At 67.6% G+C, this 222394-nt stretch carries 229 protein-coding genes and 4 tRNA genes (2 of these 233 only partly in view); 127 read left to right on the forward strand and 106 right to left on the reverse strand.

All coding sequences use genetic code 11. From position 1 onward, the window contains the following. The 11 genes from MKK84_RS14400 to MKK84_RS14450 form a co-directional block, all read left to right on the forward strand. Positions 1-490 carry the 3' portion of a tyrosine-type recombinase/integrase gene (locus tag MKK84_RS14400; protein WP_243920739.1) on the forward strand. 764 nt of this gene lie to the left of the window's left edge, so the window shows 490 of its 1254 coding nt (coding positions 765-1254); the start codon falls outside the window, past its left edge; its stop codon occupies positions 488-490. Next, entirely contained in the window at positions 487-1155 is a 669-nt protein-coding gene (locus MKK84_RS14405) for a hypothetical protein (protein WP_243920740.1), read from the forward strand. Before MKK84_RS14400 ends, MKK84_RS14405 begins: the two co-directional genes overlap by 4 nt. A gap of 97 nt (positions 1156-1252) precedes the next feature. After that, on the forward strand, positions 1253-1456 hold the full coding sequence (locus tag MKK84_RS35705; protein ID WP_243920742.1) for a helix-turn-helix transcriptional regulator: 204 nt from the start codon (positions 1253-1255) through the stop codon (positions 1454-1456). 10 nt (positions 1457-1466) lie between these two features. Then, the gene (locus MKK84_RS14415) at positions 1467-1721 is read left to right on the forward strand and encodes a hypothetical protein (protein WP_243920744.1); all 255 of its coding nucleotides are present in this window, start codon (positions 1467-1469) and stop codon (positions 1719-1721) included. A gap of 11 nt (positions 1722-1732) precedes the next feature. Beyond that, the gene (locus MKK84_RS14420) at positions 1733-2155 is read left to right on the forward strand and encodes a DUF6074 family protein (protein ID WP_243920746.1); all 423 of its coding nucleotides are present in this window, start codon (positions 1733-1735) and stop codon (positions 2153-2155) included. Next, entirely contained in the window at positions 2152-2571 is a 420-nt protein-coding gene (locus MKK84_RS14425; protein WP_243920748.1) for a hypothetical protein, read from the forward strand. Before MKK84_RS14420 ends, MKK84_RS14425 begins: the two co-directional genes overlap by 4 nt. A 1665-nt stretch (positions 2572-4236) precedes the next feature. After that, the gene (locus MKK84_RS14430) at positions 4237-4623 is read left to right on the forward strand and encodes a hypothetical protein (protein ID WP_243920749.1); all 387 of its coding nucleotides are present in this window, start codon (positions 4237-4239) and stop codon (positions 4621-4623) included. Positions 4624-4942: 319 nt separating this feature from the next. Further along, complete coding sequence (locus MKK84_RS14435; RefSeq protein WP_243920751.1) at positions 4943-5446, forward strand: hypothetical protein; 504 nt, start codon at positions 4943-4945, stop codon at positions 5444-5446. Beyond that, positions 5446-6420 (forward strand): hypothetical protein, encoded by a 975-nt coding sequence (locus MKK84_RS14440; protein WP_243920753.1) that lies wholly within the window; start codon positions 5446-5448, stop codon positions 6418-6420. The genes MKK84_RS14435 and MKK84_RS14440 overlap by 1 nt, the downstream gene beginning before the upstream one ends. Positions 6421-6582: 162 nt before the next feature. Further along, positions 6583-6969, forward strand: a complete 387-nt coding sequence (locus MKK84_RS14445) for a hypothetical protein (RefSeq protein ID WP_243920755.1) — start codon at positions 6583-6585, stop codon at positions 6967-6969. 40 nt (positions 6970-7009) lie between these two features. Beyond that, positions 7010-7690 carry a hypothetical protein gene (locus tag MKK84_RS14450; RefSeq protein ID WP_243920756.1) on the forward strand — a complete coding sequence of 227 codons (681 nt, stop codon included), beginning with the start codon at positions 7010-7012 and terminating at the stop codon, positions 7688-7690. Between the two features lie 81 nt (positions 7691-7771). On the opposite strand, the gene MKK84_RS14455 is transcribed toward MKK84_RS14450, so the two are convergent. Beyond that, positions 7772-8137: a hypothetical protein gene (locus MKK84_RS14455; protein WP_243920759.1), complete on the reverse strand. Its 366-nt coding sequence runs from the start codon at positions 8135-8137 to the stop codon at positions 7772-7774. A gap of 9 nt (positions 8138-8146) precedes the next feature. Here MKK84_RS14455 and MKK84_RS14460 point away from each other — a divergent pair, with 9 nt between their 5' ends. Together MKK84_RS14460 and MKK84_RS14465 are read left to right on the forward strand one after the other, a co-directional pair. Next, positions 8147-10603 carry a hypothetical protein gene (locus MKK84_RS14460; RefSeq protein WP_243920761.1) on the forward strand — a complete coding sequence of 819 codons (2457 nt, stop codon included), beginning with the start codon at positions 8147-8149 and terminating at the stop codon, positions 10601-10603. A gap of 11 nt (positions 10604-10614) precedes the next feature. Beyond that, positions 10615-10917 (forward strand): hypothetical protein, encoded by a 303-nt coding sequence (locus MKK84_RS14465; RefSeq protein ID WP_243920763.1) that lies wholly within the window; start codon positions 10615-10617, stop codon positions 10915-10917. Between the two features lie 289 nt (positions 10918-11206). Here MKK84_RS14465 and MKK84_RS14470 read toward each other — a convergent pair whose 3' ends face one another. Then, positions 11207-11641, reverse strand: coding sequence for a hypothetical protein (locus MKK84_RS14470; RefSeq protein WP_243920765.1), 435 nt, complete (start codon positions 11639-11641; stop codon positions 11207-11209). A gap of 169 nt (positions 11642-11810) precedes the next feature. Between MKK84_RS14470 and MKK84_RS14475 the strand changes: the two genes are divergently transcribed. Continuing rightward, positions 11811-12281 (forward strand): hypothetical protein, encoded by a 471-nt coding sequence (locus MKK84_RS14475; protein WP_243920767.1) that lies wholly within the window; start codon positions 11811-11813, stop codon positions 12279-12281. Between the two features lie 39 nt (positions 12282-12320). Here the strand turns inward: MKK84_RS14475 and MKK84_RS14480 are convergent, their stop codons facing one another. The 3 genes from MKK84_RS14480 to MKK84_RS14490 all read right to left on the reverse strand — a co-directional run bounded on the left by MKK84_RS14480 (position 12321) and on the right by MKK84_RS14490 (position 15289). Continuing rightward, entirely contained in the window at positions 12321-14225 is a 1905-nt protein-coding gene (locus MKK84_RS14480) for an AAA family ATPase (RefSeq protein WP_243920768.1), read from the reverse strand. Between the two features lie 458 nt (positions 14226-14683). Continuing rightward, positions 14684-14827, reverse strand: a complete 144-nt coding sequence (locus tag MKK84_RS14485) for a hypothetical protein (protein ID WP_243920770.1) — start codon at positions 14825-14827, stop codon at positions 14684-14686. A gap of 42 nt (positions 14828-14869) precedes the next feature. After that, positions 14870-15289, reverse strand: a complete 420-nt coding sequence (locus MKK84_RS14490; protein ID WP_243920772.1) for an EF-hand domain-containing protein — start codon at positions 15287-15289, stop codon at positions 14870-14872. A 455-nt stretch (positions 15290-15744) separates the two neighbouring features. On the opposite strand from MKK84_RS14490, the gene MKK84_RS14495 reads away from it, so the two are divergent. The 4 genes from MKK84_RS14495 (at position 15745) to MKK84_RS14510 (ending at position 17539) form a co-directional block, all read left to right on the forward strand. Next, positions 15745-16230, forward strand: a complete 486-nt coding sequence (locus tag MKK84_RS14495; protein WP_243920774.1) for a hypothetical protein — start codon at positions 15745-15747, stop codon at positions 16228-16230. Further along, positions 16227-16631 carry a hypothetical protein gene (locus tag MKK84_RS14500; RefSeq protein WP_243920776.1) on the forward strand — a complete coding sequence of 135 codons (405 nt, stop codon included), beginning with the start codon at positions 16227-16229 and terminating at the stop codon, positions 16629-16631. Before MKK84_RS14495 ends, MKK84_RS14500 begins: the two co-directional genes overlap by 4 nt. After that, a complete protein-coding gene (locus tag MKK84_RS14505; RefSeq protein WP_243920777.1) occupies positions 16628-16861 on the forward strand; it encodes a hypothetical protein in 234 nt (77 codons plus the stop codon). The genes MKK84_RS14500 and MKK84_RS14505 overlap by 4 nt, the downstream gene beginning before the upstream one ends. Positions 16862-17008: 147 nt before the next feature. Continuing rightward, complete coding sequence (locus MKK84_RS14510) at positions 17009-17539, forward strand: hypothetical protein (protein ID WP_243920779.1); 531 nt, start codon at positions 17009-17011, stop codon at positions 17537-17539. Positions 17540-17590: 51 nt separating this feature from the next. Here the strand turns inward: MKK84_RS14510 and MKK84_RS14515 are convergent, their stop codons facing one another. Then, positions 17591-17767 (reverse strand): hypothetical protein, encoded by a 177-nt coding sequence (locus MKK84_RS14515; protein ID WP_243920781.1) that lies wholly within the window; start codon positions 17765-17767, stop codon positions 17591-17593. A 199-nt stretch (positions 17768-17966) separates the two neighbouring features. Continuing rightward, entirely contained in the window at positions 17967-18467 is a 501-nt protein-coding gene (locus MKK84_RS35925; protein WP_409566511.1) for a hypothetical protein, read from the reverse strand. Between MKK84_RS35925 and MKK84_RS35930 the strand changes: the two genes are divergently transcribed. Next, complete coding sequence (locus tag MKK84_RS35930; RefSeq protein WP_409566507.1) at positions 18448-18753, forward strand: helix-turn-helix domain-containing protein; 306 nt, start codon at positions 18448-18450, stop codon at positions 18751-18753. The genes MKK84_RS35925 and MKK84_RS35930 overlap by 20 nt on opposite strands. On the opposite strand, the gene MKK84_RS14525 is transcribed toward MKK84_RS35930, so the two are convergent. After that, the gene (locus tag MKK84_RS14525) at positions 18723-19595 is read right to left on the reverse strand and encodes a MipA/OmpV family protein (RefSeq protein WP_243920782.1); all 873 of its coding nucleotides are present in this window, start codon (positions 19593-19595) and stop codon (positions 18723-18725) included. The genes MKK84_RS35930 and MKK84_RS14525 overlap by 31 nt on opposite strands. Before the next feature lie 701 nt (positions 19596-20296). After that, a tRNA-Pro gene (locus MKK84_RS14530) sits at positions 20297-20373 on the reverse strand. Positions 20374-20516: 143 nt separating this feature from the next. Between MKK84_RS14530 and MKK84_RS14535 the strand changes: the two genes are divergently transcribed. From MKK84_RS14535 to MKK84_RS14575, 9 genes are all read left to right on the forward strand, one after another. Continuing rightward, positions 20517-21788 (forward strand): glycosyltransferase family 4 protein, encoded by a 1272-nt coding sequence (locus MKK84_RS14535; RefSeq protein WP_243920784.1) that lies wholly within the window; start codon positions 20517-20519, stop codon positions 21786-21788. Positions 21789-21905: 117 nt separating this feature from the next. Next, positions 21906-22226 (forward strand): rhodanese-like domain-containing protein, encoded by a 321-nt coding sequence (locus MKK84_RS14540; RefSeq protein ID WP_243920787.1) that lies wholly within the window; start codon positions 21906-21908, stop codon positions 22224-22226. A 144-nt stretch (positions 22227-22370) separates the two neighbouring features. Further along, on the forward strand, positions 22371-23525 hold the full coding sequence (locus MKK84_RS14545) for an efflux RND transporter periplasmic adaptor subunit (protein WP_243920789.1): 1155 nt from the start codon (positions 22371-22373) through the stop codon (positions 23523-23525). A gap of 107 nt (positions 23526-23632) precedes the next feature. Then, positions 23633-26830: an efflux RND transporter permease subunit gene (locus MKK84_RS14550; RefSeq protein WP_243920791.1), complete on the forward strand. Its 3198-nt coding sequence runs from the start codon at positions 23633-23635 to the stop codon at positions 26828-26830. A 97-nt stretch (positions 26831-26927) separates the two neighbouring features. Next, a complete protein-coding gene (locus MKK84_RS14555; RefSeq protein WP_243920793.1) occupies positions 26928-27446 on the forward strand; it encodes a hypothetical protein in 519 nt (172 codons plus the stop codon). A gap of 89 nt (positions 27447-27535) precedes the next feature. After that, on the forward strand, positions 27536-28312 hold the full coding sequence (locus MKK84_RS14560) for a lysophospholipid acyltransferase family protein (protein ID WP_243920795.1): 777 nt from the start codon (positions 27536-27538) through the stop codon (positions 28310-28312). Between the two features lie 122 nt (positions 28313-28434). Next, on the forward strand, positions 28435-28881 hold the full coding sequence (locus MKK84_RS14565) for a hypothetical protein (RefSeq protein WP_243920797.1): 447 nt from the start codon (positions 28435-28437) through the stop codon (positions 28879-28881). 143 nt (positions 28882-29024) lie between these two features. After that, positions 29025-30131 (forward strand): DUF2125 domain-containing protein, encoded by a 1107-nt coding sequence (locus MKK84_RS14570; RefSeq protein ID WP_243920799.1) that lies wholly within the window; start codon positions 29025-29027, stop codon positions 30129-30131. A gap of 56 nt (positions 30132-30187) precedes the next feature. Beyond that, positions 30188-30850, forward strand: a complete 663-nt coding sequence (locus tag MKK84_RS14575) for a phosphoribosylanthranilate isomerase (RefSeq protein WP_243920801.1) — start codon at positions 30188-30190, stop codon at positions 30848-30850. A gap of 2 nt (positions 30851-30852) precedes the next feature. Here the strand turns inward: MKK84_RS14575 and MKK84_RS14580 are convergent, their stop codons facing one another. From MKK84_RS14580 to rpsA, 5 genes are all read right to left on the reverse strand, one after another. Continuing rightward, complete coding sequence (locus MKK84_RS14580) at positions 30853-31221, reverse strand: LapA family protein (protein ID WP_243920804.1); 369 nt, start codon at positions 31219-31221, stop codon at positions 30853-30855. Positions 31222-31239: 18 nt separating this feature from the next. Next, the gene (locus tag MKK84_RS14585) at positions 31240-31551 is read right to left on the reverse strand and encodes an integration host factor subunit beta (protein ID WP_010683170.1); all 312 of its coding nucleotides are present in this window, start codon (positions 31549-31551) and stop codon (positions 31240-31242) included. Between the two features lie 51 nt (positions 31552-31602). Beyond that, positions 31603-32565 carry a signal peptide peptidase SppA gene (gene sppA / locus MKK84_RS14590; RefSeq protein WP_243920806.1) on the reverse strand — a complete coding sequence of 321 codons (963 nt, stop codon included), beginning with the start codon at positions 32563-32565 and terminating at the stop codon, positions 31603-31605. Positions 32566-32738: 173 nt separating this feature from the next. Further along, positions 32739-32900, reverse strand: coding sequence for a hypothetical protein (locus MKK84_RS14595; protein WP_243920808.1), 162 nt, complete (start codon positions 32898-32900; stop codon positions 32739-32741). A gap of 155 nt (positions 32901-33055) precedes the next feature. Further along, positions 33056-34768, reverse strand: coding sequence for a 30S ribosomal protein S1 (gene rpsA, locus MKK84_RS14600; RefSeq protein WP_243920810.1), 1713 nt, complete (start codon positions 34766-34768; stop codon positions 33056-33058). Positions 34769-35305: 537 nt separating this feature from the next. On the opposite strand from rpsA, the gene MKK84_RS14605 reads away from it, so the two are divergent. After that, positions 35306-36073, forward strand: coding sequence for a Crp/Fnr family transcriptional regulator (locus MKK84_RS14605; RefSeq protein ID WP_243920812.1), 768 nt, complete (start codon positions 35306-35308; stop codon positions 36071-36073). A 19-nt stretch (positions 36074-36092) separates the two neighbouring features. On the opposite strand, the gene MKK84_RS14610 is transcribed toward MKK84_RS14605, so the two are convergent. Then, positions 36093-36941: a transglutaminase-like domain-containing protein gene (locus MKK84_RS14610; RefSeq protein ID WP_243920813.1), complete on the reverse strand. Its 849-nt coding sequence runs from the start codon at positions 36939-36941 to the stop codon at positions 36093-36095. 321 nt (positions 36942-37262) lie between these two features. On the opposite strand from MKK84_RS14610, the gene serA reads away from it, so the two are divergent. Both serA and MKK84_RS14620 read left to right on the forward strand, forming a co-directional pair. Next, complete coding sequence (gene serA, locus MKK84_RS14615) at positions 37263-38513, forward strand: phosphoglycerate dehydrogenase (RefSeq protein ID WP_243920815.1); 1251 nt, start codon at positions 37263-37265, stop codon at positions 38511-38513. A 151-nt stretch (positions 38514-38664) separates the two neighbouring features. Continuing rightward, positions 38665-39138, forward strand: a complete 474-nt coding sequence (locus MKK84_RS14620; protein WP_243920817.1) for a hypothetical protein — start codon at positions 38665-38667, stop codon at positions 39136-39138. Between the two features lie 3 nt (positions 39139-39141). Here the strand turns inward: MKK84_RS14620 and MKK84_RS14625 are convergent, their stop codons facing one another. After that, positions 39142-39294: a hypothetical protein gene (locus tag MKK84_RS14625; RefSeq protein WP_243920819.1), complete on the reverse strand. Its 153-nt coding sequence runs from the start codon at positions 39292-39294 to the stop codon at positions 39142-39144. 329 nt (positions 39295-39623) lie between these two features. Here MKK84_RS14625 and MKK84_RS14630 point away from each other — a divergent pair, with 329 nt between their 5' ends. After that, a complete protein-coding gene (locus tag MKK84_RS14630) occupies positions 39624-39839 on the forward strand; it encodes a hypothetical protein (RefSeq protein WP_243921340.1) in 216 nt (71 codons plus the stop codon). A 417-nt stretch (positions 39840-40256) separates the two neighbouring features. Further along, positions 40257-40775 carry a hypothetical protein gene (locus MKK84_RS14635; protein WP_243920821.1) on the forward strand — a complete coding sequence of 173 codons (519 nt, stop codon included), beginning with the start codon at positions 40257-40259 and terminating at the stop codon, positions 40773-40775. 107 nt (positions 40776-40882) lie between these two features. On the opposite strand, the gene MKK84_RS14640 is transcribed toward MKK84_RS14635, so the two are convergent. The 7 genes from MKK84_RS14640 to MKK84_RS14670 form a co-directional block, all read right to left on the reverse strand. Beyond that, entirely contained in the window at positions 40883-41215 is a 333-nt protein-coding gene (locus MKK84_RS14640; RefSeq protein ID WP_243920823.1) for a hypothetical protein, read from the reverse strand. Positions 41216-41419: 204 nt separating this feature from the next. Next, on the reverse strand, positions 41420-41998 hold the full coding sequence (locus MKK84_RS14645; protein WP_243920825.1) for an NADPH-dependent FMN reductase: 579 nt from the start codon (positions 41996-41998) through the stop codon (positions 41420-41422). A 74-nt stretch (positions 41999-42072) separates the two neighbouring features. Further along, positions 42073-42669, reverse strand: a complete 597-nt coding sequence (locus MKK84_RS14650) for a cell wall anchor protein (protein ID WP_243920827.1) — start codon at positions 42667-42669, stop codon at positions 42073-42075. Positions 42670-42979: 310 nt separating this feature from the next. Further along, entirely contained in the window at positions 42980-44284 is a 1305-nt protein-coding gene (locus MKK84_RS14655) for a GGDEF domain-containing protein (RefSeq protein WP_243920829.1), read from the reverse strand. Between the two features lie 88 nt (positions 44285-44372). Beyond that, a complete protein-coding gene (locus MKK84_RS14660) occupies positions 44373-45377 on the reverse strand; it encodes an acyltransferase family protein (protein ID WP_243920831.1) in 1005 nt (334 codons plus the stop codon). Positions 45378-45601: 224 nt separating this feature from the next. Continuing rightward, positions 45602-46054 carry a LexA family protein gene (locus MKK84_RS14665; RefSeq protein WP_243920833.1) on the reverse strand — a complete coding sequence of 151 codons (453 nt, stop codon included), beginning with the start codon at positions 46052-46054 and terminating at the stop codon, positions 45602-45604. Between the two features lie 5 nt (positions 46055-46059). Next, entirely contained in the window at positions 46060-46281 is a 222-nt protein-coding gene (locus tag MKK84_RS14670; protein ID WP_243920835.1) for a hypothetical protein, read from the reverse strand. Between the two features lie 123 nt (positions 46282-46404). Between MKK84_RS14670 and MKK84_RS14675 the strand changes: the two genes are divergently transcribed. The 5 genes from MKK84_RS14675 to MKK84_RS14695 all read left to right on the forward strand — a co-directional run bounded on the left by MKK84_RS14675 (position 46405) and on the right by MKK84_RS14695 (position 49677). Continuing rightward, complete coding sequence (locus MKK84_RS14675) at positions 46405-46650, forward strand: DUF6894 family protein (protein ID WP_279599530.1); 246 nt, start codon at positions 46405-46407, stop codon at positions 46648-46650. An 8-nt stretch (positions 46651-46658) separates the two neighbouring features. After that, positions 46659-46913, forward strand: coding sequence for a hypothetical protein (locus tag MKK84_RS14680; protein WP_243920839.1), 255 nt, complete (start codon positions 46659-46661; stop codon positions 46911-46913). Positions 46914-47172: 259 nt separating this feature from the next. Beyond that, a complete protein-coding gene (locus MKK84_RS14685; RefSeq protein ID WP_243920841.1) occupies positions 47173-47889 on the forward strand; it encodes a BA14K family protein in 717 nt (238 codons plus the stop codon). Between the two features lie 415 nt (positions 47890-48304). Further along, positions 48305-48628, forward strand: a complete 324-nt coding sequence (locus tag MKK84_RS14690; RefSeq protein WP_243920843.1) for a hypothetical protein — start codon at positions 48305-48307, stop codon at positions 48626-48628. Positions 48629-49308: 680 nt separating this feature from the next. Further along, positions 49309-49677 carry a hypothetical protein gene (locus tag MKK84_RS14695; RefSeq protein ID WP_243920845.1) on the forward strand — a complete coding sequence of 123 codons (369 nt, stop codon included), beginning with the start codon at positions 49309-49311 and terminating at the stop codon, positions 49675-49677. Positions 49678-49737: 60 nt separating this feature from the next. Here the strand turns inward: MKK84_RS14695 and MKK84_RS14700 are convergent, their stop codons facing one another. Further along, on the reverse strand, positions 49738-49893 hold the full coding sequence (locus MKK84_RS14700) for a hypothetical protein (protein ID WP_243920847.1): 156 nt from the start codon (positions 49891-49893) through the stop codon (positions 49738-49740). A 223-nt stretch (positions 49894-50116) separates the two neighbouring features. Between MKK84_RS14700 and MKK84_RS14705 the strand changes: the two genes are divergently transcribed. After that, positions 50117-50419, forward strand: a complete 303-nt coding sequence (locus tag MKK84_RS14705) for a hypothetical protein (RefSeq protein WP_243920849.1) — start codon at positions 50117-50119, stop codon at positions 50417-50419. 102 nt (positions 50420-50521) lie between these two features. Beyond that, entirely contained in the window at positions 50522-50734 is a 213-nt protein-coding gene (locus MKK84_RS14710) for a hypothetical protein (RefSeq protein WP_243920851.1), read from the forward strand. Positions 50735-51078: 344 nt separating this feature from the next. On the opposite strand, the gene MKK84_RS14715 is transcribed toward MKK84_RS14710, so the two are convergent. Continuing rightward, entirely contained in the window at positions 51079-52320 is a 1242-nt protein-coding gene (locus MKK84_RS14715; RefSeq protein WP_243920854.1) for a glycosyltransferase family 8 protein, read from the reverse strand. Positions 52321-52484: 164 nt separating this feature from the next. Between MKK84_RS14715 and MKK84_RS14720 the strand changes: the two genes are divergently transcribed. Beyond that, a complete protein-coding gene (locus MKK84_RS14720) occupies positions 52485-53018 on the forward strand; it encodes a hypothetical protein (protein ID WP_243920856.1) in 534 nt (177 codons plus the stop codon). Positions 53019-53167: 149 nt separating this feature from the next. Here MKK84_RS14720 and MKK84_RS14725 read toward each other — a convergent pair. After that, positions 53168-53243, reverse strand: a tRNA-Asn gene (locus MKK84_RS14725). Positions 53244-53754: 511 nt separating this feature from the next. On the opposite strand from MKK84_RS14725, the gene MKK84_RS14730 reads away from it, so the two are divergent. After that, entirely contained in the window at positions 53755-55434 is a 1680-nt protein-coding gene (locus MKK84_RS14730) for a methyl-accepting chemotaxis protein (RefSeq protein ID WP_243920858.1), read from the forward strand. Between the two features lie 134 nt (positions 55435-55568). Here MKK84_RS14730 and MKK84_RS14735 read toward each other — a convergent pair. The 3 genes from MKK84_RS14735 to rocF all read right to left on the reverse strand — a co-directional run bounded on the left by MKK84_RS14735 (position 55569) and on the right by rocF (position 57585). Beyond that, positions 55569-55642 (reverse strand) — tRNA-Cys (locus MKK84_RS14735). A gap of 117 nt (positions 55643-55759) precedes the next feature. Continuing rightward, positions 55760-56620, reverse strand: coding sequence for an urease accessory protein UreD (locus tag MKK84_RS14740; RefSeq protein WP_243920860.1), 861 nt, complete (start codon positions 56618-56620; stop codon positions 55760-55762). Continuing rightward, positions 56620-57585 carry an arginase gene (gene rocF / locus MKK84_RS14745; RefSeq protein WP_243920862.1) on the reverse strand — a complete coding sequence of 322 codons (966 nt, stop codon included), beginning with the start codon at positions 57583-57585 and terminating at the stop codon, positions 56620-56622. The genes MKK84_RS14740 and rocF overlap by 1 nt, the downstream gene beginning before the upstream one ends. 356 nt (positions 57586-57941) lie before the next feature. Between rocF and MKK84_RS14750 the strand changes: the two genes are divergently transcribed. Continuing rightward, positions 57942-60098 carry a methyl-accepting chemotaxis protein gene (locus MKK84_RS14750; protein WP_243920864.1) on the forward strand — a complete coding sequence of 719 codons (2157 nt, stop codon included), beginning with the start codon at positions 57942-57944 and terminating at the stop codon, positions 60096-60098. Between the two features lie 293 nt (positions 60099-60391). Here MKK84_RS14750 and MKK84_RS14755 read toward each other — a convergent pair whose 3' ends face one another. Together MKK84_RS14755 and MKK84_RS14760 are read right to left on the reverse strand one after the other, a co-directional pair. Further along, positions 60392-61801 carry an ATP-binding protein gene (locus tag MKK84_RS14755; protein WP_243920866.1) on the reverse strand — a complete coding sequence of 470 codons (1410 nt, stop codon included), beginning with the start codon at positions 61799-61801 and terminating at the stop codon, positions 60392-60394. Then, positions 61798-62553 (reverse strand): response regulator, encoded by a 756-nt coding sequence (locus tag MKK84_RS14760; protein ID WP_243920869.1) that lies wholly within the window; start codon positions 62551-62553, stop codon positions 61798-61800. The genes MKK84_RS14755 and MKK84_RS14760 overlap by 4 nt, the downstream gene beginning before the upstream one ends. A gap of 285 nt (positions 62554-62838) precedes the next feature. On the opposite strand from MKK84_RS14760, the gene MKK84_RS14765 reads away from it, so the two are divergent. After that, a complete protein-coding gene (locus tag MKK84_RS14765; RefSeq protein ID WP_243920871.1) occupies positions 62839-64704 on the forward strand; it encodes a glycoside hydrolase family 15 protein in 1866 nt (621 codons plus the stop codon). A 41-nt stretch (positions 64705-64745) separates the two neighbouring features. Here the strand turns inward: MKK84_RS14765 and MKK84_RS14770 are convergent, their stop codons facing one another. The 4 genes from MKK84_RS14770 to MKK84_RS14785 form a co-directional block, all read right to left on the reverse strand. Further along, on the reverse strand, positions 64746-66269 hold the full coding sequence (locus tag MKK84_RS14770; RefSeq protein WP_243920873.1) for a DUF2336 domain-containing protein: 1524 nt from the start codon (positions 66267-66269) through the stop codon (positions 64746-64748). Further along, on the reverse strand, positions 66266-67366 hold the full coding sequence (locus MKK84_RS14775; RefSeq protein ID WP_243921342.1) for a lytic transglycosylase domain-containing protein: 1101 nt from the start codon (positions 67364-67366) through the stop codon (positions 66266-66268). Before MKK84_RS14775 ends, MKK84_RS14770 begins: the two co-directional genes overlap by 4 nt. Positions 67367-67456: 90 nt before the next feature. Next, positions 67457-68086 carry a flavin reductase family protein gene (locus MKK84_RS14780; protein ID WP_243920875.1) on the reverse strand — a complete coding sequence of 210 codons (630 nt, stop codon included), beginning with the start codon at positions 68084-68086 and terminating at the stop codon, positions 67457-67459. Between the two features lie 193 nt (positions 68087-68279). Further along, the gene (locus tag MKK84_RS14785; protein WP_243920877.1) at positions 68280-68843 is read right to left on the reverse strand and encodes a nitroreductase; all 564 of its coding nucleotides are present in this window, start codon (positions 68841-68843) and stop codon (positions 68280-68282) included. Positions 68844-68979: 136 nt separating this feature from the next. Here MKK84_RS14785 and MKK84_RS14790 point away from each other — a divergent pair, with 136 nt between their 5' ends. Next, entirely contained in the window at positions 68980-69903 is a 924-nt protein-coding gene (locus MKK84_RS14790; RefSeq protein WP_243920878.1) for a hypothetical protein, read from the forward strand. Between the two features lie 18 nt (positions 69904-69921). Here MKK84_RS14790 and MKK84_RS14795 read toward each other — a convergent pair whose 3' ends face one another. Then, complete coding sequence (locus MKK84_RS14795) at positions 69922-70794, reverse strand: DMT family transporter (RefSeq protein WP_243920880.1); 873 nt, start codon at positions 70792-70794, stop codon at positions 69922-69924. 290 nt (positions 70795-71084) lie between these two features. On the opposite strand from MKK84_RS14795, the gene MKK84_RS14800 reads away from it, so the two are divergent. Next, positions 71085-71483, forward strand: coding sequence for a PRC-barrel domain-containing protein (locus tag MKK84_RS14800; protein WP_243920882.1), 399 nt, complete (start codon positions 71085-71087; stop codon positions 71481-71483). Between the two features lie 102 nt (positions 71484-71585). Here the strand turns inward: MKK84_RS14800 and MKK84_RS14805 are convergent, their stop codons facing one another. After that, positions 71586-71828: a hypothetical protein gene (locus tag MKK84_RS14805; protein WP_243920884.1), complete on the reverse strand. Its 243-nt coding sequence runs from the start codon at positions 71826-71828 to the stop codon at positions 71586-71588. Positions 71829-72099: 271 nt separating this feature from the next. Between MKK84_RS14805 and MKK84_RS14810 the strand changes: the two genes are divergently transcribed. The 3 genes from MKK84_RS14810 (at position 72100) to MKK84_RS14820 (ending at position 73411) form a co-directional block, all read left to right on the forward strand. Beyond that, positions 72100-72594 (forward strand): phosphohydrolase, encoded by a 495-nt coding sequence (locus tag MKK84_RS14810; protein ID WP_243920886.1) that lies wholly within the window; start codon positions 72100-72102, stop codon positions 72592-72594. Between the two features lie 133 nt (positions 72595-72727). Beyond that, positions 72728-72982: a hypothetical protein gene (locus MKK84_RS14815; RefSeq protein WP_243920888.1), complete on the forward strand. Its 255-nt coding sequence runs from the start codon at positions 72728-72730 to the stop codon at positions 72980-72982. A gap of 270 nt (positions 72983-73252) precedes the next feature. Then, positions 73253-73411, forward strand: coding sequence for a hypothetical protein (locus tag MKK84_RS14820; RefSeq protein ID WP_243920890.1), 159 nt, complete (start codon positions 73253-73255; stop codon positions 73409-73411). Between the two features lie 45 nt (positions 73412-73456). Here MKK84_RS14820 and MKK84_RS14825 read toward each other — a convergent pair whose 3' ends face one another. The 3 genes from MKK84_RS14825 to MKK84_RS14835 all read right to left on the reverse strand — a co-directional run bounded on the left by MKK84_RS14825 (position 73457) and on the right by MKK84_RS14835 (position 76355). Then, entirely contained in the window at positions 73457-73618 is a 162-nt protein-coding gene (locus tag MKK84_RS14825) for a hypothetical protein (protein ID WP_243920892.1), read from the reverse strand. Positions 73619-74604: 986 nt separating this feature from the next. Further along, a tRNA-Lys gene (locus tag MKK84_RS14830) sits at positions 74605-74680 on the reverse strand. A gap of 100 nt (positions 74681-74780) precedes the next feature. Beyond that, complete coding sequence (locus MKK84_RS14835) at positions 74781-76355, reverse strand: 2-isopropylmalate synthase (protein ID WP_243920894.1); 1575 nt, start codon at positions 76353-76355, stop codon at positions 74781-74783. Positions 76356-76773: 418 nt separating this feature from the next. Here MKK84_RS14835 and leuB point away from each other — a divergent pair, with 418 nt between their 5' ends. The 3 genes from leuB (at position 76774) to ubiB (ending at position 80635) form a co-directional block, all read left to right on the forward strand. Next, entirely contained in the window at positions 76774-77883 is a 1110-nt protein-coding gene (leuB, locus tag MKK84_RS14840) for a 3-isopropylmalate dehydrogenase (RefSeq protein WP_243920896.1), read from the forward strand. A 237-nt stretch (positions 77884-78120) separates the two neighbouring features. Then, the gene (gene ubiE / locus MKK84_RS14845) at positions 78121-78906 is read left to right on the forward strand and encodes a bifunctional demethylmenaquinone methyltransferase/2-methoxy-6-polyprenyl-1,4-benzoquinol methylase UbiE (protein ID WP_243920898.1); all 786 of its coding nucleotides are present in this window, start codon (positions 78121-78123) and stop codon (positions 78904-78906) included. Between the two features lie 166 nt (positions 78907-79072). Continuing rightward, the gene (gene ubiB / locus MKK84_RS14850; RefSeq protein ID WP_243921343.1) at positions 79073-80635 is read left to right on the forward strand and encodes a 2-polyprenylphenol 6-hydroxylase; all 1563 of its coding nucleotides are present in this window, start codon (positions 79073-79075) and stop codon (positions 80633-80635) included. 11 nt (positions 80636-80646) lie between these two features. Here ubiB and MKK84_RS14855 read toward each other — a convergent pair whose 3' ends face one another. Together MKK84_RS14855 and zapE are read right to left on the reverse strand one after the other, a co-directional pair. Further along, positions 80647-83607, reverse strand: a complete 2961-nt coding sequence (locus tag MKK84_RS14855; RefSeq protein WP_243920900.1) for a response regulator — start codon at positions 83605-83607, stop codon at positions 80647-80649. Further along, on the reverse strand, positions 83604-84836 hold the full coding sequence (gene zapE / locus MKK84_RS14860) for a cell division protein ZapE (protein ID WP_243920902.1): 1233 nt from the start codon (positions 84834-84836) through the stop codon (positions 83604-83606). Before zapE ends, MKK84_RS14855 begins: the two co-directional genes overlap by 4 nt. Before the next feature lie 303 nt (positions 84837-85139). Between zapE and MKK84_RS14865 the strand changes: the two genes are divergently transcribed. Then, the gene (locus MKK84_RS14865) at positions 85140-85733 is read left to right on the forward strand and encodes a GNAT family N-acetyltransferase (protein WP_243920904.1); all 594 of its coding nucleotides are present in this window, start codon (positions 85140-85142) and stop codon (positions 85731-85733) included. Between the two features lie 29 nt (positions 85734-85762). On the opposite strand, the gene MKK84_RS14870 is transcribed toward MKK84_RS14865, so the two are convergent. Beyond that, positions 85763-86524, reverse strand: coding sequence for a ComF family protein (locus MKK84_RS14870; RefSeq protein ID WP_243920906.1), 762 nt, complete (start codon positions 86522-86524; stop codon positions 85763-85765). 27 nt (positions 86525-86551) lie between these two features. Then, positions 86552-86791, reverse strand: coding sequence for a hypothetical protein (locus tag MKK84_RS14875; RefSeq protein ID WP_243920908.1), 240 nt, complete (start codon positions 86789-86791; stop codon positions 86552-86554). A 168-nt stretch (positions 86792-86959) separates the two neighbouring features. Between MKK84_RS14875 and MKK84_RS14880 the strand changes: the two genes are divergently transcribed. Both MKK84_RS14880 and MKK84_RS14885 read left to right on the forward strand, forming a co-directional pair. Further along, entirely contained in the window at positions 86960-87850 is an 891-nt protein-coding gene (locus MKK84_RS14880; protein ID WP_243920910.1) for a methyltransferase domain-containing protein, read from the forward strand. After that, positions 87847-88209 (forward strand): DUF427 domain-containing protein, encoded by a 363-nt coding sequence (locus tag MKK84_RS14885; RefSeq protein WP_243920912.1) that lies wholly within the window; start codon positions 87847-87849, stop codon positions 88207-88209. Before MKK84_RS14880 ends, MKK84_RS14885 begins: the two co-directional genes overlap by 4 nt. Before the next feature lie 21 nt (positions 88210-88230). On the opposite strand, the gene MKK84_RS14890 is transcribed toward MKK84_RS14885, so the two are convergent. Further along, positions 88231-89757 (reverse strand): DUF6880 family protein, encoded by a 1527-nt coding sequence (locus MKK84_RS14890; protein ID WP_243920914.1) that lies wholly within the window; start codon positions 89755-89757, stop codon positions 88231-88233. Between the two features lie 47 nt (positions 89758-89804). Then, a complete protein-coding gene (locus MKK84_RS14895) occupies positions 89805-90044 on the reverse strand; it encodes a hypothetical protein (protein WP_243920916.1) in 240 nt (79 codons plus the stop codon). Between the two features lie 140 nt (positions 90045-90184). Between MKK84_RS14895 and MKK84_RS14900 the strand changes: the two genes are divergently transcribed. Beyond that, positions 90185-90436 carry a hypothetical protein gene (locus MKK84_RS14900; RefSeq protein WP_243920918.1) on the forward strand — a complete coding sequence of 84 codons (252 nt, stop codon included), beginning with the start codon at positions 90185-90187 and terminating at the stop codon, positions 90434-90436. Between the two features lie 105 nt (positions 90437-90541). On the opposite strand, the gene fabI is transcribed toward MKK84_RS14900, so the two are convergent. From fabI to fabA, 3 genes are all read right to left on the reverse strand, one after another. Beyond that, positions 90542-91372: an enoyl-ACP reductase FabI gene (gene fabI, locus MKK84_RS14905; RefSeq protein ID WP_243920920.1), complete on the reverse strand. Its 831-nt coding sequence runs from the start codon at positions 91370-91372 to the stop codon at positions 90542-90544. 364 nt (positions 91373-91736) lie between these two features. Further along, the gene (gene fabB, locus MKK84_RS14910) at positions 91737-92963 is read right to left on the reverse strand and encodes a beta-ketoacyl-ACP synthase I (protein WP_243920922.1); all 1227 of its coding nucleotides are present in this window, start codon (positions 92961-92963) and stop codon (positions 91737-91739) included. 140 nt (positions 92964-93103) lie between these two features. Then, the gene (gene fabA / locus MKK84_RS14915; RefSeq protein WP_243920924.1) at positions 93104-93640 is read right to left on the reverse strand and encodes a bifunctional 3-hydroxydecanoyl-ACP dehydratase/trans-2-decenoyl-ACP isomerase; all 537 of its coding nucleotides are present in this window, start codon (positions 93638-93640) and stop codon (positions 93104-93106) included. Between the two features lie 222 nt (positions 93641-93862). Between fabA and irr the strand changes: the two genes are divergently transcribed. After that, the gene (irr, locus tag MKK84_RS14920; protein WP_279599532.1) at positions 93863-94378 is read left to right on the forward strand and encodes a Fur family transcriptional regulator Irr; all 516 of its coding nucleotides are present in this window, start codon (positions 93863-93865) and stop codon (positions 94376-94378) included. Between the two features lie 71 nt (positions 94379-94449). On the opposite strand, the gene MKK84_RS14925 is transcribed toward irr, so the two are convergent. After that, on the reverse strand, positions 94450-95013 hold the full coding sequence (locus MKK84_RS14925; RefSeq protein WP_243920926.1) for an SH3 domain-containing protein: 564 nt from the start codon (positions 95011-95013) through the stop codon (positions 94450-94452). A 257-nt stretch (positions 95014-95270) separates the two neighbouring features. Here MKK84_RS14925 and MKK84_RS14930 point away from each other — a divergent pair, with 257 nt between their 5' ends. Next, positions 95271-96269, forward strand: a complete 999-nt coding sequence (locus MKK84_RS14930; protein WP_243920928.1) for a 2-hydroxyacid dehydrogenase — start codon at positions 95271-95273, stop codon at positions 96267-96269. Positions 96270-96287: 18 nt separating this feature from the next. Here the strand turns inward: MKK84_RS14930 and MKK84_RS14935 are convergent, their stop codons facing one another. Together MKK84_RS14935 and MKK84_RS14940 are read right to left on the reverse strand one after the other, a co-directional pair. Continuing rightward, positions 96288-96911: a cyclic nucleotide-binding domain-containing protein gene (locus MKK84_RS14935; protein WP_243920930.1), complete on the reverse strand. Its 624-nt coding sequence runs from the start codon at positions 96909-96911 to the stop codon at positions 96288-96290. An 84-nt stretch (positions 96912-96995) separates the two neighbouring features. Beyond that, positions 96996-98282 carry a flavin monoamine oxidase family protein gene (locus MKK84_RS14940; protein ID WP_243920932.1) on the reverse strand — a complete coding sequence of 429 codons (1287 nt, stop codon included), beginning with the start codon at positions 98280-98282 and terminating at the stop codon, positions 96996-96998. Between the two features lie 177 nt (positions 98283-98459). On the opposite strand from MKK84_RS14940, the gene MKK84_RS14945 reads away from it, so the two are divergent. Both MKK84_RS14945 and MKK84_RS14950 read left to right on the forward strand, forming a co-directional pair. Next, the gene (locus MKK84_RS14945; protein ID WP_243920934.1) at positions 98460-99182 is read left to right on the forward strand and encodes a sulfate transporter family protein; all 723 of its coding nucleotides are present in this window, start codon (positions 98460-98462) and stop codon (positions 99180-99182) included. A 74-nt stretch (positions 99183-99256) separates the two neighbouring features. Further along, positions 99257-100531 (forward strand): efflux RND transporter periplasmic adaptor subunit, encoded by a 1275-nt coding sequence (locus MKK84_RS14950; RefSeq protein WP_243920936.1) that lies wholly within the window; start codon positions 99257-99259, stop codon positions 100529-100531. A gap of 15 nt (positions 100532-100546) precedes the next feature. On the opposite strand, the gene MKK84_RS14955 is transcribed toward MKK84_RS14950, so the two are convergent. Further along, positions 100547-100924, reverse strand: coding sequence for a plastocyanin (locus MKK84_RS14955; protein ID WP_243920938.1), 378 nt, complete (start codon positions 100922-100924; stop codon positions 100547-100549). Positions 100925-101137: 213 nt separating this feature from the next. Here MKK84_RS14955 and MKK84_RS14960 point away from each other — a divergent pair, with 213 nt between their 5' ends. After that, positions 101138-104020, forward strand: coding sequence for an EAL domain-containing protein (locus tag MKK84_RS14960; RefSeq protein WP_243920940.1), 2883 nt, complete (start codon positions 101138-101140; stop codon positions 104018-104020). A gap of 127 nt (positions 104021-104147) precedes the next feature. On the opposite strand, the gene MKK84_RS14965 is transcribed toward MKK84_RS14960, so the two are convergent. The 7 genes from MKK84_RS14965 to MKK84_RS14995 all read right to left on the reverse strand — a co-directional run bounded on the left by MKK84_RS14965 (position 104148) and on the right by MKK84_RS14995 (position 110670). Next, positions 104148-105530, reverse strand: coding sequence for a class II 3-deoxy-7-phosphoheptulonate synthase (locus MKK84_RS14965; RefSeq protein WP_243920941.1), 1383 nt, complete (start codon positions 105528-105530; stop codon positions 104148-104150). A 208-nt stretch (positions 105531-105738) separates the two neighbouring features. Next, positions 105739-106056, reverse strand: a complete 318-nt coding sequence (locus MKK84_RS14970) for an RNA polymerase sigma factor region1.1 domain-containing protein (RefSeq protein ID WP_243920943.1) — start codon at positions 106054-106056, stop codon at positions 105739-105741. A 55-nt stretch (positions 106057-106111) separates the two neighbouring features. After that, the gene (gor, locus tag MKK84_RS14975; protein WP_243920946.1) at positions 106112-107494 is read right to left on the reverse strand and encodes a glutathione-disulfide reductase; all 1383 of its coding nucleotides are present in this window, start codon (positions 107492-107494) and stop codon (positions 106112-106114) included. After that, a complete protein-coding gene (locus tag MKK84_RS14980; RefSeq protein WP_243920948.1) occupies positions 107491-108711 on the reverse strand; it encodes an O-antigen ligase family protein in 1221 nt (406 codons plus the stop codon). The genes gor and MKK84_RS14980 overlap by 4 nt, the downstream gene beginning before the upstream one ends. A 42-nt stretch (positions 108712-108753) precedes the next feature. Further along, positions 108754-109320 carry a DUF2059 domain-containing protein gene (locus MKK84_RS14985; RefSeq protein ID WP_243920950.1) on the reverse strand — a complete coding sequence of 189 codons (567 nt, stop codon included), beginning with the start codon at positions 109318-109320 and terminating at the stop codon, positions 108754-108756. A gap of 44 nt (positions 109321-109364) precedes the next feature. Next, on the reverse strand, positions 109365-110078 hold the full coding sequence (rpiA, locus tag MKK84_RS14990) for a ribose-5-phosphate isomerase RpiA (RefSeq protein ID WP_243920952.1): 714 nt from the start codon (positions 110076-110078) through the stop codon (positions 109365-109367). A 127-nt stretch (positions 110079-110205) separates the two neighbouring features. Next, positions 110206-110670, reverse strand: coding sequence for a hypothetical protein (locus MKK84_RS14995; RefSeq protein ID WP_243920954.1), 465 nt, complete (start codon positions 110668-110670; stop codon positions 110206-110208). Positions 110671-110843: 173 nt separating this feature from the next. On the opposite strand from MKK84_RS14995, the gene gph reads away from it, so the two are divergent. Continuing rightward, positions 110844-111542 carry a phosphoglycolate phosphatase gene (gene gph, locus MKK84_RS15000; protein WP_243920956.1) on the forward strand — a complete coding sequence of 233 codons (699 nt, stop codon included), beginning with the start codon at positions 110844-110846 and terminating at the stop codon, positions 111540-111542. 4 nt (positions 111543-111546) lie between these two features. On the opposite strand, the gene MKK84_RS15005 is transcribed toward gph, so the two are convergent. Continuing rightward, positions 111547-112701, reverse strand: a complete 1155-nt coding sequence (locus tag MKK84_RS15005) for an aminotransferase class I/II-fold pyridoxal phosphate-dependent enzyme (protein ID WP_243920958.1) — start codon at positions 112699-112701, stop codon at positions 111547-111549. A 228-nt stretch (positions 112702-112929) separates the two neighbouring features. Between MKK84_RS15005 and MKK84_RS15010 the strand changes: the two genes are divergently transcribed. From MKK84_RS15010 to aat, 4 genes are all read left to right on the forward strand, one after another. Further along, positions 112930-113715, forward strand: a complete 786-nt coding sequence (locus MKK84_RS15010) for a DsbA family protein (protein WP_243920960.1) — start codon at positions 112930-112932, stop codon at positions 113713-113715. A gap of 148 nt (positions 113716-113863) precedes the next feature. After that, on the forward strand, positions 113864-114334 hold the full coding sequence (gene accB, locus MKK84_RS15015) for an acetyl-CoA carboxylase biotin carboxyl carrier protein (protein ID WP_243920962.1): 471 nt from the start codon (positions 113864-113866) through the stop codon (positions 114332-114334). Positions 114335-114520: 186 nt separating this feature from the next. After that, positions 114521-115873, forward strand: coding sequence for an acetyl-CoA carboxylase biotin carboxylase subunit (gene accC, locus MKK84_RS15020; RefSeq protein WP_243920964.1), 1353 nt, complete (start codon positions 114521-114523; stop codon positions 115871-115873). 69 nt (positions 115874-115942) lie between these two features. Continuing rightward, complete coding sequence (gene aat, locus MKK84_RS15025) at positions 115943-116626, forward strand: leucyl/phenylalanyl-tRNA--protein transferase (RefSeq protein WP_243920965.1); 684 nt, start codon at positions 115943-115945, stop codon at positions 116624-116626. 118 nt (positions 116627-116744) lie between these two features. Here aat and MKK84_RS15030 read toward each other — a convergent pair whose 3' ends face one another. Further along, positions 116745-117401, reverse strand: coding sequence for a DUF2155 domain-containing protein (locus tag MKK84_RS15030; protein WP_243920967.1), 657 nt, complete (start codon positions 117399-117401; stop codon positions 116745-116747). 126 nt (positions 117402-117527) lie between these two features. Beyond that, positions 117528-117944, reverse strand: coding sequence for an NADH:ubiquinone oxidoreductase subunit NDUFA12 (locus MKK84_RS15035; RefSeq protein WP_243921347.1), 417 nt, complete (start codon positions 117942-117944; stop codon positions 117528-117530). Positions 117945-118446: 502 nt separating this feature from the next. Here MKK84_RS15035 and MKK84_RS15040 point away from each other — a divergent pair. Together MKK84_RS15040 and MKK84_RS15045 are read left to right on the forward strand one after the other, a co-directional pair. After that, positions 118447-122178, forward strand: a complete 3732-nt coding sequence (locus tag MKK84_RS15040) for a vitamin B12-dependent ribonucleotide reductase (protein ID WP_243920970.1) — start codon at positions 118447-118449, stop codon at positions 122176-122178. A gap of 165 nt (positions 122179-122343) precedes the next feature. Then, on the forward strand, positions 122344-123546 hold the full coding sequence (locus MKK84_RS15045) for a major royal jelly family protein (protein ID WP_243920971.1): 1203 nt from the start codon (positions 122344-122346) through the stop codon (positions 123544-123546). 10 nt (positions 123547-123556) lie between these two features. Here MKK84_RS15045 and MKK84_RS15050 read toward each other — a convergent pair whose 3' ends face one another. Together MKK84_RS15050 and MKK84_RS15055 are read right to left on the reverse strand one after the other, a co-directional pair. Further along, positions 123557-125125 carry an alpha/beta hydrolase domain-containing protein gene (locus tag MKK84_RS15050; RefSeq protein WP_243920973.1) on the reverse strand — a complete coding sequence of 523 codons (1569 nt, stop codon included), beginning with the start codon at positions 125123-125125 and terminating at the stop codon, positions 123557-123559. Between the two features lie 170 nt (positions 125126-125295). Next, positions 125296-125991: a VIT family protein gene (locus tag MKK84_RS15055; RefSeq protein WP_243921349.1), complete on the reverse strand. Its 696-nt coding sequence runs from the start codon at positions 125989-125991 to the stop codon at positions 125296-125298. Between the two features lie 779 nt (positions 125992-126770). Here MKK84_RS15055 and MKK84_RS15060 point away from each other — a divergent pair. From MKK84_RS15060 to MKK84_RS15095, 8 genes are all read left to right on the forward strand, one after another. Beyond that, positions 126771-126953, forward strand: coding sequence for a hypothetical protein (locus MKK84_RS15060; RefSeq protein ID WP_243920975.1), 183 nt, complete (start codon positions 126771-126773; stop codon positions 126951-126953). A gap of 11 nt (positions 126954-126964) precedes the next feature. Further along, positions 126965-127054 carry a K(+)-transporting ATPase subunit F gene (locus MKK84_RS15065; protein ID WP_020091582.1) on the forward strand — a complete coding sequence of 30 codons (90 nt, stop codon included), beginning with the start codon at positions 126965-126967 and terminating at the stop codon, positions 127052-127054. Between the two features lie 23 nt (positions 127055-127077). After that, positions 127078-128793: a potassium-transporting ATPase subunit KdpA gene (kdpA, locus tag MKK84_RS15070; RefSeq protein ID WP_243920976.1), complete on the forward strand. Its 1716-nt coding sequence runs from the start codon at positions 127078-127080 to the stop codon at positions 128791-128793. 1 nt (position 128794) lies between these two features. Further along, positions 128795-128986 carry a hypothetical protein gene (locus MKK84_RS15075; RefSeq protein ID WP_243920978.1) on the forward strand — a complete coding sequence of 64 codons (192 nt, stop codon included), beginning with the start codon at positions 128795-128797 and terminating at the stop codon, positions 128984-128986. A 57-nt stretch (positions 128987-129043) separates the two neighbouring features. Further along, the gene (gene kdpB, locus MKK84_RS15080; RefSeq protein WP_243920979.1) at positions 129044-131149 is read left to right on the forward strand and encodes a potassium-transporting ATPase subunit KdpB; all 2106 of its coding nucleotides are present in this window, start codon (positions 129044-129046) and stop codon (positions 131147-131149) included. A gap of 22 nt (positions 131150-131171) precedes the next feature. Next, positions 131172-131777: a K(+)-transporting ATPase subunit C gene (locus MKK84_RS15085; protein WP_243920981.1), complete on the forward strand. Its 606-nt coding sequence runs from the start codon at positions 131172-131174 to the stop codon at positions 131775-131777. Positions 131778-131796: 19 nt separating this feature from the next. Beyond that, positions 131797-134514: a sensor histidine kinase gene (locus MKK84_RS15090; RefSeq protein WP_243920983.1), complete on the forward strand. Its 2718-nt coding sequence runs from the start codon at positions 131797-131799 to the stop codon at positions 134512-134514. A 103-nt stretch (positions 134515-134617) separates the two neighbouring features. After that, the gene (locus MKK84_RS15095; protein WP_243920985.1) at positions 134618-135079 is read left to right on the forward strand and encodes a PTS sugar transporter subunit IIA; all 462 of its coding nucleotides are present in this window, start codon (positions 134618-134620) and stop codon (positions 135077-135079) included. An 18-nt stretch (positions 135080-135097) separates the two neighbouring features. Here MKK84_RS15095 and MKK84_RS15100 read toward each other — a convergent pair whose 3' ends face one another. From MKK84_RS15100 to MKK84_RS15110, 3 genes are read right to left on the reverse strand one after another with little or no spacing between them, the layout of a single operon-like run. Then, positions 135098-136435 carry an NCS2 family permease gene (locus tag MKK84_RS15100; RefSeq protein ID WP_243920987.1) on the reverse strand — a complete coding sequence of 446 codons (1338 nt, stop codon included), beginning with the start codon at positions 136433-136435 and terminating at the stop codon, positions 135098-135100. Beyond that, positions 136432-139176, reverse strand: a complete 2745-nt coding sequence (locus tag MKK84_RS15105) for a molybdopterin-dependent oxidoreductase (RefSeq protein ID WP_243920989.1) — start codon at positions 139174-139176, stop codon at positions 136432-136434. The genes MKK84_RS15100 and MKK84_RS15105 overlap by 4 nt, the downstream gene beginning before the upstream one ends. Next, on the reverse strand, positions 139167-139997 hold the full coding sequence (locus tag MKK84_RS15110; protein ID WP_243920991.1) for an FAD binding domain-containing protein: 831 nt from the start codon (positions 139995-139997) through the stop codon (positions 139167-139169). The genes MKK84_RS15105 and MKK84_RS15110 overlap by 10 nt, the downstream gene beginning before the upstream one ends. A 150-nt stretch (positions 139998-140147) precedes the next feature. Between MKK84_RS15110 and pucL the strand changes: the two genes are divergently transcribed. Beyond that, positions 140148-140990 (forward strand): factor-independent urate hydroxylase, encoded by an 843-nt coding sequence (pucL, locus tag MKK84_RS15115; RefSeq protein WP_243920993.1) that lies wholly within the window; start codon positions 140148-140150, stop codon positions 140988-140990. Positions 140991-141140: 150 nt separating this feature from the next. Here the strand turns inward: pucL and MKK84_RS15120 are convergent, their stop codons facing one another. Further along, on the reverse strand, positions 141141-141860 hold the full coding sequence (locus tag MKK84_RS15120) for an HWE histidine kinase domain-containing protein (protein WP_243920995.1): 720 nt from the start codon (positions 141858-141860) through the stop codon (positions 141141-141143). 466 nt (positions 141861-142326) lie between these two features. Here MKK84_RS15120 and MKK84_RS15125 point away from each other — a divergent pair, with 466 nt between their 5' ends. From MKK84_RS15125 to MKK84_RS15135, 3 genes are all read left to right on the forward strand, one after another. Then, a complete protein-coding gene (locus tag MKK84_RS15125; RefSeq protein WP_243920997.1) occupies positions 142327-143469 on the forward strand; it encodes a glycosyltransferase in 1143 nt (380 codons plus the stop codon). Positions 143470-144174: 705 nt separating this feature from the next. Continuing rightward, positions 144175-145884 (forward strand): methyl-accepting chemotaxis protein, encoded by a 1710-nt coding sequence (locus MKK84_RS15130; protein WP_279599533.1) that lies wholly within the window; start codon positions 144175-144177, stop codon positions 145882-145884. A gap of 35 nt (positions 145885-145919) precedes the next feature. After that, on the forward strand, positions 145920-146906 hold the full coding sequence (locus MKK84_RS15135) for a substrate-binding domain-containing protein (protein WP_243921001.1): 987 nt from the start codon (positions 145920-145922) through the stop codon (positions 146904-146906). Positions 146907-147035: 129 nt separating this feature from the next. On the opposite strand, the gene gmd is transcribed toward MKK84_RS15135, so the two are convergent. The 7 genes from gmd to mdcA all read right to left on the reverse strand — a co-directional run bounded on the left by gmd (position 147036) and on the right by mdcA (position 153571). After that, complete coding sequence (gmd, locus tag MKK84_RS15140) at positions 147036-148019, reverse strand: GDP-mannose 4,6-dehydratase (protein WP_243921003.1); 984 nt, start codon at positions 148017-148019, stop codon at positions 147036-147038. Positions 148020-148243: 224 nt separating this feature from the next. After that, entirely contained in the window at positions 148244-149170 is a 927-nt protein-coding gene (locus MKK84_RS15145) for an acyltransferase domain-containing protein (RefSeq protein ID WP_243921005.1), read from the reverse strand. Continuing rightward, on the reverse strand, positions 149167-149826 hold the full coding sequence (gene mdcG, locus MKK84_RS15150; protein WP_243921007.1) for a malonate decarboxylase holo-[acyl-carrier-protein] synthase: 660 nt from the start codon (positions 149824-149826) through the stop codon (positions 149167-149169). Before mdcG ends, MKK84_RS15145 begins: the two co-directional genes overlap by 4 nt. A gap of 8 nt (positions 149827-149834) precedes the next feature. Next, positions 149835-150551, reverse strand: a complete 717-nt coding sequence (gene mdcE, locus MKK84_RS15155) for a biotin-independent malonate decarboxylase subunit gamma (RefSeq protein WP_243921009.1) — start codon at positions 150549-150551, stop codon at positions 149835-149837. Next, complete coding sequence (locus MKK84_RS15160; RefSeq protein ID WP_243921011.1) at positions 150538-151467, reverse strand: biotin-independent malonate decarboxylase subunit beta; 930 nt, start codon at positions 151465-151467, stop codon at positions 150538-150540. Before MKK84_RS15160 ends, mdcE begins: the two co-directional genes overlap by 14 nt. A 2-nt stretch (positions 151468-151469) precedes the next feature. Next, the gene (gene mdcC, locus MKK84_RS15165) at positions 151470-151778 is read right to left on the reverse strand and encodes a malonate decarboxylase acyl carrier protein (RefSeq protein ID WP_243921013.1); all 309 of its coding nucleotides are present in this window, start codon (positions 151776-151778) and stop codon (positions 151470-151472) included. 146 nt (positions 151779-151924) lie between these two features. After that, the gene (gene mdcA, locus MKK84_RS15170; protein WP_243921015.1) at positions 151925-153571 is read right to left on the reverse strand and encodes a malonate decarboxylase subunit alpha; all 1647 of its coding nucleotides are present in this window, start codon (positions 153569-153571) and stop codon (positions 151925-151927) included. Positions 153572-153798: 227 nt separating this feature from the next. Between mdcA and madL the strand changes: the two genes are divergently transcribed. From madL to MKK84_RS15185, 3 genes are all read left to right on the forward strand, one after another. Beyond that, positions 153799-154251, forward strand: coding sequence for a malonate transporter subunit MadL (madL, locus tag MKK84_RS15175; RefSeq protein WP_243921017.1), 453 nt, complete (start codon positions 153799-153801; stop codon positions 154249-154251). 17 nt (positions 154252-154268) lie between these two features. After that, a complete protein-coding gene (madM, locus tag MKK84_RS15180; protein ID WP_243921351.1) occupies positions 154269-155033 on the forward strand; it encodes a malonate transporter subunit MadM in 765 nt (254 codons plus the stop codon). Between the two features lie 113 nt (positions 155034-155146). Beyond that, a complete protein-coding gene (locus tag MKK84_RS15185; RefSeq protein ID WP_243921019.1) occupies positions 155147-155815 on the forward strand; it encodes a GntR family transcriptional regulator in 669 nt (222 codons plus the stop codon). Positions 155816-155911: 96 nt separating this feature from the next. On the opposite strand, the gene MKK84_RS15190 is transcribed toward MKK84_RS15185, so the two are convergent. Both MKK84_RS15190 and MKK84_RS15195 read right to left on the reverse strand, forming a co-directional pair. After that, positions 155912-156298, reverse strand: a complete 387-nt coding sequence (locus MKK84_RS15190; RefSeq protein WP_243921021.1) for a cell division protein ZapA — start codon at positions 156296-156298, stop codon at positions 155912-155914. A gap of 29 nt (positions 156299-156327) precedes the next feature. Next, entirely contained in the window at positions 156328-156612 is a 285-nt protein-coding gene (locus MKK84_RS15195) for a DUF4164 family protein (RefSeq protein WP_243921023.1), read from the reverse strand. A 456-nt stretch (positions 156613-157068) separates the two neighbouring features. Between MKK84_RS15195 and gap the strand changes: the two genes are divergently transcribed. From gap to MKK84_RS15230, 7 genes are all read left to right on the forward strand, one after another. After that, on the forward strand, positions 157069-158073 hold the full coding sequence (gene gap / locus MKK84_RS15200) for a type I glyceraldehyde-3-phosphate dehydrogenase (protein ID WP_243921025.1): 1005 nt from the start codon (positions 157069-157071) through the stop codon (positions 158071-158073). 90 nt (positions 158074-158163) lie between these two features. Further along, positions 158164-158637 (forward strand): hypothetical protein, encoded by a 474-nt coding sequence (locus MKK84_RS15205; protein WP_243921027.1) that lies wholly within the window; start codon positions 158164-158166, stop codon positions 158635-158637. Between the two features lie 23 nt (positions 158638-158660). Further along, the gene (locus MKK84_RS15210; protein ID WP_243921029.1) at positions 158661-159863 is read left to right on the forward strand and encodes a phosphoglycerate kinase; all 1203 of its coding nucleotides are present in this window, start codon (positions 158661-158663) and stop codon (positions 159861-159863) included. Between the two features lie 90 nt (positions 159864-159953). After that, positions 159954-160163 (forward strand): hypothetical protein, encoded by a 210-nt coding sequence (locus tag MKK84_RS15215; RefSeq protein WP_243921031.1) that lies wholly within the window; start codon positions 159954-159956, stop codon positions 160161-160163. A gap of 135 nt (positions 160164-160298) precedes the next feature. Further along, positions 160299-161369, forward strand: coding sequence for a class II fructose-bisphosphate aldolase (gene fba / locus MKK84_RS15220; RefSeq protein ID WP_243921033.1), 1071 nt, complete (start codon positions 160299-160301; stop codon positions 161367-161369). Positions 161370-161388: 19 nt separating this feature from the next. Continuing rightward, the gene (locus tag MKK84_RS15225; RefSeq protein ID WP_243921035.1) at positions 161389-162036 is read left to right on the forward strand and encodes a thiamine phosphate synthase; all 648 of its coding nucleotides are present in this window, start codon (positions 161389-161391) and stop codon (positions 162034-162036) included. Further along, on the forward strand, positions 162033-163076 hold the full coding sequence (locus MKK84_RS15230) for a tetratricopeptide repeat protein (RefSeq protein ID WP_243921037.1): 1044 nt from the start codon (positions 162033-162035) through the stop codon (positions 163074-163076). Before MKK84_RS15225 ends, MKK84_RS15230 begins: the two co-directional genes overlap by 4 nt. Positions 163077-163080: 4 nt before the next feature. Here MKK84_RS15230 and MKK84_RS15235 read toward each other — a convergent pair whose 3' ends face one another. The 3 genes from MKK84_RS15235 to MKK84_RS15245 are packed head-to-tail and all read right to left on the reverse strand — an operon-like array spanning position 163081 to position 164370. Beyond that, positions 163081-163521, reverse strand: coding sequence for a cupin domain-containing protein (locus MKK84_RS15235; RefSeq protein ID WP_243921039.1), 441 nt, complete (start codon positions 163519-163521; stop codon positions 163081-163083). Further along, positions 163518-163931, reverse strand: coding sequence for a carboxymuconolactone decarboxylase family protein (locus MKK84_RS15240; protein ID WP_243921042.1), 414 nt, complete (start codon positions 163929-163931; stop codon positions 163518-163520). The genes MKK84_RS15235 and MKK84_RS15240 overlap by 4 nt, the downstream gene beginning before the upstream one ends. 13 nt (positions 163932-163944) lie before the next feature. Then, positions 163945-164370, reverse strand: coding sequence for a DUF779 domain-containing protein (locus MKK84_RS15245; RefSeq protein ID WP_243921044.1), 426 nt, complete (start codon positions 164368-164370; stop codon positions 163945-163947). A gap of 164 nt (positions 164371-164534) precedes the next feature. On the opposite strand from MKK84_RS15245, the gene MKK84_RS15250 reads away from it, so the two are divergent. Continuing rightward, on the forward strand, positions 164535-164831 hold the full coding sequence (locus tag MKK84_RS15250) for a hypothetical protein (protein WP_243921046.1): 297 nt from the start codon (positions 164535-164537) through the stop codon (positions 164829-164831). Next, positions 164828-165157, forward strand: coding sequence for a hypothetical protein (locus tag MKK84_RS15255; protein WP_243921048.1), 330 nt, complete (start codon positions 164828-164830; stop codon positions 165155-165157). The genes MKK84_RS15250 and MKK84_RS15255 overlap by 4 nt, the downstream gene beginning before the upstream one ends. A 73-nt stretch (positions 165158-165230) precedes the next feature. Here MKK84_RS15255 and adh read toward each other — a convergent pair whose 3' ends face one another. The 5 genes from adh to MKK84_RS35465 all read right to left on the reverse strand — a co-directional run bounded on the left by adh (position 165231) and on the right by MKK84_RS35465 (position 170662). Then, positions 165231-166754 (reverse strand): aldehyde dehydrogenase, encoded by a 1524-nt coding sequence (gene adh / locus MKK84_RS15260; RefSeq protein ID WP_243921050.1) that lies wholly within the window; start codon positions 166752-166754, stop codon positions 165231-165233. A gap of 336 nt (positions 166755-167090) precedes the next feature. After that, positions 167091-167438, reverse strand: a complete 348-nt coding sequence (locus MKK84_RS15265) for a DUF3325 domain-containing protein (protein ID WP_243921052.1) — start codon at positions 167436-167438, stop codon at positions 167091-167093. Further along, positions 167435-168955: a PepSY-associated TM helix domain-containing protein gene (locus MKK84_RS15270; protein ID WP_243921053.1), complete on the reverse strand. Its 1521-nt coding sequence runs from the start codon at positions 168953-168955 to the stop codon at positions 167435-167437. Before MKK84_RS15270 ends, MKK84_RS15265 begins: the two co-directional genes overlap by 4 nt. Continuing rightward, positions 168952-169278 carry an iron transporter gene (locus MKK84_RS15275; RefSeq protein WP_243921055.1) on the reverse strand — a complete coding sequence of 109 codons (327 nt, stop codon included), beginning with the start codon at positions 169276-169278 and terminating at the stop codon, positions 168952-168954. Before MKK84_RS15275 ends, MKK84_RS15270 begins: the two co-directional genes overlap by 4 nt. A gap of 559 nt (positions 169279-169837) precedes the next feature. Next, entirely contained in the window at positions 169838-170662 is an 825-nt protein-coding gene (locus MKK84_RS35465) for a cold shock domain-containing protein (protein ID WP_279599534.1), read from the reverse strand. Between the two features lie 312 nt (positions 170663-170974). On the opposite strand from MKK84_RS35465, the gene MKK84_RS15290 reads away from it, so the two are divergent. The 3 genes from MKK84_RS15290 to MKK84_RS15300 all read left to right on the forward strand — a co-directional run bounded on the left by MKK84_RS15290 (position 170975) and on the right by MKK84_RS15300 (position 173392). Then, entirely contained in the window at positions 170975-171448 is a 474-nt protein-coding gene (locus MKK84_RS15290) for a response regulator (RefSeq protein WP_243921057.1), read from the forward strand. A 110-nt stretch (positions 171449-171558) separates the two neighbouring features. Continuing rightward, positions 171559-172641: a Ppx/GppA phosphatase family protein gene (locus tag MKK84_RS15295; protein WP_243921059.1), complete on the forward strand. Its 1083-nt coding sequence runs from the start codon at positions 171559-171561 to the stop codon at positions 172639-172641. A gap of 25 nt (positions 172642-172666) precedes the next feature. Beyond that, the gene (locus MKK84_RS15300) at positions 172667-173392 is read left to right on the forward strand and encodes an RlmE family RNA methyltransferase (protein ID WP_243921061.1); all 726 of its coding nucleotides are present in this window, start codon (positions 172667-172669) and stop codon (positions 173390-173392) included. A gap of 300 nt (positions 173393-173692) precedes the next feature. Here MKK84_RS15300 and MKK84_RS15305 read toward each other — a convergent pair whose 3' ends face one another. The 5 genes from MKK84_RS15305 to MKK84_RS15325 form a co-directional block, all read right to left on the reverse strand. Then, complete coding sequence (locus MKK84_RS15305) at positions 173693-174820, reverse strand: DUF4167 domain-containing protein (RefSeq protein WP_243921062.1); 1128 nt, start codon at positions 174818-174820, stop codon at positions 173693-173695. Between the two features lie 495 nt (positions 174821-175315). Beyond that, entirely contained in the window at positions 175316-176227 is a 912-nt protein-coding gene (prmC, locus tag MKK84_RS15310) for a peptide chain release factor N(5)-glutamine methyltransferase (protein WP_409566508.1), read from the reverse strand. 10 nt (positions 176228-176237) lie between these two features. Continuing rightward, positions 176238-177323: a peptide chain release factor 1 gene (gene prfA, locus MKK84_RS15315; protein WP_243921066.1), complete on the reverse strand. Its 1086-nt coding sequence runs from the start codon at positions 177321-177323 to the stop codon at positions 176238-176240. A gap of 195 nt (positions 177324-177518) precedes the next feature. Further along, the gene (gene ptsP / locus MKK84_RS15320) at positions 177519-179780 is read right to left on the reverse strand and encodes a phosphoenolpyruvate--protein phosphotransferase (protein WP_243921067.1); all 2262 of its coding nucleotides are present in this window, start codon (positions 179778-179780) and stop codon (positions 177519-177521) included. 189 nt (positions 179781-179969) lie between these two features. Next, the gene (locus MKK84_RS15325) at positions 179970-181205 is read right to left on the reverse strand and encodes an aspartate kinase (RefSeq protein WP_243921068.1); all 1236 of its coding nucleotides are present in this window, start codon (positions 181203-181205) and stop codon (positions 179970-179972) included. 189 nt (positions 181206-181394) lie between these two features. Here MKK84_RS15325 and ubiG point away from each other — a divergent pair, with 189 nt between their 5' ends. The 6 genes from ubiG to MKK84_RS15355 all read left to right on the forward strand — a co-directional run bounded on the left by ubiG (position 181395) and on the right by MKK84_RS15355 (position 185564). Beyond that, positions 181395-182156 (forward strand): bifunctional 2-polyprenyl-6-hydroxyphenol methylase/3-demethylubiquinol 3-O-methyltransferase UbiG, encoded by a 762-nt coding sequence (ubiG, locus tag MKK84_RS15330; RefSeq protein WP_243921355.1) that lies wholly within the window; start codon positions 181395-181397, stop codon positions 182154-182156. Between the two features lie 46 nt (positions 182157-182202). Further along, a complete protein-coding gene (locus tag MKK84_RS15335) occupies positions 182203-182772 on the forward strand; it encodes a YbhB/YbcL family Raf kinase inhibitor-like protein (protein ID WP_243921070.1) in 570 nt (189 codons plus the stop codon). Between the two features lie 177 nt (positions 182773-182949). Further along, complete coding sequence (locus MKK84_RS15340) at positions 182950-183525, forward strand: PAS domain-containing protein (RefSeq protein ID WP_243921072.1); 576 nt, start codon at positions 182950-182952, stop codon at positions 183523-183525. A gap of 164 nt (positions 183526-183689) precedes the next feature. After that, positions 183690-183815 carry a type B 50S ribosomal protein L36 gene (gene ykgO / locus MKK84_RS15345; RefSeq protein ID WP_003601867.1) on the forward strand — a complete coding sequence of 42 codons (126 nt, stop codon included), beginning with the start codon at positions 183690-183692 and terminating at the stop codon, positions 183813-183815. Positions 183816-183939: 124 nt separating this feature from the next. Next, positions 183940-184551 carry a tetratricopeptide repeat protein gene (locus MKK84_RS15350; protein WP_243921074.1) on the forward strand — a complete coding sequence of 204 codons (612 nt, stop codon included), beginning with the start codon at positions 183940-183942 and terminating at the stop codon, positions 184549-184551. Positions 184552-184556: 5 nt separating this feature from the next. Continuing rightward, positions 184557-185564, forward strand: a complete 1008-nt coding sequence (locus tag MKK84_RS15355; protein ID WP_409566504.1) for an alpha/beta fold hydrolase — start codon at positions 184557-184559, stop codon at positions 185562-185564. A gap of 59 nt (positions 185565-185623) precedes the next feature. Here the strand turns inward: MKK84_RS15355 and pyk are convergent, their stop codons facing one another. The 3 genes from pyk to MKK84_RS15370 all read right to left on the reverse strand — a co-directional run bounded on the left by pyk (position 185624) and on the right by MKK84_RS15370 (position 189036). Next, positions 185624-187060 carry a pyruvate kinase gene (gene pyk / locus MKK84_RS15360; protein ID WP_243921079.1) on the reverse strand — a complete coding sequence of 479 codons (1437 nt, stop codon included), beginning with the start codon at positions 187058-187060 and terminating at the stop codon, positions 185624-185626. Between the two features lie 106 nt (positions 187061-187166). Then, complete coding sequence (locus tag MKK84_RS15365; RefSeq protein ID WP_243921357.1) at positions 187167-187589, reverse strand: DUF1036 domain-containing protein; 423 nt, start codon at positions 187587-187589, stop codon at positions 187167-187169. A 127-nt stretch (positions 187590-187716) separates the two neighbouring features. Continuing rightward, positions 187717-189036: a glycerate kinase gene (locus MKK84_RS15370; protein WP_243921081.1), complete on the reverse strand. Its 1320-nt coding sequence runs from the start codon at positions 189034-189036 to the stop codon at positions 187717-187719. A 178-nt stretch (positions 189037-189214) separates the two neighbouring features. On the opposite strand from MKK84_RS15370, the gene MKK84_RS15375 reads away from it, so the two are divergent. From MKK84_RS15375 to MKK84_RS15385, 3 genes are all read left to right on the forward strand, one after another. Then, a complete protein-coding gene (locus tag MKK84_RS15375) occupies positions 189215-189979 on the forward strand; it encodes an N-formylglutamate amidohydrolase (protein ID WP_243921083.1) in 765 nt (254 codons plus the stop codon). Positions 189980-190035: 56 nt separating this feature from the next. Further along, positions 190036-190344, forward strand: a complete 309-nt coding sequence (locus MKK84_RS15380; protein WP_243921359.1) for a DUF1244 domain-containing protein — start codon at positions 190036-190038, stop codon at positions 190342-190344. A 103-nt stretch (positions 190345-190447) separates the two neighbouring features. Then, positions 190448-190726, forward strand: coding sequence for a DUF2312 domain-containing protein (locus tag MKK84_RS15385; RefSeq protein WP_243921361.1), 279 nt, complete (start codon positions 190448-190450; stop codon positions 190724-190726). Between the two features lie 58 nt (positions 190727-190784). Here MKK84_RS15385 and MKK84_RS15390 read toward each other — a convergent pair whose 3' ends face one another. After that, positions 190785-192617, reverse strand: coding sequence for an alkaline phosphatase family protein (locus MKK84_RS15390; RefSeq protein WP_243921085.1), 1833 nt, complete (start codon positions 192615-192617; stop codon positions 190785-190787). 328 nt (positions 192618-192945) lie between these two features. Further along, complete coding sequence (locus tag MKK84_RS15395) at positions 192946-193983, reverse strand: aspartate-semialdehyde dehydrogenase (RefSeq protein WP_243921087.1); 1038 nt, start codon at positions 193981-193983, stop codon at positions 192946-192948. A gap of 317 nt (positions 193984-194300) precedes the next feature. Here MKK84_RS15395 and MKK84_RS15400 point away from each other — a divergent pair, with 317 nt between their 5' ends. The 3 genes from MKK84_RS15400 to MKK84_RS15410 all read left to right on the forward strand — a co-directional run bounded on the left by MKK84_RS15400 (position 194301) and on the right by MKK84_RS15410 (position 197480). Continuing rightward, positions 194301-195152: a hypothetical protein gene (locus MKK84_RS15400; protein WP_243921089.1), complete on the forward strand. Its 852-nt coding sequence runs from the start codon at positions 194301-194303 to the stop codon at positions 195150-195152. A gap of 136 nt (positions 195153-195288) precedes the next feature. Continuing rightward, positions 195289-195705 carry a hypothetical protein gene (locus MKK84_RS15405; RefSeq protein WP_313899337.1) on the forward strand — a complete coding sequence of 139 codons (417 nt, stop codon included), beginning with the start codon at positions 195289-195291 and terminating at the stop codon, positions 195703-195705. Between the two features lie 155 nt (positions 195706-195860). Further along, positions 195861-197480 (forward strand): gamma-glutamyltransferase family protein, encoded by a 1620-nt coding sequence (locus MKK84_RS15410; RefSeq protein WP_243921092.1) that lies wholly within the window; start codon positions 195861-195863, stop codon positions 197478-197480. 4 nt (positions 197481-197484) lie between these two features. Here the strand turns inward: MKK84_RS15410 and MKK84_RS15415 are convergent, their stop codons facing one another. The 7 genes from MKK84_RS15415 to ruvA all read right to left on the reverse strand — a co-directional run bounded on the left by MKK84_RS15415 (position 197485) and on the right by ruvA (position 202607). Further along, positions 197485-198447: a hypothetical protein gene (locus MKK84_RS15415; RefSeq protein ID WP_243921094.1), complete on the reverse strand. Its 963-nt coding sequence runs from the start codon at positions 198445-198447 to the stop codon at positions 197485-197487. 88 nt (positions 198448-198535) lie between these two features. Then, entirely contained in the window at positions 198536-199210 is a 675-nt protein-coding gene (locus MKK84_RS15420) for an alpha-ketoglutarate-dependent dioxygenase AlkB (protein WP_243921096.1), read from the reverse strand. Next, positions 199211-199846 (reverse strand): 2,3-bisphosphoglycerate-dependent phosphoglycerate mutase, encoded by a 636-nt coding sequence (locus MKK84_RS15425; protein ID WP_243921098.1) that lies wholly within the window; start codon positions 199844-199846, stop codon positions 199211-199213. A gap of 10 nt (positions 199847-199856) precedes the next feature. Then, positions 199857-200654, reverse strand: coding sequence for a 4-hydroxy-tetrahydrodipicolinate reductase (dapB, locus tag MKK84_RS15430; protein ID WP_243921100.1), 798 nt, complete (start codon positions 200652-200654; stop codon positions 199857-199859). A 329-nt stretch (positions 200655-200983) separates the two neighbouring features. Beyond that, a complete protein-coding gene (gene bfr / locus MKK84_RS15435; protein ID WP_243921102.1) occupies positions 200984-201481 on the reverse strand; it encodes a bacterioferritin in 498 nt (165 codons plus the stop codon). A 43-nt stretch (positions 201482-201524) separates the two neighbouring features. Further along, complete coding sequence (locus tag MKK84_RS15440; protein ID WP_243921363.1) at positions 201525-201797, reverse strand: bacterioferritin-associated ferredoxin; 273 nt, start codon at positions 201795-201797, stop codon at positions 201525-201527. A gap of 192 nt (positions 201798-201989) precedes the next feature. Further along, positions 201990-202607 carry a Holliday junction branch migration protein RuvA gene (gene ruvA / locus MKK84_RS15445; protein ID WP_243921104.1) on the reverse strand — a complete coding sequence of 206 codons (618 nt, stop codon included), beginning with the start codon at positions 202605-202607 and terminating at the stop codon, positions 201990-201992. A gap of 148 nt (positions 202608-202755) precedes the next feature. On the opposite strand from ruvA, the gene MKK84_RS15450 reads away from it, so the two are divergent. From MKK84_RS15450 to MKK84_RS15525, 16 genes are all read left to right on the forward strand, one after another. After that, on the forward strand, positions 202756-203385 hold the full coding sequence (locus MKK84_RS15450) for a YceI family protein (protein WP_243921106.1): 630 nt from the start codon (positions 202756-202758) through the stop codon (positions 203383-203385). A 367-nt stretch (positions 203386-203752) separates the two neighbouring features. Next, positions 203753-204118, forward strand: a complete 366-nt coding sequence (locus MKK84_RS15455; protein ID WP_243921108.1) for a hypothetical protein — start codon at positions 203753-203755, stop codon at positions 204116-204118. A gap of 206 nt (positions 204119-204324) precedes the next feature. Then, positions 204325-204639, forward strand: coding sequence for a 50S ribosomal protein L21 (gene rplU, locus MKK84_RS15460; protein WP_238286425.1), 315 nt, complete (start codon positions 204325-204327; stop codon positions 204637-204639). 86 nt (positions 204640-204725) lie between these two features. Continuing rightward, a complete protein-coding gene (gene rpmA / locus MKK84_RS15465; RefSeq protein ID WP_243921109.1) occupies positions 204726-204992 on the forward strand; it encodes a 50S ribosomal protein L27 in 267 nt (88 codons plus the stop codon). Between the two features lie 186 nt (positions 204993-205178). Further along, positions 205179-205790 carry a GNAT family N-acetyltransferase gene (locus MKK84_RS15470; RefSeq protein ID WP_243921111.1) on the forward strand — a complete coding sequence of 204 codons (612 nt, stop codon included), beginning with the start codon at positions 205179-205181 and terminating at the stop codon, positions 205788-205790. A gap of 85 nt (positions 205791-205875) precedes the next feature. Then, positions 205876-206904 (forward strand): GTPase ObgE, encoded by a 1029-nt coding sequence (gene obgE / locus MKK84_RS15475; protein ID WP_243921113.1) that lies wholly within the window; start codon positions 205876-205878, stop codon positions 206902-206904. 232 nt (positions 206905-207136) lie between these two features. Beyond that, positions 207137-208252 carry a glutamate 5-kinase gene (gene proB / locus MKK84_RS15480; RefSeq protein ID WP_243921115.1) on the forward strand — a complete coding sequence of 372 codons (1116 nt, stop codon included), beginning with the start codon at positions 207137-207139 and terminating at the stop codon, positions 208250-208252. A gap of 158 nt (positions 208253-208410) precedes the next feature. Continuing rightward, complete coding sequence (locus MKK84_RS15485; protein WP_243921117.1) at positions 208411-209709, forward strand: glutamate-5-semialdehyde dehydrogenase; 1299 nt, start codon at positions 208411-208413, stop codon at positions 209707-209709. Between the two features lie 19 nt (positions 209710-209728). Further along, positions 209729-210403: a nicotinate-nucleotide adenylyltransferase gene (locus MKK84_RS15490; RefSeq protein WP_313899338.1), complete on the forward strand. Its 675-nt coding sequence runs from the start codon at positions 209729-209731 to the stop codon at positions 210401-210403. Between the two features lie 60 nt (positions 210404-210463). Then, positions 210464-210850, forward strand: a complete 387-nt coding sequence (gene rsfS / locus MKK84_RS15495; RefSeq protein WP_243921367.1) for a ribosome silencing factor — start codon at positions 210464-210466, stop codon at positions 210848-210850. An 8-nt stretch (positions 210851-210858) separates the two neighbouring features. Next, positions 210859-211353, forward strand: coding sequence for a 23S rRNA (pseudouridine(1915)-N(3))-methyltransferase RlmH (rlmH, locus tag MKK84_RS15500; RefSeq protein WP_243921119.1), 495 nt, complete (start codon positions 210859-210861; stop codon positions 211351-211353). 200 nt (positions 211354-211553) lie between these two features. Continuing rightward, positions 211554-212906: a murein hydrolase activator EnvC family protein gene (locus MKK84_RS15505; protein ID WP_243921369.1), complete on the forward strand. Its 1353-nt coding sequence runs from the start codon at positions 211554-211556 to the stop codon at positions 212904-212906. Beyond that, on the forward strand, positions 212906-214246 hold the full coding sequence (locus MKK84_RS15510) for a S41 family peptidase (protein ID WP_243921121.1): 1341 nt from the start codon (positions 212906-212908) through the stop codon (positions 214244-214246). Before MKK84_RS15505 ends, MKK84_RS15510 begins: the two co-directional genes overlap by 1 nt. Positions 214247-214417: 171 nt before the next feature. Next, complete coding sequence (locus tag MKK84_RS15515; RefSeq protein ID WP_243921123.1) at positions 214418-215653, forward strand: divergent polysaccharide deacetylase family protein; 1236 nt, start codon at positions 214418-214420, stop codon at positions 215651-215653. A gap of 95 nt (positions 215654-215748) precedes the next feature. After that, positions 215749-216300, forward strand: a complete 552-nt coding sequence (locus tag MKK84_RS15520; RefSeq protein WP_243921125.1) for an RNA pyrophosphohydrolase — start codon at positions 215749-215751, stop codon at positions 216298-216300. A gap of 23 nt (positions 216301-216323) precedes the next feature. Further along, positions 216324-216953, forward strand: coding sequence for a DUF2939 domain-containing protein (locus MKK84_RS15525; protein WP_243921127.1), 630 nt, complete (start codon positions 216324-216326; stop codon positions 216951-216953). Positions 216954-217000: 47 nt separating this feature from the next. On the opposite strand, the gene MKK84_RS15530 is transcribed toward MKK84_RS15525, so the two are convergent. Next, complete coding sequence (locus MKK84_RS15530; protein ID WP_243921128.1) at positions 217001-217357, reverse strand: photosystem reaction center subunit H; 357 nt, start codon at positions 217355-217357, stop codon at positions 217001-217003. A 24-nt stretch (positions 217358-217381) separates the two neighbouring features. Next, the gene (locus tag MKK84_RS15535; protein WP_243921130.1) at positions 217382-217810 is read right to left on the reverse strand and encodes a response regulator; all 429 of its coding nucleotides are present in this window, start codon (positions 217808-217810) and stop codon (positions 217382-217384) included. A gap of 207 nt (positions 217811-218017) precedes the next feature. On the opposite strand from MKK84_RS15535, the gene MKK84_RS15540 reads away from it, so the two are divergent. From MKK84_RS15540 to MKK84_RS15555, 4 genes are all read left to right on the forward strand, one after another. Continuing rightward, positions 218018-218692, forward strand: a complete 675-nt coding sequence (locus tag MKK84_RS15540; protein WP_243921132.1) for a YoaK family protein — start codon at positions 218018-218020, stop codon at positions 218690-218692. Beyond that, on the forward strand, positions 218689-219702 hold the full coding sequence (locus tag MKK84_RS15545) for a WD40 repeat domain-containing protein (protein ID WP_243921133.1): 1014 nt from the start codon (positions 218689-218691) through the stop codon (positions 219700-219702). The genes MKK84_RS15540 and MKK84_RS15545 overlap by 4 nt, the downstream gene beginning before the upstream one ends. Before the next feature lie 69 nt (positions 219703-219771). Then, positions 219772-220296: a DUF2937 family protein gene (locus MKK84_RS15550; protein ID WP_243921135.1), complete on the forward strand. Its 525-nt coding sequence runs from the start codon at positions 219772-219774 to the stop codon at positions 220294-220296. 105 nt (positions 220297-220401) lie between these two features. Next, the gene (locus tag MKK84_RS15555) at positions 220402-221640 is read left to right on the forward strand and encodes a peptide ABC transporter permease (RefSeq protein WP_243921137.1); all 1239 of its coding nucleotides are present in this window, start codon (positions 220402-220404) and stop codon (positions 221638-221640) included. A gap of 4 nt (positions 221641-221644) precedes the next feature. Here the strand turns inward: MKK84_RS15555 and MKK84_RS15560 are convergent, their stop codons facing one another. Beyond that, positions 221645-222394, reverse strand: the 3' portion of a protein-coding gene (locus MKK84_RS15560) for an alpha/beta hydrolase (protein WP_243921138.1). Its footprint extends 258 nt past the window's final position; the window shows 750 of its 1008 coding nt (coding positions 259-1008); its start codon lies beyond the right edge, outside the window — the gene reads right to left on this strand; the stop codon is at positions 221645-221647.

The raw sequence follows: 222394 nt of genomic DNA on the forward strand, positions 1-222394 counted from the left end.
CTTGGAAAGCCCCGGTGAGGCGCGCTGGGAAATCCCTGCAGAACGAATGAAGGCTCGGCGACTGCACGTCGTACCCCTGGCACCGGGTGCCCTTCAGATCCTCCAGAAAGCCATCGAGCGGCGACGGATGGATGGGGACGGACTGCGGGTGTTCTCAAGCCGCTTCGTCGCCCGGGATACCTTGGCGCGTCACTCGCTCAGCCAGGCGATGCGCCGCCTGATCGCCAACCTTGAGCCTGAGGGGCGGGATGGCGATGCGGTGGCGTCCCTGCAAGAGAAGCCCCCTACCCCGCACGATTTCCGCCGGACCGTGGGCACAGGGCTCGCCCGGCTGAAGGTCGTGAGAGAGGATCGCAAAGCCGTCCTCGCTCACGTCGAGGACGACGTACACGGCCGGCACTACGACCTCTACGAGCGGCTTGCCGAGAAGCGCGCAGCTCTGGAGGCTTGGGATCGGCATGTCGCGTCAGTCGTGGAGAGGCAGCCATGACCGAAGAGGCTGTCCCGCCATCACGCCCCGAGCGTGCAGCTTCGTTGTGGTTGACGCTGTGTCTTGCTCTCGGAGGCAAGTCCGCGATTGACCGGTATGGTGACGAGATTGTTCAGGCCATAAGGAAGTATCGGCGTGAGAGAAGGGTTGGCGTTAATAATAAAGCTCGCTTTAAAAAGCTCAACCTAATCGTAGATCTCTGCGACGAGCTAATAGTCCAGCTTGAGGATAGCCGTGATTGGCTGGATGCTAACATGGATCCCGTGACCGCGGATGGTGTAGATTTCGAAGCGATCATCCAGGACGACTTCTCTCCGCTTCGAGCTATGCGGGACAGCCTGAAAACGGCATTAGAAGAAGCGCCGGTTCAGACTGGCAAAGAGGCTGTTCACTTCCGTAGGCGCCTCTGGATCCGCTTAGCGATGATCTATGAAGATGCGACGGAACGCAGGGCTGCAACATCGAAGAATAAAGATGGCAACATCCAAGGTGATTTCGTTCGAATGGTGACTGCTGTCACTGAGTACATCAGCCCAGCCGAACGCATCACTACCGACATGGTCGATCAATTCGTAGATTGGTACCGCAGCCCGGAAAGCGCCGACCTTCGGGACGAGATGGCTGAATACCGGATGCTTTCCGCCGCGATGGGCTTCGCCGGGTAGGGGTAGATCGCACTCAAAAATAAAAACGATCTACCCCCGTCACGGCGCGACGGGCTGTGTCTACTCAGACGGCTACCCGAAGTTTCAGGAGGTAGCCGTGACGCCCCGGTACATCACCCAACGCGAAGTAGAGACCAAAACAGGCCTCAGCGGCGCGACACTTCATCGTCTTCGCCGAAAGGGACGATTTCCTGATCCGATCAAGATCGGCGAGCGCCGTATCGCTTGGCCCGAGAACGAGATCGACACCTGGTTGGCTACACGTGAGCGCCAGCCGCTCCGCTCCGCTTCTGCAGTGTGAGAGGGCGACGATGAACAAAGACATCGACCGCACCGTCAAAGCTCTAGCCGAGGCGCAAAAGGCACTCTCCAAGATGACTAACGAGGAGCGCATGCTCGTCGACGAAAAGCTCGGCTCATTGCTCCGGCAGGCGTGTGTTCTTCAGCGCTTTTCTCTGTGCAATGAGCAGTACCGGCAGGGATGTGACATTCGCGCTGGCGCCTTCAACATGGCCATCGATGCTTCGTTCGGCTTGAACGATGACGATGCCGATATTCCATTTTGAGGAGGCGCCGCATGAACGACCTCCCCGACTTGCCGTTGTTCAGCGGCACGCCAGCCGCTGAACCGCCACCGCAAAAGCGGCGGCGTCCCCGGCAGCGTAGTCTCGTGGCAGAGTTGGTCCCAACCCACGTCGCGCCGGAACCTACTCCTGAGGGCACTGCAGTCCTTCTGCCGTTCCCCGTCAGCCGGGATGTTCGCCTCATCGCCGAGCTCGCGGAGGCGTTCATCGGCCTTCGCGAGAGGCACGGTCGCCGGTGCCGGGCCATGCTGCTCGACAAGCGATTCCGGCCGATCGGCGTTCGCCTCCGCAAGATGGGCATGTCGGCCGACGCGATCCATGATGAGCTTGTCCAGCTTGAGAAGGCTGTTGCGCGGGTAGTTTGGAACGCTGACGGGCGGCCGTCCTACAGTTCGGGCGGAGGGTCAGCGGCTTGAACATGTATGCCAGCAGACCACCGCGGTCGGCTGCCCGCGACGCCATCGAGCCGCCGGACCTCGATCCCTTAAGCGGACATGAGCGTGTCGCGAGTTCTGCAGATCCATCGAGCGGCAAAAGCGCAGCCCGCAACGTCTTCCTGTGGCTCCGTCAGATTGCTCGTGATCCGGAGCTTCCACCGCTCGGCTACCGCCTCGCGATCGAGATCAGCCAATGTGTTGACCGCCGAAAGGGCTATGCGCACCCTTCGCATGGCTGGCTCGCCAATGAACTCGATGTGAGCCGGCGCGGCGTCCAGATGGCGCTGAAGTCGCTGCAAGACCGTGGGCACCTCGACGTGACCGTCAGCCGGGGGGCCGGGCACGCGAACCGCTACCGACTACGGCTTCTCCGACCGGTCCGGAAGGTGGCATGAGACAGCCTGCCCTTCCTCGGCTTGTTCGTCCTATAAATGCGCACGCTGGGCTTCGCATTTACAGGCCCATAAATGCGAACGTCTTTTGCGCATTTATCGCACTCATAAAGGCGAAGCAGCTTCTTCGCAGGGGGTGCGCAGTAGCTTGTGCGCATCAAATGCGAAGAAGCTTGTGCGCACTATCCAGGATTATACCAGGACCTATCCAGGATATTATAAGCGAGACCCATCCGAGATTCTGGCACGCCCTGAGCGTCCGGCGGTCGGCGCCTCCAGGCGACCGATCCGACCGGCGCGCCTCTAGGTTGTCATGTGTCGGTCCAGGCAGACCCAGAACCCTGCTGAGTAGACACACCCTCCGGACCGTCCTCCATTCGTACACTGCTCCGGCGGGTGGCCGCGTGACCGCTCGCGCCCGCTTGAGCGGGACGCGGTCACGATGCCCTGTCACCCTCGCGGCTGGAAGATGTCACGCCGACGGTCGGAGATGTCACAGCACGAGGCTGTACCTGTCACGGGGTCTGTCACAGGGACACGGCGGGACGTCACGCCAATGTCCCTTCGTATTCCTCGCGTCCCTTGAGCATGCGGGCGGCCGCTCAGTCGGCCAGGGCAGCCACAAGGGAAAACGAGGTGGCGAGCACGATGGTGCCCGCCGCAACGGCGGCGAGGGTCAGCATGGAAGAGCCTTCGATGTGGAACGGTTGAGCTTCAAACGCTCAAGCTCTCCCGCGGTTGCACAAGCTTTCGGCCATGCACCTGGCTCGGTAGTCTGCTGCCCTCAGACCATTGGTCAGCGCAGGCAAGACGTTCGCCGCGCTCTGCAGGAGAGGCTAACCAAGGCCAGCCGCGCTCAGCAGGCGCAGGACCGCCGTGACCCCGGCATGCCGGTCCGCCGCCTCCACCATGGCGACGGCAGCTCACGGCCTTTCCTAGCCACGCCACGAGGATCCCAGACGGAGAGGCGGCACCCACCCCCGGAAGGGCCAAGGGACCGTACGATGCCAGACAGGTCCCGCACCGCGCCGCAGTCCGATACCTGCGCGTTTTCCGAGGTTCGAAAATTGAGGTTGGATTGGATGCCGATGCGAATTAACTCATTGATCTCGCTGGCCCGAGCGGTCGTATCTCATGGCGACCGGTGACCAAGAGCCCGCGCCTCCAGCGCGCGGGCTGGCCGAGATCCGGCAGCTGCACCAGCGACCTCGACCGTCTCGGCCGCCGGAGGCGATCGAGGCTGATGTGCGAACCGAACTGGCGCGTCACGATGCCGTGATGCGGGCCCTGTGGGCCGAACGCGCTGGCGATCCTCTCCGGGTTAGCGGCGAGCGTCGGCAGACAAAGAAACAAGCCGCTGGCGAGCTTGGAATGTCCACGGCTCGGCTCATGCGCCTCGTGGTTCGATACCACGCGGCGCATCCTGACCGCCCCAAGTTAGCTGTTCAACCGGCAGGCCTGAAGTCGTCGCCTTGGACTATATTCATTGACCGTGTGCGAGCAGTTGTTGAGAGCGGCGAACCGTATTAACATCTCAATTTAACCGGCTTGATCGCTCTCATGTCAGATCCTGGGCGGGCCGGCCGTTCACCCAGATTGCTGAGCGGTAGGTATTCCCGTTCGGATATATATGGATGGCACCAATGAAGACAGTTTTGTTTTCAGTTATTGTTTACTTGGCTCCCATTTTTTGCAATTAGTGCCGCATCATCGGCTGAAGCTGAAATCGATGGCGTCCCAAAGGGACAAGTATTATTCTACGATTTTGGCAATACAGGTAGACGTATTATCGCTTTCTCCATTGAGACCAACGGAAAGATGCTGCCGGTCTCCGCAAACGGCGCAGCGGGATATGAACGTAGCCAGCAAGAACTCGAAATGCTGGCAATGATTTCTGCCGCGGCTCAAAAAGGAGTTTCCATTCATATTAGTGGGCATTTCTACAAGAAGGGCGAGAACTCCAACGTTGATGCTGACTATGTTGACGGGAATGTTAGAGCAGACAGGATTACTGTATTTGGATACACATGGGGCGAGACATATCTTAGTAAGTGATTGACGATTCTGAAAATGTGATACAATGCCGATGGGCGAAAACTTCGTATAAAATCAAGCAAAAACGACAACTGGCAAGCACGACCGAAGCTCAGTAGCTTGGCGGTATGGTTGATCACCCGCCCTACTCGCCTTCGCGAGACCTTTGCACCGAAAATCTCCATGTCGGGGTTCCCCTCGACCTGAAGCGCGCCCTGACCGACGTTGCCCGGCGCGAGGGCAAGTCGGTAGCGAGCGTGGTGAGGGAGGCGGTCGCCGATGCCATCGGGCACAGCGACCGCCCCCAGGATCTCTCGGCCCATAGTCGGGGGCTCCGGTAATGGCCATCCCGGCACACATTCAAGCTCAACTGGACGCGGCCGACGCGGTTAATCCGGTGCGCGACATCTTCGGCAAGATCGCCGATCCCAGCCTGCTCGCGACCGTCCGGGAAGCCGTCTACGGACAGTGGCCGCCAGTAGCGGCTTCTCCCCGGTCGGCGGCATCCCTTCCCGCTGTACCGGCCCGGCCAGCGGCCGTCGTGTCTGGCTCGCACGCCACCATCGATCCAGCCCGCGCGCGCGCCGCCGTCGCGGCAGCGCGTGCGGTCTCAGGCTCGGGAGACAGCGCTTCGCGGTCCCAAGCCTCCCTGGGCCGCATTCCGGTTGGCGTCGATCCCAAGGCCATCTTTGCCAGCCGCCGCCAGCAGGCCGTTGCGGCGAGCACTGGCCGTGAGGCAGCCGACACCGAGGCGTCCGGTCCAACCGCCCGACAGGGGCGCCCGCGCCTCCCCGACGCCACGAGCGTCTATGCGGCGCGTCGCGCCCCGAAGGGAGACAAGTGATGTTGAAGGCATTGCGCGCCCTGATCACTATGGCGACCGCGGCCAACGTGCCGTTGGAGGACATCGAGCGCGGACTGCCACAAGCGGAAGCCGAGCTGACGGCGGCCCGCGATGCAGCAGAGGCGGCCGAGCGGCAGTATCGCGGTAGTTTGCTTTCCGGAGATGAGGCCCGCACTCGGCAACTCGACGCGGCGCGCCGGGAAGCTCAGATCCGGCTCGACCGTGCAACGGCGCTGACCGAGGCCCTGGCAGAGCGTCACCGCGAGGCCGAAGAGATCGCCGCGGACGAGCGGGCACGCGCCGAGAAGGCCGATCGGGTCCAACGGTACCAGGATGCGGCGCGCCAGGCTGAGGAGGCCCGCGAGCTGCTGTCCGTCCACTATCCGCAGCTGGCCGGTGACATCGTGGCCGTCCTCCGGGCTGTGGCTGAGGCCGAGGTCGCGGTCATGTCGGTCAACCGCGACCTGCCCGAGGGGGCCGAACCGCTCGAGCCTGTCGAGCGGACGGTGCGCAATCCGGCTCGCGCTGGCCGTCGCCTCATCTCGGCCGAGGATGTCGTGCGGTACTGCCGGCCGGGCGAGCCCCTGCCGAAGGTCGATCAGAGCCGCGTCGTCGTGAATCGCGATGGTGGTGCGAGTATCCAGCCGGAATTCGGATCCATCGAGCGGCTTGTCCCCCGCCGGTATCGGGAGGAACGGTACGAGGTACCGCTTCCGACCGTCCCACTGCTGGATCTCGCGACTGCGGTGAAGCTCCCCGGGCTGCTGCTCAACGCGCCCGACATCCTCGACATCACCGCACTGACGCTCCCGCACGAGGTTGCCGAGATCCTGACGCGCGCGGCTGAGCAACCGGTGACCGTACCGCCGCAGGTCAAGGTCGAGCTCGTGTTGCTCGACGAGGTGGATGCCGAAGCGGAGTTCAAGAAGTTCAGGTCGCCGACTGCGCTCGACATCATCGCCGGGCGAGCCTGAGTTTCCTTTCACGGCCCCGGCTCAGACCGAGGCCGCACATCGCTACGGGGGCGCATCGTGACGGTGCCGCGGCCCGCCGGACATCGGGAAGTTTGCCTCCATGCCCCCGCAGCACAGGAGAATGGACAAGGCAGACACGGCCGCAACTATTCAGAGGATCAGATGGAAATTCAGCTCTCTCTTCTAGGCCGCGCGACAGAGGTCGACCAATTCAACGTGCTGTACACTCAGACGGTTGATCTGTCGGGCGACACCGCCGCAGTAACCCTCAAAATGCCGAAGCACGAAGATCTGAAAAGTTCGAAGCTTTTCATGGTGCGCGTGGCTGCCCCGGAGGCCATTCAGGTCGCGACTGGTGTGCACCTCGATCCCGCTACGCGCGTCGGCGTGACGTTCATCAAGGACGATCAGGGGAACGTCATCGAGGAGGTGCCACCGCCGACCCCGCAGATGTGGAGCATTTGGACCGCTGACGCCTGCGGGCCGCGCGACATCCCATTCACCCACACGCTCCTCATCGGTCGGATCAGCGTCGCCCTGCGCCCCTAATCCGCGGCCCCGCCGCCCATCCCTCCCGCAGAGTTCTCCAATGGCAAACCCCGCCGCCCCGGCCGACATCCTCACCATGCTTCGGTCCAATACCACCGGGCCGGTGAACGCGGCCGTGGTCGCGCCGTCCGTATCGCCCCCGCCCGGTGTCGCGCCGATGCCGGCCGTCAGCTTCGAGCCCGAGACCGGACCAGCGATCGAGCCCGCCCCGGTCTATGACCCGGCGGCGGGTTTCAAGGCGGCCGTCGCTGCCGGCATCGAGGCCAATAAGCCAGCATCCGATCAGCCCGCGCCCAGCCCCCAGGCCGGCGCGGCGGCGCCCATCCCGGCCAAGCCCGTGCAAACGGCGATCGATGCCCCGAGCTTCATCGGATCGCGCGTGCGCTCGCGGACCGTCACGCTCGAATGGCCACTGTCCTACGGCGGCAAGGCCTACGAGGCGATCGTGGTTGGCAGGCCGACCACCGGGCAGTTGGCCGAGTACTTCGACAGGCTGATGGCTCAGGGAGAAGCCAGCGCGGCGCTACGCTTCCCGGTGTTCTTCGACGAGACCGGGGCCCCCATACCTGACGCCCTAATGGACGCCCTGGATCCGGATGACACCGACAAGGTGATGGAGGTGGTGTCGGATTTTTTGCCCGTCCGGTTGCGCCGCCTCCAGGCGCCGCAGCCCGAGCTTTCGCCCCCGCCGGCTGGCGGAGCTACCGAGCCGACATCCTGAACGTCCTGGGTGGCACGCGCGCCGAACTCGCCGCGATGCCCTGGGACGAGTTCTGCGCTGAATGGCTGGAGGCAGAACGGATCATCTTGAGGAACATGGGCGCACGGTGACATGAGCAACATTACCAGTACGCTCACCCTCCAGCTTAAAGATGACGGGCTGCAGGCCAAGGCCAAGGCTGATGCCGAGGCGTTGAGGCGCCTCGGCGCCAGCGGCGAAGACCTCAAAAAGCTTGGGACCGCCGGCGCGGCGGCTTTGAAGCAGCTGGATGCCCTCGCCGGCAAGGGCGCACGGATCGACGCGTTCAAGGCCAACAGCAAGGCCCTGAAGGAACAGGGCGCAGCTCTTCGGCAGGCCCGGGCAACCGCCGCGAAGGAAGCAGCCACCCTCGCGCGAGTTCAGGCCACGGGCGAAGCCAAGGCGATCCGGTCCGCGGAGAAGGCTCACGCATCTGCCATGAAGCGGCAGGCCGCGATGCAGGAGGCCTTCATGGACCGCGGTCGCGCCGTGCGCGCGGCCCGCAACGAACTGCTGGCCAGCGGCGTCGGCCGGGCCGGTCGCGGGCTCGCCCTGGGAGCTGCGGAGAAGGCGCTGGCGGCCGAGACCGAGGCGGCCAATACGCATCTCCGGGAACAGATCGCGCTGTTGGGCCGCGTGGCGAGCGCGGAGCACAAGGCGGCTACGGCCACCAAGACGCATGCTCTGGCCGAGAAGATGGCCACGGCGGACAGCCGGCGACAGGCAGTTGCGGCAGCCAATGCCCGGCTGAAGGCGGGGATGGGCAGTGCTGGAGGCATGGGAGCCGCCGCGCGGGCCGGCGCCGAGGCCGCCGCCGTCGCGCACAGCTCACGCCGTCGCGGCGGGCACGGGGGCGACGACGCCCGCGACCACTACATCAAGCATCATGGCGTGGTCGGCACCGTAGCGGCAGGCGCGGCGGGATATGCGAGCGCCCACGGCGTCATCACGAGCGTCGAGCATGCCGTGAAGGCCGGCGCCAACTATCAGCACGAGGTGGTTGCGCTCCGGAACGCCGGCCGCACACCGCACGAGCTTGAAGAGATCCACGCCGCCAGCAAGGCGACCACCGCCGCCGTTCCGACCGCCTCGTACGAGGAAAACCTCAAGGTCGTGAATGAGACGACCGCCGCCTTCGGGTCGCTTCACCACGCGATCGAGCATCTCACGTTCATGCAGAAGGCCGCGAGCGTCGTGCACGCAGCGGCGGGCGACAAGATCCAGGAAGACGCTGGTGAAATGGGGAACAAAATGGCCCGTTTCGCCGAGGAACGCGGAACGGCTGGTGATGGTCACGTATTCGAGCATGAGACCGGTAAGCTCGTCCGAGCGATGGTCTTCACACGGGGCAACTTCAACCCGACCGAGATGCTGAACTTCGCCCAGCAGGCCAAGTCATCTCTACAGGGATACAACGAACGCTTTCTAACGGGCATCATGCCCTCGATCGTCGGCACCATGGGCGGCGACCGCGCCGGTACCGCGGCCAACGCGTTCAACAGCGTGATCGACGGCAAGGTCAACGATAAGAAGCAGGCCGAGGAATGGTTGAAGCTCGGGCTCCTTGATCCGAAGCAAGCGATCATGAAGGCCGGCCACGCGGTCGGCTGGCGCACGGGCGCGATCAAGAACACGGCGAAAGCCCACGCCGATCCGTTGCAGTGGATGATCGATGATGTGCTGCCTGCCCTGGCGAAGAAGGGCGGCAAGGACGGCAAGGGTATCGACGTCGACGACCAGGAGCAGCTGAAGCAAGCTCTCGCGACACTCTATCGGAATCAGAACGCCAACTTCTTCGCGAACGAGTTGGCGCAGCTCAAGATGCGCCAGCGGCTGCTGAAGGACGAAGCCTTGATGCAGGGCGTCGGCAGCATGGACGACATCTATCAGCGCAACCTCACTCAAGATCCGCAGGTGGCCGCCACGGCGCTGAAGGCCTCCACCGAGAACCTGACCTCGGCGGCCACATCTCCCGGCATGGCCGCGGCGGCCGCAGCGATCACCGGGTTGGCCGGTGCTTTGAACAGCCTCGCAGCCGCGGCGTCGGACCACCCGAAGATCGCGATGACGGCCGGCGCGGTGGCGGCCGGTGGCGCGCTCGCCGGGGCGGGAGCGCTCTCCTACGGTATCGCTACCGGGTTCGGCCTCGGCGCCTCCGCCACCGCCCTGGACGGCTCGGCCGCGGCCCTGACTGCCGCGGCGGCCGAGCTCGGCGGCGCTGGTGTCCTCAACAAGGTACCCGGCGGCGGCGCGGCAAAGGCGGCGGGCAGATTCGGGACGCTCGGATTCATCGGCGCGGCCGGTCTCGGCGTCGGTGCGATCGCCGCCGGCGTCAGCTTCGTGGATGCCACGCTGCCGAACGCGAACCGGATGAACGGCAACGGCAAACTGTTCCGCAAGCCCGGCGGCATCGAGAGCTACCCGGCCGGATGGGGTCCGGGCGGCGGCGTGAACGCCGGCACCATGGGTTCGGCTGGAGGCGCCTTTACCACCAACCGGCCAAAGACGTGGAGCGAGACCATTTTCGGCTCGACCCGGGCTGGCACGAGGGATCCGACCACCCTAAACCTGCCGATCCCGCCCTCGATGGGTGGATCTGCAGCCAGTCCGGGGTTCACGCCTCACGTCGATGTGGCTGGCGCGGACGCAGCCAAGGGAAAGCTCGATGAGGTGAAGGCCAAGGGCGACGAGCTGGGCAAGCTGACGATCTCCCCGTCCGTCACCGTCGCCGGCGCTGGCACAGCTATCCAGCAGCTGCAGCAGATCATCGATCTCGCTGCCCGGGCAAACACCGCGATCTCCGGGGTAGGCGCGCCCGGGAACTACATCCCCCGGGCTCGCTCCTCCAGCCCTTCGTTCTCGGATGGGGTTACCCCCGGCCGAAGCCCACCGTGAAAAGAGGCATCATGACAGATGATCGGCTCGCCGCACTGGAGCGGCACGCCCAAGTGATGACCGAGGGACTCACCCTGGCCATCGACCACGTGCGGGCGCTCACGACGGTTAACGCGGCCCTCATGGCCGCGTTGGACGGCGCGGATCGGACGGCGATCCGGGTAGCGGCGCTCGCTGACCTGGGCGATGGCCCGGAGCACAAGCGGGCGCGCGGCTTGATCGAGGCGATAACGCAGGGGCCGGCGGCGGCAGTCGCCGACCACCAGGCCACGCTGACCTTTGGGTTGCTAGACGTGCCACCGCGGCTGCAGTGATCGGCGTCCCTACGGCTGCCCGCTGCCACCCTGGTTTTGCGGCACCGGGGCGGTCGGGGCGCCTGCATCGCCACCGGGGTTCGGGCTCGCCTCCCTGGCGGGCGATCGCGTCGAGCCGGGCGCCGTACCTGTCTCCGGCCCAGAGGCCTCCCAGTGGGCAAGCGCGACGCCGATCAGGATCAAGACGAGACCGAGGGGGAACAGCCAGCGCATGGGCAGGCAACCGAGGCGTCAGTTTTCGGTTCCAGCGGGAGGCCGGGCCGCCTTTGAGGCGGTCCCGGCCGATGCCTTACGGCACCAGGCACGTCTTCGTCGTGACGATCTTGTGCCAGCCCCAGGGCGTGAGGCCGACGCTGCGGGTTACGTGGCAGCCTGGGCCGTAACCCACAGGCACGGCCGCCCGGTAGACGGGATACGGACGCCCCACCACCACCGTGCGGGACCCGCGCCAAACCGGGTACGGGCGGTTCACGATAATGGTCCGGCCACCGCGCCAGCCGCCATGCCAGCCGCCGCCGTGCCAACCCGGGCCGCCCCAGGCATGATGACCGCCGCCGTGCGGGTGCCAGCCGCCATGATGGCCCCCGTGCCATCCGCCCCCATGGTGATGTCCGCCCCCGTGGTGGCCGCCGTGGCCATGCCCACGGGCGAAGGCGGGCGAGGCTGCGGTGAGCGTCAAGGCAAGGCCGGCGGCTGCGGCCGCGGCGATGGTGCGAGATGCCATGTCCGTCTCCTATTCGGCCAGCCGATATGGCGGGTCGTGCGGAGACGGTGGGCGCCGATCGGGACACGCTTGCTGAATACGCTCGTTAGCTGCCGTTCAGTTTGACAGTCCTCGGAATGGTCATCCGCAGTGTTATGCGCTCCAAAGCAATCCGAATGACCCACATTACATGTTGGACATGAACGCGAACGTGATGAGCCCCGAAGATCGCGCTGCCCGCCGGGCCGAGTATGCCGCCCGGGACCGGGCTCATGCCGCCGTGATCCGGGCCAAGCGCGCGCACGAGCGCGCCTTGGCCAAGGAAGCCGACGCCGCCCGGATGGCGGTAGAGGTCGCCCGGATCCGCTCGGAGATCCGTCTGGGCGTGAAGCCCCCGGCCGGGCGGCTCGCTGCCGTCGACGTGCCAGCCATGTTGTTGCTCGGGCCGCTCGGCGCCGTCGGCTGCGGTGCTGCCCTCATGCGCACCTGCGAGGTCCTGGCGGGCCGAGGACGGCATCCCGTGCCGTCCCTGCTGATTGCTGGGCGATGGGACGATGAGGCGGCACTACGGGCCGCCTTGAAGGCCTTCAAGCCGAAGCTGGCGGCGATCGGCCTGAGGGTATGCCGGCGGAAGGCGGGGTGGCGGCTAGCGCGAGTTTAATTTTATCAAGGTTGGAAACTCATTGCAGTCAAATTCCGCCTACTCAAGATTTTCGAGTCTAGCCTTCAAGGCTCCAACAAGCGTTTTCGCCTTACTATCGAAACCAGACCCTAGAGATTCAACGCGATCGCTTGCGAGTCTTTCTTGAAAAAATCGTCGGATCTGATTTTTTGTTGGAGGAGTCTGAATTTGCAATTCATTCTGAATTACCTGTTTTCCTGCAGCATCAAGAAGATTCTCAATTTCCTTGGCAGCGGGAAGTAGCTCGCCCAACATCACCAGTGTCTCACCACTCAAACTGAATGCCTCTTGGTAACGTTTTTTCTCTTCCTCCCCCTGTTTATCGCTATCCAGAACAAAGAGAAATTGTAAATTCCATCCTTTGCTCAACGCGATCATACTATCGAATGTACCAGCTCCCAGGCCTGGTATTAGCGGCAGATCGTTAAAGCCGAATAGTCGCGTAATATATCTAATGACATAGTAGTCTGATTTACCTTCCAAGACGATAGATTTTCTATCCCAATCAAATTTTGATGGAATTACTTGCAGTCTATCCAAAACAGGCTGAAAATAATCGGTTTGACCTGGAAATTGATTAACGAACGATCTGTATGGCGTGACTTTGATATCTAAGGACTCATCCGGCAATATAGCGTTATCGATAACTGATTTATTCCCAGGAGCATCTGATCTATTGGTGACAATAAAAGTCTGCTCAAGCCATTTTGGCTCAATCATATAGTGACTATGGGTGGTGTACGCCAAAACGTTCCCATTTTTCGCGATACCTGGAAAACAGTCGATCAACTTCTGCTGAGCTGCGGCATGGAGATTAGATGCAGGCTCGTCGAATAGGAACAGCACAGGCCGGGATGAAGATTCTGTGGTGCGGAATTGAGTAAATAGCATAAATGAGAAAAACCATCTGAAACCCAACGATCGATCATTTACATTAAATCGTCTGGTGCCGTCCTTTATCTTGAAAGTGACAGAAATATCGTGCTCATTCCTGGGAGACGTAACTAGTTCGCCCCTGCCATCTATGATCTTACCTTCTGCGGTATCATAAGTGACAACTACTTCTTTGTTGCCGATAGCCTCCCGAAAAATCTCGTTCCATCTACCAAATACAACATTAGTTACAATTGCACTTACTCGATCCATAACTTGCTGGATCTTGTCCGGTTCATCGCGCTGAAAAAACTTTGTCAGGAAGGCAGACCAAGGTAACTTCAACTCATCATGTCTAATTCGACGAATAATGTCTTTTTGGATCGTCAATCCCCGGCCATCAAAGCTCAAAATATCTTGAAAGACTTTGCGATAAAACCGATCAAGCCGCTCGCCGCAGTTAGTTAGATAGATTCTCTCCGGAAAATCGAAAACGAACGTCGGAAAATATGCGATATCGGGAGTTAGATTATAAATTACTTGACGAACGGTAGTTGTCTCTTTCTCATCTGGATCGCGCCATTTCCTTTGGCTGCCCGTCTTTACCTTGAATCGCTCCTCTAGCACAAATTCGTCAGAAACAAAGTCGCCGTCTTTATATATTTGAAATTGACGAAAATTGACAAAACCGTTAATGCTAGTAGGATCTATTATTATATTGTGCTCAGATTTAAGTATTTTTACGATCTTATCCCTGTCTACATCCTCAACAGCTAGTGTCGCAATGATTGCACACTCGCCCGTGAAGCTCGAAATCAAGTGTCTAGGGACGCGCTCCTTAAATGGAACGCCTTCGCCATTAACTCCGCCAAGAAGCTCACCTGTAACTGTGTCAGGTGAGAACGAATGAATAGCCTCTAGAATTGTTGTTTTGCCGCTTTCATTGAGGCCAACGAATGCAAAGACGGATGCTCCCCCGTCGGTCTTCAGATTAACAGTCGCGTCTTTAATACCTTTAAAATTTTTAATTTCGAATTTGACGTAACGCAATCTAAACCCCCGACAGACGAGCTGAATTCAGCAGCTGAAGCAATCCGGCCAATGGGTGCTGACGCTATAAATGCTTCTGACCAGCGGCGAATCGCAACTTGCTTCGCACAACCTTGCATACCTTGAGGTAGTGCGCGACTCAGAAGTTGCAGGACGGAGCGGATTTTACAGGTTCGAGCCTGAAACGGAGCTGCTCGAACCTGCCGGCGCCCGGAGTTGCCCCAAATCAACCTTCCGCCCGCACCCGCGCATCGATCGTAAAAGTTGTCTCGCTATGCAGCTGGCTCCTGCAGAGGCTTCCCCCTGTCGACGACGTAGACCGACAGGACCTTGATGGTCCTGTCGCCGACGACGGTGTAGCCCGAGTGAAGGGTGCCGCGCCGGATGATGCCGTGCTCCCCAGGGATGCGCTCTCGCGGCGGTCGACCGGGTTCCTGCACTGTGCCGCCCTCCAGCACTTAGAACGTCTCCTCGCCGTGGTGGCAGTGGCGCGGCGACGACGAGCCAGGAGGGAACTCCACCAACTGGGTGATGATCTCCAGGTGGTCGAGGCCGGTGACCGGCGATCGGCTGAGTTCGGTACGCTTCACCTCTGGCGGCATCGGGCATTCCCAGAACGCAGCGAGCAAGCCAACGGCCAGCGCCTACTTCAGCAGCTGCAGTAGGCTGCGGCCGGCCGGTTTCTTCAGCTCCTTGGCGTCGAGTGTGCCGTCCCCATCCGTATCGGCAGCCTTGAAGCGTTGCTCGACGAGGGCGTCGTATTCTTTCTTGTCCATCGTGCCGTCATGATCGCCGTCGGCAGTCCTCAGATCCTTCTTGCTTACCCGACCCTGCAGTTCCTTCGCCGTCAAGGAACTGTCCTTGTCCTTCTCCAACTTGTCGAAGGTCGCTTCACCGGCAGCTTGAGCTTCCTTCAGATCGATCGTCCCATCGTTGTCCGTATCAATTGCGCGGATCTCCTTGGACGCACTACTGCTTCGCGCCCATGCATCGGAAGCTGCCGAAAGCGGGACGGCGACGAGGGCGGCCATGACGAAGGCAGTAGTGGGCTGGATGCGGCGCATGCTGAGCTCCGGCGAATTGAGTGCCAGTCGCAGAAGCGGCCTAATGGTCCGCGTGTTCCGGCCGGCCCAATCACGAGAGCATGAGCCTTCAAACGCAAAAACCCCGCCGCCTTGCCGGGCGCGGGGTTCGCGTCTACGTTTGCCTGTGGAGCGTCAGACCTCCCGAACCGGACCCTTGCAGGGGTTGGCGGTTCAGCCACAGAGCGGAAATCACAGCCTTGCAGGGCTTCGATCCCGCTGATTGAACGTGCCGTACATAGCTGTGCGGCGCGACCGGTGAAACTATGCCGGGAGTCCGACCGCCATACAAGACCCTGAAAGGGGGAAAGCGGCCGGGCACGTTCTCTGTGGCGTGTTCTGACACTCCCGGCGCCAGTGCCGCTCGCTGGCGTGGGTATGCCCAAATCTGAGCACACCCCCGGCCGTCAGAAGCCGGTCCCACACAGAGACCGAAGATGACCATCCACATCCCCGTACCGCCCTCCGTGGCGGCGGCGCACGAGCATCGGCTCGCGCACCTCGCACACCTGCGCACCCTCATCGCCGACGAGATCAATGCCGGACTGGATCGGGTTCACCGCTACATCGCGGTCTTGGACGCTCTGGAGCCCGATCCGGACCTCGAAGCGGACTACCAAGTCTTCCGAGCGATCCAGGCCGGCAACGGCGTAGTGGGTGTCAGCTCGGACTTCGAGCCCTCGCTCTGTGCCGCCGAATGGCTCGACGGGATCGCCGCGCACGTCCCGAGCGACAACAGCCTGCACTTCCTCGACCGGGAGCATGACGAGGCGGACGACGAGCTTATCCTCGGCAGTCCGGAGGTCGCTGGCATCATGAAGGCCTGCAGCTGGCGGCCGGAGTTTCCCGACCGCTCGACGACGCAAGTCGGGTGGGCCCGCGGGTCTACCGACGATCGCGAACTCGATGGAGAGGCGGCATGAGCGCTCCCGGATCCCGCCGCGGCTTCCTGCGCGGCCTCACCACCCTCCCGCTGATCGGCGGCGGCGTGGTACTCACCGGCGAGCCAACAGCGTCCGCCACTCCGATCACTCCAGGTCTCCTCGCCACCTACTCGGCGTGGCTGGCCTACGAGCGTACGCTCCTACATCACGCCTCGCTGGAGAGCCGCAGCGAGTTCATCCCAGCGATGAACCCAGCGCTCTCGTTCCACTTTCCGCGTCGAGGCGAGCTGTTTGCCGATGACGCGTGCATGGTGAGCGGGCGCCGGGCACAGGAGCGTGCGGCGATCGTTCTGGCGGCGGCAGGCTGCACCCTGACTTCGCCGGATGCGGAGGAGCAGTGGCGCGATATCTTCCGGCCGGCACCGGGGGGCACGTTGTGAGCCTACCGCCAAAGCTCTCGCCCGCCGCGATCATGCAGGAGAAGCACCGGGCGATCATCCGAAACCCGTTCGCCCTCCTGCTCCACACCTGGCGGCTACGGCGGGTACGCTGGGCCTTCAGCACGCTCAACCGGCGGCTGGCCGCGTACGAGGCCGCCTACGGCCTCGACGCGGTCCGGCTGACCGATGAGGACCTGCGGACTGCCGGCCTCATCCGAAAGGCTTATTGAACGAAAGAGCCCCGGCCGCCTTAGCGGTCCGGGGCCCTACTGCAGCCAGAGCGTGCGGAAGCAGGCCTTTCGACGACTGTCATCAAAGTGACGGAACCCTAGGCGAGATATGGAGTAGGAAAGAGGTGACAGCGCGGATGCTTGGCAATGGATCCGATCGACACGTCTGGTTTGGTGGATGATACTATGACCGCGAAGAATGACGTGGCCAAGGATCAGTGGGCCAACGTAATCAGGGTCCAAATTCACTTCAACGAACTAATTCAACGTGTACGACAGTTAACATCTACGCTAACAATTGCTGCCTTTGGTTCGGCTGCCGCATTTTTCGGATCACATCCCCACACCGCCATAAACGTTGATACGCATGTCAAATTTAGCATGCACGTATCGACCCTTTTGATTATTGCTGGCTTTATGTTTTTGTTCGTCGGTTATCTGACGGACCGTCAATATTATTTTAAGCTGCTGCTCGCAAGTGTGCAAGTCGGAATGGATCTTGAAAAAGATCATCAACTTCCGGCTCAACTTACAACAAAATTGTCCGCAGCGGTCTCACCGCGAGTAGCAAAATTTACTGTCACTCTATTCTACATTTCTGCTTTGCTTGTGGGAATTGCGCTAATCTGGCTCGTCAACTTTGCTACAATATCTAACCTCGACGTTCCCCATCAATAGCTTGAGGTCGGACCAGTCGATACGGTATCATCCACCGCTCCCCGTACGCTACTATCCCGTCGAAAGCTGCGCATCGAGCGCCCAGCGGATCACGTCCGGATCGGCTGCCTCTGCGTCGCGCAGCTGCCGGACCACGTTTGATACGGCCTCACGTACGGCCGCCTTGGTGGGCTCCTTGCCCGCGGCCAGTTGCTGATCGAGCGTACGGCGCACGATGCCCGGCGACACCGCCTCGGCGTTTCGGATCTGGCGCGCCTCAGCGACTTGTTGCCGTGTCAGACCAAGATCTGCGACCCTCGCCGGAGCATTGTCCGAGGCTTGGACAATGCTCGACTTCCGGTCACCGCCGGCCTTCTGTACTTCGCCCCGTTCCTGGGCAGCATCGTACTCATCCGCGAGCCGGCGCTTGGCTTGGCTTTTCGGCCGGTCAACCAGCCTCTAGCGCTGCAGCCGCATATCGGGCCCGTGCAGCGGCATCAGGGGAAAGCCCAGTCCGCTCACACCAAGTAGCGAAGGCCTCCGGCTCGATCGGGACACGCACAACCTCGACGCCGCTGCGCTGCACCTCGCGTTCCATCTGCTCGGTAGCGATGCACCAGGTTTCATAGCTAGACGGCAGCTTAGCGCCATCTGCGAGACCCGCGCGAAGCACCTCATAGTGCTCAAGCGCATACCAGGGCAGGCCGACGCGGCGGGGGCGGTCCACGTAATGATCTCCTGAGAGGGCAGCACCGCCGTCAACTGCCAGAAGCGTTCCATGGTTCGGAAAAATCCGGCAACAAGTTCGGCCATCCTGGTAAATCGAATCCTCGCGTCGCGCCGGTGCCCATGTCACAACGGTGAAGAACGAGGAAACGCCAATGACAGAGCCCATAGAGGCGCTGCGTAAATGCCACGGCATCCAGTCAATGGTCTCGCGCGAGGCCATTGGATCACGCCTGCGGCTCACGCGCGAAGCGCTAGGCTTCAGAATAACCGCCTTCGCCAAAGTGTGTGGATTGAGCAGAACCCGATATCAAAACTTCGAAGCAGGTCGTAACCTAATAAAACCGGAACAGGCTGCGAAACTGTTCGAGGCATTCGCCGACGATGGCCTAGATTTTAACTGGCTATATTCTGGCGACACAAGCGGGATATCGCCCCGCATAGCCAGGGCGATCAAGGCGCGAGCTGAGCAACTGGCTCAGAGCAAGGCTGGCGTCGTGAACGAGTAGTCGATCTTGATGCCGAAGAGGAACTGATCCGGGCTGCCGAACGGACGACGGACCAGCGGGCTGTCCCCGGACGCGCCTAGGATGCGGGTGTAGCCGGCATAGGCCGTATAGGCCCAGGTCTCGTTCGGCGTGTAGGTTACGGCACCGAGCACGCCCGCCGAATAGAAGCTGCGCGGATCGTACACGGTTACCCGTCCGTTGATCGCCGCCTCGGTGGGCGACACGCCAAAGTATTTTCGAGCGAAGCTGGCATCACCGATGTTGAAGCGCGGCCCGATCGAGAACAGGAGCTTATCCGTCGGGATCAGGTAATCGGCCGCCACCGAGCCGACTGTGCCGTGATGGCCGTAGACGCCCTGCCGAGCCTCGACGCGCGTTCGGATAAAGGAGACTGGGTAGAACTCCGCGAACACACCGGGCTCGAGCGCAAAGCGTGCATCGCGAATGCCGAGCAGGTGTGCCCGGTCATCGCCGTAGTAGCGGCCCGGTACGACCCGGACAGTCGGGCCGATCCGGAACATTGGATCATCGTAGAGGGACAAGCTGAAGCCGTCATCGGGTGCCGAGAACCGCCGCGGCTCGCCGACCCGGCGGATGTCGATCGAGGGGTAGCCTACCGCCGTGTAGTCGCTCGACCCGGGATACCGCGGCACGACCTGAAGCGAGCCACTGAGCGTCACGATCCAAGTGCTAGGATCGACCTGAGCGAAAGTTGGTATCGGGCGGGGCATCACCGCGCCGAGATCCGCAGCACTTGCCGCCGCGGTGCCGTAGGCAGCGAGAAGTGCGCCAGCGCCGAAGACAGCGCGGAAACGCGAGAGGCACTGGAGCGGTGAAATCATGGCCACGCTTTATGCTGCAGTTTCATCCCGGCCGCATTGGGTAAGGGCTCGTTCTCCCTCGGAGGATTGCGCAATCGAGCTGCCCGTGATGATTCCGCAACGTTTCACGCGACGCGAGCGAGCGTCTGACAATAAGCAAGCGAGCCACACTTCGGCCAACCGGCGGGACTTTCGTTCGGCTTGCCGGGGGGCTGTATTCGATGAGGATCGAGCATGTCGCCTTGGTTGGCTGCCGTCCTGAGCTTAGAGACTGCGCTTTGCTCCGCGATCCTCGCGGAGGCTGCCCACGATCGCCAGGAGGAACGCACACCCGCGGTCGGGATCGCCCGTGTGTCCGCGTGGCTCCTGCTAGCTGCGACCGGCTTCCTCATTTGGTCGAAAGCGTTCTGATCGCAGCGCTCAACGATTGCGACCGACGAGCGTGCTGCCGCGGCTGAACGCCCGATGGTGGGCCGCGAGGCGATCACCACCTGCCGTCGATGGATACGATCGCGTTCGCCCTGATGGCCGCCGCTCTCACGTTCTCGGGCATCATCGTGCTTTTGGGATGCCGATGAGCTGACCCTGGGGTGCAGCCGGGGTTCAGAGCCCCGTCAATCCCCAGTGAAAATTCTGCACCCCAGATGAACCCCAAGAACCAGAAATGCGAAAGGCGGCCTTACAGCCGCCCCGCATAACTTACTGCAGATGAAGGGGTATTTTGGTCGGAGTGGCCGGACTCGAACCGACGACCCCCTGTCCCCCAGACAGGTGCGCTACCGGGCTGCGCTACACTCCGACGCCCCATGGGCTTGGCGCTCTTAGCCGTCGCGCGGCGCCTGTGCAAGTCTTTCGCGCGGTCCGGCCCGGGGCCGGAAGCGCTGGCGCTCCCGGCTCGCGGCCGTTACGGGGTGCGCGCGTCCCCGACAGCACTGACGGTTCATGATTGACCGACCGATTGCCTTCGATCTCACGCGCCTGGTCACCCGCCTGCGCCATGCGAGCCCGTCCGGAATTGATCGCGTCGATCTGGCCTATGCCCGCGCCTACCTGGGTCGCGACAGCGTCGGTGTCGTCTCGACGGCGGCTGGGCCGCGGATCCTGGATCGGCATCGCGCGCGCGCGATCGTCGAAGCCGTGGCGGCCGGATGGGTCGAGGATTGCGAGGCGCCTGACGATCCGGTCTATCGGCAGTTGGCGCTGCGCTGCGGCGCGTCCGCCATTGCGCCCGTGAACGAGGCTCCGCGGGCCGACACCGGGGCGCGCCGCCGGATCCAGGCCCGGACGGCGGCCGAGATCGCGCTGCGCGGCCGAACGGTCGATGCGCTCCCGCGGGACGCGCTCTATCTCCACACCTCGCACCTGCGGCTGGACAATCCCCGGCGCTTCGACTGGCTTTACACCCGCCGGGACGTGCGCAGCGCCTTCTTCGTTCACGACCTGATTCCGATCACCCACCCCGAATACGGCCGCGCCGGCGAGGTCGAACGCCACAGGGCGCGGCTGCGCACGATCGGGCGGCACGCCGCGGCCATTCTGGTGAACTCCGCCGATACCGGACACCGCACCCTGGATCACCTCGCCGCCGAGGGGTTCGGCCGGCCGCCCGTGGCGGTGGGCCATCTCGGCGTCGAGCCAGCCTTCGGGCGCGAGGGCCCGCGCTTCCACCCTGACCGGCCGACCTTCCTGGTCTGCGGCACCATCGAGTCGCGCAAGAATCATCTGCTTCTCTTCCAGATCTGGCGGCATCTGGCCGAACGGCATGGGGCGGATACGCCCCGGCTGATCGTGGTCGGGCGCCGGGGCTGGGAGGCGGAGAGTGCCATCGATATGCTGGAGCGGTGCCCGGGTGTGCGCGCCCACGCGATCGAGGCGACCGGCCTGTCCACGCACGGCCTCGCCGCGCTGATGCGCAGCTGCACCGCGCTTTTGATGCCGTCCTTCACGGAGGGCTACGGGATTCCGCTCGTAGAGGCAGCCGCCTCCGGATTGCCGGTGGTCGCCTCCGACATCCCGGTCCACCGGGAGATCGCCGAAGGCTTCGCGCTGTTCCGCGATCCGCTCGACGGTCCGGGCTGGATCCAGGCGATCGAGTCGCTGGCAACACCGGCCTCACCGCTGCGGTCCGACCTCGCCGGCCGCCTCGACGGATACAGGCCGCCGAGCTGGGCCGCCCATTTCGACGCTGTGGGGCCGACCCTCGCGGCACTCTGAGGTCGATCGCGCTTCGACAAGCCCAGGGCGCCAAGTTGCGCGGGTCGGGCCTGACGAATATGGAAAAGCATCAGTCCGACAGACTGACGAATCTCAGGCAGAACGGAGATCCTGCCGATGCAGGTGGTCGACCTCGATCGCGATGCGGTCAAGCGCGGGCTTGACGACGGCTCGATGCTAGTCATCGATGTGCGAGAGCCGCACGAATACAGCGCCGGACATATCCCCGGGGCGGTTTCGCATCCGCTTTCCAGCTTCGATCCGCAGGCCGTGGCCGCCCTGGTGGCCGAGGATGGGCGGCAGCCCGTCTTCTCCTGCGCCTCGGGCGTCCGGTCGGTTCATGCGCTGATGGCGGCGCAGCAGGCGGGCCTCGAGATCACTCGCCACTACAAGGGCGGCTTCAAGGATTGGTACGGCGCGGGCGAAACCATCGAGTAGCCCGCCGCATCAATCCGGCCCCCGGGGCCGTCATGTGCGCGGGCGCACAAGCAACAGCGTTGCTTGCGGGTTACGGCGCGCTTGCGGCGGAACTATCGTCAAGCTCGGCGCGACCGATGGTCGGCCTATGGACAGCAGGACCCGATGCGCAGCCGGCTTCCCAGCCTCCTCACCGTGCTCTCCGGATTGGCCGTCGGCCTCGCCGCGGGGCCGCTCTCGGCGCCAGCCTACGCCCAGGCGCCGGGCGGCCCTCCGCCGAAGGTCACCGTGGCGAAGCCCGTGGTGCGCCAGATTATCGAGCAGGACCAGTATACCGGCCGCTTCGAGGCGATTGATTACGTCGAGGTTCGTGCCCGGGTCACCGGCTACCTCGAGAAGATCAACTTCGTCGACGGCCAGACCGTGAAGAAGGGTGACGTTCTGTTCGTCATCGACCGGCGCCCCTACAAGGCGGCGTTGGAGCAGGCCCAGGCGGCTTTGGCCTCCGCCAAGGCGCGCCAGTCCTTCTCGCAGACGGATCTCGAGCGTGCGCAGACCCTGTCGCGCAGCGGCAACATCTCGGAGCAGGTCACGGACCAGCGCCGGCAGGCTTCGCAGACCGCCCAGGCCGACGTCGACAGCGCCCAGGCGGCCCTCAACAACGCCCAGCTGAACTACGACTTCAGCGAGGTGAAGGCGCCGATCAACGGCCGGATCAGCCGGCGTCTGGTCACCGAGGGCAACATCGTCAGTGCCGACCAGACCATGCTGACGACGATCGTGTCGCTCGACCCGATCTATTTCAGCTACACGGTCGATGAGAAGGCGTTCCTGAAGTACCAGAGCAGCCTCGGCATCGGCATGGGCCAGACCCAGCAGGGCAAGGGCGTGCCGATCCTGATCGCGCTGTCGGGTGAGCCCAAGCCGACCCGCAAGGGTACGCTCGACTTCGTCGACAACCGCGTCGACAACGCCACCGGCACGATTCTGCTGCGGGCGACCGTCCCGAACGCCGACCTGTTCATCAAGCCCGGCCTGTTCGGCATCGTCTCGATGCCGGCGACGAAGTCGTTCGAGGGGGTCATGATCCCCGACGAGGCGGTGGCCGCCAACCAAGACAAGCGGATCGTCTACCTCCTCGGGCCCGACAACGCGATCCAGCAGAGGGACGTGGTGCTTGGGCCGAAGGTCGACGGCTACCGGGTGATCCAGTCGGGGTTGAAGGGCGACGAGCTGGTCGTGGTCAACGGCACCTCGCGGGTGCGGCCGGGCGTGAAGGTCACGCCCGACACGATCGAGCTGCCCCCGAGCAAGACGTGAGCCTGACCGGCTCGCCAGGACTGCCTTCGCGCGCGCCGAGCGGCGCGCCCCGCACCGACGACGCAGGGCCCCGTCCGGGAGACCGGCGGGCCTCAGAGGTTTGACCGATGCGTTTCGCCCATTTCTTCGTCGACAGACCGATCTTCGCGTCCGTCACGTCGATCGTGTTCCTGATCCTCGGCTTCGTGGCCTACGAGAGCCTGCCGGTCTCGCAATACCCCGAGATCGTGCCGCCGACCGTGACGGTGCGTGCCTCGTACCCGGGCGCCAACGCCGAGACCGTGGCCGCCACGATCGCGACCCCGATCGAGCAGGAGGTCAACGGCGTCGACAACATGCTCTACATGACGTCGTTGTCGACCAACGACGGCAACATGCTGCTGACCGTGACCTTCAAGGTCGGCACCAACCTCGATATCGCCAACGTGCTGGTGCAGAACCGGCTTTCGGTGGCCCAGCCACGCCTGCCGCCGGACGTGCGCAACCTCGGCGTGACCGTGCGCAAGGCCTCGCCCGACCTGATGCTGGTCGTGCACCTGCTCTCGCCGAACAAGACCTACGACCAGAACTACCTCGCCAACTACATCTACCTGAACATCCGCGACGAGCTGCTGCGCCTCGACGGCGTCGGCGACATCACGATCTTCGGCGGTAACGAATACGCCGAGCGGATCTGGGTCGATCCCAACAAGCTCGCCGCCTACGGCCTCTCGGTCACCGACGTCACCACGGCCCTGCAGGAGCAGAACGTCCAGGTTGCGGCCGGGCAGCTCAACGGGCCGCCTGCGGCCAAGAGCGAGGCGTTTCAGCTGGTCGTCCAGTCGCAGGCTCGCTTCAAGACGCCGGAGCAATTCGCCGAGGTGATCATCAAGGCGCAGGACGGGCGCCTCGTCCGGGTGAAGGACATCGCCCGCGTCGAGATGGGCCAGAAGGACTACACCACCAACTCCTACCTCAACGACACGCCCGCGGTGGGCATCGGCGCGTTCCAGCGGCCGGGCACCAACGCGCTGGACGCGGCGGCGTCGGTCAAGAAGGTGATGGAGACCGTCAAGAAGAACTTCCCGCCGGACGTCGAGTACCGCATCGCCTACAACCCGACCGAGTTCATCGAGGAATCGATTCACGAGGTCTACAAGACTCTGTTCGAGGCGGTCGGCCTCGTGGTGATCGTGGTGCTGGTGTTCCTTCAGAGCTGGCGAACCGCGCTGATCCCGGTGATCGCGATTCCCGTGTCGCTGATCGGCACCTTCGCGGCGATGGCGGCCTTTGGCTTCTCGCTCAACAACCTGACCCTGTTCGGGCTGGTGCTCGCCATCGGCATCGTGGTCGACGACGCGATCGTGGTGGTGGAGAACGTCGAGCGCAACATGGCCGAGGGGCTCTCCGCGGGAGACGCCGCCCACAAGACCATGGACGAGGTCGGCGGCGCGGTGATCGCCATCGCGTTGGTGCTGGCCGCGGTGTTCGTACCGACCGCGTTCATCCCGGGCATCTCGGGTCAGTTCTACAAGCAGTTCGCGCTGACCATCGCGGCCTCGACGCTGATCTCGGCGTTCAACTCGCTCACCCTGTCGCCGGCGCTGTGCAAGCTGCTGCTGGTGCCCCACCATGCCCGCAAGGAGCCGAAGTTCTTCCTGACGCGGTTCGTGGCTTGGCTGGCGAACGGCTTCAACCGCGCGTTCGACGCGACCTCGAATGCCTATGGGCGGACCATTCGCGTCCTGACCGGCGGAATCGTGGGCCTGGGCGTGATGCTACTGATCTACGCAGCGGTGATCGCCGGCACGCTGCACCTCGCGCAGACGACGCCGACGGGCTTCATCCCGGACCAGGACCAGGGCTACCTGATCGGCGTGGTCCAGCTCCCGTCCGGTGCCTCCCTCGATCGCACGACGGACGTGATCCTGCGTGCCGCCAAGCAGGCCCGCACGGTCGACGGCGTGGCCAACGCGGTGATCATCGCGGGCTTCGACGGCGCGACCTTCACCAACACCACCAATGCCGGCGTGATGTTCCTGACGCTCAAGGGCGCGAAGGAGCGTGCCGAGACCGGACGCAGCGCCGGGGCGATCACCGGCGACGTGCTGAAGGCCACCTCGGACATCCAGGAGGCCCGGGTGATCGTGATCCCGCCGCCGCCCGTCCGGGGCCTCGGCAGCGGCGGCGGCTTCAAGATGCAGATCGAGAGCCGGCAATCGTCGGAAATCGGCCCGCTGATGGCCGCGGCCGGCGCTGTGATCGGTCAGGCGAACCAGAGCTCCGACGTGCAGCGCGTCTTCACGACCTTCGACAACTCGACGCCGCAGCTCTTCCTCGACATCGACCGCACCATCGCGCGGATGCTGAACGTGCCGCTGGCCAACGTGTTCTCGTCGGTCCAGGCGGATCTCGGCGGCACTTACGTCAACGACTTCAACACCCTGGGCCGCATCTATCAGGTGCGCCTGCAGGGCGACGCCGCCTTCCGCACGTCGATCCAGGACATCTCCCAGATCAAGGTGCGCTCCTCCACCGGCGCGCTGGTGCCGATGGGCACGCTCGCCTCGGTGCGGGACGTGACGGGACCGCAGATCGTGCAGCGGTTCAACCTGTACTACTCGGTTCCCGTGCAGGGCGTGGCCAAGCCCGGCATCTCCACCGGTCAGGCGCTCGACGCCATGGAGGAGATCGCCAAGAAGAACCTGCCCGACGGTTACTCCTACGACTGGACCGAGATCGCCTATCAGCAGAAGGCGGCGAGCGGGACCGCGGGCGCGGTCTTCGCCCTCGGCGTGTTGCTGGTCTTCCTCGTGCTCGCCGCGCAGTACGAATCCTGGGCCTTGCCGCTCGCGATTCTGCTGGTGGTGCCGACCGGCGTGCTCGCGGCGCTCGCAGGCGTGCAGTTCCGCGGTCAGGACAACAACATCCTGACCCAGATCGGTCTCATCGTGCTCATCGGCTTGGCTGCCAAGAACGCGATCCTGATCGTAGAGTTCGCGCATGATATCGAGCAGCGCGAGCATCTGAGTCCGGTCGACGCGGCGGTGGAAGCCTGCCGCCTGCGCCTGCGCCCGATCCTGATGACCGCCTTCGCGTTCATCCTCGGCACGCTGCCGCTGGTGATCGCCACCGGCCCCGGCGCCGAAATGCGCCAGGCGCTCGGCACGGCGGTGTTCTTCGGGATGATCGGCGCGACCTTCTTCGGCCTGTTCCTGACGCCGGTGTTCTACGTGGTGATCCGCCGCTTCTCGCTCTGGCTCGGCCGGTTCCGGAAGAAGCACACGCACGGCGATCACGGGGACGCTGCGCCGGCCCACGGCTGACGCGCCGCGCCGGCCTTTGGAAGCCGCGCCCGATCCGCGAGGATCGGGCGCGGCTTTCGCGCGACGGGCGGACGTGTCCGGTGTAGAGGCTGGCGGCATGCACGCCCTCGGCCGTCTGTTCCTTGGCGCCCTCGCCCTCGTTTTCGCCGTTCCGGTTGGCTTCGCCGTCCTCGTCATGGCGCTCGTCGTCGATCCGGCTGCGCAGGCTTGGCTGACCGGCGGCGCGCTTGCCGGCCTCGATATGGCCCTGTCCGACCTTTCGGCCGGCCTGCCGCCGGAGGGACTTGTCCTGTTCATCGCAGGCCTTGCCCAGGCGCTGTTCGTCCTGCTGGCCGTGCCGCCGGCCTTCGTGGGACTCTGCGGGGAGGTCCTCGGTCGGCGCGGCCTTCTCTGGTACGGCGCAGGCTGCGGTGCGCTGACCGCCGCCCTCCCCTGGCTCACCCGTGGCGTGATCCGCTCGAATGAGGCCGGCCGCAACCCAGGTCTTCTCGCGGCCGAAGCGCGGCTGACTCTGATCCTGTTCGTGGTCGGTGCGAGCGCCGGCCTCGTCTACTGGCTGATCGCGGGTCGCCGGGCCGGCCTCGTGCGGGACGATCGAGCGAATGAGGCTGCCTGAAGCTGTGGTCGCGGGACACCCTCGACCAAGCTCGCTTGGCCGCCGGTATCCCACCGCGCTACAGGAAAGGCGCCCAGCCCCGGATTCCGATGCTCGCCCTGCGCTCCCTCACCTTCAACATCTGCTTCTACACACTCACCACGGTGCTGGCGGTCGTCGGTTTGCCGACCCTGGTCTCCGGACGGGCTGTGATGCGGCTGGCCCATCTCTGGGGACGGATCACCCTCTGGCTGCTGCAGACGGTCGCCGGCACCCGCGTCGAGTTCCGCGGACTGGACAACATTCCCCCGGGGCCGCTGCTGGTGGCGGCCAAGCACCAGTCGGCGCTCGAGACCCTGGCGCTCTGCACGGTCCTGCCGAACTTCGCCTACATCCTGAAGCGTGAGCTGCTCTTCATTCCGCTGATCGGCTGGTACCTGTCGCGCAGCGGCATGGTGGCGATCGACCGCTCCAAGGGCACGCGGGCCATGAGCCTGATGAACGCCGCCGCCGTCGAGGCCATCCGGCAGGGCCGCCGGCTGATCATCTTCCCGGAGGGCACCCGCCGTTCCGTGGGGGCGCCGCCCGCCTACAAGCAGGGCCTGTCGCACCTCTACATCGCGTTGCAGGTTCCCTGCCTGCCGGTCGCCCTGAACACTGGCTTGTTCTGGTCGCGCAACAGCCTCGTCCGCCGCCCCGGGACCGCGATCATCGAGTTCCTGCCGACCATTCCCCCCGGACTGCCCCGGCAGGAATTTCAGGTCCTGATCCAGGACCGCCTGGAGGCGGCCTCAAACGCTCTGACCGATGGAGCACGTCACGGCCTCGACGCGACGGCGCATCCGGTTCCGGACGCCGGGTCGACAGCGTTCCCGCCACGCCGCTGAACCGTCTGCGCGTCGCCCGCCACACGTGCTCCCGGCTTGTGGATAACGGGCATCATCCCCATCTCCAGACATAGGAACGTCGCCCTTGACGGCTGTGGATATCGCGCGCTAGGTTGGAACAAATGGCGAACAGAAGAGCCCTGTCCTGGTCGGCCGCGCTTCGCGACCTGAAGGACGATCGCACCCGGAGGCAGGATGTGCGCGAAGAACGCCTCAAGACCAATGCAGGCCTGCGCGGCGCACCTGCGCTGCCGCTCTCGGCTTGGCGGGGCCGCTCTGGCCGGCGCTACGTGGTCGGGGTTCATCCGGCCGGCGGCTTCGATGTCGACGAGATGGCGGAGGCCGTGGTGATCGCCGTGCGCCGCGACGATACCGGCATCGCCAAGATGGTGTCGGTCGCCACCTCCAAGGAGAGCCCCCGGGATCACCTCCGCCGGACGTGGCTGGAGCGCGTCCGCCACGGCGGCGCCACCGAGATGCATGTGCATCGCCTGGCCGATAGCGAGGCCGAACGGATGGCGATTGCGGACGATCTGAAGGTGGATACGGTCGAGCCGGCTCAGGTCTGATCGCGGGGGCTGATGTGTCCCTCCAGGCCGTACGATCCGCGTCGCCGTCGACCCGGGTCGCCGTCGCCCCAGTTTCGCCCCTTGCGTGGCCTCATGGCGGGGTCGTGACGTCCCTGTAGGGGATCGAGGCGGGAGCGGAACGCATGGTGCAGGATCGGACACAGCTGGAGCATGCGGCGCAGACGTCTCGGCGCGGCGACAGGCGTCGCTCACGGCTCGGGCTGTTCCTCCCCTACATCCTCCTCACCCTCGTGGTGGTGGTTTGGTCGATCGGGTGGTTCTGGATCCGCGGACGGGCAGCCGGCGAAATCGACGGCTGGATGGCGCGAGAGGCGGCTGCGGGCCGGAACTGGGCTTGCGCCGACCGGACCCTGACCGGATACCCCTTCCGCATCGAACTGCGCTGCAGCACCGTAACCCTGGACCGCTCGGACGGCCGCTTCCGCCTCGGGCCGACGACCGCGGTGGCGCAGATCTACCAGCCACGCCTCGTGGTGTTCGAGAGTGCCGGTCCGTTCCACGTCGAACAGGGTGGCTTGACGGGTGACGCGTCCTGGCGGTCCCTTCAGGGCAGCTTTCATGGCGCGTCGGATGGATTCACCCGAGCCTCGGTTGTGATGGACGACCCGAAGGTCACGGTGACGGGCACGCCCACCGGACCGATCGACGTCTCGGGGCAGCATCTGGAACTGCACGCCCGGCCCGATCCCGGCCGCTTCACATCCGAAGGCGCCGTGGATCTCAGCCTGCGCCTGACCCGGGCGGAGGTCCCGCAACTCGACGCGCTCACAGGAACCCAGGATCCGGCCGACCTCGTGTTGGACGCAGCGGTGTCTCAGGCCACGATCCTGCAGACCGGGCCCGTGCCGCGGGAACTGGAACGCTGGCGTCAGGCCGGCGGAACGCTGGACATCACGGGGCTGTCCCTGGCCAAAGGCCAGCAGCGCATCCAAGCGAAGGGCAGCCTCGCCCTCGACGCCGCTCATAGGCCGGCCGGACAGATCGATCTCCGGGCGGCCGGGATCGATACGCTGGTCGGTAGCATCGTCGGGCAGCGCTTCGGCTCGGAACGCGGCGCCCTCGTGGGTCAGCTCGTCGGAGGCCTTCTGGGACTGAGCCGTCGCCCGCAGCCGGACGCGCCGGCCGATGCGGCACCGCTAAAGGATCTGCCGCCGATTCGGCTGGTCGACGGCAAGGTCATCTTCAGCGGCTTCCCGATCCCGAACGTCTACCTGCCTGCCTTGTACTGAGGGCTCCGGCGCCACGCGCATGCTCTCCCGGCACCCGGATCGGCTATAAGGCGCCCATGGCTTCCGCGACCGCTCCCCAAGCCCGCATCAAGATCTGCGGGCTCAGCACCGAAGACACCCTCGACGCCGCCCTGGCGCTCGGGGTGGATTGGATCGGGCTCGTGCATTTCCCGCGCAGTCCGCGCCACGTGGATCTTGCCCGCGCCGCCGCCCTGTCGTCCCGCGCGAAGGGGCGTGCCGAGCGCGTGGTCCTGCTGGTCGATCCGGACGATACCCTGTTGGCCGACGCGATCGCGGCGATGGACCCCGACCTGATCCAGCTGCACGGCCGGGAGAGCCCAGAGCGCGTCGCCGCGATCCGCGCCCTGACCCGCCGTCCTGTGATGAAGGCCCTCGGCCTCGCGACGCCGGCGGATCTGGCGCCGCTTGCAGCCTACGCGGAGGTGGCCGATCGCATCCTCCTCGACGCCAAGGCGCCCGCCGATGCGGCGCTGCCCGGCGGCAACGGCCGGCGCTTCGACTGGACGATCCTGGCCGACCGCGACCTGCCACAGGGCACGATGCTCTCCGGGGGGCTGGACGCCGACAACGTCGCCGAAGCCCTCTCGCTGACGCGGCTCGGCGCCGTCGATATCTCCTCCGGCGTCGAATCGGCGCCGGGTATCAAGGATCCCGAGAGGATCGCCGCTTTCGTCGCAGCCGTGCGGGGAACGCGCTGAGCTTACCGGGGCGCCGGCAACGCCGCCCGGCCGATATTCGGGACCGTGTAGGGGCCCGGCGTCTCGCTCTCCGGCGCGTAAGTGCGTAGCCGCGTCGCCTCACGCTCGTAGCGCACGGCCTCCCGGCGGTGATAGCGGGCCTGCGCCCGGGTCTTGCCCTGGCCGAGCCAGGTGAAGATGCCGCCGACGATGATGCCCAGCGCCACCGCGCCGAACAGGATCGCGTAGAGCGGCAGATCCACGCTGAAGACCGGCGCATCGACGTTGAACGGATCGAACGAAAGCCGGACCGGTACGCGATTGGCCACCGCCAGCAGGATCACCAAGGCGGCGATCGGCAACAGCACGAGGCTCTTCAGGAAACGGATCATCGCGCTCAGGGCTCCTTGCTACTCTGCGGCCGAGGCGGTCTCGCCGATACCGGCCGCGTTGAGGCGCTGGCGCATCTCCTTGCCGGTCTTGAACACGGGGATCGCCTTCTCGGACACGGCAACGGCCGCACCCGTGCGTGGGTTGCGTCCCCGGCGCGCCTCGCGGCGCTTGACCGAGAAGGCGCCGAAGCCACGCAGCTCGACCCGGTCGCCGCGGGCCAGCGCATCGGAAATGGTGTCGAGGATCGCGTTGACCAGGATCTCCACGTCGCGCTGATAGAGATGCGGGTTCTGCTCGGCTATCTTGAGGACGAGCTCCGACTTGATCATGGCGTTTGGGTCTTCTCGCGGGATCGGGGCGGGCGCGGTGTCGACGGCCGGTCAGGGTTCGGGGCGCCAGAGGGCGAGCAACCCGCCGCGGGCGGCCTGCGCCTCCGCGCCGACCGTGCGAAGATGGGTCGCCACGCCCTCGAAGCCGAGCAGATCCGCGCCGATCCCGGCCGCGGACCAGAGCGAGAAGTCGCTCTCCGATTTCGGCTTCCAATCCTTGACCGGCAGATCCTTCGTCACGCCCCGGGCGCTCTCCAGCCAAGCGACCGCCTGACGCTCGCTGCCGAGTTCGTCCACGAGCTTCAGGGGCACGCTCTGGCGGCCACTGAACACCCGACCGTCGGAGACGGTCTTCACCTGGTCGGCATCCATGCCCCGCCGTTCGGCGACGAGACCTTTGAACCACGCGTAGGTATCACCTACCACGGCCGCCAGGGCGGCGCGCGCCTCCGGCGATGTCGGCGTGAAACCCGACGGCTCGGCCTTGAGCGGCGACGACTTCACCGACTCGACCTTGACGCCGACCTTGTCGAGAAGGCCCGACACATCCGGGTACTGGAACAGCACACCGATCGAACCGACGAGGCTGGTCTCCCGCGCGACGATGTGGTCGGCCGCGATGGCGGTGATGTAGGCGCCGGACGCGGCCGTGCCGTCCACGAAGGCGACGATCGGCTTCTTGGCGGCGAGCGCCCGAAGGTTGCGGAAGATCTCCTCCGAGCCCGTCGTCGTGCCGCCGGGCGAATTGATCGAGACGATGACGGCCTTCACCGCATCGGCGTCGCCGACCCGCTTCATCAGCTTGGCGGTGGCCTCGCTGCCGGCGATGAAGCCGGAGACCGAGATGCGGGCAATCTGGGGCTGGACGGCGAAACCGCCTTCAGCGCCGGTACGGACGCGGTAACCGAGGGCGCCGACCGCCACGATCAGGCCGCCGATGCCGAGCACACGCCAAAGGGACAACCTGCGGCGAAGGCGCCGCCGGTCAATCAGCAGTTCGGCGTCGGCTGCCATGCTGTGCCTTCCCTGAAGCCCCCGGGCCGGCCCCTCGACGGGGTGCGGGAGCCACGCCCCGCGCCGGGCAAGTCCTTGGTTTCGTTCGCCTCACCCGATCCAAACCGGGTGAGGCCGGTGTTCTAAGCATTTACCGCGAGCATGGATACGGGGCGCGCGAAGAAATTGCGGTGTCACTGGCCAACCGTGAACGCGGAGCGGTCGTAGGCTGCCTCGCAGGTGATGATACCGACCTGTTTCTCGGCCATCTGCACCCGCAGACGGGAGGTCGAAGAGGTGCTGAAGATCGGGCTGGGACTGACGGTGCCGAATAGCGTTTCGGTACGGGTCGCCATGGCTGACGCAACCGGTTGCCGCTCGGCAAACAGATCGCAGAGAATCTGGCGCGATACGCCGGCGCGCACAAAAAACCCGCGCAGGACGCGGTCCCACGCGGGTTCAAGATCTTGGATCTGCCGCCCGAACAGGCCGGGCGGCAGGCTTTAGCTGCTCAATCCTCGTCGGTGCGCTTCTTGTTGAACGCGGCACCGAGGATGTCGCCGAGCGAGGCACCCGAATCGGCGGAGCCGAACTGGGCCATGGCCTCCTTCTCCTCGGCGACCTCGAGGGCCTTGATCGAGACCTGCACGCGGCGAGCCTTCCGGTCGAACTGCACGACGCGGGCGTCGAACTTCTCGCCGGTGGCGAAGCGCTCGGGGCGCTGATCGCCACGATCGCGGGCGAGCTCGGCCCGGCGGACGAAGGTGGTCATATCGGTGTCGACGATCTTCGCCTCGACGCCCGAATCCTTCACCTCGGTGACTTCGCAGGTGACGATCTGACCCTTCTTGATCTCGCCGGCCTCGGCGAAGGGGTCACCGCCGAGCTGCTTCACGCCCAGCGAGATCCGCTCCTTCTCGACGTCGACGTCGAGGACCTGGGCGCGGACCATGTCGCCCTTCTTGAACTCCTCGATGACCTGCTCGCCCGGACGGTTCCAGTCGAGATCCGACAGGTGGACCATGCCGTCGACATCGCCCTCGAGGCCGATGAACAGGCCGAACTCGGTCTTGTTCTTGACCTCGCCCTCGACCTCGGAGCCGACCGGGTGCTTCTCGGCGAAGCCCTCCCAGGGGTTCTGCAGGGTCTGCTTGAGGCCGAGCGAGATGCGGCGCTTGACCGGATCGACTTCCAGGATCTGGACCTCGACCTCCTGGGAGGTGGAGACGATCTTGCCCGGATGGACGTTCTTCTTGGTCCAGCTCATCTCGGAGACGTGGATCAGACCCTCGATCCCCGGCTCCAGCTCCACGAAGGCGCCGTAATCGGTGATGTTGGTCACGCGGCCCTTGAGCTTGGCGCCTTCCGGATAGCGGGCGGCGATGCCCTCCCACGGATCGGCGAGCAGCTGCTTGATGCCGAGCGAGATGCGGTGCGTCTCGTGGTTGATCTTGATGATTTTGACCTTGACCGTCTGGCCGATGGTGACGACCTCGGACGGGTGGTTCACGCGGCGCCACGCCATGTCGGTGACGTGCAGCAGGCCGTCGATGCCGCCGAGATCGACGAAGGCGCCGTACTCGGTGATGTTCTTGACGACGCCGTCGATGACCTGACCTTCCTCAAGGTTAGCCACCAGCTCGGAGCGTTGCTCGGCGCGGCTCTCCTCGAGCACGGTCCGGCGCGACACGACGATGTTGCCGCGGCGGCGATCCATCTTGAGGATTTGGAACGGCTGCGGGGTGCCGAGCAGCGGGGTGACGTCGCGGACCGGGCGGATATCGACCTGCGAGCGCGGCAGGAACGCCACGGCGCCGTCGAGGTCGACCGTGTAGCCGCCCTTGACCTGATTGAAGATCGTGCCGGTGACGCGGTCGTTGTTCTCGAACGACTTCTCGAGCTTGACCCAGCTCTCCTCGCGGCGCGCCTTGTCGCGCGAGATGACGGCCTCGCCGAGCGCGTTCTCGATCCGGTCGACGTAGACCTCGACCTCGTCGCCGACCTTCAGCTCGCCTTCCCGGCCCGGGCCGGTGAATTCCTTGAGAGCGACACGGCCTTCCGTCTTGGCGCCGATGTCGATGACGGCCACGTCCTTCTCGATCGCGACGACGCGACCCTTGACGACGGACCCTTCGGTGATCTCGTGTTCGAGGAAGCTCTCCTCGAGAAGTGCGGCGAAATCGTCGCGGCTCGGGCTATGCCCCAGAGCGGTACCTGCGGTCATTCCATCTCCTGAACGGCCTCCCTCGGAGGCCCGTTGCGCCGGCGGCTCGCGTTGCACGCACCCCTGTCCGCCGCGGCCCCTCCCTGCATTTCCCGGGAGAGGCGACCGGTCCCAATGGGATCGGCTTGCCGACGCGTCGATACGGATGACGAGGGCGGTCTATCCGGCGGCTCGGCGTGCGCGCCGAAAAGACGAGCGCGCGAGAGCGGGTCCGGTAAGACCCGCGTGCCATACAGCAACACCGTCAAGAGTACAACCGAACCCGGCGATGCCTTGAATGGCATGGTGCGACCGCAGCGGCGTCCCAGGCTTGCCCGCCGGGACGGGACCGCGGTACCTCTGCCGGCCGACGGAAAACCGTGTCGGATTCATTGGCGGCCACGGGCGGGTCGTTGCCGGTCGCGTTTGGACAACGGCCTACACGGAGGCGGCAGCGCATGCTTCGGAGTGTCGGCGATGTCCGGCCCGCACTGCCCTCTACGGCAGGTCGATCCGCGCGGCGTCTCGTAATCGAACTGTTCGAGGCCGGACCGCCCGATGCCGATAACCTACACGATGCCGATGGAGCTTCTGGCGCGAAAGCTCGACAGCTGCGCTGAGCTGACCGATTCGGACCGCGCCGCAATCCTGGGCTTGTCGCACACAGTGCGGGCTCTGCCGGCGCGCCATGACATCGTCCGCTTCGGCGAGCGACCGGGCCAGTGCTGTCTCGTGCTCCAGGGCTGGGTGTCGCGCTACGCCGCGTTGTCGGAGGGCGAACGGCAGATCCTATCGTTCTACATTGCCGGGGACATGCCCGATTTGCAGAGCCTGCACCTTCATCGGATGGACCACCACCTGGCGACACTGACAGCCTGTACGATCGCGTTCGTCACCCACGACGAGCTCCATCGCGTCTTCCGGCACCATCCGAATCTCATCGGTATCTTCTGGCGCGACACCCTGATCGACGGCGCCCACTACCGGGAGCGGATTACCAGCCTCGGTCGGCGGCAGGCCCTCGGCCGCGTGGCCCACCTGTTCTGCGAACTGTACCTACGCCAGCGTGCGATGGGGCTCACGAGCGGCTTGAGCTGTCCCCTGGCGCCCAAACAGGCGGAGCTGGCTGATGCCCTCGGATTGACCAGCGTTCACCTGAACCGGGTTCTGCGGACGCTGCGCACACGCGGTCTCGTCACCCTGAGCGGAGGCGTCCTCACGATCCAGGATTGGGACGAGTTGGCCGTGGTCGCCGAGTTCGACCCGACGTTCCTGCACCAAACCGGATATCGCACGCCCGCACGCGAGCCGGCCGAATTGGTCTGACGCGGAGCGCCAGGCGCCTTCAGGCTGCCTGGGCCAGGGACTCCGCCGTCGCGAGGACCTCGTCGGTATGGACGTCGAACCGGGCTAGGATCGCTGCACCGAAGCTCGTGGTCAGGGCGCAGTCAGTCGCATCGCGCCCGCGGGCCATGACAATGCGGCCGATGCGGGGGCGGTTGTGGCGGGCGTCGAACGTGTACCAACGCGGCCCGGAGGACCCCTCGAGATAGACCTCGAACCAGGCGGAGAAATCCATCGGTGCGGGGTCGATGGGCACGCCGATGTCGCCGAGATAGCCGGTGGCATAGCGGGCCGGGATGTTCATGCACCGGCACAGGGTGATAGCCAGATGGGCGAAGTCGCGGCAGACGCCTTCGCGCTGCATGAAGCCGTCATGGGCGGTACGGGTGGCATCGGCGCGCTGGTAATCAAAGCGCAGGCGCTCGTGGGTGTAGTCGACGATCGCCTGGACGCGGGCCCAGCCCTCAGGCGTGTTGCCGAACAGTGACCATGCCGTCTGGGATAGCTTGTCGGTGTCGCAGTAGCGCGAGCCCAGCAGGAACATCAGCACGGTGTCCGGCAGGTCCTGAACCGGGATCTGCCGCGCCTCAGGCTCCACCACATCCGGCTCGCCCGTATCGGCGATCGTGAAATCCGCCGTCATGGTGATCCGGCCGCCCGGGGCGACGATCCGGGTGGACACATTCCCGAACGCGTCGACATGCTGGTGGGCCGGCACCGGCGGGTCGAAGGTGATCACCTCCGGGGTGACCAGGTCGGGGCGGCGCTCCGGATGCACATGCAGGAGCAGGTTCATCGGCGTCGGGCCGAACGTGTCGAAACCGATCGTGAAGCCGGTGCGGATATGCATTCGCGTAGACCGTATTGGACGTCGGCATGACGCCGGGCAGGGCAGGATAAGACAGTATAAGGCTCTAGAAAGCTTGAGGCTTCGCCTGGTTCCGCCCTGGCATGCTGTTTCGGCCGCCGGACTGCGGGAATGTTCGGGACGCCGCCGATGCAGCGGGTCGAGGACTTCGGCATGTCGGGGACTGACACGGTCCGCTCCGGCACTGCTGATTGGCTACCGGGCTTGTTGCATCGCACTGGACGGACTCGTATCCGTGCGGAGCAGCTATCAGGGCCGGCGGCCGTCCCGTTGCCATCGCCCATTGCCGAACGATCGATCGCGATGACACCCGAAAAGCTCTCCCTGCCCAAGGACAAGATCCGGATCCTGCTGCTCGAAGGCATCAACGACAGCGCCGTCGCGCTCATGCGCGCTGCCGGCTACACCAATCTGATCCGGCTGCCGAAGGCGTTGGACCGCGAGGCCCTGCACGAGGCGCTTCAGGGGGTGCACATGCTGGGCATCCGCTCACGTACGCAGCTCGACGCGGCAGCGTTCGAGGCGGCGGACCGGCTGCTGGCGGTGGGCTGCTTCTCGGTCGGCACGAATCAGGTGGATCTGGACGCGGCGCGCCATCGCGGTGTCCCGGTGTTCAACGCGCCGTTCTCGAACACCCGTTCGGTGGCCGAACTCACGATCGGGGAGATCGTGATGCTGCTCCGACGGATCGTGCCGCGCTCGGTCGGCGCTCATGCGGGCCGTTGGGACAAGTCGGCGGTCGGCTCCCTGGAGGTCCGCGGCAAGACCCTCGGCATCGTCGGCTACGGCAACATCGGCACGCAGCTCTCGACGCTCGCCGAGGCCATGGGCATGCGTGTCCTGTTCTACGACCACACCGACAAGCTGCGCCACGGCAACACCGAGCCGACCAAGACGCTTCACGACCTCCTCGCCCAGAGCGACGTGGTCTCGCTGCACGTGCCGGAGACCGAGACCACCGCCAACATGATCGGCGAGGCCGAGATCCGGGCGATGAAGCCCGGCGCGATCCTGATCAACAACGCCCGCGGCACCGTGGTCGACCTCAACGCGGTCGCGGCAGCCCTGCGCGATGGTCATCTCAAGGGTGCGGCGATCGACGTCTTCCCGGTGGAGCCCGGGTCCAACGCCGAGGCGTTCGTGAGCCCGCTCCAGGCGATCGAGAACGTGATCCTGACTCCGCATATCGGCGGCTCGACCGAGGAAGCCCAGGAGCGCATCGGCTCCGAGGTGGCGCGCAAGCTGATCGATTATTCGGATATCGGTTCGACGGTCGGCGCCGTGAACTTCCCGCAGGTGCAGCTTCCCGCCCGGCCGACCGGCACGCGCTTCATCCACGTCCAGCGCAACCTGCCCGGCATGCTGGGCCGGCTGAACGACGTGTTCTCCCGCGGACACGTCAACATCGCGGCGCAGTTCTACCAGACGGATGGCGAGGTCGGTTACGTGGTCCTCGAGACCGATGCCACCGATGCGGATGCCGAGGTGTTGCTGACGGAGATCCGGGCCATCCCGGGCACGATTCGCGCCCGTTTGCTCTACGAGCGGCGCTGAGTACGGTTTTTACACCGCCATCGATCATATCGACGCTGCGCGGATGAACGCTCGCGGTGTTGCGGCGTTCGTCTTGCGCGGTCATGTGTGCCGCGGTTCAAATCGAACGCGGCCAATACGGGTCGAATGGTCGTCCGGCGGAGGATTTGCGGTGACGAAGCGTGTTTGGTGCGCCTGGGCCGGCATCGGGTTCGCCCTCGCGGGTTTAGCCGCGGTTCCCTCATCCGCTTCGGCGGATTGCCTGCGTCGGGTCTACAACCGATCGAGCCTGGTTCTGGTGGCGCGTCAGGATGGCGGCCCGCCCGCGGTGCTTCTCCCGGGGCAATCCGTGGCGATGCGGCTCGCGCGGCCCGGCCAGATCGATCTCGCGGCCTATTGCGGCATCCCGCAGGCCGGTGGGGCGCCGGTCGAACAGCAGACCTTCGACTACGAGGCGGTGCTCGACCGCTGCTTCGTGAGGTTCGGTGGTGATCTGTTCGTCCCGCAGCTGGGACGCGGCTTCATCGGCCTGCAGGGTACCGCACCCTTCACCGTGAACAATCCACAGCAGGGCGATATCGTCTTGGGGCCCTCGGCGCAGCCGGCCTGTGCCGTGCCCGGAGCCGTCCTGAACCGGCGTGGCTGATCGTTAGAGATAGTGGCGGAACACCACGCCTCCGCCCTCGACAGCGTCGGGTGACGAAGGTGTCGTCGGTCCGATGATCGGGCTGAGCAGACGCAGTCCGATCAGACCGAGGGCGGCAAGGACCGGGGCAACGAAGCGGAACGGGCGGATCAACATCAGCGCCTCCGTGACGCACGCGCTGGCCCGGGGAGAGGTCTCGCTGACATGTCCTGCATGCAGCTCCGGCGTGCTGAGAGAACATCGCACGGTCGCTTCGCGTCCGCGGTGCAATAGCGCACATCGATGGCGGCGAGGCGCGCAGCGACATCGACACGTCAGGTCTTTGTTACGGCTGACCGTTTGCGTCGACGGCATCCCTGGCGTGTGCGGCTGCGCCCTCCTATGCTGACGGACTGGGGAGCCGTCCGCATATGCGGCATGGGACGCGGCACGGGCGGAAACGACGCGCTTTCCAGCGAACCGACTGCGTGAACGAGGACGCGCGTATGCTGAACCAGGCCGGTAGTTCGATCGTACGAGGCGATCTCGGCGTCGAAGAGACGATCGAGTCCGACAATATCGTCCGCTGGGATGGGGAGAGGCTCTACGTCGAGCAGGACGTCTTCCACAACGGCCAGCTGGTTCACCGCAAGTACCGTCGCACCGTAACCGAGCCGGTGGCTCGGGCGCTCTGGACAATCATCAACCGCGCGAAGCAGTGAGCCGCGCCCATCAATCTGCGCTGCGCGTTAGGTCGGCCTGACCGGGACGCGCAGTGCCGCGACGGTTGGTGAGCCGCAGTCTTCAAGCCTGTTCGCTCCGTCCGAAACCCGGTTCTCCGTGTTGCCTCGGGTCGGGCGGTCTCCGTTGCCTTCAATGGCTACGCGGAGACGGCTTCGCATTTTGTACTGGTCTCAAGATGTCTTCTGCTTCGGGTGTGAAGATCTTGGATTGATTGATCGCAGCACTTTTGCGGTGCGCTGATCGGCGATGCCGATCTAGACGCTTTCGTATGATCAGAAGATGACAGATGAACTTGCGTTGCATTTGCTGAACGCTTAATATTGCTTGCACATTTCTGCGCGCTTTAATTCACTACCTGTAAATGATCTGTAGATCTAACTATGTTATCTCACTTATTGACCAATTGCTGGTCGATCATTGTATTCAATGCGATCATCGCGCTGCCGCTCACATTGGCCATCTTGGAGATCGCATCGCTGCTCTGGTGTGCCGGATATCTCGATCATGGTGCGATCCAGGAAGCTTGTCATCTGATCGAGGGGCTGGGCGTCGTCCTGATCGGCTGGGGCGTGGTGCTCGAAGAGCGCGACGGCATGAGCCGGCTTCTCGGGGGCGGAACGCACAATGAATCCGCGCACGATCCGGGAATCGATACTGTGTGCCACGACGCCGGCCTATCGTTGCTGGTGCTCGGCCTCATCGCCGAGGTTCTCGTCCAGTGTGTCGAGGTGCCGGATCACATCATAAAGACGGATGGGCTCGAACGCGTCGTCCTCACGGTCGGAGATGCGTTCCTCATGCTGGGGCTCGCCGCGTTGATCCGGCTCTCAGCACGCCTCGCGACGCTTCGGAAATCCAAACCGGCTGCGAGTCCCGGGGTGGCGATATCCGAAGCTCGATCGCACGGCCACTGACCCAGCCCAGGCGCTCTCCGTCTGCGTGAGGGCCGGTTGCGCGCACGACGGCACGTTACGGCCGAAGGTGAGAGCGAGGCCGGATGGCATCGCGATCGCGCCCGGCTCTAGGCAGCGACCGCAGCCGGCGTCTCCACCAGGGCGAGCGTGGGCGGGGCGAGCAGGTCCAAACGGTCGTGCGCGGAGTCGAAGGCGGCCCGGATCGTCGCCGTGGCATCCTCGACGGCGACGAGAACCGCCAGCTTCTGCGCACTGGCGCGATCGGCGAGGCCGCGTGCGGTCGCGACCAGGGATTGTTCCAGGTTCAGCAACTCGGCTTCCACGTCCTGCCCAGCCCCGCGTGTCGCAGCAGCAAGGCGTTCGAGGACAGCTTGAAGAGCATGACGCAAGACAAGCGTCCGCACGCGCTCCTGCAGGAGCGCCCGTTCATCGATCTTCATCGGAGTCTATCCGGGTTCCGGGAGCACGGTTAAGTTGTCATACCTTGGCTGCCCATGCAGCCACCTTTTTGCAACAGCGAAACCGGCTCGGTCGTTGGAGCATAACTTGGCGTCGCGCGGTGTCTTCGAGGCTGCGCCCGCCGCGATTCGATGAGCCGTTGACCGGAGCGGCGTGTCGCGCGGGCGGTGCCGACGTGCGCGTCGTCAATACGGCGTTCCGCGCTGGCGCTGTGCGCCGAGCGCCTCCGCGTACCAGGTCAGCTCGTCGAGAAAGCGCCCTGCTGAGGCTTCGAGCCGCGGTTCGGTGGGGGTCCCCGCCTCCGTGATGGCATTCTGCAACCGGGGAATGGGCAGCAGGGAGGGGATGCTCGGCATGCCCATCTCGGCCAGCATGGCCCGCAGCGGCATGGCTGCGCGGACGCCCCCGAACGCCCCGGCAGAGTAGCAGCAGATTGCCGACGGCCGCCAGTAATACTCCTCGAGGAAGTGGTCGAGCGTGTTCGAGAGTGCCGGCGGCACGCCGTGGTTGTACTCGGCCGTCACCACCAAGAAGGCGTCCGATCGCCGGTAAAGTGTGGCGAGTCGTTCCAGCTCATCCGGTACGGTACCGGGCGGGTATTCCTTGTACATCCGGTCGAGGAGCGGAAGCTTCAGCTCGGCCGGATCGACCAAGGGGGCTTCATGATCGCGCGCTTCGAGCTGTGCGATCAAGTAACGCGCCGCCCGGATGCCAATGCGATCGCTGCGAACGCTGCCGAGGATAACGGGCACAGTGAGCGACATGACGGCCTCCGATCGCGCCGATCATGCCAGGGACGGGCGCGTCCCTCCAGGCTGCTTCAACCCAAAAAAATGTTTCAGGCCTTCGAGCTCGTCAGTGCAGCAGCCGCGATGCCGACGGGGCCGCCCATGGCGTAGGCGGCGATCGCTTTCGTGACGTGCTGCAGGAGCGATTGCAGCCCGTCACCCGTGTCGCCGGCGGTCGAGGATCCGCCCGCGGCAGCAGGGGTGTCCGCAGACAGGTCCGTCGGGGTGGTCGACGATCCGGCCTGCCCGGCGGCGTTCGGCTCGGGCGCAGAGGCATGGTGTCCGTGATGATGATGGACCGGGGCCGAGCTCGTCGCGGCCTCGCCCACATCCGTGGCGCCGGATGCCGACGTCGCGTTGTCCGCGTCCGACCCTGCCGTCACGCCGGTCTGCAAGCCCATCTGGCTGAAGTCGGATTGCAGCTGGAGGAGCGACGCCATCAGGTCGCTGGACAGAGCGGGGCTCGTGGCGGTGCTGCTCGTCGGCGCGGTGGTGCCGGAGCCGGTACCCTGTGTGTTGCCGGTGTCCTGACTTGCCGTGCTGTAGCCGCTCGCGTCGATCGGCTGGATGCCGGCCGCACGCGCTTGCCGCAGGGCGCTGACGAGGTCGTGCCTCAGAGACGTTCCCGATACCGCGTTCACCGACATGCTCAGCCCTCGAACCGTTGCTGCGATTCAGTCAGGCATATGGCGTTCCAGAAATTTGCTTTTACTTTCAAGCTTGTATCCGACCATCAGGGCGGCAGAATTGGCAGCGCGGCAAATCCTGCCGGCCTCGAGGACCCAACTGGCATCGATCGAACACGGTCACGCCCGCCGCGCGCGAGCCGGCGAACAATGGCAGGTGGGCGAACCGAGGCCGAACCCCCTCCAGAAGCGGACGGAAACACCAGCGGCCGTGCGAATGCCAAGCTCGATGAGTCGGCCGCACAGAGCGGCCTGAAGAAGCAGCAGAGCGCTAAAATTGGCGCTTGCTGACAACGCCAAGCAGGTTGCGCATCGGCCCCAGCTTCTGGTCGAGGCGCATCATCCAATCGCTTTTCCGCGGTCTCATGCTGTAAGCCGGCGAGGCGTGATCCAGGGGCGGTGCCGTCGCACGACCCGTGCAGGGCCGGCTCAGATTGCTGGCTTCGCGCTCACGCCCGGAAGGACGCCGCCCCCCGGTACGGCCGCTCGCCGAACCGTCGCGTCGCGCTTGCTCGCCTTGGCGCGGTATCGGCTCAGCCATGAGCGGATCGAGTTCGAGCGAGCCCGGCGGTGCGGTCGCGAAACCAATGCTGGTCCCGACGCGGACCTCCCGTCCCTGGATCTGGTACGGTTCCGCGATCGTGTGGTCGATGCGCTCGGCGAGATGCGCGGCTTCATCCGGCTTCAGGATCGGCCCCTGGACGATCACGAACTCGTCGCCGCCGACCCGGGCGACCGCCGCCTTGCCATGCGCGACGGCCCGCAGCCGATCCGCGATCACCTGGAGCAGCTCATCGCCGGCCGCATGTCCGTACTGGTCGTTGACCGGCTTGAGGCCATCCAGATCCAGGCAATGCACGGCGATCGCGTTCCCGCGTGCCTCGGCAAGCACGCCACGGTACGCCTCGCGCAGGCCCAGGCGGTTCAGCAGACGCGTCAGCGGGTCGTTCTTCGCCAGCGTCGCCATATCGTAACGTAGGATAATCTGGCGCCGCGTGTTCAGATAAAGGTACCGGATCGTTTCGAGCCCACCGCACAGGAAGACGGTGAATACCGTCGTGATCGGGATGCTGTTCGAATCGCCCCGGGAAGCCAGTGCCAGGATGGCGGGCACGGTCGCGATGCAGATGGCGATCCCCGCGATGCGGGGCCTGAACGCAATGCGTGTCACCGTCCCCGAACAGTAGCCGAACACGAGCCCGGTCACGAGGACAGGGAGGGCGGGGTCGACGGCGAGGAAACCGCACGCTGCGACGCAGCCGATCAACACCGCGAACCCCCAGGTGAACACGGCGTTCGCCCCCTCCCACCAGGCGGCGCGCTGGCGGTCCCAAGGGCGGTCCTGCCGGGCGCACGGATGACGACGTTTGAGCAGACACTTCGACACGCCGATCAGCGTGCCGGTTCCGGCGATGACCCACAAGATTGAAGACTGGACTCTGAACGCGACGAAGCTCGCAACACCGCAGTAAGTCGCCGCCATGATCGCAGCCGGAAACAGACCCGTCGCGAGCTCATCCACGAGGGCGATGAACAGGCTGTCTGTTTCGGAATCAGAACCGAATCGGCGTGACATCGCCTGTACATCGCGCTTCTACCGCAAAGATTGAAGCGGTCATCGCCAGCGGATCGGCTCACATCTTCGACCCGCTACGGCGTTCTCCTCACGCCGCCGGCTGTTCGATCCCCCGATTCACGGGGCCCAGCCTCATGCGGCCGCGAACCCAGGCGTGACGCGCCCGGTTGATCGGCCGGTCCCACAGCATCCAGATGGCGACGCTGACGATGAAGACCACGCCGAGCGCCAGGAGGGCGTAGGGTAGCCGCTGCAGCGGCGGAAGCTCGCCGAAGTTGTTGTGGACGAAGATGAATGCCGGCCAGTGCATCAGATACACGATGTAGGACAAATCACCGAGCGCCCTGTCCAGCTTGCCCGACTTTACGTGGACTGTGGATAGCGCGAACGGAACCGCCGCCAAGGCAAGAACTAAGTTGAAGACCGGATTGTAGACAAAATTGACGCCCGCATTGCTTCCACCGAGCATCATATCGCGCAACGCAGGAACGCTCAGGCCCAGGCCCAGCATTGCGACGGTGATTCCAGCCGAAGCCAGGGTCAGGGTCCGTGGCGGCACCCATCGCCACCGGGCCGCAGCAGCGCCGATCATGAACAGGACCAGAATCTGCGGAAGCGGTTCCGTCATCACGGCGCCGCTCCTAAAATATAGAATTGCGACCGAGATCGCCGACCAGCAAATGAGAGCGCCGACTGCCACGCGGCGATCGACTTTGTGGAAGAGCAGATAGAGAAGCGGGAACAGAATATAAAATTGAAGTTCGATGTCGAGCGACCAGGCCGGAACGATCGGCAGTTGCGGCAGATTTCTGTACCCGACCACAAACAGACTGGATGCGATCGCTGCGAATTCGGTGGGAATCAGACGGGGATACAGCGCGAACGTGATGGCCGAACACAGCAGGAAGGTCGGTACGATACGCAAGAATCTTGATGTCAGGAATGTGAAATATCTATTTCGTGTACGGGAGTATTGTTTTTCCCACATCACGTAAATCCAATAGCCGCTCAGTACAAAGAATAAGCATACGGCAGCGTCGCCGAGGCTGAGCCGACTGAAATGCTGTACGACGACCACAAGGGCCAGGCACAAGCGGTAGAAACCTGGAAATAACAACGTGCGACGCTCCCGCTTCGGGGATCAGTGTTTATAATGTGAGCCCTACGATCTATATCATATGACACGATAATACAGTCCAATTTGCTGGTGTAATCTACCGACCAGCCCGTTGGCATCGTCGCCTATCCGGCGACGGGGCGGCAGCGCCACGGCGTGGCCGCCGCCGATCCGGTCGCGGCGGCGGGCGTCGGGCGTGCTCACGACATCTGGCCGCGGGCGACGTGCCAGCGGATCGAGAAGCGCACCACGCCCCAGATCACGCCCTCGCCGAGTTCCTCGACCGCGAAGGCCGGCAGATCCGGGTTGCAGAAGGCCAGCCGCGCGACGTTGCCCGCGATCACCATGCGCTTGCAGGACATCTGGCCGTCGATCGCCGCCACGACGATGCTGCCGTGGGCGGCCTTGAGGCTGCGATCCACGCAGGCGAGGTCGCGGTCGTAGATGCCGGCGCCCTCCATGGACGATCCCGCGATGCGCCACAGGAAGGTGGCGGGCGGGTTCGGCACGAGCCAGCGCGGCAGTTCGAGGGCTCCCTCCAGGAAGTCGTCGGCGGGGGACGGGAAGCCGGCGCACAGCGCCTGGCCAATCAGGGGCACGCGGACGGCGTCGGGGCTGCCGACAAGCAACGCGTCGATGCGATGGGTCTGCATCCGCCTCAGGCCGCCCCGGTGAGACAGTACGCATACCCGCGCGAAATCAGCCGGCGCTGCTTCACGAGGCGTTGCTCGGCCGCGTCGAGATCGGTGAGTGCATCCATGATCGCCTGGACGAGCGCCGCCCGGGCGTCGCCAGCCGCGGCCCTAAGATAGGCCGCGGCGATGCCCTCGGCCTCGGACGGGCGGATCTCCACAAGCGAATCGTGCCGTTGGGCGTGCATCCGGTTCACAACCTCGATTAGAACACACCGGGAACAAAGCGGACGGCGAGGCGTGGTTCAATGGCTGTTTCGGATCGCGCGGCGATTGCGGTGGGCGGCTGTGGAGAGGTTGGGAAAACGCCAATGCCGCGGAGGCTTTACCGCTTCCACTGCCTGGGGGGCGGGGACGCCGTGTTCGATCTGCAGGGGCGGTGGCTGTCGAGCATCCGCGAGGTCCGGCAACACGCGGACCGGGTGGCGCTGGGACTGATGACGGGGGTCGGCTGCAACGACTGGACCGTGTGGACCGTGGACGTGCGCGATGCCGCAGGCCGGCCGGTGCTGTTTCGCGCGTTCACCGCCGTGCGGGTGGATGGCCAGCGGGCGTGAGCGGCGGCATGGTGATGAAGACGGCGTTCGTGGTGCAGCCGTTCGAGCTGCACCGGAAGCGGCTGCGGCCGGCCCGGCAGGAGCCGGCGCAGACGGAGAGCGGCGCGCTGAAGAAGGCGGAGAACCTCGCCAAGCGCATGCCGGGCGCGGCGGCGCTGAAGGTGGTGGCCGATGACGAGACCGGCGAGCTGGAGGGCGTCACGATCCTCGGCCAGTGGGGTGAGGTCCCGGAGGATTTCGCGGAGAGCCTGCAGGGAGGCTGACGAGCGCCCCGGTCACGTGACCGCATTGCACCTGCATGAGTCCGCCATCGCCTGGCTCGCTGTGCTGAATGCCACGAAGCGGCAGCCCGCGCCCGAGAACGCGGCGAAGTGGCAGCGCGAGTCAACGACCGCATTAGGTGCCGGCCGCGGCTTCAGCGCCGAGTAACCCGCGGCTATTCGGACAGATTTCGCTGGGACCAACTTTGTCACCGTCGTGTTGTCCAGTCAGATGCTCCTTATTTGATATCGGTGGGACACAATGAACCGTACCATTCTGACGGCTGCGACGATCGTTGGCGCTCTGGCCCTGCTCCCGGCCACAGCCGATGCCCGAGGCTTCGGCGGGGGCGGCTTCCGGGGCGGTGGATTTGGGGGCGGTTTTCACGGGGGCGGCGTCCGTAGCGGCGGTTTTGCAGGGGGTGGATTCCGTGGTGGCGCGGTCAACGGCAATGCTCTGGCCGGCGGCGGAGTCGGTAACGGCCTGGCCGGCCGCGGATTCGGTGGCGGCCTGGGCGTTGGTGGTGCGCGCTTCGGTGGCGTTGGTGCCACCGGGGCTGGATTCGCCAACCGCGGTGCCCTGGGTAACCCGGGCCTCCGTGGCGCCGGTCTCGTCGGGAATCGCGGATTCGCCGGACGGGGCTTTCAGCGCGCCCGCGGCTACGGTTACGGCCGAGGCTACGGTTACGGCGGCCTGGGTCTTGGCGTGGGCCTGGGGCTTGCGGGCGCGGGTCTAGGCTACGGCTACGGGGCCTTCGGGGACGACTACTATGGCGGCGATTACGGACCGGCAAGGTATGGCTATGCGGCCGCCGGCTATGGATCTGGCTACGCCCCAGCGGGCTACGGAACAGACGCCGACACGGACGCAACTTCGTCGGAAGGCTCCGTCAGCTACTGCATCCAGCGCTTCCGCTCATACGATCAGCGCACTGGCACCTACCTCGGCAACGATGGCCGCCGGCATAGCTGCCCGTAACCTCGACGCCACGTTCTAGACCAATGAGGCCCCGGGCAGAGATGCTGCGGGGCCTTCTCTGTTTCAGTCAGGGGAATGCGTGCTCGGATGGGCGCTCGATCTGGTCGCGCCAAGAGGCGACGGTAGCCGAGACGTCGGTCAGGGCTGGGCGATCGGTCATCCCAGCCGGGCTACCACGAGTGCATCAACAGGCGACGGAGATCGGAGGCGTTGGCCGCTCCCTGTTCAGGTGCTCGACCGGCGCAGAGATGACGGGTCGTTCAGGTACGGATCAGCCGTACGGGCATGCGTCTTGGCGAGTATCGCTGCCGCTTACCTGCTCGTCAGCGCTCGGCTTTTCGTCGCACACTGTCTTTTCCTCCGAACCGTCAGCGGCGCACGCAGTTGCCGCCTGACCACGATGGAGGAGAGCACGATGTCGAACCCAGCCAAGGGGCAGCACGGCGACGGCCAGCGCCACAGCACGATGAGCGCTCAGGAACAGAAGGCCGCCGAGGTCCAAGAGGCCGGGAGCGCAAAGGCCGGCGCAGGCCACCCCGAGGTTCTCGAGGGTGGGAAGGCTGAGACACCGACCGAGGGGAAGGGGCATCCCAAGTCGGCTGCATCGAATGCACCGGCAGGTGGAACCAGCGACGCGGCGACGAGCTCAGCGACGGTGGGCAAGGCCGAGAAGGAGGCTGCAGCTGCGGCCGGCTCCGAAAAGGAGCAGCACGGGCGCGGACACCGAAAGTCGGAGTAGGCTTCTCGCACCGCAGATTGCGCGCGGCCCCGCCCCGATCTGATCACGGGGCGGGGGAGCGTCCGATCTCTCCAGCGTGAGCCAAGCCGATACGCGACGTGGCTCGATGTCAGGATGGCGGGCGGCGGTTACCGTGTCGTGCCGACACCAGCTCCGTCACCGTTCCAGACCGGGATTGCCGGCCGAAGCGGGGCGATCGGCATGCTGGAAACCAGCAAGGCTATCATTGCGGCGCGTGAGCTCAGCATGATGGCGGGCGGTTCGCCGGTGAGGGTCCGCCAAGCTGCGATAAAGGCATCACTGGGCATGGCGGCCAGCGTATCGCTTGGAGGGATGGGGTGGTCCGCAGTGCCGTGCGCGGGCGTGTCCATGCATCTCCAATATGGTCAGGCTTTTGTGTGCCGTGACGCTTGCTGAAGAAGATGAATCAGGCGTTGCGGGGTGCGCACGAAAAAGCCCGCCGCGGCGAGCCGGGCGGGCTTTCCAGATCCGAGCTTTGAGGGGGGACATCGCCCGGATCTGCCGACAGGATGCGGCCTGCTGGCAAAAGGGACAGCCCCACGCCCCAACTCATATACCGGCGAACGATGTGGAAGTACTCGCACCAGTGGACCATCGGGCGCTTGCGGCGCAGCTCTGAATGATGGATCGAGCCGGGATCTCATGACCTCGAGCCCCTTATGAAGCTGCGCCTGACCAACCCGTTCGACACGCGCTCAAGACTCGTTCGCACCCCGCTCCCCGGGTTCGACCCGATCTACTACCTGTTCTGGTATTCGGACGTGCGTGCGACAGGCCTGGACCCCTTGCGCCACTACCTCCTCGCGGGTTGGAAGGAAGGGCGGGATCCGAGCGCGGGTTTCAGCACCTCCGGCTATCTGGCCGCGAACCCAGATGTGGATGCAGCCGGCCACAACCCGCTCGTGCATTTCGTGAACACCGGCTTTGCGGAAGGACGTAGCGGCTACGTCAAGGACCCAGCAGCCCCGGCTCCAAGGCCCAAGCACACCGATGAGCCAATGAGGTTGCTGGCGTCACCCAGGGCCTAAGCACGAAAAAGCCCGCCCCGGCGGTGAAGCCGGGCGGGCTGAGATCGTCAGCTGCGGGGATCAGCTCAGTGCGAGCAACGCGCGCAGGCCGCTGGCCTGATCCTCGTAACGATGCGCGCCGCCGATCATCGCACCGTTCGCATCGGTAATGTACCAGCCGCTGTGCACAGCGCTGTCGGGTTTCTCGTGGAAGTCGATGTAGGTGACCTTCAGCATTGCAGGGGCCCTCGGACTGCGTGTGACAGAGCAATGCAGGCCGACCTTCTGGCGTTCCTACAGCAGCGCTTGAGCGGATGAAGAAGCCCCGCGCGGCTGAGCCGTGGGGCTTTAGGGCGATAGAGGAGGCCCAAGGCCGCTTTGCCAGCGCCCGACCAGCTGGGCTGCGAATCGTCCACCACAGCGCGGTTGCTGGCATCGGTAGCTCGGCTATCCTGCCGGGATGCGCACAGCCCTCGCCGCCCTCGCTCTCGTCATCGCTGCCGCTGGGGCCCAGGCCCAGCAGCAGCTTCCGACCGTTCCCGAATTGCTGACCGCCGAACTGAAGGCCGCGCAGGCCTGCGAGGCCGCCGGGGACCCGGCTGTCACCCATGGGCAGTGCCGGCTGCGCGATCGGCTCAGCGGTCGCCTGGCCCAGGCCGGTTACTGCTGGGGCCGCAAGGGACAGACGGACGAGAAGAAGGAGTGGCACGCCTGCCAGCCCGACTCGATCTACGAGGATGACATCGAGGCGGTGCAGCGCTGACAGGGTGAGCCGGAGGGCGGATAAAACCTTCGTCCTCTGCCGCCCGCGGTTTTGCACGACGCCCGCCCTTTGAGGCAGGTCAGGCGCATGGCATGGTGAGACATGGCCTACACCGTCCGCATGCTGTTTCTGAACCAGGGCGAGCCGCCGCCGGCCGAACAACTGAACAGCACCTTCGCCAGCGTGCGTGAGGCTTGGGACGCGGGAACCGCCCGGGTCTTGGCGCTGCAGCTCCGCTCCACTGAGACGGCCTTTCAGGTGCTCGACGAGAGCGGTCAGATCGTGGACGTGACCACCGGACAGATCGATCGCTGACGCTCAATCCGCCTGTCGCATCCGCGTGCCCCTCCCTCTGCCCCGCCCCGATCTGATCACGGGGCGGGGGAGCGTCCGATCTCACCAGCCTCTGAGCTGACACGCAGCGCGGCTCAGAACTCAGGGTGACCGATGGCAGTGAGCGGGTCGTTCGGGGCCGACGCTGCAGCTGTTCCGCGCCGGGATTCTGGGCACGACAAGGCCCGCGCCGGCGATCCGGGCGGGCGGGAGATGGATCGCAGCCAGATGATGCGTCAGCCTTAACGCTGTGCGCCGGCACGCGATCTGCGGTTCTGCCATACTCGAAACTAGGCTCTTCAATCACCGAAAGGCAAAACGTCGTACTAAACCGCCGCATGCTTTTCGAATTCGACGATCTTGTTTGCGATCGCCCCAGTCTGCCAAATTCTGGAGTCCAAGAATCTTTTGGCTCGCTGCTGTATCATATAGCGGACCACTGTCCGTCTTGGCATTGGCCGATAGAAATCCTTCAAATGCGGATGAGCACTGATAATATCAGTATAAGGACTGTAGCCGGCTTTACCCCACGGTATGAACGGCCCATGCCAAGGCCTCGGGTTCGACATAAAATGCTTTATGTGTACGTCCCTCAGGCCGTTATATTCAAAGTTTGTAAAAAATGCAGGGTAATTCCACTTCAGAGAAATCAGACTTATTCGATCACCAAATGCGACATTCATTGCATCCTGCTCTGTGAATACGTATTGCGCTAAGTTTCTCTCGCACAACTTTTGAATTTCTTGATCGATGGCTTTAAGGTCGGATCTCGCAACACGAAAGACTCCGGAATTTATATAGCGTGCTGCGATACCGCTGCTCAATCCGATCGACCGAAGGTAAGCTGTCGTCTTTCTTGATAATCGATCAGGTTCGCCGCAAAGAAGAGCCATAGGATCTGGCGCAGCAAATATTCTTCCCGAAGGAAGCGGCGCCTCGATGAGCGGATCGATGTCAGCATGGATCTGAGTGTCGCCGTCAATGTGAATGACATTGCCATAACGCTTGTCAAGTATCGCGTCTAAAAAATGCCTGGCCATATAGATTGGCAAATTGCCGATTTCCCGCCTGTCATGAAATTGCACCCGTACATCATATTCGGCTGCAATTTGTTGTAAAAATTTTTTGTCCTGAGGCTGAAAGTCGAAACCAAGGATCAGGACATCGGCCTTCCCTTTGGAGATATGTCTTCGAGCTTGAGCTGCACTGAGGAGAGTGGGTAGAAAGTAATACTTGTCAGTTGTGTAGCAAAAGCAGCAATCGGACATAAGGGTTCCCATTGAGCAATTGCCGCTCGTTACGTCGCTCTGCTCATAGCTCAGGTTTGAATACCCTCGCAACGTAGACATGCGGTTTTGAGTAGTAAAAGGCGGCGGTTGATGGCAATTTGCTAAGCGAAATCGAAGAACCAGCCTCCGATGACAAGCGCATGAAAAAGCCCCGCGCGGCGGAGCCGGCGAGGCTGACTGGATCCTCGGACCGATCGCCGACCGTCGCAAGTGGTGGGCCAGCGACGGCAAATCGCTCGCCCCTGCTTCAAACACCTCCATCGCGAGACCACCCGCCACGGCGAGACCGTCTGGTACTTCCGCCGCGGGTCGGGGCCGTGCACGCATTTGTGCGCCCCACTCGGAGCGACGGCGTTCTGGGCCGAATACGAGGCGGCGCTGATCGGTAGGCTGGCACCGGAAGCAAAGGGCGTCCCCACGGGGCCAACAACGGGCTCAAGACGATGCGTGGTCTCTTCGCCTTCGCGGCGGAGCGCGAATACCTCCAGGCCGATCCGACGCGCGGCTTGAAGCTGCTGAACGGCCCGAACAACCGCAACGGCTTCCACACCTGGACCGACGAGGAGGTCGCGCGCTTCAAGGTGCGCTGGTCGGTCGGCACCCGCGAGCGCCTGGCGCTCGACCTCCTGTTCTACACCGATCTCCGTCGGGGCGACGCCGCGCGGGTCGGCCGCCCGCATGTGCGTGACGGCCGAATCCGAACTCAAACGGAGAAGATAGGCCAAGAGGTCACGATTCGGATCCTGCCACCGCTCGCGGACTCGATCGCCGCAAGTCCCGCGGGCGATCTGACGGACGTCGCGGGCGGGCGCGGCCGGCCGATGACGAAGGAGAGCTTCGGCAACTGGTTCCGTGACGCCTGCGCCAAGGCCGGCGTGCCGGGCCGGGCGCATGGGCTGCGCACGGCGTGCCGCGGAGAACGGCGCGACCGACGCCGAGCTGAATGCATGGTTCGGCTGGGCTGGGGGCAGCCGTGAGAGTGCCACCTACGTGCGCGGAGCAAACAGAAGGAAGCTCGCCGAGCACATCGCCGCCCGCTGGACGAGCACCGCTGTTCCCGCACCTCAGCACCCGGTGCGGGAGCGAGAGCAGAAAAGCCAGCAGGCACAAGATGTTGTAAAGTGGATGGCTCCCCGAGCAGGACTCGAACCTGCGACAAGGCGATTAACAGTCGCCTGCTCTACCAACTGAGCTATCGGGGATCACGGTCGCGTTCGTACACATCGCGGCTGTCGGACGCAAGGGGTTTGATGGCGATCGGTGCGTGCGTGGAGACATCTTTGCAGCGTCGCGCGGCCGGACCGTCCCTCGGGCGTTCACGCCGCGCAGTCCTGCATGTGCGGATGGTACGCAGCCGATCCAACTCACGACGAAAGCCACGCAGCACAAAGGCGCCGCAATATGGTTTCGAGGTTTCCCAAGCCGAGCCGATCGTTTGCGCACCGAAAGCTGCCGCACGCATCCACCGCCGGATCGTGGCACTGAGCAAAGTCGGGCTACAAGATATCGAAGCGATCGCTGTAATTTAGACGCGCGACAAAATAATTTACCCGGCTTAAACGTGCTTAGTATCAATACTTAAGGCAAAATGGTAACTGAGTATCACAAACGATCGTTTTTTATGCCTTTGCCGGCTATGTTCAACTGTGCTCCCGTCGGAACTACGCTATGGCTGCCGTGATCCAGCCCTGAAGCGGAAGCGGCCTCGCCTCGATGCGCATATCCCTCGGCCTCAAGCTCTCGGTCGTCGTCGGCCTCCTGGCCGTCGTTGGCGTCGGGATCGCGCTATTCGCCCTGCGCCAGTCCGCTTTGGAGCAAGAGCGTGCCGCCGCCACCGACAAGATCTGGAATGCCGGGCTCCAGGCCGGTGCCCTCGGGCAGGCAATCGAGCATGCCGTGGTTCAGGCGACGGCGCTCTTCACGTCGGAGGACGTGACGGAGGCCCGGACGCGCCTGTCCGCGCTGCATGAGGCCCTCGCCACCGTCGAGCAGGTGCGCGTGCCGTTCCTTGCGGCGATGGAAGATCAGCTTCCGGAGGATCGCCGCCGCCGCTTCGATCTGTTCGTCAAGGAATTCATCGCCTATCAGAACGACACCGCCGAGCTGGGCCTCACCGTCTCGCCGAAGGCCGCCCTGATCCAGGCGACCGACGAAGCGACGGTGAAGAACCGCGAGCACATGGTCGCCGAAATCGGCCTGCTGGGGCGCGAGGTGCTGAACCGCCTCAACGCCCGCCGCGCCGCGGATGCCGCAGACCGACGGCAGGCGCGGATCACGCTGATCACCGTGCCGGCCCTGGCCCTCGCCATGGGGCTGCTCGCCGCGATCGGGATCATCGTCACGCAGGTTCGGCATCCCCTGCACCGGCTGAAGGCCAGCATGACGGCGCTCGCCGCCAACGACCTGGGGCACGCGATTCCGTTCACGCATCGCCGTGACGAGATCGGCGAGATGGCCGGGTCGATCGCGGCCTTCCAGAGAGCCCTGATCGAAAAAAGCGCTCTCGACGCCGAGGCTCAAACTCGGCGCGACCGCGACCGTAGCCGGGCCGAGACGCTGGCGGCGGCAACGCACGACTTCGAGGTCGAGACCCGGCGTGCGGTCGCCGATCTCGCGGGTTCGGTCGAGGCGATGCAGGCGGCGGCCGATACGCTCTCGGGCAACGCCGGTGACGTGGCGGCCCGGGCGACCGTGGTGGCGGACACCTCCAGCCAGACGGCGGGCATCGTCGACAGCATCGCGAGCGCGGCCGAGGAGCTCTCGGCCTCGGCCCGCGAGATCGAGGGGCGGGTCCGGAACACCAGCGAGATCGCATCGACGGCGCTGGCCGATACGCGCGGCCTGGAGGAGACGGTCCGCTCGCTCTCCCAGGCCGCGGAGGAGATCGGCGCGGTCGTGACCCTGATCCGTGACGTCGCTGAGCAGACCAATCTGCTGGCGCTCAACGCCACCATCGAGGCCGCCCGCGCGGGCGCTGCCGGCCGCGGCTTCGCGGTGGTCGCCGCGGAGGTCAAGGCGCTCGCCGGCCAGACCGCACTCGCCACCGACCGCATCACCGGCCAAGTCGGATCGATCCAGGGCGCCGCCGACCGGACCTCCAGCGCCATCGAGACGATCGCGCAGACGATCGCCCGCATGAGCCTGATCGCATCCGAGGTCGCGGAAGCGACCGATCAACAGGGCAATGCCAGCCAGGAGATCGCGCGCGCCATCTTCAACGCGGCCGCGGACGCGCGAAAGGTGTCGGAGAGCGTCGCCGGCGTCCGGGCCGCCGCCGCCTCCAACGACGTTCAGGCCGGCCAAGTACGCGGCAGCGCCGCGCGGGTGAACACCGGCACGCACAGCCTGCAGCAGGCGATCGAGACCTACATGCTTCAGGTCCACGGCGCCTGACGCCGCGGCCCCGAGGGGCTTTCAGGACGATCCGAAAGGTTGGCTAAAACCCTCTGCCGGTCGCGGTGGCCGGCTCAAGGCCAAAAACCGCGATAGCGTAGGCCATCCGCGAGGATCGATGTCAGGTGAGAAAATGGAGGCCTCGCCCGGAATCGAACCGGGGTGCAAGGATTTGCAGTCCTCTGCGTAACCACTCCGCCACGAGGCCGTACCAACGACGCATCGGCGCCGTGCGGAGCTTGGCGGACAGCTCCGGGTGCGCGTCTCTAGCAGAGGTCGACGGCCGCAGGCAACGGCTTCGACTCGATCGAATCGCAGGATCGTTTCAACTCTGCCAAACCCGCGGCATCGGTAGGCCGCGATAGAAGGTGAGAAAGCGGGCCGTCAGGGTCCGCAGGGGACCGACGCGATGCGCGAGGGCGCGTACCACGAGATGCCCGTTCCAGGCGCTCGCCGCCGCCTCGATCCCGGATTGATTGCTGTCTGCCAAGATCGCACGCGCCTTATCGAGGCGTGCTTCGGACCCGTCGGAGACGTCGAGCAGCGTCGCGCAGGCGCAAGCGCCGCCGCCGATCGCCGGGCGGGCCAGGAGATCGCTGATCGGGCCCTCGAGCAGGAGGTTGTCGGCGTAGACGAGCCGGCCGGCCCGGCGCACGCGCCACGAATCGTGGAACAGACCGGCGGTGATCCGCTCATTCCGGGCGGCGCGACCGAAGACGACGATCTCCACGGCAAGCAGGGACGCTCCGAGGTCGAGATCGGCCTCGAAAGACCGACGGATCCTGGCCTGATCGAACAGGATCGTCTCTTGCGGCAGCCAAGCCAGCCGAGCCCCTGCCCTCAGGCCCAAGCGGTTCTCGATATGGCTCACCGGCCCGTCCGAGCGGTAGATTTTCTCGGCCGCCGTCGTGGTGAGCACGAGATCGGCCTCTGGTTCGAGGTCGAGCCTAATCGAGAAGGTATCGCCGCACGCCACACCCCCGGCCGTGTTCACGAGCACGGCTTCCAGGGCCCCTTCCCCCCGCGGGAATCGCAGGCGCGAGGGGCCCGCCTCCGACAGGTCGAGGATTCGCGTCGCCCCACCCGCGCTTGCCGGTCCGGCCCGGAGGTGGACGCGGCCGTTCGAGCGCTGGCGTGCCGGCGCCGTCCCGACAGCCCGGCCCGCATCCAGGAGAGGACTATGCATCACGTCCGCTCAGCCGGGTCGCTCGGCACCGCCTCGATCGGCACGGTCGGGCGATCGAGGATGCGGCGCCCGAACAGGCTCGCCGCCAACTCGACCAGCACCTTGGCGCTGCGGCCGCGCTCGTCGAGGAACGGGTTGAGCTCCACGATGTCCAGTGAGCGCACGAGGCCGGAATCGTGCAGCATCTCCATGATCAGGTGGGCTTCGCGGAACGTAGCGCCACCCGGAACCGTCGTGCCGACCCCTGGGGCGATGGCGGGATCGAGGAAATCGATATCGAAGCTGACGTGGAGGTGCGCGCCCTGTTCTGCGACCTGCGCGAGGATTTTTCGCAAGGGCGCGACGACGCCGAACTCGTCGATCGTGCGCATGTCGGTGACCCCAACGCGCCGGGCCGTGACCAGGGCTCGCTCGCCGGCATCGATGGACCGCAGGCCGAACAGGTGGACGTTGCTGGGGCTGAGCGCGGGCGGGGCCGGTTCGGTGAACAGGAGCGGGAAGCCCGCCTCGCCGCATAAAGCCGCGAGCGGCATACCGTGGACGTTGCCGGAGGGTGAGGTCTCCGGCGTGTTGAAGTCGGCATGGGCATCGAGCCAAAGCACGAAGAGCGGGCGGCCCCTTCGGGCGCAGTGGCGCATGACGCCGTCGATCGATCCGAGGGAGAGGCTGTGGTCGCCACCGGCTGTCAGGGGCACCGCGCCCTGATCGAGCGCGTCCTCGACCGCACGCGACAGGGCACGCGTCCAGGCGGCCACGGCGGCGAGCCCACGCCCTCCCGCCGGCCCGTCGGGGGCGATATCGCCGTGATCGGTGACCGAACAGCCGAGATCGGACAGGGCGCGGACGAGGCCGGCAGTGCGTAGAGCCGCCGGTCCCATCAGTGCGCCAGCCTCGCTGGTCCCAACCTCGATCGGCGCGCCGATCAGCGCAATGCGGTCCCCGCCGGAGCTGGCCTCGCTCGTCATCCCATCTCCTTCAGGTCTCTGCACCCCTTCGCTCTAGCAGGCGTCGGGCCGCTCTTCGATGACGCATCGCGGGTGCGACGGCGAAGCGGTCGGACATGGGGCTGGTCCAAAACGGGGTGTGCCTGCGTTCGAGAACAGTATTAGGGCCGCGCGAAGCGGCACATTCAATATTTCATCGGTGACCTTGTGTTCCACACGAGTAAAAATGTGATCGGCACTATCCTTCGCCGTACTGGCCCGCCGCTGTGGAACTGTAATGCCGCCGGAAAACCACGAAGAGTTATCTCCGTCACGGAAAATTAGAAATTTGATGCGATATCAGGGGGAATCGTGTCCAAATGAGATCTTTAACGAACATGACGTGGTTATCTCGGCTCAGCGTCCGTCTTCCCGCGATGATCATCGGCTTGGCATTGCTCAGCGCGACCGTCATGGGGGGCTTCAGCTGGTATACGGCACGGTCAGGACTGATTGGTGCAGCCCAAGAGCGTCTGCAACTCGCGGCGGCAGCTCGCCGGGACGGCATCGAACTCCTGGCGGATCGGATGCAGGCGGACCTGCTGGCTGTCGCGGCCCATCCCCAGATCGTGTCCAACTTCCCGGACCTGATCGAAACCCTCGATCTCGCGAAGCCGGACACCGCCGCGCTCGTCGAGGCGTTCCGGGCGCCGCAGACGGTCGACGCACGGGTCGCGCTCGACGGCAGCGGCATGCCCGCGATGTACGCACGTCGGCACGTCAAGGTGCAGGAGGTGGCGCGCAAGCTCGTTGCTCAGCCGGGTTACGCGGATCTGATCTTCGTCGATGAGGGCGGCCGGGTCGTCTACACGGCCACGAAGGGTGGCGATTTCGCCAAGTCGATCGCGGATCCCGATCTGGCCGGAACCGGCCTCGCGCGCCTCGTCGCGCGGCTCAAGGCGGCCGAACCGGGCACGGTCCTGTTCGAGGATTTCGGCGCCTACCCGGTGGACGGTGTTCCGGCCGCTTTCATCGGGCGCACCATGACCAAGCGCGCCAATGTCGCCATGGGGACCGCACAGGCGGCGGAGCCGATCGGCGCCATCGTCATGCGTGTTACCCCGGTTCTGTTCGACCAGACGCTCGCCAAGCGCGACGGGCTCGGCGAGACGGGGCAGATCTTCGCGGCCGGCGCCGATGGCCGCCTGCGCAGCAATCCGCCGCTGAACCCAGCGCTGAAGGCCGGCGGCAGCCTCGCGCAGCTCGGCCTCGCCGCCGATCGCGTGAAGGCCGGCGGCACCCTCGCCTTCACGGCCGCGGATGGATCTCATCTTGCGGCGGCTTCGTCGCTCACCGTGCTGGGCGCCCCCTGGACGGTGGTGGCGGAGCAGTCGGAGGCCGAAGCGACCGCGGCTGTTCGCGCCCTCTCGTTCACCCTGGTCGTGATCGGCCTCTGCATCCTAGCGGCGACGGCCGTACTGGGGCTCCTGCTGGCCCGTTCGATCGTGGCGCCGCTCGGTGCCCTGACCCGTGCGCTGAAGGCGCTCGCCGACCGTCAGGCGCTCGACGATGTGCCCGGTAGCAAGCGGCGGGACGAGATCGGCGACATCGCCCGCGCTGTCGTGACGATCCACGAGATGTCGTTGGAGGATGCCGCACAGCAATTGCAGACCCGCGAGGCCGGGCGCCTGCGGGAGGAGCAGAACCGGCGGGCCATGCTGCAGGACCTTGCCGACGGGTTCGAACAGTCGGTCGGCGGGATCGCCGGTGACCTGACCGAGGCCGTGTCGGCGCTTCAGGATGCATCCGGTGCCATGCGCGTGGCGGTTGCCGGCACCTCCGAACGTTCGACCAGCGTCGCCGCTGCGGCGCGGCAGACGTCCGACAATGTGGATTCCGTCGCGGCCGCGGCCGAGGAACTCGGGGCCACGGTGCGGGAGATCGGCCGTCAGGTCGAGCAGGCCACCGGCCTGTCGGCCGCGGCCGTCGGCGAGGCCCGGCGCGCCGAGCAGACCATGACCGATCTCGCCACGGCGGCAACACGAATCGGCGATGTCGTCGGGATCGTCTCGACCATCGCCGGTCAGACCAATCTGCTGGCGCTCAACGCCACGATCGAGGCGGCCCGGGCCGGTGAAGCGGGACGCGGCTTCGCGGTGGTTGCCGCCGAGGTCAAGGAACTCGCCACCCAAACCAGCCGCGCCACCGACGAGATCGGCCGGCAGGTCGCCGCGATCCAGACCGTCACCGGAGATGCCGTCTCGGCCATCCGCGGGGTCGCATCGCAGATCGAGGCCATGAACGAAGTGTCGACCGGCATCGCCGCCGCCGTGGACCAGCAGGGCGTCACCACCCAGGATATCGTCCGCAGCATGAGTCAGGCCTCGGCTGGAACCGGCATGATGACGACCGACATCGCCGAGGTCGCCCGGGTTGCCGACGGTGCCGGCCACGCTGCCGGATCGGTGGCACGGGCGTCGGACACGCTGGCGGCGCGGGCGGAGCAACTGCGTGCCCAGGTCACCCAGTTCCTGGGCCACATCCGGGCAGCCTGAAAGCAATCGGAATCGCGGTCCGTTAAATGCGCGACAGGCCCCCTCTCCCGTGCGGAGAGAGGGCCTGCGCTCGACCCTGAACCTGTGCCGCCTGACCCAAAATGTGACACCGGTAAGCCCGTGCTGAAGGGTGCTAGAGGGAGCGATAAAAACTCTTAGGATCGAGCACGCCGGCACCGCGCCACACGCGGACGGATCTGATCGCTCGCTTCGCTTCCTGCGCACGCAGAGTTCGCTTCCACGGGGGCGGCGACCCGCGCCGCATTCGGCGCAGCCGGCGTAGCAGCAAACCTCTACGCCGCCTCGGCCGGGACTGGCGCCGGCTTCCGCTCCGCCTGCCCGGCGAAAACCTGTGCCGCGAGCGGCAGTTCGATCGTGGCCGCGAGACCGCCCGCGCGACCGTTTTCGAGGATCAGCCGGCCGTCATGCGCCTCCACGATGGCCTGCACGATCGACAGGCCAAGGCCAAAGCCGCGCGCCTCGTTGAGATTGCGGGCCCGGTCGCCGCGGACGAAGGGCTGCAGCATCGCCTCGCGCTCCGCCTCCGGGATGCCGGGACCGGCATCGCGCACGCAGACCCGGACCCCACGTTCCGAAGCCTCCATGTGGACCTCCGCCCGGCTGCCGTATTTCACGGCATTGTCGACGAGATTCGTCACCGCCCGCTGTAATTCCTCGGGTCGGCCGCGCACGAGGACGTGGCGGCTGCGACCGACGCTCACGGGCGCGCCGATATCCGAGAAGTCGTCGCACACCGTCTGCACCACGGATGCGAGATCGACGAGGGTGAAACTACTCGCGTCGCGGACCTGACCGTCGCGCACGAAGGACAGGGCGGCCTCCACGAGCCCGTTCATCTGGTCGAGATCGCGCAGGGTGGCGGCCCGGGCGTTGTCGTCTTCGATGAATTCCGCGCGCAGGCGCAGGCGGGTGATCGGCGTGCGCAGGTCATGGCTGATCGCGGCAAGCATCTGCGTGCGGTCGTCGATCAGGCGGCGTACGCGCGATCGCATCCGGTCGAGCGCCCGCGAGACCGCGAGCACTTCGCGTGGCCCCGCTTCCGGCAGGGCGACGTGGTCGTCCCGGGCTCCGAACGCCTCCGCGGCGCCCGCGAGCCGCTTCAGCGGTGCGGTCAGCGCGCGGGTCGCCCAGACGCAGAGCAGCGCCAGCGTCAGCGCGAGGAACACCACGGTGAAGATCAGGGCGCCCTGCCTGGGGGGGCGGAGCGGATCGTTCGGTAGCGTCGCCTGAAGTGTCGCGCCATTGGCCGTCACGATTCCGATATGGAGGCGTTTGGCGGAGCGCTCCTGCTCCGAATCGTCGGCGGATAGGTCGATGATCGTCACCGGGCGCCCGGCGCCGTTCCGAAGCCGGCGGATGACGGGAAGATCCCGGACTGGCTCGGCTCCGGGCGGAGCCTTGCCGTCCCAGGCTTCGACCTGGATCAGCGGCAGGCTGCGCCCGCTGGCCAAGAGCGCCGGCCGGGCCGCCGGATCGACGGAATCGAGCAGCCGCGACAGCATGCCGAGGCGGCTTGCCGCGACCCCGGGCAACGCGTCGGGGTTCTGCGGTTCGTGCAGCAGCAGGAACGCGGTGGTGGCGACCATATGGGCCACCGCGATTCCCGCCACCACGAGGAGCGCGATCTGGCCCGCGATGGTCGTCGGCCGCAGTCGGGCGCGCAGCCGCCGCAGCACGCTCATGAGCGCGTGACCTCCGGCGTGAAAAGGTAGCCCCCGGAACGGATCGTCCGGATGAATTCTGGGTTACGGGTATCGCGTTCGATTTTCTGGCGGATGCGCGAGATCAACACGTCGATGCTGCGCTCGAACGGGCCGGCGGCGCGCCCTTGCGTCAGATCGAGCAGCTGGTCACGCGACAGGACCCGTCCGGGCCGCAGGCACAGGGCGAGCAGCAGGTCGAACTCCGCACCCGTGATCGCGATGCGGGCGCCCTCGGGCGAGAGCACCTGCCGCAGGGAGACGTCGAGCGTCCAGCCCGAGAAATGCAGACGTCGGCGATCGTCCGTATCGGGCGCCTCGGCGGCGACCCGGCGCAGGATCGCGCGGACGCGGGCGAGGAGTTCGCGCGGATTGAACGGCTTGGCGAGATAATCGTCGGCGCCGAGTTCCAGGCCGAGAATCCGGTCCACATCCTCCGACTTCGCGGTCAGGATCAGGATCGGGATCTGCGAGGATTCGCGCAAGCGGCGGCACAGGCTCAAGCCGTCCTCGCCCGGCAACATCAGGTCCAGCACGATCAGATCGATGCGTGACTCCGCGAGCGCCCGGTCCATGTCGGTCCCGTCACCGGCAAGCGTGACCCGGCAATCGTTCCCGCGCAGGTAGCGTGCGATCAGGCTGGAAATCTCCCGATCGTCCTCGACAACGAGGATATGGGGGGTCGCCGGTGCCGTCATCGCGACGGAGTCTGTGTGCGGTTCAGCCTGCATCATGGGCCCATCATGCCCCGAACCAGCGATTATTCGAAGATGGGTGGCGGAACCAATTTGTAAGCGCGTGTTTCTCTGGCCTGGCCGAAACGTTTCCGACAAAGCTTCGGAGACGTCTCTTCAGAATCCGATCCCGATATTCGGATGAGCCCCGACGTCCTGAGCCCGATCGCGCCCCGGTCCTGCGGCGAATCGTCGAGCCGGACTCCCAACGCTGCGGACCCCGGCTACCTCCCCGGTTCAGCGTTCGCCCAGCTTGACGGGTGAAGCCGCCAGCCGGACATCTTCGTGTCGAAGCCCATCAGCGACTACGCCCTCATCGGCGACACCCATTCCTGCGCGCTGATCGCCCGCGATGGCTCGATCGACTGGTTGTGTTGGCCGCGCCACGATTCGCCCGCCCTGTTCGTGAAGCTCCTCGACGACGAGAAAGGCGGCGCCTGCAGCGTGGCGTTCGACGGCCTCGATGGGACGGAGCGGCGCTATCTGCCCGACACCAACATCCTTGAGACGACTTTTACGACACGAACTGGGCGCGCGCGCCTGATCGACGTGATGCCGGTCAATCCCCCGAGCCCCGAGCCCGACGAAGGGCCGGACGGCGAGGGCGAAAGCCGGCTGATCCGCATGCTCACCTGCGAGACGGGCAGCGTCACGGGACTGTTCCGGGTTTGCCCGACCTTCGATTACGCGCGCCGCCCCTGCACGCCCATCGTCGAGGGTGCCTCCGTGCTGTTCGAGGCCGGCGACTGGCGCCTGCGGGTCAACGCGCATCCGCAGCCCGCGGTGGTCGAGGGACGCGCCGAGATCCGGTTCACCCTGGCCGCTGGCGAGACCGCGTATCTGGTCCTCACCCACGGAGAGGACCAGCAGGATGCCTCGATCGACGACTTCGAAGGCGCGCAGCGCCGCCTGAAGAGCACCGTCGAGTACTGGCATCGCTGGTGCGCCCGCAGCACCTATCGCGGGGCCTATCGGGAGGCCGTGATGCGCTCGGCCCTCTGCCTGAAGCTGCTGACGTATTCGCCCTCCGGCGGCATCCTGGCCGCCGCGACCGCTGGTCTGCCCGAGGCCGTGCCGGGCAACCGCAACTACGACTACCGCTTCACCTGGATGCGCGATGCCTCCTTCACGGTGACGGCTTTCGTGATGCTTGGCTACGTGCGCGAGGCCTCCGAATTCCTCCGCTTCCTGCGTGAGCGGGATGGCTCCTACGGCCGCGACACGCGCCTGATGTACGGCATTGCCGACGGCATGCCGCCCGAGGAGGAACTCAGTCATCTCGCCGGTTGGAGCGGCGTGCGGCCCGTGGTCATCGGCAATCTCGCCGAGGGTCAGGACCAGCACGACATCTACGGCGAATTGCTGCGGGCCCTGTGCATCTTCCTCGAAGCGGTCGACTACGACCCGCCCGAGAAGGTCAACGACCGCCTGCCGGAGGTGCTTGACAACCTGACGGCGCGGGCGATCCGCCACCGGCACGATCCGGACAGCGGGATCTGGGAGTTGCGGACGGGGCCGCGCCATCAGGTCCACACCAAGGCGATGATCTGGGTGGCGCTGACCGACGCGGCCCGGATTGCCCGGAACATCAAGGGCATCCCGGAGGCGAAGATCGCTGAGTGGGAGCGCATCGCCGCCGAGGTCCGGGCTGAGTATCTGGACCGGGGCTGGAGCGAGGAGAAGCAGGCCTATGTCGGCGCCTACGATTCGCATCACCTCGACGCGGCGGTGCTGCGTGTCGTCCTGTTCGGAGCCCTCGATCCGCGGGATCCGCGCACGCGTGCGACCCTGGCCGCAGTGGAGCGGGAACTCGGCGCTGGCGACCTGATCTACCGCTATCGCATGGAGGACGGGCTCGAAGGCGATGAGGGCACCTTCACGGCCTGCGCGTTCTGGCGCGTCGGCTGCCTCGCCCTCGACGGCCGCACCGCTGAGGCCAAAGCCGCTTTCGAGCGGCTGATCGCCCGGGGCAACGATCTCGGGCTGTTCGCCGAGGAGATCGATCCGGCGACCGGCGCGCAGCGCGGGAACACGCCGCAGGGGTTTTCGCACATGGCGCTGATCAACGCAGCGCTGCGCCTTGAGGACACCATCGCCCGCTACGGCCTCGCGGACGCGGCCGATGCGCAGGCGCGGCGGGCGGCCGAGTGAGAAGCGCCGGCTGAAAAAGGGCCGCCCTCTTTAGACCGCCGTTAGGCAGCGATCCGGGCTGCCTTATCGGACTCACCCACTACGAATGCGGGCGGCACGGAAATGCGGCTCGCGCGGAACTGGTCGAGCAGGCTGTCTTCCAGGCCGTTCAACACGGCTTCCGTTGCCGCCTCGGCTTTCGGATCCGCAACCGGCGCCTCGGTGCGGTACCACGCGAGGATCTGGTCCGGCAGCGCGTCCAGGATCGCCCCGACTGGGTTGTTGGGTTCTGCGGCCGACGGGATCGCCACGCTGGCAATCGCGGCTTCGGAAACGATGATCGGCGTGGCCTCGGACGCCACGGCGAAGGCGGTCCGGCGCTGATCCTCCAGGGCGGCGCGCCAAGTCGCGTCCAGCGCCTCGGCCTCGCGGCGCGTGGTTTCCCGCGCGACGGCCTCCGCCGCGATGGCACGGGCGGCTTCCCGGGCCTCGTCGCGGGCGGCCTCGGCCTCGTAGCGATTGAGGAGCACGAGGACCGGTTGCATCTCGGCACCTGGCAGGCTGCCGCAGGCATCGATCGCGCAGGCGATGATCCGCTGCGACAGGCCGGTGCCGCGGACGGGCATCGCGTGCCGGGCGACATCCTGCCAAGCGGACAGGGCGGCCTGCATCGCCGGCAGCAGCGCGTCGGGGAGACCGGCCCGCCGGTGCAGGTCGGCGAAGCTCCGCGGATCGCGCATGGCCCGGGCCACGCCGGCATGGTCCTGGCCGGACAGGTCGGCGAGGGCGGCGAGGGCGAACTCGGTCCGCCCGGACAGCACGGCGCGCAGGATCAGTCCGGCGGTCAGTTGGTGGCTTGATCGCAGATGAGTGACCAAACGGGCGATGCCGGCGGCGCCGCTGTCTTCGCAGACTTCGAGGGCGACGCGCTCGCCGACCTCGCGGCGCAGCCGCTCGCAGCGCTCACCTCCGAGCCAGCCCCGGTCGATCACGAAGCCGGAGAGCGCCTGCGCCACCGCGAGGCCGAGCGCGTGGCGCACCTCCGGCGGGAGGTCGGCCCGGCCCAGCAGGGCCTCGCGCAGATCGGCCTCCGCACCCCGGCGCTCGATCATGCGCAGCATCCGGCCCGCGGTGATCTTGGCCGTCGGGTTGCGGACGAGCGCGACCAGGGTCTCGAGTTCGCCGATCTCGGCCAGCGCCCCGGAGACCGCGTGCGAGAGATGATGGCGGGCGGCGATCACGGCGCGCGTCGTCTCGTCGCCGAGGGCGGCCGCGTCCACGAGGTCGGCGTCCGTCAGGACCGGCGATCGCGCCAGGATCAAGCGCGCCACCTCGGGCACGTCGCAGGAGAGCGCGACCACCAGCGGACGCGGCGTCCGCGCCGAGGCCGCACAGGTCTCCGCAAGGGCGCGCCGAACCACCGGCGAGGGATCGTCCAGCAGGGTCAGCAGGGCGGTCTTGGCTTCCCAGGCCTCGTCCGCGGCGAGGTCGCCGTAGAGATAGGCCCGCGCCAGGACCGCGGCCGCCTCGGCGCGTCGGGACGCAGAGGCATTCTGCGTCCGGGTCAGGAACTCGCGGATGATCATGGACCCCTCCGGGGTGCGAACAGGCTGTTCCTGACGGTGGCCGTGGAACCCGCCGCGGCGAGCTCAGCCGGGCGCCGCGGCGGCAGGGGCGGGTTGGCCAGTGCGCTGCCGGGCGGCGGCGCAGCGGGCGCGGCGAGCGCACCGGTCACGTCCGGATCCGGCTTCGGCGCCCCCGTGAACGGATCGGAACCGGTCCGCGGGAAGTAGGTCGGCGCAGCGTAGGCAGCCGGCTGCGCCTGGCTGCGCGCCTGCAGGTTCCGCGCGGCAGCATCTGAAGCGGTCACGCGCGGATCCGTCTGGAACAGGCTGCGCAGATCGCTGGTGCCGCCGAAGGCCGTCGCGGCGCTCGCATAGGCCGAGACTGCCTGCGGTACCGCCGCCTCTCCCTGGCGCAGGCTCGTGAGGTCGGTGGCCGCAGTGCCTTGGGCGGCAGCGCCCTGGGCGGCCGCCGCGAGGCTGGCATACAGTTCTGCGGCGCTCCGCGCGCGGCCCGTGCGATCGTAGAACAAGGCCCGGTTGGCGGAAGCGGCTTCCGGTAGGTCGAGGGCGGCGGCGCGGGCGGGGAAGGCGCGCGCGGTCGCAATCAGCGCGGCCGCGCCCTTGGCGCCGAGCACATGCGCCACGTAGAGATCACCCGCGGTCGGTTCGCGGCCGAGCGCTCCCGAAAGCGCATCGGCGTTCTGCTGCGTCAGGGCACCGGCGAGCGTCGCCGAGACTTTCGGATCCCGGCGCAGGTCGAGGATGGCCTGCCTCTGCCCGGCATCCGCCACCGCGTAGCTGCCGTCCGCCTGCCGGGTGATGGCGTCGGCCTCGGCCTGAAGCCCGAGCCGCGGCCCGGCATTCTTCATGACGCCGAGCCACGTCTGCTCGATGAACTGGAACAGCCCCGTGGCCGACGAGGTCCCGGCCTTGGCGGCGGGATCGAGGGCGGATTCCCGCCGGGCCGTCGCGAGCAGGTAGTCGAACCCGACGCCGCTCGCCATCGCGCCATCGCGGATCGCCTGGACCACCGGTCCGGAGACGGCCGTGCCCGGCATCGCCCGTGCCGGGGGCGGCGGGCTGTCAGGTGGGCTGGATGGCGTGGTGAACAGGAACATCCGGTCGCGCACGGGGGCTGAAGACCCCCGGAATCTGCGCTCGCCATGGTAAACAAGTTCTCAATCGGATCACGAAGACCCGGTCCGTTTTCAGGACGGTGAGAACTCGCCCGCGCCCTTCGGCCGGCGCATCTGGAAGCGCGTGTCCTGCGTCACTTGGAAATAATCGAAGTATCCACCACGCATGATCGGGTGCATCGCCCCGGTATCGACCATCCCGTCCTTCACATAAGCCTCGTCGACGTAGATCGAAACCACCTGGCCGATGACGAGAAAGTTCTCGGCCTCGGTGCCGTCGAGCGGGGTCAGTGGTACGGTCTGCAGCCACCGGCATTCGAGGGCCGCCGGCGAGGCCGCGACCCGCGGCGGACGCACCTTCTGCGAGGGCGCGGTGGCGAGCCCGGCGAAGGCGAACTCGCTCTCGCCGCGTGGCAGCGGCGCCGAGGAATCGTTCATCCCGTCACGCAGGTCCCAGGTAGCAAGGCTGCACACGAACTCCGCGCCCTCCTCCGCGAAGGTCATCGCGTCCTTCCGGCCCGAGGACGAGAAGGCGACCATGTTGTCGGCCACCGCGTTGAAGAACGAGTAGGGCGCGAGGTTCAGTTTGCCGTCGCGGCTCATGGAACTGATCCAGCCGATCGGACGCGGCGCCACGATCGCCTTAAGCGGATTGTGCGGAAGCGCGCGCGCCTCGCGGGGAACGTCGAGATCGTAATGCACGGGGGACCTCCGAAGCGCTGACCGGCGGGGCCCGGGCAGCGGCGTAGACTGGTCCATAACGCATCGGAGCGGGCGGAAGACGCCCCCTTAGACAGATTCCGGAGCCGATGCCCGACGATGAGGGGCCCGAGCGCGCTTCGCTGCGCGCGCGATGACGGTTGAGAGCGGACAGGCCGACTGCCCGACCGGCCCCTCAGAGATACGTCACGATCTCGTCGAGCGCCGGCCGCGGCCGGTCGGAGGGGACTTCGCGGGCGCGGCCGATATGGACGAAACCCGCCAGCTTCTCCGAGGGCGCCAGACCCAGGGCATCCAGGACGCGGCGGTCGTAGGCGAACCATTCCGTCAGCCAGGATGTCGCGAACCCGGCCGCGTTCGCGGCGATCACGAGGTTCATGGTGGCGGCGCCGACGGAGAGCACCTGCTCCCATTCGGGAATCTTCACGTGCGGACCCGCCCGCGACACCACCGCGACCGCGACGGGGGCATGCGTCAGGCGGGCGCGCTCCTGCGCGAGGCGTTCCGGCGTCGCGTCCGGATTGTCCGCCGCGAAGGTCGCCGCGATGGTCTCGCCGACCCGGTCCCGCGCTGCCCCTGCGATGACGATGAAGCGCCAGGGTGCGAGCTTGCCGTGGTCCGGCACGCGGGACGCCGCCGTCAGGATCGTTTCGAGCTGGGCCCGATCGGGTCCGGGCTCGTCCAGCAGCAGCGGCGGCACCGAGCGACGGGTCTTCAAGAGTTCGAGGGTGGCGGTCATGCGCGTCGTCCCAGGTTCGCGATGCCGACGGGATGTGGCATGCGCGGGTCGCGCCGGGAAGTGCGGCCTTGCCGTCGCCATGGTCCCGATGCAGAGGCGGGGGCCATCCGCCGGGCGGAGGCAAGGGATCCGATCGATGCGCACGAGGCTGGCCGCGATGGCGTTGGCGATTCTCGTCACGGGATCAGCGCTCGTGCCCGCCCGCGCCCAGCAGGATCCGCTTCAGAATCGCCTTGGCGGTCCCCTGCCCTCGCCGTCGATCACGACGCCGAATCTGCCGCCCGCCCTCCCCTCCGCCGAGCCGGACGCCCCCCTTGCCCTGTCGGCGCTGCTGTCGGGCCCCGGAATTCCGCTGCGCCAGGGGCTCGCGTGGCGGATCTACGAGGAAGCCAACGACGGTGTCCGGCCCTCGATCGTCGCCCGTTCGACCGAGGCCGAGCCGCGCTTCGTACTGGCTCCCGGCACCTACACGGCGACCGTGGCGTACGGCTTTGCCAGCGCGTCCAAGCGGATCGTGATGGCGGGCCAGCCGATCACCGAGACGCTGCGCGTCGCGGCCGGCGCGCTGAAGCTCTCGGGCGCGGTCGGCGACCAGAAGATCCCCCCCGGCGAAGTGTCGTTCTCGGTCTTCGTACCGGTCGGGACAAATTCCGAGGGGCGGCTGGTGCGCGGCGGCATCAAGACCGGCGAGTTGCTCCGGCTGCCGGAGGGCACCTACCATGTTGTGTCGATCTACGGAGAGTCGAACGCGATCCAGCGCGCGGACCTCCGCGTGGAGAACGGCAAGGTGACGGAAGCGACCCTCAACCATCGGGCCGCGACCGTGACCCTGAAGCTCGTGGCGGCGCCGGGCGCGGAGGCGTTCGCCGGCACCGCGTTCTCGGTGCTCACGCCCGGCGGCGACACGATTCGGGAAGCCATCGGGGCCTTCCCGCAGGTGACGCTCGCGGAGGGCGACTACGTGCTGATCGCCCGTCACGACGGGCAGGTCTATACCCGCGAGTTCAAGGTCGAGAGCGGGCTCGACCGCGACATCGAGGTGGTGGCCAAGTCTGGCTGATACCTCCGGCGGCGTGCCTCATGCGAACCGCCGGGCCAGGGCCACGCAGAGCGCGACCGCCGCCGCCGCACCGATCATCGCAGGTTCGATCCGCTCGCCCAACACGAGGGCGGCGACGCCGAGCCCCAGGAACGGCTGCAGCAGCTGAAGCTGTCCGATCGCGGCGATCCCACCCCGGGCGAGCGCCCGGTACCAGAACACGAAGCCGATCAGCATGCTGAACAGCGCCACGTAGGCGAGCCCTGCCCAGGCCGGCATGGGGATGGACGCGAACGCGCTCGGGCTCAGGATCAGCGCCAGCGGCAGGCTCACCGGCAGCGACAGCACCGTGGCCCAGGCGATCACCTGCCAGCCACCGAGTCGTCGCGCCAGGACGCCGCCCTCGGCATAACCCAGGCCGCAGACCAGGACCGCAGCGAACATCAGGGCATCGCCGAGTCCGGGCGGACTCTCGAGGCCGCGCGCGGCGAAGCCGACGGTGATCAGAGCCCCGCAGATCGAGAGCAGCCAGAACGTGGGAGACGGCCGCTCACCGGAGCGAAGGGCTCCGAACAAGGCCGTGGCGAGCGGTAGCAGACCGACGAAAACCGTGCCGTGCGCCGCGCTCACGGTCCGCAGAGCCAGGGCCGTGAGCACAGGGAAGCCCACCACCACGCCGGCCGCCACGATCATCAGTGCGGGGATGTCCCGCCCGCGGGGACGCTTTTCCCGGAAGGCCGCGAGGGCCATCGCGCCGGCGAGGCCGGCCAGGGCTGCCCGGGCGGCGCTGAGGAACAGCGCATCCATGCCGGTGAGCGCGAGGCGTGTCGCCACCAGCGATGCGCTGAAGATGGAGACGCCGATGAGTCCATCGATCCATGCGCCCGCAGCGCCGTGCTGCGCCGCCGTCATTTGAACCGCCCGTCCCGTCACCCGTCCCTCCCGCTCGCCCCTTCGCAGCGGGGTGGCATCGCCGAACCCATCCGGCCAGGGACGATGCCGCGTCGTGCGGTCGATCTGTCCTGGTCTGCAAGCAGTACGGTTCACAGCCACCGCGCGAAACCGAGCTATCGAGGCCGCGTGCGCATCGGCGACGGTCGCCGATCGTTCCATGTTTTCGAGATTAACATTTCTGGGATGCGCCGGAACGATACCGGGCGCTGCGGCTTACCAGCGACCCATTTGGGCTTCTGGAGATACCGATGCGCCGCTTCGTCCTCGCCACCCTCGCCGTTGCAGCTTTGGCCGGCCCGGCCCTCGCCGCCAATGAGGCGCCCAAGACCGTCGCCCCGAAGTTTGAGTCGGTCCCGCAGGACGCGGTTCTGAGCTACAACCTGATCGGTCTCAACATCACTGACGCGCAGAACAGCACGGTCGGCGAGATCAAGGACCTCGTGATCGATCACGACAAGCTCACCGGCTACATCGTCTCGGTCGGCGGCTTCCTCGGGATGGGCGAGCACTACGTCGCGGTCTCGCCGTCGTCGATCGCCCTCGGCTACGATGCCGACGCCAAGAAGTGGAAGGCAATCATCGGCGCCACCAAGGAGCAGCTCAAGGCTGCGCCCGAGTTCAAGTACGACGGCAAGTTCAAGCGCTGATCGTCTGAATGCGTCCCCGCCCGAAGACTGGGCGGGGACGGTCCGGCACCGCTAGGTGGCGCGGCGACGGAAACCGCCGGCCGCCCCACTCAACCGTGCCGCTCAGATGTGGCCGTCGAGCGCTTCGCGCGCCAAGCGCGAGACCAGCGCTTCCCGCCGCGCCTGACGGAGGATGATGCGCGCTGCAGCCCGCGCGTTGGACGCGCGGAGTTCGGCCTGTGGCCCACCCTCCCGGAGGGCACGCGACGCCAGGGCACGAAACCATTTTATATTGGCCAGAGCGGCGGCACGGCGGCTGATCGGACCACCGACATCAAGCGGCTTCTCGAGTGCAACGGACGCCATTGGCTCAATCCTGGACTGCGAACCACCGCTTGTCCGATTTCAAGACAAGAAATGGCAGTGCATGGTCACTTGGGCAATAGTGATGCCGCCAATAACTTTATGACGAAACAGAAATTTTCGGCATCCTCGAAACGTGGTAGGCCCGTATTGAGCCGACTGCTTAAGTGACGCGACCGGGTCGCGGCGCGGGAACGCGGTAGCGCGGCTGTGAGTCTCCGTCTTGGAGCGGACAGATGGTTCGCGCTGCCGGACGACTTTGGCGGGGAGGCCCGTGTCGACGATCTTCGATGCTCACACCTTCGCTCTCACCGCGCATGCGGGCCAACTCGACAAGGGTGGCGAACCCTGCATGCGGCACTTGGAGCGCGTCGCAAACGCTGCCCTCGCTCGAGCCGGCCACGCCCGCCTCGTCGACGGATTGGACCTCGATCCGATGCAGTTTATGCAGGCCGCGTTGCTTCACGATGTGCTGGAGGATACCCCGCGTACCGCCTCGGACCTGCGCGTGGCCGGTTTCGCACCTGCGATCATCCGGACCGTGACGCTGCTCACGAAGCCCGCAACACGAATCGCCTATTCGGACCGGATCACCACGCTGATCGAGGCTGACGATCTGGCCGCGATCCTCGTGAAGATGTCCGACACGGAGGACAACCTCGTCCCCGCCCGAATCCCGCCTTCCGCATCCTTCCTGCGGGAGCGTTACGCCACGGCGTTCGAGCGGCTCAGGGAAGCCGCAGCCGCGAAGGGCTATACGGGCCGCTGACGTTGCCCCGATCCGGGACGGCCCGTCCCGAACGTCTGCGCGTGGGCCCAGGAACAGCCACGCCAAAGCGGGGTTCCCCGGAGAACCGGTGCCGATCTGCCTGCGGCTGCCGGCCCAAAAAGGGAGACACGCCATGAAGCTTACGACCCTTGTTCTCGCCGGCCTCGTCGTCGCCGCTACGCCCGCCCTGGCAGCCGAGAGCGCTGGCGGAACGAGCCGCTCCGGCACGGCCAACAGCACCGGCCCCAACGATGCCGGTTCGGGATCGACCCCGGGCGCGAACGGCAGCGGGCCATCCACCGGGTCGATGAGCCGTTCCGGGACAACCAACAGCACGGGCGCCAACGACGCCGGCTCCGGATCGAAGCCGGGTCCCTCGGGCCGCTGAGGCCCACGGAACCAGCACCTGCGGAACGCTCTGCCCGAGTGACTCGGGCGGAGTCGAGGACCACGCGGTGCCCGCCGCTCCGCAGCCGTAACATTCGTGACCTTTGGGATTGTCGGAGCCGCCGGCCGGACCGTGACTGAAGGGTCAGGCCGACGCCACCAGAGCCGCACCCGTCATAGCTCCGGCCCTTCGCGCCACCTGGGCGACCGGTACGGAGGGGGGCTGAAGGTCGGAGGTTCGACCTTCTCGATGCACTTCTAGGGAGGATCCATGCTGATGTTGAAACGGGTCGCATGCCTCGGGCTTCTGATTTGCGGGCTGGCAGCCTGCGACGACAAGCAGGCGCAGAACAACGCGCCGACGAAGCCGGATTCCCAAAAGCTGGAGCCGCAAACCGATCAATCCGCCCCGAGCAACCAGAAGCAGTAGCCGGCCGCCGGCCTGTTTCCGCGGTTGCTGTCCCTGCGTCGGTTGTCAGTGCCCTGTCGGGCCTGGTTCGGATGGGGCATCGCCGTTCTGGGCGATGATCATCGGGGTGGCGGCTGTGAAGCCTGCGGCTGCCGCCGTGATCAGGTCATCGAGTGCGTCGATGACGTGGAGCGTGCGATCGACTGCCCAGTGCAGGATCCCGTCCATGGCTCGTCTCTACCGTTGGAGCGCGCCGCCGCGGGAACGGCGGCGCCTCAGGTTTCGTGTGTCATGCGGCTTGCAGTCGCCGTGATCAGACGAAGTGCAGCGGCAGGGCCCGGTCGAGCATCTCGGCATAGGTGCCGGCCAGGACTGCAACGGTCGCGGCGGCGGCGGCAGCGGCGACGGTGAGGCGGGTGATGACGGTCATTGTCTATCTCCATCGGGTGCGCGGTTGTGTTCGCGGCGTGTCTCCGATGTAAGCTCAAGCTTTCAGGGTTGACGTGCTCCGGCACACGATCGAGGGACGAGAATCCAGCCCGTCGGCTTCGTCTCGGGTGATGAGCAGCGCCATCCGATCAGCCCCGCGAGGGCATGCGGTGGTCTATCGACACCTCTGCCGGGCTTAGCAATCGCCGCAGATCGGCTTGGCCGTCCGCTGTCCCGCACGTTCAAGGCGATCCATGGTCGAATCCCGGCCCCGGATCGGCGTCGGCACACCACGTCGATCGTCATTCCCGGCCGGCGGCATGCTGGCCATGCCGTTGAGCCCAGCTGCATCGCGTGAACCCGAGCGGCCGGCATTCCGCGTATCGACAATGGCTGATCGGCCAATCGGGCCGGCGCGCAGGGGGGCCCACGCAGCCCTGTCGCGGGCGGACTTATCGAGCTGCGCTGCGGGATCGACGCCGCCACCGGCTCCGAGGCCGGGTCTCAGAAGCCGGCCGGGCTCATAGCTCGGCGGCAGGGCGCTGTTGGAGATCGCGAGCGGCTCGATAGCAGCGGCGTGGGGCCCTGTTGCAGACGGACCCACGCAGGCACCGAGGGCCGGTGCACAGCAGAGCAGGGTGGCGATCCGCAGAGCGACGATGGTGGGCTCCTCAAGGTTCGGGGGCCGACCCCGCCGAGATGATAAAGCACCAAGCCGCAGGGCTGAGCCCATCCCGGCTGTCAATCTGACAGACCGGCGAAATCATTTCGTCATGCGGAGGGAATGGTGGGCGCACTAGGGTTCGAACCTAGGACCCGCTGATTAAGAGTCAGCTGCTCTACCAACTGAGCTATGCGCCCGATCGCATTTGCGATCCACCCCGGCGGCCACCAAGTCCGCTGGGGTGGCGGGCTGATACCAACGCGGCCGGGGGCTGTCCACCCCCAGCCGCTCTTTTTCTCATTCCGCCGCTGCATGCTGTGCATGCACGCGCACCGCGTGGGCCGACAGCTTGTTCAGCGCGGAGAGATACGCCTTCGCCGAGGCGACCAGCGTGTCCGGGTCGGCGCCGCGGGCCGTGACGCTGCGCTCGCCATCCCGCAGGCGCACCGAGACCTCGGCCTGCGCGTCCGTCCCGCCCGTCACCGCGTGGACTTGATAGAGCTCCAGCTGCGCCTGATGCGGCACCAGCGCCGAGATCGCGTTGAACACCGCATCCACCGGACCGTTGCCGTCCGCTTCCTCTATTCGCGTGCCGGTCTCGTCGGCGATGCGGAGCGTCGCCCGCTGGGGGCCCCGGGTGCCGGCGATCACCGACAGGGAGACCAGCCGGATCCGGTCGTGGGCCGTGGCGAGATTCTCATCCACCAGCGCCGCGATATCCTCGTCGTAGACATGCTTCTTCCGGTCGGCGAGCGCCTTGAACCGCTCGAACGCGTCCTGGAACTGGTTGTCGGACAGGTGCAGGCCGAGATCCTCCAGCTTCGAGCGGAACGCCGCCCGGCCGGAATGCTTGCCCATCACCAACGAGGTCTTGCTCAAGCCGACAGAGGCCGGGGTCATGATCTCGTAGGTCTCGGAGTTCTTGAGCATGCCGTCCTGGTGGATGCCACTCTCATGCGCGAAGGCATTGCGGCCGACGATCGCCTTGTTGAACTGCACGGGGAAGTTGGTGGCGTGGCTCACGAGCTTCGACGCGCGGGTCAGCATGGTCGACTCGACACCGGTCTCGTAGGGCAGCACGTCCGAGCGGGTGCGCAGCGCCATCACGATCTCCTCGAGCGCCGCGTTGCCGGCCCGCTCGCCGATGCCGTTGATCGTGCACTCGACCTGCCGGGCGCCGCCTTCGATGCCGGCCAGCGAGTTGGCGATCGCGAGGCCCAAGTCGTTATGGCAATGGACCGAGAACACGGCCTTGTCGGCGTTCGGCACGCGCTCGCGCACATTGGCGAACATGTCGCGATACTCGCCGGGCGTGGCGTAGCCCACCGTGTCGGGCAGGTTGATCGTCGTGGCACCGGCCTTGATGGCGGCCTCGACGCAGCGGCACAGGTAATCGAGCGGCGTGCGGGTCGCGTCCATGGCCGACCATTCCACGTCCTCGACGAGGTCGCGGGCCTGGGCCACCGTCTTGAGGATGATCTCGACCACCTCGTCCTGGCTCTTGCGCATCTGGTGCGCAAGGTGAATCGGCGAGGTCGACACGAAGGTGTGGATCCGCGCGCGCTGGGCGTGCCGCACCGCCTCGCCGGCCCGGGCGATATCGGCGGGAATCGCGCGGGCGAGGCCCGCGATGGTGGCGCGCTTGGTGCGCTTCGCGATCTCCGACACCGCTTCGAAATCGCCGATCGAGGCGATTGGGAAGCCCGCCTCGATGATGTCGACACCCATGGTGTCGAGGAGTTCGGCCACCGCCAACTTCTCGTCGAACGTCATGGTGGCGCCGGGGCATTGCTCGCCGTCGCGCAACGTGGTGTCGAAGATGAGGATCCGGTCGCGGGCGGTGGTGCTGGTCGCGGAGGTCGTCGAAGTCATGGTCTTACCCTGTCGCGGGCCGCCCGGCATGTGGCGCGGCGCGGCGTGATGCCCAGGCGGGCGGGTTCGCGAATGTGAGACAATCCCCTGAAGGCCCAGGCGCGCGCGCCCGGACGGCCCTCAGGGGCGGGTAAGCGGAAGCGGAAGGCGAAGCCCGGCGCGGCGCGCACGGAGCCGTTGCACCGTAGCGGCGGTGCGGACGGTCTCGGTCGCTGAGCCGGCTCTGGCCAAGGCTCGTCTCTCCCGGGTGGGGCGCGGACGGCACAGGGCAGCATACGCGCGGTAAGCGACGGCGTAGCGCTTGGATGCCCGAAACACAAGGGCTGCGCCGGCAACGAGGGTGCGGACGCCTTGCCAATCGCTGTCCCGCCTCGATAAAGCCCCGCCAGCACGTCGAGACAGAATCCGCGAGACCGCCATGGCCAGCTACAAGCTCCTGCTCCTCCCCGGCGATGGGATCGGCCCGGAGGTGGCGGGCGGCATGCAGGTCGTGCTGGACGCGCTGAAGGAGACCGGGCTCGCCACCTTCGAGACCGAGACCGACCTCGTGGGCGGCTGTGCGCTCGACGCCCACGGCCTCCCGATCTCGGACGCGACGATGGCGCGCGCCAAGGCCGCAGACGCGATCCTGCTCGGCGCAGTCGGCGGACCGAAATGGGCGGGCGTTTCGTACGAGAACCGTCCCGAAGCCGGCCTTCTGCGCCTGCGCAAGGATCTCGACCTGTTCGCCAATCTGCGCCCCGCGATCTGCTACCCGGCGCTGGCCGAGGCTTCGGCCCTGAAGCGCGAGCTGGTCGAGGGCCTCGACATCATGATCGTCCGCGAGCTGACCGGCGGCGTCTATTTCGGCGAGCCGAAGGAAATCACGGTGCTGCCGGACGGCTCCAAGCGTGCCGTGGACACCCAGGTCTACACGACCGGCGAGATCGAGCGGATCGCCCGCGTCGCCTTCGACCTCGCGGCCAAGCGCTCGGGCCGGGTCGCCTCGGCCGAGAAGCACAACGTGATGAAGTCGGGCGTGCTCTGGAAGGAGGTCGTCACCAAGCTCCATGCCGAGCATTACGCCGACATCCAGCTCGAGCACATCCTGGCCGACAATTGCGCCATGCAGCTCGTGCGCCGACCGAAGCAGTTCGACGTGCTGGTGACCGACAACCTATTCGGCGACGTGCTGTCCGATCTTGCCGCGATGCTCACCGGCTCGCTCGGCATGCTGCCCTCGGCCTCGTTGGGCGCTGTCGATGACAGCGGCCTGCGCCGGGCGCTGTACGAGCCGTGCCACGGTTCGGCGCCGGACATTGCCGGCCAGGACAAGGCCAACCCGATCGCCATGATCGGCTCGCTAACCATGTGCCTGCGCTACTCCTTCGGCCTCGGCGACGCCGCCGACGCCCTGGACGGTGCCATCACCGACGCGCTCGCGGGTGGTGCGCGTACCGCCGACATCGCTGGCGAGGGCACGAACCCGATGGGCACGCGCGCCATGGCGGCTGCGGTGGCGGATGCGTTGCGAGCCCGCGTGGGCTGAACGCGCACGGGGCCGATCCCCGCCTTTGCGAACGCAGCAACATGGCGTGGCGTCATGCTCGCAAGATCGGGCTGCCCCGGAACGCTTCGCTTGTGATGAAGAACGGGGCTGCTTCGACCGAAAGGCAGGGCAGATGGCAGCGACTCTTCGGGGCGCCCATCCCCAGCCGCGTGTTTCGACGCATGGCGGTTGGGGCTGACCTTCGCTAAGACCCGGCGATTGAGGAATGGGAGCGTCATGACGGTCGAAGACGGGGCATCCGAGCGCGCGAGCGCGGATTTCGGCTTCGAGCGCGTGGCGCTCGACGAGAAGCAGGAGCGCGTCGACAGCGTCTTCCACTCGGTGGCCCGCCGCTACGACATCATGAACGACCTGATGTCGGCGGGCCTGCACCGGGCCTGGAAGGCGCAGCTCGTTTCGATGCTGCGTCCGCCGCAGAATCGCGCCTTCGCCCATCTCGACGTGGCCGGCGGGACCGGGGATGTGGCGTTCCGGGTGCTCGCCGCCGGCGGCCCGCGCACGCGAGTGACGGTGCTCGACATCAACGAATCGATGCTGCGGGTCGGCGCCGAGCGGGCGCGGGAGCGCAAGGTCGACGAGGCCGGCGACCGGATCGCCTTCGTGACCGGCAATGCCGAAACCCTGCCGCTGCCGGACGCGGCCTTCGATGCGTATACGATCGCCTTCGGCATCCGGAACGTACCACGGATCGAGACCGCGCTCGCGGAGGCACGGCGGGTTCTGAAGCCCGGCGGGCGCTTCCTGTGCCTGGAATTCTCCGCTGTCGATATCCCGCTGCTCGACCGGATCTACGACGCCTACTCGTTCAACGTGATTCCACGGATCGGCGCCCGGGTCGCGGGGGATGCCGATTCGTATCGCTACCTCGTCGAGTCGATCCGGAAGTTCCCGACGCGCGGCGCCTTCGCCGGCATGATCGAGCGCGCCGGGTTCCGCCACGTCACCGACCGGGCGCTCACGGGCGGGATCGTGGCCATCCATTCGGGCTGGAAGGTCTCCTGATTTTGGCCGACAGCGGTTTCCCCTCCCCCTTGTGGGGAGGGGTCAGGGGTGGGGGTGGCACAGTAGGCGCCGCAGCATCCCATCCTGCACCACCCCCACCTCCGGCTCCTCCCCACAAGGGGGAGGAGAGTGCCTCTGCATGGAACGGTCTTGGGGTGGCCTCTCGATGATCAGCGCCGCCATCAATCTGTTCCGCGGCGCCCGGGTCGGCTTCGTGCTGGCCCGCGAGGGGGCGCTGGCCTTCGCCGATCCCGCGGAGCTGCCGCCCCACCTGCGCCTCGCCCTGCGGCTTGGCCGTTCCCTTGAGAAGCCCGGCCGGAGTGATGGCGCGGTCGGGTTGTCGGCGGCGCTGACCCGGCTGGGCCCGTCCTACGTGAAGTTCGGCCAGTTCCTGGCGACGCGGCCCGACATCGTCGGCATGCGCGCGGCCTTCGACCTTGAGAAACTGCAGGACCGGGTCCCACCCTTCCCGCAGGAGATCGCCCTGCGTGTGGTCGAGGCGGCGCTAGGCAAGCCGGTCAGCCAGCTGTTCGTATCCTTCAGCGAGCCGATCGCGGCCGCCTCAATCGCACAGGTCCACAAGGCGATCGTGCAGGATTCTGACGGCACCCAGCGGGCGCTGGCCGTGAAGGTCATGCGGCCCGGTGTGCGCGAGCGGTTCAATCGCGATCTCGAGGTCATGCGCTTCATGGCCCGGGTGGTTCACGCCCTCTCCCCGCAGGCCGAACGCCTGCGCCCGCGGGAGGTGGTCGAGATCCTGGCCCGCTCCGTGATGATGGAGATGGATTTCCGCCTGGAGGCGGCGGCGGCCTCGGAGCTGGCGCAGAACACGAAGGACGACACCGATTTCCGCGTCCCGAAGCCCGAATGGGAGCTGACCGCCCGCGAGGTGTTGTCGGCGGAATGGATCGACGGGACGCGCCTTCACAGTGCCGCCGAACTTGCCGCCCAGGGACATGATCCGCAGGCGATCGGCCGGACCGTGATCCAGAGCTTCCTCCGGCAGGCGATCCGCGACGGGTTCTTCCACGCCGATATGCACCAGGGCAACCTGCTCGTCGATGCCGAAGGCCGGCTCGTGGCGGTCGATTTCGGCATCATGGGCCGGCTCGGGCACAACGAGCGCCGGTTCCTGGCCGAGATCCTGCTCGGCTTCATCCTGCGCGACTATCGCCGGGTCGCGAAGGTGCATTTCGAGGCCGGCTACGTGCCGTCCCACCATTCCGTCGAGGATTTCGCGCAGGCCATCCGGGCGATTGGGGAGCCGATCCACCAGCGCCGGGCCGACGAGATCTCGATGGCCAAGGTGCTGACGCTGCTGTTCGACATCACCGCCCTGTTCGACATGAGCACCCGCACCGAGCTGGTGATGCTCCAGAAGACCATGGTGGTGGTCGAAGGCGTCGCCCGCTCGCTGGATCCGAAGCTGGACATGTGGACCACGGCCGAGCCGGTGGTGCGCGCCTGGATCGCCCGCAACATGGGGCCGGTCGGGCGCGCCCAGAGCGGCCTCGAGGCGCTGCGCGTGGTCTCGGATGTCGTGAGCGACATTCCCGATCTCGCGATGCGGCTGAAGCGCGTGCTGGTCCGCCTGGACGAGGCCGGCACGGGCGATGCGCGCAGGCTGGAAGGGTTCGCCCGGGATGAGCGTCAGCGAGCGGTCTGGTCGACCCTGGCACTCTGGGGCATCGCCATCGGAGCGCTGGTGATGGCCTTCCGGGGTCTTTGACGGGGCAACGCTCAAGCCGCGTCGGCCTGCGACGGCATCAACCCGCGCAGGGCGTTCACCAGTTCATCGAGCCCAGTCGTCCCCTTGGCCAGGACCCGATCCGCCCGGCCTGCCAAGCGGCGCCGGTCCTCCGCGGTGATGTCCTTGGCGGTGAGCACCACCACCGGAACGTCGCGCCACTCCGGGCGCTCCCGCAGCTGGCGCAGGAAGGTGAAGCCGTCCATCTCCGGCATCATCAGATCGAGGAGGATCAGCCCGGGCCGCTCCCCCGCCATCCGGTCCAGCGCGTGGACACCATTCTCGGCCTCACGCACGGGAAAGCCTTCGCGCTGCAAGTAGGCGCAGATATGCGCGCGGACATCGGCCTCGTCCTCCACGACGAGGATCGGGCCCTCGCCCCCCGCGGGCCGGAACCGGTCGACGATCTGGCGGAGGTTGCCCCAGTCGATCGGCTTCTGGATGTAGTCGGTCGCGCCGAGCGAGAACGCGAAATTCTGCTCGTCCAGGATCGTCACCATCACGATTGGCGTCGACCCGATCTCCGGGTCGGCCCGCAGCGCCCGCAGCACGTCCCATCCGTCCATCTGCGGCATGGTCACGTCGAGGAGCACTGCCCGCGGACGCAGGCTGCGGGCGAGTTCGAGCCCGCGCCGCCCGTCCTCGGCGATCATCACCGAGAACCCTTCGCGCTCGAGGAATCGGGCAAGGAGGTCGCGCGTCGCCGCATCGTCGTCGATCACCAGGATGGTGTTGCGATCGGCGACTACGCTGGCAACGTCGTTCGGGGCCGCCATCTGCGCATCCGGAGCCTGCAGCGGCAGGGTCAGCGTGAAGGTGGTGCCCGTACCCTCGCGGCTCTCCACCGTGATCGCGCCGCCGAGCATCTCGGCGAAGGCCCGCGTGATGGCGAGGCCCAGACCGGTGCCGCCGAACCGGCGCGTGGTCGAGGCGTCGGCCTGGATGAAGCGCTCGAACAGCTTGCCCACCTGCTCGGCATTCATGCCGATGCCGGTATCGGCGACGGCGAAACGCAGCGTATCGCCGTCCCGGGCGACCGCCAAAGTGATGCGGCCGTTCTCGGTGAATTTCGCGGCGTTGCTGAGCAGGTTGATCAGGCACTGGCGCAGCTTGGTGACGTCGGTATGCGCCTTGCCCAGGTCGTCGGCCAGATCGAGATCGAGGGTGTTGCCCTTCTTGCCGATCAGGCCGTCCACGGTCGTGGCAACCTCGCGCACCACCGTGGCCACGTCGAACTCCTCCGCGAAGATCTCGACCCGGTCGGCCTCGATCTTCGAGATGTCGAGCACGTCGTTGATCAGGCCGAGGAGGTGCCGTGCGTTGGACTCGATCTTCTTCATGTCGGAGATCAGCCCGGCCTCGCCGAGATCTTCGAGCTCCTCCTGCACCATCTCGGAATAGCCGATCACGGCGGAGAGCGGGGTGCGCAGCTCGTGGCTCATATTGGCCAGGAACTGGCTCTTGGCCGTGTTGGCCGCCTCGGCGGCCGCGCGCGCCGCCTCGATCGCGGCTTCGGCCTCCTTGCGCTCGGTGATGTCGGTATGCGTGCCGACCCACTCGCGCAGGGTGCCGTCCGACTCCACGATCGGGACGGCGCGCACGCTCATGTGCCGGTAGGCACCCGAGGCTGTGCGGATCCTGTGTTCCGTCACATAGAGGTTGCGGGTCGCCACCGCCTCCCCCCAGGCCGCCCGGGTGTGCTCCCGATCCTCGGGATGGACGGCGTCGAGGAAGCCGAGGCCGGCATAGGCAGCTTCGTCCTGCCCGGTGAAGTTGATCCAGGCCGTTTGGCGACGCTGCAGGCTCCCCTCCGGATTGGCTGTCCAGACGATCGCGGCGCTGGCCTCAATCAGGGAGCGGAAGCGCTCCTCGCTCCGGCGCAGCCGGGTCTCCGCGAGGTAGCGGATGGTTTCGTCGACCACGACGAGGCCGACCCCCTCGACATCCTGGCTCTCCGGCCCGGCGGTGGCCTGTGCACCGCGCAGCGGATAGAAGCTCATTGAGAACTGGCGCAGGCCGCCCGGCGCAGAAGGCGTCGGCACCGCGACCGGAACATCGGGCGAGACCAGCCCGTCCTTGAGCGCGGCGGCCAGCTTCGGCGCCAGCTCCTCTCGCAGCGTCGGCAGCATCGCCCAGATCGGAGCACCGAGATCGGCCCCGAATCCGCGCTCGCTCATCGTGGCCAGCGCCCGGTTCATGTGGCGAATCTGAAGGTCGCGGTCGAGGAAGCCGAGTCCCACGGGCGCATTCGCCAGCACGCCGTCGAGGAGCCGCGACATGCGCAGCGATTCCTGGCGCCGCACCAGCGCGAGGCGCGCGAGCAACCCGATCGCACCGAGCGCGGCCGCGCCAGACAGCAGGAACAGGATCAGCCCGCGGCGTTTCGTGCGGATCTGAAGGTCGGCGAGCGTTTCGGCCGCCACCGCCTGCCGGGCGGCGGCCTCCATGCGGATCGCGTCCATCTGGCGTTTGCCCTCGCCGGTCCGGACGAGATCGGTGGCCGCGTCGAAGCCCTGGTCGCGCCGTGCCGCGATCACCCGCGCGGCGAAGTCCCGCTTCTGAGCGATCAGGCCCGCCAGAGACGGGCCCCCGGCCCGAACCGGCTCCTGCGCAGCCGCGCCGAGGGTGGACAGCTCTGCCTCGATCTTGGGAAGAGCCGCTGTGTAGGGCGTCAGGTACTCGTCGCTGCCGACCAGCACGTATCCGCGCTCGGAAGTCTCGAGATCCTTCACCTCGGAGATCAGGCGCTCGACATCGGCGATGACGGCGTTGGTCCGCGCCGTCGCTGTCCGGTCGGCTTCTCCGGCCAGGTAGTTCGCCGTCCCGGCCGCGATGGCGACCAGGAGGAGGATGAAGGCCGCGGGCGAGCCGAGGAGCGCCCCCAGCGGACCGGCGCCGCGCCAGTTGCGCCGCCGCAGGCGGAAGATCGAACCAACTCTCGGACGCGCGCTCATGTCTCGACCAGTCCCGTGCTCGCGCCGGACGCTTCAGAATCGGGCTTGCCGTGCGGCAGGGCGAGGTATTCCCGCGAGCGCATCTCGATCAGGCGGGAGACGGTCCGGTCGAATTCGAAGGCCTCCCGACCGGTTTCGGCGGTGTAGAGATCCTGCGCCTCGGCCGCCGCCGAAGCCACGAGCTTCACGTGCCGGTCATAGAGCGTGTCGATGAGCGTGATGAAGCGCTTGGCCTCGTTGCGCTCCGCCTCGGCCATCACCGGGATCCCGTCGAGGATGATCGTGTGAAAGGCGCGGGCCAACGCCATGTAGTCGGACGCGCCGAGGGGCTGGCGGCAGAGATCGTCGAAGCCGAAGCGCGCCACGCCGCCCGCCGCCTCGGGGATCGCAACCTCCCGCCCATGGACCGCCACGGTTGCCGGCTGGCCCTTCGCCTTTCCGGTCAGGCCCTTGAAGGCGGCGTCGAGGGCCGCGTGGGCCTCGGCCCCGGCCGGGACGTGGTACACGGCCGCCCCGCCGAGCTTTTCCAGGCGGAAATCGGTGCGTGAATCGAGGCGTAGCACCTCCACGCGCTCCTTCAGCGTCGCGATGAAGGGCAGGAACAGCGCCCGGTTGAGACCGCCTTCGTAGAGCCGGTCCGGCTCGACGTTTGAGGTCGCCACCACCGTCACACCACGCCGGAACAGGTGACCGAACAGCCGGCCCAGCATCATCGCGTCGGCGATGTCGGTGACGGTGAACTCGTCGAAGCACAGGAGCGTGGCCTCGTCGGCGAGCTGATCGGCCACCGGCCCGATCGGGTCGTCACCCTTGGCGGTGCCGGCTTTCACGGCTTGGCGATGCGCGTGGATCCGCTCGTGCGCGTCGGCCATGAAGCCGTGGAAATGGACCCGGCGCTTCGGCTCCGGTGCCGCCTCGTGGAACAGATCCATCAGCATGGTCTTGCCGCGCCCGACCGAGCCCCAGATGTAGAGCCCGCGGGGCGTCTCGGCCTCGTCCTTTCGCCGGAACAACCAGCCCAGCGCGCTCGACTTGCTGGCGCGCTTGCGGCGCTGGAGGTCCTGGACCAGCCGGTCGAGGGCGCGGACGAGCCGGGCCTGCGCCGGATCCCGCTCGATGGCACCCGTGGTGACGAGGGCTTCGTAGCGCTCGTGCACCGGCCCCGGTGAAACGGCTCCGGCGCGCGCCTCCGGCGACGGCGTGATGTGCAGGCCGGATCTGTCGTTCACGCCGCTGGTCCCTCGCAGCCCGCCGCTTCGCCGATCAGGCGCCCCGTGCCCGCGTGGACGGCGACAGACCGGGCCTCCCCTGTGCCGGGGAAGCCCAACCTGAATCAAGCCCGCGATGCGCGTCCGGAGAGCGCAAGCGCCGGGATTGCAAGCCTTTCGCAAGCCAGCGCATGGCAGCCGCGCACATGTGCGGTCCGGCAGTCTGCCGCATTGCACAATGAAGCTCCGAATGCGACATCAACCGCGGTTCTCGGGAGGGACGTCCGGATATCCGCGCGCGAGCGCTTAGACCGGAGGCCCATCATGGCCACTTTAGCGCGTGACGAACCGGTCCGCACCGTCCGGCGCCTATGGCCGGCGGACCGGAATGCGGTTCTCGACTACTTCCTCCGCCTGGATCCCGAGACCCGGGCCAGCCGCTTCATGGGCAACGTCAGCGAGGCCGGCGTCCGCGCCTACGCGGAGCAAGCCGTCAAAGCCGACGGAATGATGTACGGCGCCTTTGTGGAGGGCGTGCTTCGCGGACTCGGTGAGCTCCGGCCGATGGCGCCGTGCCCGTCCCGCTACGTGCTGGGCCCCCGGGCGGAAGCGGCATTCGCCGTCGAGCTGGCGTTCCGCCGCCGCGGCCTCGGTGCCGATCTGTTCGCGCGGATCGCCCGCGCGGCGCGCCACCGCGGCGTCGTCGACCTGCACGTGCGCTGCCTGTCCGGGAACGGCCCGATGCTGCGGCTCGCGGCGAAGCACGGGGCGGCCCTCCAGTATGCCGGCAGCGAGATCGACGGGGCCCTCCATCTCGAGCGACCGACACCATTTTCACTCTGGTATGAAGGCATCGCCGAGGCGTTCGACTTCAGCCTGGCAGTCAGCTTCCCGAACCGGATTGGCGCGACAGCCTGAGGCGCCTGCGCGCTTCGGCAACGCAGCGCCTATCCGATGGTGTCGCCCACCAGCGCGAAGGTCAGGAGATCCACTGAGGCAGCCCCGCCGCGCAGGAGCGCACGGGCTGCGGCATTGCCGGTCGCGCCGGTCGTCGTGACGTCATCGACCAGCAGCACCCTGCGCCCGCGGATCCGATGGGCTTCGGCGGGCGGTACCCGGAATGCGCCGCTCAGGTTCTCGGCCCGTGCCGCCCGGCTCAGTCCGACCTGGGAGCGTGTCGCCCGGGCACGTTCGAGGGCCGCCGGGACAAAAGGACGGTCCGCATCGGCGGCGATCGCCTGGGCCAGCAGGGCCGCTTGATTGAAGCGGCGGCGCCAGAGGCGGGCCCGATGGAGCGGCACCGGCACAAGGCATTCGGCTTCCGCGATCAGGCCTCGACCACTGGCCGACATCATCCGGGCCATCACCTTCGCGAGATCGAGACGATCCTCGTACTTCAGGCGATGCGCGAGGCGACGCGCCACCGAATCGTAGAGGGCAACGGCCCGGCACCGGCCGAAGACCGGCGGCTCGGCGATGGCGCGGGGTGAGAGCAGCGGCCCGATCCCCAGATCCACTGCGAAGGGCGTTCCATAGCGCTGGCAGACCGGCTCCTCGATCAGGCGCAGGCCCGACCAGCAACTTGGGCAGAGGGCACCGGGATCGGCCGTCGCCGCGCCGCATCCTGAGCATGCGGGCGGGTAGATCAACGACAAAGCCCCGCGCGGTATCCCGCGCAGGGCTGCAGCGACCGTCCGGATCGCCGTCATGACACGTCCGGAACGATTAGCTTGGTGTTACTGAGCCGAAACGGGCCGTGCCTGCGGGGCCATCTGCTGCTGGTCCTGGCGGGCCTGGGAATTGGCGCGGTGACGACCGATGGCGCAGCCGGCGGCAGCGCCGACCAAGCCGTGATGGCCAGCGTAATGGCCGGCGATGCCGCCGACGATTGCGCCCTTGATGCAGCCCTTCGCCTGTGCGCCGCCCGCGGCGGTGAGGGCGGCGAGGGCCACGGCGGCGATGAGCGTGCGCTTCATGAGGGTTGCTCCCAGTCAATCTCGGCCATTATGGCCAGCTGCAGCAGGAACGGCAGGCCACCCCGGTCGTTCCGCCCTTCGGCCGCAGCTCACGAATCTGTGCTGTACCGGCGGCATCATGCGTCCCAGGTGCTGGCGGGAGGCTGTCGTGAGCGCCATCTGCGCGGGATGGATCTGCCCGCCACCCTGTTCGATACCCCCATCGCCCGTCAGCGGCTCGGCCGCGCCGTCCGGAGCGGTTATGCCGGCTTCCTCCTCGACCGCCTGACCGAGGATCTGGACGACCGCCTGGGCGCCGTGTTGCGCAGCTTCGCGACCGTGCTGGACCTCGCCACCCCGATCCCAGCCGCCGGACCGATCCTCGCGCGCCGGTATCCGCAGGCGCAGCATATCCGGCTCGCGTCGCTGCCCGAGCCGGGTGGCAACAGGATCGTCGGCGATCCGGAGCTGCTGCCGCTCGCGCCCGACAGTCTCGACCTCGCGGTCTCGCTGCTCGCCCTCCACGGTGTGAACGATCTTCCCGGGACCCTGATCCAGCTTCGCCGGGCCCTCCGGCCGGACGGCCTGTTCGTCGGATGTTTCCTGGGCGGCGCCACCCTCACGGAGCTGCGCCAGAGCTTCGGCCAAGCCGAGAGCGAGGTCGAGGGCGGGATCAGCCCCCGGGTCGCCCCCTTCGCGGCCGTGCGCGAGGCGGGGGCCCTGCTGCAGCGGGCAGGTTTCGCGCTTCCTGTTGCCGACACCGATACTCTGACGGTGCGCTACGCCGATCCGTTCAGCCTGATGCGCGACCTGCGCGCCATGGGCATGACCAACATCCTCACCGAGCGGCGGCGGACTCCGCTGCGCCGGGCGACCCTCCTGCGGGCCGCGGAGATCTACGCGACGCGCTTCGCGGACCCGGACGGGCGCGTGCGGGCGACCTTCGAGGTGCTGTGGCTTTCGGGCTGGGTGCCGCATGCCAGCCAGCAGAAGCCGCTGCGGCCGGGCAGCGCCAAGTCGCGCCTCGCCGACGCTCTCGGAACGATCGAGTTGAAACCGGAGGCACCAGAATCACCATGAAGATACCCGGACCCGACCATCCGATCACCGTCACCCCGGAGCCGCGCCGCGTCCGCGTCATCGTAGCCGGCACGATCGTGGCGGATACGCGCGCCGCCCTGCGGCTGGAGGAAGCCCGATATCCACCGGTCTTCTACGTTCCGCGCCGCGATACGCTCGCAGACGCCTTCGTGCCGTCGGCGCGCACCAGCCACTGCCCCTACAAGGGCGACGCTGGCTACTTCGATCTCTCGGTCGCCGGGACACGGCGTCCCGATGCTGTGTGGAGCTACGAGGCCCCCTACCCCGCGGTCGCGGCCATCCGCGAGCATGTGGCGTTCTATCCGGATCGGGTCGACGTTATCGAAGTCATGGACTGATCGACCCGACGGTCGGAGCGACTAGATGCGGACCAGGCTCCAGAAGCCGTATTTGCGGCCGTGGTCGCGTTTCAGCTTCGCACGGTAGCCCGCCGGATCCGGCTCGATCGCGTCCGCCTCGAGCCTCGCCGCCAAGCCGTCGAGCTCCGCAAGGTAGCGCGCGGCGTGTGGGTAGGCCGGGCTGCGGCCGTAATCGAGGATCCCGTCGATCAGGCGCCGGTAGAGGATCGTGGCGGCCAGGGGATGGTCCTGGGTTAGCACTTCCGCGGCCGGCGCCAGGATGTTGTACTGCAGGGCCCCGTTCCAGACCGTCGGATGATCCGTCACCAGACGGGCGGCGCGTCGTAGATCCGGCCACGATGTCAGGAACGCGAGGGCCCGGTGCTGATCCGGAAAGGCGCCGGCGTGGTCCAGCGCGCGGTGCAGCGCCTCCTCGTCCTCGAAATCGGGCAGCTTGGCGAGGAAGCCGCGCAGCATGGGGGCGTCGATTTCTCGTTCGAACCGGCCCCACCGCAGATCCTGCGCCTCCGCCATCCGGCCGAGGGCGTCGAGGATCTCGATCTCGACCACCAGCCGCTCGCGCTCGGGCACCCGCGGGTCGAAGCTCGCGATCAGGTCTGCCCGTGTGGTCGCGCGGCGTGCGTTGGGTTCCGGCTTGCGCCGAATCCAGTCGAGCGCTTCCTGCGCGCGGCCCGCGCCGAGCAGACGTTTGGCGATCTCGGTCCGGTTCTCGGACCCGGGCGCGATCTGGCTCTCGATCGCCACGTAGGCGTCGGCATCACCGCGGCGGTCGGCGATGGTCTGGCGCAGGCGCAGGATCTCCGTCTTGTTGTCCAGCCGGTATGCGGCTGCGCGCTTCCGCCCTTGGCCGGTATCGGGACGCGCGATGGCTTCGGCCAGTCCCGCGTCGATCTCCGCAAGGGCGTCCACCGGCAGGACCGACACGGTCTCCCCCAGGAGGGCGCCGAGCGGCCCGAACGGATCGTCGGTGAACGGGCGCACGAGGCCCAGTGCGACGCGCGCCGCGGCTTCGGGGGGCAACGCGCCCGCGATCTCGACGTAGGCCGCGGAGGCGCGCTCGAAGATGCCCTGAATCGCACCGTTGCCGTCGTCCACCCGGTCGAGCACGAGGTCGGCGGCTTCGAGGAACCGGCGGAGCCGGTCGAGGGCGGCGCCGGGATCGAGGGGCCGCAGCTCGTTCACGATAACCGTGACGACGGCGCTGAGATCGGCCGCGAAGGCCCGGCGCTTCTGCCAATCGATGTAGCTTTGGGCACCTTCGAGCGCCGTCAGCCGCCGGTCCACGATCGCGGCAACGGCCTCCGGCCCCTGGAGCGAAGCGAGCGCCGCGCTGACCAGCTTCTTGAAGCCGGGATTGCGCGCCGTCTCGCCCAGGATGAGGCCGATCAGGCGGTCGGGGCCCAGCGCCGCCAGGGTCTCGGTCGACGGCGTGGTACGCCGCGCGCCCTTCGGCAGGGGTGTCTTCGCAGGCACCTTGGAAGGCGCCTTGGAAAGCGCCTCCGGCTTCACCGCTCGCGTTCGCGCCACGACCACTCCTGTCGATGCGCACGGATCCGCATGGCCGCCGCGCGGCTCTACTCGACGACCTTGGCGCGCGGCCGGTCGCTGCCCTGGGCGGTCTCGTCGTGCCAGCCGCCGGCCTGATCCTGATAGCGGATCCCCTCGGTCGAACCTGGCACCTGCTGCTCGGCCGCCGCGGCCTGGGCTGCCTGGAGTGCCTCATCCCGGCTCGGGAAGGTCTCGGAGAACACGTCGCCGACCTTATAGGCGAAGCCACCGTCGTGCTCGACGATGCGATAGGTAACCTCAGACATCACGCCTCCTGTACGCGTCCATGATCGTTGAGCGCGAACCCACCGGACGCGCCACGGTTCCAGCGCGTGCCCGGCACCGGCCTCCGATCCGCCGGAAAGTGGCGCTAGGGCGGTGCGATCCCGGTTGGGCCAAGATGACGATGCAGTTTCGAACGATCCTCGCCCTCACCCTTCTCCTGGCCGCGCGGCCGGCCAGCGCCGAGGAGGGGTTTTTCGACAAGCTGTTCGGCGGCTCATCGCGGGGGGCGCCGCCCAACCCCTTTGCCTCGAATTACCCGTCGGCCCCGCCGACGGCGGACGAGGTCCGGGCCGAACGCCAAAGGCGGCCCGGTCGCGCCGAGCGCGGGACTCAGGCTGCGCCGCTGCCCCCGGGCCGCGTCCCCGAGGAATGAAGTTCAGAGCACTCGCCGCCGAAGTGGACGCCGGTTCGGCGCAAGAGAGCGCGTCAAAACAAAGACTTAGAGCCGTACTCGATGGCAACGCGATCGGGCACGGCCCTAGCCGTCGCCCATGACGCCGGCGGCGTCCTGCGCCTGAAGCACGTCCGGGCGCGGCATCGAGATGATGTTGTAGCCGGCATCCACGAAGTGGACCTCGCCGGTCACGCCACCGGAGAGCGGCGACAGCAGGTAGAGCGCCGAGCCGCCGACATCCTCCATGCTGACCGTACGACGCAGCGGGGCGTGGGCGCGCTGATGGTTGAACATCAGTCGGGCATCGGCGATCCCGGCGCCCGCCAGCGTGCGCATCGGACCGGCCGACAGGGCGTTCACCCGGATCCCGTCGGGCCCGAGGTCGCTGGCCAGATAGCGGACCGAAGCTTCGAGGGCCGCCTTCGCGACACCCATCACGTTGTAGTTCGGCATGACCCGCGTCGAGCCACCGTAGGTAAGCGTCAGCAGGGAGCCACCCTGTTTCATCCGCTTGGCGGCGCGCTGGGCGATTTCCGTGAAGGAGAAGCACGAGATCGTCAGCGTGCGCGCGAAATTCTCGCGCGTGGTGACGTCGACGTAGCGGCCCTTGAGCTGCGCCTTGTCGGAGAAACCGATGGCGTGGACCACGAAGTCGAGTTCTCCGCCGAACCGCGCGTCGAGCGCCTCGAACGTGGCGTCGACCGAGGCGAGATCCTCAACGTCGCAGGGCAGGACGACATCCGAACTGAGCTGTGCAGCGAGCGGGGTAACACGTCGGCCCAAGGCCTCGCCCTGATACGTGAAGGCGAGCCGGGCTCCCTCAGCGTGCAAAGCCTTGGCGATACCCCAGGCGATCGAGTGATCGTTGGCGACGCCCATGATCAGGCCGCGCTTGCCCGCCATCAATCCTGTCATGCCGACACATGTCCCGAACGAGCGCACCGACCCCGGAGACGGAGGCGGGCCGCGATGCGCTCGACCGAACCGCGGCAGGGTGCCTTACCGTGCCTCGCCCCGTGCTCCAAACGCGCCGACGCTGCACAGCCGACAAAAAAGCCCCGCCTGTCGGCGGGGCGTTCACGAACCTGCGCGCAGAGTCAGAAGTAGCCTTCGGTCTCGGCACTCGCCGCATCGATCAGCGCCTGCTTCGCGTAGATCGCCGCATATCCGGCAATCATCAATCCGCTCAGCGCTCCGAGGATGAACGTCCCCATGGCCACCACCAATCCTTGACGCGTGGTAAACGGCGTCGAGGCGTGGGAGGTTCCGGCCGGCGCGGTCAGACGTCGACGTGCTTCAGCACCAAAGTCGCGTTCGTCCCACCGAACCCGAAGGAGTTCGTCAGGACGTGGCCGAGCTTGGCGTTGTCCCGGCGCGCCCGCAGGATCGGCATGTCGGCGAAGGCGGGGTCGAGCTCATCGATATGCGCGCTTTCGCAGATGAAGCCGTTGTTCATCATCAGCAGGCTGTAGATCGCCTCCTGCACGCCGGTGGCCCCCAGCGAGTGACCGGTCAGGGACTTGGTGGCGGCGATCGGCGGACAGGAATCGCCGCGCCCGAACACCTCGCGGATCGCTTCGATCTCCTTGTCGTCGCCCACCGGCGTCGAGGTGGCGTGGGGATTGATGTAATCGATCCGCGCGCCCTTGAGCCCCTCGATCGCCTGCCGCATGCAACGCATCGCGCCCTCGCCGGAGGGCGCCACCATGTCGTGCCCGTCCGAGGTCGCACCGTAGCCGGCAATCTCACCGTAGATGCGTGCGCCGCGCGCCTTGGCGTGCTCCAGCTCTTCGAGCACGAGGACGCCAGCGCCTCCGGCGATGACGAAGCCGTCGCGATTGGCGTCATAGGCGCGGGAGGCCCGGGACGGGGTCTCGTTGAACTTCGACGACATGGCGCCCATCGCGTCGAACAGCACGGAGAGCGTCCAGTCGAGATCCTCGCAGCCGCCCGCGAAGATGATGTCCTGCCGCCCGCCCTGGATGATCTCGGCGGCGTTTCCGATGCAATGGTTCGACGTCGCGCAGGCCGAGGAGATCGAGTAGTTCACGCCGCGGATCTTGAACCACGTGGCGAGCGTCGCCGAGGCGGTCGATGACATCGCCTTCGGCACCGCGAACGGGCCGATCCGCTTCGGTCCCTTTTCGCGGGCGATGGCGGCGGCCTCGACGATCACCCGGGTCGACGGACCGCCCGAGCCCATGATGATGCCGGTGCGCTCGTTCGAGATATCGCCCGATTCCAGCCCCGCATCGGCGATCGCCTGATCCATCGCGACGTGGTTCCAGGCGGTGCCGCCGCCATGGAAGCGCATGGCGCGCCGGTCCACCACACCCTCTGGATCGAGGGTCGGTGCGCCGGAGACCTGGCTGCGGAAGCCGTGCTCGGCGTAGCTGGCATCGCGCGCGATGCCAGAGCGGGCTTCGCGCAGGGAGGCCAGCACCTCCTGCGTGTTGTTGCCGATGGACGAGACGATGCCCATCCCGGTGATGACGACACGGCGCATGATGGTGACGATACCTCCGTCGCGGCGTCGCTCGCGCGCGCCACGTCCCGGTCAGCTAAGATGACGCGGCGACAATCTCAACTGCTGAAGCCGCCGGACGTTGCGGCCGAGCTGCAAACGGCGCCGCCGACGTGGATTATTCAGCTCTGGAACAGGCCGACGCGCATGTCCTGGACTTGGTAGACCCGCTCGCCGTCCGCCTCAAGCCAGCCATCGCCGATCCCGAGCACGAGCTTGCCCTGCCGGACGCGCTTGACGTCAACGTTGTAGACGACCCGCTTCATCGACGGCAGCACCTGACCCGCGAGCTTCACCTCGCCCACGCCCAGCGCCCGGCCGCGGCCCGGTGAACCGAGCCAGCCGAGATGGAAACCTAGCATCTGCCACAGCGCGTCGAGACCAAGGCAGCCCGGCATCACGGGGTCGCCCTGGAAGTGGCAGGGGAAGAACCAGAGGTCCGGACGGATGTCGAGTTCCGCAGTCACATGGCCCTTGCCGTGGGCGCCCCCGTCGGTGCCGATCGACGTGATCCTGTCGAACATCAGCATCGGAGGCAGGGGCAGCTGCGCGTTCCCGGACCCGAAGAGCTCGCCCCGCCCGCAGGCCAGAAGGTCCTCGTAGGAGTAGTGCGACCGGCGGCTCGCGTTCGGCCCGGAGGTGTCGGCGTCTGGCGGCATTGCGTTGGCTATGTCCTCGGATTCCGGATGCGGCGTGCTTGCGCGTGGAGGTGGCCGCCCCTCATGTGGCGCGCGGGGTAGCACGGGGCGGTGCACCTTCAAAGCCGCTGGCCGGCGGGCCGCGTCGGTGCGGTGCGGCAACGCTCGGGTTGCGACCACATGACCAGTTCCATATACTGAGTGGAATCTTCCGAGGCCCCACGTCGAGCGTTCAGTCCAGCAATGTCCGAACCGGTGCCCTTCCAGGCCGTCTTCAACGGGCGTGTCCCCCTCCCCCAGCTGGAGGCCAACGGCATGCCGCGCCGCGGCTGCCCGCTCTCCGATCTGCGCGATCGTCTGCGCCGGGCGGGTCTGCGGCCCACGCGGCAGCGCCTCTCGCTGGGCTGGCTGCTGTTCGGCCGCGGCGATCGTCACCTGACGGCGGAGATGCTGTACGACGAAGCCATGCGCGCCAAGGTGCCGGTCTCGCTGGCGACGGTCTACAACACCCTGCACCAGTTCACCGAAGCTGGGCTCCTGCGCCAGCTCGCGCTCGACGGGTCGAAGGCCTATTTCGACACCAATCCGAGCGAGCACCACCATTTCTACCTGGAGGATGAGAGCCAGGTGATCGACATGCCCGATTGCGGGATCACGGTGGATTCGCTGCCCGAGGCTCCCGAGGGCATGGAGATCGCCGGCGTCGAGGTGATCGTGCGTCTGCGCCGCGCCCGGCCGAACGGACGCCGCCAGAGCTGAATTGGCGGACTAACAATCAGGATCTTCGAAGGGGCCCGGCATCATCCGGGCCTTTTTTGTTGGTCCGCCGGCTAGTCCACGACTTCGTTCGGATAGACGCCCCACAGGCGATTCTGGCGAATATAGCCGTCCACGTCCCGCTTGTTGGGGAGCGCCACGATCAGGCGGCACCACGAGCCGGTGCAGCTCTTCACGCTGCCGATCACACCCGTCTGGAGCTTGGCCTCGTCGTCGGCACCGTCATCGGCCTTGGCGCGCAGCGACACGGCGGCCTTCTCGACGCCCTTGTCGGGACCGGCATTGACGATGGCGGTACGCCGTCCGGACAGCAGCGAGTGCAGGACCCAACCCTCGGTCCCCTCCGAATCGCGGATCCGGCGCCAGGTCTCGAACTCGCCGACGATCTCGACGGGGAGCCCGGCCCGCTGGAACACCCACAGCGTCCGGTGATCCTTGGAGGGTCCCTCACGCAGGTTGACGCGGTCGGTCTTGAGGCTGGCGTAGCGCGGCAGCGGCAGCTTGGTCACAGGACCGATCCCGGTCTCGATCGGTGCCGCGGGCGCCGCCGCCGCTTCGATCGCGGGGCCGCCCGCCAACAGCGCCGCGACGGCGAGGCTGAGGCGTAACACGCGCATGGTCGTCTCCCTGTCCGGATAGGCCGATGGTGGTGAATGGGCCTGTCGAAAGCGTGGCTCTTTCAGCGTGCGGACCGTGCCCGCATCCGATTGTGTTCCAGCCCACCTCTGGTAGAGAGTCCCATGGGCCGGGACAGGCTCCGGAACCGGCGCCGCGCGACCGATCCTGTCTGGCCGAATTCGGTTAACGGACGCTTGCGCGGGGCGGTCCCGCCGGGCGCCGCGACCGCGGCCGAAGAGCTGACGGGGAGAGAGACGTGTCGAAGCGCAAGCCGCTGGTGGTCGTGACGCGGCGGCTGCCGGATGCCGTCGAGACGCGGATGCGCGAGCTGTTCGACGTCCGCCTCAGTTCCGACGATGCGCCGATGGCGGCCGACACGATGGCGGCCGCCCTGCGTGAGGCCGATGTCCTCGTCCCCACCGTCACCGACGAGATCGACGCCGGGCTGATCGCCCAGGCTGGCCCAAACCTGCGGCTCATCGCCAATTTCGGCAACGGCGTCGATCACATCGACGTCGCGGCGGCGCTGGAGCGCGGCATCACGGTTACCAACACGCCCGGCGTGCTGACCGAGGACACTGCCGACATGACGATGGCGCTGATCCTCGCCGTGTCCCGTCGGGTGGCCGAGGGCGCGCGGATCATCCCGGACGACGAGTGGACCACCGGCTGGTCGCCCACCTGGATGCTCGGACGGCGCATCACCGGCAAGCGGCTTGGGATCGTCGGCATGGGCCGCATCGGGCAGGCGCTCGCCAAGCGCGCCCGGGCGTTCGGCCTGCAGGTCCACTACCACAATCGCCGCCGGGTGCCGGCCGCCATCGAGAGCGCACTCGACGCGACCTACTGGGAATCCCTCGACCAGATGCTGGCGCGGGTCGACATCGTGTCGGTCAACTGCCCGCACACGCCGGCCACCTACCATCTGCTCTCGGCGCGGCGGCTCAAGCTGCTCAAGCCCGAGGCCGTCGTGGTCAACACCGCCCGCGGCGAGGTGATCGACGAGAACGCGTTGGCGCGGCTGATCGAGGGCGGCGAGATCTCGGCCGCCGGCCTCGACGTGTTCGAGCAGGAGCCGGCCGTGAGCCCGCGGCTCGTGAAGCTCGCCCGCCAGGGCAAGGTCGTCCTGCTGCCCCATATGGGCTCGGCGACCTACGAGAGCCGCATCGACATGGGCGAGAAGGTCATCATCAACATCAAGACCTTCATGGACGGCCACCGGCCGCCGGACCGGATCCTGCCCAGCATGCTCTGACGAAGCCCCGGTCGACCGTCACAGGACGTCGCCGGTCACCGCCGGACGCTTCATCCCCTGGACGCCTTGGAACAGGCGTTCACTGGTGAGCTTCAGGAAGTAGAAGCCGAATTCCGGGTTCTGGTAGTAGAGCTGCTTCACGTCCGAGTAGGTTACACACAGCGCGTGTCCGGCCTCGATGCAGACCAGCGAGGCCGTGCGGGCATTGCCCGGCGACAGGAGGCCGAGCTCGCCGACGATTCCGCCGGCGCGGACCTCGATGTCGACCTCCGGGATCCGAAAGACGCCGCTCTCGACGTAGTACATCTCGTCGGCGGAATCGCCCTTGCGGAAGACCACCTCGCCGATGCCGAACGGGCGCCGTGAGCCGAACGGACGCAGCCATTCGAGCGAGAGGTCGCCGCCGACCGCCGTCTCGACATCGCGGACGAGCCGCAGCATCTGCCAGAGCCGGTAGGCGTTGAACGGCATCTGGATCAGCTCGGTCAACACCACCGGTATGCTGCCGATCATGCTGCCGTAGGTGATCACCACGCAGCTCGCGCAGAGCGAGATGATCCGCAGGGGGATCATCGTGCTCATGGCGGTCGCCGAGATCGTCAATACCGTGCCGAGGTAGCCGATCGCCTCGATCCAATCCATGGTCGTCCCCCTGATCACAAGAGGGGGATGCCCATCCCGCTTGGCCTCGGCAAGCGGCTCGGACGGCTGCCCGGTCTGCGCGGCTCAGGCTGTGCCCGAGCGGATACGCGTCGCGACGGCCTCGGCGGCGCGCGCGCCCTCGGCGAAGGCGCCCCCCACCGTGCCCCATTGCTCCCGGGACAGCGCCTCGCCGGCAAACCACACCGTGCCGCCGACAGGCTCGTGCAGACGCTGTCGGGCCGGCGCATGGCCCGGCGGGACGACGGCCCAGGAGCCCCGCGACCACGGATCGTGGCGCCACGTGCTCACCGCCGGGATACTCAGGTCGCGCACGCGGTGATGACCGAACAGGTCGGCCAGCACCGCCCGGACATGCCGGCGCACGCCGTCCACCCCCGATCCTGCCGCATCGAGCACCGCGGCCTCGCGCAGGTCGAGCTCGTAATAGTGGAACGGCGTGCCGTCGATGCGCGTCAGCAGGCCCGGCGGCGTGCGGCGCCGACCATGGATCGCGGCCAGACGGTCGCGACCGCGAAACGGGCTCGACGGCCAGTGCAGCACCGCGTGCTCGTAGATGCCGGTGGTGAAACCGTCGATCGCGGCGCGGACCGCGTTGGGCAGGGGCGGCGTGAAGGCCGGCCCGTCGCGCAGCACCATCATCGGGATGGTCACGATCAGCGCCCGCGCCCCATAGGCGACACCGTCCGCGGTCTCGACCCTGACCCGACCGCCCGACCAATCGATCCGCGTCACGGCCTGCGCCAGCGCCACCGGCAGCCCGTCTGCAAGGCGGGCCAGATAGTTGCCGTAGCCGTCGGCCAGAAAGAAGTTGTCGCTGTACTCCATGCTGGGAAAGTCGTTGAGCGAGACCTGCTCGAGCGGCCGGCCGGAGACGAGGCCGTGAACCTGCGCCACCCGGGAGCCCCAGGGTCCGAGACCCGGCGGGAGGGCGCGTGCGGCGGGCCGGTCGTCCCCGGGCTGCGCGGCGCCCCCGGTCATGGCCCGGTCGGCCCGCGCGAAAGCCCGGGCGTTGGCCCGGACCTCATCGGCCCGCCCGGGCCGGCGTCCGACCCAGACATGGCTCTCCTGCGGTGCCCGGCGCAGCCGCTCGCCCCGCGCCCGGCCCAGGGCCACCAAGGGATTGATCGGTCCGGCATGGAGCCAGTGAGCGCCGAGATCGAGGGCATGGCCGCGCAGGGCTACCGTCAGGGCCCGGCCACCGACCCGGTCGCGGGCTTCGAGCACGGCCACGGATACGCCCCGGGCCTGCAGCGTCCGGGCCGCACCGATGCCCGCTGCGCCCGCGCCGATGATCAGCACTTCCGGCGCCTCCGGCAGCGGCGCGAGCCTGGGCCGGTAGGCGGGCCGCATCGGCGGATCGACACCGCGGGGGCCGGCTGATCGCGGAACCGGGGTCTCTCGTGTTGCGTCCTGCACGCGCACTCCTCGTTCCCTCGCCGACCCTGCGGCACGGGCAGCCTTGCGCCGCCGACCGCGCCGCTTCACAACGCGCCGGCGCCGCGACCGGCGGCGACCGGAACACACCCGATGCTCGTCGAGTCCGCCGCGGCGGCCCTGCGCCAGACCTTCTCGCCTCCCCTGCGGGCGATCCTCTGGAAATCCCTCGGTCTGACGCTGGGACTCCTGGTCCTGGTCTGGTTCGGCCTGACCCGGTTGGTTCAGGCGTTTCAGGCCAGCCATCATATCTCGTCCCAGTACCCGATCCTCGACACCCTCGCCTACTACTTCGCGGGCTTCGGCCTGTTCGTCGCACTGGCCTACCTGATGCCGGCGATCTCGATCCTGGTGGCGGGCTTCTTCCTCGACGACGCGGCCGAGATCGTCGAGCGAACGGATTTTCCGGGGGACCCGCCAGGGCGCGCCATGCCGCTCGGCACCGCGATGCTGTACGCCGTCCGCTTCGCCGGGGTGACGCTGCTGGTCAATCTCGCGGCGCTCGTGATCTTCTTCGTCCCGGTGATCGGGATCGTCGCCTTCTTTGCCGCCAACGCCTATCTGCTGGCCCGGGAATATTTCGAGATGGCAGCGGCTCGGTTTCGGCCGTTGCCGGAGGCTGCCGCCATGCGCCGCGCCTTCTCTGTGCGGACGCTCGGCGCCGGCTGTCTGCTGTCGGCGATGATGGTCGTGCCGATCGTCAACCTGCTGACACCGCTGTTCGGCATCGCCCTGATGGTCCACCTGCACAAGCGTCTCAGCCGTAATTTGCGCCTCGCTGCACCCGGCACGCCGGAGCGGGTGATGCGGCCATAGCCCGCTCTGGCCGCGACGGGGTTTGCCCGCTACCTTCGCCGGAGCCGGGCGGGGCCGGGGCGGAGAGCCGATCGATGAAGGCGCACGACGCGGCGCAGGACGTTCCCCCGCCCCCCGGCATCGTGCCGTTCCTCCTCGTCGGCCTCGTGGCGATCGGGTTGGTGGGCTGGGGTGCCTATGGCCACTGGCAGCGGGACGCCGAGGCGAGCGCGACGCTGGAGCAGATCAAGACCCTCGTGCCGCAGGTGCGCCTCGTGGCAGTGGAGCGTGCCGAGGGACCGCTCGATCTCGTGCTCCCGGGCGAGATGCAGGCTTTCACCACAGCGGCGATCGCAGCCCGGGCCACCGGCTACATCGCGGAGCGCCGCGTCGACATCGGCTCGCGTGTGAAGGCCGGCGACCTGTTGCTGCGGATCGCGGCGCCGGATCTCGATCAGCAACGCGCCCAGGCCGAGGCGCAGGTCGGTCAGCTCAGAGCGCAGCTTCTTCAGGCACAGGCGCAGGTCGAGCAGGCCCGCGCCAACGTGAATCTCGCCAACCTCACCAACAACCGGACCACGACGCTCGCCGTGCAGGGCTGGGCGTCCCGTCAGAACGCCGACACCTCGCAGGCCGGCGTCCTGTCGCAGGCCGCGACGCTCGCCGCCGCGGAGGCCGGCGTGAAGGTGGCGACCGCCAACATCAAGTCGCAGGAGGCCGTAGTCGACCGGCTGAAAGCGCTGACGGCATTCGAAAACGTCGTGGCGCCCTTCGACGGGGTCGTCACGATCCGCAACGTCGATGTCGGTGACCTCGTCCGCGCCGATAACGGCGGCACATCGCTGCTGAGCATCGATCAGGACAGCGCCCTGCGCATCTCCGTCAACGTGCCCCAGAACGACGCCGTCGGCGTCAAACCCGGGGTCGCGGCGGTGATCACGGTGCCGCAGCTTCCCGGCAGGACGTTCGACGGCTTCGTGGAGCGCAGTTCGGTCGCCCTGAACGCCGCCTCGCGGACGTTGACCACGCAGGTCGACGTGCCCAATCCCGACCGGCAGCTGCGGGCCGGCTTCTACGCCCACGTGACCCTGAAGATCCCGCGCTCCGAGCCGGCGGTCTCGGTGCCCGCGGAGGCGACGGTGTTCAACGCCAACGGTCTCCAGGTCGCGCAGGTCGGCGATGATGACCGGGTGACGTGGCGGACGGTCAAGATCCGGCGGGATCTCGGGCGCACCCTCGAGCTCGAATCGGGTCTGACGGCCGACAGCCGCATCATCTTCAGCCCGCCGCCGGAGCTTCGCGATGGTCAGGCGATCGAGCGTCTGACGACACCGCCGGAGCCGACGCCGATGCGGTCGGCTCAGCGCTGATCGGTTCGCCCGGTCTCAGTTCACCCGGACGACGAGCTTCATCTTCGGGTGGATGCCGCACAGAACCTGGAACGTGCCGTGTTCGGTGAAGGTGATCGGCACGCGGCTGCCCGGTTCCTGATCGCCGGAATCGAAACTGAACGTCTCCGACTCGACGAAGACGTGGTGCAGCAGGTCGCTATCGTCGTTGACGAAGGTCACCACTTCGCCCCGGGCAACCGCGAGATTGTCGGGATGAAACATCCGGCCTTTCTGCGAAACCAGGATGCCCGACGCCTGGAGCTGCTCCGTGACGAGCAATCCGCAGGCTGCACCGAGGACCAGGGCCAGCACCACGGAGACCGAAATCGGGCGCCGGAGGCTTAGTGCGATCCGTACGACGGAAGCGGACATGTGATCCCTCGGCTTTCGAGGAACAGCTTCGCACGGACTTCCTTGAAAATTCATTCCCCGATACCCGCATTCAGCGCGCTTTGTGCGGGTCGTTCGGGGAATGACCTTATTTTCACGCCAGGGTTTAAATCGAATTGGCGGGAGTGCGAGCTAAGCGCCTCTTAATATGTCGCAACTACAGATAGTCGGACGTGTGGGGCGACGGCCGGTGCGATGCAAGATCCCGAGGCGGCAACGGAGACCAGGAGCCCGGCGAAGCCGTCGGCCGCGGCGCGTGGCCTCTCGGGTTTCTTCACCACGGTCCGCGGCCGGATCTTCGTCGCGTTCCTGAGCATGAGCCTGCTCTCGGGGGCGCTCGGGCTCTACGCGGTGGTCGCGATCTCGCACATCGGCACTCTGGTCAATCGGACCTACGACGAGTCGCTGATGTCCATCAATTACGCCCGGGCGACAGCGGCCGACTTCGCCAAGATGCGCACGGCTTTCGCCCGGCGGATGCACCTGCGCAACGAGGCCGAGACAGCCAAGCTGAATGCCGAAATCGCGGATCTGTCGACGACGCTGGCCGAGGATCTGACGATCGCGGTCGAGCGCTCGCAGTCCGACCGGGCGGTGCGGACCGCCGGAGCGGTTCAAGCTGCGGTCAGCGCGTGGGAGGAGATGCGGCGCACGCTCGATCCGTCGACGGCTCGCCCGGAGCGCTGGGACGCCCTGGATCAGAAGGCCAACGCGGTCGACAATCAGATCGACCTGCTCGTGAACTACACGGCGGGCGACGGCTTCACGTTCCGGCAGGCAGCCCGCTTCCTCGTGGCGCGGGAAATGCGCGTCAACGCCATTGCGGCGGTGTTGGCGATCGTCGCCTGCGGGCTCGTCGCGTGGCTGCTCAACAGGCGCATCACCGGGCCCCTCGCGGCGGCCTCCGCGGCCGCGGAGCGGATCGCCAGCGGCAGGCTTGAGGACCGCATCCCATCCGGCGGCCGGGACGAGCTCGGCAGTCTGCTCCGCTCCATGGCGGTGATGCGCGACAACATCCAGGCCATGATGGCCCGGGAGGTCAGTCAGCGCCGCCGCGCCGAGGCGCTCGTCACGGACGCACTCCAGACCTCGCGCGAGGGCGTCGTGGTGGTCGATGCGGCGGGACGGATCGCGCTCGCCAATGCCCAGGCCCAGAAATTCTTCGCGGGGCTGGGCGAGGCGATCGAGGCCGGAGTCTCCCTCTGGGGGAACCCGGAAACCACCGAATCCGCGCGCCCGAAGCCCCACGGCGATTGCTTCCTGGCGCTCGCCCGCGACGGCGATATCCGGCTGGCGGACGGGCGTTGGCTCCGGGTCAGCCGCAGCGCCACCCAGCAGGGCGGCTTCATCGCGGTCTGCAGCGACATCAGCCTGCTCAAGGAGCAGGAGGATCGCCTGACTGCCACCAACCTCCGCCTCGACGCCGCCCTCGACAACATGTCTCAGGGCCTGTGCCTGTACGATGCGCAGGACCGCCTGATGGTGGTCAACCGCCGGTACAGCGAGATCTACGGCCTGTCCCCCGGTGCGGTCGAGCCCGGAATGACTGCCGTGGAGGTGATGAATGTCAGCCTCCAAGCCGGCAACCATCCGGGCTGCGATATCGAGTCGTTGCTCCGTGCGCAGCGTGAGGCGTTCTACGGCGGGGTCTGGCACACGCATTTCCAGGAATTGTGCAACGGGCGCATCGTGGCGATCGAACGCCGCAAGACGGCCGATAACGGGTTCGTCGCCACCTACGAAGACGTGACCGAGCGGCGGCAGGCCGAGGCGCGCATCGCGTTCCTGGCGCATCACGACATGCTCACCGGTCTGCCGAACCGCATCGCCCTCGGCCAGCAGATCGAGGTGGCGATGGCGCAGGCGGGCCGCGATTACGGCTTCGCGGTCTTCGCCGTCGACCTCGACGATTTCCGGCCGGTGAATGAGACGCTGGGGCACGGCGTCGGCGACGAGTTGCTCACCGCAGTGGCGAACCGGCTGACCGCCTGCGTGCGCGAGATCGACTGCGTCGCCCGCCTCGGCGCCGACGAGTTCATCGTGATCCAGCGCGGCATCGATCGGCCCGAGGACGCGGCGGTCCTTGCCCGGCGGATTATCGAGGTGGTGAGTGCGCCCTACAGCCTGAGCAGCCACGAGATCAGCGTCGGCCTGACCATCGGCATCACCCTCGCGCCGAGCGATGGGACGAGCTGCGAGAAGCTCCTGAAGAACGCCGAGGTCGCCCTCGACCGCGGCAAGTCCGAGGCGCGGGGCTCGTTCCGATTCTTCGAGCCCGAGATGGATGCCCGCCTGCAGGCCCGCCGGGTGCTGGAGCGGGACCTGCGCGAGGCTTTGGCCCGCGAGTCGTTCGAGGTCTACTACCAGCCGATCTACAGCCTCGATGCCGACCTGATCTGCGGATTCGAAGCTCTCCTGCGCTGGGATCACCCCGTTCGGGGCTTCATCTCCCCGGCCGAGTTCATCCCGATCGCGGAGGAACTGGGTCTGATCGTTCCGCTCGGCGAGTGGGTGCTGCGCCGGGCCTGCGAGGAGGCGGCGCGCTGGCCGGATGGGCTCAAGGTCGCGGTCAACGTGTCGGCGGTGCAGTTCACCTCGGCGAGCCTCGTCAACGTCGTGCGCGAAGCCCTGCGCCGGACCGGCCTGCCCGGCCGTCGGCTCGAACTGGAGATCACCGAATCGGTGCTGGTGGCCAATCCCGGCGCCACGACTGCAATCCTCCACAGCCTCAAGGCGCTCGGTGTCCGCGTCGCCATGGACGATTTCGGCACGGGCTACTCGTCGCTGAGCTACCTGCGCAGCTTCCCGTTCGACAAGATCAAGATCGATCAGTCCTTTGTGCGCGATCTGTGCATCAAGGATGGAACGGACTTCATCGTGCGGGCGGTGATCGGGCTCGGCGCCAGCCTGGGCATGACCACCACGGCCGAGGGTGTCGAGACCGAGGCGCAGCTCGCCGTACTGCGCGCCGAGGGCTGCGACGAGGTCCAGGGCTACCTGTTCAGCCGGCCCGTGCCCGTCTCGGAGGTCAACGCGGTGATCCTCCGCTGGAATGGGGCCAGCCGCGCGATCGCGTGAGTGACGCGAGCCTTATGAGCGGAATCGCCCCTGCGGCCGCGGCATCTACAAATGGGTTGGCACCCAATCATCACCACGTTCCCTCCCCCCCTTTGCGGGGGAGGGAGGAGAAGCGGTGCCCCCCGCCCTACTCCGCCGCGTCGAGGCGCGGGCGCTCCACGTGGCTGCGCTCGGCCTTCACCAACTCGGCCGTACGGAACGCCACCTCCAACGCCTGCTCCGCGTTGAGGCGCGGGTCGCAGTAGGTGTGGTAGCGATCCTGCAGATCGTCGGCCGTCAGCGCCCGGGCACCGCCGGTGCATTCGGTGACGTCCTTGCCGGTCATCTCCAGGTGGATGCCGCCCGCGAAGGTGCCCTCGGCGCGGTGGACGCCGAAGAAGCCCTCGATCTCCTGCATCACCCGCTCGAACGGCCGGGTCTTGTAGCGGCCGGCCGGGATCGTGTTGCCGTGCATCGGATCACAGATCCACACGACCTTGCGCCCTTCCCGCTCGACCGCGCGGATCAGCGCCGGCAGGTGATCGCCGACCTTGTCGGCTCCGAACCGGCAGATCAGGCTGAGCCGCCCCGGCTCGTTCTCCGGGTTGATCAGGTCGATCAGCCGGATCAGCCCCTCGGCCTTCATCGACGGGCCGCACTTGAGGCCGATCGGGTTCTTGATGCCGCGGGCATATTCCACGTGGGCGTGGTCCGGCTGCCGGGTCCGGTCGCCGATCCACAGCATATGGCCGGAGGTCGCGTACCAGTCGCCCGTGGTCGAATCGACCCGGGTCAGCGCCTCCTCGTAGCCGAGCAGCAGGGCTTCGTGGCTGGTGTAGAAATCGGTGGTCCGCACCTCCGGATGGGTCTCCGGATTGATGCCGATCGCCCGCATGAAGTCGAGCGCATCGGTCATGCGGCCCGCCACATCCTGGTAGCGCGAGGATTGCGGCGAATCCTTCACGAAGCCCAGCATCCACCGATGCGCGTTCTCGAGGTTCGCGTAACCGCCGGTGGCGAAGGCGCGCAGCAGGTTCAGCGTCGCGGCCGACTGCCGATAGGCTTCAAGCTGACGGCGCGGATCCGGGATCCGCGCCTCCTCCGAGAAGCCGATGCCGTTGACGATGTCGCCCCGGTAGCTGGGCAGGCTCACGCCCTCCAGCGTCTCGGTGGGCGAGGAGCGCGGCTTGGCGAACTGCCCGGCAATGCGCCCGACCTTCACGACCGGCGAGCCACCCGCGAAGGTCAGCACCATCGCCATCTGCAGGAACACCCGGAAGAAATCACGGATGTTGTCGGCCGAATGCTCGTCGAAACTCTCGGCGCAGTCGCCGCCCTGCAGGAGGAACGCTTCGCCCGCGCCGACGCGCGCGAGCGCCGCCTTCAGCTTGCGAGCCTCACCGGCAAAAACCAGCGGCGGAAAGCTCGCGATCTGCGACTCGACGGCACCCAGGGCGGCCATGTCCGGATAGGTGGGGACCTGCTCGATCGGCAGGTTTCTCCAGCTCTTCGGTGTCCAACGCTCGCCCATAGCCTCTCTCCGCGCACCCTAGAGCCGTGCCCGATCGCGCGCGCCTCTAAGTCCTTGTTGTGACGCGCGCTCTTGCGCCGAACCGGTGTCCGGTTCCGCAGAAAGCGCGCTCGTCGTGCGACCGCGCCTCACGCGCGAAGCGCGGCTTATAGAGAGGTTCCCGCGCCCTGACGAGTGCCGGAATGCGAAGGGCAGGCGCGAGCGGGCTTCAGGCCTCGCCGTCCTCGACCTCGATCCCGTGCTCGGCCAGGATCCAGAAGATTGCCTCCAGATCCTCCGCGGACACATCCCGGGGGGGAAGGGCCTCTTCGAGATCGTCGTAGGTCAGGCAGCGGCGGCGTTGCGCCTCGGCCTTGGCGAGCAGTTGGTCGATCGCCTTGCGGATGTCGGGCGAGAGCGCATCGTGGTTCGGGGGGCGGTGGAAGACCGGCCGCAGCGCATCCGCCAGCAGGCCGTCGATGATGGCCTGCCGCCGCGCGTGCGCGTCGTCGCCCCCGCGTCCCTTGCCTGCGCCTTGCTTACCCATGCCCCTGATATGGCTCGGCCGGGCACCGCGTCGAGGCCCTGAGACTCTGGAGCCCTCAGCCGACGCCGACCGGATGCTTGGTCACCTCCGGCACGCGCATCGTCACGAGTTCCTCGGCCGCCGTCGGGTGGACCGCGATAGTCCGGTCGAAATCGGCCTTCGTGGCGCCCATCGTCACCGCGATGCCGACCGCCTGGATGACCTCGCCGGCGTCATGGCCGAAGATGTGGACGCCCACCACCCGGTCGCTCGCGCAATCGACGATGACCTTCATCAGGATACGCTCCTCGCGGCCGGAGAGCGTCGCCTTCATCGGGCGGAAGCGCGCCTTGTAGATGTCGATCTTGCTGTAGATCTCCCGCGCCGCCGCCTCACTGTGGCCGACGACCCCGATCTCGGGGGTCGAGAACACCGCGGTGGGGATCAGGCGGTGATCGACGCAGGACGGCTTGCCGCCATAGACCGTGTCGGCGAAGGCATGACCCTCGCGAATTGCCACCGGGGTCAGGTTGGCGCGATTGGTCACGTCGCCGACCGCGTAGATCGACGGGACCTTGGTCTGCGAATACGCATCCACCGGGATCGCCCCGGCGCCGTCGAGGTCGATGCCGACCCGGTCGAGGCCCAGGCCCTCGACATTGGGCCGCCGTCCGGTGGCGATCAGGACCTGATCGACGGCAATCTCGGCGCCGTCGTCGAGCCGGGCGCAGAGGGCACCGTCCCGCCGCTCGATGCCCGTGAGGGTACGGCCGAGCCGCAGGTCCATCCTGTGGCCATAGGCCTCCGCAAGGGCGTCGCGAACCTCGTCGTCGAACCCGCGCAGCAGCCTCTCGCCCCGGTGCAGCAGGGTCGTGGCGCTGCCCAAAGCCGCGAACACACCCGCGAACTCGACGGCGATGTAGCCGCCGCCGATCACCAGAATGCGCCCCGGCAGGCTCTCCAGCTCGAACACCTCGTTCGAGGTAATCGCCAGTTCGATGCCGGGCACGGCCGGCTCCTTCACCGGGTGGGCGCCGACCGCCACCAGGATCCTCTCCGCCCGGATGACGCGGCCCGACTTCAGCAGTCGCACCGTGTGCGGATCCTCGATCACGGCCCGCTCGGGCACGATCTCGACACCGGCCCGGATCAGGTTGGCGTCGTAGATACTTTCGAGCCGGGTAACCTCGGCGTCGCGGCGCTGCTTGAGCTTCGCCCAGTCGAAGCGGGGCTTCTCCACCGTCCAGCCGAAGCCGGCGGCGTCCTCGAACTCGTCGGCGAAGCGGCCGGCATAGACCATCAGCTTCTTCGGGACGCAGCCGCGGATCACACAGGTCCCGCCGACCCGGTACTCCTCGGCCAACATCACCTTGGCACCGTACCCCGCCGCGATCCGCGCCGCGCGCACGCCTCCCGAACCGCCGCCGATGACGAAGAGGTCCACGTCGAAAGCACTCATGCGGGGCCGTCCATCCTGGGGGTCGTCGCCACGCGCGGCCGGGACGCCTCGCGCATCCACGAGATGGCAGCGCCGAGACCCGCCGTCCACCACGCCGCCCAGCCGTTGTGCTCCACGAAGGCGATCGCGACCGCACAGGCGACGAGGCCGAGCGCCGCCGCACGGTCGGGCTGCTCCAGCCGAGAGATACGGCTCAGCATCAGCATCAGGGTCAGCGCCGCGAGGAGCGCGCCGGGCAGGCCGAGCTCGGCCCAGACCTGGAGGAAGCTGTTATGCGGATGCCCGACCGCGAGGAGCACGCGCATCTCGGGTGCGAGCGTCTGCGCGGCCGGGGTCTCGGCGAAGCGCGCGCTCGTGCCGAAACCCGCCCCGCGCCAGGGATCGGCCGCCACCGCCGCGCCGAAGCTGCGCGCGATCGCGACCCGCGCCCGGGAGGAGGATTGCACGAGACGCTCGTGCGCCGATTCGGGCATGATGTGGGCCAGGAGATCGCCCTCGACCGGGGCGAGCGCCACCGCGAGACCGAGGCCCAGACCGGCGAGGCCGATTCCCGCCCGCCGGGGCAGCAGGCGGCCCGCCGCGAATATCGCGCCGCCGGCGAGCAAGCCAAGCTGGGCGGCGCCGCTGATCGAGCGCAGCACGCCCAGCGCCGCGAACACCAGCGTGACCGCCGCGAGGCCGCGATTGCGCTGCCGCCAGAGGACCAGGGCGAGCGGGCCGGCCACGAGGTCGAGGGTGAGCGCCGGCCGGTTGTGCACGAAGGCGGCGGTCCGATGCCCCAGGGCCCGTTCCAGGGCGAGATCGGAGGCCAGATCCACGGCGATCAGCAATCCGGCGAGCGCGATCGAGGCGGCCCCGAGACGCGGCGCGCAAGCCGGGATCCGGCCGGGGGCGAGGCAAGCCAGAATATAAGCCGCCGTGAGCGCCGGCAGGAACTCGCGCGCCATCCGCAGCGACACGGCGGGGAACGGGCTCCAGGCGAGCGAGACGAGGCACCACGCCAGGAACGCGAGCGCCGCTCCGCCGAGAGGGGTGGCGAGCGGTGCCAGGAGCCGGCGCGCCGCGTCGCGCCGGTCCTCGATCCCGCGCCCCGCTAGGAATGCGAGGGCGGCGAGCCCGATCACAAGCGGGCTCGACCGATTGGCCAGCACCATGGCGAGCGGCATGACGGCGAGGCAAACGCCGCCCGCGGCGTAGAGGCGGCCGGGTACACTCATCGGGGCAACGTCACGGCGATCCGCTCGCGCGAGCGGACACGCTCACTGCATCTGGTGCCCGCGCTTGCCCATTTCGGCGCGGACGCGGACCATGACGTATTCCGACACGTCCTGCGTCCAGTCCTGCATCTCCTGCACCATCTCGTCGAGGAGTTGCGGCTGCGCCTCGACGTAGTGCTTGCCGGCGGGCGAGCGGAAGAAGGTCGCGATCTCCTGCAGCTCGGCCTCCGAGAATTTTGTCGCGTAGGTGCGGGCCGCGATGTCGATCATGCGCTGCTTCTGCAGCTCCATCTCGGGCTGCAGCGAGGCCAGTACTTCATCGAGATCCTTGGCGAGTTCCGGCCGGGTGACGGATTGCTTGCGGATCTGGTCGGCGAAGGCAGGCAGCACCGAATCGAACGAGCGGGCGATGCCGGAGCTGAGCATCACCTCGCGGGCCAGGGCGAGATGGTTCGGGGTCATGGCCGGTGCCGCCGGCGTGTTGGCGGCGGGCGTGCTGGGCTGGGCCGCAGGCTTTGCCGGTGCCGGCTTATGAGCTTGGGCGACGGCAACGGAGGGAAGCGCGAGGCCGAGCGCGAGGCCGAGCGCGGCGGTGAGGCGTCGGGACATGCTGGGTTGATCCTGCGAGGATGGCTTGCGGGGTAAGCGGCGCCTCAGGCGAGGCTGCCGAGAACGGTGATGTCGGCTTGCCCGTCCCGTACGGCCGCCAGGATCGCGGCGTCGGCGATGCCGAGGAACAGACCGTGCTCGACGACCCCCGGTATGGCCCAGAGCGCCGCGCCGAGCGCCTCGGGATCGGGGATCGCGCCGAGATGGGCGTCGAGAATGTGATGGCCGCCATCCGTGAGAAGGGGCGCGCCGTCGGGACGCTGCCGCAGCCGGACGGCGCCGGAGCAGCCGGCACTCGCGACAGCCCGCTCCACGGCCCGGTGGGTGGCGGTGAGGCCGAAGGGGTTGACCTCGATCGGCAGCGGGAAGGCCCCGAGCCGATCCACGCGCTTGGTCGCATCGGCGATCACGACCATGCGGTGGCTCGCGCAGGCGACGATCTTCTCCCGCAGGAGCGCTGCGCCGCCGCCCTTGATCAGCCGTAAGCTGTCATCGACCTCGTCGGCGCCGTCGATCGTCAGGTCGAGCTCGGGCTGCTGGTCGAGGGTGGCCAGACGGATGCCGAGGCCCTCCGCCTGCGCCCGCGTCGCCTCGGAGGTCGGCACGCCGAGGATGTCGAGGCCGTCACGGACCCGCTCGCCCAGCAGCGCCACGAAGGCGGCGGCCGTGGAACCGGTGCCGAGGCCGAGCCGCATGCCGGGCTCCACGAGGTCGAGGGCGCGCGCCGCTGCGGCCCGGCGCAGGTCGGGCGCGCTCACTGGGAGCGAGCCCGGTCGACGGGGTGAAGCGAGGGGGCGCACGTCATGGGCCGGTCTTTCCGCGAAGATCGCGCGGCCCCTAGCACGGGACTCGGCCGACCGGAACGCCCGCTCCGACAATGCTGCGTCAAAAGCGGCCGCCTTGAGCCGGCGTGGCGCTGGCGCCGGCCCGGCCGGGGGCTGGCCCGGTCAGCGGCGCGTCGGTGGCGCCTTCCGTCCCCGGCTTGCCCTGCTGGGTGCAGACGACCTGCTCCTTTTTCACCAGCACGAAGCAGATGCTCATCTCGCCGGTCCGGTAATTGACCCGGAAGACGCCGGCCTCGCGGGTGTGACGGCTCGCCACCAGCCCGTATTCCGAGGGCGTCTGCGGTCCGGCGCCTTCCCCGGCTCCGAAGCAGACGGTCTGGCCGATGCCGCCCGCCGATTCCTGGAGGCCGTACTGGCAAGATGTGACCTCGCCGGTCACCTTGTCGACCCGGTACATGCGGTTCAGGTCGACCTGCGGGGCCGGCACGAACTCGTAGGAGGTCGCGGCCGCCGGCGCGACGTGGAGCACCGCGCAGGCGGCCAGGAGAAGCAGGGACGGTTTCATCGTTGATTCCGGGGCGGGGACGCGCAGCCTTTCGCCGGGCTTTCGGGCGAGTCTGGGGCGCCACCCTTGATGATCCGCCGGATCCGGCGAGACGCGGCGGCGCAGGGGTGCCGGCTTGCCGATGGCGGCGCCCCCCGGTAGCGAGGCCCGTGCCAGCCAGGAGCTCCTTCGCTATGTCCGCCGCTTCCACGACCCGTCCGCCCATCGCCGTGTTCGACCTCGACGGCACTCTGGCGGAGACCGCGGGGGACCTGATCGGCACGCTGAATGTGCTGATGCGGCGCGAAGGCCTGCCCGAGCTTCCGCTGTCGCAGGCCCGCGGACTGATCGGCGCCGGCGCCAAGGCGCTGATCCGGCGTGGTTTCGAGGCGGAAGGACGTGCGCTGTCCCCGGAGGATCACGAGCGGCTGTTCGAGGCCTTCATCGCCCATTACGGTGAACACCTCGCCGACACGTCGCACCTCTACCCCGGTGTCGTCGAGGCGCTCGACGCGCTGGAGGCCGACGGTTACCGCCTCGCGGTCTGCACCAACAAGTACGAGGGTCAGTCGATCGAGCTGCTGCGCCTTCTCGGGATCGGCCACCGCTTCGCGGCCATCTGCGGCCGCGATACCTTCCCCCAGTTCAAGCCCGATCCGCGCCATCTCACCGGAACGATCGAGCGCGCCGGCGGCGATCCGGCCCGGGCCGTGATGGTGGGCGACTCCCGCACGGACATCGACACCGCCAAGGCGGCCGGCATCCCGGTTGTCGCCGTGACCTTCGGCTATACCGACCGGCCGGTGACCGAGCTCGGACCCGACCGGGTGATCGAGCATTTCTCCGCGCTTCCCGCAGCAATCCGGGACTTGGCGCCGGCAAAAGCCGCGTGAGGCGTCAGCCTAGCCAGCGCCGAAGCCGGGCTACGGCTTCGTGGCACTCGGCTTCCGAGCCCGCGAACGAGAACCGGACGTGGTGGCTGCCGAGATCCGGGTCGAAGTCGAGGCCCGGCGTCGCCGCGACATGGGCCTCGTCGAGCATCCGCCGGCAGAAATCCGCAGCGTCGTTGGTGAGCTTCGCCACGTCCGCGTAGAGGTAGAAGGCGCCATCGGCCGGGTGCACGCGCCCGAGGCCGAGGCCCGGCAGCGCGTCGAGCAGGATGGCGCGGTTGCGCGCATAGCCGTCGCGGACGGCGTCGAGTTCCTCGGTCGCGTCGAAGGCTGCTAGCGCCCCGATCTGCGACAGGTAGGGCGCCGAGATGTAGAGGTTCTGCGCCAGCCGCTCGATCGGGCGGACCAGGGCTTCCGGCACCACCATCCAGCCGACACGCCAGCCGGTCATGCAATGGTACTTCGAGAAGGAGTTGATCACGACCGCATCGGGGTCGAAGCGCAGAGCCGTCACGGTGGGCAGGCCGTAGCTGAGGCCGTGATAGATCTCGTCCGAAATCAGCGGCAGGCCGAGGCTGCGGGTCGCGGTGCAGAGGTCCCGCAGGGCCGCCTCCGTGATGACGGTGCCGGAGGGGTTGGCGGGGCTCATCACCAGCGCGCCAGAGATCGGTGCCCGTGCGTGGGTCTCGCGCAGGAGCGCTGCGGTCGGGGCGAACCGGTCCTCCGGGCGCAGGACCATCGGGGCCGGCACGAGGTCGAGGGCGGCCAGGATGTTGCGATAGGCCGGATAGCCCGGCTGCGGCACGGCGACACGTGCGCCGGCATCGAACAGGCTCATGAAGGCCAGCACGAAGCCCGCCGACGACCCCGTGGTGATCACCACCCGCTCCGGCGGCACCGAGACGCCGTGACGCTCGGCGTAGTCCCGGGCGATGCGCGCGCGCAAAGCCGGCAGGCCGAGGGCCTCGGTGTAGGGGACACGCCCGGTCGCCAGAGCATTTTGCGCCGCCGCGATCACCGCGCGCGGGGCCGGGGCCGAGGGCTGGCCGACCTCCATCCGCACCACGTCGGCACCGGCCCGCGCCTTGGCGGCGGCGGCGGCCATCACGTCCATGGCGAGGAACGGCTGGACGGCGGCGGCGCGGCTGGAGATCGGGGTCATGGGCTCCTTCTCTGTGCCGGATGCGGCGGCACGGCCGGGGCCATCCGGCGAGGCCCGCGAGCGTAGTTCGCCACCCGGGAGGCCTCAACCGCGCGGTGCGGCGGCACTGCTCGCGCGGAACCGATTCGTGACACGCGCATCCGATTGACCCAATGCCGTGAAAACGCCAAACCCAGCGCCTACCGCTCGCGCTCAGTGCGGGCCGGCTTGCCCCGCAAGCGAGGATCCATGCCGTTCATCCGCCCCCTGCCCGCGCTGGCCCTGGCGCTCGGCCTCGTCGCCGTTCCTGCCCTCGCGCAGACTGCCGGGGCGCCCGCCGCCTCCCCGTTCACGGACGCGCAGCGTGCCGGGATCGAGGCGATCGTGAAGGATTACCTCGTCAAGCACCCCGAGGTGCTGCAGGAGGCGATGGCCGAGGCCGAGAAGCAGCAGGCCGAGACGCAGCGTCTCGCCCAGGCTGCCGCCCTCAAGGAATCGCGCGACGCGCTCCTGAACGGCCCGCACGATGTCGTGGCGGGCAATCCGTCGGGCGACGTCACGATGGTCGAGTTCTTCGATTACAATTGCGGCTACTGCCGCAAGGCCCTGGGCGACGTCCAGGCGCTGATCAAGTCCGATCCTAAGCTGCGGGTCGTGATCAAGGATTTCCCGGTGCTCGGCCCGGAATCGCTGGAGGCCAGCCAGGCCGCCGTCGCGGTGCGCCAGCAGCTGAAGGGCGATAAGCTGTTCGAATTCCATCAGAAGCTGCTGGAAACCAAGGGCCGCGTGAACGGAGCCCGGGCGATCCAGGTCGCCAAGGATATGGGCGTCGACGTCGCCAAGCTGCAGAAGGACATGGCCTCCCCCGAGGTGAAGGCGGCGCTCAGCGAGAACCGCGGCCTCGGTGACCGGCTCGGCCTGTCGGGCACGCCGGCCTTCATCATCGGCGACGAGGTGATCCCCGGCGCGGTCGGCGTCGATCCGATCCGCAAGACCATCGCCGACGTGCGTCAGTGCGGCCACGCTTCCTGCTGAGGGAACGGGCCTTTCAGTGGCTCGTAGCAAAGGCGGGTGCGGCCTTGTCGCGCCGCACCGCCTTCGTCTAAGAGCCGCCAGCCGCAGGGCCGTCTTCCGCCGCCGACTCGATGGACGGACCGACGCGCCGCGATACGAAGTAGGCCGGATGCCAAAGAACGACGCCATCGATCCCGAGCTCGTGCGCGAGCTCGCAAACCTCGTCACTGAGACGGGCCTCTCCGAGATCGAGGTCGAGAAGGGCGACCTGCGCATCCGCGTCGTGCGCCGGCTCGAACCTGTGAGCGTTCAGGTCGCGGCGGGTGCGCCCGTGGCCGCCTTCGCTGCGCCCCCGGCCCAGTCGGCACCTTCGGCGCTGGCTCCAGCCGAGCCGCCGCGGACGCAGGCCGGTACGGTGCCCTCGCCGATGGTCGGGACCGCCTATCTGCGGCCCTCCCCCGACGCCAAGGCGTTCGTGGATGTCGGCGCGAAGGTCGAGGTCGGCGACAAGCTGTTGCTGATCGAGGCGATGAAGACCTTCAATGAGATCGTGGCACCCCGTGCCGGCACGATCAGCGCCATCTTCGTCGAGGACGGACAGCCGGTCGAGTTCGGCGAGGCCCTGCTCGTCATCAGCTAAAGCGCTCTCCGACGCAGGGGACACCGGTTCGGCGCAAGAGAGCGCGTCACAACAAGGGGTTAGAGCCGCGCACGATTGCTACGCGATCGGGCATGACTCTAGGCTGTCCGTCGGCACGACGCCGCTTAACCAGAGGATAGAGCCTCCTGTGCGGTTCGGTATCGCCAGGACGCCCTAACGGGTCCGATGTTCGACAAGATCCTGATCGCGAACCGGGGTGAGATCGCCCTGCGCATCCTGCGGGCGGCAAAGGAACTCGGGATCGCCACCGTGGCGGTCCATTCCACGGCGGATGCCGACGCCATGCACGTCCGGCTCGCCGACGAGAGCGTCTGCATCGGGCCGCCGGCGGCGCGTGACAGCTACCTGAACATCCCGTCGATCATCGCGGCCTGCGAGATCACCGGGGCGGACGCGGTCCATCCCGGTTACGGCTTCCTGTCTGAGAATGCCCGCTTCGCCGATGTGCTGGCGCACCATCAGATCGGCTTCATCGGCCCGAAGGCGCAGCACATCCGCACCATGGGCGACAAGATCGAGGCCAAGCGCACGGCGCTGAAGCTCGGCATCCCCTGCGTGCCGGGCTCCGATGGCGGCGTCGAGGATATCGATACCGCCAAGCGGGTCGCCGCCGGGATCGGCTACCCGGTTCTGGTCAAGGCGGCGGCGGGCGGCGGCGGGCGCGGCATGAAGGTCGCGCGCACCGAGGCCGACCTGGAGCAGGCGATCGGCATGGCCAAATCTGAGGCGAAGGCCGCCTTCGGCGACGACGCGGTCTATCTCGAGAAGTACCTCGAGAAGCCTCGGCACATCGAGGTGCAGGTCCTGGGCGACGGCCGCGGCGGTGCCGTGCACCTCGCCGAGCGCGACTGCTCGCTCCAGCGCCGCCACCAGAAGGTCTGGGAGGAAGGCGGCTCGCCCGCCCTCAACGAATCGATGCGCGCCGAGATCGGCGGCATCTGCGCCAACGCCATGAAGGAACTCGGCTATCTCGGCGCCGGCACCGTCGAGTTCCTGTACGAGGACGGCAAGTTCTACTTCATCGAGATGAACACCCGCATCCAGGTCGAGCATCCGGTCACCGAGATGATCACAGGGATCGATCTGGTGATCGAGCAGATCCAGGTCGCGTCGGGCGGCGCCCTGTCGGTCAGCCAGTCCGACATCAAGGTCGAGGGCCACGCCATCGAGTGCCGGATCAACGCCGAGCACCCGGAGACCTTCCGGCCCTCGCCGGGCGAAATCACCCATTACCACACGCCCGGTGGACTGGGCGTCCGCGTCGATTCCGCGGCCTTCCAGGGCTACCGGATCCCGCCGAATTACGATTCGCTGATCGGCAAGCTGATCGTGCACGGCCGGACCCGCAACGAATGCCTGATGCGTCTGCGCCGGGCGCTCGACGAGTTCGTCATCGACGGCATCGACACGACGCTGCCCCTGTTCCGGACCCTGGTCCGCAACCCGGACGTGCAGAACGGCCAGTATGACATCCACTGGCTGGAGCATTTCCTCGAAGACGGTGGCATGAAGGTCTGACCGGGCTGCGGCGACCGCGGCATCCGGTCCCCTCTGGTCTTCGCGTCGGACACGCGCGACATTCAGGCCATGCACGACAGCCACCGCGTGGACATCACCCCCGAGATCCTGCTGAAGGCCTACGCGGCGGGCATCTTTCCGATGGCCGAGGACGCGCACGACCCGACCCTCTACTGGGTCGAGCCGAAGGCCCGCGGCGTGCTGCCCCTGGACGCGTTCCGCGTTCCCAAGCGCCTCGCCCGGACGGTGCGGTCCGACCAGTTCGAGGTGCGGTGCGATACGGATTTCAACGGCATCATCGACGGCTGCGCCGCCCCCCGCCGCGACAGCGAGCGGACATGGATCAACGGCCGCATCCGGGAGCTTTACGGGGCGCTGTTCGATGTCGGCCACGTCCACACGGTCGAGGTCTATGCGGGCGACGACCGGCGGCTGGTCGGTGGCCTCTACGGCGTTTCGCTCGGGGCGGCCTTCTTCGGCGAGAGCATGTTCCACGAGGTTCGCGACGCCTCGAAGGTCGCGCTGGTGCATCTCATGGGCCGCCTGCGCGCCGGGCATTACCGGCTCGCCGACACCCAGTTCGTCACCGATCACCTCGCGCAATTCGGCGCGGAGGAACTGCCGCGGCATGTCTACAAGCGCCGCCTCGCCGCAGCGCTGGACGAGGTCGCCGACTGGAACGTCTGGCCGGGGGACGGCTCGGTGACGGGGGCGCGGGTTCTGGAGGCGCTGGGCGACCAGGGCGACGCTTAGAGCGCTCTCCGTCGCAGTGGACACCGGTTCGGCGCTAGAGAGCGCGTCACAACACGAGCTTGGAGCCGCGCACGATTGCAACGCGATCAGGCACGACGCTTAAGCAGGTGCGGCTCGCTCAGCGGAACAGCGCGTCGAACAGGTTCTGCGGCTGCTGCGGAGGCGGCGGGGCCGGCGCCGGACCCTCGTTCGACGGGAAAAACTTGCGCGAGGGCTTCTGACGGGGCTGAACCGGCACGCCGCGCGGCGCCTCGACATCGACCTGGCCGGCAGCGTTGAGCTGCTGGGCGGTCTTGGTGCTGTCCTTGCCTGCGCGCTTGGTCTTCTCCGGTTTGGCCGCGACGGCGGGAACGTCCTCCTGCTCCTTTGCCTCGGCGATCACGTCGGCGCCGCCTTTGCAGTCGACCAGCCAGACATCGTAGATCGGGTGTTCGATCGCGTGCAGCCCGGGGCTCGACGCGAACATCCAGCCGGTGAAGATCCGGCGATACTTGTTGTCGAGGGTGACCTCGTCGACCTCGAGGAAGGCCGTGGTCTTGGGGCTCTCGGTCGGCGGGCGCGTGTAGCAGACCCGCGGGGTCAGCTGCAGGGCGCCGAACTGCACGGTCTCGTCGACCGCAACCTCGAACGACACGATCCGGCCGGTGATCTTGTCGAGGCCGGAGAACACCGCGGTCGGGTTCTTGATCTTATCGGCCGCAGCCGGCCCGGCCAGAACGGCGAGCGCGAGGCTCGGGGCAAGCACCGAGCGTGCGAGGGCGATGATGCGGCTCAAGGCGCGGATCCCGTGGCGAGGGAGGCCGGCCGCGCCAATGGATGCGCGGCGGATATGTCGAGTAGTCCGCCATCAACACCGGAACGGTGGCGGCAAAAGGGCGCCTGAGCCGCCCTGCGATGGCGGTTATTCGCCCGGGGTCCAGGACACGTAATCGCCGGTCGCCGCCGGGCGCTGGCCCCAGGAGAGCTGCGAGCCCTGCGGCCGATAGGCGTTCGGCGTGCCGGTCTGGTTCTCCATGTGGGGCTGCTGCCATGCGCGAGGTTGGTAATTCTCCTCGCTCGGCGCGACGTCGACGTTGTGGCAGAGCCAGCCGCGCCAGCCGGGCGGCACCTTCGAGGCATCGGCGTAGCCGTTATAGACCACCCACCGGCGCTCGGAGCCGACGGAGCGGTCGATCAGCGCCCCCTCCGCCTTATAGTATTTGTTCCCGAAATCGTCCTCGCCGACGAAGATGCCGGTGCGCGCGGTCTGGAGCGCGAGGGAAACGGTCTGGCCGTTCCACCACGTGAAGACGCGCAGCAAAGTGTCCTTCAGCGCCATCGCCGGTCCCGGAATCGTCTCGCGCCGCACGGACGCTGTCTGGCGCCGTTATGGTGACCGCGCGCGCGTGAGTCCAGCGCGCCGTCGGATGTGTCGCTGCGTGGCAGCGTCAATGGACGGTTTGCGCAGGAGCCCTGAAATCACAGGCGCGTGACGCTGTGAATCCAAAATATTCCCGAACCGAATCTCGGAAGCTGGAACGACACTTACGCAGGCCCCAAACGATATCCACAGGATTCTCCGAGCCGGCACAACATCTAGCGTGGAACTGTGCCGCAGGACACCACTTGTTGACGTGAGAGCCGAGGAAGCGGTATTCTCGCTGTATCGGTCGCGCACCGGAGTGGCGTGTGCAGCAGGGGCGGCCGTTCCAAGATTTCGTATGCGTGGCCGGGGTCCGCTCAACCTATGGGCGTGGCCGGCTGCGCATCCCACTATCGGGAATAGACCCCGCTTCGTGCGGGGCCGGGGCCTTCGTGTCCCGTCGGGAGAGGTGTGTTTCATGCGGTTCGAGCGTCGCTACACAACGGCCGGACAATCGCCCTATGCCAGCATCACGTTTCGCAAGGCGCTGAGCGAGATCCGCAACCCGGACGGCTCGGTGGTCTTCCGCCTCGACGGCATCGACGTACCGGAGAGCTGGAGCCAGGTGGCGAGCGACGTGCTCGCGCAGAAGTACTTCCGCAAGGCGGGCGTGCCGGCGCGGCTGCGCAAGGTCGAGGAGAATGCGGTCCCGTCGTTCCTGTGGCGTTCGGTGCCGGACGATGCGGCCCTCGCCGAGCTGCCGGAGGACGAGCGCTTCGTCTCCGAATCCTCCGCCACGCAGGTGTTCGACCGGCTCGCCGGTTGCTGGACCTACTGGGGCTGGAAGGGCGGCTACTTCTCGTCGGAGGACGATGCCTCCGCGTTCATGGACGAGCTGCGCTTCATGTTCGCCCGCCAGATGGTGGCGCCGAACTCGCCGCAATGGTTCAACACCGGCCTGCACTGGGCCTACGGCATCGATGGCCCGAGCCAGGGCCACTATTACTGCGACCCGCAGACCGGCGTGCTGACCAAGTCGGCCTCGGCCTACGAGCATCCGCAGCCGCATGCCTGCTTCATCCAGTCGGTCCAGGACGACCTCGTCAACGAGGGCGGCATCATGGACCTGTGGGTGCGTGAGGCGCGCCTGTTCAAGTACGGCTCCGGCACCGGCTCCAACTTCTCGATGCTGCGCGGCGAGAACGAGAAACTCGGCGGCGGCGGCAAGTCGTCTGGCCTGATGAGCTTCCTGAAGATCGGCGACCGGGCGGCCGGCGCGATCAAGTCGGGCGGCACCACGCGGCGCGCCGCCAAGATGGTCATCGTCGATATCGATCACCCCGATATCGAGTCCTTCATCGACTGGAAGGTCAAGGAGGAGCAGAAGGTCGCCGCCCTGGTGACCGGCTCGAAGGTGGTCTCCAAGCACCTGAACCTGGTGATGAAGGCTTGCACGCAGTGCGAGGCCGAAGGCGACGCCTGCTTCGATCCGGAGCGCAACCCGGCCCTCAAGCGTGAGATCAAGGCCGCCCGCCGGGCCTCGGTGCCGGATTCCTACATCAAGCGCGTCGTGCAATTCGCCCGGCAGGGCTTCACCAAGATCGACTTCCCCGTCTACGATACCGATTGGGATTCCGAGGCCTACCTCACGGTCGCCGGCCAGAACTCCAACAACTCGGTCTCGCTGACCGACGACTTCCTGCGCGCCGTCGAGGCGGATGCCGACTGGACCCTCCAGGCACGCACCACCGGGAAGGCCACCAAGACGCTGCCGGCGCGTGAGCTTTGGGAGAAGATCGGCGAGGCCGCCTGGGCTTCGGCGGATCCGGGCCTGCACTTCAACACCACGATGAACGACTGGCACACCTGCCCGGCGGGCGGGCGGATCCGGGCCTCGAACCCGTGCTCCGAGTACATGTTCCTCGACGACACCGCCTGCAATCTCGCCTCGGCGAACCTGCTGACGATGTATGATCGCGAGACCAAGCGCTTCGATGTCGATGCATTCGAGCACCTCAACCGCCTCTGGACGGTGGTGCTCGAGATCTCGGTGATGATGGCGCAGTTCCCGTCGAAGGAGATCGCGGAACTCTCCTATCGGTACCGGACGCTCGGCCTCGGCTACGCCAATATCGGCGGCCTGCTGATGACCATGGGCCTGCCCTACGATTCGGATGCGGGCCGGGCTCTGGCCGGCGCGCTCACCGCGATCATGACCGGCGTCGCCTACGCCACCTCGGCCGAGATGGCGGCGGAACTCGGGACCTTCGCAGCCTATGACGAGAATGCCGACGCGATGCTGCGGGTCATCCGCAACCATCGCCGGGCAGCCTACGGCGAAAACGAGGGCTACGAGTTCCTGAACGTCGCCCCGGTCGGGCTCGACCACGCCAACATCCCACAGGCGGATCTCGGCGACCGTGCCCGCGCCGCCTGGGACCGGGCGCTGAAGCTCGGCGAGGAGCACGGCTTCCGCAACGCACAGGCCACCGTGATCGCGCCGACCGGCACGATCGGCCTCGTGATGGATTGCGACACCACCGGCATCGAGCCCGACTTCGCCCTGGTGAAGTTCAAGAAGCTGGCCGGCGGCGGCTACTTCAAGATCATCAACCAGGCCGCGCCGGATGCCCTGCGGGCTTTGGGCTACCGCGAATCCGAGATCGCCGAGATCGAGGCCTACGCGGTCGGTCACGGCTCGATGGGTCAGGCGCCGGGCATCAACCCGACGACTCTGCGCGCCAAGGGTTTTTCGGACGAGAAGATCACGGCTGTTGAGAAGGGCCTGAAGTCGGCCTTCGACATCAAGTTCGTGTTCAACCGCTGGACGCTGGGCGACGATTTCCTCATCCAGACCCTGAAGGTCCCCGCGGAAAAGCTGTCGGACCCGACCTTCGAGCTGCTCCCCTTCCTCGGTTTCTCGAAGAAGGAGATCGAGGCCGCCAACACCCATATCTGCGGGGCGATGACGCTGGAGGGCGCGCCCTTCCTCAAGCTCGAGCACTACCCGGTGTTCGACTGCGCCAATCCGTGTGGCCGGATCGGCAAGCGCTACCTCTCGGTGGAGAGCCACATCCGCATGATGGCGGCGGCGCAGCCCTTCATCTCGGGGGCGATCTCCAAGACCATCAACATGCCGAACGATGCCACGGTCGAGGATTGCAAGGCGGCCTATCTGCTGTCCTGGCGCCTCGCGCTCAAGGCGAACGCCCTCTACCGCGACGGCTCCAAGCTGTCGCAGCCGCTGAACTCGGCCCTCATTGCGGATGAGGACGACGAGGCCGATGACGCGCTCGAGGCCCTGATCCAGGCGCCGGCCGCCGCCAAGGCCGCCGCGGTGGCGGAAAAGATCGTCGAGCGGGTGATCGAGCGCGTGGAGCGGATCCGCTCCCGCGAGAAGCTGCCGACCCGCCGGAAAGGCTACACCCAGAAAGCGGTGGTGGGCGGCCACAAGGTCTACCTGCGCACCGGCGAGTACGACGACGGCCGCCTCGGCGAGATCTTCATCGACATGCACAAGGAGGGCGCGACCTTCCGGAGCCTGATGAACAACTTCGCCATCGCGATCTCGCTCGGTCTCCAGTACGGCGTGCCGCTGGAGGAGTACGTGGAGGCCTTCACCTTCACGCGGTTCGAGCCGGCGGGCTTCGTGCAGGGCAACGACGCGATCAAGAACGCGACCTCGCTCCTCGACTACGTGTTCCGCGAGCTGGCGGTCTCGTATCTCGGCCGCGCCGACCTCGCCCATGTCAGCCCCGCCGAGATCGGCGGAACGGTGATCGGCGGCGGCGAGAGCGGCGATACGACCCGCGAGGGTCCCAAGCCCGCCGCGGCCTCCTCGGTCGTCTCCCGCGGCCTGCTCCGCGGCTCGGCCGACCGTCTGACCCTGATCCAGGGCGGCCCGGGCGGTGGAAGCCTGGGTGTCGGTGCCCCGAACGCCGGCCAGACTGCTCCGGCCGGCGGGATCGTCCACGCGATCCGCGGCAGCACGGCGCTGAAGGCCGAGCCGGCTGTCGCCGGTCAGGCCGAGACGATCGCCGACACCCTCCCCTTCGCCAAGGCGGAGCGGACCGTCGCCGACCGGCGCGCCGAGGCGAAGATGAAGGGCTATGTCGGAGAGGCCTGCCCGGAATGCGCGAACTTCACGCTGGTCCGGAACGGCACCTGCCTGAAGTGTGACACCTGCGGCGGCACCACCGGCTGCTCGTAGTCGCCGCGCCTGTCTCGTCAGAACCATCGACGCGGTGTCGCTCCGGCGACGCCGCGTCGAACCGTTTCTGAAGGCGATCGTCAGCGATGGGGTGTCGCCCCGGGATGCGTGGGACCCCGACCTGCCCTGACGCGTTGGCCCGAGGATACCCTCGGAGCGTACGCCATGAAGTTTCCCGCCGGACCTCGATCGGGCTTCGCCCTCGCGTTGCTCTCCAGCGCGGCGCTGATGGCTGCACCCGCTACGGCCCAGGAGCAGCCCACCGGATCAGGGACGCTAACCCAGGTGGCGAGCTTCGACCATCAGGTCACCGGCATCACCGTGAGCAAGGGCGGGCGCCTCTTCGTCAATTTCCCCCGGTGGAGCGAGGATGCCCCCGTCTCGGTCGCCGAGCTGAAGGACGGCAAGTCCGTGCCCTTCCCGGACGCGGAATGGAACGGCTGGCGCAACGCGAAATCCGACACGGTGGACCCCAAGACGCATTTCGTCTGTGTCCAGAGCGTCGTGGCCGACCAGCAGGATCGGCTCTGGGTGGTCGATGCGGCTGCCCCCGCGATGGCGCACGTCATCAAGGACGGCCCCAAGCTCGTCGGGATCGACCTGAAGACCAATCAGGTGGTGAAGACCATCCCGTTCGACGCCAGCACCGTTCTGCAGGCCTCCTACATCAACGATGTGCGCATCGCGCCGGACGGGAAGACCGCCTACCTGACCGATTCGGGCGCGGAGGGCGCGCTGATCGTCGTCGATCTCGACAGCGGCTCGGCCAAGCGCGTGCTGTCCGGCCACGCCTCGACCATGCCGGACAAGAGCGTCACCGTTCAGTACGACGGCAAGCCGCTGCGCCGACCCGACGGACGCGGCGTGAACTTCTCGGCGGACGGCATCGCCCTCTCGCCCGACGGCAAGACGCTGTATTGGCAGGCGATCAAGGGCAAGACGCTCTACAGCCTGCCGACGGATGCGCTCACCGGCTGGGCCACCGCGTCCTTCGTGCCCGAGATGCTGAGCGACCGGACGCTCAGCGGAAAGATCGTCACGGTCGGCGAGAACGGCCCGGCCGACGGCCTGCTGATCGCTCGCAAGGACGGCCGGATGTACGTGACCTCGCCGCAGGACAATGCCGTGAAGGTCCGCGACCTCTCGCAGAACGGGTCGAGCCTCACTACCCTGGTCCAGGATGCGCGATTGCGCTGGCCCGATACGTTCAGCGAGGGGCCGGACGGCACGATCTACGTGACGACCTCGCACATCCAGGATTCAGCCGACTACAAGCCCGGCGCGCCGATCAGCCTGCCGACCGAACTTTGGGCGATCAAGTCCGGCGCGGGTGAAGCGACGGGCTCGACCGGAGGCGCGGCGCGCTGAGGTGCCGCGCTCATCGGGGTGGTGCGGTCTCCGCAGGGCTGCCGAACAGCGGGGTCTCGGCGGCGGCGTTGACGATCACCGCGACATCGCCGGGCAGCAGGAAGCCCTCGGCTTGCGCGGCGCGGGCGGCCACGCCGACCCGGGTCACGTAGTCCTGCTGGGACCTGTACCGCTCCGCCAGTGACGGCAGGCCGGTATCGTTCGCGTCGCGCGTGGGGGCGAAGGGCTGGTAGGCGCCCACCAGTGAGCACGTGAACGTGGTGAGCGGCGCGTTCTGGCCTCCATAGACACCCAGCGGCACCGCTATGTCCGGCATCCGCACGCCGCCGATCGGGTTTCCGTCGGCATCACGCTGCGGCACCTGCACGACCGCGTCCGGCAACGCCTTCGGGGCTTGAAGGACGGTCGGATCCTCCGGCGCGGGCTGGAGCGGCATCAGCCGGGTCGCAGGCGGCGGTGCGTTCCGCGCCACCCATCCGTCCAACCGCTGAAGGGTCGCGCGGGCCACGGGGGCCCAGTCGAGCCGGCCGGGCGGACGCGTGCAGCGATCCGCCTCCAGGACGGTGACGTGCGACGCCCCGGCGACATCGTACATCCGCACGTTGGCGGGCAGCGGCAGATCGGCGGTGCCGTGCGCCCCGGTCCGGCCGAGCGACGCGCGCAGCGAGGCGTAATCGACCGTGGAGTTGAGCAGCATCATCTTGGGCGGCACTTCCCCGCGCGCCTCGACGGTGTGGACGATCTCGCCGATCGTGAGCGGCCCGTCGTTGACGCCCGGATAGTCCGTATCGGCGAAGTTCGGGGTCTTGTCGCCGCTCGAATGCGGCCCGGTGCCGGATTGGAGGATCGGCAGCAAGCCCGCGCCGGAGACGAAGACGTGCATCCCGTCGAACACGCGCCGGCCCTGCGCGACGTTGAAGCCGTGCAGCAGGAACGTCTTGAGGAACCGCCCATCCTGCGACTTGCCGGTGCCGATCGTCCGGTTGATCGCGCCGGCGAGGGGGTTGCGCGTTCCCGTCGAATCGGCCGCCGCATGGGCGAGGAAATCCGCGGTGTCGCGCACGATCGCGAAGCCGACGCCCTCGACGAAACGCCGCTTACCCTCCGGATCGGTAAAGACCGGCAGATCCGCGCCGCGGCCGAGTTCCCAGAAGACCTCCGCGACGGCGTAGCCGCGATCCTCCAGGAAGCCGGTGCCGGGTTCGAGGTTGCCGGACTGCATCGGGAGGGTACGCGGGCTGTTGTAGAGCGCGTTGGCGTAAGCGTTCCCGCGGTTCGGCACGTCGACCAGCAGCGCGCCATTGCCGGCGGCGGGATCGGCCGGGATGAACAGGATGACGCGCGCCGCGTAGGCGACTTTGCCGCCCTTGGTGCGCTCCGCCTTGTCAAGGTCGGGAATGCCGCCGGCGTCGGGCACGAGTTCGCCATGCACCGTTCCATCGAGCCGGACGTATTCCCCGGCCGCGAACGCGCCGTAGGCTTGCCGGTCGGTGATTTCCAGCCGCGTCACCTCGGCTTGCGCAGCGCTACCCCATAACGCGACGGCGAGCAGCGCGACGGCACCCAGACAGCGTTCCATGGCGATCCCTGTGCCGGTCCGGCCTCCTCCGAGCCGGATCCGCCCCGGACCATCGCCGTGGCCGGAAGCCGGTGCAAGCGGAGGGTGAAGCCGCACCATCACTTCTGGGTGCACATGCGGTCGCCTGTCTCCCCGGGAGTCGGGGCTACGGGTATGGCCTGCCTGCCGCGTCAGACGGCCTTGCCGACAAGGCTGCCGATCCCGGCCGTCACCGCCATGGCGAGCGCGCCCCAGAAGGTCACGCGCGCCGTGGCCCGGACCAGCGGCGCGCCGCCGGCGCGGGCGCCGAGGGCGCCGAGCACGGCCAGGAACAGCAGCGAGGCCGCCGAGACCGTGAAAACCGCGATCCGGCCGGGCGACACAGCCGCCACGAACAGCGGCATGGCCGCACCCGCCGAGAACGTCGCCGCCGAGGTCAGGGCCGCCTGGACCGGGCGCGCCGCGGTGAGGTCCGAGATGCCGAGTTCATCGCGGGCATGGGCGCCGAGCGCGTCCTTCGCCATCAGTTGATCCGCGACCTGGTGCGCCAGCGTCACGTCGAGGCCCCGGTCGACGTAGATCCGGGCGAGTTCCTCCCGTTCCGCCGCCGGATCGTCCGCGAGCTCGCCGCGCTCCCGGTCGAGGTCGGCCCGCTCGGTATCGGACTGCGAACTCACCGATACGTACTCGCCCGCCGCCATCGACATCGCGCCGGCCACGAGCCCGGCGCAGCCCGCAACCAGCACCTCGCCCGAACCGGCGGCAGAAGCCGCGACGCCGACGATCAGGCTGGCCGTCGAGACGAGTCCGTCATTGGCGCCGAGGACGGCGGCGCGCAGCCAGCCAATCCGGTTGATCAGGTGCCGCTCGGTATGGACGGGGCGCATCATGGTCACGGGGTCGGCGAGAGCGGGACGCGGACCAAATCCGAATCGTCCCGACCCCGCGGCAGGATACGGCTCCCCTTCGCGCTCAGGAACCAGAGGCCAGCGGTTTCGTCGCCCGGTCGCCGGGGTCTCACGAGACCGCGCGCGAGGAGGGACCGGACGGTCCGCATTTCCCAGGGCTTGGGCGACGGCAGGGCACCGTCACGGTCCAACCGGCGCAGCATCAACTGCTGTCCCGGAGTGAGGGCGCGCCAGGCCGGAGACGATTCGAAATCGGACATCGCAGATTGGAACTAATCCAATGTATGATGTCATGGCAAGGTGATCGATGAGGTGGCTCGCTGGGAATTGATATCGTGCTGCCATGGCCGGTGAGAGCGCTCTCCGCCGAAGTGGACACCGATTCGGCGCACGAGGGCGCGTCACAACAAGGACTGAAAGCCACGCGCGATCGCTACGCACACGGCACTCGACAGTGCCCGGTTGCATCCAACCCTCCACCTCATCCTGAGGTGCCCGCGTCAGCGGGCCTCGAAGGAGGGCTCAGGGGATCGCAGCGCCTTCTGGAGGGCTCCTTCGAGGCCTCCGCTGCGCTCCGCCACCTCAGGATGAGGGGGAGGGTGGGATGACCGATCGGCCGATTTCGGTCTGTGTCGTGTACCGTGCGCTACGCGGTCGGGCACCGATCTAGATGATCTTCGACGGCACCGCGTGACGCCCATCCCGCGCCAGCCAAAACCGAAAATCCTTATGCGATCCTGAGATGGACGCACCCGGTCGTGGCTCGAACCCTAACGCGGTTTCCGGGCACTCTCCAGGACGGCCAAGGCCGGTCGCGGAGCCTCCGCGGCCGGTCCGCCGGACCGGACCCGACCACCATGCTCGACATCGTCTTCATCGCCGGCGGTCTCGCTTTCTTCGCGGCCTCCGCCGGCTACGCCGCCCTCTGCGACCGGCTCTGAGGGAGGCCGCCATGACCCTCGACCTCGCCCTCGGCGCCTGCGTGACCGCCGGCCTCCTCGTCTACCTCACCTACGCCCTCGTCCGCCCCGAGCGGTTCTGAGCGGCCCCGCAGGACCCTTTCCCATGACTCTCAACGGCTGGATCCAGATCGCGCTGTACTGCGCGGTCGTTCTGGCGCTCGTGAAGCCCCTCGGGTCGTACATGACCCGCGTCTTCACCGGCGAGCGCACCTTCCTTTCGCCCGTGCTCGGCCCTGTCGAGCGCGGGCTCTACCGCGTGTCCGGCATTGATGCCCGCCAGGAGCAGCACTGGCTCGCCTATATGGGCGCGGTCATCCTGTTCCACGTGCTGGGTTTCGCGGTGCTCTACGCGATGCTGCGGCTGCAGGCGGTCCTGCCGCTCAACCCGGCCGATCAGGCCGCGGTCGCACCGGACCTCGCGTTCAACACGTCGACCAGCTTCATCACCAACACCAACTGGCAATCCTACGGCGGCGAGACCACGCTCTCGTACCTGTCGCAGATGCTGGGGCTGACGCACCAGAACTTCCTGTCGGCGGCGACCGGCATGGCGGTGGCGGTGGCGCTGATCCGTGGTTTCGCGCGCGCCTCCACGGGCACGATCGGCTCGTTCTGGGTCGATGTGACCCGCGCGACCCTCTACGTGCTGCTGCCGATCTGCGTCCCCTACACGCTGTTCCTGGTCTGGCAGGGCATGCCGCAGACGCTCTCGCCCTACGTGGACGCGACGACCCTGGAGGGCGCCAAGCAGACGATCGCGCTGGGCCCGGTGGCGAGCCAGGTGGCGATCAAGATGCTCGGCACCAACGGCGGCGGGTTCTTCAACGCCAACGCCGCGCACCCGTTCGAGAATCCGACCGCCCTGTCGAACTTCGTCCAGATGGTCTCGATCTTCGTGATCGGCGCCGCGCTCACCAACGTGTTCGGCCGCATGGTCGGCGACGAGCGCCAGGGCTGGGCGATCCTCGGTGCCATGGGCCTGCTCTTCGTGGCCGGCGTCGCCGTCACCTACTGGGCCGAGGCCAACGGCGGCTCCGTGCTCAACAGCTTCGGGCTGACCGGCGGCAACATGGAGGGCAAGGAGACCCGCTTCGGCATCGCGGCCTCCGCGTTGTTCGCGGTGATTACCACGGCGGCGTCCTGTGGCGCGGTCAACGCCATGCACGACTCGTTCACGGCGCTCGGCGGCCTGGTCCCGCTGCTCAACATGCAGCTCGGCGAGATCATCATCGGTGGCGTCGGTGCCGGCCTCTACGGAATGCTGATCTTCGTCATCGTGGCGATCTTCGTGGCGGGCCTGATGGTCGGCCGCACCCCCGAATACCTCGGCAAGAAGATCGAGGCGAAGGAGGTGAAGATGGCCATGCTCGGCATCCTCTGCCTGCCGCTGATGATGCTGGGCTTCACGGCGCTCGCCACCGTCATCCCGGCGGGTCTTGCCGGTCCGGCCAATGCCGGCCCGCACGGCTTCACCGAGATCCTCTACGCCTACACCTCGGCGGCGGCCAATAACGGCTCGGCCTTCGGCGGGCTGACGGCCAACACGCTGTTCTACAACAGCACGCTGGCGATCGGCATGCTGGTCGGTCGGTTCTTCGTGAAGATCCCGGTGCTGGCCATCGCGGGCTCGCTCGCGGCCAAGAAGCGGGTACCGGCCTCGGCGGGGACGCTCCCGACCCATGGCGGTCTGTTCGTCGGGCTGCTCGTCGGCGTGATCCTGATCATCGGCGGCCTGACCTTCTTCCCGTCCCTGGCGCTCGGCCCCGTGGTCGAGCACCTCGCCGGGTCGGACGGCCAGACCTTCGCGGCGGGGGGCTGAGATGCCGCGCGCCCTGCCCTCGCGGCGCATGCCGCGCCACCGGCTCATGCTGCATCGGCCACCGCCCCGGCGGAGCCAATCCCAGCCGGTGCGGACCTCGGACCTCGTGCTGGCGCTCCTCGGCGTCGTGCTGCTCGGCGGCTTCGCCCTGCTGGCGGCCTACGCCCTGACCAGCGGCCTGCTGGCCCCCTGACCCCGACAGCGCCCGGCGCCTCGCGCCGGGCCTCCCGCCTCCCTCCGGACACCCCCCATGTCGCGTCAGACATCCTCCCTGTTCAGCGCCGCCCTGATCGGGCCGGCCCTCCTCGGCTCCGTCCGAAAACTCGATCCCCGGGCCATGATCCGAAACCCGGTCATGTTCGTGGTCGAGGTCGTGGCCGCCCTCACCACCGTGCTGTTCGTCCGCGATCTCGCCACCGGCGGCAGCGATCTCGCCTTCTCCGGCCAGATCATCCTGTGGCTGTGGTTCACCCTGATCTTCGCCAACTTCGCCGAGGCGCTTGCCGAGGGCCGCGGCAAGGCCCAGGCCGACAGCCTGCGGCGCACCCGCACCGAGATGACGGCCAAGCGCCTCACCGGCAGCGACCTCAAGACCCTCGGCCGGGCCTACGAGATGGTGCCTGGCACGAGCCTCAAGGTCGGCGACGTGGTGCTGGTCGAGGCCGGCGACCTGATCCCCTCCGACGGCGAGGTCATCCAGGGCGTGGCCTCCGTCAACGAGGCCGCCATCACGGGCGAATCCGCCCCGGTGATCCGCGAATCCGGCGGCGACCGCTCGGCGGTGACCGGCGGCACGCAGGTTCTCTCCGATGAGATCAGGGTCCGCATCACCGCGGCCGCGGGCTCGACCTTCGTCGATCGCATGATCGCGTTGGTCGAGGGCGCCGCACGGCAGAAGACCCCGAACGAGATCGCCCTCAACATCCTGCTCGCCGGGCTGACCCTCGTCTTCGTCTTCGCAGTGGCCTCGATCCCGAGTTTTGCGAGTTACGCCGGTGGTTCGATTCCGGTGATCGTGCTGGTCGCCCTGTTCGTCACGCTGATCCCGACCACGATCGGCGCCCTGCTCTCGGCGATCGGCATCGCCGGCATGGACCGGCTGGTGCGGTTCAACGTGCTCGCCATGTCGGGCCGCGCCGTCGAGGCCGCGGGCGACGTCGACACCCTGCTGCTGGATAAGACCGGCACCATCACGCTGGGCAACCGCCAGGCCACCGAGTTCCGCCCGGTCCGGGGCGTCTCTGAGCAGGACTTGGCCGACGCGGCGCAGCTCGCGTCGCTCGCCGACGAGACGCCGGAGGGCCGCTCCATCGTGGTGCTCGCCAAGGAGAAATACGGCCTCCGCGCCCGCGATATGGCCGGGCTCAATGCCACCTTCGTGCCGTTTACCGCGCAGTCGCGCATGTCGGGCGTCGATCTGGACGGCGCCTCCATCCGCAAGGGCGCGGTCGATGCGGTGATCGCCTCGCTCTCCGGCCAGCCGGTTCCGAGCCGCGGCTCCAATGCGGCGCTGGCCTTCCAGAGCGCGGCCGAGAGCCAGGCGGCCATCGAGATCCGGGCCATCGCCGAGACGATCGCCAAGGCCGGCGGCACGCCGCTCGCGGTGGCCCGCGACGGGCAGCTGCTCGGCGTGGTCTACCTGAAGGATATCGTGAAGGGCGGCATCCGCGAGCGCTTCGCGGAGCTGCGCCGCATGGGCATCCGCACGGTGATGATCACCGGCGACAACCCGATGACCGCGGCGGCGATCGCTGCCGAGGCCGGCGTCGACGATTTCCTCGCCCAGGCCACCCCGGAGGACAAGCTCGCGCTGATCCGCCAGGAACAGGCGGACGGCAAGCTCGTCGCCATGTGCGGCGACGGCACCAACGACGCCCCGGCCTTGGCCCAGGCCGATGTCGGCGTCGCCATGAACACCGGCACGGTGGCGGCCCGCGAGGCCGGCAACATGGTCGACCTCGACAGCGACCCGACCAAGCTCATCGAGATCGTCGGCATCGGCAAGCAGCTGCTGATGACCCGCGGTGCGCTGACGACCTTCTCCATCGCCAACGACGTCGCGAAGTACTTCGCGATCATTCCGGCGATGTTCCTCGGGCTCTATCCGCAGCTTCAGGCGCTCAATGTGATGCATCTCGCCTCGCCGCAGAGCGCGATCCTGTCGGCGATCATCTTCAATGCGCTGATCATCGTGGCGCTGATTCCGCTCGCCTTGCGCGGCGTGACCTATCGCGCCGTCGGTGCGGCCGCGCTGCTGCGCCGGAACCTGCTGATTTACGGGCTCGGCGGCGTCCTCGTGCCCTTCGTCGCCATCAAGGTCATCGACCTCGCCGTCTCGGCCCTCCACCTCGCTTGAACCGGTCCCCCGGAGACCCACCATGCTCAGACAGCTTCGCCCTGCCCTAGTCCTGCTCACCGCGCTCACGGTGATCACCGGCCTCGCCTATCCCCTCGCCATGACCGGTCTCGCGGGGGCAATCCTCCCCGCCAAGGCCGCCGGCAGCCTGATCGAGCGCAGCGGCACGACCGTCGGGTCCAGCCTGATCGGGCAGAATTTCACCCGCGGCGGCTACTTCCACGGCCGCCCCTCGGCCACCACCGCAACCGATCCCGACGACGCCTCCAAGACGGTGCCGGCGCCCTACAACGCCGCCAATTCTTCGGGCTCGAATCTTGGGCCCACCAGCGCGGCTCTGGCCGAGCGGGTGAAGGGCGACCTCGAGACGCTGAAGGCCGAGAACGCCGCCGCGCCGGTGCCGGTCGATCTGGTCACGACCAGCGGCTCTGGCCTCGACCCGGACATCTCGCCGGAGGCCGCCTACTTCCAGGTGCCGCGCGTCGCCAAGGACCGCAAGATCGCTGAGGATAAGCTGCGCGATCTGGTGGCATCCCATGTCGAGGGCCGCACGCTCGGCCTGCTCGGCGAGCCGCGCGTGAATGTCCTCGCCCTGAACCTCGCCCTGGACGGTCTCGCCCACCCGTAAGGCGCACTATAGAGGAATTATGCCCGAGCCCGGCCGCGATCCGAACCGCCCCTCCCCCGACGCGCTCCTCGAAGCGGCGCGCCGGGAAGAGCGGACCTGCGGCCGGCTCAAGGTCTTCCTCGGCGCCGCTCCCGGCGTCGGCAAGACCTACGAGATGCTGACCATCGGGCGCGCCCGCCTGAAATCCGGGACCGATGTGGTGATCGGCGTGGTCGAGACCCACGGCCGCGCCGAGACCGAGGCCCTGGTCGACGGCCTCGAGACGATCCCCCGCCGGCCCGTGCCGTATCACGGCGCGGTCCTGAAAGAGATGGATCTCGACGCGCTGCTCGCCCGCCGGCCGGCGCTCGCGCTGGTGGACGAACTCGCCCACACCAACGCGCCGGGCTCGCGCCACCCGAAGCGCTATCAGGACGTCGAGGAACTGCTCGATGCGGGCATCGACGTCCTGACGACGCTCAACATTCAGCATGTCGAGAGCCTCAACGACGTGGTGGCCTCGATCACCCGCATTCGCGTGCGCGAGACCGTGCCGGACGGCGTCCTCGACCGGGCCGACGACATCGAGGTGGTCGATCTCAACCCCGACGACCTGATCCAGCGCCTGAAGGACGGCAAGGTCTACGTTCCGACCAACGCCGAGCGCGCCCTCAAGCACTACTTCTCTCGCGGCAACCTGACGGCCCTGCGGGAACTGGCACTGCGGCGCACCGCCGACCGGGTCGACGACGAATTGCTGGGCCACATGCGGGCCAACGCCATCGCGGGCCCCTGGGCGGCCGGCGAGCGCGTGCTGGTCTGCGTGAATGAGGATCCCAGTTCATCGGGCCTCGTCCGCTACGCCAAGCGCCTCGCCGACCGACTGCACGCCCCCTGGACGGCACTCGTGATCGAAGGCGCCCGGGCGGCCTCCCTCCGAGAGGCGGAACGTGACCGGATCGCCCAGGCTCTCCGGCTGGCCGACCGGCTCGGGGGCGACGCCGTCACCCTGCCGGGCGGCCGGCGCATCGCCGACGACGTGCTCGACTACGCCCGCTCGGCCAACGTCAACCACATCATCGTCGGCAAGGCGAGCCGATCCTGGCTGTTCGAGCTCATCAACGGCTCGGTGGTCCATGACCTCGTGCGCCTGAGCGGCAACATCAGCGTCCACGTCGTTCGGGGCGAGTCCGTCCCGGACGAGCGGCAGCCCCGCCGGGCGATCACGGTCGCGCCCTCGGGCTCCGGCTTCGACATCAGGCCCTACGGCATCGCCATCGCGGCCATCGCGGCCGGTCTTGGGGCGGCCATCCTGGCGCAGCCATATGCGGGCATCGAGAACGCCGACCTGTTCCTGCTCACCGCCGTCGTGGCGGTGGCGGTGCGCTGGGGTCTCGGTCCGGCGCTGGCCGCAGTCGTGGCGGCCTCACTATCCTACAACTTCTTCTTCCTGCCGCCGGTCTACACCCTGACGATCGCCGATCCGACCAATGTCGCGGCCTTCCTGCTTTTCACCCTGGTGGCCGTGCTGGTCTCGAACCTCGCGGCCCGCGCCCGGCGGGTCGCGGTGGTAAGCCAGGGCCGCGCGCGGGCGACGGAGCGGCTGTTCGGCTTCTCGCGAAAGCTCGCCGCCTGCGGGACGCTGGACGATGTCCTCTGGGCGACCTGCGCCCAGGTGGCGGCGATGCTGAAGGTCCGCGTCGTGCTGCTCCTGCCCGACGGCAAGGCCGTCACCGTCCGGGCCGGCTACCCGCCGGAGGACATGCTAGAGGCAGCCGACGTGGCGGCGGCCCAATGGGCATTCGACAACGACAGGCCGGCCGGCCGAGGTGCCGACACGCTGCCGGGCGCCAAGCGCCTGTTCTTGCCGATGCGCACGGGACGCGGCACGATCGGTGTGATCGGTCTGGACGCGGACGGGACCGGGCCGATCCTGACGCCGGAGGCCCGCCGCCTCCTCGACGCCCTGGCCGATATGGGGGCGCTCGCCATCGAGCGGGTCCGCCTCGTGGAGGATCTCGACCGGGCCGAGCGCGCCGCCGAGACGGACCGTCTGCGACAGGCGCTGCTTACCTCGATCAGTCACGACCTGCGCACGCCGCTGGCCTCGGTGCTGGGGGCGGCCAGCACGCTGCGCGACCTCGACGCCGCCCTGGCGCCGGACGCGAAGTCGGAGTTGCTCGGCACCATCATTGAGGAAGCGGAACGATTGAACCGCTTCATCGCCAACCTGCTCGACATGACCCGTCTGGAGGCCGGCGCGGTGGCGCCGAATCTTTCGGCGCAGGATGTCGGGGAGACCGTCGATACCGCGCTGCGGCGGACCCAGAAGGTCCTCGCGGAGCACCACGTCGCGGTCGATGTCGCCCCCGATCTGCCGACCTTGGCGCTCGATCCGGTCCTGTTCGAACAGGTTCTCGTCAACCTCCTCGACAACGCGGCCAAATACGCGCCGGACGGCTCGACCGTGACGGTCCGGGCGGTGCGCGAAGGGACGACGGTGCATCTCACCGTCCTGGACGAGGGGGATGGCCTGCCAGAGGCCGATACCGAGCGGGTGTTCGACAAGTTCTACCGGGCTCGCAAGGGCGATCGGGTTCGGGCTGGAACCGGGCTGGGCCTGGCCATCGCCCGCGGCTTCGTCGAGGCGATGGGCGGTACGGTCACAGCTTTGAATCGCCGCGACCGGAGCGGGGCCTGCTTCAGCATCATCCTGCCGATACCGACGCGGGTCGCCTCCAAAGGCATCGCGGCGTAAGCCTGCCGATGGACCTGCGGCTTGGCCGAGAGGGGCCGACCTTGCGGCTACGGGCTGACGAACAGGATTTCACGATGTCCCTCACCATACGAACTGCGCGGCCATGACCGTCGACGAGATCCTGGCACCCGCCGACGCACTGATCGGTCTGCGCAGCGCCGGCAAGATCCCACTCCTCGACGATCTGGCCCGACGGGCAGCCGGCACGCTCGGGATCGATGTGACGGCAATCCTCCCGGCCCTGCTTCGGCGCGAGGATCTCGGGTCCACGGGGATCGGGGATGGCATCGCGCTGCCCCATTCCCGGCTGGACGCCGTCCAGCGCCCCTACGGGATGCTCGCCCGGCTGCGCGAGTCGATCGACTTCGACGCCGTGGATGACCGGCCGGTCGATCTCGTCTTCCTGCTGCTTCTTCCCTCGGGTGCGGAAGGCGAGAACCTGAACGCCCTCGCCTGCGTGGCGCGCCGCTTGCGCGACCCCGAGACCGCCGCTGCGCTGCGTCGCGCCCGGGATGCACGGAGCCTGCATGCCGCAGCGAGCGGCCGGAGCCTTACGGAGGCGTGATGCGACGCCCTGGGCTGATCAGTGCGCCCCGCCCACCGCAACGAACTTGAACAGGAAGATCGCGGCGATCACCCAGACCACCGGCTTCACCTCGCGCGCCCGGCCGGCGAACAGCTTGAGCACCGCGTAGGTGATGAAGCCGCAGGAAACCCCAGTGGCGATCGAATAGGTGAACGGCATGAGCAGCGCCGTCACGCAGGCCGGGATCACCTCGGTGCGATCGTCCCAGTCGAGGTCGGCGAGTTCGCGCAGCATCAGGCAGGCGACATAGAACAGCGCCGGCGCGGTCGCGTAGAGCGGCACCGCGGCCGCCAGCGGAGCAAAGAACAGGCAGGCCAGGAACAGGACCGCCACCGTCACGGCCGTCAAGCCTGTGCGGCCGCCCTCCTCCACTCCGGAGGCGCTTTCGAGATAGGCGGTTGTGCTCGACGTGCCGAGCAGCGAGCCCGCGAAGACCGATACGGAATCGGCCATCAGCGCGCGGTCGAGGCGGCGCATCCGGCCCTCGGTCAGCAGTCCGGCCCGGTTGGCGACCCCCATCAGCGTGCCGGTGGCGTCGAACAGTTCGACCAGAAACAGGACCAGGATCACGTTGAGCAGGCCACCCGACAGGGCGCCCGGAATATCGAGGGCGAACAGCGTCGGGGTGATCGACGGTGGCAGGGAGACGATACCCTGGAAGCCGTTCCCGGCAACGGCGAAGCTTAGGGCCGTGACCGTGAGGATGCTGGAGAGCAGAGCCGCCCGCACCTTCCGAGCCGAGAGGACGGCGACCATCAGGAACCCGATCACGGCCAGGACCGTCCCGGGTCGATGCAAATCGCCGAGGGTGACGAAGGTGGCTGGGCTTGCCGCGACGATGCCGGCATTCTTCAAGGCGATGATCGCCAGGAACAGGCCGATCCCCGCCGTGATCGCGATCCGCATCGAGCGCGGGATCCCGTCGACAATGATCGCGCGCAGCCCGGTCAGCGTGACGATCAGGAAGCACAGGCCGGATATGAACACGGCCCCGAGGGCGGCCGGCCAGGCGAAGCCGAGGCCCTGCACCACCACGTAGGTGAAATAGGCGTTGAGCCCCATCCCGGGCGCGAGGGCGATCGGATAATTGGCGTAGAGCCCCATGATCAGCGAACCGAGCGCTGCCACGAGGCAGGTCGCCACGAACACGGCGCCGCGGGGCATGCCGGCATCCGCCAGGATGCTGGGGTTGACGAACACGATGTAGGCCATCGTCAGGAACGTGGTCAGGCCCGCCAGCAACTCGGTGCGGACACTGGTGCCGTGCTCGGCGAGCTGAAATGTTCGCTCCAGAAAACCGCCCGACGGCGCGGGAGAGATGGCATCCCGCTTCATGCCGAGGCGCCGTCCGCGTTCAGGCTGGCCGCGACGGCCCGGTAGATCCGGTCGGGCGCGAACGGTGTCGCCGTAAGTCGCGCCCCGGTCGCGTCTCGGATCGCGTTGCCGAGCGCCGCCGCGACAGGGTTGAAAGGCGATTCGCTCATGGATTTCGCGCCAAGCGGGCCGACGCTGTCGTGAGTCTCGGCGAACAGGACTTGCGTATCCGGGACATCGGCGCAGGCGGGGATGTGGTAGTCGCGAAACGCCTGCGTGATCACCCGCCCCCCGCCGTCGATGCGGACATCCTCGTAGAGTGCCGCGCCGATCGCTTGCGCGACGCCGCCTTCCACTTGGCCGCGGCACTGCATCGGATTGATGACGCGCCCTGCATCGGCGGCGTGAATGCTGCGCAGGATGCGCACCTCCCCGGTCTCCGGCCGGACGGCCACCCGGAAGGCCTGGACGTTGAACGACACCGAGCGCGGGCTGCCGTCGGCGTGCCCGTCCGCCTCCAGCGGTCCGAGTGCGGCAAGAGCGAGCGGACCGCCCGGTGTCGCGACCGTATCGCCGGCGAGCCGACAAGCCTCGACGGCCGCGCCGGATATCTCGGCCGCCCGGGCGCGGATCCGCTCCGCCAGGGCCTCGGCGGCGCGCAGGACTGCCAGACCGCCAACGACGGTGCCGGTGCTGCCATAAGCACCGGTGTCGTGGCCAACCGTATCCGTGTCGGCTCCGAGGACCCGGACGCAGCCGGGATCGGCGCACAACGCGGAGGCTGCGATCTGACGGTGCACCGTGCTGGTGCCGTTGCCGAACTCTGCGGTGCCGACCCGGACGGTGTAGGGACCGTCCGCCTCCAGGCTCACCCGTGCGTCGGCGAAGTGGCCTCGGGGCGGGATCGTGTCGATCATCGCCATCGCCATGCCGGTGCCGGCGCGCCAGCCCGGTTCCGGCTCCGGTCCTGGATCGGCTTGCATGGCCGCTTCCACCAGATCCAGGCACTGGTCGAGCCCGTAGCTGCCGAACACCACGTCGTGCGGCTCCAGGCTGTTCGACACCATCGGGTCGCCCGGCCTGATGGCGTTCCGGCGACGCAGCTCGAACGGATCGATGCCGAGGCGCCGGGCGATCTCGTCCAAAGCGGATTCGAGGGCGAAGATCGTCTGGCTCAGGCCGTAACCCCGGAAGGCGCCGGACGGGACCGTGTGGGTGTAGACGGCGCGCCCGGCGACCCGCTTGTTCGGGCAGGCGTAGGCCGCCAGCACCTCGTTGCAGCCGTGGTGGATCACCCCGCCTGCATGGTTGCCGTAAGCGCCAGTATCGGAGAGGACGTCGAGGTCGATGGCCGTGAGCGTACCGTCCCGCCGGGCGCCGACCGTTACTGTGACCCGCATCGGGTGACGGGTCGTGGTCGCAATGAACTGCTCCTGCCGGGTCAGCTCCCAGCGTACCGGGCGACCGGTCCGCAGCACCGCGAGGGCGACGAGATCCTCGGTCAGCATCTCCTGCTTGCCGCCGAAGCCGCCGCCGACCCGCCCGCAGACGACGCGCACCGCATCCCGTTCGAGGCCGAACAGCTCGCACAGGGCATCCCGGGTCAGGAACGGCACCTGGCTGCTGGTGCGCAGCGTCAGGCGGCCGTCTGGGTCGTGCCAGCCGATGCAGCCATGGGTCTCCAGCGCCGCGTGCTGGAGCCGCTGGGACAGGAAGGTGTCCGCGTAGATGATATCGGCTTCAGCGAGTCCCGCCGCGACATCGCCGACCTCGCCGTGGACTTCTGCGGCCAGGTTCGGGTGGGGCCCAAGGGGCGGCGCATCGTTGCCGGGTTCTTCGCCGGGATTGTGGACCCGCAGTGCATCGGATGTGAGCGCCAAGGCTGGATCGAGCAGAGCGGACCGGATCGCGTAGGTGACGCGCAGGGCCCGGCATCCGGCCTCGGCAGCCGCCTCATTCTCCGCGATCACGGCGGCGACGCGTTGGCCGACGAACCGCAGGATCGGATCGAGCACGCGGGTATCGGCGGCGTCGTCCCTGGGGTCCTGGTGGCGGCCGGTTGAGAAGCGGCCGGGCGGTGCGTCCGCATGGGTGAGGATTGCAACGACGCCGGGGATCGCGTGCGCGGCCGCCGCGTCGATCGTCACGACCCGGGCATGGGCATGCGGCGAGCGCAGCACCTTGAGGTGGAGGGCGTCACCGGGCGGCATGTCGAGGGTGAAGCGCTCCCGCCCGCAGACCACCGGCAGCGCGGCCGGGGCCGGGAGGCTCTGCCCGACCGGATCGTCGCCGTTGTATCCTTGAGCCGCATGGCCAATCCCCGCGATGGCGTCGCGGATCGCGCGATAGCCGGTGCAGCGGCACAGATTGCCCTTGAGCACGGTGTCGAGATCCCACCGCTGGCCCTGGTCGAGGGCGGAAGCGGTCATGATCATGCCGGCGGTGCAGAAGCCGCATTGAAAGCCCTGCGCGGACAGGAAGGCCGCCTGCATCGGGTGGATCGTGTCGGGTAAGCCGTCATCCGCGCGGCAGGAGCCGGCGAGCCCCTCGATGGTGGTCACGGCCCGGCCCTCGGCGCGGAAGGCCGGGATCAGGCAGCTATGGACCGGTTCGCCGTCCAGGTGGACCGTGCAGGCGCCGCAATCGCCCGCGTCGCAGCCCTTCTTGACGCCGAACCATCCGGCCTCGCGCAGGTAGGTGCGCAGGCACTGGCCCGGCCGCGGCGCGCCTTCGTACCGGCTCCCGTTGATCGTCAGATGCATCGGCCGCCCTCCTGCAACGCGTCGCGGATTTCCCGGGCGAGGAGACCGGTGACGTGGCGCCGCCAGTCGGGCCGGCCGTGGACGTCGTCGTAGTAGAGCGTGTCGGGGATCGCGGCGGCGAGGGCCCGGGCCAGAGTCACATCGTCGGGCGAAGCGTCGAAGGCGAGGCGGACCGGCCGGCGGATTGCAGCCGTCACGGTGAGCGTCAGGGCGCCGTCCGCGTGTCGTGTGCCGATCAACAGGGCACCTGATCGACCGGCCGGACTGAGGCTGATGCGCCGGAACGCCGTCCGCCGAACCAGCGCCTCCGCCGGGACGTGCAGGCTGCGCAGGATCTCACCGGCTCGCAGGGCGTTCCGCTGGGGACCGAGCACAAAATCCGCTGCGGGCAGGTCTCGCTCGGCGCCATCGGTCGACCAGATCGCGCAGCGCGCCTCCAGCGCCACGGCCAGCGCGATCATCGGCCCGGCCGGAAGAGCGAGACAGAGATTGCCGCCCACGGTCGCGGTGTTCCAGATCTTGAACGAGCCGAGGAGCGCGCGGCAGCACTGGCCGATCAGCGGCGCTGCGCTCCAGTGAGATGGAAGTGCGAGCCGGTCGAGCTGCGCGAAGGTGCAGGTCGCCGCGAGGATCAGGCCGTCCGGTCCGATCGCGTGCGCGGGCCAGCCGAGACCCGCGAGGTCGACAAGGCGCCGCGTTTCCGGCTGCGGTTCGGAGAACAGCCACGTTCCACCCGCCAGACAGGCATCCCCCGCCTGCCACGGCGGCAGTTCGGATCGGCTGCGCGGCCTGAGGACGGTCTCGATGGTGTTGAGATCCATGCAGCACGCCGTCCGGGCAGGAAGAGCATCGGGCCACGCACTATGCGTGCCGGTTCGCCGGCCCGGTCAAGTCACGGCCTAGACCCTGCTTGGATCGCACCGTGTCGCGCCTTAATACTCGACAGCCACCCCGATCGTCTGGAGTCCACGATGCCGCTGATGGCCGCGCGCTACGGAAAGGAACGCGTCCGGGTGATGCGCCTCGCCCGCGACGGCGCGCACCACGTCCCGCGCGAACTGACGCTCTCGGTGATGCTGACCGGGGCCTTCGACGCCGCCTGGACCGACGGGGACAACAGGGCGAGCATCGCCACCGACAGTGTGAAGAACATCGTCAACGTGACGGCGGCCCAGAACCCCACGCTCGACGCGGAGGCGTTCGTTGCCGCATTGGCGCGGGTGTTGATCGAAAGCTATCCACAAGTCGCCTCGGTATCGATCGAGGCCGAGGAGACCCGGTGGCTGCGCCACGCCGTCGATGGCGCGCCGCATGATCACACCTTCACCCGCGACGGCAACGGCTTCGGCTACGTGGGGCTGGTCACCGATCGCTCCGGATCGACGCTCCGCTCGGGCCTGCGCGATTTCACCTTCATGAAGACCACGCAATCCGGCTGGACTGGCTTCGTGAACGACCGGTATCGCACCCTGCCCGATACGACCGACCGGATCGCCGCGACGAGCATGGATGCGACGTGGTCTTGGTCGGTGAAACCGGACGATTTCGGGATCGCGAATGCCCGAATCCTCGCCATCCTGCTCCGGGTCTTCGGAACCACGTATAGCCGCGGTGTTCAGGACAGCATGTACCGGATGGGTGAGGCTGCGCTCGCCGAGGTGCCGGAATTGGCCGAGATCGCGTTCGTGATGCCGAACAAGCATTATCTGCCGGTCGATCTCAGGCCGTTCGGGCTGGACAACGCCGGCGCCGTCTTCCAGCCGACCGATGAGCCTTATGGCCGCATCGAGGCGACGATCGGTCGACGAAGCTGATCAGCCGAAGAGCTTGGCAGTTCCGCGATTAATGTTCGGTGCTTTCTGGTGGTTCGGGAAGCATCGCGAGCGATGGGCTGAGACCGCGATTCCCTGCATTTGGCCGGTGTTGCGCTACCCGGACTAGGCCAGTGTCGGCCGCAGGTCGCGTCAGTTCGGCTCGCTGGCGTCGTCGGATCCGGGCTCGTCGACGATGCGGCCAATCCGCGGCACGAGGGGCAGACGCATTGTGCAGCGCAAGCCGTCCGGTTCGAAGGCGAGATCGATACGGGCATTCAACTCGTAGCGCAGCATGTCGTTCAGGACCTGCATGCCGAAGCCCCGCCGCGTCGGCAGGGCGACATCCGTGCCGCCGGTCTCCTTCCAAGTCAGCACCAGATCGTCTGGCCGCATCGTATCGCCGGTGTCTATCGACCAGACAACGTTCACCTTGCCTTCGGACAGTCCGAATACGCCGTGCTCGACGGCGTTGCTGCAGAGCTCATGTACAGCCAGGGCCATCACCTGCCCGGCCTTCGGGCGGAGGCGGACAGCCGGGCCCGCCAGGTCCGCCTGATCGCCCTCGCGAATGAGATGGACCATCAACTCGTCCGAGATCAGCGAATGCAGGCTGATCCCGCCGGACATGTCGAGACTGATGCGCGCGCGGGCGATCGCATCGAGCCGGCCTTCGAGATGGGTGGCATAGCCTTCGACGCTCTCCGCGGTATCTGCGGAGAGACGCAGCACCGCACGAAGCATCGCCAGGGTATCGCGCAGACCGTGACGCAACCCGTCGGACGCACCGCTCGCATCGAGGAGACGTCTCAATCGCGCGTTGTCCGCCTCGAGGGCATCAACTCGCGCGTCGCGCACGTGATCCTGTGCCATGCAGGTCCTCTCCGGGCGAAAAGCCACGATGATGCGACTGGCGCCGAACCCGCGCGTGATACCGGGGCGACCATCACGTGTTCAAAAAGTGCGGTCAACCACCTGCGCTCGACCAATCGATTGCGCACGATGAGTGGGCGGTGCGACCTTTTAGAACTCGCGTGCTCGGGTTCTCCCGGCCGAGTTATCGACGCGATCCCGCAGTGTGTGCCTCGAATTTACATTGGAAGATAGAATCAAAATTCAAGTTTCGCAAAATATGTGCGTGATTATCGCGATCTGAATCCGTTCTGATATACAATTTCTTAAATTTATAATCGTCTAGAAATTCGGATCAAGAAAAATTAATCTTTGCCAAATTCATGACTTAAAGCTAAGAGATCTCTTGAAGGCTGCAGTGCATCTCTATCTTGCAGAATAGAGTTCGAAGATCATGAAATCTCGGAAGCAGACGATCTGTCTTTCTATGATAGTCAAGAATGAGGCGCACGTCATTCGTCGATGCCTCGATTCGGTTAGACCGATCATCGATCACTGGATCATTGTCGATACCGGTTCGACCGATGGCACACAGGATGTAATCCGGACCGCGATGGCGGACATACCGGGGTCCGTGGTGGAGCGGCCATGGGTCGATTTTGCACATAATCGAAGCGAGGCGCTCCGCTTGGCCCGCCCGCATGCGAATTACTCCCTGATCATTGACGCGGACGACGAACTGGTCATTCCGGCGGGATTCATTCTGCCTACACTCGATGCGCCAGCTTACAATATCACAATTCTCGACAGTTTTACGCGCTACCTTCGCCTCCAACTGGTCAATAACGCGTATCCGTGGCACTATCGAGGCGTCGTGCACGAATTTCTCGATTGCCCGAAATCGACTTGGCACGGGTCCATGCCACTTGCGATGAGGCGAGGAGAGGACGGCGCGCGGCATCGTAATAGCGGAGAAACTTATAATCGCGATGTGATTCTCTTGGAAAAGGCGCTAAAGTCCGAAAAAGATCCGTTCCTCGTCGCGCGCTACACATTTTACTTGGCTCAGAGCTACCGTGACATACATGATTACAACAATTCTCTGAAATTTTACCTGAAACGTGCAGAATTGGGCTTCTGGGACGATGAGGTGTACATAAGCCTTCTTAGTGCCGCCTACATCATGGAATTTCTTGAGGAACCCATCGACGCGGTTCTTGCCATGTACGATCGTGCGATCGCCACGCGGCCGAGCCGGGCGGAAGCGCGGCTTGGGGCCAGCCGCTTTTGCCGGAATAACCGAAAATATGTAGATGCATTCCACTACGCTCAAGCTGGAATGCCGCCGCGTATGAACGCATCGGATCTCTTTGTTCAGCCCTGGATATATCAATATGGTCTGAAGGACGAATATGCAGTGAATGCTTTCAACACCGGACAGACACGCGCCTGCTTATCTACCTGCTTGGATATGCTGACGAACGCCGATCTACCCTCTGATGTGCGGGCTCGTATTGCGCGCTTGGCCGCTGAAGCCTTGGGCAAGATGGTCGATCCGATCTGGGGTTTTGCCAAATACTCCTATAAGACGCACTTCATGCCAAATTGGCAATTTCAAACACTGCTTTGATTTTGCTTTAATTGGATTCGGGGGTCAAAGCGACTGAAACCGCAGGGGCGCGCTGGGGCACCACCGGCGCTGAATCCCCTCTCGACCCTTGCCCCAAAGCGGCTACCGGTCCTCCAGCCCGCGTCTACCTGTAGCCACCCGTGATGTGGTGAAGGTGCATCTGTGGTTGATCAAAGCACGCGCTAGCCAAGTCGACTGAAACGGATATGGCCGCCTCGCACCGCGATCGCCGGCACCCGCCAGCCCAGCCCAGCCGAACGGCCCCCGGGTATCCACCGCGATCCGCCGACGTTGTCTAAGCGGAGACACGCTTTACCGGGAGTTTGGCTATGGGGCTGCTCGCGTTCATCGTCTTCGTCTGTCCCAGGAGGGGCATCGCCGGCCTGTTGTGGCTGCGGCAACAGCAAGCCCGGCCGCTCTGACCAGCAATCGACGGATTGGCGGGGCTTCAAACGCAACATGTCCGCTTCGCTCCTTCAAAGCCTTAGACAGATCGCTCGAATGAGCTGCTTTACTCTGGTCTTTAAAATCATTAAATCAAATCAAAAATAATAGTAGTTTTAGTAAAAACATAATGATATTTCGATCATTAAATGTTGATTATTGTAACATTCATTTCTTGATGGTGCGATGTGATCCAAAAAATTTGCTTCCGGGTCGGCATCGCGATAAGCCCTGCCAGGACAAGACTTGGATTGGATTTGGATGGCGTCCCCGGAGCGCACTCGCGCGCGACAATCTTCTCTCAATCTGCAGTCGATTATCATCGGCTCTGCTATCGCATTGTTCATGATCTCCATCGGGATCGGAACGTTCTCCGTGTTCCGCATCGGTCTGGTCAACGAGACCAGTCGGTCGGTTGCCGGAGAAATCCGGGCGGTGGCGATCCTCGGCACCATGAAGCAGCTCAGCCAGGAGTTGCGGGCGCTGGACGTCCTGGCCCATCATGCGCCATCCGATGCGTCGCGGCTGGATTACCGAGCGCGGATCGCGAAGGCGCAGGAAGCGTTCTCCGGCGCCTGGAGCGCCTACGCGCCCACCGTCGCGGGGACTGACGAGCAACGCCTCGCCCATACACTGCGCGAGGCTTGGCAACACTTCCTGGCGGTCGAGGCGGAGGCGGCGGCGCTCGACCGTGCCGGCGAGCGCGAGTTGGCCGATGCGGTGTTCGATACCGTCTTGCAGAACGAGGCCGCCGGTTTCACGCAGGCAGTGGACACAGTGCTCGGCTACCGCCAGGCCCGAGCCTTCGACCGGACTGCAATGGCGGATTCAGTCGGCGACGCCTCACGGATTGCGGTGATGGTTGCCGTCGCCATGGCGGCTTTCCTGACGCTCGGAATCGTCTGGTTCATCCTGCGCCGGGTCGCAGCGCCGATCGCCCGAATAACCCGCGTCATGGAGCAGCTCGCCGAGAACGACCTCGCCGTTGCCGTGCCATCCGACGCCCGCAGCGACGAACTCGGCGCCATGGCGGGCGCGTTGCGGGTTTTCAAGGACAACATGCTGCGCACCCAAGCCATGGAGGCGGAAGCGGCGCAGCTTCGGGCGCAGGCGGAGGAGCAGCGCCGGACGGTGATGCACACGATGGCGGAGCGCTTCGAGGCCTCCGTCGGTGGGATCGTCGGCACGGTGACGGCGGCTGCTGTCGAGCTCCGCGGGTCGGCGGACCAGATGAGCCGGATGGCCGGGGAAACGGCGACCCAATCGACCAGCGTGGCGGGTGCGGCGGAACAGGCGCAATCCAATGTCCGGATGATCGCCGCAGCCGCCGACCAGCTCGGCACGTCGGTCCAAGAGATCGGACGTCAGGCCGAGAAGACCGCCGCGATGGCCAATGGCGCCGCCACCGATGCGGCGCAGACCACGGAGCTGGTCCAGGCGCTTAACGGCGCCGCCGACCAGATTGGCGACGTCGTCCGGATGATCGCCAAGGTCGCCGCCCAGACCAACCTCTTGGCGCTCAACGCCGCCATCGAGGCGGCGCGGGCCGGTGAGGCCGGCCGGGGATTCGCAGTGGTGGCTGCCGAGGTGAAAGCCCTCGCCGGACAGACCAAGCAGGCGACCGACGACATCACGCGGCATGTGAGCGTCATCCAGGGTTCCACCGCCACAGCCGTCGCGGCGATCACCGGCATCACCACCCGGATCGAGGACATGAGCCGGGCAGCCGCCTCCATAGCGGCGGCTGTGGAAGAGCAGGGCGCCGCCACGCAGGAAATCGTCCACAACATCGCCCAGGCCGCGCAGGGCACCGGCGAGGTCAGCACGCACATCACCGATGTGGCCGGCACCGCCGAGAAGGCGGGAGATACGGCCGAGACGGTGCTCACTGCCGCGAGTGCCCTGTCGCGCGACGCCGAGCGCCTCGGTGCCGAGGTCATCCGCTTCCTTCAGACGATCCGCGCCGCCTGAGGCCGCGTCGGACCCAACACGCCGGACCCGACATCATGAACCGATCAGGCACGGCCCGGACCATCTCGGGGATCCGCGTCGCTCTCGCCGACGCGTGCGGCCGCGCCCGGTCGTGGCACGTCGCGCTCCTCGTCGCCCTCGCATTCGGGCCCATGGCGGCCGCCGCGACGACCCTCGGCGTGACGATGATCCCCCCGGTCGCGTTCACGCAGCTCCTGCACGATCGGATCGCGGAACACGCCAAGTCCCGCAGCGTAGCCGTTCAGTTCGCCTTTTCGCCCGAGGGCGCGGGCGAACAGCAGATCGCACAGGTCCGCTCCTTCATCGCCGCGAAGGTCGATGCGCTTCTGGTCATGCCGGTCGATGCGACAGCGAACGCCACCATCACGCGTCTCGCGCAGGAAGCCGATATTCCGCTGGTGTACTTCAACAACGGACCGCGGGAGGACTGGTTTTCCGGGCGGGTCGCCTTCGTCATGCCCAACGATCTCGTCGCCGGTCGGCTGCAGATGCGCAAGCTCGCCCATATGCTGGACGGGTCCAGATCGGTCGCGATCCTGGCGGGGCATCCGACCCATTCCGGATCAGTGCTGCGCACGCAGGGCGTCAAGGAGGTGATGCGCGAATTCCCGAGCCTGCGTCTCGTCGCCGAGGCTACAGCGGACTGGGACCGCGCCAAAGCCCGCGCCATCGTCGCCGGATGGCTGGCGCAGGGCCTGTCCATCAACGCGATCGCGGCCAATAATGACGAGATGGCGCTGGGAGCCGCCGAAGCTGTCGCGGCGACGGGCATTCCTGCCGGGCGCATCCTGATCGGTGGCGTCGACGCCATCCCGGCCGCCATCGCGGCGATGCAGAAGAAGCAGTTGGCCGTGACCATCCATCAGGATGCCGCGATCCAGGGCGGCAAGGCGGTGGACGATGCCCTGGCGTTGATTCGGCATGAGCCCGTGCAGCAATACGATTGGGCGCCGTTCGAACTGGTCACAGAGCGGATGTCCACCGCCCACTTCGCCCAATAAGCAGGGGCAGCACTCATCGTTTCGAAGTGAGCGCCTCCGCCTCGCGCTCCGCGAGGTCGCCGATCTGCCGCAGGATCGTGCTGCCGACCGAGGCCGTCATGGCAGCCCCGGATCCGCCATGACGGTCGCTCAGGCGTTGGCGCTGAGGCGCTTGATGTCGGCGTCGACCATCTCGGTGATCAGCGCCTCCAGGCTGGTCTGCGCCTCCCAGCCGAACGTCGCCTTCGCCTTGGTCGGATTGCCCAGCAGAACCTCGACCTCAGCCGGCCGGAACAGGGCCGGGTCGATGATGAGGTGATCGTCGATGTTCAGGCCGACATGCCTGAATGCGATCGCGCACATGTCCCGCACCGTCGTGGTCCGCCCCGTTGCGATCACGTAGTCGTCCGGCTTATCCTGCTGCAGCATCAGCCACATGGCCTGCACGTAGTCCCGGGCATGACCCCAGTCGCGCTTGGCGTCGATGTTGCCGAGCCGCAGCTCCTTCTGCTTGCCCAGTTTGATTCGCGCGACCGCATCCGTGACCTTGCGGGTCACGAATTCCACGCCCCGCAGCGGGCTCTCGTGGTTGAACAGGATGCCGTTCGAGGCGTGCAGCCCGAAGCTCTCACGATAGTTGATCGTCATCCAGTGTGCGTAGAGCTTGGCGGCACCGTAGGGCGAGCGCGGGTAGAACGGCGTCGTCTCACTCTGGCGCTCCTCCTGGATTAGCCCGAACATCTCGGAGGTCGAGGCCTGATAGTAGCGCGCCTGCGGGGCGACCGAGCGCAGGCATTCGAGCATGTGGACCGCACCGAGCCCCGTCACCTGCCCGGTCAGCAGCGGCTGCTGCCAGGACGAGGTGACGAAGGACTGGGCGGCGAGGTTGTAGATCTCGTCGGGCTTGGCGGTCTGGACGATCCGCAGCAGGGCGGATTGATCGAGCAGGTTGCCGTCGACCAGTTCGACATCGTCGAGGATGCCCAACCATTTCAGACGGTGGTCGAACACGCCGGCATGGCTCGAGCGGCGCACGATGCCTGTGACCGCGTAGCCCTTCTCAAGGAGGAGCTGCGCCAGATAGGCCCCGTCCTGGCCCGTCACCCCTGTGATCAGCGCGCGCTTGCCCGTCATAGCCTGTCCAGTCCCAACGATGCCAGGCTGCTACGACTCGTGCGGCCCGGACGTCAAGGCGAGGGTTTGGCCGCGCAACGGCTTGGCCGGACGGAACGTCGTGCAGGATCCCAGCCGCCGCCGGTCGGGGCCAGCGCCGAACATCTGGTGATGCTGGCGGGTAAAGCACACTTCATCGAAGTGGAGATTGGCACGGCGCAAGAGAGCGGGCCACGACAACGGCTTTAATGCCGGTTCAGCCAGTCACGGACGCCCTCGATCGTCCTGAACTCTTCCAGCGTGTGAACCCGTGCGTCCGGCAATGCGGATCGGGCCATGGTGGCGAGGGCATGCCCTGGACCGAGTTCCAGCACGTGGTCGGCCCCGTACTCGCAGCAGGCCTCCAGGCAGGCGGCCCAGTCGATACTGTGCGAAAGCTGGGTCGCCAGCTTGGCCAACCCGTCCTCGCTGCGGAAGACGACTGTGCCGTCGAGCCCGCTCAGAAGACGCGGCGCGTCCGGTGGCGGGCGGCGCGATGTCGTCAGGCGCAGGGCCTCGCGGAACGTTTCCGTCGCGGCCGCCAGCAGGGGCGTGTGCGACGGCGTGTGAACCGGCAGGACCACAGCCCGCTGCGCTCCGCGCGCGCGCGCCGCGTCACACAGCAGCTCCAGCGCGTTCCGTGCGCCGCCGACCACGCCGCTATCCGCGGCGTTGCGAATCGCAAGATGGCACCCGTGCTCGGCCGCGAGGTGTTCGAGCGCGGGGAGCCCGAGGCCGCGGATGCCCGCGAGACCGAATCCAGCGCCCGAGGCCGCGTCCATGGCTTCGGCCCGCCGCGCTGCGAGGGCCAGCACGTCCTGTGGTTCGAACCGACCGGCGATCCCCCAAGCTGCGAGATCGCCGATGCTGTAGCCGGCCACGATCGTGCGGACTGTCCCGGCGGCGCCCAGTGCCCGCCAGGCGGCCAGGGCTGCCACGCAGCACAGGATCTGACCGGTCCGGTTCTCGTGCAGGGCGTCGCTGCCGCTGCGCGCGATATCACGGGGGTCGACACCGCCGAGGAGCGGCTTGGCGGCGGCGAAAATGGCCTGTGCGTCCGGATGATCGGCCGTCAGGTCGAACATGCCCGGGTGCTGGCCGCCCTGGCCGGAGAGGAGAAGCGCCAGCGTCATGCGGTCCCCTGCTCACGCAAGCCGGCAACGGATCTGAGCGTCACGCCCGCGACGCCCTTTGCTAGGACCAACCCATCCTCGGGCGCGTCATGCAGCTCACGCCAATGCAGGCCGGTGCCGTCCGGGAGAAGGATTTCCCCGTCGATGCGCATCGGGGCTTTCGCCGCGATCGCTTCGAGCCCGGTCAGCAGGCCGATTGGAACCGGATCCGGACAGGGCCACAGCAGATCGACATCCGAGATCGCGCTGAGATAGGTGAAGCCGGTGACGGCCTGCCAGAGCAGGCTGCCGAATGGCCGCGGCGCGATGCCGTACTCGCGCCCGAGCGCGAGAAGCGCCGCAATCGTCGGCCGCCAGGCCGTCGGGGCGTAATCGCTGGCCTCTGCGAGCTCTGGAGCGGTCTCCGGCGACAACGCGGCCGCCGACAGGGCGAGGCCGATCCGTCGCTTTCCGTCAGCGGGCGGCATCGGCAAGCCAAGGGGAACGGTCTCTGCCGTTTCCCCTGGCATGCGACGCCGCACGATCAGCGGACGGCCGTCTCGGGCCCACCGGTCGAGGTGCCGAACACCGTCGAGTTCGGGCCGGGTGCTGAGCCATGCGCCCCAGGCCGAGACATCGACCTGAACGAGATCGTGGCGTCGATACGTGTCAGCCACAGTGATTCTCAGCGTCGGCCGGCCTGATCGATGACCGCGCGGGCGACATCGTGCGCGGCCGGGCGGCCGCCGCGCTCCGCGCCAAGGCGATCACGCACATCGCCCGGCTCCAGGTCGGCGATGAGATCGCGAATCTGACGGGGGAGTGGTTTTTCCGAATCGAGGACGACGTGCACGGCGCCGGTCGCCACCATGTTGTCGAGGCCCGGCGCGAAGACCGGCGTAGTCTTCGCCATGTCGTTGAGCTTGTCGAGGGGCAGCTTGGTCACCCGTGCGACCGAGGGCAGATCCATCACGCTCGGATTGGCGCCCGGCAGAGCTGCCAGGACCCGTGTGGCGAGCGCCGTCGCGATGAAGGCGCCGGCTGCCGAGTGACCGTAGATGAGCCCGATCGTCGGGTGGCCCGAGCGGTCCGCCAGCAGCAGCGCCTTGGCGAGGTGGGCGAGGCACTCGTTGAGGCCGAGAAGTTCGTCCCGCCGGCTCATGCGCTGGCTGTCGGAATCGACCGCCACGAGGATCGGCGCCCGGTCGCCCGCCCGGATCGCATCGAGCACCGACCGTGACAAGCGCAGCGCCCCATCGACCCCGAGCGGGGTATCGCCGTCGATGCCGACAAGGGTGATGCGCCCGTCGGCGAACGGTCCGGTGCCGCTCACCAGCCCGTCTTGGACCGTGACGTCGTGCCCGTCCGGGAACATGGAAGTCAGGATCTCAGCGAGCGTCATGGTCCATCTCCCCGACCCGGGCCACGATCGCGTCGAACGCATCCGTATCCATCGCCGGCACCGCCTCCGGGTCGTTGACGCCGAGCCGCCGCCAGACATCCGTGGCGTCGTGGCAATCGCCGAAGCGCGCGATCCGGTCTTCGAGCCGCGCCTGCTCGGCCTCCAGGGTGTCGAGATCGAAGGCCGGGGCCCGGCCGATCAGATCCAGAGCTGCCCGCCGGAAGGCCGAGACGGTGTCGGCGCAGAACGCGTCCGCGCCGCCGGTCAGCCGGCGATGCTTGCCGCCCATCGTCCGCCAGACGAGTGCCCGATCGCGGGAATCGAATTCCTCGGCGCCCTTGTTGGTCTCGATCACCTCCGGCCCGGAGACCGAGATGCGGCCGCCCTCGGAGACAGCCAGCCGCGAGCAGGTGCCGGCGATGAGCCCGCCGCCGCCGTAGCATCCAGCCCGCCCGCCGATCAGGCCGATCACCGGGATGCCGGCCGCGCGGACATCCACGATCGCCCGCATCGTCTCGGCGATGGCGGTCTCGCCGGCATTGGCCTCCTGAAGGCGAACGCCACCGGTATCGAACAGGATCAGCACCGCTTTCGGCTTCAGTTCCAGAGCCACCCGGAGAAGGCCGACCAGCTTGGCCCCGTGGATCTCGCCGAAGGCGCCGCCCATGAACCGGCCTTCCTGCGCGGCGATCAGAACGGGTGCGCCGTCGAGAGTCGCTTCGCCGACCACGATGCCGTCGTCGAAGGCGCGGGGCAGGTCGAACAGCGGCAGGTGCGGGCTCATCCGCCGCTCGGTGGGCGGCAGGAACTCGCGGACGCTGCTTGGATCGGCGAGCGCTGTCACGCGCTGGCGGGCGGTCGCCTCGTACCAGCTCAGGGTGTCCGGATCGGTACGCGCGGAGCGATCGCCAGCCATGATCAGGCCTCCATCAGCCGAGCACCCTGAAGCAGGCGCAGCGACACGGTATCGGGGCGGGCGCCGCCGTCGTTGATGCTGATCCGGAGGCCGCCGGGCTGCGCCCGGGCGACGAAATCCGCCACCACGGCCTCCCAGACGTCGCCGTAGCCGGCAATCGGTGTCTCAATCGCAACCTCGCAGGCGTCCGGCGGCAGGACCCGCTCCAGCAGGACCTCCAGATTGCCGGAGGCGACCACGCCGGTGATTGCGTTCGGCACCGAGCCGGGCAGCGGTTTCTTGGTGGTGTGGCGGAAGGTCAGCGATTCCATCCGACTGTTCCTTGAAGGGCGCCTCTCCGCCCCCGTGCGGGGAGGCGATGGTGGTGGGGATGGTTCAGGCGGCACCGGAACGCGCGATCCTGAGCCACCCCGCTAACCCCTCCCCACAAGGAGGCGGGGCATTATTGCGGTCGTTTCTACCAGTTTCGGAACTTCGCCGGCGGCTCGTAGAGTCCTCCGGACCAATGCACCAAGTCCTTGATCGATTTCGCCGCCAGCAACGCCCGGTCGGCGTCGAGGGGCTCGATACCGAGATCCTCCGGTCGGCGGATGACGCCGCGGGCGCGCAGCTCTTCGACCTTCGCCCGATCGCGGCCGCGCCCCACTTCCGTGTAGCCGGCGACCCCTCGGATCGCCTGCTCGCGCTCGTCGGCATCCCGGCACAGCAGAAGGTTGGCGATGCCCTCCTCGGTGACGATGTGGGTGACGTCATCGGCGTAGATCATGACCGGCGCCAATTCGAGGCCGATCTTCCGAGCCAGTTCCAGAGCGTCGAGCTGCTCCACGAAGGTTGGGACCAGCTTGTCGCCGAAGGTCTCGACCAGCTGCACCACGAGCTTGCGCCCGCGCATCAGGGCCGGGTCGCCGACGATCTGCCCCTCGCGCCCCGCCTTCATCCACGCATCCGACGGGTGACGGCGGCCGTGCGGGTCCGAGCCCATGTTGGGGGCGCCGCCAAACCCGGCCACGCGCGACTGCGTGATCGTCGAGGAATGGCCCGACAGGTCGATCTGGAGCGTCGCGCCGATGAACATGTCGCAGGCGTACAGACCGGCCGTCTGGCAGAAGGCGCGGTTCGAGCGCAAGCTTCCATCCGCGCCGGTGAAGAAGATGTCAGGTCGCTCCCGGATGTAGCGGTCCATCCCGACCTCCGAGCCGAAACAATGGACCTGCTTGACCCAGCCGGATTCGATCGCTGGGATCAGGGTCGGGTGTGGGTTGAGCGCCCAGTGGGTGGCAATTTTGCCCTTCAGGCCGAGCTTTTCTCCGTAGGTCGGCAGCAACAGCTCGATCGCAGCTGTTCCAAAACCGATCCCGTGGTTGAGGCGGCGGATGCCATACTCAGCATAGATCCCTTTGATCGCCATCATGGCGATCAGGATCTGGGTCTCGGTCATCGCCGCCGGATCGCGGGTGAACAGCGGCTCGACATAGAACGGCCTGTCGGCCTCGACCACGAAATCCACGCGGTCGCCCGGAATGTCGACCCGCGGGACCTTGTCGACGATCTCGTTGACCTGCGCGACCACGACGCCGTTCTTGAAGGCGGTGGCCTCCACGACGGTCGGCGTGTCCTCGGTGTTGGGCCCCGTGTAGAGGTTGCCCTCCCGGTCGGCCGAGACGCCCGCGATCAGCGCGACGTTGGGCGTGAGGTCGACGAAGTAGCGGGCGAACAGTTCGAGGTAGGTATGCACCGCCCCGAGTTCGATCTGGCCGCCGTACAGCATCTTGGCGATGCGGGCGCCCTGCGGGCCGGAATAGGAATAGTCGAGGCGCTTTGCGATGCCGGTCTCGAACACATCGAGGTGCTCCGGCAGCACGATCCCCGACTGCACCATGTGCAGATTGTGGATCTTGCCGGGATCGCAGGCGCTGAGGCCCCGGGCCAGGCAATCGGCCTGCTTCTGGTTGTCGCCTTCCAGGCAGACACGATCCCCGGGCCGCAGGATCGCTTCGAGCAGATCGACCACGGCTGCTGCCGGCACGACCTTGCCCGTGGCATGGGTGCGCCCTGCCGCGATGCGGGCGTCGCGCGCCAGCCTCTCACCGCGCCATTCGGTCATTCGCGCCTTCCCACTCGGTATGCCAAACCAACGATAGTGCAGCGATAGGTATTTTCAAACCCGTTTTCATCACGGTTTCGTATACGGGATTGCCAGTCTGTCAATATTTTGCATACTCCCGGGAACGGCCAGTTAGCCGAGACGGGAAGGAGACGGTCCATGCCGAGCGCGTCGAGACACGTGCCGCGGCTCGCCCGCAGAGCGGCTGAGCCGAAGGACCAACGCCGATGATCGTGCTCGGTGTCGCCCTGCTTGCCGGCTGTACGCTGATCGGCGTGTATCTCGGCGATCTTCTGGGACTTGCGCTCGGCGTGAAGGCCAATGTCGGCGGTGTCGGCATCGCGATGATTCTGCTCATCGCGGCGCGCTTCTGGTTGTCGCGGCGGGGCCGCCTGACCAAGGGCGTTCAGTTCGGCGTCGAGTTCTGGGCCGGCATGTACATCCCGATCGTGGTCGCCATGGCGGCCCAGCAGAATGTGGTCGCCGCGATGAGCGGGGGCCCGATCGTGCTGATCGCCGCGACGGGATCGCTGGTCCTGTGCTTCGGCGCGGTGGCGCTGCTCAGTCGGATCGGCCGCCGAGACCCGGGCAGCCCCGCGGTCGAGCGGGGCGGATCGGTGATCGAAGGTGACGCGGAGCCGGTCGGCCGTACCGCCGGCTCCCAGGTCGGCAAGGAGTGAGCACAATGGATCACACGATCTGGCACGGCATCGAGCATGTCTTCGTGGAGCAGAGCCTGGTCGCCGCCTTCGCGGTGGTCGGGGCGCTGATCCTCGTCTCCAACGTCGCCGCCAAGTATCTCACCAACGGGCGGGTCCACGGTTCGGCCATCGCCATCGTGCTGGGCCTGGTGCTGGCCTATGTCGGCGGACTCTATACCGGCGGGAAGAAGGGGCTCGCCGACATCCCGGCGCTCGCGGGCATCGGCCTCATGGGCGGGGCGATGCTGCGGGACTTCGCGATCGTGGCGACAGCCTTCGAAGTCGATGTCGTCGAGGCGCGCCGCGCCGGTCTGCTCGGCGTGCTCGCCCTGGCCCTCGGAACGATCCTGCCGTTCATCGTCGGCACCCTAACCGCCGTGGCGTTCGGGTATCATGATGCGGTCTCGATCACGACGATCGGCGCGGGTGCGATCACCTACATCGTCGGACCCGTCACCGGCGCGGCCATCGGCGCGGACTCCACCGTCATGGCCCTTTCGATAGCCACTGGAGTGACCAAGGCCGTCATGGTGATGGTCGGCACGCCCCTCGTGGCGCGGCTGATCGGCCTCGACAACCCGCGCTCGGCGATGGCCTACGGCGGCTTGATGGGGACCGTGAGCGGCGTGGCGGGAGGCCTCGCGGCGACCGATCCCAAGCTGGTGCCGTACGGGGCGCTGACCGCCACCTTCCACACCGGCATCGGCTGTCTGGTCGGGCCCTCGATCCTGTTCCTGGCCGTGCGTGCCCTAGTGGGGTGACATACTTCACCGGAGCGTCGCCTTGGCAAGATCCGGTGGATGATGACAAAGGACTGTGCCGTTTGCTCCGTGGACTTGAAGCCGCGTCGAGCGGATTGGTCTAGGGTTGGCGAATGCACGGCGATTTTCAGAAGATCGATACGGGACTGCTCTCGGACCGGATCCGTGACGCGCTCACCGATGCCATCGCGTCGGGCGAGATTGCGGCCGGCACGGCCCTCGACGAGCAGAACCTCGCGCAGCGTTACGGCGCGTCGCGCACGCCAGTGCGGGAAGCCCTGCGGCAGCTCGCGGCCTCGGGGCTCGTGGAGATCCGGCCGCGGAGGGGCGTCGTCGTCGCGCGGCTGACGCCCCAGCGCATCGCCGACATGTTCGAGACCACCGCCGAGATCGAGGCGATGTGTGCCCGGCTCGCCACCTACCGGATGACCCCGCTCGAACGGGGCCAACTGATGGAGCTGCACGCGGATTCGGCGATCGCGGTCCGAGATGGGGACATCGACGCCTACGACCGCTTCAACCGCGCCTTCCACGAGGCGCTCTACACCGCGACCCACAACGGCTACATGGCCGAACAGGCGCTGGCGATCCGCGAGCGCCTCGCCGCCTTCCGCCGGACACAGCTCCGCCACGCCGACCGGATCGGCCGCTCCTATGAGGAGCACGGCGAGATCCTGACGGCGATCGCGGAGGGCGACGGCGAGACGGCGGCCCGGCGGATGCGCGCGCACATGCTGCGAGCAGCCGTGGCGCTCGGGCGGTACATCGCGGAACACGGCTGACGCCCGAGAACGACACGTCGCGCCGGTACCATTGCCGCGCGTATTCGGACCGCCCGGATCGACAGCCTTAGAGTTCGAAGGGCGGTTCGCCCGCGCTCACGTCACGACCTCCGAGCCTCGTTGCGGGGGCGTCCCGAGTGCATCCGCCATCCGGCCCACGCGTTCGGCCGCCCGGCCGATCCCCGCCGCGGCCCGCTCTGCATCCTCCGCGCGGCCGTGCTCCGCAGCTTCGGTCGCAGCGCGCAAGTCCGCGACCTCCGCTTCGAGGCCGGCAAGCCGCCCGCGCAGTTCCGCCAGCTCATCGGCGATCGTCAGCGCCGCCATCACCTGCAGGCGCATGTCGCCAATCTCACCGAAGCTCTTGCGCATCTCGCCGATGCGCCCGTCAAGGCTCTCGGCGAGTGCGGTGAGGTGCGCCTCCTCGCCTTCCCCACAGGCCATGCGGTAGCTGCGGCCGTCGATGGTCACGTTGATCTGCGGCAAGAGCGGCTCCAGGGGGCGCGATATCCGGGTCAGGCGCGTCCGAGGACATCCTGGACGGTCTCGATTGCCCGGTCGAGGCGCTGCCCGACCTCGCCGGTCGTGGCGGTGACCTCCGCGAGCCGGGCGCTGGCCGCGTCGAGGGCGGCGGCGAGCCGAGCGCGATCCTCGTCCATCAGCGCCAGCTCGGCGTCGCGGTCGTCCGGCTGAGCGGCCTTCTCCAGGCGGTACTGGACGACGGCATCCATACGGTTCACCGCCGCCTCGAGGCGGGCAAGCGCCTCGTCGATCATGCTGGGTTCGGACTCGTCGGCCATGGTCTTCCGTTCGTCGGACGCGGAAGTTTTCGATCGAATGCCGTCGGAATTCCAGCGCAAAATTGCGGATCTCACCCGGAAGGCACCACCCGGTAGATCAAGCGTCGAAATCCCTGTTTATTGATTGGAGAATCGAAGGTCTTTGTCACCGCCACGCGTTTGACAGGTCGAAGCGCCATGCTAGACAGCCGCGCGCTCCCGAAAGGGACCGTGCACGACGCCGGGAATGCCGGCCCGTGACAGTCCCGAGGCCGTGGCCGCAACCGAGCGCTTCGCTGGTTGCCGGCTGTGAAGCCCGGACTCTCCCGGTCCGGTTCATCGCCGGTTCAAGCCCGCCCGTCCAGATCCGCGCGACCAAGCACTGCGCGGCGTCGGGGCGGAACCTCGGGATCCGCCGCAAAACCCGCCTCGTGCGGTGCCGCGCGGTCGAGGGCCGTATCAGGAAGGAATGACGCCGTGACGAAGGTTGCCATCAACGGGTTCGGACGCATCGGCCGCAACGTCCTGCGCGCGATCGCGGAAGCCGGCCGCAGCGACATCGAGGTCGTGGCGATCAACGATCTCGGCCCGGTGGAGACCAACGCCCACCTGCTCCGTTTCGACTCCGTGCATGGCCGCTTCCCCGGCGAAGTCGCGGTCGATGGCGAATTCCTGGTGGTGAACGGCAAGCGGATCAAGGTCACGGCCGTGCGCAACCCGGCCGAGCTGCCCCACCGTGACCTCGGTGTCGACATCGCGCTCGAATGCACCGGCATCTTCACCTCGAAGGACAAAGCCAAGGCCCATCTCGACGCCGGCGCCAAGCGCGTCCTGGTCTCGGCGCCTGCCGACGGCGCCGACCTGACGGTGGTCTACGGCGTCAACCACGACAAGCTCACGCGCGAACACCTCGTCGTTTCGAACGCCTCCTGCACCACCAACTGCCTGGCGCCGGTCGCCCAGGTGCTGGACGCGGCAGTCGGCATCGAGCGCGGCTTCATGACCACGATCCACTCCTACACCAACGACCAGCCGTCGCTGGACCAGATGCACAAGGATCTCTATCGGGGCCGCGCCGCGGCGCTCTCGATGATCCCGACCTCGACCGGCGCCGCCAAGGCCGTGGGCCTGGTGCTGCCGGAGCTGAAGGGCAAGCTCGACGGAACCGCGATCCGCGTGCCGACTCCGAACGTCTCGGCGGTCGACCTCGTGTTCACGGCAAAGCGCGCCACGTCGGTCGAAGAGATCAACGAGGCCATCAAGGCTGCGGCTGCGGGCCCGCTCAAGGGCGTGCTCGGCGTGACCGACCGGCCGAACGTGTCGATCGACTTCAACCATGATCCGCACTCGTCGACCTTCCACCTTGACCAGACCAAGGTCATGGACGGCACGTTCGTGCGCATCCTGTCCTGGTACGATAACGAGTGGGGTTTCTCGAACCGCATGGCCGACACCGCCGTGGCGATGGCCAAACTGATCTGAGTCGGGTTGCGAATGGCCGCCGTCCCGTGACAGGACGGCGGCCATTCGCCCGATTGGGCGGTCTCACCACGAACCGGGAACTCGCCAGGAATGACCGACGCTCCGCAGGCCAAGTCGACCGCAGCGACCGCGACCACACCGATCACGACCGCGCCGAATACGGTGCCGACCGCTCCACTTCCGGCTCCGCCGGCCGTCGGGGCACCATCCCACGCACTTCCGACCAATCAGCTCTTCGATCAGCTCGCGCGGATCGAGGACAAATGTTCTCGGATCGAAGACAAGTACGCCCGGTCTGAAGCGCTGCTGTCGCGCGTCGAGGACAAGGTCGAGAATGCCACCAGTCGGATGAATGAATCCGCGCGGCAGACCGACCTCGCGGCCCTGCGCGCGGAAATGCGCGGGATCGCGGAGCGGACACGCCGTCTGCCCGGGACCGGCGCCCTCGTCCTCACGGCTGTGATCACCGCCATCCTGACCGTCGTTCTGATGATCGCGGTGCAGCGGCTGAATCTCGACCGGCTGCTGCCGCAGCGGGCGACGATCGGAACGACCGTCCAGTAACCCACCGACCGATACAGGACCGCATGAGCGCCTTCCGTACCCTCGACGATGCCGGCTCCCTTAAGGGCAAGCGGGTTCTGATGCGCGTCGATCTCAACGTTCCCATGGAGAACGGGCGCGTCACCGACGCGACCCGCATCGCGCGCGTGGCGCCGACGATCCGGGAAGTCGCCGAGCAGGGCGCGAAGGTGATCCTGCTGGCGCATTTCGGCCGGCCGAAGGGCAAGCGCGAGCCCAACGACTCCCTGGAGCCGGTGGTGCCGGCGTTGGGTGAAGCCCTCGGGCGTCCGGTGGCCTTCGCACCCGACTGCGTCGGCGCGGAGGCTGCGAAGGCGGTGACGGCGCTCAAAGACGGCGACGTGCTGCTCCTCGAGAACACCCGCTTTCACGCCGGTGAGGAGAAGAATGAGGCCACCTTCGCGGATGCGTTGGCGGCCAACGGCGATGTCTACGTCAACGAAGCGTTTTCGGCGGCTCACAGGGCCCACGCCTCAACGGAGGGGCTTGCGCACCGCCTGCCAGCCTATGCCGGCCGCGAGATGCAGGCCGAACTTGAAGCTTTGACCAAGGGTTTGGAGGCGCCGCAGCGCCCGGTGATCGCGCTGGTCGGCGGCGCCAAGGTGTCGTCCAAGATCGATCTTCTCGAGAATCTCGTCGCCAAGGTCGACATGCTGGTGATCGGCGGCGGCATGGCCAACACCTTCCTGCACGCACAGGGCAAGGCGGTCGGCAAGTCGCTCTGCGAGAAGGATCTCGCCGGGACGGCCACCCGCATCCTGGCGGCTGCCGAAAAGGCCGGCTGCCGGATCATCCTGCCGGTGGACGCGGTGGCGGCCACGGAGTTCAAGGCACAGGCACCGCACGAGACGGTGCCGGTAGATGGCGTGCCGGACACCAGCATGATCCTTGATGCCGGGCCCCGTTCGGTCGCCGAGATCAACGCCGCCATCGATGGTGCGAAGACGCTGGTCTGGAACGGTCCGCTGGGCGCCTTCGAGTTGGACCCCTTCGACGCTGCCACGGTGGCCGCCGCCGAGCATGCGGCGTCGCGCACGAAGGCCGGGCAGCTGGTCTCGGTAGCGGGCGGCGGCGACACGGTCGCGGCCCTCAACCACGCTGGCGTGGCTCAGGATTTCACCTACGTATCCACCGCCGGCGGGGCTTTCCTCGAATGGCTCGAAGGCAAGGCCTTGCCGGGCGTCGAGGCCCTTCGCGGGAAGGGGTGAGCGCAGCGCTCCGCTCTCCTACCCTGGAGCCACGACCCCATTTATACTCCCGGCGGCCAACAGCCGGGGGCCGAGTCGACGGGTGTCATCATGGAGAACCCGAACTTCGCGATTCTGACGCGCATTCAGGCGGGTCACGCAAGCCTGCCGGATGAGGCGGTGCTGCGCTTCGGCCTGCGTGGTCGGCTCGATCTTGAGATGCGTGAGGATCGGGAAGGCATTTCCGCGCGCCGGTCGGCGAGATCGAAGACCTTTTTGCGGCCTCGGAAAGCTGGGCCAGCCGAAATTTATCCGGTGTGAAATGCTCAGTTCTGCTTCGGAGATTGACCGAAAGCGACGCTCTCGGCAGACCGGCACGATAAGGCCCCGCTGAGCGCGCGCGACGCGACCGGCGATCGGCCAGACGAACACACGGCAAACAGGAAGACAGTCACGATGGCACGCATCACCCTCCGACAGCTCCTGGATCACGCCGCCGAACACGAATACGGCGTGCCCGCCTTCAACCTGAACAACATGGAACAGGGGCTCGCCATCATGGCGGCCGCCGACGCCACGGATTCCCCGGTGATCCTCCAGGCGAGCCGCGGCGCCCGCGCCTACGCAAACGATGTCGTGCTGGCCAAGCTGATCGACGGGCTCGTCGAGATCTACCCGCACATCCCGGTCTGCATGCATCTCGACCACGGCAACAACGAAGCGACCTGCGCCACCGCGATCCAGTACGGCTTCACCTCGGTGATGATGGACGGCTCGCTGAAGGCCGATGGCAAGACGCCCGCCGACTACAATTACAACGTCGAGATCACCCGCAACGTCACCAAGATGGCCCATTGGGCCGGCGTCTCGGTCGAGGGCGAGCTCGGCGTGCTGGGCTCGCTGGAGAGCGGCCAGGGCGAGGCCGAGGACGGCCACGGCGCCGAGGGCACCCTGAGCCACGATCAGCTCCTGACCGACCCGGACGAGGCGGTGAAGTTCGTCGAGGCCACCAAGGTCGATGCGCTGGCGGTGGCGATGGGCACCAGCCACGGCGCCTACAAGTTCACGCGTCAGCCCGATGGCGATGTGCTGGCGATGAACGTGATCGAGGAGATCCATCGGCGCTTGCCGACCACGCACCTCGTCATGCACGGTTCCTCATCGGTGCCGCAGGACCTGCAGGACATCATCAACCAGTATGGCGGCCAGATGAAGCCGACCTGGGGGGTCCCGGTGGAGGAGATCCAGCGCGGCATCAAGCACGGCGTGCGTAAGATCAACATCGACACCGATAACCGGATGGCGATGACCGGTCAGATCCGGAAGATTCTCACCGAGAACCCCTCGGAGTTCGATCCGCGCAAGTACCTGAAGCCGGCCATGGAAGCGATGACGAAGCTGTGCAAGCAGCGCTTCGAGGAGTTCGGCACGGCTGGCAAGGGCTCGAAGCTCCGGCCGATCTCGGTCGCCGAGATGGCCAAACGCTACGCCAGTGGCGCGCTCGACCCGAAGATCGGCGCACGCTGAGAGTGATTTGGCCGACGCGATGAGCAACAGTACCCGTCTCGCCCTGCTCGGGCCTCACGGCTTGGACGCGGCCGGCACGGAGGCTTTCGTGTCGGCTCTCCAGGCTGCCTGCGCCGACGGTGAAGTCGCGGCCGTGATCCTGCGGCTCGCCGCCACCGACGAGCGCGGGCTTACTGCACAGGTCAAACAGGTGGCGCCGGTGGCGCAGGAGCACGGAGCGGCCCTGGTCGTGGCCTGCCCGGGCTTCACCGGCGATCTCGCTACGGTGGCGATCCGCGGCGGGGCCGACGGTATCCACGTCGACAAGCCTCGCGACCTGAAGGATCTTCGCGGCCGCCTGCGGGACGGTCGCATCCTGGGTGTCGGTGGAACGGAGACCAAGCATACCGCCATGGAGGCCGGTGAGGCGGGGGTCGACTACGTGATGTTCGGGGGGCTGTACCCGGATGGTGCGGCGCCCGATGCCGAGACCGTGCTGGCGCGTGTCTCCTGGTGGGCGGAGATCTTCGAGACGCCCTGCATCGCCGTCGCCACGAGCACCGATGCGATCGGCCCACTCTCCGCAACGGGCGCGGAGTTCATCGGGCTCGAGAGCGATCTGTGGCTGGCCGATCCGGCCGCCGTCGGGAAGGCGCAGCAGGTGCTCGCGCAAGTGCCGGCACGATGAGGCGGGATCTCCGTCCCGCGCTGGCGCTCGTCGGCACGCTGCTGGCGTTGCCGGCTTGGGCCGCGGGTCCGAGCGATCCGTCCATGAGCACGGCCTCCCCCCCGCGATCGGCGAGCGCGGTGCCCGGCCAGAAGCCGATGCCGGAGCTGCCGACCCCCTACACCCCGAACTACACCCGTGGCGCCGTCCCCCCGGCCAGCGGCCAGCCGGCGGATCTCGCCTATGGGGCTTACCAGCGCGGGCAGTACGTCACGGCCTTCCGGGAGGCGACCAAGCGCATCGCCGCAAACTCCAAAGACGCCGCCGCGATGACGCTCCTGGGCGAGTTGTACAATCAGGGCCTCGGGGTGAAGCAGGATCCGGTCAAGGCTGCCGACTGGTACCGCCTCGCCGCGGCCCAGAACGATGCCGCCGCGATGTCGTCCCTCGGCCTGATGGCCCTCGACGGCCGCGGCATGGCGAAGGATCCGAAGGTCGGCCGCCGCTGGCTGGAACAGGCCACCGCGAATGGCTCACCCACCGCGGCCTACAATCTCGGATTGATCTTGATCGGCACGGGCAGCCCGTCGGACGAGGCGGCGGCCGCCGCGCAATTCCGCAAGGCGGCGGATGCCGAGATCGGCCCGGCTCAGCACGATCTGGGTGTACTCTACCTCCAGGGCCGTGGCGTGCCGAAGGATGCCGGCAAGGCGGCGTCCCTGTTCCGCCGCGGCGCCGACAACGGCGATCTGGCCAGCGAAATCGAGTACGCCATCCTGCTGTTCAACGGCAACGGCGTGACCAAAGACGAGCGTTCGGCCGCCCGCTACTTCCTGCACGCCGCCTCACGGGGGAACGCGATCGCGCAGAACCGTTTGGCGCGACTCTACGCCGTCGGGCGCGGTGTGACGAAGAACCCGGTCGAAGCGGCAGCCTGGAACCTCGCCGCAGCCGGCCAGGGCCTGTCCGATGCGTGGCTCGACCAGACCCTGTCGGGCCTCTCGACGGACGAGCGGGCGCGCGCCGAGCGGCTCGCCAACGAGCGGGTTGAGCAGCGCTGAGGCGCTATTCGTCGGCCTTCGACCAATCGACGCCGTCTTCCAGATCCGGCAGCAGCACGACGCTCTCCTGCTCATTCGGATCGGTCCGGGCGATCACGGCCGTGACCGGCTCGGTCCGGCTGCGGTTGTAGGGCAGGTGCGGCACGTCCGCAGCGATGTAGACGAACTCGCCCGCGCCCGCGATCGCGTGATGCTCCAGGCGCTCACCCCAGAAGCAACCTGATACGCCCGACAGGACGTAGATGGCGGTCTCATGCGATTCGTGCTTGTGCGCATGGGCCCGTTCGCCGGGTGGGATCTCCAGAAGCTGCATGTGCAAAGCGGCGGAGCCCACCGCTTCGGCGGAGATGGCGGGGCGGTAGAGATGCCCCTGCTTACCGCGGAACGGCGCGCTCTCACGCACCACGCGCAAGCCCGCTTTCAGCGTTTCGGAACCGGAGCTCATGAACCTTCTCCGACCTTGAAGGCGGCATCGACCGGGATCTGCATGCCGTTGACCAGCGCGTTGGTCTGGTTCGCCATGCCGACCACAGCCAGAAACTCGCCATGTTGCCCCGAGGTCAAGCCTTTCGCGCGGGCAGCGGCCGTGTGCGAGTGGATGCAGTAGGGGCAGCCAATGGCGATCGAGACCGCGATATAGATCAATTCCTTGGTCAGGGGATCGAGCGTTCCTGGGCCCATGACGGCCTTGAGACCGGTCCAGGTCCGCTCCAGCAGGGCGGGATCGTGCGCGAGCCCGCGCCAGAAATTATTGATGAAATCCGAGCCACGGGTCGTCCGGATATCCGAGAAAACCGCCTGGACCCGTGGGTCCGCCTCGGCTTCGGCATCGCTCTTGAGCGTCACAGTCGCCATGCCGGAATGTCTTTCAGAGCTTGCAGGCGCCGTCCAAGGCGCGATTCTCAGCATCTGAGAATAACCGCGAGCGGATGTGGAAGCGCTTCTCGCGGCCGTTCTCCAGTGAGAACATGCCGCCACGCCCGGGTACCACGTCCAGAATCAGATGCGTGTGCTTCCAGACACCGAACTGCGAGCAGCTGATGAAGAAATCGGCGCCCCCAACCTGGCCGAGATGCACATCCCCGTCGCCGACGATGAAATCGCCCACCGGGTAGCACATCGGCGAAGAGCCATCGCAGCAGCCGCCGGACTGGTGGAACATGACCGGGCCGTATTCGGAGCGAAGCTCTTCGATCAGTTGCAATGCCTTCGGCGTCGCGGTGACCCGCAGCGGCGTACCATCGGCGCCGACCTGCTCGGCGGTCGTGGCCTCAATGTGCGCATTCAGGCTCATACTGTCCTCCCCGGTGTGATTGTTGATATGCGGGTGCGGCGCGCGATTTCCACATTTGCGTCATCAGAACAGCCAAGCTGGTGCCGGACCGGCCGTATCGGCGTTTCTCATCGGGAACGCGCCCCGATCGGGCGACACGGAGAGCCCTACGGGCTGATCGCACCATGACCCCTCGAATCGCCGCCCCCTGTCTGGCCCTCATCTTCGCTACGCTGATGGCCGGATCGGCCAGTGCCGATCCGCTCGCGCTCCGTGTTGAGCCGCGCGCGCAGCCGCTCTTCCTCCAGCATGCCTGGCGCGTGGCCGGAAATCCGAACGTCATGCCCGACAATCCGATGGGTGTCGTCGGCTGGGACGGGCCGCCCGACGACATACCCAGCGTCAGCGCCGATGCCGGCCCGATGCCGCCCGGCTCCATCGCCAACGTGCCCTTCGAGGGTCTCGGATACGGCGTCTATTGAACCGCCCGTTCGTCGCCCTGCTGCTCGCCGCGCTGGCGGGCGCCCCCGCCTTTGCGCGCGAGGACGTCAACGCGCCGGCACGGGAAGCCGCACTGCGCACCTGCCTGAACCATCCCGACTGGATCGCCCCGCCCGATACCGGGATCGCCGACAAGGCGGCGTTCTGTGCCTGCTACGCCGATGGGGCGGTGAAGGATCGGCTGTGGGAACTCGAAAAGGCCGAAGCCAACCAGGGCGAGGAGGTTCGCCGTCCGGTGGCCGATCGCACGATCAGCCTGCACGATCGGACATCGGCCGCCATCGCAGCGTCCTGCCTGAAGCGCTGAATCCAGATTTGAGAAATCCCCGGCCGCGAGGCCGGGGCGGAAGTCGTCGCGGGGGGTTAACCCGGGCAGAAGCTCAGAAGAAGCCGAGCTTCTTGGCCGAGTAGCTGACCAGCATGTTCTTCGTCTGCTGGTAGTGATCGAGCATCATCTTGTGCGTCTCGCGGCCGATGCCGGACTGCTTGTAGCCGCCGAAGGCCGCGTGGGCCGGGTAGGCGTGGTAGCAGTTCGTCCAGACGCGGCCGGCCTGGATCGCCCGGCCGAAGCGGTAGGCGCGGGTTCCGTCGCGGGTCCAGACGCCGGCGCCAAGGCCGTAGAGGGTGTCGTTGGCGATGGAGAGCGCCTCGGCATCGTCCTTGAAGGTCGTGACCGACAGGACCGGGCCGAAGATCTCTTCCTGGAAGATGCGCATCTTGTTGTGACCGCGGAACACCGTGGGCTGCACATAGAAGCCCTCGGCGAACTCGCCGTCCTTGACGTTGCGCTCGCCGCCGGTGAGCAGCTGCGCGCCCTCCTGCCGGCCGATATCGATGTAGGAGAGGATCTTCTCCATCTGCTCACCCGAGGCCTGGGCGCCGATCATCGTGGCCGGATCCAGCGGCGAGCCCTGGGTGATCGCCTCGACGCGCTTCACCGCCCGCTCCATGAAGCGGTCGTAGATCGATTCGTGCACGAGCGCGCGGCTCGGGCAGGTGCAGACCTCGCCCTGGTTGAGGGCGAACATCGTGAAGCCTTCGAGCGCCTTGTCGAAGAAATCGTCATCCTCGTTGGCGACATCGGCGAAGAAGATGTTCGGCGACTTGCCACCGAGCTCCAGCGTCACTGGGATCAGGTTCTGCGAGGCGTACTGCATGATGAGGCGGCCGGTGGTCGTCTCACCCGTGAAGGCAATCTTGGCGATGCGGGGCGAGGAGGCCAATGGCTTGCCGGCCTCGAGGCCGAAGCCGTTGATCACGTTGAGGACGCCCGGCGGCAGCAGGTCGCCGACGATTTCCATCAGCACCAGCACGGAGGCCGGGGTCTGCTCGGCGGGCTTCAGGACCACGCAATTGCCGGCGGCGAGCGCGGGCGCCAGCTTCCACACGGCCATCAAGATCGGGAAGTTCCACGGGATGATCTGCCCGACAACGCCGAGCGGCTCGTGGAAGTGATAGGCCACCGTGTCGTGGTCGATCTCGGAAAGCGAACCCTCCTGCGCCCGCACGCAGCCGGCGAAGTAGCGGAAATGATCGATCGCCAACGGGATGTCGGCGTTCATCGTCTCGCGGATCGGCTTGCCATTGTCCCAGGTCTCAGCGAGGGCGATGAGATCGAGGTTTTCCTCCATCCGGTCGGCCATCTTGAGCAGGATGCGGGCGCGCTCGGCCGGGGCGGTGCGGCCCCAGGCCTCCTTGGCCGCGTGGGCGGCGTCGAGCGCTTTCTCGACGTCCTGCGCGTCCGAGCGGGCGACCTCGCAGATCACCTTCCCGGTGATCGGTGAGGTGTTCTCGAAATAGCGGCCGGCCGCGGGGGCGACCCACTGGCCACCGATGAAGTTCTCGTAGCGGGCCGAGAACGGCGACTTCACCTTGGAGTCGCCAAGAAATTCCGGCTTGTTCATCGCTCTGTTTCCTCCATTGGCCCCGGCCTCGCGAACCGCGGCTCTTGGGCGTTCGCAGTGCGCCGGGCGGCCGCTTGGTTGGGCCGCGTCCGATTCCGCGATGGTCACAGCCAATGTCTTTTGGCGTGTCGAATCAAGGTGGACTTTTGGCCAGTGCGCGAGTGTGAGGATCCTACGCCCTTCCGGACGCGATCGCGAGAGCGCAATGTTCTTCGGGATCAGCGTCGCTGAAATCCGGAAATCCTTAGTGCTGCACCAGCGTTTGCCGTGCGAACATTTCAGCATCCGTACGCCTGCGGACCGATCGACGGGTCAGCGCGCCTGTCGTGCCACTGATCATCGCATCAGAGCGAATGGAAGCATCAGGGTCGCGAGCGGAAGAGCTGCCAGCGCGGCGGCTCGCAGCGCTATCGGCCGATAGGCGATCAGGGCGACCACGGCGAGCGCCGAGCCGGTGAGCGAGCCGATCCACTGGACCGGGCCGAAGCTCCAACCGGCCGATGCGATCGCGGCTGCGCAGGATAGACCGAGGCCCGACCAGCCCGCCGCGCGCAGTCCGCTGAGTCGGCGTCGGGACACCGGCGTGCGGAAGACCGCGCGGTGGTGCCGATCCAGACTCAATGCCAGGGCGGACATGCCCGAGAACGACAGCAGAAGGCTCAGGACCAGGGCCGATACGGTCACGCTTCGGCTGCCCTGTGCAGGTTCGCCCGGGACGGTTGTCGCATTGCTGCTCGCCGGCCCGCGAGTCGCGCCGCGAGAAGGAGAAGCAACCCGAGGACCGCCATTGCGAGATCGAAGCCGAGGAACCGAAGCTCGCCCACCGTCAATGCATCGCTGATCGGAATCGCCAGAAAGGCCAAAGCCGGCACGGTCAGGGCGACCGACCATGCTTTTGGCCGTGGATAGAGTGCGGACGCTGCAGCCGCCAGCACCCAGATCCCGAAGAACGCGCCGACCTCCCACTCCGCCCGTGCGTCCAGCGCGACGGGGAGCAATCGATTGGCGAGGAAATAGGCCGCGAGGCCCGCCGGCAGCCCCGCGATGGTGCCAAGGTTGAGGATGCGGACCAAGCGAAGGCCAAGACCCTCTGGAGCGGCATTCTTCGGCGCGCGGGCGACGGTCCAAAGCACGAGCCCCGTCGCCACCGTGGCAGCCCCCATGAGGCCGCAGAGGAAGAACACGAGGCGCAGGGGCGCGGCTGCGAAATGCGCCTCGTGCAGCCCGACCATCACGGCGCCGGTGCGCGTGGCGGCGCCGGCTTCGCCGACCCGCCCGAGTTCCACGCCGGTGGTCGCATCGTAGGCGATCTGGGGGTGGAGATGGGCGAGGCCGGGCGGCTCCTCGAAGTAAGCGGTGACCGTCGCGACTGCATCGCCCGGATGCGTGATCATCACGAGTTCGGGCGACTCGCCGGCCGCCGCCATGGCCCGCGACACGATTTCGCCGAGGGGCAGCGCTGCGCCGGGACGCCCGGCCGGCGGGCGACCGGCGATCATGATGCCGGCATCGGCGTAGTAGCGCAGGATATCGCCGCGATAGGCCGTCTGCACCGCCCAGGGCATCAGCATCGCCGATAGCGTGACGAGGCCCGTGTAGACGATCATCAGGTGGAACGGCAGCGCCAGGACACCCATCACGTTGTGGGCGTCGAGCCAGCCGCGCTGCGCCGAGCGGTCCCGTCGGAAGGTGAAGAAATCGGCGAAGATCCGCCGATGGGTCACGATCCCCGAGATGAGTGCGATCAGCAGGATCATGGCGCAGGCCGAGACGATCCAGCGCCCCAGGAGCGGCGGGAGACTCAGCTCGTAGTGAAAACGATAGAGGAAGTCGCCGCCCTGCGTATCCCGGACCGCTGCGCGTTCGCCGGATGCGGGATCGAGCAGCGCGTGATGAAACGGGCCGCTGAAACTCCGCCACCAGTAGACCTCGACGGCCGGGTTCTCGGCGTTCGGCAGCTTGATCGACCATCCCGCGGCATCCGGCATCGTCCTCTGGAGGAACGCACCGGCGCGGGTCGCCGCGGCTGCGGGATCAGGTTTCGCCGCCGACAGTTCCGGCCGCATCCAGTGCGAGATCTCGGGCCGGTAATAGCTGGCGGTACCGGTGACGAAGATCGCGAACAGCACCCATCCGACCACGAGCCCGGACCACGTGTGCAGCCACGCCATCGACTGGCGGACACTCCTGGGCCGGCTCATGCGGCGCCTCCGGTCTGGAAAGCACCGGCGAGCCACAGGGCGACGGTCAGCAGCGCGGCCACGATCCCCAGAACCAGCGCGGCGCGTCCGACCGTCCCCGCAGCAAAAACCCAGATCACCACGGCTGCCATGATGGCGAAGCTTGCGATCAACGCGGTCGACACGGCCTCGGCCCGGGTGCCGGACGAGATCAGCGCGAGCAATGCGCTCGCCAGAGCGGCAATCCCGTAACCGCCTACGCTTGCCAGGAGAACCCGCGCCGCCACCGCCAATCGATACGCGCGTGCCCTCCCCGAATGGGCGCCCACCGGACTGGTGTTCATGGCGCCATCTCGCGATTCCGTGATCCCATGGTCTGACCTAACCGCGGCCGTCGGAGGGACGCAACGCTTATGTTCCGGAACGATTCCAGTGAGGGTTGAACGACTTGGAGCGATTCTGACTAGGTCGTCGATCGTTGCGCCCACACTCAAATCGATCCGCTGGGCGTCCGACGGACATCGGACTACCGCGATCTGCCGATCCGTTCAGCGCCCCGACGGCGGAGCAGTGCGAGTCGACCCGGAGGGGCGCAGTGCCGGCGCGGCGTCCCGCGCACTCGGCGGCAGATCCGCGCCCGGCCTTGCCAGCGGCGACGGCGATTCGCCCCCGGCCCTTTCGCGCTCATGACCCCGGGCGTATCCGGCGTTGATCCCGGCGTAGAAGCCAGTGAAATCCTCAGCGCGCGCGCCGCTGGCAGCGACGAGCAGAAGAGCCGAGAGCAGGCTGCGACGCATGGCAAACTCGCTGGCGAACCCAGAAACGAAGCGGGCGGCGGCTCCTTTCGGAACCACCGCCCAATAATCTTCGTGCGGTTCGCGGCGGCGATGCGGCCGCGAAACCTTAATCTTCGACGTTGATGCTCTGGGCCTCGCGGCCCTTCTGCCCGTCGACCACAGCCAGGGTGACCTGCTGCCCTTCGGCCAGAGACTCGAGTCCAGCGCGGGACAGAGCCGAACGGTGAACGAACACGTCCTTGCCGCCGTCATTGACCGAAACGAAGCCGAAGCCCTTGGCCGGATCGTACCATTTCACCGTGCCGTTCATTTCGACGGACGGGCCGCTGGAGACACGGCCACCGCCGCCGCCACCACCGCCGTAGCCGCCACCGCCACCGCCACCGCCGTATCCGCCGCCGGCGCCACCGTAGCCGCCGCCACTGGGGGCACCATAGCCACCGCCGCCGGCACCACCGAAGCCACCGGTCCGCGGACGCAGTTCGCGCCGGGGAGCGGGTGCTGCTTCAGCTGTGGACGTGTCGACACTGGTGACACTGGTCACCTGCGGGCCCTTCTGACCCTGCGCCGTGGTCACCGTCAGACGGGTGCCCGGCATGAGATCGGCGTGGCCAGCCGCTTCGACGGCGCGGATGTGGAGGAAGGCATCGCCCGAGCCGTCGCCCAGCTCGACGAAGCCGAAGCCCTTCTCCTTGTTAAACCATTTTACCGTCGCATCACGCTCCGGGCCGGACGCAACCGGCGCCGCGCCACGGGCCGGACCACGGTCGAAGCCACCGCCGCCGCCACCGAAGCCGCCACCACCGCCGCCGCCGCCACCGTAGCCGCCGCCGTATCCGCCGCTGGGGGGAGCCTGGTCAGGCCATCTCGGCTCGCCACTCTCGTCGAAGCCACGCTTCTGCGGCCCCCTGAAATCACGACCACGTCCCATCGAAAGCTCGCAAAAACCGTCCGCCGCCCTTGTCTCGAATACCGCGTGCGCGCCATCCCAGACAGCCCACGCCCCGCACTATCATTACCCCAGGTCGCGGTAACCAAGAATAACGCCCCAGTCCTGACGCAATCGGGCCTTGACCGCAAGGACCTTCTTGTCTCAAACGCGCCCGTTCCGTTACTTTCTTGCGGTAAACAACGCAGATGCCGCGAGCGGCCGGCATGACCTTTCACATGTGAGAGAATGCGTTAGCGAAACGCAAACGGTGTCCGGTTAGCGTCGATATCCTGTTCCGCACTGCGACAGGCCATGATCGCGACCCCGACCTTCCCCGATCTCTCGGCCCTCGTCGTCGACGAGAGCCTCTACATCCGTCGAATCGTGCGCGACATGCTGATGCGCGTCGGCATCAAGCGCGTTCTGGAGGCGCCGGACGGCGCGGAAGCGCTCGGCGTCCTCGCGGAGAGCAAGCCCGATCTCAGCATCATCGACTGGGACCTGTCGATTCTGTCCGGCGAGGAATTCATCCGGCTGGCCCGCACACCCACGACCTCGCCCTGCCCCACCATCCCGATCATCCTGATGCTGGCGCAGCCCCGCCGGAACGTCGTGGACCGCGCGGTGGCACTCGGGGTGAACGAGATCATCGCCAAGCCTTTCTCACCCAAGACCCTCTGGTCGCGTCTCGACGAGGTGATCAACCGACCCCGCCCCTACTCGCAGGTGAAGAGCCTATTGCGGCCGATCCCGCGCCGGGTCGGCATGATGAAGGCGGTCGCTTGATCACGGCCACGATCGGACGTTGCAGTTCCCCGCCGAGCCTGTAGGGTCGTAGATCAGCTCAGGCCGAGCACAGCGCTCCTGGCCGACCCGAAGGATCGACGGCCGCGCCGATGAGGGACGAGACCGCCGCGGCCGCGCCGTCCCGAATGCAGATCGGCGCAGGGCCGCATCAGACCTCCACCCCTCTCCCGGGCCGCGAGCGCCGTCGCCCGGCCTACGCGGCGCTGGACCTCGGGACCAACAATTGCCGTCTGCTGGTCGCGGAGCCGACCTTCAGCGGCTTCCGCGTGATCGACGCGTTCTCGCGGATCGTCCGGCTCGGCGAGGGTCTCGGGACGTCGGATCGGCTGAACGAGGCGGCGATCGAGCGTACTGTGGAAGCCTTGCGCATCTGCCGGACCAAGATGCAGGCCCGCGGCGTGCAGCGCGCTAAGATAATCGCCACGGAAGCGTGCCGGCTCGCGGTCAACGGTGCGGCCTTCGTCGAGCGTGTCCGGCGCGGCGTGGGCCTCGACCTCGAGATCGTCGACCGCCAGACCGAGGCCTATCTCGCGGTGACCGGCTGCGCGGCGCTGGCCGATCCGCTCGCCGAATCGGTCGTGATCTTCGACATCGGCGGCGGCTCCACCGAGATCGCGTGGCTCGACGGCGCGGCCGCCAACCCATCCACCGACCCGACGTTGCGGATCCGGGCCTGGGATTCGTTGCCCGTCGGCGTCGTGACCCTGGCCGAACGCCACGGCGGCGCCGAGGTCACGCGGCGCATGTTCGAGGGTATGGTCGAGGAAGTGGCCGAGAAGCTCTCGCCCTTCGCGATCCGTGCGGCCGCCGCCGCGACGGCGCCGCATTTCCACCTGCTCGGCACGTCCGGCACGGTGACGACGATCGCCGCCATGCATCTGCGGCTGGTGCGCTACGAGCGGCGGCGCGTCGATGGCCTGTGGATGGACGACGCCGACGTCACCACCGCGATTGACGATCTGCTCGACACGCGGCTGGAGCAGCGGGCCGACAATCCCTGCATCGGCCGCGACCGGGCTGACCTCGTGCTGGCCGGCTGCGCGATCCTGGAGGCGATTCGCCGGGCCTTCCCGTCCGAGCGCCTGCGCATCGCCGATCGGGGCCTGCGCGAGGGCCTGCTGATGAACATGATGCGGGAGGACGGGGTCTGGAACCGGAAGGCTGTAAGATGAAGGCATCGCCGAAGAAGGGATCACGATGAGCGACCGGCGCGGCGGCGCGAGTTCTGGCGGCGGCGTGCGCGGGGAGCTGAAGCAGCGGGTCAAGACCGGCCGCGGACGAACCCTATCGCAGAAGCGCTGGCTGGAGCGGCAGCTCAACGATCCCTACGTGGCCCGGGCCAAACGCGAGGGCTATCGGTCCCGGGCGGCCTACAAGCTCTTGGAGATCGACGAGCGCTACAAGTTGCTGCGGCCCGGCCAGAGGATCGTCGACCTCGGTGCCGCCCCGGGCGGCTGGTCGCAGGTTGCTGCCCGTATCGTGGGCGCTTCCGGCAAGATCGTCGGCATCGATCTCCTCGAGATCGAGCCGATGGCCGGCGTCGAATTCATCACCCTCGACTTTCTCGATCCCGAAGCCCCGGCCACGCTGACCGCGCTGCTCGGCGGCCCGGCCGACCTCGTGATGTCCGACATGGCGGCCAACGCCACCGGCCACAAGAAGACCGATCACCTGCGCATCATCGGCCTCGCCGAGACCGCGGCTGAATTTGCCCGCGAGGTGCTGGGGCCGGGCGGCGCCTATCTCGCGAAGGTGCTGCAGGGCGGCACCGAAAGCGCGCTGCTCAGCGACCTGAAGCGTGACTTTGCCACCGTCCGCCACGTGAAGCCGGCGGCGAGTCGGGCCGATTCGAGCGAGCTCTACGTCCTTGCGACCGGCTATCGCGGCACGCCGGACGGCACCCGGGCGTCCGACGAGGACTGAGGCGAGCCGGCCGGGTCAGCCTGTTCACCGACACAGTTCAGCACGTGGAGGATCGGGCCGGTCGGATCACCGACAGCCTCGACCTGATGTACGGGCTCGCCGTGCCATCCGCCGGACGTGGCGTGGGACTGGGAGACACGCTCCCTTCGGACGAGATCGGTCGGCGACATCGGCTAACCGATCGGATCCGCGCCTATCCAGACTGCGCGCTTCCCGGGGTGTGACGACCGGATACGAAAAAAGCCGCCCCGATTGTTCGGGACGGCTCTTCCAGATCACCGATCGCAGTCAGCTATTCTTCTACTCGGTGGTGGTGTCGTCGGACGACGTCCGCGGCACGCCCTCCTCCGCCACGCCCTCGAAGCGCGGACGGCGGCGGCGACGCGGCTTGGCGGCCGGAGCCTCCTCGGCGGAAACCTCCGGCTCCGGCGCGGTCGGCGGCTCGGCCGCAGCGACGGGGCGGGCGGGAGCCATCAGGAATGCCGGCAGGCCTGCGGGATCCTCGGCAACGACAGGCGCAGCCTCGCGCCGGCGCTCGCGCCGCGGAGCGGCCTCGCCACGCGGAGCGGCCTCGCCACGCGGAGCACGCTCCGGACGTGCGTCCGAGCGGGGCTCCTGACGCGTCTCTGTGCGCTGCTCGATACGCACCGCCTCGCTGCGTCCGTTGTCGTAGCGCCCCTGATCGACGCGTGCATCCTGCTGGCGGTTGTCTGGACGGTTCTCTTGGAACCCCTCTTGCCGGCTGTCGGCTTGCCGATTGTCCGGGCGGTCCTGCCGGTAGTCCGGCCGGCTATACTCTTGGCGGTCCTGCCGATTGTTCTGTCGATCCTGTCGGTAGTCAGGGCGCTGATAATCCTGCCGCTGGTAGTCCTGACGTTGCTGGTCCTGACGCGGCTGATCGTGACGTTGCTGATCGTTGCGTTGCTGGTCCTGGCGCGGCTGATCCTGCCGGCGGTAATCCTGCCGGCCGTTGTTGTCGAAGCGGCGCTGGTCGCGGTTCTGGAACCGGTCGCGATTCTGGCGCCCGTCCTGGTTCGTGTCGCCGCGGGTGTCGTAGGGCTGGGGCTGCTGTCCCGGATCGCCGTCGTCGTAGCCGTTGTAGGCGTGACCGTTCTGGGACGTGCCGTTGCCCTGGCCGTCCTCATCGCCCTCGTCCATCTCGTCGTCATCGGACCGGCTGGCGTAACCGCCCGTATTCGAGGGACGGGTCTGCTCTTGAGCACCGGACACGATCCGGAAGTAGTGCTCACCGTGCTGGAAATAGTTCTCGGCAGCGACCGGATCGCCCGCCGCGAGCGCGTCACGCGCGAGCTGTGCGTACTTGTCGGCGATGTGCTGCGGGGTGCCGCGAATTTTAACGTCGGGACCGTTGGATTCGTACGAGCGCGTCAGTGGATTCGGACCTTTCGGCCGATTCCGGCCGCGCATCCGTCGATTTTGGTTTGGTCTCATCGGTCTGTAATGACCCTCGTTCACGCAAACGACTGTCTTCGGAGGCGCCAATCGGGACTTCGTGACGCGTGCCGGTCAAGCGCACCCGGCGGCGCCGCGCGTATGATCGCTGTGCGACCTTCGCGTCTGTCTGACCATCCCTCGCACCGCGTTCCCGGGCAAGGCACCGGAGACCAGCTGATTGTCAGGTTCAAGCGCTGTTAAACCGCCGCGCCGTCACGCGCGCTCTGGTTCAACGGTTTGGGGATCAGCGAACCCGTCGGCGACCTATGGTCGTCACCGACCCTAACGTTGTCCGACTTAACGAACCATCCGCGATCTTCAGATCAACATTAGCGTTCCCCGGCTCGGGCAACAAGCATTTTTTCGATGCATCCCGCTCCGTCGCGGTGAGCTCCACATTTGCGTAGGAGCGCCGGTCAATAAAAGCGCTGCGGCGTGGCCAATTGCGGCGCAATCGGGCGTGTGGGCCTATCCGCTGTCGGACGATACGTGGGGATCCCACGCGGCTTTGGGAAGACCGAAACACAGCACACGATCATGACAGGCGAGATCGCGGGTCAGGCCGCGATCCGCGAAGCCGGCCGCAACGGCCAGGTCGCGGACTGTTTCGGCCTGATCGTATCCGATCTCCAGGGCGAGCATTCCCCCAGGGGCGAGCAGGTTTTGGGTCCGGACGCCATCGAGGATACGTCGATAGGCATCGAGACCGTCCGGGCCGCCGTCGAGGGCAGCCAGGGGATCGTGCTCGTGCACCTCGCGGTGCAGGGTCCGGATGACGTCGCGCGCGATGTAGGGCGGGTTCGAGACCACGAGATCGAAGCGCCCCCGGATGGCGTCGCACCAATCCGACACCGCAAAGGCTGACCGACTGCCGAAACCGTTCGCCACGATATTGTGACGGGCTATCCTGAGGGCGGGCTCCGAACGGTCAAGACCGGTGCCGAAGGCGCCGGGAAGCTCACTCAACAACGCCGCCAGGATGCAGCCGGAGCCCGTGCCGAGATCGAGGCATCGCACCGGTGCGCTCCGGTCCGACACCGTGGCCAGCGCGGCTTCGACCAAGATCTCGGTGTCGGGCCGCGGGACCAGGGTCTCGGGTCCGAGGCGGATGGGTAGGCCCCAGAACTCCCACGCGCCGAGGATACGGGCCACGGGCTCGCCGGACAGACGCCGCGCCAGCGCAGCATCCAGAGCGGCCGCCTCGTGATCGTGCAGGCGCTGATCTCCTGCGACGAGAAGGTCGCGCGCCTCGAGCCCGAGGAGCCCCATCAGCAGGAAGCGGGCATCGCCCGCCGCTTCTCCGAGGCCCCCCGCATGCAGCACGGCCGTGCTGCGCCGAAGGGCCGCGCGGCGGGACAGGCCGTGGCTCGATCCGGATATCACGTGCCGCTCAGGCCATGCCCTCGGCGGCGAGGAGCTCCGCCTGATGTTCGGTGATCAGGGCGTCCACCACCTCGTCGAGGGCCGTGCCGGCCATCACCTCCTCCAGCTTGTAGAGGGTCAGGTTGATCCGGTGGTCGGTCACCCGGCCCTGCGGGAAGTTGTAGGTGCGGATCCGCTCGCTACGATCGCCCGAGCCGACCTGCGCCTTGCGATCGGCCGCCCGGACGGAATCCTTGGCGCTCCGCTCAGCCTCGTAGAGCCGGGCGCGGAGCACCGCCATGGCGCGCGCGCGATTCTTGTGCTGCGAACGCTCCTCCTGAACGAACACCACGATGCCGGTCGGCAGATGGGTGATGCGGATCGCCGATTCGGTCTTGTTTACGTGCTGGCCGCCCGCGCCCTGGGCGCGCATCGTGTCGATCTTCAGATCCGCGTCGTTGACGTGGATGTCGACCTCCTCGGCCTCGGGCAGCACCGCCACGGTTGCGGCCGAGGTGTGGATCCGCCCCTGCGTCTCGGTATCGGGCACGCGCTGCACCCGATGGGCACCGCTCTCGAACTTGAGGCGCGCGAACACGCCCCGCCCCTTCACCTCTGCGACAACTTCGCGGAAGCCGCCGGCCGTACCCTCGCTCTCCGAGATCACCTCGACGCGCCAGCCCTTCGACTCGGCGTACTTCGCGTACATCCGGAACAGGTCACCGGCGAACAGGGCGGCCTCATCGCCGCCGGTGCCGGCCCGGACTTCCAGGATGGCGCTTTTCTCGTCGGCGGCATCCTTTGGCAGCAGCAGGAGTTGCAGGTCGCGATGCGCCGATTCGAGGGCAGCCTGTGCCTCCGGCTTCTCCTCAGCGGCGAGCGCCCGCATCTCGGAATCCGTGCCGGGCTCATCGATCAGCGCCTCGACGCCGGACAGATTCTCCGAGGCCGCACGGTAGTGGCGGATCGCCTCCACCACGGGACCCAGGTCGGACAGCTCCCGCGACAGCTGGATCACGGTGTCTGGAGTGCCCTCGCCGGAGGCGAGCTGCGCGGTGACGATATCGTGCCGCGCCAGGATGGCGTCGAGACGCTCGGTCGGAAAGGGGATCATCGCCCGTGATTCTAGAGTTGTTCGCAAGGCGTCCCGGCCGGGACGTGGAGAAGCACGGACGGCAGGGTTCGAGCCCCGGCGCCCAGTCCTCCCCCATGCCTCTCCCGTACGGGGACGGACACGGCGGCGTGCCGCCCGGAAACGTCATGGCGTTGCCCTACAACTCCGGCCGAACGGTCGGCAAGAGTCGAGACCCTAGATAGGTACGCCGTGGGCGTGCGCGAAGGCTGTGAGAGCCGGGCGCAGGGAGTCGCCGTCGTGCATCCGCGCCATCTCGGTGTCGATCAGCTCGGCCACCGCCCGGGCATCCAGGCTCAGCACCATCGCCTTGACCGGACCGATGGCAGCCGGCGACATTGACAGGTCGCGATAGCCGAGGCCGATCAGCGCCATCGCGTCCAGGGGGCGGCCGCCGATCTCGCCGCAGACCGTGACGGGACAGCCGGCTGCGTTCGACCGCTCGGCGATCAGCCGGAACGCCCGGAGCGCAGCGACGCTGAGCGGATCGAAGCGGTTGGCGACGCGGCGGTTTTCGCGATCCACCGCGAACAGGAACTGCATCAGGTCGTTTGAGCCCACCGACAGGAAATCCGCCTCCTTGGCAATCTCGTCGATCTGGAACAGGAGCGAGGGCACCTCGATCATCGCTCCGAGGCGGCACTCGGTCGGGAGTTCGTAGCCGTGGCGCTTGAGGTAGGCCTTCTCGCGCTCGACGATGCCGCGGGCGCGGACGAACTCGTCCACTGTGGCCACCATCGGAAACATGATCTTCAGCGGATCGCCGTTGGCTGCCTTCAGAAGCGCGCGAAGCTGCATCCGCAGCAGAGCCGGCCGGTCGAGGCCGATGCGGATCGCCCGCCAGCCGAGCGCAGGGTTCTCTTCCTCGAGCTTGGCCATGTACGGCAGGATCTTGTCGCCGCCGATGTCGAGGGTGCGCACCGTCACGGGCTTGCCCTTCGAGGCGGCGAACACCTTACGGTAGAGTTCCTGCTGCTCGACCGCGGAGGGCATCCGCTGCGCCACCATGAATTGCAGCTCGGTGCGGAACAGGCCGACGCCCTCGGCGCCGGTCTCCTCGAGGTGGCTGAAGTCGACCAGAAGCCCGGCATTCAGATGCAGCCCGACCCGCACCCCGTCGCGGGTCTGGGCCGGCACGTCGCGCAGCGCCCGGTACTGCTCCTGCCGGCGGGCGCGCAGGCGCACCATCTCGGCATAGGCCGCCTCGACCTCGGGGCCGGGCCGGACATGGATCTCGCCGGCCACGCCGTCGACGATGATGGCATCGCCCGCGTCGCAGAGCGCGGTCGCGTTCTCCACCTCGCCCACCGCCGGGATGCCCAGCGCCCGGGCCACGATGGCGACGTGGCTGGTGGGACCGCCCTCCTCCAGCACGATTCCGCGCAGCGTCGACGCTTCGTAATCGAGGAGCGCCGCCGGTCCCATCGTCCGCGCCACCAGGATGGCGTTCTCAGGCAGGACGAAAACCCCCGCCGCGCCAGGGCCGATCAGTGCCCGCAGCAATCGATTGGCGAGGTCATCGAGATCGTGCAGCCGCTCGCGCAGGTACGGGTCGGACTGGCGCATCATCTTGGCGCGGTTGTCCGACTGGACCCGCTCGACCGCGGCCTCGGCGGTCAGGCCGGAGGCCACCGCCTCGCGCATCCGCCGGAGCCAGCCCTTGTCGTGGGCGAACATCCGAACGGTCTCCAGAACCTCGCGAGATTCCGCCGTGCCGATCCGGTCGCCGCGCTCCACAAGGGCATCGATCGCCGAGCGGACCTCCTCGATCGCCGCGTCGAGCCGGGCGACCTCGCGATCGACGTTCTCGGCAATCAGCGTCTTCACGATCACGCGGGGCTCGTGCAACACCACGTAGCCGAGGCCGATCCCGTCGGCGAGGGCGATGCCCCGGGACAGGACCGGGCGACGGGCGGCCGTGCCTGCGTCGGGGGCCAAGCTTTCCAGTTCGCCGGAGGCGATCATCTCCGAGAGCACCATGGCGGTGGTCTGGAGCGCCTCGATCTCCTCCTCGGAGTAGACGCGGTAGGTCTTGTTCTGGACTGTCAGCACGCCGAGCGTGTTGCCGGCACGGAGCAGCGGCACGCCCAGAAAGGCGTGATAGGCCTCTTCGCCGGTCTCCGGTCGGTACGAGAAGGCCGGGTGGTTCTGCGCGTCGGACAGGGAGAGCGGTTCGGCCGTGCGGGCGATCAAGCCGACGAGGCCCTCGTCGGTGCGCATGCGGGTCTGATGGACCGCTTCGAAGTTCAGACCCTCGGTGGCAAACAACTCTAAGGTGTTGTCATCCCGCAGCACGTAGACCGAGCACACCTCGGCCACGACGTTGGCGGCGATCAGGACGACGATGCGGTCGAGGCGTGCCTGGGGGCTGACCGGCTCCGCCATCGCTTCGCGGAGGCGGCGCAGCAGCAGGCGCGGGCCTCCGGGCGCAGCGGGCATCTGTTCGTCGTTCCAGTGTCGATGAGCGGTCTTGGCGTCGACCACCCTGCAACCTTGGCGCCAAGCTCGGGACGGCCGGCGCCGGATGAACCGTCGCGCTCTCGCCAGACGTGCTCTGGGATCGGCGAAACGGCCCGCGACTGTTCAGGTCGCACCATGCGCCCCGATCGAAACCGCCTCGTCCCAGGCTCAGGCCTGATCCAGGCCGTATAGCGAGTGGAGCGTGCGCACGGCAAGCTCCGTGTAGGCAGCGTCGATCAACACAGAGAACTTGATCTCCGACGTGGTGATCGCGCGGATGTTGATTCCCTTCTCGGCGAGCGCCCGGAACGCTTTGGCGGCGACGCCCGCATGGCTGCGCATGCCGACGCCGATCGCCGAGACCTTCACCACGTCGGTGGCGCCCTCGATCTGCGCGTAGCCGATCTGCGTCCGCGCCTCGTCGAGGATCTTCCTGGAGCGCTCGTAATCCGCGGCCGGCACCGTGAAGGTCATGTCGGTGGTCGACTGGTCGCCCGACACGGTCTGGATGATCATGTCGACGTTGATGTTGGCATCGGCCAGGGGCCCGAAGATCGCGGCGGCGACGCCGGGGCTGTCCTTGACCCGACGCAGGGTGATCTGCGCCTCGTCCCGGGAGAACGCGATCCCGGTGATGATCTGCTGTTCCACGGTGTCGTCCTCGTCGCAGATGAGGGTGCCGGGACGGGCGGCGTCCGGCGGATCGAAGGAGGAGCGGACCGTCGTCGGCACCCGGTGGACCATGGCGAGTTCAACCGAGCGGACCTGCAGCACCTTGGCGCCGAGCGAGGCCATCTCCAGCATCTCCTCGAAGGTCACCCGCTCCATCCGGCGGGCCTTCGGTACGATGCGTGGGTCCGTGGTGTAGACCCCGTCCACGTCCGTATAGATATCGCAGCGCTCGGCGCCGATCGCGGCCGCCACCGCCACTGCCGAGGTGTCGGAGCCGCCACGGCCCAAAGTGGTGATTCGGCCGGTCTCGGCGTGGATGCCCTGGAAGCCCGCGATCACCGCGACCTCGCCCTTGGCGAAGCCCGCCTCCAAATTCTTCGGGTCGATCTCGTCGATGCGGGCCGAGCCGTGCGCCTCGGAGGTCACCACCGGGATCTGCCAGCCCTGCCAGGAGCGGGCCTTCAGCCCGTCCTTCTGGAGGGCGATCGCCAGGAGGCCGGCGGTCACGAGCTCGCCGGAGGCGACGACGGCGTCGTACTCCCGGGGGTCGTAGAGCGGGTTCGCATCCTTGACCCAGTCGACCAGCTCGTTGGTCTTGCCCGACATGGCCGAGACGATCACGGCGACGTCGTAACCGGCCGCCACCTCGCGGGCGACGTGGCGCGCGACGTTGCGGATGCGGTCGACGTTGGCGACGGAGGTGCCGCCGAATTTCATCACCAGACGGGGCATGGGCTCTCGGTCGCGGGTTCCCGATGGCGACGGGGCCGGACCGACGCGGGCGGTCCGAAGGGTGCTGGGCGGGTACAAGCGGCTCGTTGAGGTGTCAACAACCGGCCAAGCATGACGCCCGCGCGACGCAGCGACTTGGCTGACGCCGTCGTGCTAAGGGCCGGCCGGACCTTCGAGGACGGGACGCGCATGGACAGGGCAGCCACGGATCGCGGCAGCGGGGGCTTCGTCGATCACGGCGAGGTCGCCCGGTTCGACGCGCTCGCCGCGACGTGGTGGGACGAGTCCGGACCGATGCGGGTGCTTCACCGATTCAATCCGGTGCGCCTCGCCTATATCCGCGACGCCCTATGCCGCCATTTTGGGCGCGACCCGCGAGCCCCCTTCCCGCTCGACGGCCTGACGATCTGCGATGTCGGCTGCGGCGGCGGCGTCCTGTCCGAGCCGCTGGCCCGGCTCGGCGCGACGGTGACGGGGCTCGATCCGGCCGAGCAGAACATCGCGGTCGCCCGCTCCCATGCCGAAGCGGCCGGCGTGCCGGTCGATTATCGCGGTGCGACGATCGAGGCGGTCGTGGCCGACGGGGAAAGGTTCGACGCCGTACTGATCATGGAGGTGGTAGAGCACGTCTCCGACATGCCGGCCTTCGTGCGCACAGCCTGCGCGGCGGTGAAGCCGGGCGGGATGCTGTTCGCCGCCACCCTCAACCGGACGATGCGCTCCTTCGCGCTGGCGATCGTGGGCGCCGAGTACGTGCTCGGCTGGCTGCCGCGGGGCACGCATGATTGGGGGAAGTTCGTGACGCCGGACGAGCTCGGCCGGGCGATCCGGACGGGCGGCCTCTCGGTCAGCGACACGGTGGGGGTCGTCTACAACCCGCTGACCGACGGCTGGCGCACCGGCCGGGACACGGCGGTGAACTACATGGTCGCAGCCGCGCGACGGGACTGAACCGGACGCATCCTCCGCCGTTGGCACCGCGGCGGAGACAGTGACGATGCTCGAAAAGATACCCAGTGCTTTGGGCGAAGCCCTGTCGGGCCTTAAGGCAGGCACCGAGAAGACCGCCTTCCACGCATCCTTTCCGGACGTCCCGGCATCGCTCACCCTGAGCAGTGATGCGTTTGCTGACGGGGCTGCGATACCGGCCCGTTGCACCGCAGATGGCGAAGGCCTGTCGCCGCCGCTCGCCTGGAGCGGCCTGCCGCCCGGCACCGCATCCATTGTGCTGCTGGTCGAAGATGCCGGTAGCCCGACGCCGCAGCCGCTGGTCCATCTGATCGTTTGGAATCTCCCGTCGGAACGGTCGGGTTTGGACGAAGGCGATGTCTCGAAGCCTAGCGCCAGTCCGGATGTCCCGCTCGGTCGAAACAGTTTCCTGCAGACGGCCTGGCTCCCGCCGGATCCGCCCAGCGGCCACGGCCAGCACGCCTATCTGTTTCAGATTTACGCTCTGGGGCAGACCCTCGACCTCGATGAGAATCCTGGCCGCAGCGCTTTGCTCGACGCAATGAAAGGCCTCGTCTTGGCCAAAGGCGTGCTGATCGGGACTTACGCCCGCGCGTGAGTGTCGACGGGTGTCGCACAATTGGGGCGATGACCGCGAACAACACGTTGTGCCACGTTTGACGAGCTTCTAATATTCCTCTTAGCATCCCTGCATTCGGGCAGCACCGTCGAAGTGTGATTGGGGAGCGGGCCTGTGGGGGTCGACGCTCGGCCGAAGCGGCGGGGCAACGAGCGCGTGGCACGCGCACTCGCAGCATCTGACGTTGGCACCTGGGAATGGCATCTGGACGACGAGATCCTCCGCTGCGACGCAGTCGCGGCCGGGATGCTCGGGATACCCAGGGCACGGGGCGATCGCGGCGGGAGCTTCACGTCTCTCCTCGACCGCATTCACCCCGAGGATCAGCTGCGGATCGAGGCGCTGATCGACGATCTTCGTCGGCAGGGCGGCCAGTTCGCGCCACAGTTCCGGACCGTTCCTTTAGCGGATGATGTCCGGTGGGTTCTGGCGCGCGGGCGCTTCAATCTAGACGCCGGGAATTCCGTGTGCGAGGCGCGCGGAATCGTCATCGACGTCACCGCAAGCAGCCATGCCGGCGTTCTCGATGAGGTCACCTTCCGCGCGACGGACGTGGTGGCCGGCGGGATCGACCGTGTCGCCGAGTTGGCGCTGATGCTGTTTGAGTCGGCGGCGAACCTGGGCCAGCAGCAGTTCGATCGACTCAAGCCGGTACTCGACGTGTTGCTGCATGAGATCGGACGCCAGCTGGAGGAGCCGTCGCCGATCCCGCATCTGGAGAGCATTCATTGACCGTCCTGTCGTGGCGGCGCCTTGCCTTACCGGGGGCAATCCTGATATGGCGACGCCATTCCGCGATGCGTGTGCCGTGATCGCCGGACGTGTTCGCGCGTCCAGCCCCGCGACGACGTTCCCGACACCCTTTCCATGGACGGCCCTCCGGGCTCGAGAGACCGATGAAGATCCGCAACTCCCTCAAGTCCCTGCGCGGCCGTCACCGCGACAACCAGCTCGTGCGTCGCAAGGGCCGGGTCTACGTGATCAACAAGACCCAGAAGCGCTTCAAGGCCCGTCAGGGCTGAAGCCATTCGGATAGCCCGGCTCAGGCCGGAATTCAGCAGCCGCGCCCACCCGGGCGCGGCTGTTTTCGCATGCGCGGCACCGGGGCACGTTGACGAGCTTGTCGACGGCGAACACTCTGGCCCCATGATGCCGACCCGCCTCCCCGCCGCACTGGTCTGCCTCTTGGCGCTGATCGTGGTATCGCCCGCCGCGCGGGCTGCGCCGGAGCCGAATCGCTCGGGGCGGACGGCGCCGGAGGCGAAGCCCGCGCCCAAGCCACCGAGCCTCGACGACCTGTTCGCCCGCTTGCGTGCCAGCGAGGATCCTGTCGAGGCCAAGGGCATCGCGAAGCTCATCGAGCGGCGCCTCGCCGGCTCGGGCAGTCCGACTGCCGACCTGCTCACGGATCGCGCCCGTCAAGCCGTCACCGCCCACGATTTTCCCCTCGCCGCTGAGCTGATGGACCGGGTCACGGCCCTTGAGCCCAACTGGTCCGAGGGCTGGAACCGGCGCGCCACGGTGTTCTGGCTCCTGACCGACAAGGACGACGCCATCGGCGATCTGAAGCGTGCCCTGGTTTTGGAGCCGCGCCATTTCGAGGCCTGGGCCGCCCTCGGCCGGATCTACGAGTCGCAGGACGACAAGGCTCGCGCCCTGTCGGCCTTCCGCCGGGCGAAGATGCTCTACCCGCAGATGGACAAGATCGGTGAGGCGATCGACCGCCTCGCACCGGAGGTCGACGGCCGCGACCTTTGACGCGGATGCTCGGCCTTCTCCTCACGCTCCTGGCCCTGCCGTTCGCGGCACTCGGCCTCGTCCTCGCCATCGGAGCGCTCGTTAGCTTCGCGATCACGCTGCGGGTGAACGCTACCTATCCGCCGGCCGGCCCCTTCGTCGCGGTGACTGGCGGCCGTCTCGCCACGCTTCAGGGTGGGCCGGCGGACGGGCCACCGATCATCCTCCTGCATGGCGCCTCGGCCAACGCATCGGACCCGATGGAGGGAATCGGTCGGCGCCTCGCCGCACACGGGTTCCGGGTCATCGCCTTCGACCGCCCGGGCTTCGGCTGGAGCGACCGGATCGCGGGCGCCGATGCCGCTGCGCCCACCGTGCAGGCGCGCCTGATTGCGGAAGCGCTCGCCCATATGGATGTCGGTCCGGCGATCGTCTTCGGCCATTCCTGGGCCGGGTCGCTGGCCCTGGCGCTTGCCCTCGATCATCCGGAGCGGGTCTCGGCGCTTGTCCTGGCGGCGCCCGTCGCGATGCCGATGCCGGACCGGGTGCCGGATCTGCCCTGGTACTGGCGGGTCGCCATGCAGCCTTCCGTGGCGTGGCTGCTCAGCCGCACGATCGGGCCGCCGCTCGCGCAGCAATTCCTGCCGGAGGCGGCACGCCGGGTGTTCACGCCCCAACCGGAAAACCCCGATTATCCGAAAGCCGCCCGCGCCACCCTCGTCCTGCGGCCCGGTACGTTACTCGCGAATGTGCAGGACCTCCTCGGTCTGACGAAGGCGCTGGCGGCTCAGGCCCCACGCTATGGCGAGATCCGGATCCCGACCTTGGTTATCGCCGGTGAGGCGGATCCGATCGTGCGCAGCGCGGAGCAGGCGATGCCGCTGGCCCGGGCGATCCCGGGCGCGCGGCTGGTCCTGCTGCCGGGGATCGGCCACATGCTCCAATACGTGGCGTCAGACCGCGTGACGGAGGAGATCGTCACGCTGTCTGACAGTTTGGCCCATGCCGCGACGGCTGCACCCGCCGCACATTGAGGCGCTCTCTTCACGTCGCTCCGATGTCGTTTCCTCGAGCACTGGAACTCGAGAGCGCGTCACGCCTTCTCGGCGTGCTCGCGGGTGATGAAGGTGAGCCGCACGAGATTCGTGGCTCCGGGCGTGCCGAACGGAAGGCCGGCCACCACGATCACCCGATCGCCCACCGCCGCGAACCGCTCGCGAACCGCGAATTTGGCGGCGCGGAACGACATGTCGTCCACGTCACTGGCATCCTTCGTGACGATCGGATGGGTGCCCCAGGCGAGCGCGAGGCGGCGCGCAGTCTCGCGCCGGGGCGTCAGGGCGATCACCGTGGCGTTCGGGCGCTCGCGCGACAGGCGCAGGGCGGTCGAACCGGAACTCGTCCAGGCCATGATGGCGTCGAGGTCGAGGGCGTCGACCATCTGATGCGCGGCCGCCGCGATCGCGTCGTTGGCGGTGTGGTCCGGCGTGGCGCTTTGGGCACGGATGATCGACCAGTAAAGCGCGTCTCGCTCAACCTGCTCGGCGATGCGGCTCATGGTTTCCACCGCGGCGAGCGGATGCGCGCCCGAAGCGCTCTCGGCCGAGAGCATCACGGCATCGGCGCCCTCGTAGACCGCGGTGGCCACATCCGAGACTTCGGCACGGGTCGGGACAGGCGCCGTGATCATCGACTCGAGCATCTGGGTCGCGACGACGACCGGCTTGCCAAAGCGCCGGGCTCCCCGAACGATGCGCTTCTGCACGCCAGGCACCTGCTCCAACGGCATCTCCACGCCGAGATCGCCGCGGGCGACCATCAGTCCGTCCGAGATCTCGATGATCTCGTCCAGTCGGGTCAGCGCCTGCGGCTTCTCGATCTTGGCCATCACCAGGGCTCGGCCGGCACAGACCTTCTTGACCTCCGCCACGTCCTCGGGGCGCTGAACGAAGGACACCGCGATCCAATCGGCGCCCGCATTGAGACCCGCGTTGAGATCCGCCCGATCCTTGTCGGTCATGGCCGGCACCGGGATCACCGTGTGGGGCAACGACACGCCCTTGCGGTTTGAGATGCGGCCGCCGACCTCGACCCGGGTCACCGCCCGGTTCTCCGATGTCTCGACCACCGAGAGCCGCAGCTTGCCATCGTCGAGCAGGATCGCGTGGCCGGGCTCCAGGGCCTGGAGGATCTCCGGATGCGGCAGGTGGCAGCGTGCGGAATCGCCGGGCGTCGGGTCGCCGTCGAGCACGAAGCTCGCACCGGCCTCGATCGTGACGGCGCCGTCCGCGAACGTGCCGAGCCGTAGTTTCGGCCCCTGCAGATCGACGAGAATCCCGATCGGACGCTTGGCCTCGCGCTCGATGATGCGGATCGCCTCGACCTTCTCGGGCAATTTTTCCCGGGGAAGATGGCTCATGTTGAGCCGGAACACGTCCACGCCCGCGCGGAACAGCCGTTCGATCATCTCGGGTGAATCGGAGGCCGGCCCGAGGGTGGCGACGATCTTCGTGCGGCGGGAGCGTTTCAAGCGGGATCCTCCGGGTATTTCACCGCGAGCCTTCAGGCGTCGTCGGGTTATTGGGACGGATGCGGGGGCGACCCGCAGCGAATCGTGCAGTGACGGCGCCGTCGCCCTACGGTTTGGCGGGGACGTCCGCGCGGTTCGGATCGGTCAGCTGAACAGTCCAGCTCTTCTGCTCGCCGGTATCGACTTCGAAGAAGCCATTGCGGTCGTAGCCCCTGGCGAGACAATCTTCGAGTCCGCGGATGGTGAACTCGGAATCACGGGTACACATGAGCGAGCGCCCACTCCACTCGCCGCCGCGCGTGTAATCCACCGCGAACACATAGTAGAATCGGGCCGCCAACGCACCTTTCAGCAGGGTCTCGCAGGCCTTCGGTGCGAGGTCCCACCACCCCTCCGTGACCCAGCCCTGCGGATCGCGGTAGCCCAGCGAGATCCCGACCTTGCTGCCGGTCTGGTTGCACAGGCGCAGGTCGGCTTTCGCCGGGCCCGCACCGAGGAGCGCGAACCCGAGGACCGTGAGTGCGGGCAGGAGTTGAGCCGCCCGGACGCGAACGCTGAAGCCATGCCCGATCGCGCTGCAATCGCCCACGGCTCCAAGCCTTTGGTTTGGGGCGCTCTTCTGCGCCAAACCGGCGTCCACGTCCGCGGAGAACGCACTAGTTGACGAGGATGATGCGGCAATCGTTGACATTGGTACAGGTCGGGCCGGGATTCACGAGGTCGCCGAGAGCCGCGAAGAACGCGGTCGAGTCGTTCTGCTCCAGCATCGCGGCCGGGTCGAGGCCGGCGGCGCGGGCGCGCTCGAGGGTGGTGGGATCGACGATACCGCCCGCGGGGTCGGTGGCGTGGCCTCGGCCGCCGTCGGTGCCGTCGGTATCGGCACTGATACCGGAAATGCCCGGCTCGCCCGCCAGGGCGACGGCGAGGGCCATCGCGTATTCCTGGTTCGGCCCGCCATTGCCCTCACCTCGGATGGTGACGGTCAGTTCGCCCCCTGAGATCAACGCAACTCGCTGGCCGGAAGCCTTGTAGCGCTTGGCCGCGACGGCGTGCTCGGCGGCGACTTCGCGGGCCTCGCCCTCCAGATCGGCGCCCAGCATCACGGGCTCGTAGCCGGCCGCTTTGGCCGCCTCGGCCGCCGCGTTCAGGGCGTCGATCGGGCGGGCGATGATGCGGTATTCCGCACGCGCAAAGGCCGGATCGCCCGCCTTCGGCGTCTCGTTGTTCGGGTCGTTGAGCAGGCGCGTCGCTTCTTCCGGTAGCGGGATGTTGCGGCGTTCGCAGATGGCCCGCGCATCGGCCAGCGTGGACGGGTCTGGCACGGTCGGCCCGGACGCGATCACCGCCGGATCGTCGAACGGCACATCCGAGATCGCCAGCGTCAGGATCCGCCGTGCGTTGCGGGCGGCGAGTGCGAGGCGCCCGCCCTTGATCCGGGAAATGTGCTTGCGGACCGTGTTGATCTCGCCGATCGGCGCGCCGGAGCGCAGCATCGCGCGGGTGATCGCCTGCTTCTCGATCAGCGTCAGATCACCGGCCGGGGCGATCCAGTTGGCCGAGCCGCCGCCGGAGAGCAGCACCAGAACCTCGTCGTCCGGCCCGGCCTCTGTGGCGAGCCGCAGGGCTTCCTTGGTCGCCGCAATGCCGGCCTCGTCAGGTACGGGGTGACCGGCCTCGACCATATGGATCCCGGGCGCGTCCTGTCCGTAGCCATGGCGTGCCACCGCGAGCCCCACGATCCGGTCGTCGCCGAGGCCGTGCTTCTGCCGGTAGAAGCGGCTCGCCACGGCGCTCATGCTGCCCGCGGCCTTGCCGGCGGCCAGGATGATCAGCCGGCCCGGGCTCGGTTCGGGCAGGTGCGGCGGCAGGGCGAGATCGGGATGGGCGGCCCGGATCGCCGCCGTGAGGAGGCTGTCGAGGAGCGCGCGCTGCCCCTGAATGGCGGGATCTGCGGCGGGCGGGACGGTCTCGGTCATGGCGTCGGACGGGCTCCTCTCTCGACCCGATCGCACGATCCCCACCCGTTTCTTGCCGGGGCGGCGGGCCCGTTTCTTGCCGTGAGCGCACGATCCTTGATAGGTGATCTGCCCGAGCCTTCGCGCCACGGCAAGCGCCTTCGGCGTGCCCGCACAGATTGGAAGACCTCGGAGCCCCGTGACCCGTCCGGAGAATGAAGCCGCCGCCCAGGTGCCGCATCCCTGCGAGATCATACCGGGCGATCCCGCCTGCGGCCTCGTCATCGCCTGCGACCATGCCTCGAATTATGTCCCACCGGACATCGAGCTCGGCCTGCCGCCCTCCGAATTCGCCCGGCATATCGCCTACGACATCGGTGCCGCGGCGGTGACCCGGAGCCTGGCGGCGCAGCTCGGCGCGCCGGCGATCCTGACGAATTTTTCGCGGCTGATCATCGATCCGAACCGCGGCCGGGCCGACCCGACACTAATCATGCGCCTCTCCGACGGCGCGGTGGTTCCGGGCAATGCCCGGATCGACGCGGCCGGCAAGCAGGCGCGGATCGCCCGGTTCTACGCGCCGTTCGACGAGGCCATCGACGCCGCGATCGGAGCCGCAGAGGCAGCGGGGCAACCGGCTAAGATCCTGACCATGCACAGTTTTACGCCGTACTGGCGTGGCATCCCGAGACCCTGGCAGGTCGGCATCCTGTACGACCACGACACGCGCTTCGCCCGACCGCTGATCGACGCGTTGGCGGCCGATCCGGCCGGGCTGACGGTCGGCGACAACCAGCCCTATGGCGGCGGCCTGCCGGGCGACACAATCGACCGCCACGCCACAGCGCGCGGGCTTCCGAATGCCCTGGTGGAGATCCGCCAGGATCTGATCACCGATGAGGCCGGTCAGGCGGAGTGGGCCGCGCGCTTCGCCCGCATCCTGCGTCCGCTGATGGCGGCTTGATCCCGGCGCTACCGATTCCGAAATTCGAGTTCGTACGCGAAGAAGGCACGCGATTGATGAATGATCTCGAAGCACGCACGCAGGTCGAACTCGAAGCAGCCGTGTTCCGCCGGCTGGTGGCGCATCTGCGGACGCGCACGGACGTGCAGAACATCGATTTGATGAATCTCGCGGGCTTCTGCCGGAACTGCCTGTCCAACTGGTTGAAGGACGCCGCCGACGAGAAGGGCGTGGCGCTCACCAAGGACGCGAGTCGGGAGGCGGTCTACGGCATGCCGTATGAGGTATGGAAGGCGAAGCATCAAACCGAGGCCAGCCCCACGCAGCAGGCGGGCTTCGCGGCGAATCAAACCAAGGGGCATTGAGGAGCCGCGAATCGGTTCAGCTTCCGGTAAGTTCGCCCCATTAACCACGGGTCAGGGCGCAACTGCGCCGTGTAGTCCGGAGAGCCCCATGAACGCCCATTCGATGCCCAGCGCCGCGCAGCGGCCCGGCGGCGACGTCTCGTCGGCCGAAGGCGTGGCCGCCGACGAGCTGAAGCAGTTCATCGAGCGGCTCGAACGGCTTGAGGAAGAGAAGGCCGGCATCATGGGCGACATCAAGGAGGTGTTCGCCGAGCTGAAGGGCCGGGGTTTCGACTCCAAGGCGGTCCGCACCATCCTGCGGATCCGCAAGCAGGATCACAGCGAGCGCCAGGAGCAGGAAGCCATTCTGGAGCTGTACATGCAGGCGCTCGGCATGGCGTAGCCCGACGACACCGTGCCGGATCTTGGGTCCGGCACGGGAAACGGCACTTTCGCGGTCTTCAATGGGCTTCGGCAGGCGCCGGATGGGTTTCGTCAATCAGGCCCAGCGTCCGCCCCGGATAGCCGGCGGCGTCGAAATAGCGGGTCTGGCCGACCGTCTGATAGCGCAGGATCGTGGTGAGGCCGGTCGTGTCCGGCTCCGAGCGCAGGACATGCGTCTCCGCTTTCGGCGTCGCCCCATTGGCCAGCGCTTCCGTAAGCACCCGCCCGACCAGCGTGCCCTTGTCGGGGATCGTCAGATCGAGGATCCGCGCGATGGTCCTGCCGAGGTCGGCATTGCTCGCCGGGACCGGGCTTTCGAGGCCGGCGCGGAAGCTGGGGCCGGCGGCGCCCATCACGTTGCGCGTATCGGCCCGCGAGAAGCTGCCGTGCATGCCCTGGCCCTGCTGCAGCCCGGTATCGGAGACTTCCACGCCGCAGGTGGTCGGATCGGCGCAGCCGGTGGAGAAGCTCCGGAAGTTGACCACGATGGCGGGCATCGGCGTCAGGGCCGAGCCGTCCAGCGCGATGGCCGAAAGGGGCAGCGTGCCCGGGATCGAGCCCAGAGCGGCGCTGACGAATAGGCCGCTGACGTAATCCTGCCGGGACAGAGCCTCGACGACCCGCTGCGCCAGGGCGCGGTCGCAGTTCGGAATGTAAACGAGGTCCGAGCCGCCATTGGCCGCCACGACCACGTCGGGCTTGGCCGGATCCGTGCCGATCAGGCCGTTCGCGCGGCTCGGGAAGGTCTCCGCACCGAGCTTGGCGCCCTTGGCGTCCGGATCGAACAGGCCGAGGCCGAGCGCGTGCGCGATGTCGATGGCGACGAAGCCCGGCGGCAGCTGACGGCTCGGGACGCCCTTGTAGCTCTGGGTCGCGGAAAAACTCGTCGCGCTCTCCTTGGAGATGGTCGAGAAGCCGTGATCCGAGGTCAGGATCACGTCGGTCGTCTCCGCGAGCCCCTGGTCCTTCAGGGCGGCCAGCAGCGTGGCGAGGTTGGTGTCGGCGTTGCGGATGGCGGCAAGGCTGGTCGGGCCGTTGATGCCCGGGACCAGCCGGCCGAGACTGTCGCCCTGGTTGTGCTGGGTCCCGTCCGGATCGCGAGACCAGAACACCAAAACGAACGGCGCCTTGCGCGCCTTGAACAGCGGCAGCACCGCCTTGGCGGCGACATCGGCAAAATAGGCCTGCTGATCGACGTTGGCGGCGAGCGTTCCCGGCGCGTCGGCATTGCCGGCCGTACCGTTGGCACCGCGGGTCGGCGCCTGGACCGGCAGACCGGCGGTGCCGAGACGGACCTTGAGCTCGTCGCTCAGCGGGATCCCGGCGGGGCGGCCGGTGCTGTCATCGATCAGGATCGTCTCCTGGCCGGATCGGGCCGTGTGATCGAAGACCAGGGACGGCCCGAGCTTGCCGATGCTGGCGGTCGACAGCCCCCTGGCGTGCGCCGCCCGCAGGATCGTCTCCTCGTTCAGGTAATTGCCGGCGAAATGCTCATCGACATCGCCGAGCACCGGATCACTCTCCAGGAACGGCGTGAGGCTCTCGCCCGCCCCCGGCACCGGGAAGGCCGTGTAGATCGTGTTCCCGTACTGACCGGTATCGCCGAGCATGTGCCCGGTCGCCATCGCGGTGGCGTTCGGCATCGTAAAGGTCGGGAACAGGGAGTGGGTGTTGGTGAAGCGTACGCCGGCCTTCATCAGCCGATCCATGGTCGGGGCGTTGGCGGCGGTGACCATGCCGTAGCGCAGGCCGTCGGCGACGAAGAGCACGACGTTGCGGGTCTCGGCCTGAGCCTGGGACGAACCCAGGAGCGCCAATCCGATCAGGCAGGATGAGAGTGCACGCCGCACGACGATTCTCCGATGGTTTCGGTGACCGGCGTGAGGGCAGAGCGTGACAGACGCGTGACAGGGGCGCTTGCGAAGCGCGGTGGGCCGCAGATCGCCGACAGGGCCAACCATGGCGGCGATTACCCCTCGCCCCGCTTGCGGGGAGAGGGCTTCGGCGACCTCGTCGTCGCCGAAGCGAGGCGTTAGCCAAAGGTGAGGGGGCGATTCAGGACAAGACTCATACGGACACGTCCCCTCACCGCCGTTCCGGCTGCGCTTCCTGCAGGCACGACAAGGTGCCTGCCAGCCTCTCCCCGCACGCGGGGAGAGGGAGACGTCGCGGTGGCCCTCAGGCGGCGCGCTTGGACCGGTTGAGCAGCTTCCGGTTTACGAGCACCTCGGCGATCTGCACCGCGTTGAGGGCCGCGCCCTTGCGCAGGTTGTCCGAGACGCACCAGAAGTTCAGACCGTTCTCGATCGTCGCGTCCTCGCGGATGCGCGAGACGTAGGTCGCATCCTCGCCGGCCGCCTCGTGGGGGGTCATGTAGCCGCCGTTCTCGCGCTTATCGATCACCAGCACGCCGGGGGCGGCGCGCAGGATCTCGGTGGCCTTCTCGGGCGAGAGCGGACGCTCGAACTCGACGTTCACCGCCTCGGCGTGGCCGATGAAGACCGGGACGCGGACGGCGGTGGCCGTCAGCTTGATCTTCGGGTCGAGCATCTTCTTGGTCTCGGCGACCATCTTCCACTCTTCCTTCGTGTAGCCATCCTCCATGAACACATCGATGTGGGGGATGACGTTGAAGGCGATGCGCTTGGTGAACTTGCCGCCTTCCTTGATCTCGCCCGCGGTGAACACCGCGCGGGTCTGATTGAACAGCTCGTCCATCGCCTCCTTGCCGGCGCCGGAGACCGACTGGTAAGTCGAGACCACGACGCGCTTGATCGTGGCCGCCTCGTGGAGCGGCTTCAAGGCGACGACCAGCTGCGCGGTCGAGCAGTTCGGGTTGGCGATGATGTTGCGCTTGGTAAAGCCGACCACCGCGTCGGCGTTCACCTCGGGCACGATCAACGGCACGTCGGCGTCGTAGCGGAACGCCGAGGAATTATCGATCACGACGCAGCCCTGCTGGCCGATCCGCGGGGACCACTCCTTCGACGTCTCGCCGCCGGCCGACATCAGGCAGATGTCCGTGTCGGAGAAGTCGTAGGAATCGAGCGTTTTGACCTTGAGCGTCTTGTCGCCGAAGGAGACCTCCTGGCCCTGGCTGCGGCGCGAGGCCAGCGCCACGACCTCGTCGGCGGGGAAAGCCCGCTCGGCCAGGATATCGAGGATTTCGCGGCCCACGTTGCCCGTGGCGCCGACGACGGCGACCTTGTAACCCATCTCTCGTCTCCGCGCGGAAAGCCCCGACCGATCCGGGTGCCACGCTCAAGCCAGACATATCGGCCGAAGGATCGTTCCGGCCGGACGGCGCCCGCCGAACGGACGCGGCCGCGGATCCCATCCTCGACGGAGGTGGGATCGACGGCCTGCCCGAGCAAGGCGCGCCCGGAACAGTGCTGTCAAGGCCGGGGCCGATGCAACGATCGATTCACCCTGATGCAGGGAAATCGGTGACGGCCCTGGGATCGCCAGGGGAATTCAATCCTTCGCCCTGACGATCGCGGACGGAACACGCGGTTCTCTGTTCGCAGGGTGTCATGGTGGCGGGATCGGGGGAGGCACTGGACGGGCGCGCGCCCGCCGGTCCGATAGAAGGGCTTACCGGTTGGGTGACGCTGTCGCCGGGCGCCCTTGGCGTGCGTCTGGTGCTGGCCTCGGCCGTAATCGCCCTGCTCTGCGTCGCCGCATGGCGTCCGGGCCGCGGACCGGGTTCACCCGGGGGCGCAGCCGCTGTGGCGATCGAAGTCGACGGTGGCTTCAAGCCCAGGATGCCAGCCGCGCCGGCTGCGCTGCCGGTCCCCGTCGCCCTGTTCGATCTTGCGCAGCCCGGGATCGATCCGGTGCACGTCACCGCCGGGCTGGAGCCGCGCACGGGTCTGCGCGAGGACGTGCTGAGCCGCGGGGATGTGGCCACCATCGAGGCTCCCGCGCTGCGGCTGACGCTCACGCGCGGCACGAATGCCGGCGCGGCCCCGACCCTGTTCATCCTGATGGCCCGGCGCGCCGCTTCCGGCCCGTCCCTCGACCGGCCGGCGCTCGCGGTGGTCCGGACCGGATCACGCGGCCGGATCCAGACCAAGTTCGGTGCGGTCGATACCCTTGAGGTCACGTTTGGCAATCCCGCGCCTCGGACCTGCCTGGGATTCGTCACCCTGGAGGCCGGCTTCCGGCTCGACGGGTGGTCCTGCGCCCCGCTGGGACAGCAACCCGAGGCTCAGGCGCTGGCCTGTACGATCGATGCGCTGAGCTTCGTCGATCTCGCCGATCCCGAGACGACGGCTGCCTTCTCGGCGACAGCGCCCGTGTCCCGATCCTGCCCCGTGACGAAGGTTGCGGAGGTCTCTGGTCCGATCACACCCGCGGGGAAACGAGGGCGCAATAAAAAATAAGGCCTGAATGTGGCAAAACGCACAAGCTCAGCCATAAAGGCGGAACAACAGCCTCGCCCAAGCGTCTTATCGTGAAAGGCGGCGAACTGTTAAGCTTCGGTCGCCATACTGGTGGCACTCACACGCAAGGTTAGCCATGCGCTCGTTCAGGATCGCACTTCTCGGCGTTATCGCCGCTGCCGGCTTTGGCGCCTCTGCGCCGGCTCAAGCGCAGGACGGTTTCGTTCCCGGCCCAATTTATAGCGTGAGCCGTCCCCTTCCGATCCGAGTTCGCCCGCGCAGCTGGCTGGACGCCGGCAATGTGCCGCTGACCTCGAACGTTCCGGGCGCCGGCGGTTCGCGCAACCCGGCCCTGAACCCCTACCTGATCGCGGCATCGAACCAGCTGACCCCGCCCTACGGCCCAACCGATCGCTTCGGCCGCGGGATCCTGCCGGATCCGATCACCAACGGCCCGTTCATCGGCGCCCGCTCGTCGGCCGTCCGCAACGTCGACCTGTCCTTCGTCGACCGGCTGGACCCGACCTCGCCGCTTTACGGCCGCCCCTACTAAGGCGATTCGTCGAAACATGACGTGCTTTCGAGCGCGGGCCTTCGGGTCCGCGCTTTTCGTTTGCGACCTCGCGGTTTCGGGCCTTCACCGATACCGGTAATCCTGTATGCCAAGCGGTGCAGAAGCCGACAGGTTGCCGAGGCGGGATCCGAGCCATGAAGCCGTTCGACTGGACGACCGGATATCCGTCGCTGCGCATGCCGATGTTCGGGCGCAACTGCGTGGCGACCTCGCACGCGCTGGCCGCGCAGGCCGGGATCCAGATGCTCCAAGCGGGCGGCAACGCCGTGGACGCCGCCATCGCGACGGCCGCCGCCAAGACCGTGACCGAGCCGTGCAGCAACGGACTGGGCTCGGACGCCTTCTGCATCCTGTGGGACGGGAAGCAGCTGCACGGCCTCAACGCCTCGGGCGGAGCACCGGCGGCCTGGACCCGGGACTACTTCCTGAACAAGTACGGGCCGGCCGAGCGGCCGCCAATGCGTGGCTGGGATTCAGTCACCGTTCCGGGCGCGGTCGCCGCCTGGGTCGCACTGAGCGAGCGCTTCGGCCGCCTCCCCTTCGCCGACCTGATGCAGCCGGCGATCCGCATCGCCGAGCGCGGCTACCTCGCCCCGGTCGTCGTGCAGCAGAAATGGGCGGCCGCTGCCCGAATCGAGGCGATCACCCGGCAGCCGGGGTTCTCGGACTTCTTCCTGCCGAAGGGTCGGGCGCCGGAGGTCGGCGAGCTGGTGACCTTCCCCGGCGCCGAGAAGACCCTGCGGCTGATCGGCGAGACCAAGGGGGAGGCCTTCTACCGGGGCGAGATCGCCGCGGCGATCGCCGCGCATGCGCAGGCCAACGGCGGCGCCATGACGACGGCCGACCTCGCCGCCTACAAACCCGAATGGGTCACGCCGACGGCCCAGGATTATCGCGGCTCGACGCTCCATGAGATCCCGCCGAACGGCCAGGGCATCGCGGCGCAGATCGCGCTGGGCATCCTGGAGCATTTCGACCTCGCCGACCTGCCCGTCGACGGACCTGAGGCGCAGCACCTCCAGATCGAGGCGATGAAGCTCGCCTTCAGCGACACCTACCGGTACGTCGCCGATCCGCGCGGGATGGAGCTGACGCCCGAGGCGATGCTCGATCCCGCCTACCTGGCGCGCCGCGCCAAGCTGATCGATCGCAGCCGCGCCCAGGTGTTCGGCCCCGGCAAACCGCCCGCCGGCGGCACGATCTACCTCACCGCGGCCGACGAATCCGGCATGATGGTGAGCTTCATCCAGTCGAACTTCATGGGCTTCGGCTCCGGCGTGGTGGTGCCCGGCTGGGGCATCTCGCTGCAGAACCGCGGCTATGGCTTCGTGCTCGATCCGGAGAGCCCCAACGTCGTGGCCCCGGGCAAGCGGCCGTTCCACACGATCATCCCGGGCTTCCTCACGCGGGACGGCGCGCCGGTGATGAGCTTCGGCGTGATGGGCGGCAACATGCAGCCGCAGGGCCATGTCCAGACCCTGGTGCGGATGCTCGACCACGGCCAGAACCCGCAGGCCGCCTGCGACGCACCGCGCTGGCGCGTGAGCGAGGGCCTCGACATCAACGTCGAGTCGGCGATGCCGTCCGCGACCGTCGACCGGCTGAAGGCGCTGGGCCACCGGATCGAGGTGATCGAGGACAGCTACCAGGATTTCGGCGCCGGCCAGTTCATCTGGCGGATGGGTGATCCGGCGACCGAAGGCTACGTCGCGGCGAGCGATCCGCGCCGCGACGGGCAGGCGGCGGTGTGGTGAGGCGCTACTTCAGTTGCACGCTGTCGACCAGCTCGCGGAACTTCGCCAGCACCCCGGTCCGCTGATCCTGGCGGACCACGCCCAGCGCGCGCAGATAGCCATCCGGGTTGAAGCGAATGGTCTGCGAGACCACCACCGGTAGGTTGGTGGGCTGGTCGACCGCGCGGGCCACGATCTCGTGCCAGTCGACACCGTTCGAGCGGTAGCTCTGCGCCCGCTCGATCACGAAGTCCTTGAGCGTCTGGTTGGAGGCCAGGGCGGCGCGGGCGAAGCCGTCGCGCTGCTCGGCGGTCGGCGGCTGCTGCACCGCCTGGGCCAGGACCAGGATCGGCTGCTCCAGATTCTGCATCTGGTCCTTCGGCCCCTGGGTCAGCAGGACCGAATTGCCGGCCAGCACCCGGACGGGACGGAAGCCCGCCATATCGCCGACCCGGAAGGGCAGCGCGTCCACCTGCTCGGTCAGCGTGAGCGCGGGGCGCAGGGAGACCCCGGTCACCATCCGGCGCATGGTCTCCTCGGTCTCGGCGTCGGGCAGCGCCTGGGCGATGACGAGGCCCGTCACGCCGGGGGCGCCGATCACGAGGATCCACTTCCGGATCGGCGGCGCGGAGGCGTTCGGATCCGCGGGCTGCTCGCCGGTGTAGAGCATGCCCTCGTTGTCGCCGATCTTGATCTCCTCGCGCTTCTCGACCGCGAAGCCCTGGCTCAGGAGGTTCGCGTCGGTGAAGCCGCTGACCATCTCGGCGAAGGCGTTCGGCGGCAGTTCGACCACCGACACGGTGGCGCCGCCCTCCTTGCGCTCGAAGCCGGTGAAGCGGCGCGACAGCGACATGTCGGCGGGCGGCTCGAAGCCGAAGCGGGATCCCGGCGGGAAGACTGGCTCCCCGGCCCAGGCCGCGGTGCCGAAAACCAGATTCCCGAGGACGAGGGTCCACCCGAGACGCAGCGACAGGTTCCGCACCAGCATCAGCCTTCGTGTCACCAGGGCGGCCCGTCGGGCTGCGCCTCCCGCGATGCGTCGGACGCCGCGTCGCCGCTGTCAAGCGCCTGAGCAATCAGGACATTGGGAGCCCGGGTTCGCCCGCTCGGCCTGTCGTCGCACGCACCCGGCGCAGCGTCAGATTGCAGCGGCCCCCGGCCGGCAAAAACCCCGGCGGGGGGGCCTCGGCCAGCAGATCGGCGGATGGATAGAGCCGGTCGATCCCGTGGAAGATCAGCCGCGAGGCGCCCCCGATCACGACGGCATCCCCGGCGAGCAGCCGGATCGAGCGGGTCGGATCGGTACGCCGCAGCCCGCCGTAGCGGAACAAAGCGGGCGCTCCGAGCGACAGGGAGACGACCGGGGCCGCGAAATCCGCCTCGTCCTTGTCCTGGTGCAGGCCCATACGGGCGGCCGGATCGTAGAGGTTGATCAGGCAGGCCTCCGGCGGCGCGGGATACCGCGCCAGGTCATCCCAGGCCGCCAGCGCGGTCGACGGGATCGCGGGCCAGGGCCGGCTGGTCTCGGGGTGCGTCGGCTGATAGCGATAGCCGTCCCGGTCCGAGACCCAGCCGAGCGGCCCGGCATTCGACATCCGCACCGAGAAGGGCTGCCCGGTGCGCGGCATCCGGGGGATGACGGGCGGCGCCGCGTCGAGGATTGCGGCGACCTCCGCGGCGAGTCGGAGACGGGCCGCAGAATCGAGGTAGCCCGGGTGGTGGATCAGGCCCGGCGCCAGTTCGGTCGCCACTCAGGCGCCCGCTTCGTCCCGAGGGAGCACGCTCTTCTCAGCGACCGTCGTGTCGGCGGCGAGCCGATAGATCAGCGGCTCGCCGGTCCTGATTTCGAGGGCAGCGACCGCGTCGCTGGCGAGCCCGTCCAGCACCATCACCAGGGCCCGGAGGGAATTGCCGTGGGCCGCCACCAAGACCCGCTCGCCGCGCATCACCCGGGGCAGGATCGCCGCGATGTAGAAGGGCAGCACCCGCGCAGCCGTGTCCTTCAGGCTCTCGCCGCCGGGCGGGCGCACATCATAGGCGCGGCGCCAGAGGTGGACCTGTTCGTCCCCCCACCGCTTGCGCGCCTCGTCCTTGTCGAGGCCGGCGAGGTCGCCGTAATCGCGCTCGTTCAGCGCGCCGTCCCGCACCACCGGGATGCCGGCAAGCCCCATCGCGTCGAGCATGAGCGCGCAGGTATGCCGGGCCCGCACCAGCTCGGACGTGAAGGCGACATCGAACGACAAGCCCTCGCGCTGCAGCCGTCGGCCGGCAGCCTGCGCCTCCGCGACGCCGCGCGCCGTCAGCTCGGGGTCGCGCCAGCCCGTGAACAGGTTCTGGCGGTTGAATTCGCTCTGGCCGTGCCGAGTGAGGACGAGAAGGCGCTCCATAGGATCCCCGTCAGAGACCGAGCACATCCGTCATGCTGTAGAGACCCGGCGGCTTCGGGTGGGCCCACAGCGCCGCCTTGACCGCCCCCGTGGCGAAGAGCCCGCGGTCGGCGGCATGGTGGCTGATCGTCAGGCTCTCGCCCGCGCCGGCGAAGATCACGCTGTGATCCCCCACGACCGTCCCGCCCCGCAGGGTCGCGAAGCCGATATCGCCGGGCCTGCGCGCGCCGGTCTGGCCGTCGCGCGTCGAGACGCGGACCGCCTTCAGCTCTACGCCGCGGCCCTCCGCGGCGGCCTCGCCCAGCATCAGCGCGGTGCCCGACGGGGCATCCACCTTCATGCGGTGGTGCATCTCGCTGATCTCGATATCGAACTCGTCGCCCAACGATTTCGCCACGCGCCGCACGAGCTCCGCCATCAGGTTGATGCCGAGCGACATGTTCCCCGACTGCACGATCCGCGCGTGATACGAGGCCGCCTTCAGCGCCTCGCGATCCTCATCCGACAGGCCCGTGGTTCCGACCACGTGGACGATGCGGGCCTGGGCGGCCAGTTCGGCAAACTGGATGGTGGCCGCGGGCGTCGTGAAGTCGAGCACCCCGTCCGCGGCAGCGAAAGCGGCAAGCGGATCATCGGTGACGGCGACGCCCAGGGGCGCGAGGCCGGCCAGGATCCCCGCATCCTGCCCGAGGGCGGACGAGCCTGGGCGCTCGATCGCTGCCGAGAGCGTGCACCCCTCTGCTTCCGCGACGGCGCGCACCAGAATCCGTCCCATGCGCCCATCGGCGCCCACCACGACGAGCCGCATTCTGATCTTTGCCCTCTTATCCCGACAGAAGGGGAGCCGGCCTTGGGCCGCCTCCCCGCTGCCTAACGGATTCCGACGTGCCGGTCTAACACCAACATCCTGAGAAAAAGGCGCTTTTGCCCTCCCCCTTGCGAGGAAGGGCCAGGGGTGGGGGTGGTGCAGAAGGCTCCGTAACGACCCATCCTGCACGGACCCCCACCTCCAACTCCTTCCCACAAGCTCGATCGATCCCGGGCAGGCCCGGTATCGCTAGGGGAGGAGAGAGTGCCTCGGCTCACGAAGTAAAAATGTCGGAGCCCGGCTCCGGCGCGGCCGGAGCCCGTTTCAGATCAATCCTTCTCGGGGGCGATCGGCTCAAGCCCGCCGATGTGGCGCTGCGCGTAGAGCGGCAGACCAATCTGCTTGATCAGCTCCTGTTGCGTCTCGAGGAAGTCGATATGGCCCTCCTCGTCCGTCGCCAGATCCTCGAACAGGATCTTGGACACGCGATCGTTGATCGAATCGCAGTACTGCGCAGCTTCGAGATAGAGCCTGCGTGCCTCGTTCTCGGCCGCGAGATCGCACGCGATGATCTCCTCGACATTCTGACCGATGCGCAGGGGATCCAACTCCTGCAGATTAGGGAAACCGTCGAGGAATAGGATCCGGTCGACGAACCGGTCCGCATGGTTCATCTCTTCGATCGATTCCTTGCGCCAGAATTTGGCGAGGTCAATGTAGCCCCAATCATTGAGCATGCGGAAATGCAGCCAGTATTGGCTGACCGCGGTCAGCTCGCTGCGCAGGCCACGATTGAGATACTCGATGACCTTGGTGTCGCCCTTCATTGCCCCCGAACTCCTTCAGCAAACTCAGGCGGGGGCAGTCACATCAGGCGGCGACTCCCTCATCCGCAGTTTGGAATAAAACCAAACTACAAGCCTGAGCGCAAGCCGCGGAACAGGCATGGCTGCTGTCCGGCGCGCCGTCCTGACCCAGGGCCGTGCGCATGATATCCCGGATGGTCCGGGCGCAGCGCCCGCATTTCGGGCTGCATCCAAGGCAGGCATAGACCTGCGCGGGGGTCCGCGGACAGCCCGGACCCGGTGCCAGACAGGACCGAACGGCGCCGTCGGAGATGACATTGCAAGAACAGACGATCATGCGCCCCGCAGATCCCGCCTTTTCCGGCGTGACCCGCATGTCCGGGCCGCGCCACTCCTGTCCGCCAGTTTAGAAAAGTTGAAAAGTGGCGACTTTTCAATATCTTACCGGTCTTCCTCGGACATGGCATTCGGAGGCCGCTCGGTCAAGGGACGGGATTTGCCGGATGCAAATAACCCTCCCGGCGCGCTGTCAGCGGGCCAGTTCCCGCAGGCCCAACCGGATCAGCACCCGGGCCTCGGCTTCCGGTCCGGCTTCCTTCAGGGCGGCGGCGATCGCGGTCGCGGCCTGGACCTGCGGGTAGCCAAGATTGACGAGCGCCGACACCGCGTCGGCGACGGGGCCGGCGGGGGCACCCGCCTCGACAGCGCCGGCCAGGGCGACAAGGGCTGGATCGAGCGGCGAGAAGGCGGGCGCCTTGTCCTTCAGCTCGGCCGTAAGCCGGGCCGCGAGCCTTGGGCCAACGCCGGGCGCGCGGCTGATCGCACTTTTGTCCCCCGTCGCGATGGCGCCGGCCAGGGCATCGGGTTCCATGACCGAGAGCACCCCGAGGGCCACGCGGGCGCCGACGCCCTGTACGGTCTGGAGCAGGCGGAACCATTCCCGCTCGGCGTCGGACCGGAAGCCGTACAGGCGGATCATATCCTCGCGAACATGGGTCTCGATGGAGAGTTCGGCCGGCTCGCCGACCTTCGGCATGCGCTGGAGGGTCCGTGCCGAGCAATGCGCGATGTATCCGACCCCGGAAACGTCGAGGATCACGAAATCCTCGCCGAACGAATCCACGATGCCCTTGAGTTTACCGATCATTTCATGCCTGCCCGCTGCTGCGGATGGCCTACAGAAGCGCGGGCGCGTCCGCCAGACGCGCTTGAGTGGACCGGGACTTCGTGAAATCAGGGGCGCCGCGCCGGCCGAGCTTGGCCGGCTGCCGGGTGACAAGTCTGGGGGGACGACCATGCGCGCGCCACTTCTCGCTCTGCTGGGCCTGCTCGCCCTCGCGCCAGCCCGGGCGGCCGATGATCCCGCCGCGCCCGTTCCGGTCGCGCCGAGCGCGGATCCCACCCAGGTCCGTCCGGGGGCCTACGTGCTCGATCCCGACCACGGCAAGATCACGTGGTCGGTCTCGCATCTCGGCTATTCGACCTATTACGGCCAGTTCGCCGGCCTGACCGGAAACCTGACCCTCGATCCGAAGAGCCCGGAGAAGAGCCAGCTCTCGGTCAGCGTGCCGCTCGGCGGCGTGATCACCGGCAGCACCCGCCTGAACGAGCATCTCGCGGCGCCGGACTTCTTCGACACGACCAAGTTCCCGACGGCGAGCTTCACCGCCACCAAGGTGGAGCCGACGAGCCCGACAACGGCGCGCATCAGCGGCGACCTGAATCTGCGCGGCACCGTGCGCCCGCTGGCGATCGACGCGACCTTCAATCAGGCCGGCATTCACCCCGTGGACCAGCGCTACACGGTCGGCTTCGACGGGCGGGCCGTGATCAAGCGCTCGGAGTTCGGCATCAACGCCTACCTGCCGCAACTCGGGGACGAGGTGACGTTGCGGATCGAGGGCGAGTTCAAGGCGGCCCCGTAGCGCCCCGGCAGCCGAGTTTATCCTCGAAAGGGAGATGAACGCCGCGGCGCAACTCCCCACCGCTGCGGCCTGTCGGATTCACCCTTCTGGGACAAGCGCCGAACCCATTGAGTAAAGGCGCTTTCCCCCTCCTTGCGGGGAAGGGCCAGGGGTGTGGGTGGTGCAGAAGGCACCACACCGCTCTTTCCTGCACCACCCCCACCTCCAACTCCTCCCCGCGCGGGGGAGGAGAACGCGTCTCGGCCAGCGATATGTAAAGATTGTCGCCTGCCGAGGGGGAAGAGAAGGCGCATGGCAGGTCTGGACCATCAGATCTGTTGATTGAACCCGGATCGCAAACCCGACTGCGGAGACTTGCACGATGCGGATGGCCTTGATTCTTCTGCCCCTGATCCTCGCCGGTCCGGCGGTGGCGCAGGTGCCCGCTGCGCCCGCGCCAGCCTCGGCCCTCGATAATTATGCGGACGCCGCGACCACGACGATCATCGCCGAGCAAGCGTGTCCGGGCGTGCAGGTGAAGGCCGGCCAGCTGACGAACCTGCGCCTGGCCGCACGGGTCAATACCGGCCAGGAACCGGTACTTCAGGAGAAGCTGCGGACCCGCGCAACGCAGGTTCGCCAGCAACTGGCCACGGTGGGCCGGGATGCTTGGTGCGCGAATGCTCTCCAGGCCTTCGGGCCGGACGGTTCCGTGGCGAAGGGCATCCTGGTCACCGGCGCGCGGTTCCGCTGAAGCAGACCGCGGCAGCAGATCGCAAAGGTAGGCCGCGAAGGATTGACACGCGGCCGCACGGTCCCTAGTGACCAAGCATGGCGCGCGGCCTCTCTTCGGGGTCTGCGCGTTTCGCGTTGTTCGGGCTCAAGCCCGGCAATGACTTCAAACAAGAAGCCGGTCCAGGGGCAGCCGCCCCGGAGGCCGTTCGAGAACACGAGAGAACGATGTTCGCAGTCATCAAGACGGGCGGTAAGCAGTACCGCGTCGCCGCTAACGACACCATTACCATCGCCACCCTGGCCGGCGAGGCCGGCGAGGCCGTGACCTTCGGCGAGGTCCTCCTGTTCGCGGACGGCGCGGGCGCCACCCAGGTCGGCGCGCCGACCCTGTCGGGCATCAGCGTCACGGGCGAGATCGTGCGCCATGGCCGCGACAAGAAGGTAATCGCCTTCAAGAAGCGCCGCCGGCAGAACTCGCGCCGCAAGCGCGGCCACCGGCAGGACCACACGGTGGTCCGCATCACCGGCATCTCGGCCTAAGGCCGGCTCAACGCTGGGCGCGTCACGGTCCCTAGGGACCCGATCCGCGACCGCATCGCAGCAGATCAGACTTCGGAGCTCATCCCATGGCACACAAGAAAGCAGGCGGCTCGTCCCGCAACGGCCGCGACTCGGCCGGCCGTCGTCTCGGCGTCAAGAAGTTCGGCTCGGAGGCCGTCATTCCGGGCAACATCATCGTGCGCCAGCGCGGCACCAAATGGCATCCCGGCGCCAATGTCGGCATGGGCAAGGACCACACGCTGTTCGCGCTGGTACCGGGCCATGTCCACTTCGAGACGCGCCGCGGGCGCGACTTCGTGACCGTAGCACCGCTGGCCGAGGCCGCGGAATAACAGGCGGGCGCCCAGAGTGGCGAAGCTGGCGTCCCGCCCGGTGTCCCACACCGGACCGGCGACGTCGTAGCCCAGCCCCTGACGGGCCGGATCGGACGGAACACCGGGGAGGATGGGACGCCATCCTCCCCTTCGTCGTCTTGAGGCGGTGCCCCGAAGCCGGGCGCATCGCCCTGCGAGGGCACGATGTTCCCCGATCTGACCCGTGACGATGTCTTCCGGATCGAAACACAGCGGCTGTGGCTGCGCTGGCCGACCGCGAAGGATGCGCCGGCCATCGTGATGCTCGCGGGCGAGCGGTCCGTAGCCGAGATGACGGCCCACATTCCGCACCCGCTCGATCGCCTCGCGGTCGACGATTTCCTCATCAAGGTCCGCGGCGCCAACAGTGCCGGAACGGGCCTGACCCTGGCCCTCGCGCGCCGCGAGAGTCCCGGCAGCCTGATCGGCCTGATCGCGATCACGGAGACCGACGGCACGCCGCATCTCGGCTACTGGCTCGGCCAGCCCTGGTGGGGAAACGGGCTGATGAGCGAGGCAGCGGCAAGTCTGATCCACGCCTTCTTCGCGTATGCCAGCGGGGAGCGGCTGACGTCCGGTGCCCTGCCGGAGAACCGCGGTTCGCAGCGGGTGATCGAGAAGGTCGGCTTCCGCTGGACCGAACGGCGCGCGGCTCCAAGCCCGGCGCGGGGCGGCCCGCGGCAGCTGGACTGGTTTGCCCTGGAGCGCGCCGAATGGGTCCGGCACCGGGCCATGTCCGAGCCGCACCCGGCCTCGGACTTGGCCCTGGCCTCCTGACGATCCGGATCGCCGTAGGGCGGCCCCGCATCCCATATGTCGCGCGGGGTCGCTTCCGGGCGGCTCGTAGCATGAGAGACGAACCGTGAAATTCCTCGACGAAGCCAAGGTCTATGTCCGCTCCGGCGACGGCGGTCCCGGCTGCGTCTCGTTCCGGCGCGAGAAATTCATCGAGTTCGGCGGCCCGAACGGCGGCGACGGCGGGCGCGGCGGCGATGTCTGGGTGGAGTGCGTCGAGGGACTGAACACCCTGATCGACTATCGCTACCAGCAGCACTTCAAGGCCAAGAAGGGCGAGCACGGCATGGGCTCGAACTGCCATGGCGCCAACGGCGCCGACACGGTGCTGAAGGTCCCGGCCGGCACGCAGATCTTCTCCGAGGACGGCGAGACCCTGTTGGCCGACCTGACCGAGGTCGGCCAGCGGATCCGGCTGGCCAAGGGCGGCAATGGCGGATTCGGCAACGCCTACTTCACCACCTCGACGAACCGGGCCCCCAAGCACGCCAATCCCGGCCTGGAAGGCCAGGAGATGTGGATCTGGCTGCGGCTGAAGCTGATCGCCGATGCCGGCCTCGTCGGCCTGCCCAATGCCGGCAAGTCGACCTTTCTGGCGAGCGTCACGGCCGCCAAGCCGAAGATCGCCGATTATCCGTTCACGACCCTGCATCCGGGGCTCGGCGTGGTGCGCTCGGACGGGCGCGAGTTCGTGCTCGCCGACATTCCCGGGCTGATCGAGGGGGCGCACGAGGGCGTCGGCCTCGGCGACCGCTTCCTCGCCCATGTCGAGCGCTGCCGGGTGCTGCTGCACCTCGTGGATGGCACGACCGAACATGCCGGCAAGACCTACAAGCTGGTCCGCGGCGAGATCGAGGCCTACGGCAACGGGCTGGCCGAGAAGCCCGAGATCGTCGCCCTCTCCAAAGCCGACGCGCTCGATGCCGAGACGCTGAAGAGCCAGGTCGCCAAGCTGAAGCGCGCCGCCGGCCGCGCGCCGCTAGTCCTGTCCTCGGCGAGCCGCAAGGGCGTTCCCGAGGCGCTGCGGGCGCTCCAGGCCCAGATCGATGCGAGTGTCGAGGCCGAGCGGGTGCCGGTGGCCGCGTGGGAGCCTTGAGTAGCGCGCTAACGACGGGGCTCGGCGTGCAGGCCCGACGTGTGATGGAATGCGGATCGCCGCACACTGGTCCTGCGTCATCGGACAGGAACGGGACGTTCGGTCGATAGTGTTGTTCAGCCGCCGGATGACCGCAACGCGGTTCCCTTCCTAGGCCCGCTCTCCGCACACGGCTGTTCAAACCACCCCGCTTCGTCCAAACCGCGCCGATGAGCCGCGCATCGTCAGAATCATGATCCCGACCCTCGAAGATTTCCGCCGCGTCGTCATCAAGGTCGGGTCGGCGCTCCTGGTCGATCGGACCGCCGGGCGCCTCCGGCATGCCTGGCTCGCGGCGCTGGCCGAGGACATCGCAGAGTTGCACGCGCGCGGGGTCGACGTGCTGGTCGTGTCCTCCGGCAGCATCGCCCTGGGACGCACGGTGCTGGGCCTGCCGCCCGGGCCCCTGCGGCTGGAGGAGAGCCAGGGCGCGGCCTCGGTGGGGCAGATCACCCTGGCCCGGCACTGGGCCGAGGCGCTCGGCCATCATGGCATCGTGGCCGGCCAGATCCTGGTGACACCGCAGGACACGGAGGAGCGCCGCCGCTACCTCAACGCCCGGGCGACCGTGCTGAAACTGCTGGAAATGCGCGCCGTGCCGGTCGTCAACGAGAACGACACGGTGGCGACCTCCGAGATCCGGTACGGCGACAACGACCGCCTCGCCGCCCGCGTCGCCACGATGATCGATGCCGACGTGCTGGTCCTGTTCTCGGATATCGACGGCCTCTACACCGCACCGCCGAAGAGCGATCCGGATGCGCGCCATCTGGCTGTGGTCGAACGCATCACCCCGGAGATCGAGGCGATGGCGGGCGGGCCGGCCTCCGAGCTGTCGCGGGGTGGCATGCGCACCAAGGTCGAGGCCGCCAAGATCGCCGTGTCCGGCGGCACCCATCTGGTGATCACGGATGGGCGCGGGAAGAACCCGCTGAAGGCCCTCCGGGAAGGCGCGCGCTGCACGTGGTTCCTGTCCGGTTCGACGCCGACGGCGGCGCGCAAGACCTGGATCGCCGGCTCCCTCGAACCGCGCGGGACGCTCACGATCGATTCCGGCGCCCTGAAGGCCTTGCGGGGCGGCGCCAGCCTGCTTCCCGTCGGCGTCCGGGCGATCGAAGGCAGCTTCTCCCGCGGGGATGCCGTGGTGATCCGCGACCCCGAGGGCCGTGTCCTCGGGCGCGGTCTCGTCGCCTACGACAGCGCCGAAGCGACCCTGATCATCGGTCATCCGAGCGCACGCATCCCGGACTTGCTCAACTATCCCGGTCGCGCCTGGATGGTGCACCGCGATGACTTGGCATTGTTCTAAGACTGTTGTGAACGATCTGCATTCAGTTCGCCCGGGCCCCGTTAAGTATTGTTGTCCTGCGTGCTGCGGCACACTTGTCGGCGTGCTGTACGATGTGCAAATACGGCTCCCTGCCCTGTCGCGCCGTTGAGCGGCCGTCGCCAAACGAGGACGCCAGCGTGCCCGTCCTGAATCTCAGATCGGACTTCGCCGAGGCCGATGCCCTGCCGGAGCAGATGGCGGCGATCGGCCGGCGTGCCCGGGCCGCCGCCCGGCAAATGGCATTGGCCTCGGCCCAGACCAAGGACATCGCCTTGAAGGCGATCGCCGCACGCCTGCGGGCCAGCGGCGACGAGATCGTGGCGGAGAACGCCCGCGACGTCGCGGCCGCGCAGAAGGCCGGCCAGACCGTGGCCCTGATCGACCGGTTGACGCTGGATCCCGGCCGTCTGGCCGCCATGGCCGATGCCGTGGAAAAGATCGGGTCGCTGGCCGATCCGGTCGGCCGCCAGCTCGCCGCCATCGAGCGGCCGAACGGACTGCTGATCGAGCGCATCACCGTCCCGCTCGGCGTGATCGGCGTGATCTTCGAGAGCCGGCCCAACGTCACGGCGGATGCCGGCGCGCTCTGCCTGAAGGCCGGCAATGCCGCGATCCTGCGGGCTGGTTCGGACAGCCACCGCAGCGCCATGGCGATCGCCCGGGCGATGAGTTTGGGGCTGGCCGATGCCGGCTTGCCTGCCGAGGCGATCCAGCTCGTGCCGACCCGCGACCGGACGGCGGTCGGACTGATGCTGTCCGGCCTCGACGGATGCGTCGACGTGATCGTGCCCCGGGGCGGCCGCGGCCTCGTGGCCCGCGTCCAGCAGGAAGCGCGGGTGCCGGTCTTCGCCCATCTCGACGGGATCAACCACGTCTACGTCGCCGCCGGGGCCGACCTCGACATGGCGCGGACCGTCCTGCTGAACAGCAAGATGCGTCGCATCAGCGTCTGCGGCGCTGCCGAGACCCTGCTGGTCGACCGGGCCTGCGCCGGCACGCATCTCGCGCCGCTCGTATCCGCCCTCTTGGATGCGGGTTGCGCGGTCCGCGGCGACGCCGCAACCCGCACCGTCGACCCCCGGGTCACCGCCGCCTCCGAGGAGGACTGGCACACCGAATACCTCGATGCCGTCATCGCGGTTCGGGTGGTGGACGGGATCGGGGCGGCGATCGAGCATATCGAGACCTACGGCTCGCACCACACCGACGCCATCATCACGCAGGACGATGCCGAGGCCACGCGTTTCCTGGCCGAGGTCGATTCGGCGATCGTGACCCACAACGCCTCGACGCAGTTCGCCGATGGCGGCGAGTTCGGATTCGGGGCCGAGATCGGGATCGCCACTGGGCGGATGCACGCCCGCGGCCCGGTCGGCGTCGAGCAGCTCACGACCTTCAAGTATCGGGTGCACGGCAGCGGCCAGATCCGTCCGTGACCGCGGTTCAAGGTCCGGCGTGCGGCTGAACCTGCCGCCGAACGCCCCCGGCATGCGGATCGGCCTGTACGGCGGGTCCTTCAACCCCGCTCATCTCGGTCACCGTCACGTGACCCTGATGGCGATGCGCCGTTTGGGGCTGGACCGCGTCTGGTGGCTCGTGAGCCCGGGCAACCCACTGAAGAGCCGCAACGCCCTCCCGGCCGTCGCCGACCGGTGTGCCCTCGCCAGCCGGATCGCCCGGCATCCGCGCATCGCGGTGACCGGGTTCGAGGCGACGCTGGGCGTGCGCTTCACCGTGCAGACGCTGCGCTTTCTCAGGCGGCGCTGCCCGGGCATTCACTTCATCTGGATCATGGGCGCCGATTCGCTCGGCACCTTCCACCGCTGGAAAGGCTTTTCGGAAATCGCGCGGCTGATGCCGATCGCGGTGATCGACCGGCCCGGCTGGACCATGACCCCGCTGAGCGCCCGGGCGTCGCAGCGGCTTGCAAAAGCGCGTATCCCCGAGGAGGCCGCATCGACGCTCGCGCTCCGCCGCCCGCCTGCCTGGACCTTCCTGCACGGGCCGCGTTCGAGCCTGTCCTCGACAGAGATCCGTAACGGTATGCAGGGACGCAACCGTGACGCGGCACCGGCGCAGTTGCAATCGCCGCCCGATGCCGCCAATTTCAGGAACGACCGCGGGGCGTGACATCGCCGCGCGGCACCACGAGGAATCAGGACGCTGCCCGAAACTAACCCCACGGAGACAATCCGCACTCCCGCTCCTGCCCCGGGTGAGCCCGGTCAGGCGCGCGCGGACGACCTCAAGGCCCTCGCCCTCGAATGCCTCGACGAGATGAAGGCTGAGGAGACGATCGCCATCGATCTCGTCGGGAAGACGTCGCTCGCCGACACGATGATCATCACGTCGGGCCGTTCCCAGCGGCACGTGGGCTCGATCGCCGATAAATTCATCCAGGAGATGAAGAATCGGGGATACGGCAACGCCCGGGTCGAGGGCATGCCCGCTTGCGACTGGGTGCTGATCGATGCCGGCGACGTGCTGGTGCACGTCTTCCGGCCCGAAGTGCGCGGCTTCTACAACCTCGAGAAGATGTGGGGCGCGGATCGACCGGTCGGCCTTGCGGTCGGTTAGGCGGGCGGTTGCGCCTCCTGCTGGCGGCGGTCGGGCGGCTCAAGGCCGGGCCCGAGCGCGAGTTGGCGTCACGATATCGCGAGCGCGCCGGTCAATTGGGCCGCGGGCTCGGCTTCCCCGCCTGTGACAGCGTCGAGATCCCGGAATCCCGCGCGCGGCGCGCCATCGACCGTTGTGCCGAGGAGGCGACGGCACTCGGCGCTCTGCTTCCGCCCGGCGGGGTCTTGATCGCCTATGATGAGCGCGGCCGCGCCGATCTCCCTAGCGAGACCCTGGCCGAACGATTCGCCGGCTGGCGTGATGCATCCCGGCCGGCCCTGATGGTGGCGATCGGCGGCCCGGACGGCCTCGATGCCTCAATTCGGACGAAGGCCGAGCTGATTCTGTCGTTCGGGGCAGCGACCTTGCCCCACGGACTCGTGCGCGTGCTCGCCCTCGAACAGATCTACCGCAGCCTGACCATCCTGGCCGGCCACCCCTATCACCGGGGCGAGGCGGGCTGACCGGCGTGGCGCGGATCGACATCGAGACCGGTTGGGCACGGCGGTCGGTAGAGGCCGCGCGCCGTCTATACACCGACACTCCCAGCCAATTTCCTCATATTGAGGTGCCCGCATCAGCGGGCCTCGAAGGAGGGCTCCAGATGTCGCTGCGTCCCCTGGAGCCCTCCTTCGCGGCCTCCGCTGCGCTCCGGCACCTCAGGATGAGGGGGTTGGGTGGGATCGGCCTGGGCCGGTACCTGCCCATCCTTCTCCTTCTGGCGGCCGCCTGCCTCGCCGCGCCCGTACACGCCGAGCCGCCCTCCCCCGCGGATGCCGAGGCCACGCAGCGCGCCAACGAGGAACGCGACCGACGCGCCGAGAATTTGAAACGCGTCCAGGATGCGCTGGCCGCCAGCACCAGCCAGCGCGCGCAGTTCGAGACCGAGATCGCCGCGATCGGGTCCGACCGGTCCAAGCTGGATAGCGCCCTCCTCGATGCCGGCCGGCAGGCGCAGGCGACCGAGGAGCGGCTGAGCCGCCTGGAGGAGCGCCTGAAGGCGATGACCGAGAGCGAGTCGGCGATCCGGCGCTCGTTGCAGGCCCGCCGCGGCGTCGTCGCCGAAATTCTGGCCGCGCTGCAGCGCATGGGCCGGCGCCCGCCGCCCGCGGTCCTGGTGAGCCCGGAAGACATGCTCGCCGCCATCCGGACCTCGATGCTGCTCGGCGCGGTGGTGCCGGAGCTGCGCGGCGAGGTCGATACGCTCGCCGCCGATCTCGCAGAAATGATCCGCCTGCGCGGGCTGATCGCCCAGGACAAGGAAGGCCTCAGCAACGATCTCGCCGGTTGGGCGCGGGAGCGGCAGCGGCTCGAAGCCCTGGTGGCGGCGCGGCGCGCCCGTCAGGCCGAGGTCGAGAGCGGCCTCAACGCCGAACGCCGCCGCGCCGCCGAACTGGGCACCCAGGCCAAAAGCCTGAAGGACCTGATGGACCGGACCGAGGCGGAGGCCGTTGCGGCGAAGCGCTCGGCAGAGGAGGCCAAAGCGGCGGCTGAGCGCGAGGTGAAGGCGACGCAGGAGCGATTTGCCGCGGCCGGCTTCCGCGACCCGGCCCGGCTGGCACCGAAGGTGCATTTCGCCGATTCGCGGGGCGAAGTGCCGCGGCCGGTGAGCGGAAGGCTGGCGCGGGCGTTCAATCAGCCCGACGGCAATGGCGGAACCACCCGCGGCGTGTCGTTTTCGACCCGTCCGAAGGCGACGGTTTCCTCACCGGCCGACGGTTGGGTGCAGTTTGCGGGTCCGTTCCGGTCTTATGGCCAACTCTTGATCATCAACGCGGGCGACGGCTACTATCTCCTGCTCGCGGGGATGGAACAGATCAGCGTCGAGGTCGGCCAGTTCGTGCTCGCGGGCGAGCCGGTTGGCAGCATGGGCGAGAAGGGCGCGGGCCTCAACGGGTCCGAGGGCGATCCCACCCTGTACGTCGAGTTCAAGAAGGACGGCGGCTCCATCGATCCGGAGCCGTGGTGGGCAAAGAGCCCGAATAATACGGTACTTGGCGAGAAGGTTCGCGGCTGATGCGCAAGACTTCCCTGATCATGCTCGGCGCCTTCCTGGGTGCCGGCACCTCCATGGTGGCCACCCAGACCGACTTCCTGTCGGGTCCGCGAGCCGTCGCCGCCTCGGCCGAAACCTATCGCCAGCTCAGCCTGTTCGGCGACGTCTTTGAGAAGGTCCGGACCGACTACGTCGAGAAGCCGGACGAGTCGAAGATGATCGAAGCGGCCGTCAACGGCATGCTGACGTCGCTCGATCCGCATTCGAGCTACATGGACGCCAAGGCGTTCCGCGACATGCAGACCACCACCCGCGGCGAGTTCGGCGGGCTCGGCATCGAGGTCACGATGGAGGACGGCCTGATCAAGGTCGTCACGCCGATCGACGATACCCCCGCCGCCAAGGCGGGCCTGCTCGCCAACGACGTGATCACGCAGATCGACGACGATCAGGTGCAGGGGCTGACCCTGAACCAGGCGGTCGACAAGATGCGCGGCCCGGTAAACTCCGCGGTGAAGCTCAAGATCAGCCGCAAGGAGTCGAAGGAGCCGATCGACGTCACGCTCACCCGCGACGTGATCAAGATCAAGCCGGTGCGCTCGAAGATCGAGGGCGGCGACGTCGCCTATATCCGCCTGACCCAGTTCAACGAGCAGACCTTCGACGGCATGCGCGCCGCCATCGACAAGCTCACGAGCGAGATCGGGGCCGACAAGATCAAGGGCTATGTCATCGACCTGCGCAACAATCCGGGTGGCCTGCTCGATCAGGCCGTGATGGTGTCGGATGCGTTCCTGGATCGCGGCGAGATCGTCTCGACCCGCGGCCGCAACCCGGACGAGACGCAGCGCTTCTCGGCCAAGTCGGGCGACCTTACCAAGGGCAAGCCCGTGGTGGTGCTGGTGAACGGCGGCTCGGCCTCGGCTTCGGAGATCGTGGCCGGCGCCCTGCAGGATCACAAGCGCGCGACCATCATGGGCACGCGCTCCTTCGGCAAGGGCTCCGTGCAGTCGATCATCCCGCTCGGCGGCTCCGGCGCCCTGCGGCTGACCACGGCGCGCTACTACACGCCGTCCGGCCGCTCGATCCAGGCGAAGGGCATCGAGCCCGACGTCGAGGTGCTGCAGGAGGTACCGGACGAGCTGAAGGGCAAGGACGAGACCAAGGGCGAGGCCGGGCTGAAGGGCCATCTGAAGCAGAAGGATACCGACGAGCGGGGCGGCTCCTCCGCCTATGTCCCGCCGGATCCGGCCAAGGACAAGCAGCTGATCTCGGCCGTCGACTTCCTGCACGGCATCCAGAAGGGCGCCGCCAACGGGACGCCGAGCGCGCAGCAGCAGAAGCCGAGCCTGCCGAACTGACATCCGAAGCCTGAAACGACGTCTTGCGATCCCGTCCGGCCTGAAGCCGGGCGGGATTTTTATCTTCGGGACCGGACCTTAGAGGATCGTTAACCATACCGGTCCGCAATGGCGTCGGAGATCCGCGCCGCTCCGGCGTGGTTGGAATCGCGATTCCGCATCGAGCGCCGCTTGACCGAATCCAACCACGATATCCTCACGCGCCCCCTCGGGGTGGCGGAGGCCCAGGTGCCGGACCAGCCCAGCGGGCGGTTCGGCCGGTTCGTCGCAACCCTGCGCCGGCCGAAAGTCGCGGCTGGGGCGATCGCGGCGGCCCTCGTGGCGTCGCTCGGCCTCGTCGTGGCGCTCGGCGATCCCCAGGGCGGCGAGCCCCACGCGGAGGCCGTGATCGTAATCCACGAGGCCGCGGCGCGCCCGCCGGCTCCGGTCGCTGCCGTCGAGCCGCAGGTCGCCACCACGGCGCCCGGGCAGGGGCAGCTCCAGCGCAGCGCGGAGGAGGTCGAGTCGGCTTCGGGCGTCACGGTGGTGCGCCCGCTGGGCTCCGGCCCCACTGACGCCGTGGTGATCCGTGTCCCGTCCCCAACCGCGCCGCGTCTGGCCGCCGCTCCGGATCCCCGGATCAGCGAGACCGGCCGGCACGGGATCATGCCGAAGCTCGGCGAAGGCCGGGTGCGCGCGCTCGATGTCTACGCCCGGTCCGAGGAACCCGGAACCGGCCCCCGCATCGCCATCGTGGTGACCGGCCTCGGTGTCGGGCAGGCCGCCACGGCCGGCGCCACCGCCCGCCTACCGGCTGCCGTCAGTCTGGCGTTCCTGCCGTACGGCAGCGAGGCCGAGCGCGCCGCGGCGCGGGCCCGCGATGCCGGGCATGAGGTTTTCCTCCAATTGCCGATGGAGCCGTTCGACTATCCGGACAGCGACCCCGGGCCGCAGGGGCTGCTCACGTCCCTCAAGGGACCCGAGAATGCCGATCGCCTCGCCTGGGCGCTGGCGCGCTTTCCCGGCTATGTCGGCACCGTGAACTTCATGGGATCGAAGCTGATGGCGGATGCCGCCTTCGAGCCGATCCTGCGCGAGATCGGCGCCCGGGGCCTCGGTTTCCTCGACGACGGAACCGGCCCGAAGCCGACGTCCGCCCCCGCCAACAAGTCCCGCACCCCGGTCGCCCGCGCCGAGATCGTCCTCGACGCGACCCCGCGGGCCGACGCCATCGACGCCGCCCTGGCGCAGGCCGAGGCGCGTGCCCGTGCCAACGGGTTCGCGCTCGTCTCGGCCAGCGGCGCCGCGCTGACGGTCGATCGAATCGCGCGCTGGGCGCGCGACCTCGATACCCGCGGGCTGCGCATCGTCCCGGCCAGCGTGGCGTTACGCGGCGCCCGCGACAAGCGCGTCTCTACGGCTGATTGAGTGCAGGCGCGCTCGGCTCCCGCCAGAATGGATTTCGCGCCGGGTTGGCGCCCTCCGCACCTTGGTGGCGTTGCCGCGGCCCGCGCCACTGACCTATGGTCCGGCCAATGACAACGGATCTGGATCCGGGCAGCCTGCCCTACCGCCCCTGCGTGGGCATCGCGCTGATCGCACGGTCGGGCGGCGTGTTCGTCGGGCGCCGAACCAAGGATGCCGGCCCCGAGCACGTCGCCGGTCCGCATATGTGGCAGATGCCGCAGGGCGGGGTGGACCCGGGCGAGGATCCGGAGGCGGCGGCGCGCCGCGAACTCTACGAGGAGACCAATGTCCCGCCGGAGGCGATCCGCAAGCTCGCCGAGATCCCGGACTGGCTCCCCTACGATCTGCCGCCCGACGTCATGAAGCAGGCCTGGAAGGGTCGCTACCGTGGGCAGACCCAGAAATGGTTCGCCTTCGGGTTCGAGGGCCGGGAGGAACTGATCGACGTCCTCCAGCCGGGCGGGGGCGCGCACAAGGCGGAGTTCGACGCATGGCGCTGGGCGCGGTTCGACGAACTTCCCGAGTTGATCATACCGTTCAAGCGACCGGTCTACGAGCAAGTGGTTACGGCCTTCTCGGGCCTCGAGCGCTGGGCGGACCCGCGGTGACGCGGCAGCCGGGGTCCTGAGGCATGCGCTGGCTCGCGGTCCTGCTCGGGCTCGCCCTCGCGTGGCTCGCCTTCACCATGAGCCCGCTCTGGTCGCTGTACGATCTCGCGCAGGCGGTGCGCCGGCACGACAGCGCCTACATCGAGAGCCACGTCAATTTCCGGACGCTCCGCCTGTCCCTGGTGCGGCAGATCACGGCGGCGATGCGCACCGCGTCGGAGAGCGATCCGGACATCGAGCCGCGCGATCGCCAACGCCTCGGCGATGCCGCCTACGGGTTGGCGCTGGCCCTATCCGAGTCGATGATCACCCCTGAGACCGTGATCGACCTGCTCGCCAACGGCTGGCCCGACAAGCTCGATCTCGAACGGCCGACCGGGACGCGTCCGGAAGGGCTCGCGATCCACAGCTTCGGGCGCCTGCTGCCGTTCTACACGGCGATGGAGATGCGCGGCTTCCGCGCCGTGGTTGTTCCGATCCCGCCCGAGGCACCCCGCGGACAGCGCACGCGCATCCGATTGCGGCTGCGCGGGCTGGCGTGGCGCTTGGTCGATATCGAGATGGCCGACATGCTGCGCGACCAGATCGCCGCCAAGCTCGGGAAGGCCCTCGCCCGGGCGAAGATCGGCGCGAGTGCCGGCGAGGAGCGCTGAGGGCTTCGGGAACGAACCGCGAAGGGCAACGGAATGCGCGGAGGCGACTACTTCGCCTTCGAGGTGCCCGCATCCTTGGGCTTGCGCGCCTCGGTCAGGCTTTCGGCCTTGTCCTCGTCGGTGTCGCCGCCCTGCTCAATGGTCTTGGCGGGATCGGCAAGAAGCGACTTGGCCACGCCGAGCAACACCTCGCACTCGCCGGGGAATTTGTAGGTGTCCAGCACGATCGCGGCATCGCGCAGAGTGCGCAGGTCGCGCACCAGCTGGGTGTTGGCGTCGGAGCGCAGCTCGCTCTTGACCGCGATGGCCTCCTCGATCTGCGCGCCTTTCACGTCGCAGGCCGCTTCAGCGGGCCCTACCGAGAGCGTTGTGGCAAGACCGAGTGCGGGAAGGAAGCGCCACATGGCGAAGGTCCTCGGAGATCCAGGTCAGGCGTGAAGGAGCGCGGCGTTCAGCACGTCGCGGGTGAGCACCACGAGCTGGCTCGGGCGATAGGGTTTCGGCACGAAGACGGAGCCGGGAACGGCGTCGCGGGTCGCAAGTCCGTCACGGCCCCCGGAGGTGTAGACCACCGGCAGATCCGGGCACAGATCACGGGCGCGGCGCGCGAGGGCGAGACCGTTCGTGTTGCGGGCCAGATCGATATCGGTGAAGAGCATATCGACGCTCTCGCGGGCCAGGATCGCCTCGGCCTGCCAAGCATCTGCGGCGGTGAGCACCCGATAACCGGCGTCGAGGAGCGTTTCGGCAGCCAGTTCACAGACGGTCGGCTCATCCTCGACGATCAGGATGGTGGCGGCGGCCGAGTCCGGAACAAGCAGGGACGGACAGACAAGCGCGGCGGCGAACGGAACCATGACGCTACTCCCACTCACCCGGCGAGGGAACGCTGTTCCCCGACAGGATCGCAGGGACAACGGCCCCTCTCGACACGGCGTTCACCCTGTTTCGATCGAATTGCACGGGTTTGGTGAGTGGCGCGTTAACTGCCCTTGGATACCGATGAACGAGGCCGATGACTTGGTTAACAGGTGGTTACCGGAACCCGACCAGGGAGCGGGATCGTGAACCGGATCCATCAGCTCGGGCTCGGACTACTGCTGACGGGGCTCGCGGGATACGTGGACGCCCTCGGTTTCGTGCGGCTCGGCGGCCTCTACACGTCGTTCATGAGCGGCAACACCACACAGCTCGCGGTCTTCGGCGCGGCGGCCGATCCCCATCGGATGGTGTTGCCGGCGGTCCTGATCTTCGCCTTCCTCACGGGCTCGGTTCTCGGCAGTGGGCTCGCGATCCTCGTGCCGTCCCGCTGGACGACACCCGCGGTGCTCGCCTACGAGTCACTTCTGATCCTCGGCGGCCTCGGTCTCGGACTTGAATCGCCGGAACTCGGCCTCGCCGCCTTCTTCGTCGCCGTGGCGATGGGCTCGCAGAACGCGGTGCTCGCGCAGGTGAAGGGGTTCCGCGCCGGCACGACCTTCGTCACCGGTGCCCTGTTCAGTCTCGGCCATAAGATCGCCCAGGCGCTCACCCGGACCGGGGATCCGCTCGGCTGGGTCGGCGACGGGCTGGTCTGGCTGTCCCTGCTGCTCGGCGCCTATCTCGGGGCGCACGCCTACAGCCTATTCGCCCTCTACGCCCTGATCGCGCCGGCGGCGCTTTCCGGCGGTCTGGCGCTGGTGACTGCGATCGTGGTCTTGCGCGCGGGCCCGCCTGCCGCGAAGGTCCCCGCGCAATGAGCAGCACCTTGAGCAACCTCTCCCTGACCCAGCACGTCGCCGCGCTCGATCCCGGCGCCCACGTGATCGCGGCCCATTTTCTGAAAGACGTGCCGGCCCTGGCACTCAGCGACGGCGCGGTCGCGCTGGCGCGGGACGGAGGCCTGACGCGGCTCGTCGCGCATCCCGAGGCCGGGATTCTGGTTGCGGCCGGAAACGGCGCGCGCCTCCTCACGGGCGGCGATGACGGCCGCATCGTCGAGATCCGGGCCGATGGCACCCTCGAGCAGATCGGCTCTGCCAAGGGGGGAGCCTGGATCGATGCCCTGGCGGTCCACCCGGACGGAGCCGCGGCGTGGTCGGCTGGGCGCCATGTCGTGGCGCGGGATGCCAAGGGCCGCGAACGCACCTTCCAGGCCCCCTCGACGGCGCGCGGGCTCGTCTTCGCGCCCAAGGGCTACCGGCTCGGGATCTCACACTACAACGGCGTCAGCCTCTGGTTCCCGAATCTCGAGACGCCCGCGGAGGTGATCGAGTGGAAGGGTTCGCATATCGACGTGACGTGGTCGCCGGACGGCCGCTTCGTCGTCACCACCATGCAGGAGAATGCCCTGCACGGCTGGCGGCTCCAGCCGGATCGCGGCCACATGCGGATGTCGGGCTATCCAGGCAAGGTGCGCTCGGTGGCGTGGTCGTCGGACGGGCACTGGCTCGCCACCGGCGGCGCCGAAGCGGCGATCGTCTGGCCGTTCGATTCGAAGGAGGGCCCGACCGGCAAGCCCCCGCGGGAATGCGGGGTCCGCCCCGCCCGGGTGTCCCGCGTCGCGTTCCACCCGAAGGCACCGGTCCTGGCCATTGGCTACGAGGACGGCTGCATCCTTCTCGTCCGGTTCACCGATGCCGCGGAGTTGCTGGTGCGACCGGCGGTTCCCGGCAGCGCAATTACGGCCCTAGCCTGGGACGGGCGCGGTGGCCGATTGCTGTTCGGCTGCGGTGACGGACAGGCGGGCCTGCTGACGCTTCCCGCATGAGGGCGGCTGGAACCGCCCTAACCGGCGTGCTCTTTGTCGATGGTCGATTCCACGGGCCGGAGGTCTGACGTGTTCCGCGTATTCCGCACCCTCGGACTCGCCCTCGGACTCCTCGGCGGCGCGGTCGCCGCGCAGGCGCCGGAATTCGCGCAGCAATATGCCCAGCGGCTCGGCGGGGCCGCCGACGAACTCCGCCGTCAGGTGGCGGTGCTCGAGTTGGACGCGCAGGCCTCCGGCACGACCCGCGAGGGTGCCGTCGACCGCCTGCGCAGCAATCCCGATCAACTCGTGTCCCGTCGCGGCGCGGCAGCGCAGGCCGACATCGCCCGGCTCGCCCGCTTAAGCGCGCAGCAACAAGCCCTGGCCTCGGCGACGAGCCCGCTGGGCCGCGTCGTAGCGATGCTGCGCGACCCCGACATGCCGGTCGCCGAAGCCGCCTATCGTGACTTCAGCCCGGCGATCCCGACCAATGCCGACGGGCTGGCGGCCGGCTTGATCGGGTTCTTCGCCGCCTGGGGCGGCTGGCGGATCGTTTCGGATGTCGGCCGGCGGACGCTACGGCGGCGTCCGCGTGAGGCCGCCACCGTAGCTTGAGCGTGCGCGCACGGCGCTTGGTGTGGCACGGCGTCTACAGCGACTTGCGCGCACCTTGCGTATCGATCAGAGAACCGGCCGTCCCGGTCCGGTAGAAGGCGCAGGATGCCGCGCGCGTCGAACTCGACCCATGCCGATCCGGCGCTCGACGCCGCAGCGCTGCTGCGACGCCTCGGCTTCTTCGGGCTGTTCGTGGTGCTCCCCGTCCTGGCGCAGGTCGCCCGGCGCGCCTCGGTGATCCTCGCGCCGATCGCCGTCATCCTGCTGATCATCGCCAGCGTCATCGACCGGCGGCAGCGGCCGGTGCGGCCGGCCGCGCGAAGGCTTCTGACTGCCCCGGCCTTTCTGGCCGCCATGCTCGTGGTGTTCTGGTCGGCGCTGTCGCTGACATGGACGCCGTTTCTCGGGCCGGGCCTGGAGCGGATCGTGAACCTCGCGGCCACCGTCGGGCTGGCTCTGCTGGGCTACCTCGCCCTCCCCGACCGGATGCGCTCGGCCAATCTGTACCTGCTGCCGCTGGGCGTGGTGGCCGGCGCGATCGTGGCGATCGTGCTCGGCCTGTTCGGCGCCCATATGGGCCCTCCCGGTGCGGAGGATGACGGAGCGCTGGATCGCGGCCTCGTGCTGCTGATCCTCCTGGTCTGGCCTGCACTGGCGTGGCTCCGGTCCCGGCGCCGCGACCGGGAGGCGCTGGCCCTGGCCCTCCTTGTGGCCCTCGCGCTCACCGTCCAGCCCGACGCGACGCAGATCGCGGCCCTGGCGGTCGGCGCCGTCGCGTTCGCGGTGACGAGCTATCGCCAGAACCTCGGCGTGCAGCTGACCGCGATCGTGTCGGCCGTCCTGCTCGCCGTTGCGCCGCTGCTGCCATTCCTGGCGCGGCCGATCGGGTCCGCCGTGCTGGGGCCGCTGGCGCCGACGGTGCTGTCGTTGAAGAGCTGGCAGAAGGTGGTGACGACCGACCCGGTGCGCCTGATCACCGGCCACGGCTTCGAGACCGCGCTGCGCGGGCGCCTCGTCGGTCTTCTCCCGCTGAACGCCCCGACGACGGCTCTGTTCGAGTTCTGGTACGAGCTCGGGATCGTGGGCGCACTGGCCGCCGCCTTCGCGCTCTACGCGTCGATCCGCCGGGCCGGGCGCGACGGACCCGCTTTGGTCCCCGGCGCCATGGGCTGCTTCGCGGCAGCCTTCACGGTGGCCTGCCTCAGCGTCGGGCTGACCTCGATCTGGTGGCTGACGACCTTGGCCATCGCGACCGTGGTGTTCGTGGCGGTGGAGCGGGGCCAGTTCCGCACCAGCCGGCCCAAAGTCGCCAAGCTCCACCGCGTGATCGCCAGCGGCAGCTGAACGATCAGCCCCGCAGAAACCCGTGCAGGCGGATCCAGGCCAGGAACAGCCCCGGCCAGGCCGCCGCGGGCGTACCGGGCAGCCCAAGCCCGAAACCGTGTCCGCCGCGCTCGAACAGGTGCAGTTCGGCCGGAACCCGTGCCTTCCGCAGGGCTGCGAACATCAGCAGCGGATGGTCGGCGACCGCGATCGGATCGTCGATCGCCTGTGCCAGGAAGGTCGGGGGCGTCTCAGGGCCGACCTGGAGATCGACCGAGTAGGTCTTCATCTCGAGCGCCGTCACCTCGTCGCCGACGAGGATGCGCCGGGTATGGGTCCGGTCGAACGGCTTGCGCATGGTGATGACCGGGTAGATCAGCCCGGCGAGCGTCGGCCGCACCGGCTGCACGTCGATGGCATCCTCGGCCGGGTAGAGGTTCTGCGCGCTGCCGACCGCGGTCTCACCCATCAGATGGCCGCCGGCCGAAAAGCCCAGCACGCCGACGCGGTCCGGATCAATCCCAAACTCTATGCCCCGCGATCGGACCAGCCGAAGGGCGCGCTGGGCGTCCTGGCGGGGTGCGTCGGGACCGGCCCCCCAACCCTCTGCGGGCAGGCGATAGATCAGCAGGAAGACCGTGATGCCGGCCGCGTTGAGCACGCGCCCCACCGGGACGCCCTCGTTGCCGATCGCGATGTATTCGTAGCCGCCTCCGGCCGCGACGATCATCGCGGCACCGTTGGCATTGGCCGGCCGCATGACCAGCAGGCAGGG

The sequence above is a fragment of the Methylobacterium sp. E-065 genome, assembly GCF_022829605.1.
Taxonomy (GTDB): domain Bacteria; phylum Pseudomonadota; class Alphaproteobacteria; order Rhizobiales; family Beijerinckiaceae; genus Methylobacterium.

Bases quoted from the DNA above. Each gene is read 5' to 3' on its own strand.
- MKK84_RS15370 (WP_243921081.1), bottom strand. From the start codon at position 189,036: ATGACCGAGACCGTCCCGCCCGCCGCAGATCCCGCCATTCAGGGGCAG.
- MKK84_RS14555 (WP_243920793.1), top strand. From the start codon at position 26,928: ATGCACGCCCTCGGCCGTCTGTTCCTTGGCGCCCTCGCCCTCGTTTTC.
- fabB (WP_243920922.1), bottom strand. From the start codon at position 92,963: ATGCGCCGTGTCGTCATCACCGGGATGGGCATCGTCTCGTCCATCGGC.
- MKK84_RS15185 (WP_243921019.1), top strand. From the start codon at position 155,147: ATGCACGGCGATTTTCAGAAGATCGATACGGGACTGCTCTCGGACCGG.
- serA (WP_243920815.1), top strand. From the start codon at position 37,263: ATGACACCCGAAAAGCTCTCCCTGCCCAAGGACAAGATCCGGATCCTG.
- MKK84_RS14820 (WP_243920890.1), top strand. From the start codon at position 73,253: ATGCTGATGTTGAAACGGGTCGCATGCCTCGGGCTTCTGATTTGCGGG.
- MKK84_RS15130 (WP_279599533.1), top strand. From the start codon at position 144,175: ATGGCGTCCCCGGAGCGCACTCGCGCGCGACAATCTTCTCTCAATCTG.
- fabA (WP_243920924.1), bottom strand. From the start codon at position 93,640: ATGCCGCCAGACGCCGACACCTCCGGGCCGAACGCGAGCCGCCGGTCG.
- ubiG (WP_243921355.1), top strand. From the start codon at position 181,395: ATGGACAGGGCAGCCACGGATCGCGGCAGCGGGGGCTTCGTCGATCAC.
- MKK84_RS35465 (WP_279599534.1), bottom strand. From the start codon at position 170,662: ATGGGACGTGGTCGTGATTTCAGGGGGCCGCAGAAGCGTGGCTTCGAC.
- MKK84_RS14970 (WP_243920943.1), bottom strand. From the start codon at position 106,056: ATGGGTAAGCAAGGCGCAGGCAAGGGACGCGGGGGCGACGACGCGCAC.
- MKK84_RS14605 (WP_243920812.1), top strand. From the start codon at position 35,306: ATGCCGATAACCTACACGATGCCGATGGAGCTTCTGGCGCGAAAGCTC.
- ubiB (WP_243921343.1), top strand. From the start codon at position 79,073: ATGATCAGCGCCGCCATCAATCTGTTCCGCGGCGCCCGGGTCGGCTTC.
- MKK84_RS15005 (WP_243920958.1), bottom strand. From the start codon at position 112,701: ATGACCCCGATCTCCAGCCGCGCCGCCGCCGTCCAGCCGTTCCTCGCC.
- MKK84_RS14475 (WP_243920767.1), top strand. From the start codon at position 11,811: ATGTTGGACATGAACGCGAACGTGATGAGCCCCGAAGATCGCGCTGCC.
- MKK84_RS14695 (WP_243920845.1), top strand. From the start codon at position 49,309: ATGAAGCTGCGCCTGACCAACCCGTTCGACACGCGCTCAAGACTCGTT.
- MKK84_RS15100 (WP_243920987.1), bottom strand. From the start codon at position 136,435: ATGAAGCGGGATGCCATCTCTCCCGCGCCGTCGGGCGGTTTTCTGGAG.
- MKK84_RS14940 (WP_243920932.1), bottom strand. From the start codon at position 98,282: ATGCGGCCCGCCTACCGGCCCAGGCTCGCGCCGCTGCCGGAGGCGCCG.
- MKK84_RS14405 (WP_243920740.1), top strand. From the start codon at position 487: ATGACCGAAGAGGCTGTCCCGCCATCACGCCCCGAGCGTGCAGCTTCG.
- MKK84_RS14800 (WP_243920882.1), top strand. From the start codon at position 71,085: ATGCGCCGCTTCGTCCTCGCCACCCTCGCCGTTGCAGCTTTGGCCGGC.
- gor (WP_243920946.1), bottom strand. From the start codon at position 107,494: ATGAGTGCTTTCGACGTGGACCTCTTCGTCATCGGCGGCGGTTCGGGA.
- MKK84_RS15350 (WP_243921074.1), top strand. From the start codon at position 183,940: ATGATGCCGACCCGCCTCCCCGCCGCACTGGTCTGCCTCTTGGCGCTG.
- MKK84_RS14675 (WP_279599530.1), top strand. From the start codon at position 46,405: ATGCCGCGGAGGCTTTACCGCTTCCACTGCCTGGGGGGCGGGGACGCC.
- MKK84_RS14875 (WP_243920908.1), bottom strand. From the start codon at position 86,791: ATGAAGCGCACGCTCATCGCCGCCGTGGCCCTCGCCGCCCTCACCGCC.
- MKK84_RS14980 (WP_243920948.1), bottom strand. From the start codon at position 108,711: ATGAGTGTACCCGGCCGCCTCTACGCCGCGGGCGGCGTTTGCCTCGCC.
- MKK84_RS14755 (WP_243920866.1), bottom strand. From the start codon at position 61,801: ATGAGCGTGCTGCGGCGGCTGCGCGCCCGACTGCGGCCGACGACCATC.
- MKK84_RS15530 (WP_243921128.1), bottom strand. From the start codon at position 217,357: ATGTGGCGCTTCCTTCCCGCACTCGGTCTTGCCACAACGCTCTCGGTA.
- MKK84_RS14565 (WP_243920797.1), top strand. From the start codon at position 28,435: ATGGCGAACAGAAGAGCCCTGTCCTGGTCGGCCGCGCTTCGCGACCTG.
- MKK84_RS14855 (WP_243920900.1), bottom strand. From the start codon at position 83,607: ATGAGCGCGCGTCCGAGAGTTGGTTCGATCTTCCGCCTGCGGCGGCGC.
- MKK84_RS15400 (WP_243921089.1), top strand. From the start codon at position 194,301: ATGGTGGCGGGATCGGGGGAGGCACTGGACGGGCGCGCGCCCGCCGGT.
- MKK84_RS15510 (WP_243921121.1), top strand. From the start codon at position 212,906: ATGCGCAAGACTTCCCTGATCATGCTCGGCGCCTTCCTGGGTGCCGGC.
- MKK84_RS14525 (WP_243920782.1), bottom strand. From the start codon at position 19,595: ATGATTTCACCGCTCCAGTGCCTCTCGCGTTTCCGCGCTGTCTTCGGC.
- MKK84_RS15055 (WP_243921349.1), bottom strand. From the start codon at position 125,991: ATGCGCCCCGTCCATACCGAGCGGCACCTGATCAACCGGATTGGCTGG.
- MKK84_RS14730 (WP_243920858.1), top strand. From the start codon at position 53,755: ATGCGCATATCCCTCGGCCTCAAGCTCTCGGTCGTCGTCGGCCTCCTG.
- dapB (WP_243921100.1), bottom strand. From the start codon at position 200,654: ATGCGGCTCGTCGTGGTGGGCGCCGATGGGCGCATGGGACGGATTCTG.
- MKK84_RS14865 (WP_243920904.1), top strand. From the start codon at position 85,140: ATGGCCACTTTAGCGCGTGACGAACCGGTCCGCACCGTCCGGCGCCTA.
- MKK84_RS15355 (WP_409566504.1), top strand. From the start codon at position 184,557: ATGCTCGGCCTTCTCCTCACGCTCCTGGCCCTGCCGTTCGCGGCACTC.
- MKK84_RS14945 (WP_243920934.1), top strand. From the start codon at position 98,460: ATGCTCGTCGAGTCCGCCGCGGCGGCCCTGCGCCAGACCTTCTCGCCT.
- MKK84_RS14680 (WP_243920839.1), top strand. From the start codon at position 46,659: ATGGTGATGAAGACGGCGTTCGTGGTGCAGCCGTTCGAGCTGCACCGG.
- MKK84_RS14685 (WP_243920841.1), top strand. From the start codon at position 47,173: ATGAACCGTACCATTCTGACGGCTGCGACGATCGTTGGCGCTCTGGCC.
- rplU (WP_238286425.1), top strand. From the start codon at position 204,325: ATGTTCGCAGTCATCAAGACGGGCGGTAAGCAGTACCGCGTCGCCGCT.
- MKK84_RS14740 (WP_243920860.1), bottom strand. From the start codon at position 56,620: ATGCATAGTCCTCTCCTGGATGCGGGCCGGGCTGTCGGGACGGCGCCG.
- MKK84_RS14690 (WP_243920843.1), top strand. From the start codon at position 48,305: ATGTCGAACCCAGCCAAGGGGCAGCACGGCGACGGCCAGCGCCACAGC.
- MKK84_RS14700 (WP_243920847.1), bottom strand. From the start codon at position 49,893: ATGCTGAAGGTCACCTACATCGACTTCCACGAGAAACCCGACAGCGCT.
- rocF (WP_243920862.1), bottom strand. From the start codon at position 57,585: ATGACGAGCGAGGCCAGCTCCGGCGGGGACCGCATTGCGCTGATCGGC.
- MKK84_RS15085 (WP_243920981.1), top strand. From the start codon at position 131,172: ATGCTCAGACAGCTTCGCCCTGCCCTAGTCCTGCTCACCGCGCTCACG.
- MKK84_RS15010 (WP_243920960.1), top strand. From the start codon at position 112,930: ATGCCGTTCATCCGCCCCCTGCCCGCGCTGGCCCTGGCGCTCGGCCTC.
- MKK84_RS14510 (WP_243920779.1), top strand. From the start codon at position 17,009: ATGGATCCGATCGACACGTCTGGTTTGGTGGATGATACTATGACCGCG.
- MKK84_RS15545 (WP_243921133.1), top strand. From the start codon at position 218,689: ATGAGCAGCACCTTGAGCAACCTCTCCCTGACCCAGCACGTCGCCGCG.
- MKK84_RS15235 (WP_243921039.1), bottom strand. From the start codon at position 163,521: ATGAGCTCCGGTTCCGAAACGCTGAAAGCGGGCTTGCGCGTGGTGCGT.
- MKK84_RS14435 (WP_243920751.1), top strand. From the start codon at position 4,943: ATGGCCATCCCGGCACACATTCAAGCTCAACTGGACGCGGCCGACGCG.
- MKK84_RS15290 (WP_243921057.1), top strand. From the start codon at position 170,975: ATGATCGCGACCCCGACCTTCCCCGATCTCTCGGCCCTCGTCGTCGAC.
- MKK84_RS15395 (WP_243921087.1), bottom strand. From the start codon at position 193,983: ATGGGTTACAAGGTCGCCGTCGTCGGCGCCACGGGCAACGTGGGCCGC.
- MKK84_RS15425 (WP_243921098.1), bottom strand. From the start codon at position 199,846: ATGGAGCGCCTTCTCGTCCTCACTCGGCACGGCCAGAGCGAATTCAAC.
- MKK84_RS14710 (WP_243920851.1), top strand. From the start codon at position 50,522: ATGGCCTACACCGTCCGCATGCTGTTTCTGAACCAGGGCGAGCCGCCG.
- MKK84_RS15125 (WP_243920997.1), top strand. From the start codon at position 142,327: ATGATAGTCAAGAATGAGGCGCACGTCATTCGTCGATGCCTCGATTCG.
- MKK84_RS14870 (WP_243920906.1), bottom strand. From the start codon at position 86,524: ATGACGGCGATCCGGACGGTCGCTGCAGCCCTGCGCGGGATACCGCGC.
- MKK84_RS14880 (WP_243920910.1), top strand. From the start codon at position 86,960: ATGGATCTGCCCGCCACCCTGTTCGATACCCCCATCGCCCGTCAGCGG.
- MKK84_RS15380 (WP_243921359.1), top strand. From the start codon at position 190,036: ATGAATGATCTCGAAGCACGCACGCAGGTCGAACTCGAAGCAGCCGTG.
- MKK84_RS14420 (WP_243920746.1), top strand. From the start codon at position 1,733: ATGAACGACCTCCCCGACTTGCCGTTGTTCAGCGGCACGCCAGCCGCT.
- kdpA (WP_243920976.1), top strand. From the start codon at position 127,078: ATGACTCTCAACGGCTGGATCCAGATCGCGCTGTACTGCGCGGTCGTT.
- MKK84_RS14900 (WP_243920918.1), top strand. From the start codon at position 90,185: ATGCAGTTTCGAACGATCCTCGCCCTCACCCTTCTCCTGGCCGCGCGG.
- fabI (WP_243920920.1), bottom strand. From the start codon at position 91,372: ATGACAGGATTGATGGCGGGCAAGCGCGGCCTGATCATGGGCGTCGCC.
- MKK84_RS15300 (WP_243921061.1), top strand. From the start codon at position 172,667: ATGAGCGACCGGCGCGGCGGCGCGAGTTCTGGCGGCGGCGTGCGCGGG.
- MKK84_RS15520 (WP_243921125.1), top strand. From the start codon at position 215,749: ATGGTCCGGCCAATGACAACGGATCTGGATCCGGGCAGCCTGCCCTAC.
- MKK84_RS14895 (WP_243920916.1), bottom strand. From the start codon at position 90,044: ATGTCTGAGGTTACCTATCGCATCGTCGAGCACGACGGTGGCTTCGCC.
- MKK84_RS14815 (WP_243920888.1), top strand. From the start codon at position 72,728: ATGAAGCTTACGACCCTTGTTCTCGCCGGCCTCGTCGTCGCCGCTACG.
- leuB (WP_243920896.1), top strand. From the start codon at position 76,774: ATGGCCAGCTACAAGCTCCTGCTCCTCCCCGGCGATGGGATCGGCCCG.
- MKK84_RS15335 (WP_243921070.1), top strand. From the start codon at position 182,203: ATGCTCGAAAAGATACCCAGTGCTTTGGGCGAAGCCCTGTCGGGCCTT.
- MKK84_RS15525 (WP_243921127.1), top strand. From the start codon at position 216,324: ATGCGCTGGCTCGCGGTCCTGCTCGGGCTCGCCCTCGCGTGGCTCGCC.
- MKK84_RS14770 (WP_243920873.1), bottom strand. From the start codon at position 66,269: ATGATCATCCGCGAGTTCCTGACCCGGACGCAGAATGCCTCTGCGTCC.
- MKK84_RS15075 (WP_243920978.1), top strand. From the start codon at position 128,795: ATGCCGCGCGCCCTGCCCTCGCGGCGCATGCCGCGCCACCGGCTCATG.
- MKK84_RS14665 (WP_243920833.1), bottom strand. From the start codon at position 46,054: ATGCAGACCCATCGCATCGACGCGTTGCTTGTCGGCAGCCCCGACGCC.
- MKK84_RS14440 (WP_243920753.1), top strand. From the start codon at position 5,446: ATGTTGAAGGCATTGCGCGCCCTGATCACTATGGCGACCGCGGCCAAC.
- MKK84_RS15295 (WP_243921059.1), top strand. From the start codon at position 171,559: ATGAGGGACGAGACCGCCGCGGCCGCGCCGTCCCGAATGCAGATCGGC.
- MKK84_RS14965 (WP_243920941.1), bottom strand. From the start codon at position 105,530: ATGGGCGAGCGTTGGACACCGAAGAGCTGGAGAAACCTGCCGATCGAG.
- ykgO (WP_003601867.1), top strand. From the start codon at position 183,690: ATGAAGATCCGCAACTCCCTCAAGTCCCTGCGCGGCCGTCACCGCGAC.
- sppA (WP_243920806.1), bottom strand. From the start codon at position 32,565: ATGGCAGCCGACGCCGAACTGCTGATTGACCGGCGGCGCCTTCGCCGC.
- MKK84_RS14465 (WP_243920763.1), top strand. From the start codon at position 10,615: ATGACAGATGATCGGCTCGCCGCACTGGAGCGGCACGCCCAAGTGATG.
- MKK84_RS35930 (WP_409566507.1), top strand. From the start codon at position 18,448: ATGGTCTCGCGCGAGGCCATTGGATCACGCCTGCGGCTCACGCGCGAA.
- MKK84_RS14490 (WP_243920772.1), bottom strand. From the start codon at position 15,289: ATGCGCCGCATCCAGCCCACTACTGCCTTCGTCATGGCCGCCCTCGTC.
- MKK84_RS14950 (WP_243920936.1), top strand. From the start codon at position 99,257: ATGAAGGCGCACGACGCGGCGCAGGACGTTCCCCCGCCCCCCGGCATC.
- MKK84_RS14415 (WP_243920744.1), top strand. From the start codon at position 1,467: ATGAACAAAGACATCGACCGCACCGTCAAAGCTCTAGCCGAGGCGCAA.
- MKK84_RS14535 (WP_243920784.1), top strand. From the start codon at position 20,517: ATGATTGACCGACCGATTGCCTTCGATCTCACGCGCCTGGTCACCCGC.
- MKK84_RS15110 (WP_243920991.1), bottom strand. From the start codon at position 139,997: ATGGATCTCAACACCATCGAGACCGTCCTCAGGCCGCGCAGCCGATCC.
- MKK84_RS15120 (WP_243920995.1), bottom strand. From the start codon at position 141,860: ATGGCACAGGATCACGTGCGCGACGCGCGAGTTGATGCCCTCGAGGCG.
- bfr (WP_243921102.1), bottom strand. From the start codon at position 201,481: ATGAAGGGCGACACCAAGGTCATCGAGTATCTCAATCGTGGCCTGCGC.
- MKK84_RS15325 (WP_243921068.1), bottom strand. From the start codon at position 181,205: ATGCCCCGTCTGGTGATGAAATTCGGCGGCACCTCCGTCGCCAACGTC.
- pucL (WP_243920993.1), top strand. From the start codon at position 140,148: ATGCCGCTGATGGCCGCGCGCTACGGAAAGGAACGCGTCCGGGTGATG.
- MKK84_RS15415 (WP_243921094.1), bottom strand. From the start codon at position 198,447: ATGCTGGTGCGGAACCTGTCGCTGCGTCTCGGGTGGACCCTCGTCCTC.
- accC (WP_243920964.1), top strand. From the start codon at position 114,521: ATGTTCGACAAGATCCTGATCGCGAACCGGGGTGAGATCGCCCTGCGC.
- MKK84_RS14500 (WP_243920776.1), top strand. From the start codon at position 16,227: ATGAGCGCTCCCGGATCCCGCCGCGGCTTCCTGCGCGGCCTCACCACC.
- ubiE (WP_243920898.1), top strand. From the start codon at position 78,121: ATGACGGTCGAAGACGGGGCATCCGAGCGCGCGAGCGCGGATTTCGGC.
- MKK84_RS15050 (WP_243920973.1), bottom strand. From the start codon at position 125,125: ATGGAACGCTGTCTGGGTGCCGTCGCGCTGCTCGCCGTCGCGTTATGG.
- MKK84_RS14550 (WP_243920791.1), top strand. From the start codon at position 23,633: ATGCGTTTCGCCCATTTCTTCGTCGACAGACCGATCTTCGCGTCCGTC.
- MKK84_RS15405 (WP_313899337.1), top strand. From the start codon at position 195,289: ATGCGCTCGTTCAGGATCGCACTTCTCGGCGTTATCGCCGCTGCCGGC.
- MKK84_RS35925 (WP_409566511.1), bottom strand. From the start codon at position 18,467: ATGGCCTCGCGCGAGACCATTGACTGGATGCCGTGGCATTTACGCAGC.
- MKK84_RS14560 (WP_243920795.1), top strand. From the start codon at position 27,536: ATGCTCGCCCTGCGCTCCCTCACCTTCAACATCTGCTTCTACACACTC.
- MKK84_RS14580 (WP_243920804.1), bottom strand. From the start codon at position 31,221: ATGATCCGTTTCCTGAAGAGCCTCGTGCTGTTGCCGATCGCCGCCTTG.
- MKK84_RS15045 (WP_243920971.1), top strand. From the start codon at position 122,344: ATGAAGTTTCCCGCCGGACCTCGATCGGGCTTCGCCCTCGCGTTGCTC.
- MKK84_RS14825 (WP_243920892.1), bottom strand. From the start codon at position 73,618: ATGGACGGGATCCTGCACTGGGCAGTCGATCGCACGCTCCACGTCATC.
- MKK84_RS14595 (WP_243920808.1), bottom strand. From the start codon at position 32,900: ATGGCGACCCGTACCGAAACGCTATTCGGCACCGTCAGTCCCAGCCCG.
- MKK84_RS14785 (WP_243920877.1), bottom strand. From the start codon at position 68,843: ATGACCGCCACCCTCGAACTCTTGAAGACCCGTCGCTCGGTGCCGCCG.
- MKK84_RS14775 (WP_243921342.1), bottom strand. From the start codon at position 67,366: ATGTTCCTGTTCACCACGCCATCCAGCCCACCTGACAGCCCGCCGCCC.
- MKK84_RS14610 (WP_243920813.1), bottom strand. From the start codon at position 36,941: ATGCATATCCGCACCGGCTTCACGATCGGTTTCGACACGTTCGGCCCG.
- MKK84_RS14750 (WP_243920864.1), top strand. From the start codon at position 57,942: ATGACGTGGTTATCTCGGCTCAGCGTCCGTCTTCCCGCGATGATCATC.
- MKK84_RS15275 (WP_243921055.1), bottom strand. From the start codon at position 169,278: ATGAACACCAGTCCGGTGGGCGCCCATTCGGGGAGGGCACGCGCGTAT.
- rpmA (WP_243921109.1), top strand. From the start codon at position 204,726: ATGGCACACAAGAAAGCAGGCGGCTCGTCCCGCAACGGCCGCGACTCG.
- MKK84_RS14655 (WP_243920829.1), bottom strand. From the start codon at position 44,284: ATGTCACGCCGATTCGGTTCTGATTCCGAAACAGACAGCCTGTTCATC.
- MKK84_RS15040 (WP_243920970.1), top strand. From the start codon at position 118,447: ATGCGGTTCGAGCGTCGCTACACAACGGCCGGACAATCGCCCTATGCC.
- MKK84_RS14575 (WP_243920801.1), top strand. From the start codon at position 30,188: ATGGCTTCCGCGACCGCTCCCCAAGCCCGCATCAAGATCTGCGGGCTC.
- MKK84_RS15205 (WP_243921027.1), top strand. From the start codon at position 158,164: ATGACCGACGCTCCGCAGGCCAAGTCGACCGCAGCGACCGCGACCACA.
- MKK84_RS14485 (WP_243920770.1), bottom strand. From the start codon at position 14,827: ATGCCGCCAGAGGTGAAGCGTACCGAACTCAGCCGATCGCCGGTCACC.
- MKK84_RS14640 (WP_243920823.1), bottom strand. From the start codon at position 41,215: ATGAAGATCGATGAACGGGCGCTCCTGCAGGAGCGCGTGCGGACGCTT.
- accB (WP_243920962.1), top strand. From the start codon at position 113,864: ATGCCAAAGAACGACGCCATCGATCCCGAGCTCGTGCGCGAGCTCGCA.
- MKK84_RS15230 (WP_243921037.1), top strand. From the start codon at position 162,033: ATGAGGCGGGATCTCCGTCCCGCGCTGGCGCTCGTCGGCACGCTGCTG.
- MKK84_RS15450 (WP_243921106.1), top strand. From the start codon at position 202,756: ATGCGCGCGCCACTTCTCGCTCTGCTGGGCCTGCTCGCCCTCGCGCCA.
- MKK84_RS15555 (WP_243921137.1), top strand. From the start codon at position 220,402: ATGCCGCGCGCGTCGAACTCGACCCATGCCGATCCGGCGCTCGACGCC.
- MKK84_RS14705 (WP_243920849.1), top strand. From the start codon at position 50,117: ATGCGCACAGCCCTCGCCGCCCTCGCTCTCGTCATCGCTGCCGCTGGG.
- ptsP (WP_243921067.1), bottom strand. From the start codon at position 179,780: ATGCCCGCTGCGCCCGGAGGCCCGCGCCTGCTGCTGCGCCGCCTCCGC.
- MKK84_RS15195 (WP_243921023.1), bottom strand. From the start codon at position 156,612: ATGGCCGACGAGTCCGAACCCAGCATGATCGACGAGGCGCTTGCCCGC.
- mdcE (WP_243921009.1), bottom strand. From the start codon at position 150,551: ATGACGCTCGCTGAGATCCTGACTTCCATGTTCCCGGACGGGCACGAC.
- MKK84_RS14650 (WP_243920827.1), bottom strand. From the start codon at position 42,669: ATGTCGGTGAACGCGGTATCGGGAACGTCTCTGAGGCACGACCTCGTC.
- MKK84_RS15305 (WP_243921062.1), bottom strand. From the start codon at position 174,820: ATGCGCGGCCGGAATCGGCCGAAAGGTCCGAATCCACTGACGCGCTCG.
- MKK84_RS15535 (WP_243921130.1), bottom strand. From the start codon at position 217,810: ATGGTTCCGTTCGCCGCCGCGCTTGTCTGTCCGTCCCTGCTTGTTCCG.
- MKK84_RS15210 (WP_243921029.1), top strand. From the start codon at position 158,661: ATGAGCGCCTTCCGTACCCTCGACGATGCCGGCTCCCTTAAGGGCAAG.
- kdpB (WP_243920979.1), top strand. From the start codon at position 129,044: ATGTCGCGTCAGACATCCTCCCTGTTCAGCGCCGCCCTGATCGGGCCG.
- fba (WP_243921033.1), top strand. From the start codon at position 160,299: ATGGCACGCATCACCCTCCGACAGCTCCTGGATCACGCCGCCGAACAC.
- MKK84_RS15250 (WP_243921046.1), top strand. From the start codon at position 164,535: ATGACCCCTCGAATCGCCGCCCCCTGTCTGGCCCTCATCTTCGCTACG.
- MKK84_RS15455 (WP_243921108.1), top strand. From the start codon at position 203,753: ATGGCCTTGATTCTTCTGCCCCTGATCCTCGCCGGTCCGGCGGTGGCG.
- MKK84_RS14630 (WP_243921340.1), top strand. From the start codon at position 39,624: ATGCTGAACCAGGCCGGTAGTTCGATCGTACGAGGCGATCTCGGCGTC.
- MKK84_RS14445 (WP_243920755.1), top strand. From the start codon at position 6,583: ATGGAAATTCAGCTCTCTCTTCTAGGCCGCGCGACAGAGGTCGACCAA.
- MKK84_RS14995 (WP_243920954.1), bottom strand. From the start codon at position 110,670: ATGAAACCGTCCCTGCTTCTCCTGGCCGCCTGCGCGGTGCTCCACGTC.
- MKK84_RS14720 (WP_243920856.1), top strand. From the start codon at position 52,485: ATGCGTGGTCTCTTCGCCTTCGCGGCGGAGCGCGAATACCTCCAGGCC.
- rpsA (WP_243920810.1), bottom strand. From the start codon at position 34,768: ATGACCGCAGGTACCGCTCTGGGGCATAGCCCGAGCCGCGACGATTTC.
- irr (WP_279599532.1), top strand. From the start codon at position 93,863: ATGTCCGAACCGGTGCCCTTCCAGGCCGTCTTCAACGGGCGTGTCCCC.
- MKK84_RS15035 (WP_243921347.1), bottom strand. From the start codon at position 117,944: ATGGCGCTGAAGGACACTTTGCTGCGCGTCTTCACGTGGTGGAACGGC.
- MKK84_RS14805 (WP_243920884.1), bottom strand. From the start codon at position 71,828: ATGGCGTCCGTTGCACTCGAGAAGCCGCTTGATGTCGGTGGTCCGATC.
- MKK84_RS14790 (WP_243920878.1), top strand. From the start codon at position 68,980: ATGCGCACGAGGCTGGCCGCGATGGCGTTGGCGATTCTCGTCACGGGA.
- MKK84_RS15160 (WP_243921011.1), bottom strand. From the start codon at position 151,467: ATGGCTGGCGATCGCTCCGCGCGTACCGATCCGGACACCCTGAGCTGG.
- MKK84_RS15135 (WP_243921001.1), top strand. From the start codon at position 145,920: ATGAACCGATCAGGCACGGCCCGGACCATCTCGGGGATCCGCGTCGCT.
- MKK84_RS14835 (WP_243920894.1), bottom strand. From the start codon at position 76,355: ATGACTTCGACGACCTCCGCGACCAGCACCACCGCCCGCGACCGGATC.
- MKK84_RS14885 (WP_243920912.1), top strand. From the start codon at position 87,847: ATGAAGATACCCGGACCCGACCATCCGATCACCGTCACCCCGGAGCCG.
- MKK84_RS15270 (WP_243921053.1), bottom strand. From the start codon at position 168,955: ATGAGCCGGCCCAGGAGTGTCCGCCAGTCGATGGCGTGGCTGCACACG.
- MKK84_RS15105 (WP_243920989.1), bottom strand. From the start codon at position 139,176: ATGCATCTGACGATCAACGGGAGCCGGTACGAAGGCGCGCCGCGGCCG.
- MKK84_RS14545 (WP_243920789.1), top strand. From the start codon at position 22,371: ATGCGCAGCCGGCTTCCCAGCCTCCTCACCGTGCTCTCCGGATTGGCC.
- mdcA (WP_243921015.1), bottom strand. From the start codon at position 153,571: ATGACCGAATGGCGCGGTGAGAGGCTGGCGCGCGACGCCCGCATCGCG.
- MKK84_RS14925 (WP_243920926.1), bottom strand. From the start codon at position 95,013: ATGCGCGTGTTACGCCTCAGCCTCGCCGTCGCGGCGCTGTTGGCGGGC.
- MKK84_RS14670 (WP_243920835.1), bottom strand. From the start codon at position 46,281: ATGCACGCCCAACGGCACGATTCGCTTGTGGAGATCCGCCCGTCCGAG.
- MKK84_RS14935 (WP_243920930.1), bottom strand. From the start codon at position 96,911: ATGGATTGGATCGAGGCGATCGGCTACCTCGGCACGGTATTGACGATC.
- MKK84_RS15505 (WP_243921369.1), top strand. From the start codon at position 211,554: ATGAGGGGGTTGGGTGGGATCGGCCTGGGCCGGTACCTGCCCATCCTT.
- MKK84_RS15090 (WP_243920983.1), top strand. From the start codon at position 131,797: ATGCCCGAGCCCGGCCGCGATCCGAACCGCCCCTCCCCCGACGCGCTC.
- MKK84_RS15245 (WP_243921044.1), bottom strand. From the start codon at position 164,370: ATGAGCCTGAATGCGCACATTGAGGCCACGACCGCCGAGCAGGTCGGC.
- MKK84_RS15095 (WP_243920985.1), top strand. From the start codon at position 134,618: ATGACCGTCGACGAGATCCTGGCACCCGCCGACGCACTGATCGGTCTG.
- MKK84_RS14795 (WP_243920880.1), bottom strand. From the start codon at position 70,794: ATGACGGCGGCGCAGCACGGCGCTGCGGGCGCATGGATCGATGGACTC.
- MKK84_RS14985 (WP_243920950.1), bottom strand. From the start codon at position 109,320: ATGTCCCGACGCCTCACCGCCGCGCTCGGCCTCGCGCTCGGCCTCGCG.
- madL (WP_243921017.1), top strand. From the start codon at position 153,799: ATGATCGTGCTCGGTGTCGCCCTGCTTGCCGGCTGTACGCTGATCGGC.
- MKK84_RS14450 (WP_243920756.1), top strand. From the start codon at position 7,010: ATGGCAAACCCCGCCGCCCCGGCCGACATCCTCACCATGCTTCGGTCC.
- MKK84_RS14570 (WP_243920799.1), top strand. From the start codon at position 29,025: ATGGTGCAGGATCGGACACAGCTGGAGCATGCGGCGCAGACGTCTCGG.
- MKK84_RS14470 (WP_243920765.1), bottom strand. From the start codon at position 11,641: ATGGCATCTCGCACCATCGCCGCGGCCGCAGCCGCCGGCCTTGCCTTG.
- MKK84_RS14625 (WP_243920819.1), bottom strand. From the start codon at position 39,294: ATGTTGATCCGCCCGTTCCGCTTCGTTGCCCCGGTCCTTGCCGCCCTC.
- prfA (WP_243921066.1), bottom strand. From the start codon at position 177,323: ATGATCCCCTTTCCGACCGAGCGTCTCGACGCCATCCTGGCGCGGCAC.
- MKK84_RS15215 (WP_243921031.1), top strand. From the start codon at position 159,954: ATGGAGAACCCGAACTTCGCGATTCTGACGCGCATTCAGGCGGGTCAC.
- MKK84_RS14460 (WP_243920761.1), top strand. From the start codon at position 8,147: ATGAAGCGGCAGGCCGCGATGCAGGAGGCCTTCATGGACCGCGGTCGC.
- MKK84_RS15470 (WP_243921111.1), top strand. From the start codon at position 205,179: ATGTTCCCCGATCTGACCCGTGACGATGTCTTCCGGATCGAAACACAG.
- MKK84_RS14495 (WP_243920774.1), top strand. From the start codon at position 15,745: ATGACCATCCACATCCCCGTACCGCCCTCCGTGGCGGCGGCGCACGAG.
- MKK84_RS14955 (WP_243920938.1), bottom strand. From the start codon at position 100,924: ATGTCCGCTTCCGTCGTACGGATCGCACTAAGCCTCCGGCGCCCGATT.
- mdcC (WP_243921013.1), bottom strand. From the start codon at position 151,778: ATGGAATCGCTGACCTTCCGCCACACCACCAAGAAACCGCTGCCCGGC.
- MKK84_RS15225 (WP_243921035.1), top strand. From the start codon at position 161,389: ATGAGCAACAGTACCCGTCTCGCCCTGCTCGGGCCTCACGGCTTGGAC.
- MKK84_RS14585 (WP_010683170.1), bottom strand. From the start codon at position 31,551: ATGATCAAGTCGGAGCTCGTCCTCAAGATAGCCGAGCAGAACCCGCAT.
- MKK84_RS14540 (WP_243920787.1), top strand. From the start codon at position 21,906: ATGCAGGTGGTCGACCTCGATCGCGATGCGGTCAAGCGCGGGCTTGAC.
- adh (WP_243921050.1), bottom strand. From the start codon at position 166,754: ATGAACAAGCCGGAATTTCTTGGCGACTCCAAGGTGAAGTCGCCGTTC.
- proB (WP_243921115.1), top strand. From the start codon at position 207,137: ATGATCCCGACCCTCGAAGATTTCCGCCGCGTCGTCATCAAGGTCGGG.
- aat (WP_243920965.1), top strand. From the start codon at position 115,943: ATGCACGACAGCCACCGCGTGGACATCACCCCCGAGATCCTGCTGAAG.
- MKK84_RS15145 (WP_243921005.1), bottom strand. From the start codon at position 149,170: ATGACGCTGGCGCTTCTCCTCTCCGGCCAGGGCGGCCAGCACCCGGGC.
- MKK84_RS15065 (WP_020091582.1), top strand. From the start codon at position 126,965: ATGACCCTCGACCTCGCCCTCGGCGCCTGCGTGACCGCCGGCCTCCTC.
- ruvA (WP_243921104.1), bottom strand. From the start codon at position 202,607: ATGATCGGTAAACTCAAGGGCATCGTGGATTCGTTCGGCGAGGATTTC.
- MKK84_RS15385 (WP_243921361.1), top strand. From the start codon at position 190,448: ATGCCCAGCGCCGCGCAGCGGCCCGGCGGCGACGTCTCGTCGGCCGAA.
- MKK84_RS15240 (WP_243921042.1), bottom strand. From the start codon at position 163,931: ATGGCGACTGTGACGCTCAAGAGCGATGCCGAAGCCGAGGCGGACCCA.
- MKK84_RS15410 (WP_243921092.1), top strand. From the start codon at position 195,861: ATGAAGCCGTTCGACTGGACGACCGGATATCCGTCGCTGCGCATGCCG.
- gmd (WP_243921003.1), bottom strand. From the start codon at position 148,019: ATGACGGGCAAGCGCGCGCTGATCACAGGGGTGACGGGCCAGGACGGG.
- MKK84_RS14760 (WP_243920869.1), bottom strand. From the start codon at position 62,553: ATGATGCAGGCTGAACCGCACACAGACTCCGTCGCGATGACGGCACCG.
- MKK84_RS14645 (WP_243920825.1), bottom strand. From the start codon at position 41,998: ATGTCGCTCACTGTGCCCGTTATCCTCGGCAGCGTTCGCAGCGATCGC.
- gph (WP_243920956.1), top strand. From the start codon at position 110,844: ATGTCCGCCGCTTCCACGACCCGTCCGCCCATCGCCGTGTTCGACCTC.
- MKK84_RS14960 (WP_243920940.1), top strand. From the start codon at position 101,138: ATGCAAGATCCCGAGGCGGCAACGGAGACCAGGAGCCCGGCGAAGCCG.
- MKK84_RS15440 (WP_243921363.1), bottom strand. From the start codon at position 201,797: ATGATCGTCTGTTCTTGCAATGTCATCTCCGACGGCGCCGTTCGGTCC.